This window comes from Metabacillus litoralis, from assembly GCF_020524045.1.
In the GTDB taxonomy this organism is placed as follows: domain Bacteria; phylum Bacillota; class Bacilli; order Bacillales; family Bacillaceae; genus Metabacillus; species Metabacillus litoralis_C.
The window spans coordinates 288,358-457,087 of sequence record NZ_JAIVKL010000005.1 but is presented as its reverse complement, the minus strand read 5'-3'; the positions used below and the strand labels follow the sequence as shown (position 1 = coordinate 457,087).

Here is a 168,730-nt window from a genome sequence, read left to right as displayed (position 1 = left end):
GCCTTTTTTAGAGACTAGATCTAAAACAAGCGTTAAAAACACTTGTAAACTACCATAGGTATGATGTAGATGTAAATTATTGGTTTCTTAGCTTGATGACATTGAAGCTGAGCCTCCTCGGCAAGCCTGCGGGGTCTTAGCCTTTCCTCAATTCCCGTAGGTGCCCGAGTATCTTCCGCTACATTCCACTATGTTCTTAAAAATAGTATCCAAAATCAAAAAACTATAGAAGATGGCAAATAAAAACCCGAACTATTAGGCGAATGATTATTTCATATATCACCTAATAATTCGGGTTTATCATTAGCTTTAATACTTATGTCCCAACCTTTACATTTAACTCTCTTTCTTTTTTCCGCCCTCTTCAGCTAACTGATCAAATGATTTTACTTTGCCATGTGAATTTTGTGATTGTTTACGAACTGTCCATTGACGTTCTTGCTGTGATTTTGATTGTGTCATTGTAGGTCTCCTTCATTCGTCATTTCGCCTCTTAATTTAGAAGCTTTTTTATTTTTTCCTTTAACTTTAATTTCATTCTTATAGATCTTTTGAGGATTTATTATTTCTTCCGAAAATAAGAAATAGTCCTACAATTATTAAGATTGCCGGCCAAAACGATAGAATATTAAATGTAAAAAGGTTTTGAATGATGAAGACAAATCCTAAACCTGATAAAATAAAGATTGGAATAAGTAACCCAAATTCTCGTCCGCCAAATAACCATAGCTCAGTTAATCCTACAGCAACAGCTAACATATAAATTGGCCAAGTATAAGCTGAAAAGCTCCAATTCGTCATTTCTTCAAACATAAATAACATACTTAAAACAAATAATATACCTCCTGGTACTAATAATCCTGCTTGCTGTTTCCTAGCACCCGTTAGAAAAAAACCTACATGAAAACCAATTGATACAAACAGTAAAATTAGCGGCCATGAAACGCTCCAAAAATTATCAATAAGTCCTATTGATTGTAAAGAAAAGATAATACCAATTCCAACTAACAAAATACCATAAATACTTTTTCCATTTTTCATCCATTCAACCTCCTTTTAAGAAAAGGATAAGAAAATAAGAAAGAAGATGAGCTCTTTACCATTCATATTTGACTTATCCTAGATATAAAGGGAATTATTCTTCCCGTTATTTATACTTCTGGATCTAATTTAAGACAATCTTCAAATTCTTCTTTAAATATACTTTATTGGTCATACATTTTGTTGAAAAAAATGAAAAAAATTCTAATTTATATCAAATGACATCTTTTTATAGTTGCTATTACTATTCGGCTAGTTCATAAAGCTCTTACATAGAAGCTACACAAAAAAATAAGTGAAATTTCACATTCTTTCTTATTCATAAAAATAGACCAAACCATTAAGATTCAGCCGTTTCATATCGCTTTAGATAATTTTTCAAATAGGATAGAATATGATGACTTTATCACTATTTTTTCCCATTTATTGATTTTTCAAAAGATCAAATAAACTGAGCGCGACTATCTTTGTAGCTTTCATTAAATCATCAATTTTCACATGTTCATCTGCTCGATGTCCATTAGCCTCTACTAATGTTTTTGGTCCTGCTCCGTAAAGGATAACTGGAATTTTCTTCTCATAGAAGTGTCTTGCATCTGTATATAATGGTGAACCTTGTACAGGAATATCTACATTTAAAAGATCCTTTGTATTTTTCACAATCGCCTGTACTAAAGGAAAATCCTTATTCACAGGTCCAAAGCTTTTTGCCAATAGTATTTGTTGCATTTCTATTTTTATTTCTGAAGAATAATTTACTACTGCTTGATGAATAATAAACTTTAATTCTTCTTCAACTTTTATCGGATCTTCTTCAGGAATTAATCTTCGATCGAGGCGAATCGTGCATTCTCCCGGAACTACATTTGTGTTAATTCCACCATTGATTAATCCTATTACTAATGTTGGTGATTTAATTCCAGCAATATTAGAAGTTTTTTCAATCAATGAATGTCTATAATCATATAATGCCTGTAAAACCTGTGTCATTGCTTCTATTGCATCAATTCCAAATTGAGGTTCAGCCGCATGTGCTATTTTTCCTTTTAACTTTACCTCCAAATGTAAGCATCCATTGTGTGCATTGATTAAAGAATACGAAAAGCCTGGACAGATCGCTAAATCAGGATTAATATATTGATTTTCTATTAACCATTTAGGACCAAGCGTACCTCCAATTTCTTCATCAAAAGTAAAGGCTAGCGATATTCTTCCTCTTAACTTATCGGCTACTTTTCTAAGTGCTAGTACAGCAAATGTATATACAGCAATATCTGATTTAGATACTGCGGCACCTCTACCATATAATTTCCCATCAATAATACTTCCACTATAAGGATCAACAGACCACCCAGATCCTGGAGGAACAACATCTCCATGCGAATTCAACGTTATCTCCATACTGTTCTTATCTTGAAAATTTTGAAATGCAACAACATTCACTCCATGAACCATTCCTGTCTTTTTCACCTCAAGTTGAGGAACTTCATACAACGTAGTATCTCGAAATTGGAATAATTTAAGCTTTTCTGCTATTACTTTAGCAATTTCTCGACAATCACCAGGAGGATTATCTGATGGTGTAGCAACTAACTTTTGTAGAAATCCAATTAACTCTTCTTTATTTAATTCAATTTGTTCTAAAATAAGTTGTTTATCTTTTTCAATCACACGATTAATCAATGACTACATCCCCTTTATAGCCTGAAATATTCAGTACTGTTTCAAGAAGAACCTTTGTTCCAATTTTCATATCATGACATGAAACAAATTCATCAGGATGGTGGCTAATTCCATCTTTACATCTTACAAAAATCATTGCTACTTTAGTAATATCACTTATGGCCATCGCATCATGTCCAGCACCACTAACCATTTTTAATGGTCTGATTGAATTGTTTTCCAACACATTCTCTATGATTGATACATACTCAGTACAACAATAAACAGGAGAAATTGATAAAACTTCATCATAGTGAAACAATAAACCTCTATTAAGACAAATCTTTCTTATTTCTCGAAACGCTTCTCGAATAAATGTTTGTTTTCTTTGGTCATCTACATCTCGCGCATCAAGTGTAAATGTCACACGACCAGGAATTACATTGCTTGCCCCTGGTTGAATCTCAAGCTTACCTACTGTTGCCAATATTCCTTCTGTATTTTTAGCCGATTTTTCCAACAATAGAATAGCTTCTGCTGCACCAGTAAGAGCATCTTTCCTATTTTGAAGAGGGACTGTTCCTGCATGCCCTGCATTTCCTTCAATACAAATAGTATACCTGGATGCACCAGCAAACCCTGTTACTATACCACATGGCAAATTATTTTCTTGTAAAATAGGACCCTGTTCTATATGTAGCTCAAGATATCCTAGTAAATCATCAACCTTTCGTTTTGCATTTTTATAAAGAGAAGGGTTTAATCCGATTCCTAATAAAGCCTCCGAAATTGAGCAACCATTATCATCTTGTATTTCCAAGTCTTTATCTGTTAATGTACCAGCAATAGCTTTACTTCCAAGAAATGTTGTATGAAATCTTGTACCTTCTTCATCACAAAAACTCACGACCTCAATAGGGTTAGTAGGTACTATTTTATGATCGTTTAAAAATTGAATCACCTCTATAGCAGAAACGACTCCAAGAACTCCATCATATTTTCCCGCATCCACCACTGAATCAAGATGTGAACCTATCATTAATACAGGTGAATCAGAATATTTCCCCTCATATCTTCCAATGATATTATTCATCGCATCCCTCATTACTGACATATTGGCTTCTTTCATCCATTCAATAATCAGCTCTTCTGCTTTAAGGCTTTCTTTTGTAAATGGTAGCCTTGTTACTCCTATAGATGGTAAAGAGCAGGTAGATAATTGCTCAATTCTCCTTTTTAATCTGTTTTCATCAATACACATAAATTCCCCCTCCTCTCTACTGGGTTACAAGGGTGTGGTCACCACAATTAAAAATTCATGAAGTAAAATATCAAAATAAAGGTATTTTCACTTTTTTCTTACACCTGATAAACTAAATCTCCATTTACAAATGTATACAAAACTTGCCCCCGAAATTTTTTTCCTATATACGGACTTTGTTGATGTTTATAAAATAGATGCTCCTTTTTTAATTCAAAGGATTTTTCTAAATCTATAATAGTGAGATCTGCATCGCTTCCGACCTCAATTGTTCCTTTTGCAGGATATAATCGAAAACGTTTTGCAGGATTTGTAGCAGTTAATTTAACGATTGTTTCAAGAGGAACATTCCTTTTCCAGTAACCTTCTTCAAGAAGCACATTTAAAGATGTTTGCGCACCTGAAATACCTCCCCATGCTTCAAAGATATTCCCTGCTTTCATGGAACTTGGTGATGGAGAATGATCAGACCCAATTACATCAATTTCTCCCCTTTTAAGACAGTCCCATAGCATCTCTACTTCGGTATTATTACGAAGTGGTGGTGCACATTTTGCGATTGCTCCTTTTTCCTCAAGGTCTTTTGACGTTAAAGAAAGATAATGAGGACATGTTTCTACCGTTACATTCACACCTCTTTGTTTCGCTTCAAGAACTTTAGACACTACCTTACTACTTGTTACATGAACAATATGTGTTTTACAGTTCGTAAGTGCAGCATAAGTTAATATTCTATCAACTGCCTCTATCTCTGATTCTATAGGTCGAGATTTTGCATAAGACTCTGCAGATAGCATTTTGTTTTTTTTCATTTTCTCTGTTAAATATGTTACTATTGCTTGACTTTCTGCATGAACAGCTAAGATAGCTGACAACTGAGATATTTTCTCCATCGCTTTTAGAAGTTCGATATCATTACACGATTGAAAATCTTCAATACCGCTTGATGACATAAATGCCTTAAATCCAATCACACCACAGCTTGATAATTCAGCTAAGTTTTCGATATTTTCAGGAACAACTCCACCCCAAAGTCGAAAGTTAGTGATCGATTTCTGCATTCCTATTTCATTTTTCAGAAGATAGGCTTCCTTATTAATTGTAGGGGGATAACTATTTAATGGCATATCAAAAAATGTTGTTACACCACCGGCAGCTAGACTTTTACTTCCTGTTTCGAATCCTTCCCATTCTAATCTCCCTGGCTCATTAAAATGTACATGTGTATCAATTAACCCCGGGAGAATATAATAACTGGAAGCATCAATGTCAACTTTTGATGATCCCTTAATTTCTCTATTGGTTACTTTTGTGATTTTTCCATTAGTAATCACAATATTTCCTTTTGTCACTCCTTTTTCAGTGACAATAAAACCATTTCTAAGAATAACATCGTAAACATTCACAAAATCATCCCTTTAGCGTGATTAGAAATACGAAAGATAAAAACCATTTCAGATTAGAAATAAAAGTTCTCCTTACCTCAATTTCTATTCGACTTAAAACCTAGAGAAAAAATCCTGTTTCTGCTTAATAAAATACGATTAATTCAACCGAACTGATGTTGACTAGTTTAGATACAAAAGAATCTTAAATGAAATTCAACTGTATTCTCACCTTTCCATAAAATTTGCTGCCTCTTATATTTACGATTCTTTACTAGATAAGTGTGACAAATTACCTCTTTTCAACTTCCACGATATGTTTGATAACTCCACGGTGAGATTAGAAGCGGAATATGATAGTTAGCTTTTCTTAATTCAATTCCAAATCGAATCGGCACCTGATCTAAAAACATCAAGTTTGATGTTTCTCCACTTTCTTTAAAATAATCACCTACATAAAATAACAATTCATAGATTCCTGCAACCTTCAGCTGCTGAGGAGGTACACGTCCATCACAATCCGTTTTCATTTGTGTAAGAAATACCGGTTTTTCTTCAGTGAATCTCCACAACTCAATTTTCATATCTTTTGCAGGTATTCCTTTTGCTGTATTCAATACGTGAGTTGTTAAATCAACTGTCATCCTTGAGATATCTCCTCTGCCTCTTTTTTCACGTCCTCTTGATTCACATCTTCTCTTGTCATCGTGAAACCTTGAAATCCAAATGGAAGGCGTGGTTCTGTGTATACCTTACTCGAAGTTCCTTCAATATGTTCAACAACGGTCTCCCATGTACGATTTTGAGATTGAAATGTTACGTCAGATAGTTCTGGAAAACGGATTAATATTTTCAAACCAATTTGATAAATTAAATGTTGAATAGATTTTGTTTCTAGATGATGAAAAACGTTTATTGCGATATCCTTTACTTGTTCAGGTGAAACATAGAGCTCTGGAAAATCTCCATATGCATCTTTTGAATTTTCATATCTCCAATTAATGGATAAATAAATAAACAATGGACGATTAGCCGTTTCAGGAAGAGTTGTGAACTCATCACGTATATATCCAGAAAATGAATTGCCACTAATTTTGATTAGTTGCAAATCCTTTATTCCACTTGTTACAGTTAAAATATCTATGTTTTCTTTTTCATTCTTATTTGCTTGAAGATATGAAGTCCATTGCTCATTTCTTGAACGGTTAAATACACTCTCACTTTCAACGTGATCATCATTCTCTGAAACAAATGTGGGGAGAAATGGCACTTCTTCTGCTGCCAACTTGATTGTTTCAAAATGAGGATATGTTTCCAGAAATCGTTCAGCTACAAATTTCAGAAAACCTTCTATCGTAGTTCCTGTATAGTATGCTAGATGTTTTTGAATAAAATTTTTCATAGAATCAGTTGCAACGACAAGTTGATTATCTCCTTCTGAAAATGAGGAAAATAACTGATTGCCTCCAACTTCAATTTTAATATTCCATCCGAAAATATCATTTTTGATTTCAGTTACTAATGATTCAGGTATCTTTCTTAATCCTGTTAAAGGCTGAAGATTCGTTCGATAAACAAATACATCGCCTTTTCCGTAAAACATTGTTCGACTATCCATTGAATACCCTCCCTCATTACATACAGAATCTCTTAATCTGAAAAATGAAATTTTATAGATTTCATTTAACGCTGTATGAAACTCATCACGATCATTATTTTTTACTCTTCGTTTCATTGCATCATAAATAGAATGTTTATTATGTCCTCGAACCGCTAATACAAATGGAAAACCAAATTTTTTAACGTACTTATTATTTAAAAGATTTAATCTCTTATATTCTCTTGAATTTAATTGATCTAAGCCTGCTTGTTTTTGTTCGATTTGAGAAGACGAAGTCAATTTTAATTTTGACCCTAGATCAGGGTGAGCTTGAATTAATTCCAGTTTTTTCTCTTTTTCTGATTTTTCAACAACTTTTACCATAAAACGATGTAATTGTTGCACAGAATGAAACGGTGCATAATCCCATGTCTTTTCAGCAATCCAAGGTGAATGTTCAAATACCCAACCAACTTCATTGATAAATTCCTCTTTATTGAATTGGTTTACTTCATAAATTGATAGCAAATGATCACCCTATTCATCTTTTTTATTACCACTAGTAACAACATATGTTATATTTATTAACATATTAAACGTTTTATGTATCACTTGCATTAGTTAAAAACACTAAATCTTTAAAAGAATTTTAGATAGTTTAACTAAATCTAAGATTAATAAGGACATTTTTTCATTTAACCAAAAATATAATGTGATATTACCTAACAAGAGTGGAGGGGTTTTTATGAAATTGAGTGAGCTACTACATATTCCTGTATTTACAAATTCAGCAATTGTAGCAGGTAAAAGTGGGTTAGAAAGAACGGTTCAAACAATAAACATGATGGACGCACCAGACATTACCGATTTCTTAAAACCACATGAATTATTAGTAACAACCGCTTACTTTATTCATGAAAATTCAAATGATTTAATTAACCTTGTAAAATACATGGCTAGCAATAATTGTTCCGGTCTTGGCATAAAAACAAGACGCTATCTACAAACCATTCCTAATGACGTTATTGAAGTAGCGAATAAAGTTAATTTACCAATTATCGAATTAACAAACGAGCATTCATTAGGAGAGATTGTGAACGAATCATTAAGTTATATTCTAAGAAAGCAAGCAAAAGAATTACAATTTGCCATTCAAACCCATCGAGAATTCACCAAACTTGTCCATAAAGGTGAACAACTCCCTAAACTCATTGATCGATTATCACATCTTTTAAATAAACCCATATTATTCATTAATCATATGAACACATCTATTGTTGAAACCCATCATTTCAGAGGAAATAACATGAAAATTTTAGCTAAACAAATTGTCCATCATTTAGCTGAGAATGAGTGTTATAGTAAGGATCAGAGTTTTTGCTTTTCTGTTTTCACCCCTCTCCCTTTAAAAGGACAACTCGTTTATTTTTTCCCAATCGAAACATACTTAAAGAAAAGCTTTCTTGTTATTGTTGGCTTAGATTTCCCAATTGACACATATACACTATTATCAGTAGAACAGGTCTCAAATGTTATTTCATTCGAATTACTCAGACAACAAGCTTTGTCCGAAAAAAATTTACATATCAAAAATAATTTCTTCGAAAATTTGTTAGTGAAAGACATTCCAGATCACGAATTAATCCATCAAGGGAAGCAATATGGATTAAAACCGGACAAATACTATCATGTTGTGGTATGTAAAGTAGATAACACAAATGATTTAACAAATTCTTTAATATTTTCCAATACGTTTCAATGGGATAGCTATTATCACTCCATATATGAGCAACTATATTCTAAGATATTAAGACAAAATATTGAATGTAGCATTTTTATCAACAAAGAAGTTTTCGTTATTTTATTACCTTATGATTCTACCGAAAAGCAATCAGAACAGCAACTTCTTCAAATAGTACGATCTTTACAGCACGATATGAGGGAACAAGCTAACATACCTGTATCTTTCGGAATAAGCCCTACCAGAGATGACTTGCGAAGCATACACAAAGGCTATTTAAACGCTTTAGACGCATTAGAAATAGGATTAAAAAAAGGTAAATATCCATTTATACAAATTTACCATACAAAAGATATCACTGAATTACTTCAAATGATTCCTACAGAAAACCTAACAGAGTTTTATAATAATACATTAAAAGTTTTAGCGTATCCAAAGAACAAGGATTCACTTAGTTTGATTCACACAATGACAGTATTTTTAGATAATCATTGTCAAATTGCTGATACTGCAAAACAATTATTTGTCCATCGAAATACTGTAGTTTACAGAATTGAAAAATGTGAAGAAATGCTAGGAATTTCATTCAAACAATCTGAAGACACATTAAAAATAAGAATTTCATTATTAATTAGAGATATTTTAATAGAAAAGTATCCCCATTTAGATATGGTAAGCAAATGAACCACCATAAATAGTTGCTTTATTCGAATCGTACCGTTGAAGCAAAGGGCAAAATCTGATCGACAAAGTTAAGAAGACTCTAACTCAAATCTGGCGGAATTTGGACTAGAAAGAAATAAAATTAACTTGATGCAAGCTAAAAAGCAACAAAGCACCCGAAAAACAACAAATAAATTTACAATAAAAGCCGATCACCAAACTATTTACGAAAGTAGATGAACGGCTTTTATTGATGCAATTAATCATTTATTTTTAGTGAATTTCTCTGTTCCTTAAAAGACTCCACAGCTCGAAGAATACCATTGTAACCTGTACACCTACATAAATTACCAGCTAAATGGTCTTTGATTTCTTTTTCACTCGGGTTATCAGTAGAGTCTAATAAAGATTTTAGCGCTACAACCATACCTGGAGTACAATATCCACATTGTAGAGCTCCCTCCTCTAAAAACGCCTGTTGTAAAGGGTGCAACTCCTTTGAAGCAATATTCTCAATTGTTTCAATAACAGTATGATTTATTTGATAAGCCATCACTAAACAGGAGGTCACAACTTTTCCATTCATTAAAACTGAACACGCACCACATCTGCCAATTTCACATGAAATCTTTGTACCAGTCATATTTAATTCTTTTCTAAGAATGTCTACAAGACGATATGCTGGAGGTATTATCAACTGCTTATTCAATCCATTAATCATAAATGTTACATTCAATAAATTTTCTATTGCTATTTCATTCGGTCCATCTACTTCACTAGCTTCCACACTAATTCCCCCAGACATGTATAGTAACTATTTTTCTACTCAATTGGATAATATAGTTGATGTAGATTCAAGTTGATTCAACAAGTTTTCAGGTGAAACCGGTAGCTTATTTACCCATATTCCTGAAGCATTAAAAATAGCAGAAGTTATCGCAGGTGCAATCGCCACAGTTCCAATTTCGCCTACTCCTCTCGGTCCAAAAACATCACCCTCAGCTAAAAACTCATCTACCTCAACATTTGAAAAATGAGGAATATCTTGAATAGTAGGTAGAAGATACGAATCAAAGTTTTCAATTTGATAATGAGCATTCTCCATTAAAGAATCTTCTAGTAACGTAAAGCCAAGCCCCATAATAGCTCCACCTTCAATTTGACCCAAATACCCCATTGGATTGACTACAGGTCCCGCTGAAACAGCATGATCCATTTTCGTTACCTTCACTCTACCTGTTAACAAGTCTACTTCCACCTCTATCGCCACAGCTGCAAATGTATATAAATAGTGACCTCCAACGACAGGATCAGGTGTTGTCGGAAAATGAAATTCAGTTAACAATACAGGTAAATTCTCCTTTACTATATGAGCAATCTCTTTATAAGTTAACACTGGATTAACCTGGTTTTTTTCTTCCCATATACCATTTTTACCTAATCTTAAATTCTTTGATAGAATACCAGTAAACTTAGATACTATTCCAAATAATTTCTCTTCCCATAGCTTCTTCAGTTTATTAATACCTTGCCAAATCATATTGGTAGATCTAGAGGCTGTTGATGATCCTGATTTCGGCACCAAGTCAGTGTCTCCAATCACAATACATAAATCATCTTTTTCACAAAAAAGCATTTCGGCCATCATGATTTCAATAGAAGCGAGAAGACCTTGACCACATTCTTCAAATCCAAACGCAATTTCTATCTTGCCATCTTTTTTTAACGATAACCTAGCACCAGAAGGATCCGGTCTTCCGTACCCAAGGCCTCCACCATGCATTGTTATCGCAGCACCTCTTCCACGCAATATCCATTCTTCTTTCTTTTTTATAGGTTGTTTAATAATAGAAGAATTCTCTATCATTTCCAAAACTTTTTTTGCTCCGTTATGTGGCACAACTCTCTGCCCTAGCGGACCTACATCATCTTCATTTCTCACATTCTTATATCGAAAAAGAAGCGGATCTTCATTCAACATCTCAGCTAATCGGTCCATTTGTGACTCCAAAGCGAATGTTACCTGATTTCCCCCAAAACCTCTAAATTCTCCCGCAACACCGTTATTTGTAAAAACAGAAACTCCTTCTACATCGACATAGGGTATAACATATGGACCTGTTGAATGTTCAACAGCAAAATCTAACACTGCTGGTCCTAATGTCGAATAAGCCCCTGTATCCGCAACAATTTCAACAACATGACCTACTAACTTCCCTGTTTCATCCGCACCAGTTATCATTTTTATTTTCATAGGGTGTCTTTTGATTCCAGATAGAACAGATTCTTTTCTAGTATGATGAATTTTCACTGGTTTTTTTGTTAATTTTGCCAAAATAGCCGCATAAGGTTGGATATTTAGTTCATCCTTTCCACCAAAAGATCCACCAATGGGGCTTGAAATCACTCGAATTTCCTCTTCCGACATATCTAAAATTCTAGCAAGCTGCAACCGATCCTTAAAGCCATGTTGTGTGGCAGCATAAACAGTGATTTTACCATCTTCCTCCGGGACAACAACTCCACCCTCTGTTTCCATATAACCATGCATTTGTCTTGGAGTTTCATAAGTCTCCTCTACTACATAAGGACAATTGTTTATCTTCTCCATAACATCAGCACCTTTTTTATAGGATGCTTTGTGGAGAATGTTCCCATTTGGATGAAGCTTTATCACTCCATCTTCCAATGCCTTTTCAGGATCATCAATTACAAAAAGTGGTTCATAATCCACTTTGATTAATTGCAGTGCTTTAATTGCTATATCTTCACTTCGAGCTGCGACCGCAGCTACTGCATCTCCGACATACCTTACAACATCTTCACATAAAACTGGTTGATCTTGAACAATGAGACCAAATCCATTTAAACCCGGAACATCTTTATAAGTAATTATAGCAACAACTCCATCTAATTTCTTTGCTGAATTAGTATCTATAGATTTTATCCTGGCATGAGGATAAGAACTTCTCAATACTTTCGCATAAAGCATTCCCGGAAACGTATAATCTGTTAAATATTTCAACGAACCTGTGACTTTTCCAATTCCATCAGGTCGTATTTTCCATTGATTTTGAAACTTATTTTTGTCTAACTTCATGATTTCCCCTCACTTTCGTATAGACACTTTTGCATGTGCTCTTTTCTGATAGATGTTGCTAATTGACGTCTCTATCTGCTAGAGCCAGAGTTTGATCGAATAAAAGATACTATTAGTAGAAGGAAAGAGATCACTAAACTTTATAGAGAGTTGTTTCCATCAGGATTCTAAAAACAACAAAGTTTATGAAAACACCTTTGTAAAAAATAACATTAATAAAACACTACTCCACATTATTAACCAGATACTAATTGTCTTTTCAATTCGGATACAATAATATTTGCAGCAACTTTTTTTCGATAATGGTCTGTCAAAAAAACATCTGAATAAGAGTTAAATTCATTTAGAATTTCCGAGTAAATTAGTTCAGAAGAAAATTCACAACCCTCTTTTTTCAAAATCTCTTCAACACGATAAAGTCTGACAGGATCATGATTTCCACCACCAACAGCGAGACGCATATCTCTAATATTCCCATTTTCACACGATGACCACTTCCCACTTACCGACACAATAGCAGAAGTAAATGTTTCACGCCTACCAACTTTTTTGTAAAAATCACTTGTTTTTGTTTTTACACATGGAATTCTTATATCGATTAGTAAAAAAGAGGGATCATGCTGATCATTAAGCCAATCTGCTAAGCTTTTAGTCACTATCTTTCCATTTATTAAAAAAGTAACCTTTGCATTTAACACTAGTAATACTGGTAAAGAATCACCTATCCTACTAGCCACATTTCCTCCAATAGTTCCACGATTACGAACTGCTGGAGCAGCTATGTTTTTACAAGCTGTTACAAAAAGCGGACAGTACATTATCGTTAATGCATGATTAATACATTCATCAATTGTCGTTAAAGCCCCTATTTTAACAAATTGTTTCTGATCCTCTAAATGCATCTCAACATTTTTTAATTCTTTCAGACTTTCTAAACTAATGATCCTTTTTGATATAAATTCACTTTTTTCCCAACCAAGTTGCAACAAAGTCCCTCCAGCAACATAAACTCCTTCTTGAAATTTAGATTTATATTCCAAAGCTTCTAAGATTGTAAGAGGGCTAGACACTTCTATATCCGTTCTAGATAATACTTCACTATTTTTATTATTCAACTTTTATCACCTATTTTCATGAAATGATGATTTTCATACCAAGACAATAAGTTATTTTTCGCATAGAAATAGTTACCGAGTGTGTCAATATCAAAAAGTTCATTTTTTTCACCTTCTACGTTCTTACCTAAAAAAATACTTTTTTTCAATAAAGATCTAGCTCCCTGATCACCGCTTATTTTCAATAACTGATCAAACACAGTATCATGGAATAAAATTGGCGGTTTTAAGACGCCGTGAATACTCGAAGCGACATAATCTTCTACATGTTTGGAAGTTAAAATAAGTTTATTAATTCTTTCCAACGTGATAAAAGGTTGATCAGCAAGAAAGACAATAACAGACTTCGCATTTAACTGCATTGCCCTTAATACACCTAACCGCAATGAATTTGATTGTCCCTCTGATGAATGTTCATTTACAACACATTCCCATTTATCAGACGATGATTGTAATGACCGTGAGTTTCTTAACCACGATATACCTTCTTGTTTTTTTGTAATAATCAACAAATAATCAACCATAGAGCTCATAATTTCATTTAAAGCAAATGTACCTAAAGTTTCTTTTCCAAAAGGCAATGACAACTTACACGTCCCCATGCGACTACTATTTCCAGCTGCAAGATATATACCAATTATCTTTTTCATCGCCTTTTTCTCCCTTTAACTGACTCTATTAGACATTTACATTGTTCTCACACTAAGAAAAACTATTTTTCATTCAAAATCAATAGCTCCTACTTCAACATTGTAATTTTTAGACCCTCTGTTTTACACTAATGATTTCTGCGATAATACTTACAGCGATCTCATTAGGACCTTCGGAGCCAATTGGCAATCCAATTGGAAAATGAAAAAATGCTGGAATTGCTCTTCCCGATAAAAGTTTCTCAGCACGTGTTCTCGAACCTAATATCCCAACATATTTCAATCGTTTTAAAAGAAGTAAATCAATTAATTGTTTATCCTTTTCATAACTGTGAGTCATTAAAATAAACGCATCTGTTTCTCTTAAACAAAGCTTCTGTTCTAACTCTTGAGGAAAAGCTATTATTCTTTCATCAGCATGCGGAAAATAATCTTCGTTACAATACCCTGTTCTCCAATCAACAACAACTATGTGATATCCTAATTGTTTTGCAAGAAATGCCAGAGGTACAGCATCAGGACCTGCACCATAGATAATTATTCTAGATCTTGCTTCTATCTTTTTTATGAAAAGGTGACTTTCACATGCTTCAAATTCAATTAATTTATCTTCTTGTATAAACTCAACGTCCGGTATATTTCTTTTCCATTGACCAAAATAACGTTGATTATCTAACCAAAATAAATAATCCATCACCTGACCTGTTTGAGAAATCGCCCTAACAAATCTAACATCCTGACCATCGTTAACAATGGTCAGGATGTTAGCTAAATCATTTGATAGCACCTGTGTAACAGACTCAATTAATACTTTAACAACACCATTACAACCACTACCTTGACCCCAAGAAAGATCATCTTCAGCAGATAAGTCGTAGGTGATTAGTTGGGAGGGTGGTTGATATCCATATTGAGAAATTCTTTTTTGTAAATCTACTTCCAAGCAACCTCCACTTAATAACCCCACTTGAGTACCATTTTCCTGAAATAACATTGTTGCCCCTTCTTTTCGATACGAGGATCCATCAACATCAACAATGGTAGCAAGAACTTTTTTATAAGGAGATTGTGAAACAACTTTCAAAATTTCATAAATATCCGTTCTCATTGCAATTCTCCCCCCCCTTACCTTGTGCATGTTTAGTTACTGGAAAAAGAGAATCGCAAGGTGTTTCGTTTAAGCATCAAACATTAAACTAATAAAAATAGAAGTGATCAACCAATCCGTCTCAAATTACATCGCAAGCGTTTGATTTTCTATTCTACTTAACAATCTTTTCATTGAGTTGTTAGCTTCTTTTAATACAATTGATTTATCCATTGTTTTCATGATTCTATTTTCCATGACGATTTTCCCATCAATAATCGTCGTTTCTACATTACCTCTGGTTGCCGAATAAACGATTCTTGAAATAGGATCTACTTCTACTGATGGATATGTGTGAAAATCATTCAAATCTAAAATGACAAGATCTGCTTTCTTACCTACTTCTAAACTGCCTATCTCATTTTCAAGTCCCATCGCTTGAGCTCCACCGATTGTAGCCATCTTAAATACTTTTTTTGCATCCATAGCTGTAGGACCATGTATCGGTTTTTGGATTAAAGCTGTTAACCTCATTTCATTGAACATGTCTAAATTATTGTTACAAGGAGCTCCGTCTGCACCAATACTTAAAAATACATTATTTTCGAGCATTTCAGGTGTCTGTGCCGTTCCGGAGGCTAGCTTTAGATTTGAGCCTGGGCAATGACTTACTTTTATTCCTTTTTCTTTAATGATTCTTTTTTCTTCCTCATCAAGCCAAATACAGTGAGCTAAAATAAGTTTAGGATTTGCTAAACCAATGTGATCTAAATAAACAATATTTCTCATTCCTCGTTCAGATTCAACAATCTCAATTTCTTTTAAATTTTCAGATGCATGTGTGTGTACTCTAACATCATAATAAGCCGACAATTCTCTAACATTTGTTAATAATTTTTCCGTACAAGAAATAACAAATCGAGGTGAAAATGCGTATTGAAGTCTACCACGATCAAAGTTATTCCATTTCTCAAGAAGATTAACACTGTCCATTAAAGAATCTTCTGTTTTTTCAAGAAGATTTTTTGGAACTCCCTCTCCTTTATCCATCATTACTTTACCTGCAATTGCTCTAATACCACTTGATGCAAGAGCTTGAAAAGCAAATTCTGTATGCCTCACAGTTTCCATGTCAATAATTGAGGTTGTTCCACTTTGTATTAATTCACCTAATCCTAATAGTGCCGAGTAATAAATGGACTCTTCATCATGTGCAGCTTCTAAGGGCCATATTTTCTTAGATAACCAATCTAACAGCTCTAAATCATCTGCCTGACCTCTGAACAAGGTTTGACAAAGGTGAATATGACTCTGAATCAACCCAGGTATCACCGTTTTTCCAGCCGCATTAATAACCTTGTCAACCGTTATCCCTTCAATTCTTTCAGCTATTTGACTAATCCGGTTATCCTCAATCAGTAAATCGCCTTTGAAGACTTCATACATTTCATTTCCTGTAATGATTTCAGCTTGCTTGATCAGTATACTCAATAAAACTCCCCCTCTAAGATGGAAAAACAAACAGAAACTACTTAATGTTAGTTAATATCACATTATATGTTATGTATTTTTATAATAGTCTGATTAATTCAATATGTCATTGTATACATTCACTAAATCATCTGAATCACGTTGTATAAAACAGCTAAACTAGAAAATTGATTCTCTTTTTATTGTCAGAATTTATAACACAAATAATAGTTCACTTATAAAAGATCATTTAGTAGCCATTCATAAAGGATCAATCATGGATCTTTATGAATACATTGTTGCTTCTTATTAAAATTTATTTTAAGTATAAAAATCGTTAACGAAAAAAAAGAACCTACATTTGTAAGTTCTTCTTAAGAAGTTGCTATTTTCTTTTCTAATAATGGTTTAGGTGTTGGTAATAGTTCTGGTTGTTTTTGAAAAATTTCAATTGAACGAATGTGGTGGTTTTCCATTTGATTTACTTTAAATATATGTGAACCAAACTCAACGATTCCTCCACGTTGAATATCATAATTCTTCGTTAATATCCAGCCGCCTATAGTATCAACATCAGAGTCGTCAATATCCAGACCCAATAGATCGTTTATTTCACTAACAAGCACTTTACCATCAATCACATATTTTGAATCATTAATTTTTTGAACAAGAGGTACTTCATCTGCATCAAATTCGTCACGAATTTCTCCAACAATTTCTTCAAGAATATCCTCAACCGTAACAAGTCCAGCTGTACCACCATATTCATCAATTAAAACTGCCATATGAGTTCTTTCCCTTTGCATCTTTAAAAGTAGCTCATGAATTGGAATAGATTCAATCACTTCCATTATTGGACGAACATATTTTTTTATTGAAAATGGCTGTTCATTTTCGAAGTGAATGAGATCAGTAAATATTTCTTTTATATTTACAATACCAATAATATGATCTTTATCACCGTCTACTATTGGATATCTTGTATACTTCTCATCTTTAATAATTTCTAATTGCTCCTGAATTGGTGCATCAATTGATAAAGAGATGATTTGTGTACGTGGTACCATAATCTCTTTAGCTATTCGATTATCAAATTCAAAGATCTTATTCACATACTTAAATTCAGATTGATTGATTTCTCCACTTTTATAGCTTTCAGATAGAATAATTCTTAACTCTTCTTCACTATGAGCTAGTTCATGTTCTGAAACAGGCTTCAAACCAAAAAGCCCTGTTATAAATCGTGCAGATCCGTTTAAAACCCAAATAAACGGGTACATTAAACGGTAGAAAACCATTAAAGGCTTTGCAAACCAAATGCTAATTTCTTCAGCCTTTTGAATAGCCACCGTTTTCGGTGCCAATTCACCTACAACAACATGCAAAAATGTAATAGTCATAAAAGCAATTGTGAAAGAAATGACTGTTGAAATGGAGTTAGGCAAATTAACTTGTTCCAAAAATGGAACAAGTAAATGTTCAATTGTTGGTTTACCAAGCCAACCTAGCCCTAACGCTGTAATAGTAATACCTAATTGACAGGCAGATAAATAACCATCAAGATTATCAATAACCTTTTTAGCTGCTACTGCCTTTTTGTTTCCTTCTGCAATTAATTGGTCAATACGAGAGCTCCTAATTTTTACAATGGCAAATTCTGAAGCTACGAAAAAACCCGTAAGAGCGATTAAAATTGCAACAAGCAACAAATTCACTATGTCCAAATAAGCTTCCTTACTCCGTCAAAAACGGAAAAGGAGTCACCTCCTGAGAGTTATATATAATTAAATTCTTTTACAAAGTATTTATATCTCTAGCGTCCGCTTGGAGAACAATAAGGGATGCTAGTAGACTATTCATTTTTAACACTGCCCCATATTATCACCCCACAGTTTTATTAAGATAATCATAATACGAAGAAACTATGCAGTCAAACATAACACTTACCCGATTTCTTAAATAAATATGTGATAATACGGTTAATAATACCTTTTACAATAAAAAACAACAGAATATGATCAAATTTGAAGTTTTTTACGTTATATACGTGATTTGTAGTTATATATCATTTCTAAATTCTAGAATCTAACTTGTGTAGACAACTCTAATCGTCCGGTTTCCAGGAATGACATTAAAAAATTTCCGCGAATTATAACGAGTTTGTTGGACCATCACATTTTTCATAGTACATATATCAAAAATACTCTTTAACATAGGCTGTTTTCACAAACTATGTGGCTTTTCAATATCCGAAGCAATCGGCAATGTATTAGTCTAGTGGCATACTGTCTTCATAAAATAAAACCCTTATAGTGACAAAACACTGTTGTTAAACCAAGTTTTTGGTTACATAGCAACAATCTTTCAGAAGAGCGCCTTAACATAGGAGTGTTTAATAAAAAGGCTATGTTAAAGCTTATGGTTGATTTTTAGCACTTGGTTGATTGGAGTGAAAGGCATGAGACTCCTGCGGGAGAAGCGTGTCGAAGGGAGACCCCACAGGCGCTTGCGCCGAGGAGGCTTCCGGACCGCCCGCGGAAAGCGAATGCCTGTAACGGAATTCAACCACAAAGTTTAACAGAGCCAATTAAAATAACGGTTAATTAATCGTCACAATGTCAAAGAAATTTTCATAAGATTTCAAATAAAAATCGGCACCTTTTTCATCATTTTGAAATAAACATGTTTTTAGACCAATCTCTTTAGCTGGCAAAATATCTAACTTTCGATCTCCTACAGCAAGATGGAGACTATATTTTTTATGTAAATATTGATAAGAAGCTGGGTTGGGTTTTCTAGGAAAACCATCATCACCTGCAACTATTTCGTGAAAATAATGATTCCAATTATAATAATCTAATATGGTATTAACTTCATTTCTTGGCTTATGTGTCATGATTACATTTAAACTTGAGGTTTTTAAAACCTCTTCAACGAAAGGAAAAGGCTTTTTTATATGAGGAGATAATGACTTTTCTTTCTTTTTAAAACTTAAGACGTCTTCATCTGTTAATTCAAAAAAATTTGCTGCATGTGTAAAGGATTTCTTCAATTCTTTTAATATATCAGCATGTGAAACACGTCCCTTTAATTGATCATGCATGACCATTGTAAATGCTGGATATGTATCAAATAGTGTTCCATCAAAATCCCACAAAATATTTAATTTCTTATTTCTTTCCATATATCTCAATCCTTTATCCCTCGATATTTAGCTGTGGTTAATTCCTTTATATAAGGTTGTAAATCAGGCATTTCTTTATTCTTCGCTAGTTGAATAGCTAGTTCTATATCATAAGGAACCCTTACGAATTGAATTGCCATACTAGACTCCTTGTTAGACTGATAATCTCCCTCTAATATGGTATAAGAAGCTTGAGTAAGATCTAGAGGATTACCAACACTGCCTGCATTAAATAGCGTTTTCCCCTGAAAATGCTGAATAAACGCCTGATGAACATCACCGTAGCCGACTACATCTGGTGATATCTTATTAAAACCTGTATGCTCTGTATCATCAAACATACTTAAACGCTTTTCGATTGAATCCCATGGCTGTATTCTAGTATACACACTATGTGGTGAAGCATGATATAAGCGAATGAATTTTCCACTCATGTAAAAATCAAAAGAAAACGGTAAAGACTCGAGATAATGAAAATGATCATTATTTAATCTATTTTGGTGCCATTTCAATGTTTCAAACTCAGTTTCCTTTGTGATGAAATCATCCCAATTTCCTTTAACGACTATTTCACACTCATTTTTAATTATGTCAATAACTAAATCAGAGTCAGGTCCTTTTCCTACTAAATCACCTAAGCAAATAATCCTCTGTATATGTTTTTCTCCAATATCCTTTAAAACTGCATTAAGTGCAGGTATATTTCCATGTATATCAGAAATGATCGCAATTCTTTCCAACATGCGTCCCCCTTCTTGTATTACTTCAACAATCTAACTAATTCTATAAATCTAGCATATATTAAAACCTATATTTTGGGTAGCTTCTTTACTATAAGTAACACCAGCATAACTAAACATAAATAGCCGAAAATTGGGTACAACGAAGAAATCAAAGAGCTATAGCCAATTTTACTTATAAATGCTGCGACACACAAAATTGCACATATAATAACCATCCTAGGTACTTTAATATAAGATAGAATTTGTTTTTCTAACCCGAACAGATTTCCTATAACAGATGTAAAAACTTCTCCATATATAACCGCAATATAGATGAAGTGAAATGAATACAATGCTGTTTTCATCACTTCTGCCATCGGTATATCATATTGTAGTAAATTTGGTAAAGTTGATAATGCAATATGACTGCAAATTAAAATTAATGTTAGGAAAATCCCTCCAATAATACCTCCTCTTTTCAACACCTTTTCATCATTTATTTCATTAGCGAGTGGAGCTAAAACTGCAGAAGCCATTGTTAAATTAAAGGCTGCATAAGAAAAAGCTGCTAAAATCCAGTTAATTGAAGATGATGATGTACCATCGAAACTTGTAAGGAAAGGTTCTATAGAAAAAGATTGAATCGCAAGCATCACACTAAATAAAATTAACATTGGCACTACAATAAGATTGACACCATATAAACCCCTCACACCAAAAAACATCACACAAATCGTTAGCAGTATTGTTATAATGACACCTATTCGTACTGATAGACCAAGCTGTTCATTAAAAATCGCTCCCGCACCTGACAGCATTATTGATGTTAACCCTAATAAAATAACCAACATAAATCCGTTAATAAATCCACCAAACTTCTTTCCGAACAAAAAAATCATTAACTCTTGATATGATGTTGCGTTTATTCGTTTTGATAAAATTAGCATTTTGGTTCCTATAAAAATAAAAAGCAGACCAACGACCAAAATACCTGCTAGTCCATAAATACCGTATTTTGTAAAAAACTCAACAATTTCTCTTCCTGTTGCGAATCCAGCTCCTACAACCGTTCCAACATATACTGCTGCAACTTGTAAGGAAGAAAACCAAGATTTTATCATCTAATACACCTCACCCTTGTCACATAAAGCTTGTATCATTATATGAAGTTAACCTTAGATGATTCTTTAATATTAAAATCTTATTGATCAAGAAGTAAAATTGATTTTAATCTTAATGTATAAATATGTTAAACTTTTTAAAGAAGGCTCTTTTCTGAACAAATGTTGCTATGTAACCAAAAATTTATAGTGAAAACAGTGTTTTTTCACTATAAGGGTATTATTTTATGAAGAAAAGATGCCACTAGACTTAATACAGTGCTGATTGATTCAGGTTTTTAAAAGCAACATAGTTTGCAAAAACAGCCTTAAAGAAAGAGCAAATAATAATAGATGCCTCCATTTTTCTATAGAAAGGTGAAATTATGATTTTTATAAGAAGACTATTTTTAAAAGCGATTCAAATGAATAATCAGCTTCTAATCTTTGCGACACTTACTTTAGTACTCTCAAGCAGCTATATTATTTACTTTTTGGAACCTGATACATTTACCAGTCCGTTTGAAGGACTTTGGTGGACAATGACAACAGTTGCTACTGTAGGTTATGGAGATGTATCTCCTACTACTGTAGAAGGAAAAGTATTTGCCATGTTTTTATATATCGTTGGAATTGGACTAATGACGATTTTCATTGGTAAAGTTATTGATTTCTTCAGTATACGGAAGCGATTAAAGGAGGAAGGTAGATTGAAAGTCACGACTGAGAATCATATTATTTTAATCAATTGGACAAAAAAAGCAGCCATTACATTAGATGAACTTCTAGCTACTTTTAATAAAATACATATTGTTATTATTGATGAAAATCTTAATAAAGTACCAGTTTTACATGAAAGAGTTGACTTTGTTCGTGGTAATCCTGCTGATATAGAAGTTCTTCAACAAGCAAACCTCTTAAACTGTAAATCTGTGATGATTTTTTCACCTGATGGTTTAATGACTGCTTCCCAGGCTGACGGACATACTTTATTAATTGCTTCAACTCTTGAAGGACTTGGAAGGAAACACAAGAAAAATATTTATACAATTTGTGAGGTTTCTAATTCAAACCATATTCACGCATTTCAACATGTTGATGTTGAGGAATTTATTACAGCAAATGATACAGCAGCACATTTAGCAGCCCGTTCGATCATGTTTAATGGATCAAGTGAAATTATCCGTCAGCTTACAAGTAATGAAGGATATGATTTATACTCAATTCCTAACAAACAAGATTGGATTACATTTGATGATGCTAACAAGGCTCTTTCTGCAAAAGGAGCTATACTAATATCACACGGAAGTGATTTATCAATTATTAATCATCCTGAGAAATTGATACCTAAAGATGCAAAACTCTTTATCATATGCAATGATAAAACTTACTTAGACATAATATCTTGATTGAGTCCATAAACATAGAAATCTTTCGAAACTGGGGGCCTTTTGCTCCCCAGTTTTTTGTTTAGCTGTTACATGGTAAAAACAATGAACTTAACATTAATATAGTAAGTTCTTAGCAAATGAAACAAAAACAGACTTTTGTTTGTACCTTGTCATGCATCGCTTTTTAACACATATACATGTTAAGAGGTGTTGAAATTGATAAAGTACTCTAATTTATACATATTAGCTTCCTTCTGCTTTTTACTAATTAACGGATCTGGCATAGGATTTGTTTTGTATCAAATTCGTCTAGGACAAGTTTTTGGGATCTGCTTTTTTTGCCTTACTAGCTTACTAGGATCACTGTTTGCATCACTTGCTTCCGAGAACAAAACAACCTTCTATTCCCGTCTTTTTTTCTATTGCAATCTTGTTATAGCATTTCTTCCACTCTATTATATAGGACTATCAATATTTCTTGACTAATTATAAAGAATGTCTTTTCCAAAGGCTCTTTTCTGAACGATTGTTGCTATGTAACCTAGATTTGGAGTGAAAACAGTGTTTTTCACTATAGGATTCCTATTTATGAAGAAAAGATGCTACTAGACTTAATACAGTGCTGATTGCTCGTGTATTTAAAAGCAACAAAGTTTGCGAAAACAGCCTTTCCAAATCAGTCTAAGGTCTTATTACACTAAGTCATTTTTACGATGTAAACTTCCTTCATTCACACGACGTAACAGGTTTTTTCTTCCATTATGATAAAGATAACAAAATGTTATTATAGATGGAGGAAAGAACATGTTCATAAATGAATATGCACTAAAAAAAATATATGAACTACAAAGTAATTACCTGAATGAACAAATCTCAATAAAAATAAGAGATGAAGCAAGTAAGATCCCTTCAAATGATGATCCAAATATGAAAAAAGGCAAAAACTCACATAAAAAGTGAGTTTTTTGTTATGCACTTCAAAAACTTTTCACATCTTTCGACAAGTTCTTCGATAAATCCTAAAGGTTTATTCCTATCTTCCGATATAATAGGTATGAAAATATTATAAGAAAATTGGTGATTTACGATGGATAAAACGTCAGGAATTGGAATGATACTTGCTATTATCGCAGTTGGAGTCGGGATGTTTATGAAAGGCGTTAGCCCAGCGGTATTAATAAACCCAGCTGCTTTATTAATCATTATTTTAGGGACAATCGCAGCAGTAACAATCGCTTTTCCAACAGATGAAATTAAAAAGGTTCCTAAGTTGTTTGGTATTATTTTTAAAGAGAAGAAAACGGCTACTATTCAAGAACTTATTCCTTTATTTTCGGATTGGGCTCAAGTAGCTCGTAAAGAAGGTCTTCTTGCACTTGAAGCTAAACTTTCAGAAGTTGATGACCCTTTTTTAAAAAATGGATTACTCATGGCTGTAGACGGTCAAAATGCTGAATTTATTCGTGATGTAATGTCGGAAGAGATCGAAGCAATGGAAGAACGTCATCAAGGCTCTGCTGCTATCTTTACACAAGCTGGCACATACGCACCGACACTTGGAGTTCTTGGAGCTGTTGTTGGATTAGTCGCTGCCTTATCTGACATGTCAGATACTACAGCTTTAGGTCATGCAATTAGTGCAGCCTTTGTTGCAACTATGTTGGGTATCTTTACTGGCTATGTTATGTGGCATCCTTTTGCTAACAAATTAAAGAGAAAATCAAAACATGAAGCTAAAGTGAAGCAAGTAATGATTGAAGGTGTTTTATCTGTATTAGAAGGACAAGCACCTAAAGCGATCGAACAAAAGCTTGCAACTTACTTGCCAGTTAGTGAAAGAAATCAAATAAACTCTTCAATCGCTGAGGGAGAGAGTGTAAATGGCTAGAAAGAAAAAGCATAAACATGAAGATGAACATATGGATGAATCTTGGCTTGTTCCCTATGCTGATTTATTAACACTAGTACTTGCATTATTCATTGTATTATTTGCAATGAGCTCAGTTGATGCTCAGAAATTCCAACAATTAGCAAGAGCATTCAATTCTACATTTACCGGAGGAACAGGTGTATTAGAATATCCAAGTCCAACTCCAGATGGTGAATTAGAGCAATTAGATGTACAAAAGGAACAGGAACCAAATAAAGAGGCAGTAGAAGAAGCACAAAAGAAACTTGAAGAAGAAAACCTCAAAAAAATTCAAACAAAAGTAAATTCTTATATTGCTAACAATAAACTCGAAACACAATTAAAAACAACACTCACAGATGAGGGTTTATTAATTACCCTCTTAAATGATATTTTCTTTGATTCAGGAAGTGCAGCTATTCGTAATAAAGATAAAGAATTAGCTTCTGAAATCTCAGAGCTTCTTATTATGAGTCCTCCTAGAAATATTATTATTAGCGGACATACTGATGATGTGCCCATTAAGAATTCTGAATTCGATTCTAACTGGCATCTAAGTGTTATGCGTGCTGTAAACTTCATGAAGATATTAATCGATAATGATAAATTAGATCCAAAGGCATTTAGTGCCAAAGGATTTGGAGAATTTAAACCTGTTGCATCTAATGAAACAAAGGATGGAAGACAAAAGAACAGACGTGTAGAAATACTTATCTTGCCTAACGAGCAAAAAAACTAATTACCAATGAAACAAAACGGATCAACCTTTTAATGGCTGATCCGTTTTATTTCTTATTCTTTTTTAAGTAAATCATTTGCGTGATAGCCTACTTTTTTAATAAGCTGGATTGCTAAAGCTTTCTCTTCCTCTGTTAAAGCACTTACAATTTCATCAATTTTTTCTTGATGAGGAGGAAATATTTCCTCTATTAGTTGTATGCCTTTTTCGGTAATTTGAGCGTGTGTAACTCTTCGATCTTTTGGACATGCTTTTCTAATAATTAATTGTTTTTGCTCTAATTTATCAACTACATATGTGATACTTCCACTCGCTAATAAGATCTTACCACCGATTTGCTGCAAAGGCTGATCACCTTTATGATATAGTAACTCTAAAACCGCAAACTCGGTAGGGTTTAAGTTAAACGTAGAAATATGTTTATTTACAACATCGTTAAAAGCTCGATGTGCACGGGAAAGTACGATGAAGAATTTTAATGAATCTTCAATTTGCTTAGTTTTTTCCAATATCATTCAACCCTTTTAATATTTATCTTGAATTCAAAGTAATTAGCATTATAATAGACGAAGTTGGTTACTAAGTCAAATGTTTCTTATAAAAGTTGATGTTCCATACACATCGCTCATTGTCTTTTGACTTACCTCTTCATTCCTATTTTACACAAAAGTTTTATTTCAAACAATAAAACTTTTGTTACCCATTTTTTTAACATATTGTCTCGATCTAGATGTCCGTTTTCAACAGAAGCGAAGAATAGATTGGAATGGTATGAGCCTTTATCTAAGATTTGTCAAAATAAATATATGACCAGAAGATATAAGTCTTCCATTCTAAATAACAATGTGCTAATGTCAAATACCATAGTGTATATTTTTAAAAAATTCAAATGAATATCTTTACTATATATTAAAAATTTCTTACTATCTAATACATAATGCATAGTTAGAAATAATAAAATGAAGTTAACTGTACTAAAAAGGAGTTATAACAATATGTCTAATGTACTAATAGGCAGCATATTATCAGCTTTATCAACAGGATTAGGGGCTTTGCCAATATTATTTCTAAAAAACTCCCTTTCTCATCGATGGAAGGATATTCTTTTAGCCTTTACAGCTGGAATTATGATGACTGCAGCCATGTTAGGATTAATACCTGAAAGTTTAAAATCCGGGAGCGTTATTGAAGTTTGTATAGGGATATTTTTAGGTGTATTAACTTTAACTTATCTAGAAAAGAAAATTCCTCATATAGATTTGCAACACTCAAAAACAGGAATTGAATTTGATGAAAAAGCATTATTAATTATTGCTGCAATTACATTACATAATATACCAGAAGGATTGTCAGTAGGTGTTAGTTATGCATCAAATACAGATGAAACCGGAAATTTAATAGCCTTCGCCATTGGCTTGCAAAATGCACCTGAAGGTTTTCTAGTTGCACTGTTTCTGATCAAACAAAATATCAGTCAAATTCGCGCACTGTTAATTGCTACCGCTACTGGGGCTGTGGAGATTGTATCAGCATTACTAGGCTTTTATTTAACAAGCTATGTAGACTTTTTAGTCGTCTATGGACTATCATTTGCAGCTGGAGCCATGTTGTTTATCATATATAAAGAGTTAATTCCGGAAAGTCATGGAGATGGTAATGAACGTTATGCAACATATTCCTTTATCATCGGAATTGTATTTATGGTCATATTAATTGAAAGTTTTTAATGCAAAATTTGAAATCTTATCACTATACGACCAATAAGAAAAGCTTAAACGATTAGGAATAGAAGATGTTCCAGAAACGTTCAATTCCTAATTAGGTCTAAGTAAATATACCTTATAATAAAAAAGGCTACCTATTCTGACCATGTTTTGTCTCAGAAATATAGCCTTCCCCTTACTCTTCAGCGATTTCTCATCAGCCATACAAATTCATAAGTATGTATCAAATTATTCTATATAGCATTAATTAAGGCTGTTTTCACAAACTTATTGTTTTTAGAGACTGATAAAAACAACTATCTATAAATTATAGTTGCATCTTTTCTTCTACAGATCGGACCTTTTATCCAATCATACTCTGCTTCTAACAGATATAACGTCAATTAGCAACAACCTTACAGAAAAGAGCCTTAATTAATAAGAAAATCGGTCTTTATAAGCAATCATTTTCATTGAATGGACAAAGTTAGATATTGGACTAGTATTGGAATATTTTTTCTCTTCAATTAAAAGTAGTTGATATTCATTTATAAGTAAATCTAAGTCCTGACTACAGTTTACTGCAGTTTCACTTGTATATCCTTCTCTATTTGCAGTTTCAATCATTTCCTGTCTTTTATCGTCTATTGCATCAAGTAACTTTGTTTTTTTACGATTGAAATTCATCAAAATCCCTCCTACTATTCAAGTGATATTTTGTGAAAATTTTCAATTCAAAATTTATTATTGACTGGTATGGAATTTATGAAGAAAAGTGAATTACTAGAGAAATGATTTTCTTGAAAAATTTGACGATCAAGACCATTGCTTTGTTTAATAAATTTCACTAGATCAAATCTATCTATTTTCTGTATTCCCAATCCTACTAGATGTTAAACATCTTCCCTTTTTATAAGGATGTTCCTCCAAGTAAACAAGGCTATATAAAGCATAGTGACATCTTTTCTTCTTAGAATAGTACCTATTTTGCTATAACAACAATGTTTCCACTACATAATTTGATCAATTAGCAACAATCTTTCAGAAAAGAGCCTTTTATATAGGCATTTTTCAAAAGATTGTGGTTAATGAACTAAACTATGCAGGCAAAACATTATACTAAAGTATTAACGGTAGTATTCTAGGTAGAAATTTTGCCAATAGACTTTATCCTGTGCTACTTACTTAAGTTTTTGGCTCTGTTAAACTTTGTTGTTGATTTCCGTTACAGGCATTCGCTTTCCCGGGAAAAAATGCAGTTCGTTTTTTCCTAGGTCCGGAGCCTCCTCGGCGCAAGCGCCTGTGGGGTCTCCCTTTGACACGCTCCTCCCGCAGGAGTCTCATGCCTTTCACTCCAATCAACAAAGTGCTGAAAATCAACATTAAGCTTTAACATAGCCAAGTTTTTAAAGCAACAAAGCAAAGTATACGAAAACAGCCATTTTAAATGACCTACACATGATTAATTTATGAAAAGGATAAACTATAAAAAATATATTGGCTATAGAAAAAATAAATGTTGAATTAGAAGTATCCAAGAGATACGTTCATAGAGCCAAATTAGGAGTGATCATCTTTGATAAAAGTTATTATTGCATGTATGTTTATTTTGTTTGTACAATTACATTCAAGCGCAGTTGCTCAAACGACTGGTCCTATATCAGATGAAAGACAAGTGGCCATTGTTATTGACGATTTAGGTAATAATATGAAGGGTACTGAGGAAATTATCTCTTTGCCTATTCCATTAACAGTTGCTGTAATGCCTTTTCTTCCAACAACAAAAAAGGATGCAAAATTAGCTCATAAAAATGGTCATGAAGTGATCCTTCACCTCCCTATGGAACCTATCGCAGGAAAAAAAAGTTGGTTAGGACCTGGCGCAATTACAACCGATTTATCTGATGAAGAAATAAGGAAGCGAGTGAACGATGCTATTGATGATGTTCCACATGCTGTAGGAATGAATAATCACATGGGCTCAAAAGCAACTGCAGATGAACGAGTTATGAGAATCATATTAGAAGTATGTAAGGAGAGAGAACTTTACTATTTGGATAGTAAAACGACTGGTAAAAGTGTTGTAGCAACTCTTGCAAAAGAACTTAGAGTTCCATATCTAGAAAATGAACTTTTTTTTGATGAACAATATACAATTAAGCATATTTTGAAACAAGCGAACCTATTAATGAGTAGAATTGATCAAGATGATGAAATTATTGCCATTGGTCATGTTGGAATTGCAGGCGAAAAGACCGCATCCGTACTAAAACAATATGTACCTCTTGTACAACAAAAAGCAGATGCCGTTACTTTATCTGAATTACTAATTGAACTCGAAACAATTCCAAATTTCAGAGGAGAAAACTAAATACATGCAACAAATAGTCCTCAAGAGCTAATTGACGTTTTACTAGAACTATTTTTCTTTGTGTGAAATCATTTACTTTCTTCCTAAGAAGTAGGACAAATAAAAATAGAAGGCAATATAGTACCTTACCTTCTATTTTATTCGTCCTATTTTCAGAGCATTACTTAACTTAAAATCACATCTATTGCTTTTCGATTCGATCAACAGAGGTAACTCTAAAGTCTTTGTCTTCAAGCTTTTTAATTACTTTAGATAATTTATCTTCAGATACATCACTTGATAAATTCAAGATTATTCGACGTATATATTTATCACCATTATCGAGTGTTAATAAACCTTCAATATTTAGATCCTTAACAGCGGTTACTAAATCTTTTATTGCACCTTTATGTTCTTTCGTACCAACCGTTAACAAATATCCTCCAGTCTTCATACCAAATGAATCTTCTAAAACATCCATTATATTCGAGTGAGTTATAATACCCGAAAATTCTTTATCTTCATTTAGAACAGCTAAAAACGGAAGTCGACGAATCGTAAGAAATGTCTTAAAAAAAGAATCTTCTTCAAATATGTATGCATCTTGATTTTTAACTAATGACTCTAATGCATCAGTTTCTTTTCCTTGATTTTCTACATAATGTTCTAGTATATGAGCCTTATAAATAAAGCCAGCAAACGTTTTTCCTTCTTTAAGGACTGGTATACTTCGATATCCAGTTTCTTTTAAATAATCATAAGCTTCCTTCACTGTACTGTTAATATCACAATATTTCACAGATTCCTTTGGTACATAGTGATAACGAACTTTCATTTAATAGCCCCCTTTGTTTAGTATTGCTAAAAATTTATCATAGGAAAGATCAATAAGTAAAGAAAATTTGAAGTTTTCTCACAATATTATATTACCATAATCATTATATCTTTCGAACATTTTTATTATTTAACTAAAGAACTACTTTTATCAATTGATTTCTTTTTCTATGTTGTCTATAATCAATATATGCAACTCTTACCACAATATGGTTTTTTGCACACCATAGTTGAAAGAGTATATTTTCGTTTCTTAATGTGGTCTTTTCCCCAAAATTTTTTTTCTTGATTTAGGATTAGATTCACTAAAGAAAATGAAAGGATGTATGTTGAAGCAATGAAGTTCTAATCTTATTTTTCCGGTTATTTATTCGTACATGGAATAATTAAAAAAACTAGAGAAATTGGATTAGTCTGCCTAGCTTCATCATACATAAGTACATGTATAGTCCTCATTAAGCATTTATAGAGGTACTGTATTTTTCTGTATGATTATATGATAGTTGGCTATTTTAATCTCTCTAGAATAGGGAGGTTTTTTTATGTTTTTATTAGAAGCAACATCTATTAGCAAACAATTTGGTGATCAACAAGTATTAAATAAGATCTCATTTCATATAAACAAGTACGATCGGATTGGACTTGTTGGGGCAAATGGATGTGGAAAAACTACATTGGCTCAAATTCTAAATAGAAAAATACAACCTGATGAAGGCTCACTTAACACAGTAGATAAGATCACAATAAGTTATCTTTCCCAAACCATTGACTATAAAATGAAAAATGGTAACCATTTTTCTTCTGATTTTCTCCAAAACTCGCGGGAATTAGGTTTAGAAAAAATTAACATGTGGGAAAATAAAAGATTTAATTCGGTAAGTGAAGGAGAAAAGTTAAAAATTGCATTAGCAAAAATTTGGTCAACCCATCCTGATCTTATTATATTAGACGAACCCACAAATCATTTAGATTACCAAGGTGTTACATGGTTAATTGATCAATTAAAAAAGTATAAGGGATCAGTTATCATTATTTCCCATGACAGATATTTTTTGGATGAAACTGTCAATAAAATTTTTGATATCGATCGTTGTAAACTGACTATCTATAACGGAAGCTATACTGAATTTCAATCCCAAAAGAAAAAACAGTATGATGAAAAAGTCCAACAATATGAAGTTCAACAAAAATATAAAGAAAAAATTGAAGGACAAATGAACCAACTACAAAAATGGTCTGATAAAGCACATCGTACAATGAGGGATCAAGAAGGCTTTAAAGAATTTCATGGTGTGAAGGCGAAGAAGCTTGATCGAGCAGTAAAATCAAAATATAAGCGATTAGAACGGGAACTTGAGCGTAACAAAGTAGAAAAACCAATGAATGAGGATCTTGTACATTTTCAATTTCAAGCTAATAAAAAACGCGGGAAAAGAATAGCAGAAGCACGAAATATAACAAAAACATTTCCTACTAAAGATATATTTACTGAAAGCTCTTTTTACTTTAACCATGGAGAGCGAATTGGATTAGTTGGTCCAAATGGATCTGGTAAAACAACATTACTAAAAATCTTGTTGAACCAAGAATCCCTAACATCTGGTAGCATGTCAATTAACGATTCGTTAAGGATTGCCTATTTAAATCAAGACGTAACTAACTTACCACTCAATCAAACAGCAATTGAAGCTTTAGCGTTCAGTGAACAAGCCAAAATCACTCAAGCACGAAGCACTTTAGCGAAAATGGGAATGAAAGGAGAGAAATTAGCTCAAAAAATCGAAACTCTAAGTTTAGGAGAAGTAACAAGGATAAAACTTACAAAAATACTGTTAGATGAGTATGATCTTTTAATACTAGATGAGCCTACAAACCACCTTGACTTGTCAAGTCGTGAGCAACTTGAAGAAACATTAATAGAATTCTCAGGAACCTTACTCATTGTATCTCATGATTTTTATTTCTTAAATAAAGTTTGTAATAAGTTACTTGTTATAGCGAATAAAAAAGTAAAACGCATTGAAACAAATTTAAAAGACTTCCAAGAAAAACAAAATCAAAAGTATCACACTAACAGATTAATTAAGGAAGAATTGTTAAGAATCACTACAAACTTATCTGCAATCATTAGTGAACTAAGCTTAGTATCAAAAGATTCTCAAATCTATAAACAGCTAGACAATGAGTTTCTTACATTAACTAATAGAAAACAGGAGCTCTTGAATACTTTAAAAGATAAGTAACAGAAAAAGACGAATAAAACTAAATTCAGTTAAGCTGAAAGTAACAAGTTCGTTTCATTGCGCTGCAGACACTCGCGTTCCACGGGGAGGAAGCTGAGCCTCCTAGACGCAAACCGTCTGCGGGTCTCAGCCTTTCCTCAATTCTAAGTAGGTGCCCTAGTGTCTTCCGCTCCATTCCACTAGTTCTTAGAAATAGTATATAAAATCAAAAAACTATTGAAGACGGCAAATAAAAACCCGAACTATTAGGCGAATGTTTAATTGACATATCTCCTAATAATTCGGGTTTATCTTTAGCTTAACTACTTATGTCCCAACCTCTTTTATTATCGTGTTATTTACTAATTTTGTCTTGGTAAGGATGTGCTACCCAACCTTCTGTTTCAATGAACAATCTCACAGCAACAACTTGACGATCTTCCATCAGTGTGAAGAAATGCGGATTACCTTCTGGTACGGAAATCACATCACCAGCTTCTAACTCCACATCGAAATAACCTACTTCTTCCTCACCTTTAATGATAAATATGCCATGACCAGCCGTAATTGCACGAACTTCATCTTCGGTATGAGTGTGGACATTTTCAAATTTTTTCAAAAGTTCTTCTAAGTTAGGTGTAGCATCAGATAAAGCTACAATGTCCCACGTTTTATAGCCTCTTCTTTCAGCTAGTTCTTCAATCTCTTCTTTATACGAAGATAAGATTTCTTCTTTTTCTTCATCATTTAGTACAAATTTTTCTTTTAAATGTGCTGGAAGTTTACTCATATCCCAATGTTCATATAAAACACCTTGTTTTTCTAAAAAGCTTAATACGCTTTCATACCCTTCAATTACTTCTTTTGTGTTTCTCACTTTAATAACTGCCATTTTTTCTCCTCCTAATTTTTGTCTATTATGCATTTGAACTGGTGATTTTTAATATGGCTGTTTTCGTAAACTCTGTTCCTTAAATATTAACTTAAACAGAAAGTAGCTAACTGTAAAGTCATTATCTTTTTAAGAAAGTGTCAAAGCTTTCAGTGATAATAATTTTAAATGATAAGAAAATAAAAATTCACTTGCTTCAAGATACTTCTTCGCTTCCAGAGCATTTCTTCCCCATACAGTGATACCGTGATTTCTTATTAAAACAGCACCAGCATCTTTTTCAACAAACTTCGAAAATTCGGTTGCTAATGTTGGGATATCAGCATGATTGTAAATGATCGGAATAGAATACTCAGCATCCTCTTCCCATAAACCATAGGCCTTAATAATCTCTTGTCCCTTAAATGTGATACTACCGGAATCTCCGTATAACTCAGAAATCACATTATTATCAACCGTATGTACATGAAGACTGCACCCAGCATTTGTTTTACTAAATACCTCAACATGCAAAAGTGTTTCAGCAGAAGGCTTTAAATGAGTTTGTTCTACCGGATCCCCTTTAGCATCAACAAGTAAAAAATCTTCATTCGTTTCCTTTGTTTTATCTTTCCCACTTGCTGTAACTAAGAAATTTAATGGATCTTGCTCTACTTTGATAGCAAGATTTCCACTAGTTCCTGGAAACCAGTCTCGTTTTGCTAACACACGTTTAATATCTGCTAGCTCTTCCCATCTTTTTTGCAAAATGCTCATACCTCAACCTCCTCAAGCTGTTCTAGGATATCTATAACATCATAAAAGGTTGTAAACGGCTTATGGGGTAGATTTAATTCTTTACTTTTCTCTAATAAAAGATCTCTTGCAATGACAAAATCACCAAGTTTCGCTGCTTGTAAATCAGTAATAGAATCCCCAATAACAATTTTACTTTGTTCTTTATCAGTCAACTTTCTAATCAAAGATGGTTTACAGCAACCACATTCATTATCGCAATGATCATCACAGCTATAAGGCCACTCAATTTCAATTTGTTCATTTGTGAAGTTAGCTCTGTTGCAATAGATTTTATCTTCATCAATGAGATCTTTAAGAAGTGGATAAACAAAAAAATCTATTCCACCACTTACGATAAAAAGAGGAATATTTTTATCTTTTGTATATTGAACGAAATCCTTAAAACCAGTTCTTATTTCTGCATGCTCTAAAATGTAATCAATGATGTCATTTTTTTTAAAAGAAGGTAAAAGCTGAAACATCTTGCCCACACCTTCACGAATGGAAATTTCCTGTGAAAGCACTCCATTCTTTAATGAATCCCATTCTGGAGGAGCAAATTTTTTCATAATCGCTATTATGTTATCTGTTTCTGTGATCGTTCCATCAAAATCACAAATAATCACTTTATTTTTCATTTATTCACCTCTGTACTGCCCCAAAGATCGATTGCAATTTTTAAGTCATTACTACTTTCAGCTGCTTGCTTTAAACTAATACCTGATAATGTCCCATCAATAGCTGCACGGAAGGCTTGTCCACCACCTATGGCACCATTTGGATGACCATGAACTCCCCCACCTGCATTTATCACTGAATCAATTCCAAAGTCATTCATCAGAAGAGGAACTAATCCTGGATGTATCCCTGCAGATGGAACTGGGAAAGATTGCTTGAATTGATTTTTAACTAAACAGTTTTCAGCAATCCCCAATGCATCTTCTCTATTTAATGCAACACTTCCATATGGAGATGGAAATAAGGTGAAATCTGCTCCTGCAGTTCTTAACAATTTTCCCAGCAATAAGGAACTAGAAAAGCCGTATAAGCTAGAGGAAGTTAATGCACCACTAACAGCAGGGTGTGCCATGATTGGTACAGTAACATCAGCATCTTCAGCTAAACTTTGCAAAACATCTAAACCATATGCAAACACATTAAATAACAGGACATCTGCACCTAATTCGGATGCTCTTTTTGCTTTATCTTTTAAGTCATAAGTTTTCCCTGATAAATTCACTGCATACAGAGCTTTATGGCCGGTCTCATTATAAACTTGTTTAATAATCTCTTTTCCTGCAGTGATACGGTCTTCAAATGGTGTTAACGGATTATCAAAGAGGATTTCATCATCTTTTACCAAATCAACTCCACCTAATATCTGCTGTTTTAACTGCTCTTTAAGATACTCGAGATCTCTTCCAATAACACCCTTAAAAATACTCATTAATAAAGGTCGATCATACACACCTAATTTTTCGCGAATTCCAGTTACACCAAATGATGGCCCAGGAAAAGCCTCTTTCAATGCATCTGAAAATTCCATATCAACAAGCTTCACTTCACCATCGAGTGATAATTTTCCAAAGACTGTTGTTAAAATAGCTGGAAGATCATGACTATAGTTCAAGCTAGGATAAGCAATTTTTATCTCACCTTTAGTCACTTTTTTACCTAAGAATAAATTTGTTTTTTCACAGTCTTCTAGTTTGTTGACTTCTAACACTCTTCCTTTATGAGCTTTTAATTGTTCTTGCTCAAGTAGCGGAAGATCAGTCCACGAACCAACTGTTAAACCCAATGCGATTCCTTCAGCTTTTTTTTGAAGATCTCCTTTCGCATCATGAACAAGATATGTAGCAATCACTTCACTCACACAAAACCCTACTTTCTATAACTCATTAATCTGAATACTTCAACTTATTTTATCATCTTATCATTTTTATCCCATTCATGCAGATGATTAAGAGAGATTTTTTTATTTAATATAGAACCAAAGCTTACTAAAATGACTTATAAAAAAGATCTCAGACGAATCTTCTTTAGTAACTAAAAATACATTAAAACGTCAAAAAGCCTCTTCGATACTCATAGATCGAAGAAGCTGTTATAAAATATAACTAGCATATCTCCTTATCTATCAGCTTTATGCTGCAAGAATTAGCACCGTGCTTTTTATAAAAAGTCGGTTGCCGGGCTTCAAAGGGCTAGTCCCTCCACCTGCTCTTGATAAGAACGAAACGTTCATATTTTGGTTTAAGTCATTGAAATTAATATGGATTATGACAGATCACTTTCAACCTGTCAATAAGAAATGCACAAGCACCTTGTTCAGCTAGAATAACAAAACTTAGGTTTAAAACAAGTTCAAAGCTTTGATTCTGTTTGCAGCTTCTTTTAATCTTTCTTCAGACGTTAATAGACCTACCCTAACATACCCTTCTCCATATTCACCAAAACCAACTCCTGGTGCAACAACAACGTGAGCCTCTTCTAGAAGGTAATCAGAAAAAGCTTCTGAAGATGTAAATTGAGGTGGTACAGGAAGCCATGCAAAAAATGATCCTGAAGGTGCTGTAACATCCCAGCCGATTTCCTTGAAAGCATGTATTAACACGTTTCTTCGAGTTTCATATAGAGCATTAAGTTCATTAACACAAGTTTGAGGACTTAAGAGAGCATGTGCTGCAGCTTCTTGAATAGCACTAAACACACTCACATACATATGATCTTGTAATAAGTTTAACGACTCAATAACTGAAGGGTTACCTACAGCAAAGCCAATTCTCCATCCAGCCATATTGTAGGATTTAGAAAATGTATAAATTTCAATTCCATTTTCTTTTGCTCCTTTTGTTTGTAAGAAGCTAATTGGACGTTTTCCGTCAAAACCGATTGCACCATATGCAAAATCATGAACAACACAAATATCATTTTCTTTGGTAAAAGTCACTGTTTCTTCAAAAAATTCCTTAGTAGCTGTAGCTCCTGTTGGATTATTGGGATAATTAAGGAGCATCATTTTTGCCTGTTGTTTAGTTTCGTTTGGTATGTTTTTATAATCTGGTAAAAAAGCATTTTCACTTAACAAAGGCATTTTTTCCATTTTAGCACGGGCCAACTCTACTCCTGACCAATAATCAGGATATCCTGGATCTGGTACAAGGACAAGATCTCCGGGGTTTAACAGACACTGTGGCACCTCAACAAGACCGGCTTTTCCACCGAAAAGAATACAAACCTCTTTAGTTGGATCAATTTCAACTCCATATTCACGTTTGTAAAACGTCGCAACTGCCTCTTTTAAAAATGCTTGACCACGAAATGGTGAATATTTGTGAAACGTCGGATTTGCTACAGCCTCTTGCATTGCTTTTACAATATGTTCTGGTGTTGGTTGGTCAGGATTTCCTTGCCCTAAATTTATAACATCATGACCTTGCTCAACAATTGTATTAACTTTGCCAACAAGACTTGCAAAAAATTGCTTTGGTAAGTTATTAAGCAAATGTGATTGTTCAAATATTTTCATTTTCTACACCTTCTCAAAAAATTCTTGAAATTCTAGTCACAAATCATATATTGTTAGTATCAACTTGTAAAGTAAAAATTTCAATATAAAGGTGTGAAACTAAATGAAACCTATTATTACTTGCATTCAACTTGATATAAAATATGGTGATCCTACTTTCAATTACAAACAAGTAGAAGAAAAAGTTACCTCTGCCATAAAAACTGAAAAATCTACGATCATCGTATTACCAGAGCTTTGGACAACTGGCTATGATTTAACAAGATTAGATGAAATTGCTGATGTGAACGGAGAAAAAACAATTGAATTTCTTAGTCAGCTTGCCAAAAAGTACAATGTGCATATTGTCGGTGGATCTGTTGCAAACAAACAGGAAAATGGTGTAAGCAATACAATGTTTGTTATAAACAACCAAGGAGATTTTGTACACGATTATAGTAAACTACACTTATTTAAATTAATGGATGAACACCATTACCTAAAGGCTGGCTCAGAAAAAGGTCTTTTTGAACTAGATGGCATGAAAAGTGCCGGTTTTATTTGCTACGATATTCGTTTTCCTGAATGGATTAGAGTCCATACAACGGAGGGTGCTGAAATTCTGTTTGTTGTTGCAGAATGGCCTCTTCCAAGACTTAATCACTGGAAAGCTCTTCTTTTAAGTAGAGCTATTGAAAACCAATGTTATGTTATTGCTTGTAATAGAGCTGGCTCTGATCCAAAAAATGAATTTGCTGGTCATTCCATGATCATTGATCCATGGGGAACTGTTTTAGCTGAAGCTGATGAGAAAGCTGGCGTGATTTCAGCAGAAATTGATGTTGAAAAGGTAAAACAAGTTCGAAGTCAAATTCCAATTTTTGATGATCGCTTACCAGAATACTATTAAAATATTTCCTCATAACTATTGACAAAAGCTTTTGAATATTGGTATTATCCTAATCAGACATTATTATTTTTAAAATTTAGAAATGTTCAGATTATAAAAAACTCAACATAATATACTAATCTCTTATCAAGAGTTGGCAGAGGGAATTGGCCCGATGACGCCGCAGCAACCGACCGCAAGATCCTCTAAAATGGGTCTAATTGGATTTCCCAATAGGGCACGGTGCTAATTCCATCAGAAAGACGAAACTTTCTGACAGATGAGAGGTGCGAAGCTATGACTTCAAGCCTCTTTCATTGTCGAAAGAGGCTTTTCTTATTTCTTGGGCTTTGTTGCAATCAATGATTAGCTTTTTGTTTAGTGAACCTGAATCTATATGTCTCTTCTTTATGGAAGCTTGTTAACAGGAGACCAAGCAGGAGCTTAATAAAAATTTAACAGAACCTATTACTAAGAAAAGCCTTTAAAATAATAATTTATTGGAGGGGTTTATCTTATGTGTGCAAATAAAAAATCTTCTAACTATAAACCATTAACTGAAAGTGACGCGATTACTTTAGCGAAGCGTTTAGAGCTATTTGATAAAAATAGTCAGTTAACATGCTATGAAATTGGAGATGGAAATTTAAATTTAGTTTTTAAGGTAACAAATACAGAGACAAGTGAAAGTTTGATTATCAAACAAGCACTTCCATATGCAAAAGTGGTCGGTGAAAGTTGGCCGTTAACACTGGATCGCTCTCGTATTGAAACAAATGCACTAATTAAACAAGCTGAATTTGTTCCACAATATGTACCTAAAGTCTATTATTCTGATGAATCCCTTGCGATCACAATTATGGAGGATCTTTCACATCTACAGATTGCAAGAACTGCCTTAATTAATGGTGAAGAGTTACCACTTCTTTCAAAGCATATAGGAGAGTTTTTAGCAAAAACATTATTTTATACATCTGACTATGGACTAAATCAACATTATAAAAAAGAATTAGTGAAACAATTTATTAATCCTGATCTATGTAAAATTACTGAAGATCTTGTGTTTACAGATCCGTTTTTCAACCATGATACAAATGATTTTGAACAAGAATTACTGAAAGACGTTGAGCATATTTGGAACGACCAAGTTTTAAAGCTTGAGGTTGCAAAATTAAAACAATTATTTCTTACAAAAGCTGAGGCATTAGTACATGGAGATTTACATACTGGCAGCATTTTTGCAGACGAAAAGGAAACAAAAGTAATTGATCCAGAGTTTGCCTACTTTGGACCTATTGGATTTGATGTAGGTCAGGTGTTTGCAAATCTTCTTCTAAATGCTATTTCACGTGAGCCAGAAAACCAAAATATTCTATTTAATCATATTGAAGTAACGTGGACTGTTTTTGTAGAAGAGTTTACTAAAGCTTGGACAAATGATGCAATTGAGATTTTTAGCAAAACAGATGGATACGTAGAGCATGTTTTATCAGAGATATTTGAAGAAGCAGTTGGATTTGCTGGCTGTGAAATTATTCGACGTACGATTGGTTTAGCACATGTTGCTGATTTAGACAAAATCGAGCCCACTAGCAAAAAAATCTCTACCAAACAGCTTGCTTTGAGATTAGGTAGTGAGCTTATCAAAAATAGAAAATCGTTAACGAAGCCAGAAGATTTCAAAGAATACACAAAACAAACAGCTCTTACATCTTTGTAAAGTCTGTTAAATAAGGAGTTATAATCATCATGACGAAAACAAATTTTTCTATTCCACAATCAGTGATCTGGAAAGAAGATCATATTTCTTTATTAGATCAACAAAAAATCCCTCAGGTAACTGAGTATCTAGAATTACGTTCAATCGAAGATGTATGGGAAGCCATTCAATCATTAAAGGTTAGAGGAGCTCCAGCAATTGGAATTACTGCAGCTTTTGGCCTTGCACTAGCAGCTCTTCAAGATCAATCTAATTCAATAGACCAATTTTTAAGTAATGTAACTAAAAACAGAGACTACTTAGCAAGCTCAAGACCAACTGCAGTTAATTTAGTATGGGCTTTGGATCGATTAACGAATAGTCTAGCAGAAGTAAAGTCAATTAACGAGGCAAAAACAAAAATTGTTCATGAAGCCATTCAAGTACAAATTGAAGATGAAGAAGTGTGCAGATTAATAGGTGAACACGCATTAACTGTTTTTAAAAATGGCGATAAGGTGATGACAATATGTAATGCTGGTTCCATAGCTACTGCCAAATATGGGACTGCGTTAGCACCTTTCTACCTAGCAAAGGAAAAAAATATCGAAATAAGTGTGTTTGCATGTGAAACTCGTCCTGTGCTCCAAGGTGCACGCTTAACAACGTGGGAGTTAATGCAAGCTGATGTCGACGTAACGTTAATAACAGATAATATGGCTGCACATACGATCAAATCGAAAAATATTTCGTCCATCATTGTAGGCGCAGATCGAATTGCTGCTAATGGAGATACCGCAAATAAAATTGGAACATTTAATTTAGCACTTTTAGCAAAAGCATTTAATATTCCTTTTTATGTTGCAGCACCATTATCAACATTTGATCCATCTATCTCAGACGGAAATCTTATTCCAATTGAAGAACGTCATTCTGAAGAAATTACTACACTTAATGGTTTACGAATTGCTCCTGAAGGAGTTAAAGTCTTTAATCCTGCTTTTGATGTCACGCCAAGTGATTTAATTGCAGGTATTATCACTGAAAAAGGAATTATATCAGGTGATTATCAAACAGAGATTAATAAATTATTCCAATCTTAAAAAGTTTTTAAAAATTTACATTTTTATATCCAAAGAAAAAGGAGGCTAACTTTAGTTTTGAGTTAGCCTCCTTTTTCATAATCTTATTGTTTTTTACTAATTAAACTGTTCTTATCTTCTTCAGAAATAATTTGAAGTTTTGATAATAATGAAGCAAAAAAATATATTTGTGTTGGACGCTTTTGATAAAACATATAACTTGCCCCTTTCTTTACCTTATGCAACTTTTTTACCTTACTCTAATAATATGTTGCATGGTAAAAATTGTGACAAGTTCTTTTTGTTGTTTAGAAGGCATTTAGAACAAAAATTATCAACTACTTTGGAAATCAGGCATGTTATCTTATTTTCATTTAATCTTTAATTTTTATGAATTCTTCTTTTCAATAGGCTGTTTCGTAAACTTTGTTGCTTTTAGTGTTATGAACAAAACAGCACTGTATAAAATTCTTCTCAGAATAGTACTTATATATGATAAAAACTTTGTTAGTAACAGGAAATTAGGCTAAATAGCAACAATCCTTCAGAAAAGAGCCTTTATTACAACCGATTACTTTTTAAATACAATGCTTTCTAAAGTTAATAACTCCGCTTTTATATCATTTTTGTTTCCAGCATAACCAGTTAATTTTTTATTTTTACCAATAACTCGATGACATGGAATAAATATTGGTAATTTATTTGCTTTATTTGCTTGTCCAATGGCTCTTACAGCACGTGAATGACCAATTTTTTCTGCCACATCTTGATAACTACATGATTCTCCATAAGGAATATTCTTTAATTCATTCCATACCTTACATTGAAAATTAGTTCCTTTAAATTCAAAGGATATGGTAAAATCTTTTCTACCTTCGTAAAAATATTCATGTAATTGTTTTTTTGCTTCCACTAAAGGATGATGGTCATTAGACTCTTTAACTTTATGATCTCTACAATAGGCATCGAATTGATCAATATCGAGGAATAAATGAGTAATATTTTCAAGACTAGACACGATTGTTAGTCTACCTATGGGAGAATGATAATAACTATAATAGTTCATCGCTTGCCCTCTTCTCAGTTGTGTATTACAATTTTCTATTTTTGATTAATAGGTAATGTCATATGAAAAGTTGTCCCTTTCCCTTCTTCACTTTCAACTTGAACACTACCTCTATGCTCCTCAATAATTTTATAACTAACCATTAACCCAAGACCAGTACCTCGTTCTTTTGTAGTGTAAAAAGGTTGTCCTAGCCTTTTAATTTTATCTTCTGAAATTCCAGTTCCTCTATCTGTAATAGAAACCACCAAATGCTCAACATCTTTCTGTTTGATATGTACATCTATTGGTCCACCATTTGGCATCACTTCAATTGCATTTTTTAATACATTGATAAATACTTGTTTAAGCTGATTTGGTTCACAATAGATAGATGGAATATCACCTTCTATTGTCAGCTGAATTTGCACATTAACAAGAATAGCTTGAGCATTTAACAAGTCTATCGTCTCTTTCATAATCGTACAAATATTTTTTTGCAAATACTTTATCGCTTGAGGTCTAGCTAATATTAAAAATTCCGTAATAATAGATTCTATTCGACTCAATTCTGATGTAATAACATTAAAGTACATAGAAAAATCTTCTTGAACACTACCTTCCAAGAGTTGGATAAAGCCTTTTAAGGCCGTCATTGGATTTCTAATTTCATGTGCTATTCCAGCTGCTAGCTCGCCAACAACATTTAATGTGTCTGATTTTCTAAGCTGTTCCTCTAATTCTCTTTTTTCTGTAACATCACGAAAAACTGCTAAATTCATATTTTCATTGATATTGTATTTTAAAGAAAATTCCAATGTCTTTTCTTCACCATTAGCATGTCTGTACGTAATTTCTTGAGTTTTTTCTTCCCAATAGATGGAATGATCATTTGCTAATTCATGTTCTTTTAGTTCTGTAAAAAATAAGCTACAGAGATTAACTGAGATGATTTCTTTAGCTGATATATTTAGGATCTTCCTTGCATTTGAATTTGCTTCAATCACATCAAAAGAATGGTTAAATAAAACAATCCCTTCCATTGCACCATCAAAGATTTTCCTGAATTTTTGTTCACTTTCTCGTAGTACCTTTTCCATCTTTTTACGTTCACTTACATTACGGAATATAGTTAAGTGATGACCATCCATAATATTCATTTTTGAGGTAAATTCTAGCTCTTTATTCTCACCATTTGGCATGTAAAATAGAAGTTCTTCTCTTATAGCACCAGTTTCAAAATATTGCTCTTTCACTTGTTTGAAGCTTTCAGAATATTGATCAACAAAATCTAATATATTTCGAGTAACAAGGTCATCCTCACTTAATTCAAAGGTTCTACTCGCTGCTTGATTCACTTTTAATATGTCACCCTTTTTGTTCCATATCATAATGGCATCTATTGCATTTTCAAAGATCTCTCTAAAACGCTCTTCACTTTTATATAGCTTCATTTCCATCGACCGTTTTTCTGTTATATCTCTCATGATTGCCATATAATATCCATTTAAAATATTTGACGTTGTCGTAAATTCAAATATTTTCTTTTGACCATTCTTTAAAACAACAGGTAACTCACCTTTAGCTTTTCCACTTTCTCTTAACAAACTCCAAAGTTTATCAAGCTTAACAAGTTCCTGATTATCTATAAAATCTCTCAGGATATAGGTATTTAAATGCTCTATATTGATTTCAAAACTTTTGCAAAAAGAACCATTCGCATCAATGAACTTTCCTTCTTCATCAAAAATCACAATTCCATCAACAGCTCTATGAAATAAATCTTTAAAAAGTTGTTCATTTATTGTCCGTTCCCGTTCAAGGTTTTTCTTGAAGGATACATCTTTTATTATGGCAAGATCATATTTATCTATCGCTTTTTTTCGAAGAGTTAATTCTAAAAACTTTACTTGTCCATTATCTAAATAAACAACTAATTCTTTTGACTTCGTTTCTTCCCCATCTATATCACTAAATATTTGTTTAATTTCGTCTTTAGGAACTAGTGAAAGAAAATCATACAAACTTCTTTGAAAAAGCTCTGTTTTAGTTAATTGAAACAATTGATATGCAGCAGCATTTCCGTTTATAAAATTCAAATCTTGATCAAAAATGACGACCGCATCCAAAGCATTTTCTATTATTGTTTCATGTTGTAAAAGCTTCGATTTTAGAATGTCATTTTCTTGTATTAGAACTGACAATTGTTTCTTTAATGTAACGACTTCGTTATCCTCAATCGCTTGCCTCACCCATTTCACCCCTAATTACAACAATCTTTCATAATTCTATATAAAAGATATTCTACATATCCATTCATTGTCCTTCACTTATCTACAAATTGATCGAAAATAGTAGCTTTTTCCCTTATATTTTTAGAGTTGTTACAAAATCAACTGCCATATTAACTATATACCATTGAGATTAAGGTCATTTATTGTCAAATGTACTCACTCTTTGCATTTAGAGGCTTACAAAAACATAATTTCATAAATACAGTATGAAAAAATAACGGATCACATTCAAACTAGATATTAGTTTTTCAACGAATTTGATTTGAAGTTAATTTACGAGCTACAAGCTTAGAAGAATCTTTAAAATGAAGAAGTCAAAGAAACCTAATTTTCATTATTTTACATTAGATTTACAGTTTAATAACAGACCCCATCATTTTCTTAACAGAAGACGAATTTTAGTTTAGTGTGGTTTTATTTTGGGAATAAACAATTGATTCTAAGATTACTAACTTCTAGAAAAAGGTGAGATAATGAAAAAACGTCTGTATTACTTTGATAATGCTAAATTTCTTTTAATCTTGTTAGTTGTATTTGGTCATGTTATACGACCATTTATTGAAGAAAATGCACTTACTATGAACCTATATAAATTCATCTATACTTTTCACATGCCAGCCTTTATTTTAATTTCTGGGTATTTTGCTAAAAGCTTTAAGAGTAAAGGATATTTAGTGAAAATAACAAAGAAACTCATTCTACCATATCTAATTTTCCAAGGAATTTACTCAGTATATTATTTTCTAATTGAAAAGAATTCAACAATCTCCATAAACCCACTTGATCCACAATGGTCATTATGGTTTTTAATGAGTTTATTCTTTTGGAATGTCGTATTATTTTTCATCACTAAATTTAACCCTAAAGTTGTCATCATGTCAGCATTTATTGTAGGAATTAGTGTTGGTTATATAGACGGTATAAATAATTTTTTAAGCTTATCAAGAACATTTGTCTTTTTTCCACTTTTCATAATAGGCTTTTACTTAAAACTTGAACACTTTAACATAATAACTAAGCCGAAAATAAGGTTTTTTTCAGTATTATTTTTAGCGTTTATTTTTATAACGTATTATCACGTAGATTTTAACTATGAATGGCTATTTGGATCAAAATCTTATTCCCATTTTGTCACTCCATCTATATTAAGTGGCCTTTTTAGGGTTATGTTCTATAGTTTAACCATTATCACCACGCTATCTTTTTTATCGCTCGTTCCGAAAAATCAAGCATTTTATACTGAGTGGGGAACTAAGACATTTTATGTCTACCTTTTACATGGATTTATCATTCAATTCTTAAGAAATAGCGAGCTCTCAACTTGGCTGGCAAATTACCAAAGTTTAATCATGCTAGCAACACTATCTTTTCTCGTTACTTTAATACTGTCAACTAAAATGATTACTAAAATAACCAAACCACTGATTGAAATTAACTTCTCTGATTTTCAATACAATACAAAGAAATTCACAATAGATAGGTAATAATCAAAAAAATAAAGCAATCAAGAATTTAAAGATTTAGTAAAATCATCACAGCTATTATATGGAAAAACCCCCACTTAACGTAAGTTCGTTTTTTAACTGAACTATGATACAATAAGAAATTGATTATACCTTAAAAATCTGTTAGAAGTGGTGTTAAACGATATGAAAACTGTTTTATCAACATTAAATGCCAAATACATTCACACTAGTCTTTCCATCCGATATTTAAAAGCATATGCTGCCCCAGACTATGAGGTTGAACTTGCAGAATATACAATAAAAGATCCGGCAATAAATATCGTATCTGATCTGCATACAAAAAAACCTGATGTTCTTGGTTTTAGTTGCTATATTTGGAATATCGAAGAAACAATAAAGATCATTAAAATGCTTAAAAAAATAAACCCCTCTCTACTAATTGTCTTAGGAGGCCCTGAGGTAACTTATGATACAAGAGAATGGATGGAATCAATTGCTGAAGTAGATTTCATTATCATAGGGGAAGGTGAACAATCTTTCAAACAATTACTCGATGAAATTAACGGAGAACAAAATTTTTCAAATGTTAGTGGAATTGCTTACCGAGAAAATGAGACTATTCACATTAAGCCGCAACGAAATAAAATTGACTTAAAAGAGTTACCATCTCCATTTCGTTTTGATGAGGATTTATCACATCTTCCTAAGCGTGTAACCTATATTGAAACAAGTAGAGGTTGTCCTTTTAGTTGTCAATTTTGTTTATCTTCTATAGAAGTAGGAGTTCGCTATTTCGATAGAGAAAAAGTGAAGGAAGATATCCGTTTCCTTATGAATAATGGAGCAAAAATAATAAAGTTCGTGGACCGCACGTTTAATATAAGTCGAAGTTACGCCATGGAAATGTTTCAGTTTCTTATAGATGAGCATAAACCAGGAACTGTTTTTCAATTTGAGATTACAGCAGACATTATGAGACCCGAAGTGATCCAGTTCTTAAATGACAACGCACCAAAAGGTTTATTCCGCTTTGAAATTGGTGTTCAATCAACAAATGATGCAACAAATGAACTTGTCATGAGAAAACAAAACTTTAGTAAACTTACACGAACTGTAACAATGGTAAAAGATGGACAAAAAATTGATCAACATCTTGATTTAATCGCAGGTTTGCCAGATGAAGATTATCACTCATTTAAGAAAACATTTAATGATGTATTTGCATTGCGTCCTGAAGAGCTCCAATTAGGTTTTTTAAAAATGCTGAGAGGAACCGGTCTTAGGCTTCGTGCTGAAGATCACGGTTACGTCTATATGGATCATTCTCCATATGAAATATTACGAAACAATGTTCTCTCATTTGAAGATATAATCAAAATTAAGCAAGTAGAAGATGTTTTAGAGAAGTATTGGAATGACCATAGAATGGATGAGACCATCGAATATTTAGTTTCTTCTGTTTTTGACTCTCCTTTTGAGTTTTTCCAACTTTTTGGGACATTTTGGGACGAAAAAGGATGGACAAGAATAGGCCATCAATTAGAGGATTTATATAAGCATCTTTATGATTTTCTTAATCACTCAAAAAATGAAGATTTGACAATTGTGAGCGGCTTTATGAAATATGATTACTTACGAAATCAAAAGTATAAACCACGCAAACCATGGTGGACAGATACTTTATCTAAAAAAGACCGAAGTGATATTTATCATTCAATTTTAGACAATCCACTAGTATTGGGTGAAGAGTTTGCAAGTAAGAAATTAACTGAGAAAGATTTATTCAAACATACTGTTATCGAAGCTCTTCCTTTCAATCTTAACCATTACCTTAAAACAGGAAATATATTGGAGGAAAAATCAATTATCCTTGTGCATTATGACTCAGTTCATACAATAACTACAGTTTACTCAGGATTGACTAAAGATGTTACTTCAAAGGTTAGTTAAAAATCTACGCTTTCTTAGTTAGGAGCATATGTAAAGCATTAAAGTGAGAGTAAATAAAAACTCTCACTTTTTTTAGTTATTTATCTTCTTTTTCTTGCTTCTTTTTGTTCCCCGCAATAGCTTCATAAATTTTTGCAGCATTCGTATCCCCTAGTTCTTGACCAAATTCTTCTTGTAGTAAATCTATATCTGTAGGCTTTTTATGGTTTTGCATATCTCTACTTTTCATTTTCTTTTTCGTCATTCTTCCCCCTGCTTCCCCTGTTTAGAATTACGATTTGCGCCCTTCATTGGATCTTGATCATCATTTATTTCAGAAAATTCTACATCAGGTAAACTTTCAGTTGGTGTAAAGTTGTTCTTTGTTGCTTGGTTTCTAGCAGCTTTTCTTTTCACAATTTTTCACCTCAAATTTATATTTTAAGATGGTACATCTATACGTTTACCTAAATCACTGAACACTATCATAGGAATAAATAGGAAAAGTTAATCTTCTTTCTGCTCATAAGCAATTAAAACGATCTCCTCACCTGTTTCTTCACGTAGCTTTGATTCCATTTGCATTAGATAATTCAATTGTGTATCAGACAAGTGTGCAACAGGAAATTCAGAATCTTTGTCCACAGTAACACCTCTCTTCTATCTTACTTTCTCAATTTCCTCATTTAATTATGAGTGGTAATGACAAGAAAATGGTTTTATACGAAAACTAAACGGATAAGATGATATGACCATGAGTAATTAGATTTCTATAATATTTACTAGAAGATACAATGTTAAAGCAGATTTCTTCACCAACAAAAAAAAATTTCATTTACTTATGACTTTATTTTAGTATTTTAAACCTATTAAATGATTTGCTATATAAGTATTCGGGGTAAGTTAATCCAAAAGCTTCACTTTAAGGAGTGCTTACAAGTTTCTTTTTTACACATTAATTTAAGACGGTGTCTATATATTTATTCAATCGAGTCAACAAGATAAAGAAGATAATCATATCAGTTATAGCTAATTTCTATTGATATATCCCAGGAAATAAAAAAAAGTGACTAACGTGAAGAAGATCTCCAGTTAGTCACTTTTATTATTGAGTAAGATTTTCTTTAAATACTTGTTTTACCTTAGGAACTACATAATGACTTCCACCTCTTGACTTAACATCTTCTATCATCATCGTAATTAAGAGTTCAGGATTGTCATGATCAACAGCGACAAACCAACCATTTTCTTTAGCTTGATCATCACTCTTTGAGGTTTTTAATTCAGCCGTACCAGTCTTACCTGCAAGTTTTAGATTCTCAATAATAGGTTTATGTGCTGTTCCATTAGGGTCATTTACAACTTGTTTTAAATAAGTAAGCAGCATCTCGGCATGTTCAGGCTGTGCTGCATTTCCCTTCCAAACTGACTCTTGTGAATTTTCGCCTTTTTCTAAATAAGGCATGATGATATTTCCATTATTCACAAAAGCCGTGTAAGTTGAGGCTAAATGGAGCGGACTCATTTGAAGTTCTCCCTGACCATACCCCGTATCTGCTAACAAGGTGTCGTTTGTGAGATTACTGTTAGCAATAGTCGATTTGCTTATTGGGTATGGGAAATCTATTTCTTCTTCAAACCCAAATTTTTTTAACCCTTCAATCATTTTGTTTGATCCAATTTCTAACGCTAATTGTGCAAAATATATGTTATCGGAATAAATTAGAGCAGTTGGGAGTGTCACGTCACTAACTTTTTCAGATACTCTAGTTATATAATAGTTCCCCCAACTAGTATCTTTTTGCCATGTTTTACCGGTAATTTTCTTAGCATCAGTTGGTTGAATAACTTTATTATTTAAGCCAATTGCTGCTGTTAAAGGTTTTATGACAGATCCAGGTACATAGGTTTTATTAAATCGGGCCATTAAAGGTTTATTTGGATCTTCTGAGAGAATTTTATATTGCTCACTAGATAATCCATATATGAATTCATTAGGATTATAGGATGGACTACTTACCATAGCTAAAGTTTCACCAGTCATTGGTTGTATTGCTACTGCAGTTCCAGGATCGCCTTTTAATTGATTATATAGTTCTTTTTGAAGATGGCTATCGATTGTTATAGAAATATTTTCACCTTCTACAGCAGGTTTTTCTGCAATTATTTTATCTGTTCCATCAACAAATATAGTGTAACCCGTTTGCCCTTTTAACCTTTTTTCATAAACTTGTTCTAAGCCAGCTTTACCTACCTTTGATTGATCACTATATCCTTCACTTTTAAGGCTCTCAAGCTCTTCTGCTGTGATGCTTCCAATATAGCCAATTAAATGAGCTGCAGCTTCACCGAGAGGATAAAAACGAGCATCAACATCTTTCTTTTGAATAGAAGGAAGTGATACAAGCTTTTGCAAAAGCTCTGTGTTCTCAGGATCTATTTTCTTAATCGGTACAAAATAATCTGGTTTAACCCACGCTTGATTCAGCTCAGCTTCTATTTCAGCAACACTTACTTTAAGGAGAGAAGAAACTTCTGATAACACTTCCTCACGATTTTCTGGAAGATTTGCCGGTACTATGCCAATTTCATGGGCTATCCCATTTACTGCTAGCGGATTTTCATTTTTATCAAAAATTTGTCCTCTTTGAGGAGTAATACTACTAACTTTCACCTTTTCTTCACCTTCAAGTTCTGGAAAAATCATTGTAGGTTTCCATGAAATAAACCAATCCTCTTCATCTTCCACTTTTTCTTTTTGGATTGTTACATTTTGTTCGAAAGTAACAGCACCTGCCACTGTTTCCATTGAAAGTGAAAATGGATATACAACTTTATTTTCATCTTTATTTTTTTCTTCTTCCTCAGGCTTTTTATATTTTACTTGTAAGTCACTAACAGAGACACCTTCATATATATCTTTATACCTGCTTATGAATTCCTCTTTAGAAATACTTTCTTTGCTACTTGGCGTTAGCATTTCATACATTTTTCCAAATTTTTGTTCATTCCATAATGATATATACTGAGAAAACCGATCACTTGCAGTCGGTTTATCTGAACATCCACCTAAAACAACTACCAATAAAATCAACAATAATACAGATAATTTTTTCATGAAACGCCCCTCCTCTTAATTTATTGTACCAAAAAAATCCATTTAGGTCAGTCCCCCAAACTGAAAAGGGATTAGGCAGAAATTGCCTAATCCCTTATTCTTATCCAATGATCACTCGTTCCTTTGGATAATGAAAATTATCTTTCCTTTCCTTTGTTCCAAGAAGGTAGAGAAATGTTAATATACCAATTCTTCCAATAAACATTAAAATCATAATAACAACTTTGCCGATTGATGTTAATTCAGGTGTGATTCCCATTGATAACCCCGTTGTTCCAAAGGCAGAACATACCTCAAATAAAATGGAGATAAATGAAAATTGTTCTGTAATTGTTAAGATGACGATGGCGAAGAAACAAATTAAAACAGCAAACATAGTTACAACAACAGATTTCCTTAAGTCTTCCTCTAGTAGCTCACGTCTAAATACCTTAATCGATTTATGACCTCGTGCAAAGTGGTACAAAAATAACAGATTCAAAGCAAAAGTGGTAGTCCTAATTCCACCACCAACAGAGCTAGGAGAAGCACCTATAAACATTAATGCACACATGATTAATAGAGTCGTTTCCGTGTATAAACTAATGTCCATTGTTGCTAACCCACCACTTCGAGTAGCAGTAGACTGGAACAATGAAAAGAATAATGTCTCATGCCATTCTTTATCTTTAAAAAAGTAAGTGTACTCAAGACTAGCTATTGCAATTGTTCCAAAGAGAATAAGAGCAAAAAATGTAATTGATGTTATTTTTGTAAATAAACTAAATCTATATCTTTTTTCTTTTTTAAATAAGAAGTCCTTTACTTCTATTAAAACTGGAAACCCTATTGCTCCTAAAATAATTAAAATCATGACAATAAACTGTATGAAATAATCATGAGAAAACGGAATAAGTGACTGACCGGTAATATCAAATCCACCATTAGTCGTAGCACTTATTGAAGTAAAAAACCCCTGGAGAAAGGCTTCTTGCCATGTATCGAAGTATTTCAAAAAATATGTTCCTAAAATAAGACCACCAATCAACTCGATAATTAAAATTAACACAATAATTTGTCGAATTAAGTTTACAATACCAGATAAATTTGTTTGATTTTGATCAGTCATAATTAATTGTCTTTCCTTTAAACCGATCTTTTTACCCATAATCAACCACACAAAAGTTCCTAAAGTCATAATCCCTATTCCACCAAATTGAAGCACAAATGCTAGAATAAAAACCCCAGTCACACTAAATGTATCAGCTGTAGACATAACAGCAAGTCCAGTGACACTTACCGCACTTACTGCTGTAAATATTCGGTCAATTAAAGCAAACTCTACTCCCGGCTTGTGTGCAACAGGTAGGCTTAATAAGATAACAGATACGGTTACAGCTAAAAAATAATATGAAACAATGAGTTGTACAGGAGTTAATGTTTGTAATCGTAGCTTCCAATTAACCATTTGTTATTCATTCCAATCTAAAGACAATTCTCGTCTATATACATAACCACTATTATATATGTAAATATAACTCCTTATCAATTGTAAAAAGACATTGCTATGTTTAAAAGTAATGGCTCTGGATGCTTCATTGTTGTTAAAACTTATAAACAGTTCTTACCTAAACAGTAAAAAAACAAACCAACACACATGGTGGTTTGTTTTTTTGTAAGAACTATTATTAATAAAGGCTCTTTTCAGAAAGATTGTTGCTAATAGACCTAATTATGCAGTAGAAACATAGTTGTTATGGCAAATAGGTACTATCCTATGAAGAAAAGATGCCACTATCCTTTATATAGTGCTGTTTACTTGGAGTTGTTAAAGCAACAAAGTTTACGAAAACAGCCTTAATAAATATTCCTTTTTCTATTTTGCTTCTAAACGACTAATTCGATCATCTAAATCTGGATGTGTAGAGAATAATGACATTCCTTTTTTACTATTAATTTTCATAGTAGATAGAGCTGTATCATCATCTCTTACTCGTTGTGAATACTGTTTTAAAGAACGTAGAGCATGAATCATTTTATCTTTACCTGCTAAATCAGCTCCACCTCTATCGGCATGAAATTCTCGATATCTTGAGAATGCAAATACAACTAAACTTCCCAAGATAGAGAAAACGATTTGAAAGATAATTACTGCAACAAAATGAACAATAGGAGCTAAATCTTCTCGTACAAATCTTGATACTACCCAGGCTGCAATACGAGCAAAGAATACAACAAATGTATTTACGATACCTTGTAACAATGTCATTGTTACCATATCTCCATTTGCGATATGAGCTACCTCATGGGCAAGAACACCTTCAATTGCATCATCATCCATCTCTTGTAATAAGCCTGTTGAAACAGCAACTAGTGAGCGACGCTTTGAAGGACCTGTTGCAAAGGCATTAACTTCAGATGATTGATAAATCCCAACTTGAGGCATTTTTGTTAAACCAGCTGCTCGTGAAAGTCGGTGAACTCTTTCTACCAAATCCTTCTCTATTGCTGAAAGAGATTTAGAAGGATCTAACACCTTTACTTTCATCATCATTTTCGCCATCCAACGTGAAATAGCTAACGAAACAAAAGATCCAGTGAAACCTACTACAGCACTAAAGATCAATAAATTAACCAAATCGAGATTACCGTTAACAGTTTGGTATGGTGAAACATTTAGGATTGAGAGAACAATACCTATTGTTGTAATAACTAAAATATTAGATAGAAGAAATAAAAATATTCTTTTGGCCATATGTACCTCCATATTTCAAGTTCTCATGAACTTGTATTATAATATAAATTATAGAAACAATTGATGAAAAGATCAAGAAATATAAATTTTGAAGTAAAATTTTTAAAAAGTAACGCTCTTTTAAACTTGATTGTTGTTGATTTACGTGACAGGAATTCGCTTTTCCTGGAAAAAATGCAGCTCGGATTGAGCTTCCTCGTAAGCTAAATACTTTTGTTTGGTCTTCCCTTGGCACATTTTTCTTAACAGGAGCCTCATTTATTTAATTCAAATCAACAAAGTGCTAAAAATCATATTAAGCATTAACTTAGCCTAAAGTAATATATATGATAAACTATAAACTATTATTTAACCTCAGACTACATCGATTAAAAGAGGTGTCAAAATGACAATTCAATTAACACGAATACAAATGTCAAAATTATTATACTCACTAAAAGGAGATTCAAATCACTCTCCTTATTCTATAGTAGAAGATGCTATAAATATTCCTTTAAACTTCCATGACGAAATACCCAATTTTATTATGAAAGCGAATAAAAAACGAAACAATATGGAATTAGGTTTATCAACAAATGAAATTGTTGCTTTAGCAAATTTATGTGAATTAACAGCATTAAAATCAACATCTCTTCAGAATTGGATTAAACGTGATGTTAAAGAGTTAATTGGTTCACCCGAACTTGGTAAAAAATACTCAATCGATCAAGCAGCTATGCTACTAATTGTAAAGGATTTAAAAAACTCATTTGATTTCGAAAAAATTCGAAATGTGCTAACAGTTGTTTTTAATACACTGTCTGATCGAAGTGATGATCTAATAAGTCCCATTTCTTTTTATGAATTATATGCAAAAGTTTTATCATCTCTTGATGTACTCCCTTCATTAACGATGGGTGGAGATCCAACATTAAAACATATTATCATTCAAAAAATAGATGCTCTTTCAAAGCCATTGAATGATCTATCTGATCTTCAGTGGGAAACGATAAAATCTGTTTTAGTTATTTCTGTTCTATCTGTTTTAGCATCACATTTGCATACACTTGCACAGATTCATTTATCAGAGAACATATAATTTATACTCCAGTTCTAATCATTACCAGTATAGATTGACTCACTTAATGAAAACTTATCAATAAGGCTGTTAGATTAATTCAGCTTTAATCACATAGATAAGGGAGTGGCTTTACATGAGTCAAAACAGTAACAAATTACTTGTACCAGGGATTGAACAAGCTCTGGATCAAATTAAATATGAGATTGCACAAGAATTTGGTGTTAATTTAGGTTCAGATACTGTTGCACGTTCAAATGGATCCGTTGGTGGAGAAATTACGAAACGGTTAGTAGCTCAAGCTCAATCACAATTAAATGGCCAAAAAACAGAATAAGAAAATTACAAGTCCCTAAGTACAAATAAGACGATTTGGAATAGAAGGTTTACTTTGCCTTCAATTCCAAAATCGTCTTATGCTTGTTGGTTCTGAATCTCTATCAAACCAAAACAATTGAAAAAAAATGAACTTCTTCTTCTTTAAAAGAAAAGTCTAATCTTTTAATCAGACCTCTCTTAATCATCTTCACGATCTCGTTCATGATTGTGAGATTTCTGATGTTTATGATTTTCAGACCTTCTCATTTGTTTATTTTCTCTTTTCTCTTCCTTTTGTCTTTCTCTAGCTAGTTTTCTTTCTTCTTTTTCTCTTTCTCTTTCTCTTTCTCTTTCCAATTTTCTTTCTTGCTTTTCTTTGTTTTTACCTTTTTTACTATTATCTTCATTCTTTTTATCAAGTTCTTTCTTTATTACTTTCTTTTCTTCACTTCTTGCTTTTTCCTTTAGCTTATCTTGTGTTTCTTTAAGTTCTTCTTTTGTATCCGTTTTCCACTTTGAGTTTGTTTCAACATTAGGTTTCACAGGAATAATTAAATTTTGATTATCTTTTTCAGAACTACTCTTGTCTTCATGTTCAATTATCTCAGGCACTGTCACATTTTCAACTTCTTGTACCTCTTCATCATTAGTTAATTCCAAGTATTTCCCCGTTGATATACCTTGCTTTTTCGCCTTATCTCTAGTTTCAGTGTCTGTTTCAATCGTTTTTACAACCATATCATCTTCTTCAATAGAATGACGAATTTGATCCATGTTTTCTTCTAACTTCTCTTCAATCTCTTTATCTTCTTGATTCACGACAGTAGCGATTAAAATTTCTTTACCTGGATACATATAGCCCTCTGACTTTGATTGCTGGACTATTGAATTAACCACATCTGTAAAAGGCTTATCCTGCCAATTTGGTAGCAATAAAATCAGTTTTTCTGCTTCTTCATTAATTGGATCTAATGACAGAACAGTCAAATCGTCACTTATTTTCACTTCAAAGCTAGGATTAATATCAATTGACATATATGCATAAGTTTTATTTTGATTTACGTAAGGTAAAAAACTAATAATTAAAAACATAATAGCTAAAAAAGTTATTGCACCTATGCGAGTTTTTTTAAAACTTAAAGCATTGATTACTTTATTTTTTAATAATCTAGATTCTCTTGTTGCAGCTTCTTCCCGTTCATTTATTAAAGGAAAAAAAGTTATTTCTTCCCCTAATTCATACATACCCTTTTTATTGTTTGCTTTTAAAAATTGCCCTTCCGGGGTAAGTAACGTAATAAAGTCATCATTACAATCGACGACGACCCCTTTTTTCATGAATCTAGCACCCCTTTAATATAGTCTTTTAAATAGACAAATTCCCCTGATAAAATGATAGCCATTGCAATGATGTATTTTCTGTTTCTCTCAATTGTTTTTCGACTAACGTCAACCTTTTTTTCAAGCTGCTTAACAGGTAATTGCTTCTTATTAAATAGAAACTCTTTTAAGTCCTCATCTTCTATTAATTTAGTTGCAACCATCAAGGCATTTTGCCTTGCGTCATAATGTTTAGGAGATTGTTCGACAATTTCAGAAAACGTTAATTTAAATTCTTGTAAACGAAACTGAAAATACCCAATCTCTTCCTTCCTATGCTCTTGCTCCACTTTTTTCGTATACTCATCGATGGATAAATCAGACTCTACTTTACTCTGAGAAAATTCATTTTCCTCATTTTCATTCAGTTCTAAGTGAACAGTATATGGCTGACGTGCTTCTTTTCGAATGTAGTCAATAACTTTACGTTTTATCACTAGCTCAGCAAAAGCTAATAAAGAACTTCCTTTATCTGTCGAATATTTTTCAATTGCATCATTAAAAGCAATTAATCCAATACTAAATTCATCGTCATTTTCACTTATATATCTTTTACATACTGATGAAACTGCTTTAGCAACAAATGGCTTGTATTGATTGATTAATTCATTTTGTAATGCTCGATCACCTTTTTGTATTAATAAAACTGTCTCTTCTAATGAATGTTTCTTCTTACCTAGTCTAAACAAAAGGCTAAGCATGGAGTTTCACCTCTGTTTCCCCTATATTACTTTGTTTATAATAGCTAATTCATATAGGGTTCGCAAAGGAAGATATATGAAACTACCTTTCTATTATTTCTTGGAATAAGACAAATATTACAAAAAACAGATCTTAAGTCCCATAACTGAATGAAGGTACTTTAATCTCAATTGATTAAATTAGAGTCTTTATTTTTTTGTTATTGCAGACTTAAAAAAAGATGAAAATCTTTAGAAATTCAGTTATCCTCCTCTAATTATTTATTTACACTATATAGTTTCGTTAGTGATTATAAAGATAAGGGTGTTGTTTTGAATTTCTTTTAAGAAAATCTACATATAAGTATATAGACCTATTATTTGTTACAAAAATGACATGAAACTTTTTAATTTAATCTATAAAACCGCTGAAAAATATGAAAACAAGCTATAATCTTAAAGATAAAAACAACACGAACGATATTTTGAAATCACATATAAAAAAGACAATATGTAAATTCACAAAACTTACCATCCCGAGATTATAGACAAATCAAATATTCTGACCTTAAAATCCATCTATGTTAAAAGAGGCTGGGACATAATTAAAGAAATCATTCAAAAAGACTAATATATCTAAATTCAGTTAGGCTAAAAAACAAGTTCGTTCCATTGCGCTGCAGACACTCGCTTTTCACGGGGAGAAAACGGATCCTCCTCGGCAAGCCTGCGTGGTCTCAGCCTTTCCTCAATTCCCGTAGGAGTCGAGTTGTCTTCCGCTACATTCCACTAAGTTCTTATAAGTAGTAATCAAAATCAAAAAACTATAGAAGATGGCAAATAAAAACCCGAACTATTAGGCGAATGTTTAATTGACATATCACCTAATAATTCGGATTTAACATCAGCTTAACTACTTATGTCCCAGCCTCTTTTTATCGCTATTAAACCTGATAATTTATTTCTTGTGGTCTTCAATAAATGAGAATCCTACTTAGAGAAGCGTGCCATATGAAGTCTTATTTACTAATGGTTTTCTACTTTTCTTAGTGATTGATCTTGTTCATCGATTTCATTCCCAATCATTTCTGAAGTTACTTCTTTAGATAGAAACCAACCACCAATAGCAATTCCAGCTAAAACAATCCAGAAAATAAGCTTCCAGGTAGGTGATTCAATAAAGTGCTTTGATACAACATTAATTTGTGGATGTGCTAAAGTGTATAACGAAAGTTTTACACCTACCCAGCCTACAATAGCAAAAGCTGCTGTTTCAAGCGAAGGCTTTTTCTTTAATAATTTTACGAAATAGGTTGCAGCAAATCTCATAATAATAATCCCTATAATTCCACCTGCAAGAATGACTAAAAACTGTCCTCCATCTATTCCACCAATAGCAGGAAGATTTGTTGCAGGTAAGGTTACTGCCAAAGCAACAGCTGCAAGAATTGAATCAACTGCAAATGCCATATCTGCTAACTCAACTTTGAAAACTGTTCCCCAAAAACCAGATTCTTTTTTTGGCTTCTTAAGATGCTCATTTTTCTTAAATACATATTTCTTAAAAATATGATTTATAGAGATGTAAAGTAAATAAATTGCACCAATAGCCTGCACTTGCCATACATTTACTAAGAAAGATATTAAGAATAGCGCTCCAAATCTTAATACAAATGCACCTGCTAACCCATAAAACAATGCTTTTTTCCTCTGGTCTTCAGGTAAATGCTTAACCATAACCGCCATTACAAGTGCGTTATCAGCAGCTAAAATTCCTTCTAATGCAATTAATACTAATAATACCCAACCATACTCAAACAATAAAGCCACATCCATTATTTTTCCTCCTATGCTCTTTAAGATCTTATTAAATTCTTTTCCACCAGAATTACTAGGTCCTAAGTTAGCAATAAGAAAAAACAAAAAAAGACCTTTGCCAACTTAGGCAAAGGTCTTGCTGAGCATGTTAATCACCGATCATGCCAACAAAGCCGATGGATGTAAATCCATGAAATGACGACTTTGTTTTCAGGAAATAATCCCTGAACGCTACTCCCCTTTGAGAAGAAGAATATTAAGTTATATTCATCATACTTTCAGTCATTGGTAAATGTCAACAGTTTTTATTTTTTTTGAGAGATGTGTTTCAACGATTCCACATTAATCGATTTTCGTCTTTTTTTTGTGATAATTTTATAGACAATAAAAATAATTAAAACACTTATACCAATTGGTAAAATGTATTTATTAGCAAGCTCACCTACATCTTCCCATCTCTCACCAAGTTTAAATCCTAAATATACATAGATAAAAGTAATAGGAAACATAGCAATAAATGTATAGATTGAGAAAATCCACACATTCATTTTTGCCATACCACAAGGAATTGATATGAGTGTTCGAACACCTGGTAGAAATCTAGCAGTAAATGCAACCATTGCACCATTTCGCTCAAAAAACTGATCTGATTTAATTAGTTTTTCTTCATTAACAAAAAAATATTTACCATACTTTAAGAGAAAAGGTCTTCCCCCGTACCTACCAACTGCATACAAAGTTAGTGGTCCAAGTGTCCCACCAATTGTACCAGCCAATACAGTTCCCCAAAGAGTCATATCACCTTCATATACCCAAAACCCAGCGAGAGGTAAAACAATCTCAGCCGGAATAAATTCAATAGTTAAAGCAAGCATAACACCAAAGTAAGAAAGCTCTTTGAAGCTCTCTACCATCATTAAAATTAATTCTTCCATATTCCTCACCTATTTTCCAAGATGTGTTCTACAAGCATATATATTACACATATTCATGTATACAGACAAGCATCTTTTTAGAGGAGGAAATGGGGATGGATTGGTTACAAGCAATCATTTTAGGAATTATACAAGGATTAACTGAATTTATTCCTATTAGTAGTACAGGTCACCTATATTTAGGGAGAAATATTTTTGGACTTGAAGAAGCAGGTTTATATTTAGATACGATGTTACATTTAGGTACACTTATTGCTTTAATAGTATTTTATAAAGATATTTTATTAAAGCTTATTAGAAATCCATTTAGTCGAATCAGCTTCTTATTAATTATCGGAACAATACCTGCTGTTATTGCTGGTTTATTGTTCAATGATTATTTCGAAGCTATTTCTATGACAGGCGTAACGATTGGATGGGAATTCCTTGTAACAGGTCTATTTCTCTGGTTTGCTGATTCAATAAAAAATGGCGCAAAAAAGGTTGAGGATATTACATTGTTCGATTCCTTCTTTATTGGTAGTTTTCAAGCAATTGCCATTTTCCCTGCTATTTCTAGATCTGGTATGACAATTGTCGGTGCACTCATTAGAAAAATGGACAAAGAAGCAGCAGCTTATTTTTCCTTTCTTCTCTCCATTCCTGCAATATGTGGAGGAGTCTTATTTCAATTAAAAGATATTATGTCAGGTAATGTTCCCCAAATAAGTTTTACATCTATGTTAATAGCAACACTAGCGGCAGCCATATTTGGATATATCGCAGTAAAATTCATGATCTCTTTTGTCAAAAATAAATCACTTAAACTTTTTGCTATCTATGTTTGGTTACTAGGAGGAACAATCTTAATTTTACAGAAATTAGAAATTTTTTAATTTCGTTTATCTGATCCTTTAAAATAATTGGTATGTATTGCTACTTATTAAATAGTTGGATAAACCCTATGCTAATAAATAAATGTAGGAAACTTTTTGAAAGGTAGGGAGTTATATGCATACAATGTGGAAAGGATCCATTAGTTTTGGACTTGTAAATATACCAATAAAGCTTTATGCAGCTACAGAGGATAAAGATATCAAATTGAGAACACTCCATAAAAAATGTCACACTCCTATTCAATATGAAAAAAAATGCCCTAATTGTGATGAAGAAATATCAACTGATGAAATTGTAAAGGGTTATGAATATGTAAAAGGTAAGTATGTTGTTTTAACTGAAGAAGAACTACAAGAGATTAAAGATGAACATGAAGATAAAACAGTTGAGATTATTGATTTTGTTAAAATGGAAGATATTGATCCAATATACTTTAATCGCTCTTATTTTATTGGACCAGGAGAAAACGGTGGTAAAGCCTATGGGTTATTACGTGAATCATTAAATAAATCCGGTAAAATCGGAATTGCAGAAATAACAATTCGCTCAAAACAACAGCTTGCAATTGTTCGTGTGTATCAAAACTGCATCGTAATGGAAACTGTTCATTATCCAGATGAAGTAAGAAATGTTAAAGAAGTACCTAGCGTACCTGAGCAAGTAGAAGTAGGGTCAAAAGAGCTAAAAACAGCTATTATGTTAATTGATCAATTAACAACAACATTTGAGCCTGAAAAGTATAAAGATGACTATCGTCTAGCTCTTCAAGAATTAATTGAACGTAAAGTTAACCAAGATGAAGGCAAGACTCCTTCCGAAGCTGCTCCGAGACAAAATGTAGTTGATTTAATGAGTGCATTACAAGCAAGTATTGAGAAAACAAAAAAGCCTCAAGCAAAAGGTAAAACAACACCAAAAACTCAACAACCTAAAGTAGTTGGTGGAGATGATACCAATGAAAAAGGAACAGAAGCATCGACAGCTAAAAAAACAAAAACTGTTAGAAAAAAAGCATAAACATCTAAAGCGAGGAAATCTTACTATTGAGATTTCCTCGCTTTTCTTTTCAAGAATAAAACAAAAAGCTTGATAGCAGGAAGCACCCACTATCAAGCAAAAAGTTAATCTTATTTTTCTACATGAATCTTTCTTCTTTGAACAAATACATACGCCCCACCGATAGAGATCACGATGAAACCAATCACTAACCAGTTATAGCTTGAAGTAGCTGTTGAAGGAAGCTCATAGCCTTCTTTAGAAGGTTCAGAGATCTTTTCTACATCATTAACTTTTGCAACTTCAACTACTGCGAAGATACTGAAATGTGAAGTACGAACAGTTACTTTACCATCTTTATAAACAGCACCTGGTACGATCTCCCATTTCTCTGTTTCCTCATTGAAGTAGATTACTTCAACATTTTCTGGGTTTTTAACGTTTTTCGGATTTACATCAAATACTAGCTCAATCTCTTCATTGAAATTGTGAATAGACTTTCCATCAACAAGTAGTGAGAAATCATACACACCGCTAATGAAACTGTCATCTTCCATATCCGCCAGACGCTTGACAGATAAGTCTGCACCTTCTGGGATTAGTGAAATCGGAATATTCATTGCAACTTCTAAATCTTTTGGAGCTAGAGTTACTGTATCAATACCTTTTTCCATTAATAGAGAGATATTTTCTTTTGTTAAAGTGAATGTTGCTTTAGCCGACTTGTTACCTTTGAATTCTATGATAACTTGATCGCCTTTTTTAACTTTTTCAAGATCTTTGTTGTCAATTGTTGCTTTACCGTCTTTAACTTTAGCTTTTACAACAACTGATTTTGGCTTTTTATCTGTTTCTTTACCAGGTTTTGGTTCTGGCTTCGGCTCAGGTTTCGGTTCTGGCTTCGGCTCTGGCTTCGGCTCTGGCTTCGGTTCTGGCTTCGGCTCTGGCTTTGGCTCAGGTTTCGGCTCTACCTTTTCAACAGCAAGGATAAACGTACCACCATCAACACTACCAGGTAAATCAACAGTTACTTCTTGATTTGCATTTACAACGTATTCTTTGTTGTTGTATAAGTCAACTACTTTTGTATCAGCAGCAAAGTCTACTGCAAATGTTGCTTTTGTCGCTGCTTCTTCAGTGTTTAAACCAACTAATACTTGCTCACCATCATATTCTCTTTCAAATACTAAATATCCTTCTTCATCTCCACCAGCTACTTTTTCACGAGTACCTTTAGAGAATACTTTCGAGTAGTCAGCACGGATGTTTAGTAAAGTTGAGTAATGATTGTGTAGTGCCATTGCTTCAGGGTCTTCATTTTCATAAAGCTCCCAAGGCATAGAATCACGATTTTGACCAAATGCTAGAATATTTCCATTTTCATCTTTCTTCCAATCAGCCGTACCAGAGTTACCTAATTCTTCACCATAGTAAATAACTGGTTGACCTTTAGAAGTGATTTGTAGTGCCGCAGCTACTTTTAATTTCGCTCGGTCTCCACCTACATATTCTGTTAAGAAGCCGTTTTGGTCATGACTGCTTAAGAATTGTCCTAATGTTGCATTATTATTAATGCGTCCATTACGATCTTGTAAATATGCGTCAACACTATCAATGCTTCCATCAACAAATGATTTTGCTTTTTCTTTGAAATCAAAGTCTAATAGAGAATCCATTTGACCTGTTCCTAAGTAGCCTCCATCATTGTCAACACTTGCACCCCAATATTCGCCAATCATTTTGAAATTAGGATCAATTTCAATTAGCCCATTTTTCAATGCTTGCCATGTTGCATCTTCAACGTGCTTAACTGTATCAATACGGAAGAAATCAATCGTATCTCCACGGTCTGTTCTTGCTCTTTCTAACCATGCAGTTTGCCATTCAACTAATTGTTGGCGAACGGCTGGATCTTCTGTTTTGAAGTCTGGAAGATTATCCAGCTCACCTTTTACCTCATGTCCAGGAAGCTCTTCATCACCCATACGTAGCATATCTTTTAGCTTAGCTACTGATTCTTCAGATGGAAGGTTTTCTTTATCTCCTAACCAATCACTTTTGCCTTCATCTGTGTCAAGCTCACCCTTCATACCATAACCAGCGTGGTTGACAACAACGTCTAGCATAATTTTAATACCTTTATCATGTGCTTTTTCAATTAACTCTTGGAACTTCTCAATGTCACCTAAATGTGCATCAAGCTTCTCGAAATCTTCTGCCCAATATCCATGATATGCATATTGCTTCGCAACTAAATCACCGCTTGTTGTAAAGTCAAGACCTTTATTAAAGTCAATATTATCAACAACAGGTGTAATCCAAAGTGTATTGATACCAAGATTATCAATATAATCTAATTCATCGATAATACCTTGGAAGTCACCACCATGATAAGCTTCTTTATGGTTTGGATCATATTCATCTAACTTACCATCTTCGCCACCGTTGTTAGAAGGGTCTCCATCTTTAAAACGGTCCGTAAGCATGAAGTAAATTCGTGCTTCATCCCAATCAAATGATAGCTCATCGCCTACTATTTGCTGTGGCTTAACAGTTACTTTTATTGTTTTAGTATGTTTGTTACCAAACTCATCTAGGGCTGTGATCACAAGTTCTTTTTCTCCAGCACCTATTGTATCACTTGCACCAATCGCAACTGTACCAACAGTTTGATCAATAACTACCTTACTTTTACCGCCAAGTGGTTCAAGATTTACAGATAGCTCTTCAATAGTTACTTCTTCTTCTGTTGTTGCGCTTGCTGATAATAATGCATTTTCACCGTACGTAAATTCTCCCGGTGATACACTTGCTTCAATTGTTACTTCTGGACGTGTATACGTAATTGTAGACTTTCCATCTTTTGTATTATAAGGATCTGTAACTTCAGTCGTTTTACCGTCTTTAGTTACTAGGAATGTGTACTCATGTGTACCTTCTGCTAAGTCTGATAACTTATAAGAGAAGTATTCATTTTCAGCACTATATTCCATATCATACTCAACGTCGTCGACTTTCACTTTCACTGACTCGATTGTATCCATCTCATCGTTCTTAAATAGTTCTTCATCACGATAGAAGAATGTTACTTCTCCATCTGCTAATACTGGTCCACCAACATGTGGCACTTGTGTATGACCAGCTACACCAGTGACAACTGTTACTTTTGTAAGAATCGCGTCACGATCTATTTTCACATTATGGTCATCACTATCAGGTGACACTTTTGCTGTATTCCAATCCGTTCCTTTTCGCACTAAGAAACCGATAGATTCAGTTTCTGGAGCAATTTCAACATTTGCAATTGCTGTATCTCCGTCAAATGATTCAAAGTTAATTTGGTCGTTTTTAACGCCTGTGTTCCAAACCCATAAGTTCCACTCACCGAAATCACCAGTAAAGTCACCATCAGGTCTTACATATTTAATGCGCACATAACGTTTTACATTTTCTTTAACTGTCATGTCTAAAGTAGCTTCTGCGGCACCAGATTTTGCCGTAATCACGACATTTCCTGGTTTCACACCAGTTACTTGACCTTGACTGTTAACTGTTGCAATTGTGTTATCGCTTGAAGACCAAGCTACTTTTGCACCAAGCATATCTTGACCAAATTGGTCTTTTACTAGAGCTGAAAGCTGTGTTGAATATGTTGCAAACACAGAGTCGTTTCCTGAAATCATAATTTCATTAGCAACAAGTTCTTCAACAGTTACTTGAATTGTTTCTTCAATGTCGCCTACTTTAACTGTAATTGTAGCCGATCCTTCAGCTAAACCTTTTACTTTACCGTTTGAAACCGTTGCAACACTTTCATCAGAAGAAGACCAAGTTACTTCTTCACCAAGCATTACACGATCTTTTTGATCTTTTACATAAGCTGTTACTGTTTTTGTTTCACCAGGGTTGATTGCTAGTGAATCAGGATTAACTGTAATACTAGTTGCTTCTGGAGTATAAGCTGCTTCAGATTGATCGTAAAGAACCATCATTGAAAGGCCTTCAACTGATACTTTATCTGAAGATACCGTTCTAATTGTTTCTGTACCGGCAGTCGTATGATCAACTACTACGTTCCAGTTACCGTTAGCAGGTAGGCTTACTTCTTTCTCTTCTTTATTTGCATTGTAGATGACAACAATGTTTTTCCATGTATCATTGTTAGCATTGTCTTTTAATTGATAAGCAACAATGTTTTCATCCTGCTTTAATACTTCAAAATGTTCGTTAACTTCTGCTTTTGTGTCCATTTTAAATGCAGAATGGTTTTTTCTTAAATCAATTAAGCCTTTGTAATAATTGAAAACTGATTGATATTGATCTTTTAATTCCCAACGAATCATGTTGATATTGTCAGGACTCTTATAGCTATTATGAACGCCATACTTACTTCTTAGCATTTCTTCACCAGCGTGAAGGAAAGGAATACCTTGAGAAGTTAGGACAATCCCATTAGCTAATAAACTACGTTTTACCCATTCATTGTTTAACGCATTTTCTTCTGTAATAACTGCATGAGGATCATATGATTCTGATTCATGATCACCATCTGTTCCAGCTACTCGCATTAACTTATCCCAAAGGTTCAAGTTATCATGAGCCGTTACATATGTGATTGTTTCTTGCGGGTCATTGGCGAATTGATCAACTGCACCTTTAACACCTGCTACGATATCGCCTTCTTTACCAGTCGAGCCTGTAGCAAATCCAGTACTATTATCGTCACTTCCACCTTTAATCGCACCACGAATATTATCATTGAATACTGCGTACCCTTGATCTTTTTGTGTTCCTTTAAAATGTTGCATAGATGCAGGAAGACTTGTTGATCCACCTGTCCATGGCTCACCGTAAATTAATACATTAGGATCTACTTCATTTTTCAATTCTCTTGTTAACTCTTGCATAGTTTTTTGATCGATTAATCCCATTAAGTCAAAACGGAATCCATCAATACCAAATTCTGTTGCCCAATAGTGAACAGAATCTTTAATGTACTTACGAACCATTGGACGCTCTGAAGCTACTTCATTACCTGTACCAGATCCGTTTGTAATTTTACCCGTATCATCTGTACGATAGTAGTAACCAGGAACGATTGCATCAAATGGTGATTTCCCTTCAAGCTGTGTTGATTCGTTCATATACGTATGATTGTATACAACGTCAGCTATAACGCGAATTCCATTTTCATGTAAAGATTGAACCATCTGCTTGTATTCTTTTATTCTACTTGTTGGATCAGTAGGATCACTAGAATAAGAGCCTTCTGGAACATTAAAGTGAATTGGGTCATAGCCCCAGTTAAATTTAGCATCAGTAGCTTTTGGATCATTCACTGTTAATTCATTTACAGAACCAAAGTCATATGTTGGAAGTAAGTGAACATAGTTAACTCCTAATTCTTTTAAAGAATCAACACCAGTCTTCACACCACTAGGACTAGTTGTTCCCTCTTCTGTAAACGCTAAATATTTACCTTTATTGTCCATCCCTGAATCTTCACCAATTGAAAAATCACGAACATGTAGCTCATAAATGATTGCATCAGCTGGTGATACAATTGCAGGCTTGTCCATTGGATCAAATCCACTTGGATCAGTGCTATCTAAATCTACAATTGCTGTTCTTTGTCCATTTGCTGAAGTTGATACTGCATAAGGATCAACTGCATAATTCACATCACCATTCGCGAATTCTACTTTATACATATAATATTTGTTTTTAAGATCTTCATTGACTTCTAGAGACCAAACACCGTTATCTGCACGGTTCATTTCAGTTTCTACGCCACCTGTGTGATCAGGTACAAAAGCACCTTCATAAGTTCCTGCATCATCATAGATTGCTAGACTTACTTTTGAAGCAGTTGGTGCCCAAAGTTTAAATGATGTTTTGCTAGAAGAATAATTATAGCCTAAGTCTCCATCATAGAAGAATTGATCATCATTTAATACATTACGCATTGTTACAACTTTACCTTCAGAGCTCCCTACAGATACTTCATAAAGCTTTCTTACATCTACATCCACTCCGTCTGCAAGTGTAAGTTTCGCTTTTGTATCGGAGATCTTTGTTGTTGTTGTTTCAAGAACTTCATTTGCTTCAACATCTGTTACAACTAACTCTTGTTCGCCAAATGTTTTGTTAGTTGTTACTAGAATCTCAGTTTGTGAGTCCATTAATGCTGATTGAACGTTTATTGGTTCTGGTGATTCGATTGTAAAGACTGAATTACCATTTGCACTGTTTGGATTAAGTGGATCTACATTAGATTCATCCCAATCTCTTTCATTAAAGATAAATTTGTATTCATAAGTACCAGGCTTTATATCTGATACTGTAGCAGTATATATACCATTTTTAAGCGTCATTTCTACAGCTTTGTTTGGATCCCAATCTTGCACAAATGAACCATTTATAAATACTGCATCCTCGCCTTGACTTACATAATTGAATGTTACGCTGCCATCATCGTTAATAACAGGGCTTTCAAGTTTAACGATTTCAAACGTTGAATTACCATCAACCAGTTCATTTTTGTTTAATGGGTCAGTTGTTGACTCTGTCCAGGATGTGTCATTTAACATAAATTTATATTGATAATTTCCTGGCTCTAACCCTTCAACTGTTGCTGTGAAAACACCATTATCTTGTAATGTCATTTTTACAGCTTTCGTTGCATCCCAATTCTCTATAAAAGAACCGTTTACGTAAACTGCTTCTTCACCTTGACTTACATAGTTTAAAGTTACACTTCCATCTGCATTTAGAATTGGACTTTTAATTGCAGGTGCTTCCACTTCTCCTTTTGTAAAAACAAGGTTATTTTCTGGTAACCAAGTATCACCATTGATTACATACTTATATTCATGTGTACCATCTTCTAATTCTGTCGTAAGCTTCCATACCCCTTGTGACTCTTCCGTCATATCAAGAGGGCCTTTTTCCCACTCAGTAAAACTTCCAGCTACTTGAACTGTTTCAGCTTCACCTTCATAAGTAAATGTAACAGTACCGTCATCATTTACTACAGGACTTGTCTCTTCTGCGCTAGCGTTTGCATAAGGAAACAATCCTGATAAGAGCTGCAATACTAAGGAAAATATTACTAAGAGCGACAGCACTTTTCTATTTTGTTTATTAAACACCATTTTCCCCCCTAAATATTTTTTAATTTGCGAAAACGTTTGCACAAACACTAAAATAGTAAAGATTTCTGTAAGGAAATCTTTTGGAAGTTGTTGTAATCGTTTTCAGCAAATCTACATATTTAGAATATCATCTTATTTAATTGGACGCAACAAAAAAATGTAACCGTTTTTATACCATCTTTCATTTTTGAGTTATCCAAAACGCTGCTTCATATAATGATCGAAATTGAAAATCTGCCAATTCTTTTTCATCGCCAATTAGAATTGTATTTGTTCCTGCTTGCTTTCCAGCCTGTATATCAACATCCCTATCTCCAATCATAAAACTTTCATTTAAGTTTACATTGTGTTTTTTAGCTAGTTGATGAAGCATTTCAGGCTCAGGTTTACGGCATGCACATCCCGCATGTGGCTTATGGGGACAATAAATGATATCGTCAATTTTCCCTCCATATTCTTCTATATCATGCTTCATTTTTTCATGAACTTTTAGAAGCATTTCCTCCTTCATATAACCTAAACCAACACCACCTTGATTTGTTACAACAAAAACGAAATATCCAGCATCATTCAATAATTTTACAGCTTCACCGACACCTTCTAACAAGTACATTTGTTCAGGTTTATTAACAAATTTCACTCTATTACTCAACACTTCATTAATGACACCATCACGATCTAAGAACACAGCTTTATTCATTATTCACAATCTCCTTTCATGAATTCTTGCGTTTCTGTCCATATTAAAATTAATGACATTTATAAGGGTGAAAAAGAATGAAACCGATGCTACCTACTTTATATACGGAAATTCCTAAAGGATCTGAATGGGTTTACGAAACAAAGTATGATGGATTTAGAGCAATTCTAACGATGACACACAACTCCATTGATTTAACAAGTCGTAATGAAAAATCATTAAATGAGAGCTTTCCAGAAATTATCTCAGAAGCAAAAAAATTATCTGAACAGTTAAAGCCCTTTTTACCCTTATCAATTGATGGAGAAGTTACATTACTTACTTCAAAATACTTTTCTGACTTTGAGCAATTACAAATAAGAGGAAGATTTAAAAACAAAGAAAAAATTACACAAGCTTCAAAAGAACATCCTTGTAGATTTCTCGTTTTTGATCTTTTAAAAAGAGCTGGAAATAACCTTTCCTTGGAATCATTTGAGCAACGCAAAAAATTACTTTATGAATTATTTGAAACACTTGAGATACCAACAGAAATTAACCCTTTAGGTCACAATATTTTACAGTATGTTCCATATACAACGAACTATACAAATTTATGGAAAAAAATACAACTTGAAGATGGTGAAGGTATTATCGCAAAACACCTTAACAGTAAATGGGAAGGTGGGACGCGGTCTAAACAATGGATAAAAATTAAGAACTACAAAAAAGCATGTTTCTTTATTACTGGTTACGACAAGGACAATGGATATTTTCAAGTAGGAGTGTTTAACGGTGATCAAATCATTTCAGTTGGTGCCTTTTCACATGGAATATCTAGTACTGAACGTGACGCGCTAATCCATATTCTAAAAGAAAACAAAGTTTCTGAAACAACTAATTTCATTGAGATATTACCTGCCATAGTGGTTGAATTACAGTTTCTATCTCTATACAAAAACCAATTGCGTGAGCCTTCTTTTATTTCGTTTCGATTTGAAAAACAAGTTGATAATTGTACATGGGATATGTTACTTCTTTCAACAGCGCCTGTTCATAAGGAACTTTCAATCACTCATCCTGATAAACCTCTATGGGAAACAATGGATGTAAAAAAGGAGAAATTTTTAAGTTATTTATACCAAGTATCTCAACAAATGATCCCGTTTTTGGAAGATAGATTACTAACTGTTATTCGATTTCCTCATGGCATGTTTGGTGAAGCTTTTTATCAAAAAAACCGTCCAGATTATGCACCAGATTTTATCAAATCAGAAGTCAATGAAGATATTGATTATATTATTTGTAATGATCTTTCAACATTACTTTGGCTAGGTAATCAATTAGCTTTTGAGTATCATGTTCCTTTTCAAACAATTGATACTGATCATCCAATCGAAATTGTTTTTGATCTTGATCCTCCATCAAAAGAATACTTTTCTCTAGCTATTAAAGCTGCGATAGAAATGAAAAAAGTTTTTGATAAGTTTGAACTAATGACATATCCAAAGCTTTCTGGAAACAAAGGATTGCAAATTCATATACCCATTTCCAAAAATTCATTGTCATATGATGAAACTAGGGTATTCACGTCATTTATTGCTGAATATCTTGTTACAAGTTTCCCTGAAGATTTTACGACTGAAAGAATGAAAAAAAATCGTGGCAACCGACTTTATGTTGATTATATTCAGCATGCAGAAGGTAAAACTATTATTGCTCCATATTCACTACGAGGAAAAAAAGAAGGTGCCTATATCGCAGCTCCTTTATTTTGGGAAGAAATTAACGATTTAGTATCTGTTGAAGATTTTACTATAGAACATGTACTAAAAAGAATAAATACGATTGGATGTCCATTTAAAGAATATTTTACAACACCTCAAGATCATACACTAAAAACAATCATTAGTGGACTAGATCATTAAGAAAACCACAAGAAAAGAAGTTGTTTTTGCCTTCATATCTTATTTTTCTTGTAATCTGAGCAAAAAGGGTTTGACCTTATTTTTGGTCAAACCCTTTTTGTTACTTTTTATCTTTTACAATATCAATAATTTGTTCAAGCATAGAAACCATGTCTTGCTTTTCAAATTTGGATGTAGATTCAGGTGGTGCGGGTAGTTTTTCGTTTTCCTCGTTTACAATTCTTTTATTATCTTCTTCCTTTATTAGCTTATCTTCTAATAAATATGCTGGGATGAGCTGACCATCTGGTGTAACATATTTCTTATTCATTCTTCTTGTTTCTTTATCAAATAAACTGTATACGATTGGGATAACAAATAGAGTTAAAAAGGTACTCGTTATTAAACCACCAATAACAGTTAACCCCATAGGTCTGTTAATTTCTGTTCCCTCTCCTAACCCCAACGCTAAAGGAATTAAACCCAATATTGTTGTTAAAGCGGTCATTAATATTGGTCTAAATCTTACTTTCACCGATTCCACTAAAGCTTCAAAGGTTTTGAATCCTTGTGATTTCTTTTGATTAATATAATCGACAATTACAATTGCATTGTTTACCACAATACCGGCTAAAACAATGATTCCAATGACAACGGTTAAGCTAATTGGTGAATTGGTTATAACAAGTGCAATTCCTACACCAATAATCATTAGAGGAATAGTGAACATAATTACTAATGGATACTTAAATGACTCGAATTGTGCTGCCATGACGATGTAAATAAAGATAATAGCTAGAACAAATGCTAAAATCATATCATCTAATGAAGATTCTAGAAGTTCTCTGTCTCCACCAAATGTTACTTCTGTGTCCTCGGCTAAATCTAAATCCTCTATTTTTTCATCAACTAAACTAGAAATTTCACCTAGATTTGTGGTGTTATTAAATCGCAAATTATATTGAACAGCTAACTGCTTATCAATCCGTTGAATAGAGACAGGTCCTTCACCTACCTCAACCACTGCCACTTCCCCTAACTCCACAAAATCGTTATCAGGCTTTTTGATCAGAAGCTTTTTCAGAGCATCAATATTTTCCTTAACTGATTCTTCATAACGGACATTGACCATATATATTTCATTATTCTCATCATTCGTCATTTGAATGGCATCAGTACCACGTGTTACATCATTAACAACCATTCCGATTTGAGCAGGAGTTAAACCATTATTAAGAGCTTTTTCACGATCTACTTTAATTTGAATTTCTTCAATCGTTTCTTTCATATCATTACTTAATTCTTCTACATCGTCTAATTCTAGAAGTGCTTCATCAATTAGACTTAGGGATTCTTTCAATCTTTGTTCATTCGTATCTTTCACATTAAATGTTAATGTGTTTGGACTAGAACCTGTAGAAGATTGAGTGTTAAATGATAATTCAGCTGTTTTGTTAACAGAATTTGCTTCTTTTTCAAATGATTTTTTTATATCATCAATAAAGTCAAAGGTAGAAATATCACGGTTATCTAATTCTTTCATTTTCACATAGATTTCAGCAATATTTGTACTACCAGTTCCTCGGAATGACTCTTCTTGAGTAGATCCAATTAAACTGACATATAACTCTACATTCTCTTCATCATCAAGTTCATTCTCGAGTGCTTCAACAACTTCACTTGTTTCAGAGAGTGCTGTTCCATTATCTAATTCCACATCAATTGTGAAAAAGCCTTCATCTGTATTTGGTAAAAAGACTGATCCAACACGCGATAAACCGTATAAGCTGCTAACAAAAACTAAAAGTGTCAAAATTAAAACGAGAGCTCTGTTTCGTAAAGCCAATCTTATTGCCCCATCTAGTGATTTCATAAATGATGATTCACGACGAATTTTCTCTTTATTTTCATTTGGTTTTTTCAATAATTGACTTGCTAACATCGGAACAATTGTTAACGCAACAAATAATGAAGCAAATAAACTAAATGCAATGGTTAAAGCGAATTCTTTAAATAAATCTCCAATAATCCCTGAAATAAAAACAACTGGAATAAAAACAGCGACTGTAGTTAAGGTTGAAGCAATAATTGCAGGGCCCATTTCTTTTGCCCCTTCATATGCAGCATCCTTCGGGTTTTTCCCCATTGATAGATGTCGATATATATTTTCAATAACAACGATCGAATTATCAACAAGCATACCAATACCAAGTGCCAATCCACCTAAAGTCATTATATTTAAGGTGAAATCCGAAAAATACATGAGCACAAACGTCACAATAACTGAATACGGAATAGCAACTCCAATGATTAGTGGGCTTTTTATACTTCTTAAGAAGATAAAAAGAATAAGCATGGCAAGAATCCCACCAATAATTAGCGTATTAACCATGTTACCAATTGCTTGATCAACATATTCGCCTTGATCAAAAATAATGTCTGAACTAATTGATTCATATCTTTCTTCTTTTAGTATTTCAGCCAGCTTTTCTTGAAATGCATCTGAAACGGCTGCTGTATTGGCATCAGACTGCTGCAACACACTTACTAGCAATGAAGCTTCTTGGTTTGCGCGAGTAATTGTGTTCGACTTTTGTGGTGTAATATTCACCTTAGCTACATCATTTAATGTAATATCTTCTCCATTTGCCGGATTCTTTTTCACAACAATACTTTTTAACACATCAAGCGAATCAATCGTACTAATGACTCTTGTTGTTAATTGTTTTCCTTCTGTGACTACAGTGTCTCCCGGTGTTGTTACTGAATTAGCTCTTATAACATCAACAATCTCTGATTGGCTTATTGTAAAGTCTTTAAGCTTATCTTGATTGAGGATCACACTTACCTCATCTGTAACCAGTCCGGATAGATTAACACTCGCAACCCCCTCCGTTTTGGTTAACTCCTGCTCTAATTCTTCTGCAAGCACCTGAAGTTGTTCAGCACTTTCAGATGATGTTAACGAAAGCTGGATAATCGGGAATTGTGATGGATCAAATTTCAAAAAACGTGGATCTCCGGCATCATCTGGTAATGGTGCATCCTCCATTTTCGTTCTAATTTCATCTTGAACATCTTCTATATTTGTCGTCCATGTAAATTGCATAAGAACTAAGCTTGCATTTTCCTGTGATGTCGAAGTGATTGTGTCGATGCCTTGGACAGTTGATAACGCTTCTTCTAAAGGTTTTGAAACCTTCTCTACGACCTCGTTCGGCCCTGCTCCTTGATAATTTGTAACAACTACTCCAATAGGTGGATTAATTTCTGGAATTAGTTTTAACGGTATATTAATTACTGAAACGGCTCCTAGTATAAATACAAGTAACATCGTTACAATGGTAAAAACAGGTCTTCTTATAGAAAATTTACTGATTTTCATTAGGTAACCCCTCTCAAAACTTTTAAATATCGGCTTTTTTACTGTACATCATGACAGACACATTCATTTTTTGATATATCAATGAATCACTGAGAGTGTATCAATGCTAAAAATATGTACATTTTCTCTTGTTTTAATGGAATTTGTCTTTTCTGTTCTTTTCGATAATAAAGTTTATAAAGACCATTTTCAAGTTTTAACATGTTTTTTATTCTTCATTCAAAACACATATCACTAGCATATCTTTCAGAAAAATGGAATACAATAAAACTGCTCATCTACTACTTCCTCAAATTTTTATTAAATAGCACGTAGTTTTAGGCTTAAAAAATAGAAACTAAAAAAGTGACCCAATAAATTATGAGTCACTCAACTTTCGTATATTCTTTTAATCTAGTATTTATCTAAACAATAAATGTTGTGAATGAATACCAGCCTTCTTTAAAAGCGCTTTCAATTCTGCTTGTTCTGAAGAAGACAAACCCGAAAAAGCTCGAGCAATTCGAATCGCGTGAATTGGGTATACTTGATCTAAGTATTCTTGTCCTTTTTCTGTTAACTTAGCATATATTGATCGTTTATCTTTAGGATCTTGTTCACGATAAATATAACCATTTTTTTCAAGCTTATCGATTACATATGTGACATTCCCACTAACCAATAAAAGCCGTGAGCCGATTTGCTGAAGTTTTTGTGGCCCCCTTGTAAATAATAATTCTAAAACAGCAAATTCCGTAGGATTAAAGCCATGCTCCTTACTATCACGTATCGAATGCTCAGAAATGCTTTTAAACGCTCTAGCAAATACACGAAACAAATCTAATGCATTCTGTAACTCTTCCTCATTATAAGATCTCATACCATCGCCCTCTTAAATACGTCATTAATAATAAAATTATTTTGAAAATTTTCCACACATTGTTAATTTTACTATTCTTTTCTCAAAATTTAAAGGCTATAAGTAAGAAAAATTGTGAGAATATTAAATGTTATCTATATTGGAGGGTATTTCAACGGAAACAAAGATTTTAAGAAGATTAAAACAACTTAAAGAAAAATATAAAATAAAAATTTTATTTGCATGTGAAGTTGGTAGTAGAGCATGGGGATTAGCTTCACCTAATAGCGACTTTGATGTTCGTTTCGTCTATGTACATCCTAAAAAATTAATGTCTACAACTTTATGAAGGAAAAGATGTTATAGAACGTACTTTTGACGAAGATAACCTTGAAATGAATGGATGGGAGTTAAAAATAGCATTAAAATGACTGAACAAATCTAACCCTTCACTTATGAATTATTGAACATGAAAACATCCCACCTCTAGGAGATAGGATGCTTTTTTTCCATTTCATCGAAGATAAGAATATTGAGGAACAAACAGAGCTATTATTAACACAGAAGCAAAAAGGAGTGAAACAATTTTCTTCTTCTTTATTAAGCCTTATATTCAACTAACTTTAAAAGAAATAGAAGATTGTTCAGGAAAAGTAAAGAGAAGTACATATAACATTACAGAGCAGCTAACTAAGTTTTTTATTGAATCCATTCAATAGGGGTATAAAAGCAATTGTCTACCTCTCTTAATGTCATTTTCTATTTTATGATGTGCTTTTACGTTTTAATTTGGGTACATTATGATAAAAATAGTTGTATTCATTTTTTAATTCTGTAAGTGTCATATTATTCATAACTTGTTTATTATAAATACCTAGTGCTAATAACTTCTGAGAATAATATTTCCTTTGTTCTTCAAGTGCATTCTGTAACATTTTACTCATGGCGTTCAACTCCATTTTAAATTTTAGTTACCTTTAATTTACTTCATAATTGTTATGTGACGATTAACGGAATGTAAAGATTCTCTATCATGTTATTAAATTTATTTAAATTTGATTAAGCTATTGTAATATTGTCAAAACTAATTTCAACTTGATTAGGAGTTGAAATGTTAATGATAAAAGTAATAGCTATGAAAGAGAACCAAACAAATATGACTGTTTATTACCTAAACCAAAGTGAACCAAAAGCTTTTCAACTTTATATGACTAAACTTACTTCTAAAGGAATAGAACTTCTGGCAAACTACAATATCGAAAAAAATCAATTTGAAGAAGTTACTTTATTATTTTCACAGGGATATTTAAAACAACTTTTCATTCAATTGAATATGCAAACATTATCTAACTCGAAAAAAGCCAACGTTTTGTAAGTCTTCCTCATCAATCAATTATTACCCAAAATTTCTACTTTTTATTCCTTTGATACTTAACTCAATTTCAAAAAATCCTTCAAAGTTATTTTATAATGCCTATCAGTATAATTCATGTCTTCTGTCACAATTCCTAACATTGAAATATTAAGTCAAAACTTTACTTGTTAGATTTTCTAACAATGTATATGTCATTTTTAACAAATCAAGATATACTTGTATAAATAGTTCATTTATAAGGGGTGGAACTAAATGAATCATCAAGACCGCTCTTACAAAGATAAGAAGGTCATCTCGATTGGAACAGTTAGTGAGCTAACAGGATTAACATTAAGACAAATCCGATATTATGAAGAAAGAAAATTAATTGCTCCCTATCGAAATGAACGTGGTACTAGAAAGTATTCATTTTTGGACATTGAAACACTAATGGATATTGCAGATAAACGAGAGGACGGTGTTCAAACAACTGAAATTCTTAAAGAAATGAAGTTAAAAGAAAAACAACGCGAAAGTGATGCAGAAGTTAGAAAAAAAATGTTAAGAGGACAGCTTAATGCTCAGTTTAACATCGGTCGTGGAAGAAATTAAAGGCTCTTTTCTGAACGATTGTTGCTATGTTACCAAGGTTTGGAGTGGAAACAGTGGTTTTTCCCTATAGGAATATTATTTATGAAGAAAAGATGCCACTAGACTTAATACATTGCTGATTGCTTCAGGTATTTAAAAGTAACAAAGTTTGCGAAAACAGCCAAATTAAAAAAGGACAACGAATTTAGGTAGGAATTGAGGGAGCAATATACCCTCAATTCCTATTTGTCATTCGACTTCTTAACAAATTGATTAACTTTAGCTTCACTAAAGTTACACCCAAAGTAAGTATATTAATGTAGTACTTTTACTATATTTCTAACACCCTCCCACTTAACTCATCATTTTTTCCCCAATCAATATGGAAATCTATTAACGTCACGAACACTAAATAAGCCCAATTCTTTATACAAGTTTACTAAATATAGTGTTTTTCCACTTTTTTCTATAAATATCCATAAAAAAATCCCCTTTACCCCTTTACAATATAAGAAAATATACGATAATAGAATTAATAGGATTATTTTACCTAGTAATGCTTAAATGCGAGGTGTTCAATATGAAATCAATAGATACAGTTATCGAAGAATACCGCAATAAATTATTTACAATAGCAAAAGAAGATGGCCTCGACTCGCATCGAACATTGATTGCTAGCCAACACTTAGATGAATTACTTAACTTAAAAATGAATGAAAGTCAACATCATGTAATGGAAGAAAAATAAAAAGAGATAAAACGACTACCTTCCTCGGTTAATGATAAAAATATAGCAACAAAATGAAGAGACACTCTCAATAATACGAAAACATATCTTTTCTAGATGATTCGTAACTTTTGAGGACGTCTCTATTTTTAATGATTTTTTCCACCCTAAAAAAGGAAGTGAACAAATTGACCTATCAATTGAAATGGCTTAGTAAAGGTGAACCTACAACTCTTTCTTACAAAGGTAAAGAATTTCGCTCAGGCATTAGTAAAGATCAAGTTGATTTTATTGAAGTAACACGAAAAGGTGTATATGGTGATGATGTACAAAACCATGAATATCACGGTGGGACAGAACGTGTTCTTTGTGTTTACCCTTTTGAGCATTATACATATTGGGAAAACATCTATGAATCCACCCTTCCAAAGGCTGCATTTGGCGAGAATCTAACTGTAACTGGGATGAAAGAAATTGATATATGCATTGGTGATATATTCCAAATTGGAGATACTATGTTACAGGTATCTCAAGGTCGCTTTCCATGCTCTACGATAAACAAGTATACGAAAATAAATACACTACTTAATAATATTGTTAAATATGGTTATACTGGCTATTTCTTCAGAGTCCTTGAGGAAGGGATAATCAGAAGTGATTCAAAAATCAAATTAGTAGAAAAGCACTATAAAGGAATTTCAGTCGCAACAATCCATCATACATATTTTCATAACCGACAGGACTTCTCGCAAATCGATGAAATCCTTTCACTTGAAGAATTATCAACCGAATGGATCGAGCGTTTTGAGAAGCTCGATAGAAAACAAACTTAACAGCTTGGCATACTGGTGTATTCTTTATGGCTCATTTCCTCATACTTGCTGTAAATTAAAAAATTTATAGGAAGTAATGAATTCGTTCCATTTCGCTCTAGACACAAGATTTTTCGGGAAAGATGCCTTACCTTATCGACTTTGCCTGTCAATGGTTCTTTCCCAGTGTTTACCGCTGAAAAACAACTATATTTGTATTGAAAAAGAACTATATAAACACACAATTGCTTTCATAGTTAGATATTATGTTTGGAAGTAATTTCATAAAAGTGATTTTTTCTCATTGGATATATATTATCAAATTAAGAACAAAATTCTTTGATAGTTTGGATGAAATAAAGAAACAAAGCACACATCATAAATTGGAAAATATAAGTTGACTTGTATATGAATTGTGTTATTATGAAACTAATTCAAATGAAAATTACCAATTTCTACTAGGGGAGTCCATTAGCTTGGACTGAGAGAAGAACGCGTTTGAAGTTCTTTGACCCTTTGAACCTGATCTGGATGATACCAGCGTAGGGAAGTAGCAACAATTGTAGTTAGGCGACCTTTAATACTCCCTACTTACAATTTTTACCTACATCTCTTTAACGGGTTCTGAAATTCAGAACCCGTTTTTATTTTGCCTTCCAATTCTCTGTTATCTGAAAGATTATGAATCTTTTTATAGTGCTCAAATCTAAAAGATTCTTGCTTTAGAAACGAATAATAGACATTTGAATTTTTTTAAAAAAACGAACAGTTAAATTGAGGAGGAATAAAGATGAAGATTACAATAAAAAAGCCATTTCCAGGAAGTAAAAAAGTTTATATTCAAGGAAGCACCCCTGATATTTTAGTACCTACAAGAGAAATTTCTCAAGAAGTGACAAAAAATACATATAGCGAAGAAGTAAATCCACCCATCCAAGTTTATGACACGAGTGGACCTTATACTGATGTTACAGCGGAAATTGATATACGAAAAGGACTACCTAGAGTAAGAGAGAATTGGATTCTTAGTCGCGATGATGTCGAACAATATGAAGGTCGTTCAGTAAAACCTGAAGATAACGGCTACAAATCAGAAGGTAAAAAATCAAATTTAGAAGTATTCCCTTCACATATGATAAAACCTTTAGTTGCAAAATCAGGAAAAAGAGTGACACAGCTTCATTATGCACGAAAAGGAATCATCACTCCCGAAATGGAATTTATAGCTATTAGAGAACAAATGGATCCAGAATTTGTTAGAAAAGAGGTTGCGGCAGGACGAGCGATTATTCCTTCTAATATTAATCATCCTGAAAGTGAACCTATGATTATAGGTAAAAACTTTCACGTGAAAATTAATGCTAATATTGGAAATTCTGCTGTCTCTTCGTCAATTGAAGAAGAAGTAGAGAAAATGACTTGGGCAACTCGTTGGGGTGCAGACAACATTATGGACTTATCAACTGGGAAAGACATTCATACAACAAGAGAATGGATCATTAGAAACTCTCCTGTACCTGTTGGCACTGTTCCAATTTATCAAGCACTAGAAAAAGTAAATGGAATTGCCGAAGATTTAACTTGGGAAATATATCGTGATACGTTAATCGAACAAGCTGAACAAGGTGTGGATTATTTCACAATTCATGCAGGAGTTCTTTTAAGATACATCCCACTAACTGTGAATCGTATGACAGGCATTGTATCACGCGGTGGGTCGATTATGGCTCAATGGTGTTTAGCACATCATGAAGAAAGTTTCCTTTATACTCATTTTCATGAGATTTGTGAAATTTTAGCAAAATATGATATTACAATTTCTCTTGGTGATGGATTACGACCTGGTTCAATTGCTGACGCAAATGATGAGGCACAGTTTGCAGAGTTAGAAACATTAGGAGAATTAACAGAAATTGCATGGAAATATGATGTTCAAGTAATGATTGAAGGTCCTGGACATGTTCCGATGCATTTAATTAAAGAAAATGTTGATAAACAACAACAAGTTTGTAAAGAAGCTCCATTTTATACATTAGGACCTTTAACTACAGATATAGCTCCAGGATATGATCATATTACATCTGCTATAGGTGCAGCAATGATTGGTTGGTTCGGAACTGCTATGTTATGTTATGTCACTCCAAAAGAACATCTTGGCCTCCCTAATAAAGAAGACGTTCGTGAAGGTGTTATTGCTTATAAAATTGCAGCACATGCTGCAGATCTAGCAAAAGGACATCCAGGTGCACAAAATCGGGATGATGCACTTTCAAAAGCACGCTTTGAATTTAGATGGCACGACCAGTTCAACTTATCTCTTGATCCTGAAAGAGCAAGAGAGTACCATGATGAAACATTACCTGCAGAAGGAGCAAAAACAGCACATTTCTGTTCAATGTGTGGTCCAAAGTTTTGTTCTATGCGAATATCCCATGATATAAGAAAAACGGCAAAGGAAGAAGGAATTGCAGAAGAAGAATTAATTGAAAAAGGAATGCAGGAAAAAGCCTTGGAATTTATTGAAGCTGGATCAAAAATATATAAGTAAAGGTAGGTTAGCTAGAGAAATGGAGGCTGAAATGGTAACCCCCTCCTCCATTTCTTACTTAATGCACTATGCTAAGAATCAAGGTTGATTGTCACTTTATTATTCAGCTGATTTGAAAATATAAGATAAAGACTTTATCCAAGGCTGCTTTCGTAAACTTTGTTGCTTTTAGAAATTGGAAGGAACATCACTTTATATAGTCTAGTGGCATCTTTTCTTGTTAGATAAAGTATTTTTTATGAGATAAAACACTGTTTTAACAGATAATAGTATCATTTTGCAACAACCTTTCAGAAAAGAGCCTTATCAAAAGACTAAGCAACATAAATACATATACAACGTTTAACAAGTTAAATAACTAAAGATGGATCATACCCCACAATTTCATACGTCTTTCCGTTAAAATTGTGATCGTGCTTTGACTGTTCATCCACAGAATATAAAACACCACCAAACTCAACATCAAGTGGCTCATCATAATTATAATAAGTTCGATTCTCAAAAATATGGTAATGACCACCATCTTTTAAAGGAATAGCTGGCCCCGTCTTTCCATAGAAGCGATGATAATGTTTGTTCTCAAAAGAAGTTATCCCTCTATATAAATGAACATGTTGATCAAGTGCATGACCATTTACCATTCTTGTAAAACCTTCAATAAAATGAAAATGACCTTTCTCTTCTGTTGTTTTTGCAAAAAATCGATGTGCATGATGTGGTTTAATTTGTGCAATTGAAATCATCAGTACCTTCCCCCAATAACCTTCTATTTCTTTTTATGATTACTGTTGAAGGTTTGAAACTTGTACGACTACTAATATTATTTAAGTTAAAGCTCCATGATGATTCCTTTTGCACATCCTATATAATTATTCAGGGATTTCTTCATCATCATGTATTACACCAACATTATCTATTTCAACTGATACATTTATATCAAATGTTAATTCAGGATAAATTTCATTCCATTTCTTCATTTTACCCGACTCTTTCCCTCGACTTATCGTTCGATATTTTAATCCATATCCTATAGGATCAACGTCCCTTTCTTGTAATAAATAAAGTAAGTCTCTAATTTTCCCTTCCACTTCTTTTTCTACTAATTTTTCATATTCTTTTAATTTTGTCTCTTCTAAATTCTCAAATGCTTCCTCAATTACACCACTAGCCTTTATTTGATATTTAATTTCACTTTCAGACTTTTTATTCACAATAAGCTCATAGTTCGAATCCACATTATCTGTTGAAAATACAAAGTATGGACGATCTTTTTCTTCCTTATTTACCGTTATATCAAACTTTGAAGAATCTACCATTAACATATTGAGAAATTTTGTCTGCTCCTGTTCTAAAACGAATTTTTGCTTCATATTGGATAATACACTTACGGTATTAATAGATAGCTCATTTTTTTCAGTCTTTATTATTGGTAAAATAGGACTTACACCTCGTTCTATTTGTTTCCTTCTTAAATCAAATAAAAAAACCGAGTTAATGTAAGGAGTTTCTGTTCCAGCTCGACTAAATGTTAAGAACAAAGAATTTGAAGGAATTGTTTCACCCTTTGGTTTTGCTTCTAATACTTTTAGGGCATTAGGGCTTCCAATTGCTGCCCATGCAATATCTTTTATATCTCGACGTCGATCAAACCAGTCAAAAATATGTTCTAAAGTTTCTTCTTTTGCTAACTCTTCTCCAAAAATAATTACTTTTGCATGGCTAAAGTCAAATTCCTTATCAACCTTTGATTTTGCAACCCTTACTGCCTCTGAGATCGAAACAGCCGATTCAGTAAGAATTTTTGCTTCATTACTTCCTGATTTTGATTCATTCGTAGGAACTGCCAACTTCAAAGTCACATCATATTTCTCTTTCTCTGCAGATTTATCAACACCTATGGCCACAACAAAAAATCGTTTATCAATATCTTTATACCCACAGCCGGATAAAAAAAGAACGAAAGCAATAATTAATAATAGCGCTTTTTTCTTCATTCAGACGTTGTCTTCCTTTCTCTTTCTCTTTAAAATCCATTTCAAAAGCAGTAAACCAATACCTTGTGCAGGTAAGAGAAGAAGCAACCATACCTTGGCCAAATTACTAACATAGATCTCTTTTACAAAAAGCTGAAAAAGGATGGCTATGAGTGAAAATATCGCTACAATTAAAAAAGGCATTATATTTTTTTTATTGAACTTTATCTTCGGAACAACAGACTTTATTTGCTCTAAACCTACATGCCAATGAAGAATAACACTTGCTAGAGAAATATTAATATATAATCCTAAAAATAATATACTTACCCTTTCTATTATCCACAGCTCAATTCTAATTGAATCAGATGTAGCAATCCATGGATAAGTAAAGGATGCTACTCCATCAAAACCATGTAAACCAATAGGAATGACATATGTTGTGAACAATGTGAAAAATCCGAGAGCTCCAACCACCCATAAATATTTCAATTTTACATCCTTGAAATAGCGATTAAAAATGGCTAAATTAGCATATCCACTATAAACAAAGAGTGCCGTTGATAATGTCAAAACATCTGGAATTTCTCTAAAGTAAGTAAGAGCTACAGAAACAGAATCCCACATGATATACTCGCTTGTATAAGACTTGTAAATGACAAAAGCTATTAAAGGCAAATTTAATAAAAGAATAAACTCTGTTGCATAAAGGACTTTTCTTGATTCCATCATTGAAGCCAGAAATATGAGGAATAAAAATGCAGATAAAATTGACAATTCATGCATATCAGGATTGATAAACTGTTTTGTAATACTTGTAAATGCTAATAAAGTGATTAAACCAGCAATAAACCACAAAATCCCTTGTGTTAATAAAAATATGAATCTAAACCACTTTGGTGTATATTTTTTGAGTATTTCTGGTAATCCCATATATGGAAATTCACTTAAATATTTAGTATATAAGTGGATAAGGACCATACCTATTGGTACAGAGAGGACAATAGCTAAAATTGAACCATTTGTTCTTTGTTCTAATAACATCTTTGGAACATATGCAACAATATTCGTTAACATATTTAAGATAAGCATCATATAAATATATCTTTTTGACATAATCAACTTCCTACGTTTTAAATTCTTCTATTTCTTCACGAAGAAATAATTGTAAATAAGGCTTTCCAAAGCTATTCAAGTTTACAAGATAATAGATAATCGCTAGTAACCCTACAATCACACCGATAAGTCCTACAAAAGTTGCTAGAGCTAATAATAAATATTTGATTACACGCATCGCAAAACTCATTTCATTGATTGGAATGACAAAATTTGATATCGCAACAGCTGATACGATGATAATCATAATATTGCTTACAAGTCCGGCTTCAGTTGCGGCTTGACCTAAAATTAGACCCCCAACAGTAGTAGCCGTTGGACCAATTGCTTTAGGCAATCGTAAACTCGCTTCTGTTAATAACTCCATCATAATTAACATAAACAACACTTCTATATAAGCTGGAAATGGAACAGCAGCCCTACTACCAGCTATTGATAATGCAAGTTGTACCCGAAATAACTCAGGGTTATAAGCGGTCATGCCCACATAAATCGCAGGTAGTAAGATTGATACTCCTAAACCAAAATAACGTAAGACTAGCAGAAATTTAGTAATCCAGTAGGGTTGATAAATATCATCCATTGAGCTCATAAAATCAAAAAAGACGGATGGAATAACAAGTGCAAATCTCGTTCCTTCAAGTATAATAATGATTTTTCCTTTAGATAAATTATAAGCAATCCGATCAGGGCGTTCGGTAATCAAAATTGTAGGAAATAATGTCGTTTTACGAATACTCATCAACCTTGACAATTGACCAGCAGATTGAATCACATCAACCTTTGAAGAATTAAGCTTTTCCTTAACCTCTTTTAATATTTTTTGATCAACTTCCTTAGAATCATAAATCATTTTTATACCTGTTTGTGATTTCTTACCAATAATGGCGTCTTCAAAAATTAATGTTACTTGATGGTATCGATGGCGGATGATGTTTAGATTTGTTTCTATATCTTCACTTAAACCTGTTTGTGGACCCTGAATAGTTGTTTCAATTGTTGTGTCTGGAATTGTTTTATTTACATATTGCTTAACTTCTAGAATGAATATTTCAGATTGAAAAAATAAGAGCATTGATCCTCTTATTAGTACCTCAAATGGATCATCATCTTCTTTTAATACTTTTATTCCTGATAATGATTTAACATAGCTTTTATAATCTTTTATATTTTCTTCCTCAAAAAAAGGTATAAAAATATCTTGCTGAATTTTTTGTTTATCACAAATACTACTTATATAACAAAACTCACAAAAGGAATTGTTAGCTTCGAGCTTTTGAAAAATTAAATCTGTTGAATTCTTAAATTTTTCACGAATCAAATCCTTCATTTCAACTTCTTTATCAATCATACAAAAACCTCTCTAACTTACGTCTTCTTCCTATCGTTTACTGCCATACGAAAGTTCATACATTAATTTCATGGAATAATCAACTCATCCCTAGCAAATACTACCAATCATACATAACGAAAATGGAGGTTTATTACATGAAGAAATTAACTTTTGCGCTATGTGTCCTGTTACTATTTGGTCTGCAAACAGCACATGCTGCTCCACCAGAATCTGAAGTTAATACATTGTTAGACGAATTAGGATGGACAAACGATGAACTATCCAATTACCTAAAAGACACCTATGATCTAACTTTAGATGAAATTGAAACAACAGAGGATTTAAAGTTACTTTTAGGAACACCTATTACTCCAGAAAATTTAGATCAACTTTTAACTGAATATGATTTAACTAGACCTGAATTAGATGTTTTATTATCTGAATTCGGTGAAACTGTCGAAGACTATGCATTTATTGAAGATCTAGATTTTGCAATTGGTTTCTATAGTGATCATGATAGTGAAATGTCAGAAATTGAGGATTTTCTAGCACTAATTGGTTTAACAGATGAGGAAGTTGAAACATTATTTACACATTTTATGGAGCTTGATCAAGAAACATTAGAACAACAAATGGAGAAAATTGTAGCTAGTCTTGATCCATATTTAACAATGGATCATATGGAGGAATTAACACAAGCTCAAGAAGATGAATTAGTTGTCATCCTTCGAGATATGATGAACGCTTTACAGCTTAAACCACAATTTTATTTAAAAGACAATAACGGTGTAGAAACAGCTGTTACCTTTAAAGAATTAATCGAGATGGAAGAGTTGTATGGAAATCAACTTGTTATCAATCTCTATAATACAAGTGGTGAACTATTATTAGACATGCAATTTTCTGAGGATATGCTAAGCTCTGAGTTTCTTATTGAATCTGGTATTGAATTTGCTGAACTTGGTGATATAGCTGGAGAATTAACATCACTACATCATAACCGCCTACCAGATACTGCATCTTCTTTATGGTTAAATCTCATTTTAGGGATTTTAATTATCGGTGTAGGATTAATCGGATTCTTTTTTTCACAAAAATCAGTAAAAGAGCAGTAAATGGTTAAACGTCTTTCTGTCTTTTTAATATGTATCGGAATCGTCTTTTTATCTTATCAAGCTTATTGGATTTTATATGGCTTAAACTCGGTACAAAATGATACAACACAAATAATTGACAACATAACTGAGAACAAAAAACATGAACTTTCAGTAAACGTACATTCTCAAGTTTTTCAAGAGGGAGATCAAATTGGATCACTTATCATTCCTAAACTTGATAGAGCAATTCCTATATTGGAGGGAGATAGTCAAGAGGTGTTAAAAAAGGGAATTGGTCATGTGATTACTACTCCTTTGCCTGGGGAAGAAAATAATTCTATATTAGCAGGTCATCGAGACACTTTTTTTCGAAATCTTAATGAATTAGAAATTGGCGATAAACTTCTGGTCGAAAGAAAGAATACTTATTATATTTTCTTGATCAAAAAAATTCGTATAGTCAATAAGGAAGATCAAACAGTCATAGTTCCTAGACCTAGAAGTACTTTAACACTGACAACATGTTATCCATTCAATTTTATCGGACCAGCTCCACAAAGATATATTGTTGAAGCAGAATTAATTAAGAAACCAAAAATTGAGCAATAAATACTCCTCAAAGCAATGACTTTGTCCGGAATTTTTATTAATTACTACGTTAAGTCCTAGCCTCAAATTTAAACGTTAAAAACGCTAACAAAAGAAAAATCTGTTAGCGTTTTTTAATAGGTTGTAAAGGCGAATAGTTTTTGAGTTAAATATAATACATATTTAAATAGTGGTAGTGTGTCTTGATACTCCTCGTAATCTACGGTGTATGTTCCATTAGAATTATTCCATATTCTCTCGAAATAATTTCTTACTTCTTCTACAACTTCCTCATTATTGGCTGATGTAATCTTTAAATTCGTTTCTAAGTTATAATTATCTAAATTTCGTTCCGTAAAATTTGCAGAGCCACCAATTATGATATTTTCATCACCCTTATCTATAAAAATCAATTTAGAGTGGAATTGTTCTTTACCTGTATTATACCAACGAATATTTATTTTCCCTTCTGATAATTGAGTAAGCTCTGCTGCTACTGGTAAATTAGGAAGTCCCATCTTTTCTGAACCAAATGCATTTTGATTCGGGTCAAGAATTAAATTAATATTCGTCCCACGTTCAGCTGCAGATTTTAATGCCTCAAGCACTTCTGTATCAGCTAAATAAAACATGGCCATCCAAATCGTATCATCTTCTTTTGTAGTATTTATCGCTTTTAATAGATGCTTTTGAATTTTACCTTCTGTTAACAATTGTAGTGATAAATCTCCACCATTTTTATCATTAAATACCATTTGAGGAAATTGTTTATCATTACCTGTAAAATTAACGACAGCTTGTTCTGATTTGAGAACTTCATTAACTATCGGTCCATTAACCTTAAAAGCTATGTTCGAATGAAATCCGCTTGCATTATGAGCATTTGCTGAAGTAATAATTGCAGACTTTTCCGTAGCAATGACTTTCCTATGATTTGCTTTTATATTCATTAATTTTAAATAAGATCTTAACGTAACATCAGGAGCTTCTTCTGCTAATGGATTAGGAAGCCACCCTTTCCCCTCTTGACCAAACCATTGAAAAAATGTTCTCCATATTCCTGAATAAATAGGATTTGGATCTCTTAGTTTATTTAAATTTGTATAGATAACCGTAATCTCGTTTTCTTTAAGCCATTGATGTTGCTTTACGGTATGTGAACTATAACTTGTATTAATTTTATCGGTTATAACCACTATCTCTAAGTTGGGCTTTCTTCTCTTCTGATTGATAAGTTCATTTATTAGGTTTTCACTTAGTTTTGGAAAATCTTTATCTTTATCTACGTAACTATTTAATAGAAACATATCAACCACTACAAAATCATTCGCTTCTCTTATTGTTTCATTAATTTTCTTAAATATCGATTGTTCAATCACTTGTTGATTTTTTTTATCTTTATAAGTTAGATCATAGAAAAAATCAACATCATCGACCTTATATGTTGGACTTTCATATGAGATACCTTTTGGTAGAGTTTTGTATGTATGGTATATGCTAACAGTTGTTACAATCACAACTAAAAAAATACAAAGCCATACCCATTTCCGATTAAGTAAATTCCTTATTTTCTTCATTTCTCCTCCACTATAGGTATAGAAAAATCAATATAATAGTTAGTAGTATCTCTTTTTCTAATAAAATATAATATTGAATATATCAAATGTATTGTAGTATTAATTAATTAGGCTCATTTCTGAAAGATTGTTCCTATGTAACTAAAATTTATAGTGAAAACAGTGTTTTTTCACTATAAGGGTACAATTTTTTGAAGAAAAGATGCCACTAAACTTAATACAGTTCTGATTGCTTCAGGTAATTAAAAGCAACAAAGTTTGCGAAAAAAGCCATAAATACGATAAAAAAGTAGGGAACTCATCATTGACATGAGGTCCCTAGCTTTTTACTCTTAATTATTATTTCTCTTTAACTAGTTTCACTAGCATATGTGATAGCATATGTTGTTCTTCTTCAGATCCAACTATCCACAGTTCTTGAAGTAATTTTTCTTCTCGATTTCTTGCTTGTTCATGCTCTGATAAGAAGTTCCCAACTTTTTGTGCAGCAATTGCTAACTGCTCTTCTGTTAACCCCATTTTCTTACCCATATGAACTTTATCACCTAAGTAGTCTTTAAATGATTCAAAATTCGCTAAAATATCATCTATCTTTTCTTCACTAAGACTATCTACTGCACGCTCTACTTTATTTATTTTCGCTGACTTTTCTTCAGTACTTTTATGTTCCATCATTATCTCTCCTTTTAATTTTATTAATAATGATTTAGATTAGCATTTAACTCAGCTTGAGTTTTCGGCTTAAGATCATTCGATTCAGTCAAATGACTTCCAGTAGTTTTCAGATCAGATTTTATCCCCTTAAGATCTTCTTTCGTTTCCTGAGCAAATGAAGCAGCTTCATCCGTCACTTCTTTTGCATCCTCAACAATGTCAGAATTGATTTTATTCACTAAGTCCTTCGCTTCTTGAATCGTGTTCTTTAATGTATCTGTTATCTGTTTACTCTGATCCAATAGATGTTCCTTTACTTCACCAGGATTTTCTTTAACATGTGTAATCACATTTTTTGAGGTTTCTTTCATATTAGTTGCGTTCTCTGAAACATTTTTTCTTGTATTTTTATCTAGTAAAGAAATACATCCGCCAATAGCACCTCCGACGATCACACCTTTCAATAGTTTGCTATTGTTTTGTTTCTTTCTTTCAACTGTACCTTGTACCATATAAAATCTTCCTCCTATCTCTTCGTTAGTAGACATATTCCCATTGTTTATTGACGATAAACTTATTATTTGAGCAATCGAAATCTCTAGTAGGTAAAATTATGCTTGATACCCTTTATTTCATCTTGATTTTTTTAGTTAAATTCTATATAATTTTATACTGTTTGTGCCTACCATTTATTACAGAAAAGACTCTATCAACCTTGTTTAAACGTTTTTTTCATACATTAAGAATGGATCGAATTTCAAAAATATCGAGCTTTAACATATCTAAGAAAAATGAATAAAATACACATAAATACTTCAAGTACAAATTTAGAAAGGAGTTCAAAACATGTTTACGAAATTGCTTGAAAATGATTCACGCACAAACGACCCTGAAGAACTAAAGGAAGAATTGGAAGATTTAGAATTTCAGGTATTTCGATTGCAAGATAACTTAAAAGAAATTGCTAAAAAAAGTAAGGTTCTAGGTGTTGATCAAACAAAAGACGATAAATTAGTCATTGTCTATACACCTGAAGACGACCAATCCTGTAAAATCATGTTATGTGATTGTGAGAGTTCATACAGAGGAAATTGGGATTTTTCCATTCACGCCACTTTTGCAGATGATAAAACAATCCACATTGGAGACATAAAAGGACCTGCTAACAAAGGTTATGGATCAATTTGTATGGATTATTTAAAAGAGTTAGCTACTCAGCAGAATATCCCAAAAATCACAGGAGATATCGCCAAAAGAGATTGGGATCATGTAGAGCGACTTGTCCATTTCTATGAAAAACATGATTTTAATGTTGAAGTGGATTATGAAGATCAATCAGGTGAAATTAAATGGGTTAGTAATAATGGCTAATAAAAGGTTAAGGTAATGGATCATTTTGAATGTTGAAATATAAGTTTATATACTACATAGTGGTGACAAGCTTAAAACCCACCCGCTTGAGGAGGAAAGTAAACCATTTACCCACTTTTGTCATCCTGAGGTCGCCCACTGCACTTTTTTTATATAATGATCTTGTTAAAAGAATCAAAATGCTCTACTATTAATCAAGATAAATGAAACCTTTTCATTTTATCTTCGTATTACTAGTAATCATTAAAGCTCTTTTCTGAAAGATTGTTGTAAAATAACCTAATTTTGTCGAGGAATCATTTTTTATAGAAGGCAAGGTACCATTCTGTGAAGAAAAGATGCCACCAGACTTTATACGTTGCTGTTTCTTAGAGTTATTAAATGCACAAAATTTTATGAAAACTGCTTTTAGAGATGAGTGTATTTATCTAGAGGAGGAACTTACAACATGTTAAAGAAATTATTTTCAGCAATGCTTATTACAACGTTACTTTTTACACCAGTCGGAGGATTTTTACTTGGAGATCAAGTAACAACAGTTAGTGCGAAAGGCTATAAATCTGGTAAAAAATCTTTTAATTCTAATACAAACAATAATTCAAATAGCCCATCATTATTTAGGAAACAAGATTCTTCTAAAACAAATAAAAATACCGCAACATCAAAACCAAAAACAGGCAGTATAATGAAAGGCTTATTTTTAGGTGGACTAGCTGGTTTATTACTTGGTGGACTTCTTAGTAACTTAGGTATTTTAGGCTCAATCATTGGTTTATTTGTTAATGTTCTTGCTATTTTCGCCGTGATTTTTATCATCCGTAAAATTTTTACGTATTTTAAAAACAAACGTAAATCTGAGGAAGAAACAGCATGGGGAAAATAAAAATAACTGAGCAAGAAATAATCAATGCATTATGCTTGCATATTGCACATAAAAAGGATATTAAACCTCAAGAAGTAGAAGTGGAACTTATGTATGATGATGATTATGGTTTTTCCGCTGAAGCATATGTGAATGATCGCAAGCAAGTGTTAATCACAGCTAATATTATTGAGGCTCTTCGTTTTTATCTCGAAACACAATTAAACATCGATCCATTTTCAGCAGCATTAGAACTTGTTCTTAATGACAATGAAGGTATTATCGCTTTTGCAGAATGAAATACTTTTCTATATAAACCGAGTGGAGTACAGTCTTCACTCGGTTTTACTATTTTCTTATATTACGGTTATACTTATATTGGAAGTGTAGAAAATAACGAAGGAGTGTGACTATGAGATCACCCAAAGTATTACTGATTGGCTCAATTATAACAGACATTGCGATCATCCTTTATTTACTAACTTTAATCGATGAAATGGGTATCGGTCTTGTTATCTTACTATCAGCACTTTTACTTGGAGGGACTTTTTTTACATACAAGATCATGTCCAAAATATAACAAAAAGAGGGGCTCTAATTCTGTTTTATTCAGAAGTCCCCTCTTACTGCATTAATACCATTCCCCTTTTGCTATATTTACTACATTCCCACCAACATGAATGGAGTATTGATTCTCAAGAAGTTCAGCTTTGATATGTATCAATGACTCTCTTTGAATTTCATAGCCTTGCTCCACTTTTATATCAATTATCTCTTCGTCCAAATAGTCATGCTTTAATAGGTAACCTCCTAAACAACCATTTGCACTTCCTGTTGCCGGATCTTCTGGAACTCCATATATATCCACAAATACACGTACATTAAGATCATGTTCTTCATTGTAGGTTTCACTACTAAAAACAAGAATTGCCTTTGCTCTAGTATGCTCTGTAAATGAGATCAACTTCTCTTGATTAATTTTTGCTTTTTTAACCGATGCTAGATTTTTTAAAGGAACGATAATAAACGGTAACCCTGTTGATACATCTTGAATTGGAAACTTAGAATCAAAGTCAGATTCATCTAATTGCAGAACATCACTTATTTGTCTTGCTGTAAATACTTCTCCAAAATTCGGTTCATTTTGTTCCATCCATATAATACCTGTCTCATTAAAACGAACGGGAATATCTCCTACCTTTAGTTTTAAAATTACTTCGTCTTTCTTTTCTTTCATTAATTCATTTTTAATAATGAATGCTGTACCTAATGTTGGATGACCAGCAAATGGTACCTCTTCATTAGGTGTAAAAATCCTTACATAATATCCTCCATCTTTTTCATCTTTTCCAAGAATAAAGGTTGTTTCAGAAAAATTCGTCTCTTTTGCAATTTTCTGCATTTCTCCACTGGACAAGTTTTCAATTTCATGAAATACAGCTAGTTGGTTTCCTTTATATTTTTCTTCTGCAAAAACATCGACAATATAGTAAATCATTCAATAATCCTCCTCTCGTTAAGATCCTATTTAACTACTCTTTTGCAAGTGCTGTTCGCTCAAATATATTTGCTTATGATCATAATGGAGTGGAACGAAGGCACTCGAAATTGTACTGGGGTTTTTATGTAATGTCAAGATCAGTAGACTTATTGGACTAAAGCGCTTAAAACGTTTTCGGCATTTTCTATAATACACTTTTTAGAAATAAATAATTTTAATGGATATTTATGTAAAACTATACTTTTTCATATAAAATACTCATTTTTTACTTTTATGTATTCTCCATACACAACCATTATATCTAATAATATATTCTAATGTTTGTTTGGCTTTACTACTTTATTAATTTTACCTGAACTTATTAACTTCGTTTTAAGACGCATGGCAAAGGTAGAGCTCGGTCCTCCTTTTGGAATACCCTCTTTAAGGTGACAATTAGTATTTTTAAATATTCTCTTACATAAGGCGAATTTCTGTATTGGAAATCATCAATTTAACAGTGCCTATAAAAAAAACCTGATCTAAAGACAATCAAGAAGGAATATACATTATTTCTGCAATTAATTACTTATTATTAAAAACTGGAGTAAATTTTCCCAAAATGTATAGAATAAGGATACTAAACTAACATATTGGATTTGATTTTTAAATGAAAAAGATCCCAAAACCTCTCATTCCACGAAATAAATGGGAGGAAAATAAAAGTATCAAAGATGATAATAATGTTCTTCATCAAAAAGAACAGAAAAACTCTTTATTATCTGATGCACTAAAAAAAATTAAAAAAGACATTGGACATAGTCCAGACATTATTATTAGAGAAGCGAAGATTGGCACTGTTGACATCGTCAATATAGCAGTTATCTATGTTGATGGCTTAGCTGACAAAGATCTTATTCATCATACAATTTTACAAAATCTCATGGTCGATCTTCGCGAAACGAGGTTACAGGAGGAAATAAGTACAGAAAAAGTTGCTCAATTTATCAAGGAGTTCTCGTTATCTGCCGGAGAATTAGAAATTATTATAAACTATCCTACAAATTACGAAAAAATGTATGAAACGATTTTATCTGGTGATTCTATCCTCTTAGTTGATGGATCAACTGAGGCATTTAAAATAGGAACGAAAGGCTGGGAAGGCAGAGGAGTTGAAGAGCCTTCTTCTGAACAGCTTGTAAGGGGACCTAAGGATGGTTTCACTGAAAATATTCGAACAAACACATCATTAATTAGACGACGAATTAATGACATTAACCTTGTATTTGAACCAATTAAAGTAGGTAAAAGATCTAAAACAGAGGTAGCGATTACTTATATAAATGAAGTAGCCAATGATAAGATCGTAGAAGAAGTTCGTGAAAGGTTAGCAAAAATTGATATTGATGCAATATTGGAAAGTGGATATGTAGAAGCTCTAATACAAGATGAAACCTACACACCTTTCCCAACTGTTTATAATACGGAAAGACCTGACGCGGTTGTAGGGGGTCTGTTAGAAGGGCGAGTCGCGATATTAGTTGATGGTACACCTTTTGTTTTAGTTGTACCGGCTTTATTTATCCATTTTATGCAATCTAGCGAGGACTATTACCAACGAGCCGATATATCTACATTGATTAGACTCTTAAGGGTAGGAACTTTTTTACTTTCATTATTAACACCCGCTGCTTTTATTGCAGTCACAACCTATCATCAAGAAATGCTACCAACAACATTATTAATAAGTCTAACTGCTCAGAGAGAAGGTGTGCCCTTTCCAGCTTTTATCGAGGCGGTTTTTATGGAGCTTACATTTGAAATTCTCAGAGAAGCAGGAGTCCGAATGCCTAGAGCTGTTGGAGCTGCTATATCCATAGTAGGAGCTTTAGTTTTAGGACAAGCAGCAGTAGAAGCCGGTTTAGTCTCAGCTACAATGGTTATTGTCGTATCTTTAACCGCTATTGCAAGCTTTGTAACACCTAAGTTTAATATGGCCATTTCTGTTAGAATGCTTCGTTTTGTTTTCATGGTCTTAGCTGCTACTTTTGGTTTATTTGGAATTATTATCGGATTAATCATATTAATTGCTCATTTATGTAGTTTACGATCATTTGGTGTCCCTTATCTCCTACCTTTTGCTCCATTCGTTTTAAAAGATCAAAAGGATGCGATTATTCGTCTATCAATTTGGTCAATGAATACTAGACCTAAACTGGTTAGTGGGAAAGATAAAGTAAAAGAACGAACTTCCAAACCTTCGCCCTAATCCAAAATATGTGGAGGGAAAACAATGTTCAAGAAATTCATTTTTATAGCACTGATTTTCTCTCTTTTATGTGGTTGTTGGAGTGCTAAAGAATTAACTGATTTAGCAATTGTCTCTGCAATGGGAATTGAAAAGTCTGGTGATGATTATATATTAACAGTTCAAATTGTTAATCCAGGAGATATCGCAGGTAAATCACAAACAACAAGAGTGGCTGTTTCGACTTACTCTATAAAAGGTAGATCCATTTTTGAAGCAATTAGGAAGCTGTCAAAGCTTGCTCCGAGAAAATTGTATTTTGCACACTTAAGACTTGTCGTAATAGGTGAAGAGTTAGCCAAAGAAGGAATTAGTGAAGCATTAGAGTTAATGTCTAGAGATCATGAATTTCGAACAGATTTTTACCTCCTTATCTCTAAAGATTTTTCACCATATGACATATTAAATGTATTAACACCAATTGAGAAAAATCCATCTAATAAAGTTTTTAATACTATTGAGGTATCATATAAAAACTGGGCTCCCACAGCAGGTGTTAAATTAGATGAACTTATCAACAAACTAACTTCAAAAGGTGATAACCCAGTATTGACAGGAATTTTTATTGAAGGTGATAAAAGTGTAGCTGGATCATTATCTAACGTTGAAAGCATCCCCTCTCCAGCAAACTTAATGCTTGAGAACATTGCCGTCTTTAAAAAAGATCAATTAGTAGGATGGCTAGGTCAAGAAGAAAGCAAAGGCTATAACTATATAGCAGATAATGTAAAAAATACTGTAGCAGTTCTTGATTGGAAAGATGGAAAAATCACTCTTGAATTTTCTAAATCATCTACAAAGATCACCGCTATTACTGATAGTGAACAACCTAAAATTATAGTTGATGTGTTTCCTGAAGCTCAAATCGGTGAAGTGCAAGCAAATATAGACTTAACACAAGAAAGTAATATGATAGAGGTTGAGAAAATCATCAACGAAAGAGGAAGAAAAGTCTTAGGTGATGTTGTGAAAAAAGCTCAGAATTTACAAACGGATATTTTCGGTTTTGGCGATGCTATCCATCGAGAAAACCCTAAAATATGGAAGGAATTAGAGGCAGATTGGAACGAAGTTGTATTTCCAGAATTAGATATAGAAATCAACTTTAAAACTACCATTCGTCGATTAGGAACGACAAACGATTCCTTTTTAAATGAGATGGAGGATAACTAGTGGTCATTAAAATGATTAGTTATTTGCTTGTGATTACAGGATTTAGTTATTGGGAAGTTAGAAACATGAAAAAAGACAACCAAATTAAAGAAGTTATTACATATTTAATGATCATCGGAATAGCAAGTATAATCTATGTGTGTTATCTATTAAAACTTCCTATTCCAAATCCTTTAGATGCTATTAAGCTTATTTTCGAACCGATCGGTTTGTTAATAGATCAATTTCTTGGTGGTGGTGTTTCTTGAAAAAAAAGGCTTTCCTCTCTTCCTCCCAATTTAGCATTTTAATTATTTTTTTCGTATTGGGAAGCTCTATCTTATATTTACCCGCTATGATGACTGGAGTTGCCAAACAAGATGCTGGCTTTTCTGTGATTATCGGTTCCATTTTTGGTGTATTAATAGCTATCTTCTACGCTCAATTCAGCAAATTTTTTTACAATAAAAGTTATATTGAAGCTATAAAAGAAACATTTGGAACCAAATTAGGTGCTTTATTTATTCTTTTTACTTTTACGTATTATATCTTTCTTTGTTCAGTTCTTTTATGGGATATTGGTGATTTCATGGTAACTCAAATTCTACCTGGAACGCCCATTCAATCAATTTATATTCTCTTTTTAGTTGTAGTTGTTTATGTAACTAGACTTGGAATTGAAACTCTCGCTAGAACAGCTGAAATCTTTTTACCTTGGGTCTTTATCTTATTCTTCTTATTGATCGTTCTTCTGCTTCCTGAATTAGAATGGAGAAATATATTGCCTGTTCTTGAAAATGGGATAAAACCTTCATTATATGGTGCATATTATATGATCGGTTTTCCTTTTCTTGAATTATTTATTTTATTAATGTTTACTCCTTATATTAAAAATAAAGATACCCTACCAAAAACTTTTTTTATTGGTGTAGTTGTTGGAGCAGTCATGTTAATCATATTAACAGTTTATTGTATCCTCATATTAGGTCCAGGGATTACATCAAGACAAGAATACCCTATTTATGTACTTGGGAAAAAAATTAGTTTAGGGAACTTTCTAGAACGTTTGGAAATTATTGTAGCAATTATGTGGTTTATTAGTATTTTCTATAAACTTACTCTTACTTTCTATGGACTTTGCCTCGGGTTATCGCAATTTTTGAACTTAAATAGTTATAAAGTTGTTACAATTCCATCTGCAATATTTTTCTTTACAGTTACATTAATTCTCATACCAAGCTCAGTTTATTTAAAGGAATATTCCAAATATGCGAACACTCCATATCTCATCACAGCGGGTTTTATCATTCCCGTAATTGTGTATACAATTGCTCGATTAAAGCAAAGGATTAGATTAAAAAAGATAGAGATGAAACAACAATAGCTTAATCTCTCTTTATCAATTACCTTTAAGAGTATAAACTCGTTAAGGTAATACTTTTTTCAAATTTATTGTTATTGTAAAATCAAGATGATAACAATTAAGATCTGACCATAAAATGAGTCAGATCTTAATTTTAAGGCTTTGTTAAACTTTTGTGTTGATTTCCGTTACTGGCATTCGCTTTCCCGGGAAAAAAGAGGAAGAATAATGAAAAAGCCAAACTACTAGCTTTTTCAAAGACCAATTCTTCCTAGGGAAAAAATTGGCTCCTTTTTCGGAGGAAGCTCCTGTGGGGCACGCTTTTCCAGTAGGAGTCTCAAATATTCACCTCCAGTCAACAAAGTGCTTAAAATCAACGTTAAGCTTTAACATAGCCTACTATAAAGAAATTTTATAACGTCATGTCAGATTGTACATAATAATAAAGTAATTTAGCTGTGTTCTCTAGCGAAGCTTTGTGGGTTCTTTCGAATGCATGTGAAGCATCAATACCAGGACCTATTAAACCATGAACTAAATCGTGACCAGAACGAATGGCAGCAGATGCATCTGAACCATAGTATGGGTAAATGTCAACTTTGTACTCGATGTTATTTCGCTTTGCAAGTTCAATCAGGTTTTTTCTTAAACCATAATGATAGGGCCCACTTGAGTCCTTTGCACAAATTGATACAGTGAATTCATTTGTCGCTTGACCATCACCAATAGCACCCATATCAACAGCTAAATATTCAACTGTTTCCGATGGGATATTAGAATTGCCTCCATATCCAATCTCCTCATTGTTTGAGATAAGAAAATGAGTTGTGTATGGGAGTTTCATTTCTTCTATTGAAATTGTTTTTATTAAATTTAATAGAAGTGCCACACTAGCTTTATCATCTAAATGACGTGACTTGATAAAACCACTTTTTGTGATTTCAACTCTAGGATCAAAAGATATAAAATCACCAACATCAATTCCAAGCTTTCTTACATCATCTGCAGTATGTACACTTTCATCTATTCTTACTTCTATATTTTTTTGATTCCTCTCTAATTTTCCTGCATCCTTATAAACATGGACAGATGTTTGGTGCATAAGAATCGTTCCCGAATAAACTTCTCCTCTCATTGTCTCGATTTGGCAATACTCCCCTTCGATCGAGTTATAATTAAACCCGCCTATTAGATCGATCATCAATCGACCTGATGATTTAATTTCTTTCACAATCGCACCTAATGTATCAACATGAGCTGTTAACATCCTGTGCTGATTTTTGTTTTCTCCAGGAATTGTTACTATTAAGCCACCTTTGTGGTTTCTCTTCATTTTAACTTGAAATTCTTTTAAATATTTTTCTACAAATGCGATCACTTCCGTTGTATGACCTGAAGGACTAGGAATTTTCACAAGGTCTTTTATTAGTTGCATTGTTTCTGAAATAGGTAAATTCATATGATCTCCTTTAGAATGATTATTTTCTCATACATATTGTAGCCTACCTAAACTAAAATTAAAAACAGTTAAAAGTATAGTGAATTTTCAACATACTTACATGCTAAATTATGATTTTTTAAAAAATGAAATGCACGTCCTAAAAAAAGTAGGGGAATTTCAGTAGTAAGCGCCTTATTATCATACATGAACTCATGGTCATAAAAATAGAAGAACAGTTGAGTAATGATGACTTCACCCTACTATTCTTCACACTATACTTATTAACCTCCAAAGAAAAGATCTAAAATATTAGAAGTAGTAGAGGCTTTTTTATTATAAAACTCCGAATACCCACAAGAATGACAATACACAACAATAAATTGATTATTTTGTACATCAAACATCTTTGACAACCCTGTTCCAGTCATTGCTACTTCTTTTTTCCCAGCATCATGACTGCCACATTTAATACAGCCATTATTTTTCATTTTCTTCACTCCCTTTTTATTCCTTAAATGTAATACGAAAGAGAGCTTATAATGTTTCAATTTAGAAAAGTGAACTAATTTAATCATTTATTTGTGGCTAAAAAGTTTAGAAACAACAGATGTATTGATTTAAAGTATGTAAAAGAGTGATTTTTTAAATTATTTTTCTAATTCAATGATAAAAAACAAAAGGTCGCACTTTAACGACCTTTTGTTTAATCTTACTCTAGTTAATTAACCTAAATAAGCAGCTCCAACGATAATTAAAAGAATGAACAATACAACAATTAACGCGAAGCCTCTACCTGCACCATATCCAGCTCCGTATCCTCCACCACAGCCGTAACCACCATATCCGTAGCCACCATATCCGTAACCCATTATAACTCCTCCTTTATTTTAATAAATTCTTAGCATTTTTAGTAACCAACGAAAGCTGAACCTACAATAATTAGTAGGATGAATAAAACAACGATTAACGCAAAGCCACCGCCATAGCCATATCCTGGAGTTGCACCACTCATTAACAACACCTCCCTTTCGTTGTAATACTACAATATGAAACTAGGGACTTGTCTGTAAGGGCATTCGCACAGATAACAGAAAAAACTTTTTAAATGACAAGTGACAGGCACGCCCCGAGTTTTGTCGAAACCTCGTCCTACTCTGTTTGCAAAATTGTAAGATTTGATATTGTTATATCTATGGATGAAAGTGATACAATGATATGAAGATTGATTAGAATATAAAGGATTAAGGTGATATAATGAGAAAATTTTTAGTCATTTTCATTTGTTTATTGTGCTCGATTCCAACTATTTCTTCAGCACATACGACGATAACAAGCTCTACTCCTAGTGAAGGTGAAGTAATAACTACTGATCTGTCTGAGTTATCTGTTGAATTTGCAGAAGTGATTGAGAAGCAAAGTACACTTTTATTAACAAAGGAATCCGCAGAAATAGCTTTTGATTCAATTTTGGTTAATGATAATAAAATAATTGGAACATTAGCATCACCACTAGAAAATGGAACTTACACATTAACATGGAAAATTGCTGCGAAGGATGGACACGCTATTAGTGGTGATATACCATTCACTGTAGAAATCCTAACAGAAAAAGAAGAAGAGTCTGATGAAGCTAACACATATGATGTTGAAAAAGCTGAAGCTGAAGCAAATACAGATACTGATACAGCTACTGAAAGCATAAATGAAGGTTCCGCAGTAAGCAAGACAGAAAAAGTAGAAAATGAAGCTGTTGAAGAAAATTCAGAATCATTATTACCAACAATATCGGTAATCGTTCTTGTGGTATTATTAAGTGTTGGGATCTTACTAATAATGCGTAAAAAGAGGTAATATATGGAGCAATTAATACCATTAACACAATATGTTTCCTACATGCTTTTCTCCTATCTTGTAGGTTATGTTTTTTTACAATACATACCTGTATCATCTAAGCCAGAATTAAGAATTTCCAAGCCTAGCCTATTGATCTCAGTATTAGGAATCATCATTTTGACTTCTATTCCTGTTATTGAGGTAATCTTATTTTTTTCAACTGAAGGATTATTTAGTTTAACTGCATATTCAATATTAACTGAATTTCAAGTTGGAATATCCTGGTTATATGGAAGCTTCTTCGCCGTTTTGTTATGGATGACGATTTATGTATCAGGTTCAAAATACTTGCAGTCCATTTTTTTAATCTTGATGATATTATCTATCGGGTATTCAAGTCATGCATCAACATTAAATTTATGGCCTGGTTTAGTTTCACATTCAGTCCATTTTCTAGTTGTAACAATATGGGTTGGGGTTTTATTACATGTAGGATGGATAGCAAAGAACAATGAAAATTGGTACAATTTTTTAAAGTGGTTTACCCCCTTAACAATTGGGCTATTCTTAATAACAACAATTACTGGTGTACTTCTCATGCTTTTTGTTCTCGAACCTGAGGATTATCTAAACTCGTGGGTTTTATCTTATGGACAATTGCTTTTGTTAAAGCATCTAAGTATTATTCCAATTTTAGCTTTTGCACTAGTTAATGGATTTCTTGCTAAAAAAGTGAAAGAAGATTCTCATTTCAATCCATTAAAATGGGTACAGGCAGAAACTATTATATTAATGATTGTTTTTTTTATCACAGGTGTACTAGGAACACTTCCACCACCACATCAGGTTAATGCAACAATAATTCAAGAGGGGCCCGCATTTTGGATTCAAGCTTTAATTAGTCAAGAAGTCATTGCCCCATTTACTGTTCACATATCAGCAGGTTTCGAAAGCTTGTTATTACTTTTTATAGGTCTGATTTTCTTATGCATGATTATTCTTAGCTTTCGCAAAAAAATCTCACCATTTATTGCATTAATATTTGGGATAGCATTTATAGTAGCGACATATTTAGGTTTAATGTTCTCAATTGTCATAAAATAAAAAAAAGGAAGATACAACATACGGGGCCTCTAATCCCTTTATATTGTATTTTCCTTTTTTTATTAGCCTACTATTTTCTTTTGATCAGACCTTGCCACTGTAATTCCAGTTGTTTCTTCAAAGTTATAAAGACTTGTTGGTAAATCTGTAAAGCGCTCTAATTCATTATAAGCAGGTATTCCATGGTAAGACATATCAAGGCCATCCTCTTCTTCTTCTTCAGTTGCTCTTAAACCAACAGTCATATCAGCAATTTTAGCAATTGCTACGCCACCTACTATCCCCCAAATCGCGACAACTACAGCTCCCAGTATTTGAATGCCAAGAAGTGAAAATTGACCAGTTGTAAACAATCCTTCTGTTGAATCGAATAATCCAACTGCAACTGTACCGAATAGTCCATTAAATCCATGAACAGCAACAGCTCCAACTGGATCATCAATTTTCATATTATCAATTAAAAGTGTTGCATAAATAACGATAATTCCACTTATTCCACCAATAATAATCGCACTCCATTGATCAACAAATGCACATCCTGCTGTTATTGCTACTAATCCAGAAAGAACACCATTGATTGTCATACTTGGATCAGCTTTCCCAAACTTATTCATTGTTAATAGAAGTGTGACAGTCCCTCCGCTTGCTCCTGCAAGCATGGTATTAATCGCTATTGATGCCAATGATGCATTAGAAGCATCTAACGTACTTCCGCTATTAAATGCAAACCATCCGAACCATAATATAAAAGCACCGCTTGATGCCAATGGAATATTACTAGGAGCGAACACATTGACGCTACCATCATTATTGAATCTACCTTTTCTGGGTCCTAGTAATTTAGCAATCGCCAAAGCTGCAAATCCTCCTACAGCATGAATGGCTGCTGATCCTGCAAAATCTTTCATCCCCAATTGTGCTAACCATCCATCACTATTCCAAATCCAATGACCTGATAAAGGATAGATTAGTAAGGTAATAAGGGCGGCTGCAATAATATAAGCTTTAAAATTCATTCGTTCAGCAACAGCACCAGAAACAATGGACACACAAGCTACAGCAAAACCCATTTGAAAAAGGACAAATGCCTCACTTGGTAATTCAAGCCCAAGTGAAATTTTTTCTGGGCTTCCAAAGAGGCTAGTCCCAATTAATCCAAAAGCATCTTCACCAAACATAATGGCAAAACCGATTAACCAAAACGCCAAGGCACCAATCGTTAAATCAACAAAAATCTTCATCGTAACATTGACTGCATTTTTCGTCCGAACTAACCCTGCTTCTAATAAGCTAAATCCACCTTCCATGAATAACACCATAGCAGCTGCAATAACGATCCATACAGTATTTAAGTGAATAAGTTCCATCTTTAGAAGCCTCCTTTCGTTGAGAGATCGTCAATCGTGATATCAGGTTCACCTGTTCGAATATTATATGCTTCAAGAATAGGATAAACATAGATTTTTCCATCACCGTCTTCACCTGTCTGTGCAGATTCAATAATTGTTTTTAAAGTTAAATCGATCATATGATCTGAGAGAACGATTTCTAATTTAATTTTTGGATGAAGTGTGACATTATAGTTCTTCCCTCTATAAACACCCTTTGTATCTTTTTGTTTTCCTCTTCCAACAACTTGTGAAACAGTAAAACCAGTTATCCCTATATTCTTCAAGCCCTTAATTGTTTCAGTAATTTTTTGAGGTCTTATGATTGCTTCTATTTTTTTCATTATTATCACCTTTTATTTGTTAGGTTTTCTAACATTATTATGTTAAGTATTATAACATTGACAAAAAAACTGTCAATACTTTAACGGATAAAAGTTTTCAGAAAAATATAAAAGTGCAAATCATCTAATTCAAACTCCTGCTGGATCAAATGCACAAAACTTAAGAATTTTGACCTCTATTCCTGTGTGGAATATCTCCCAGAGAGCCTGAAACGGGAACTAGATTTCAACTAATAAAGGATACTTAACTACTTTCCTACCTTTTAAGCAAACCAAACATTGCTGATTTCAGTACTAACAATCCTTTCTTTGATATTCTTTGAACAAACTCTAACTTAAACAAAACTCCCCTATAACATCGTTTTTTTAGCAAACATATAATTCTCCTGAATCAACAATAAATAACTATAAACAACGTATAATTTTTAAAGAAATACAAAAAGGGTGTTCACAAGATTACCACCTTGTGAACACCCTTTTCTTATCAGTTATCTTATTTGACCATTTCCACTCATTAAAAACTTAACAGTTGTTAAAGCTGGTAATCCCATTGGACCACGAGCGTGTAACTTTTGAGTAGATATACCAATCTCTGCTCCAAACCCTAACGCTCCTCCATCTGTGAAGCGTGTAGATGCATTATGATATAAAGCTGAAGCATCTACTAAACTCATAAATAACTTTGCTGTTTCTTTGTTTTCTGTCACAATTGCTTCAGAGTGCTTTGTTCCATATGATTCAATATGATCAATAGCTTCTTCAACATTATTTACTGTTTTAACGGCAAGATCTAAGCTTAGATATTCATTTGCCCAGTCTTCTTCATTCGCTAAAACCGAGTTCGGGATATACTTCAAAGCAGTTTCGTCACCATGAACAGCAATTCCATGGTCTTTAAGTGTTTGAATCAATTTTTCACTATTTTTCTCCAGCCATTCTTTATGAATGATTGCTGTTTCAAGTGCGTTACACACTGCTGGACGGTCCGTTTTTGCATTGACAAGAATGTTTAATGCTTTTTCAACATCTGCTTCAACATCAATATATAAATGACAATTCCCAACACCTGTTTCAAGAACAGGTACTGTTGCATTATTTACGACTGCACTAATAAGTGATCCTCCACCCCTTGGAATTAACACATCAATATGCTCTTTCATTGTAAAAAGCTGTTGTGTAGCTTCACGGTCAGTGCTTGCAATAAATTGCACCGCATCTTTCGGGATTTTAGTATTACCTAGTGCTTCATGCATAACTTGCACGATTGCTTTGTTTGATGATAAAGCAGATGATCCGCCTTTTAATACGATGGCATTTCCTGATTTAAGCGCAAGTCCTGTAGCATCTACAGTAACATTTGGACGTGCTTCATAAATCATACCGATAACTCCTAGTGGTACAGTTACTTTTTCAACAAGCAGCCCATTTTCGAGAGTCCAATTCGAAATTGTTTTTCCAGTGGGATCTTCTAAAGTAGCAACTTGTCGAAGTCCATCAGCAAAATCATTAATTCGTTCTTTAGATAATGAAAGTCGATCCATATAAGCTTCTTCATATCCTTTTTCACGCCCTGCTTGAAGATCCTTTTCATTTTCATCTAAAATATATTGGAATTTACTTTCTAAATGATCAGCTAAAACATGTAGTGCTTCATTCTTTTCTTCAGTCGATAATAAACTTACCTTTTTTGCTGCTTTTTTTGCTGCTATTGCTTGAGCTTCAACGTTTGTTTGTTCTTTTGTTACAGACATGCAATTCCTCCTTTTTATACTCCAACAGGTAATGATAATTCTAGTTCACAAACAAGATCGTCAAAATGGACTACTTCCTGTTTCTTTTCTTCTTCACCCGTCGTTTTTCTCAAATTTTCTAATTCATAATTGGAATAATTGACAACACCAAGACCGATTCTTTCTCCTTCATGGTCAAGAATACGGATTACTGATCCTTTTTCGAATTGCCCATTTACTTGTTCAATATCTGAAGAATAAATACTATGCTTATGATCAGCTATCGACATTTTCACATGTTGATTAATCACTAATTCACCTTCAGGACCTGAATGGAAGGCAATCCATTGTTTCTTCTGATTTAGATTAACTGTTTCATTTGTTACTTCAAAATAAGTTCCTCTTGCGTCACCATTAACAGCATCACCTAGGATATTTGACACAGTTGCTTTTCCTAAGAAAGTAGATATTCCGGAAGCCATAGCAATCTTAACAGCATCAATTTTTGATTTCATTCCACCGGTACCTACATTGCTTCCAGACTCACCAGCACCTTCTTCAATCTCAGGTGTAATTTCATATACCTTTTCAAGAAGCTTAGCTTCCTCATTTTTTCTAGGATCAGAATCATACAATCCATCGATATCAGATAAAATAATTAATTGATCTGCTTCTACTAATCCTGCAACTTTTGCAGATAAAGTGTCATTATCCCCAAACTTCAAACGATCAACTGTTACCGTATCATTTTCATTAACAATTGGAATAATTCCACGCTCTAATAATACGTTTAATGTGTTTCGTACATTGTTATAGCGATATTCATCTGAAAAATCACTTCGGGTAATTAAAATCTGTGATGCAACATAACCGTGTGATAAAAAGATCTCTGAATATGCTTCAATTAATAAACCTTGACCTATCGACGCAGCTGCTTGCTTTTCTGGTAATGATGTTGGACGATCAATACATCCTAGTTTTCGGTATCCTGCTGCAACTGCTCCTGAGGAAACAAAAACAATTTCATGTCCTTCATCTTTTAACAATGCAATTTCATCTGCCAATTTCTCTAGTTTACGTCGACTAATTTCACCATGTCGACTAGTTAATGAACTGCTTCCTACTTTTATTACAACCCGTTTTTTCTCATTGTCTAGGGCCGTCATTCTATCACTCCTGAATTGTTTTGTCTCTTTATAAAAAGGGAAAATTAAATTTATAAATTACTTGTAAACACTTATTTACTTGAACTTACTAATAAACTTTCTTGAATTTTCTCACTAATTTCTTTAGAGCGTATTGCTGCATGCTCAACAGCTTTAGAAATTGCGAGACCTCCACCATTATCATCAAGTGCTTGAAGTCCTGCTGCCGTTGTTCCGTTTGGAGAGGTTACTTTTTCTCTTAATACTGTAGGAGTTACATCTTGCTCTTGAATCATCTTAGCTGCTCCCAAAATTGTTTGTGCAATGATTTGTCTTGCTGTTTCAACGTCAAACCCTGCTTGCGAACCTTGTTTCTCCATATGCTCCATTAGATAGTAGAAATATGCTGGACCACTACCTGCAAGACCAGTGAAAACATCCATATCTTTTTCTTCGATTGTATAAACTTCACCTATGCATCCTAGCAGTTCTTGAGTTAAAATGATATTCTCATCCGATGTTGCATGACCTGGGGATATTGCTGTAGCTGATTCTCCGATGGTACTTGACGTATTCGGCATTACTCTTACTACTTGTTGGTCATTATGAAGATTTTGTATAAGGTATGAATTTGTAATACCTGCTAAAACAGATAATATGAGTTGATTTGGCTTGATATGATCAATCATGTTTTTTAATGCTCTCTCTACATCTTTAGGTTTCATAGCCAAAATAAAAACATCTATTTGATCAAACTGTAAATTTTCAAGTTTAATACCTTTAATTCCGTAATTAGCCTCTAATGCAGCTAGTCGCTCCCCGTTGGAACGATTCGTTGCTATGATTTGACGTGCTGGCATTTTATCAGATTTTACTAAACCAGATATCATTGCTTCTGCCATTGAACCTGCACCTATAAACGCAATTGTCTTTTCGTGTAGCATCTCATCTCTCCAATATCGTTCGTATTTTTGTTCGTATTTTTGCTCACGATTTAATACTAACACGATGATTTTATTATTCAAGGTATTAACGATATGTTGTGAGTATTTCTACCAATTAGTGAGTGTAAGCGTTGCCATTGATACTTATTTACTTCAAAAAGCTCCTCAGACCTGATAAACGCTTCTCATCCCTTATTTTAAGGAATTTTTAAAATCAGTTATTGTTAAACTATAGGATATTTATCTAAATAAACAATTGAGATTTTATTTTAGAGTATTAGTAGACAAGCTTTTGTCATGCCTTATCTATTTTTGCTTCTCTAATTAAATCGTGTTTTTCAAAGCTAATGTTAAATTTTCATATTTAAATACAAACCCTTTTTGCATTAACTTCTTTGGACTACAATTTCTCCCTGTTAAAGCCAAACTAGGCTCAGTTTTCAACAAGAAATATGCCCCAAACCATACTAACGGAGATGGAGCAGGCATTCCCCACCCTTTCCCCATCACTTGTCGTAAAGTAGTCATAAATTCCTTATTTGTCACAGCCTTTGGGCTTGTTGCATTAAATGTCCCCACATATTCATTATCTTCAATTGCTTTAAGAAACATTTCATTACAATCATCAATATGTAACCAACTAATATATTGAGTCCCTGCTCCTACAGTACCGCCTAAGTGAAAGGAAACAAGCTTTTTGAGAGGTTCTAACGCCCCTCCATCTTCCCCAAGAACAAAACCAATTCTATAAAGAATCTTACGAGTATGTGGTAAATCCACTTCATAAAACTGCTTTTCCCACTTCTGACAAACCTCTACTGAAAAACCTTTACCATGTTCCGCTGTTTCATCACTTTCCTTTTTCGTGTTGCCATATATCGCTAAAGATCCAGCCTGAATAAAAACCTTTGGTGGTTGCTCGCTATGTAAAATTGCTTTTTGTAATACTTCAACTGAATGAATTCTCGAATTTAAAATTTCTTCCTTGTTCTTACTTGTATAGATACAATCAACGCTTTTACCAGTGAAATTCACAATTGCATAACTACCATTTATTTCTGTCACCCAATTGCCTAGTGTTTGACCATCCCATTCAACGTAAGAGACTTGATTTCTCATTTCTTTTTTATTTCTAGTTAAAATCACTACTTTATAATTTCTCTCTACTAAATAATTTGCTAATTTTTCTCCCAAAAAACCCGAACCACCTGCAAGAACAATTTTTTTCTTCATGACAACACTCCCTTTTCGATTTAGACATGAATTAATTCTTCCATATATTTATCTTCTAATTCCTTTATTTTCTATTCTAACAAACTTTTAAATGCATTTTTGCTAGTAAATTTGATTTATTTTCTTGTTTCTTGTATGATTAGCTTTTATTATTGTGCTAACTGTTATACAATTCCAATTATGTACGCTTACATATGTAAGGTCTCATTAGACCTTGAAAGGAGAAAGAAAATGAAAAAGTTACTACTTACATTATTTATGTCTCTATTAGCACTATCTCTTGCGGCATGTAATAATGACGAAGAAAAAGAAACAGATACTGCTAAATCTGATGAAAAAACAGAGGAAGTAGCAAAAGAAGAGGAAACTGCTGTTGATCCTGAGGAACTACAAAAAAAGCTGGATGAACAAAAAGTTGAAGCTGATCGTGTTGTTGCCGTTGTAAATGGACAAGAAATCAAAGGGACAGAATATAATGATGCTCTATCTTTATTTCAATCAAATGCAATGAGCCAAGGTCAAGATGTAACGAAGAGTGATTTAGCAAAACAATTGAAAGAAAGTACTCTCGATTTTATTGTTGGACAAACTTTAATTATGCAAGAAGTTGATAAAAAGGGATACAAGGCTACTGAAGAAGATATTAATAAAGCTTTAGAAGCTGAAAAGGCTCGTTTTAAAACAGAAGAAGAATTTGAAAAGGCTTTAAAAGAAAGTGATTTAACAGTCGAAGATCTTAAATCACAAATTTCTGATAATGTTAAAATCACTCAATATCTAGATAAAGATGTTCAAGTAGAAGAAGTAACAGAAGATGAAGTGAAGAAATTCTATGATTCACTTGTATCAGCTAATGGGGAATCAAAAGAAACACCAAAATTCGAAGAAGTGAAAGAAACATTAAAAGGTAACCTTGAACAACAAAAATCACAACAACAAATTAGTGCGAAAATTGAAGAACTACGAAAAGACTCAGAAATTGATTTAAAAATATAAAGACGAATAAATCTAAATTCAGTTAAGCTCAAAGAAACAAGTTCGTTCCATTGCGCTGCAGACACTCGCTTTCCACGGGGAGGAAGCTGAGCCTCCTCGGCATGCCTGCGGGGTCTCAGCCTTTCCTCAATTCCCGTAGGAGTCGAGTGTCTTCCGCTCCATTCCACTACTTCCTAAAAATAGTATACAAAATAAAAAATATATTTAAAACGGCAAATAAAAACCCGACCTATTAGGCGATTGATTAATTGAAATCTCACCTAATAATTCGGGTTTATCATTTGCTTTAATACTTATTCACAGCCTTCTTTTATTTACTCCTCTTTCGTAAACTTGTTGTTTCTTTTTTAAAAGCAATTATCATACTATTTACAATATAAAATAAAGAAATATTAGTACATAATAAATAATCATTTTGTTCATACTATCATTAAGGACTTGTAGCTCAATGATTAGAGCAGTCAGTAGTTAAAGGCACCTTTTACTATTGTACTTCTTGTGGGTTAAAATCCCACCAGGTCCTTTCTTCCTGCAAATTTTACTTACTCCGCTATCAACCTCAAATAATGTAGTTGATGAACCAAAATACGTGCCTCAAATAATGAAGCACGCATTTATATACTATTTATATTCAACTATATTAACGAAAATATCTTCCACTGCTGGCTCTTTTTCAATTAATTCTGCGTCTTTCATCCAAGTGATTGTTTCCTCCCATTGAGCTTTATCTTGACTTCCAAAGCCTGACTCAGATTTCATTAGTGGTAACAATATGTCTAAGCTCTGTACTTCTACTTCCTTAACAAGTGGAAAGTTTGCTTCATCTTGATTACTTAATAAGATCTCTAAAGCTTCTTTAGGTTTTTCAGCAGTAAATTCATACCCCTTTGTTGCAGCTCGCCAAAATGCTTTAATACTCTCTTGCTCTTCATCCCATGTTTTATCACTTGTTACTGCAACTAATTCATAGTAACTAGGAATTCCATATTCGGTTGGATTAATATTACGTGTTTCATGACCTTCATGCTTTAAAACAGGTACTTCATGATTAATATAGGCACCTATAACAGCATCTACATTATTACTAACAATTGATGACCCCAATTCAAAGCCAACATCAACCATTTCAACTTTACCAGGATCACCACCATCAGCTTTTACCATCGACTCAATAAGTGATTCATTTAACGGGATACCAGGGAAGCCAACCTTTTTCCCTTCCAAGTCCTTAGGAGATTGAATACTACTGTCTTCCATGAAAATAACCCTGTTTAATGGGGAACGTACAATTGCACCAACTGATTTCACTTTAACATCTTGATTTGCACGAGCTATGATCACGTCTGGTTGATATGAGATACCAAGTGTAACCTGTCCCGCTGCTGCCAAATTAATTGGATCTGTTGGATTCGCTGGAAATTGAATATCCACATTTAATCCTTCATCTTCAAAATAACCTTTTTCTTTCGCAATATATAAATAGCTGTGAACAGCATTCGGATACCAATCTAGCATAATACTAACATCTTTTAATTTCTGCTTTTCTTCTTTCGAACCATCACCTGTTGTGTTTTCTCCACCTGAACAAGCTGATAGCAGCCCGATTACTAAACTCAATATCACTAAAAATAATTTTCTCATTCTGTTTTCCTCCATTTTAATATTCTTTTTTCAAATACATCCACAATCACAAATAATAAAATTCCAACAGCAGATAAAATAACAATGGGTGCAAAAACACCTGCACCATCAAATTGTGTCATCATTCGTCTACTAAAATAACCTAAGCCTGCCTGAGCACCAATCCATTCACCAATAGCTGCTCCTATCACACTGAGTGTAACAGCTACCTTTAACCCTGAAAAAAAGTGTGGCATACACCCTGGAACTTGCAATTTAAAAAAGATATCCTTTTTACGCGCTCCCATCGTTAATAATAAATCTTTATACTCCTTATTTGTGGAACGTAATCCATCATATGTATTCACAGTAATTGGAAAAAAAGTGATCAAAACTGTTACAACCACCTTACTCCATATGGAATAACCAAACCACAAAACAAAAATGGGTGCGAGGGCGATAATTGGAATCGTTTGAGATGAGATAATTAGCGGATAAATTGTTTTTTCAATTGTTTTACTAACACTCATCATAATTGCAAGTCCTACTCCACATACAATCGAGATTAACAGCCCAATAATAATGACAAGAGTTGTAGCAGGTAAATGATCTAATAATAAAGGCTCTTTTAATTCCCAAAGTTTAAACAACACTTCAGTTGGTGTAGGTAAAATAAAGCCTAAATTCACAGCACGTGCCCCTATTTCCCAGATCACTAATAGGCAGAAGACAAGTAAACTTGATGCTCCGTATTTTTTGATCATTATCATAGCTTCACCTGCGCTCGTAACTCTTCTAATAGCTTTTCCTTTAGTTCAATCATATGTGTTTGATTTAAATCCTTAAGTACCCTAGGTCTACCTAATGGAACCGAAACCTCTTGTAAATCAGTTGCTGGTGTTTCCTTAAAAATAAAAATACGATCGGCTAAAAACAATGCTTCATTCACATCATGTGTGATAAATAGAATCGTATTTTTCCGTTTTTGCCATAGTTTTAAAAGCCATTCTTGAAGTGATAATTTCGTAATCGCATCAAGTGCGCTAAATGGTTCGTCTAACAGGAGAATCTGTGATCCACTTAAAATTGTACGTAAAAAAGACACACGTTGTCTCATACCTCCTGATAAGTCACCCGGAAAAGAATCTTCAATGCCTTTCAAACCAAACTCATCAAGCAAATTAGTAACTTGATAAAATGCCTCACGTTTTTTTATCCCTTTAATTTCCAACGGAAGTGCAGCATTCTCAATAATAGTTCTCCAAGGTAATAGCAAATCTTGTTGTGGCATATAGCCTACTTCACCTAGTCGATTTTTAATGAACTTTTTTTGCAGATGAATTTCACCTGTATTTGGTTGCTCTAGCCCTGTGATGAGTTTAAATAACGTACTTTTTCCTGACCCACTTGGGCCGATAATGCAAACAAACTCACCTTGATTTATATGAAAATTCAACTCTTTAACAATAGGAGAAGAATGATTATTATACTGAAATGTAACACTTTTAAATTCTAAAGCGGTATTACTCATCCGTTGGCCACATCGTTTCGTTATATGCAATATCCCAAAACATATATTCAAATCGAGTTGTATTCAAGAAAATTTCCTCTAATTTAACTAACTCTACTTCTGGCTTTTCTTTCGTTAATTCATCCATTAAATCAATACACCATTTTGCAAGCTGTCCAAATTCTTCTGAAGCATACATACTAATCCATTCTCCGTAAAATTCGTGATCTTTTGCTCCTTCACGTTGAGCCAAATCCTTTCCTATTTCCCAGTAACTCCACATACACGGAAGTAGTGCAGCGACAAGATCTGCAAGTGTGCCATTTTGACTTACATGCAGCATGTAATGAGTGTATGCTAACGTTGTTGGGGAAGGCTTTGCTTCTTCAAGTTCATCAGTTGTAATATTAAATTTCTGTGCATACTGACGGTGTAGCTCCATCTCTTCATTTAGTGTTGAATTTAGTAATGAAGCAAACTTCCCCATCGTTGCAAGATCTGTTGCCTTCACAGCTCCTAAAGCAAAAACTTTTGCATATTCAATTAAATATAAATAATCCTGTATCATATAAAAACGAAATTTATTTTTATCTAATGTCCCATCCCCCATTCCTTGTACAAATGGATGAGCATGATTTTTTTCCCATATTGGTAGAACATTTTCATAAAGCCTTTTACTAAATTTCATTTAATTACCTCCTCTTTACCATTCCATCTATTCTTCTTTCTTTGTATGACACCAATTATAAATAAACTTTATGATCACCTTTGTATAATCAACAAGCTGATCAATAGAAAGTTGTTCATTTACAGCATGAGCATGCTCTAACTTACCTGGACCATAGATAGCTGTAGGTATTCCAGCTTCCCCTAACCAACCACCATCTGTAACAGTTGGTGATACATCTATACTAGCTTTTTCATGTAACACAGTTAAATGAGCATCTGCTAACTTTTTAACAGCAGTATGTTCTGAATCAACTTCTAAAGAAGGAAAAATTTCTCCTCTATCAACAATCATTGATTGACCACCCCAAACAAATGTTGGTGGATTTTCTCTAAGCCACGTGTCAGACTTTGCTACATAAGAAAGATGTTCTTCAATTTCTTTGATAATTTCTTCATGTGACTCATCAGGATAATAATGCACAGTAATCCACAAGCGGCATTCATCAGCAATAAAGGCTGCATGTCTTCCACCCTCAATAACAGCTGGATTAATTGTATTTGTCCCAGGTAAATAGCCTGGATAACTTTTTGTAATTGACCAATGACGTTCCAGATCCTGTAACCCTTGGATTATTTTTGTCATTTTTTCGATTGCGCTTGCAGCAAAAAGATTTCCACCAGCATGAATCATCTGTCTTCTTGTTGCGTCATGGTATGTTTGATTACTTTTAACAGTAATCCAACCAGTTATCACTCCACCCTGACCTTGAATATGTAAATCACTCGTATCAACAACAACGGCAAAATCTGCTTTATACCCTCTCTTACAACATTCAAGTGTTCCTGCTTCCCCAACTTCTTCTCCAATGACAGATTGAAAAATCAAATCACCTGGTAGTTCAATCCCTGCCTCATGTAATAATTGGATCGCAAACAATGCACCAGCTAGACCACCCTTCATATCTGCAGCACCACGTCCTACAATCGCTCCATCTTTTACAACTGGAGTAAATGGATTTACTTCCCACTGCTCACCTTCATTTACTTCAGCAACATCAATATGACCATTAATAATCAAGCTTTTATAAAAATCAGCTTGTTTTCCTTTAAGTACGCCTACAACATTAGGATCATTGTGATAAACATCCCACATATCAATAGAAAATCCTTTTTCCTTTAAAAAATCAGCAACAAATTGTTGAGCATCACCTGTATTTCTAGCAGGAGGTGCTGGTGTTTTATATTTAATTAATGTTTTTAACAAATCAATTAGTTCATCTTTTCTTTCATCAATTTGATCAATAATATGCTCAATGTGATGTGCCATAAAATTCCTCCTCGGTGTAGGTTAATTCATCCAATATCAGACATTCTTACTTTTAATCTTTTTTCATCATTCTAAAAAAGACAATAAAAAACCACTTCCAGAAAGAAGTGGTTTGAATGCACATGTGTATAACAATCCGCTTAAAACATAAATCAAACGGAGATTATTATATAAAATGTATAGTCAAACACCTCTTCCCTACGCTAGTATTATCTAGATCAGGTAATAAGGGTCAAGGCTCAAACGCCTCTCTCAGCTTAAGAAAGCTCCCCTAGTGGTGAAAAGATTCAGTATTTCATTAGTTAATAGATTACATTATTTTTAACATATAATTCTATATTTAGCAATCGATTATTAAATTCCAACGTTATTTGGACACAGAATATGACTGATCATAAAGCTGTAATTCATTGTCAAAACGCTTAAATAGCAACCCAAAAATGGAAGCTAACACTTGTTGAAACAACATCCCGATAACAACCGGAACAGCTACAGCTGGAGGAAAATATTGTACAGCAATGACTGCTCCTGCACTAATATTCCTCATACCCCCTGTAAACATCATCGCGATCTTTGTTTCACGATCTTTCTTGAAAAGACACCCAAACATCCACGCCAAAAAATAACCACTAGAAGCCAAACCAAAAACAGTAATGATGATGAATAACAGCTCTAAATTAACTTTTTTAATATATGGAGCTACAACCGCACCGTTTATCATGACTACAGAAGATAAAGCTAATTTAGAAAAAGGTGCTAATTTTTTTGACGCAATAACGCTTTTTCCATTTGTAAGATGATGAATAAACATTCCAATAAATGAGGGAATGACAACCATTAACAATAAACCAGACATTATACTAAAAGGATCTATTTCTACATTCTTTCCAACAAGAATAGATAAAGTATACGGAACAACAAATGGTGATAAAATTGTATCTATTAATATGATAGACAAAGCTAAAGCAATACTTCCCTTATATATGTTCACCCAAATAAAGCTAGTAATTCCTGTTGGAATAACAGTTGCTAAAACCAACCCTGTGACTGTTAAATGATTTTCAAAAACAACTTGACCAATAGACCATGCAATAAGTGGCATAATAACATGTAACAACAATAAAATGACAATAAAAGGGAAAGGCTTATGTAGAGCTCCTTTTAATGAGTGAAAATTTGAGCTTAAGCTTCCAGATAGCGTCATAAAAGCAAAGATAAAAGGAATTAAATATGCGAAAGGTAAGAGATGATCAGCTAATAAAATACCAAGTATCACACTTATTGGTGTGATAACCGGCATCATTTTTTCTAATAGCCGATTTAAAGCTTCAAGCATAAAACATTCTCCTAATCTTATAATCTAGATGCATTTAATTTTAGCAAATGATAAAAATGTTAATCATATATTTTTTTGAGCAATTTTGATTTGAATATTTTCAACCACTTTTTTAAGATAATGATCTTCGTGCGGTACAAAACTTTGTTTATGAATCACTTTAACGTCTGTTATTTTTTCTCCCAATGGATTTTCTTTAAATCCTTCACTATGTATAGTCGTTTGCTGACCAAACCAAAGTTCAATAAAGTCATCTAATCTCACTCTGTATATTCCCGAAACTTCTTCTTTTTGCAAGAAAAAATGTTCAAATGAATGCTTTGTTTCATATAAAAACACATGACATAATTCATGATCAATTAGACATTTTTCATACAAACGTTCTTTGATTACACCTAATGAAATGAGATCGCTAAATGCAAGAGCAACTCCAATTTCCTCATTAACCTCTCTCACTCCATCTTCCACAGTTTCACATGAAAGCAAATGACCTGCAGCTGTAATATCAAGTAAGTTAGGATAATCCTTTTTTTGCTCACACCTTAATTGGAAATATATATAAATATCTCCATTATGGACACTTATCAACCAACAATGGAATGTCTCATGCCAATACCCTTTTTCATGAACTTTCTGTCTTGTTTCCATTCCTTTATAATTGCCGTCTTCATCAAAGATTTTTAGTATTTCTTCTGTCATTAATTAAGCTCCTTACAAATATTATTATCGAAAAACTGTTGAAGGTACATCAAATAGATTCCAAAGTACGATTATATAAATGAACGACAAGATCCAAGATATTACTGGTTTATAGTGGTGTAATGCCAATACTGAAAACATGACAACATCAAATGAAATAGACCACCATTCATTCCAACCATTGTAATGTTTAATTCCGCCTAAAAGATGTGTAATGATTTCATTAGTCGCGTATATCATAACCCAAAACGTAATATAAAGGAACTGCTTTGATAACTTCCCTTTAGGAAAATTCCCTAAGTAAATTAATATGGTGCAAGGATATTTAATCATCATAATTATTAGAGAAATATGAACACTGGTTATTCCGTTTTTTTCATCTATAGAAACAGGGTTAAATCTCCATAATGGAAAATGATCAAATAGAAGAAAATGATATAATAAATCACCGTTCACAAAAAATAAAATCGTTGGATAATACAATCGCCAATTTCTCCAATCTCCCCATTTCCAAGCTGCAAAAATATAGATAAATCCATAGATATAATTCATTTTCAACACCTACTTTGAGCAAAATAAATAACATTCTCTTTGACATATTTAGACGTACATTTTGTAACTACCAGCATTTAACATCTATTATAATGTCCAATTCACCACAAAATAGTTTTAGAAAGTATTCCTATTGTTGTTGATTCTGACTTCTGTTTCAGCTATTCGTTTTCCCGGGAACCTAAAAATACCGCTCTTTGACAGGCAATCCCGCAAGAGTCTTATTTAATAACCTTTAAATCAACAATGAGCTAAAAATCAAAATTAAGCTATAATCCATCCTACAATCAAGAGTCTTTTTTGAAAAAGGCTTTTATCAAGGCTGTTTTCGCAAACTTTGTTGCTATTAAATAGCCTAATCAATCAGCACTGCATTAAGTTAAGTGGCATCTTTTCTTCATAAATTAGTACCCTTATAGTGAAAAACTCGTTATTACTCCAAATTTTGGTTACATAGCAACAAGTAGTCAGAAAAGAGCTCTTATCAAATACCGATTCAAGATAAAAATGGAGATGAAAATATACATGAAAATCCTTTCACTAACTTTCGTTACCTTATTCACCTTCATGTTTAATGCCGGATTTACTTATGCACTACAAAGTAACCCTAAGCATTGTTTAGATTTTGAAATTACTTTAGAGGATTGGCAGGAAGTAAATAAGATTATTCCGAAAAAATCTATATTTACTGTAATTGATATTGAGACAGCGAAATCTTTCACTGTTCAAAGAAGAGCTGGTAGTCGTCATGCAGATGTTCAACCTTTGACAAGCAATGATACTAAAATAATGAAAGATATCTACAATGGCAACTGGAGTTGGCATCGCCGCGCCATTTTAATAGTGACAAACAATCTGTTAATTCCCGCTTCTATGCATGGTATGCCACATGGGGCAGGTGCGATAAACAATGGATTTCCGGGTCATTTTTGCATTCATTTCTCAGGAAGCACCACACATCGCTCAGGAAAATCTGATTTATCACACCATCTGATGATTTTAAAAGCCGCTGGAAAGTATGAAGATTATATAAAGGAACTCGATGCAGAACAGTTATTAAATGTACTTTTAGTAACGATAAAAAATAACGATAAATCATTAGCTAAAAAAGTAGCTCTAAGTAATAAAAAAATAGATGAAGCTTTGCGATCTATCGACAAAATAGAAACAATGTCTTGGTCCATAAAAACGACAAAAAAATCAAATGAGTTACTAACAACCTTTCCAGTCGACCTTAAAATATATTTTAAAAACAAAGAAGCAGTTAAAGAAAATATTTCTTTTACAATAATAAGAACCTCTCCTATCTCTTCTTGGAAAGTAAATATAGATCCTTTGATTAAAGTGATTAACGATAATAATTAACTAGGAGATGAACATTCAATGTATTTTTTCCTCTCAATATTTCTTTCCTTACAATTTATGCAACCTGTAAACTTATCTGAGAAAATACTGATTACACATGAGGGAGAAGAAATAAAAACTGTAAACCGTAGTGATTTTCAACTTCACCCAATTGCAAATTATTTAATAGACAAACAAAAATTAATCGAATTAACTGAATATGTAAACTCAAAAGTTTATAAAGCACCAATTGACGCATATTTAAATGAACAAAATCAATTAATTAGCGAAGAAAAAGGATCGAAACTTAATCAAGAAAAATTCAAAATGAAATTTTATCAATCCTTTTTCTCTAATGGCTCTGTGACAATAAACATCCCCATTCAAACACTTTATCCTCGGGTTGATAGTGAGTTACTTTCAAGTATTAAAACAAAACAAATCAGCTATTATATTACTTATTTTAATAGTAGAAACAAACAACGCTCTCAAAATATTCAATTAGCTTCAGAGGCAATAAATAATCATGTTGTTTTTCCAGGCGAGATTTTCTCATTTAATTCAGTTGTGGGTAATCGAACAGTTGAAAAAGGGTATTTACCTGCCCCTATTATTGTTAAAGGAGAATTGTCAGAGGGAGTTGGAGGAGGAATATGCCAGGTTTCATCAACTCTCTTTAATGCGGTAGACCGTGCAGGAGTAAAAATAATCGAACGGTATTCTCACAGCCGACAAGTACCTTACGTTCCTCCAAATCGGGATGCAACTGTTAGTTGGTATGGACCAGATTTCACATTTAAAAATCAACATAATCAGCCACTACTTATTCGGTCAAAGGTTATAGGTGGTCGTCTAGTTATTACTATATTTTCATCAGATGTAATTGAAACGACCAAGAAAAATATACCGAGTGCCCCACAAAAACTTCCTAAAGAAGTAGTTGATATGTAGTAATTTGGTGGTTTTTTTAACATACTATAACAAGAAAATGTTTAGACCTGCTCTATTTGTGTTACATCATTAGTAGAGGAGGTTTTAGATTATGAAACAATTACTACTAACAATTTTGGCAATAGGATTACTTACTGGTTGTAATCAAGTAGAAAATGCTACAAACATAATTGAGAACGAAGCTGAAGAAATTGAACAAGAAGTTGAACAATCTCTAGAAAACAGTGAAGAAGAAATTAATAATCTTGTTGATAATCTAAACAATGAACTGGAAGAGGAAGTAGATGATATTGATCCATCATTCGTATCAGAGGGTGAAACAGCTATTATTAACACACCTTTACTGTTTCCTTTAAATGAAGAAGATTATGATGAACTATATGGATTAATAGAAGATTCAAATTATGAGCAAATCAATAATATGACAGAAAGTGGAAATGTTATGATTGTTGAGGAGAACACGAAAGTTGAAGTTGTAGACATGGGAATTAGACAAGCTAAGGTCGAAATCCTTTCATCGGGAGAACAAGGTTATATACCAGCTAAATATTTATCACCTCAAGAAAGCTCATAATACTGCCTTTAAAACTCTAGATATATTATCCAGGAAAAGTTTATCCAGATTTCATTTAACAATCGTGTAATGAAGCAATGATTAAATGGGAAAATTCTAGATATACAAAAATCCGGCTTCCATAAGGGAGCCGGATTAATCATTGTTATAAGAGCCGCGATTGCCGCATCATAAATTATAGAGTTTTAAACCACCACTCCTACAAGTGGGTGTTCGCAGAAGCTTTCATACCTTCCTCTACATAATGAAGGCTTGGTATTCCGTCCTCAATGTAAAACTCCCTATTTCAGCTTAAAGGTTAAAACTTTATAAAAAATGCGTACAGCGCAGCTTGTATAGTTATAATACTAAATTTTATAGGTGAATGCAATAGCAGATGTTCCCAAAAATATTTTAGTTGATTACATTTTTTACATTTTCTAAGAAATTTCGTAATAAACTTTCTGAAGATATAGCTTTATCACCACCAGCTTGAACAAACGATGGCTTCCCTCCACCTTTTCCATTTATATCAGGTAGAATTCCCTTTAATACAGCATTTAAATTTAGGTTAATATCTTCACTTCTAGCACTCACAAGTTGTAATTTTTCTTGATTATCACTTATTAAAATAATAATTGTATTGTTTTTCTTTGTCAAAAGATCTTTTGCTAAATCTTGCAGATCACTTATCGGCCTGTTTATGTATACACTTGAGATAACATGAACATTATTTAAGAGATGAGCATTTGATATCAATTCATTTGCTTCATATTGAATAAGCTGACTTTTAAGATTCTCCAAATCTTTTTGAAGTTCTCGATTATTTTCTATCAAACGATCTGCTGCTTCACTCAGCTTTTCTTGAGGTGCATTTAATTTACTTGTTAATTCTACCATCACCTTATGTTTATCATGAAGCTGATGACGAACACGATGCCCACAAACAAATTGAACTCGTATGTGTTTTTTTTGTTTTTCAAGTCCCAAAATCTTTATCACACTAACTTCTCCTGTTGATTTTGGATGAGTCCCTCCACAGCCATTGTCATCAACACCTGGTATAATGACAAGGCGAATGTTGTCTTTCACTGTTAGCTCTTTTCTAAGATGATACGCTGGAAGCTCTTCCTCTGTAATCCATTTTGTGATAATTGGTTTGTTTTCAAGAATGATTTTGTTGCATATCAATTCAACCTGGTTTATCTCTACTTCATTGATGTCAGTTATCGCTAAATCAATTGTGCAAATTTCTTTTCCTAAATGAAAGCTAATCGTTTTATATCCATAGGTATTCTCAAAGGCCGCTGATAAAATATGCTGACCTGCATGCTGTTGCATATGATCAAAACGTCTCTCCCAATTTATGCTACACGAGACTTTGTCAGTACGTTTTGGGATTGTTTCAACATAATGACGAAGCTCTCCGTTCACTTCTTCTACATCTAATACATTGTGACCATCAATTTCACCTATATCATGAGGTTGTCCACCCCCTGTTGGGTAAAAAGCGGTATCTTCTAGTAATACATATGCTTTTTTTTGAGATTCATCAAAACCTTCTTTTACAATTTTGGTTTCAAAAGAAGTTAGATACGCATCTTGATAATATAATTTACCTGTCATAATCGCTCCACTCATTTTAATAAATTTTACCCAACTATAGCATATCGTTGGGTAAAACGTCATTATTCACCTATATTATTTTCAAACCATAGCTGTAACTCTTGTATTGTTGTAAATGTGAATATTTCTTCTCCATTTTGTCCATTATCACTTCCTGTATTTCTCTTAGTGTGATTTGGCCCTCTTGACTTGATAGTAGAATCGCATAAGGATAATCTATATTAATATACCTTGCATCTAAGTCAGTATCAGTCCATCTTTTACTTTGGCTGTTTTCGCAAACTTTGTTGCTTTTACATACCCTAAGCAATCAGCACTGTATTAAGTCTAGTGGCATCTTTTCTTCATAAAAATAGTACCCATGTAGTGGGATACACTGTTTCACTCCAAATTTTGGTTACCTATCAACACTCGTTCAGAAAAGAGCCCTTACTTTTAAAAAATCATGACAATGCTCCATATCCTGCACTCCTTTTCACTACTCTCTTTCTAAAGTTATTCTTTACATGAATTTCAGAAAACAAACAAAAGCTAACAAATAAGAAAGTAATGAAAGGAGATAAATTCGTGAGCAAAAATAGGAAGATCACTAACCCAAAAGCTAAGCAAAATCTTGATCAATTAAAAGCAAAGGTTGCAAACACATCATTTCCTGATAAGGCAAAATTTGAAGTAGCAAAAGAATTTGGGATACCACTAAACGAAAAAAACAACGGAAGCTTATTATCTAAAGATGCAGGTAAAATTGGTGGAAATCTTGGAGGTAATATGGTCAGGGAAATGATTAAAATGGCAGAAGAACAATTAATGAAGAGAAAATGGAGAGTTGATATAAATACTTTTAAGAAAGTGACAAACAACCAATTAGGCTAGGACGTAAGCCTTTGGAATTGAAGGCAAAGATTCTGTTATTCCAAAAGGCTTATTATCCATAAAAAAGCGATGAAACTAGAATCAGTGACTAGATCAACATCTTATGCTTGCAACTGCTTTAACTTATAAAATTCCCCTTTACGTTTAATAAGCTCTTCAAAACTCCCTTCTTCAACACATGTACCATTATCCATGACTATAATACGATCTGCATCTCGAATTGTAGATAACCTATGAGCTACAATAAATGTTGTCCGACCTTTTATTAATTTTTGAATCGCTTGTTGTACACGATATTCTGAAACATTATCAAGTGCAGAGGTTGCTTCATCTAATAAAATGATTTGTGGATCACGAATAATCGCTCTTGCAATAGCAATTCTTTGTCTTTGACCTCCTGAAAGCTTTCCACCGTGCTCACCAATTAATGTATCTAAACCATTTGGCATATCAGCAATAACATCTTGAAGATTTGCCATTTCAATAACTTCATATAATCTCTCTTCTGAAACACTACTCACTCCATATGTGATATTATCACGAATTGAGCCTGAAAAAAGAATTGTGTTTTGTGGCACAACTGCTAGTTTTTGACGGTAAGTTTGCATTTGAAGATCGTCATATGGAACACCATCAACTAACAACCTTCCTTCATTTGGTTTATAAAATCCCAAAACCATACTTAAAACAGTTGATTTACCAGCACCAGAAGCACCCACAAGTGCCACACATTCTCCTGCTTTCACCTCTAAATTAAGGTCATGTAAAACATGTTTTGAAGAGTCTGCATACTGAAAGTTCACTTGTTCAAACGTTATCTTCCCAGCAATTGACGGTAATTTTTGTTTACCTTGATATTCAACCGTTTGAGTTGAAAACAATACCTCCGAAACTGAAATAATCGATTCATATCCTTTCGCTAACTGTGGGTAGACATTGATAATTTGATTAATTGACATTAATATCGTTGTGAAAAATCCTTGGTACATGACAACATCTCCAACAGTAATCGTACCCTGATAGGCAAGAATAGCTGTAAAGATAAGACAAAACATTTGAAAAAGTTGAAACACAACCCATCCTGTAGCACCAAAGTATGCTTCAGAAATATCTAGCTTATATCCTTTTCCTTTTAGATTTTCTAATGTAGTATCTGTTTTCTTGATTTCCAGCTCCTCTAATCCATGTGCTCTAGTTACTGGAATCATTGTTAAAGTTTCAGCAACTTGACCTGACATCGTTTCAATCTGCTTACGAAATTCATTATTCTTTTTTTGTAAATTCTTTTTAAAGAAATAAACAAGTAAAATGGCAACGGGAATAACAAGGATAAAGAACAAAGCAACCAACAAGTTTTTACTAGCAGTTACACCTATCGCAACAATTACACTTGTTAATGCAGCAGAAAATGTGTACATAATTTGTTTTGATAAAAATTCAATATTTTCCACATCACGTAAAACTTTAGATTGAAGCCTTCCTGATTTTAGCTCACTATGATATGAAATTGACAAGTGCTGAAGTTTTCTTACTAATGTACTTCTCAGTCCGGCTTCAACGTGTCTAGAAGCTTTGCTCAAAAAGCTCATATGTAACATTTGAGAAGGAATATTCTGCAAAATGACAAAAGCAACAACAGCTAAATTAACCCAAAGATCTGTCATGCTATGTTCTTTAGGGTTACTAGCAATATCTATCATATTTGCTGTAACAATGGGTATGATCCATACTGGAGAATGTTTTATAAGAAAGAAAAAAAACGATAATCCAATATTTCGAAATTGCCCTTTGTACAACATATAAAGTGTCTTAAACGCACCTTCAACTTTTCCAGGTCCATTTTTAAAACGTTGCTCAAAATCAAAAGATTCCTGTCCTTGTTTGTTAGGCATCTTGATGTCCCCCTTACACAATAGCTTTAGGTAATGTAAATAAAAGTACTTAGTCATTGTATTCACCTAATCTTTGTGTTATCCATTTTAATTTAAATCTATCAATATTTTAAGTTATCGATTAGTTTACAATTATTTTATTATGATACCGATTACAAGTCAAACTGAGAAACGAAAAAGATGCTGTGAGATAATTAAAGAAATTATCCAAAAGATGAATAAATCTAAACTATTGTTAAAATTCACAATGTATAATACTGTTTGCTCTTAATCATTTAAGTTGAAAGTCAAGTTTGTTTCCTTCATTCCACTAGTTCTTAAGAATAGAATATCGTATAAATTTTTTAAAAACAGCAACTAAAAACCCGTACTATTAGGCGATAGATTAATTGACCTATCATCTAATAATTCGGGTTTATCACTAGTATATATACTTATTGTTCCAGCCAACGAATTCTACTATATGAGTTTGATTATACATGAAAAGGTATTGAAGCTTTTTACTATAATAGAAAATTCCAGACAAAAATTTATCTTACCAGTTTGTAGACAACGTATATTTTCAAGACCTTCAGAATGATTGAAGCGCTTGACTACTTTCGAGGCAAGAAGTCTTGGTAGCAGAGGAATTACCCTGTTTGGTAATGAGCAACAAAGAAAGCGAGCGATTGTAAACAGTCTGAATTCTACATCTATAAAATATTTAATAACAGCAAAAAGAAAATAACAAAAAAACATGATACATTTGCTAAACTAAATACATATTCTTTGCTTTCTCTATCATATTGCCATTCTTCTATTCCTCTTATGAGTGATGAAAGCATAATGTAAACAGTTAAAATTAACAAATTGTTTACGATCATTTCAAATATGATATTAATCATTAAAACGAGCATAAAAGAAAAAAATAAAATTTTTTCTCGTTTTTCAAATTTTATTGTATGATGCTCATATTTACCGAATAAACCTACCTTTTTCATTTTAAATAATCTTCTAAATAAAAGTTCTATTAAACCTAAAACCAAGAAAATAAAAATTAACAGCACAAATATCACCTCAAACCAATGTTTCTTAATAAGATGGCATGTTGGTCTTCCTCATTTTATTAAGAATATCTTCACATGCTCACTAACTCTTAAATAATTAAATCTTAATAATATATAAATAAAGTAAACTTTTTCATTTTCCTTCAATAAAAAGATATAACAAACCTTTGAAATTAGTTTGTAAATAGAATTCCTATCATAATCACAAATAAAGAAATAGCCAAAGTACTCTAGAGGTTTTGGTAATTTCTTTAAATTTATCTTTTTCAATGGAAGTCCTTCAATTTGTGCCATATGGTCTACCGCATCATTAAATGGTTTCTTATGTTCCATCTTCAGCCTCCTATCTCAAAAGAAAATACATCATTAAAAGATTTTAACCAGTATATTCCTTTTATCTATTATACAATAATCTTCAAACGAATTTAGAAGATCGTAAAATAAAGATAAGTGTTGACCATATATGGAATCTGACTTAATCCATTTAAATATTTGCTCATAGTTTTTCTAAATCTGGTAATTATAAGTACATCGAAGATAAGCGTTTTTTAATAAATAGCTATGTGAAAGCTCAAGGTTGATTTTTAGCACTTTGTTATTTGGAATTGAATATTTATGAAACTCCTGCAGGAAGAGCGTGTCCAAGGGGAGACAATAGCTATTGATTCACTAATTGCAAGAATCAGATACCACCCATATATTTTGGCTAGGAGGAAAAAAAGTGACAACGATATTTGAATCAGTAAAAGACTTTTTACAAATTAGTTTAGATGACGAGCCCAAAAATCCTCTTCATGTTGGAGAAGTGATGAGTTGTTGGATGTATTTAGCTTTAATGGATGAAGCAACAGTTTATATTCAGATAGGTCTTAATTCAACAAATGATGATGAAGTAAAAGATCTGCTAAAACAGAGTTTAAAACAGTGTGATGTACAAGGCGAACGTTTTAAGCAATTTATGAAAACAGAAGGAATACATTTACCACCAACAAGTGAACAGCGACCAAATTCTGATCCTAATAGTGTTCCTTTAGGCGTAAAACTAACAGATGAAGAAATTGTAAATGGGTTGAGTATCAAAACGGCTACTGCTGTTTCTCATTGTGCAGTTTCATGTTCCCAATGCATTCGTAATGATGTTGGTGCATTATTTACTCAATGTATGCTAGAAAAAATGAAATTTGGTACTTCACTAAAGGATGCAATGAGAAAAAAGAGTTGGATTAAAGTTCCTCCATATTATTACCCTCCAGGAATGCCTAAACAACAATAAGAATAGGAAGAGAAACCCATAATGACTATGGTTTCTCTTCCTATGAACCCTCATTCCAATTTCATTTTCACATCCCCATTGATCCAACTAGGATAAAATCCTAGTTGAAGCTTAATTGGGTTTGAGTACTTTCGATTATCTAGTGTGAAACCAATACTTTGAGCATGATCTTCATAACCATAAGATACTCCACCAGTACTACTTATGTCTTTACCTTGACTATCTTCAATCGATGTAAAAATGTGATAATTAAATTCTTTCTCTAATTCTAAATTTAAAGTAATGTTCCCTCCTTCTACTTGTAAATCTGAAAGTTTATTTCCTTTTGGTTGTTGAATAATCTCCTTTTTTTCAGTATCTATAATAACAAATGCATCTTCTTTATTCACTGCCTGAATTTTATTTATGACTAAATACAGTTCTTTAGGCGTTTTGAAATAATTACTTTGTAGATAAATCATTTGTTCATGATCATTAATCTTAGATGCTGTGATCCCATTTGCGATTTTTGACCAAGCTTCTCCATTTTGATCTACAAGTCTAATATCTTGAAATTCTAAAAGCTTCTTTGAATTATTTGGATCCATCTCAACATGAACTGCTACCCGCAATGGATCAACCGTTACTTTTTTCACAGTAATGTTTTGATTTTCAATACTCACTGTTTTATTCATTTCATATACTTGAGATTTGTGATCTTGTTTTTTTATCGTAAATGGAACTGAAAAGTCTGTCATAATCCCCTGATTTTTCACTTCTACGTTCAGCTTTAATTCTTGTGAATCTAGAGGGTCTGAGAAGTAGAATTCCAAAACATCAGAATAACTCTTTGTTTGATCATCAGAAGGATTTCCAAACGACAAAGTGTCGTACTTTATTTTATCGCCGCTTTTAGTATGAAGAGTCACTTTCTCAATTTGCAATTCACTTAATTTCTCTACCCCTTCAATTGAATAAAAGATAACCATTCCCTTATCATCAGATATAACAGAATCGATTGTCATATTCATGCCATTTTTTTTTTGTGAAATTCCTATTTTTTGTGCGTATTCATTGTCTATTGCTGCTTGTAATCCTTTATTATTGCTGATAAGTTCAACAATTTTCTCCATTCCTGGAACTGTAGATAGATATTCAGCAAAAGTAGGTGATACTCGGATGGTTGTTAAAAGACTTATTAAAATAATAGCTGCTGCAATACTCGGCATAATCCAGATTTTTTTCTTCTGTTTATTTGCTATTTTGCCATTTTTATAGCCTGATTCTATAGCTTGATCTATTTTATCTAATGGGATATCAATTAAATCGTACTGTTCTTTCCATTCTGTTAATTTTCTTTCTTCCTTCTCAAACATTTTTCTTCTCTCCTTTCTCTTCAAGGATATAACGTAAAGTGCGAAGAGCTTTAAAAGCCAAAGTTTTCACCGTACCTTCTGGACAATTCCACATCATTGCTATCTCTTTTATCTTTATATCTTGAAAATATTTCAAATGAATTAACTCTCTTTGATCATCGTCTAAGTAGGTCATGGCTTCTTCAATTTCTATATAACGATAATCCTCGTTCTTTCCTAGTTGCAATAATAGTTTTTCATCTAAAATCATCCGGTTATTTTTCTTTAAAATATCCTGACAATAATTAATCATGATTCAAATCAACCAAGTTTTAACATAGTTAGGTTCACGTAATTCATGTATGCTCTTATATGCTCGAAATGTCACCTCTTGAATCGCCTCAATAGCTTGATCTTGATTTTTCAAGTAAGATAATGCAGTTTTATATAAATCTATCTTATGAGCATGGATTACTTCTAGAAATGCTTGATCATTCCCGTTAATCGCCTTTTTCACTTTATTAACATTCACTGCTGCTCCTCCCTCCAGATGCTTCTATATATTAGACATTTTATACTAGAAAAAGTTTTATCAAATAATTATTTATTTTTTTGAGATGCTTTCTTAAGTGAGAGGTACTTTGATCTAGTAGTTATAGTGGAATCAAGCGGAGGACACTTGACTCCTAGGATATCAGTCTTGCCTAAATACAAAAAAAATTTTAATACTGACGTACTCTTGGTTGTTGAGCTTTGTACCATTGCAAACAAAGAAAGAATATAAGGAAAGCATCAATAAAATCACCACCATAATACATCAAAATCCCTCCTGTTTCGGCATGCTTACTCGAAATTCCATATGGAGGATTGGCATATATGTATTTTGATAAAATGCCATGAAAGGCTAAAGCAAGAACTAAAATAATAGCTCGATACCCTATCTTTCTTCTGTGTGCTGTTGGATCAATATAGATCATTGATGCTGTGAAAAGGTACCCAGCTAAGAAAACGTGTAGATGAATAAAAAAATGTAAATAGATATTGTGATGCATACTTGAATATAGCTCAGTAGTATAAAGAATCCATAATCCACCTACATTGAGGATAGATGCAATAATAGGGTCTGAGAAGAATTTCATAGGATGACTCTTGAGTATCGATGAAAGACAGCGAGCATGTTTCACCTTCAGAGTTCGTAAAACAAGTGTTATCGGGGCAGCCAGTACCATAAGAAGAGGAGCGAGCATCCCTAGAAACAAATGACCAATCATATGTACTCTAAAATCATGATGCGCCAGGTCTGCAATGGGGCCAATAAGAGTGGATGCAGCAAATAAAACCCCCAATATCCAAAAAACAGTTCGATAAAAAGGCCATTTCTTATACCTACGATTAGAAGAAATGGTAGCGAATATATACAAAAAAATGAAAAAAATAATCAATAAAATGATCATTCTCTCAAAAAAACTTACACTTCCGTTATGTAAAACTTCATAGTACATCTGCTGTTTCTCCTTTAAACATAAGAAATATATAAATTAGAATACTTTATTGATTGACTTTATAGGACTTCACTATCTACGGGGAAAAATAATAATAAGTCCCAACAGTGATTCTTCCTAGAGCGGTTAGGAGGCCTTCACTTAAAAGCTATAACCTCTGGAATCTTTCTTTAACAGACATCTTCTCTAGTCAGGACGCAGCACGCCTTTCACTCCATTCAAAAATATAAAAATCAGCGATGAGGTTTGACATACCCTTTAATGAAAAAGATTCCAAACAAGATTATGATCACAGCGATGATATTCCAAATCAAATCATAGATGATTATATTTTCAACATAACGTATTTGATGAATTCGCATAATCTTATGTTGAATAATACCATCATATAATTGAAAGCTTCCGCTACCTAGTAACACTCCACCCCACCATCTCTTTAGCCAAAAAGCATTTTTATGACGTAGATCGGCAAGGATGAACAAGCTAGCTATTGTCGCAAACCAACTAAATGCATGAAATAATCCATCTGAGACAAGGCCGATAGTTGTTGTTGATTTGTCATAGAAATGATGCCAATGAAGAAGTTGATGAAAAACAGTTTCATCGATGAACGCAGCTAAACCTAGTCCAAAAAAAAGACCTGATATCAGGTTACGTCCTAAGTAGGGAAATCGATCTGAATAAGTAGACTGATTGATTTTTTTATCCATAGGATGTTATATCCTCCATTATTTGCAAGTATACTTTATGACTATATTGCCCAATTAAAACAATCGTTAACAAATTTCATTTTTGTTTTTGAACATATAAGTTAAAATTTTGGCTATCTTTAATATTGATTACAACTTAAAAGAAAAACCAAGACGTTCTTTCAAAGATATACAGAAAGCACAAAAAGAGGCGGGGACATAACGTAGTAATTAACAAAAATTCCAAACAAAGTAATAGCTTAGCGGAGTATATTTCAGGAGCGACGTAACTACACCTACAGCCATTGTTCGGTTTCTATTTTGTTAAAATACTTATGTCCCAACCTCTTTTAAATCAATAAAATAGACGAAAATACCTCTATTAAATACTAAACCTCTACTGAAATATGTTTAAAAACACTCATATCAAACAAACCTTTATCTGTAAGCTTTACTTCTGGTATAACAGGCAAGGTTAAAAAAGACAGTGTTAAAAATGGATTAAATCCTGGATCAAAACCACTTTCTTTAAGTGAATTCTTAAATGCAATAAGTTCTTCATTCACTTTATTAAAATCATGATCAGAAAACAGACCTGCAATAGAAAGAGTGAGTGAAGCTATAATTTCTCCGTCAACCACATAAACTAGTCCTCCTTGCATCTCAGTTAATGCCTTGATAGCCTTTATCATATCTTCATCATTTGTGCCTGCGACAACAAGATTATGTGAATCATGAGCTATAGTTGTTGCAATTGCACCTTTTTTCAACTGAAAACCTCTGACAATGCCAAGACCTATGTTTCCTGTATAATGATGTCGTTCAATCACAGCCATTTTCAATAGATCTTTTTCTACAGAAGGATAGAATTCACTATCATTCCCTTCTAAAATCACTTCTATTTTTCTAGTAACTAAACTATTTGGAACAACACCGATAACATTTACTATGTTGGTTTTTAAAGGCATGACTAAATCTTTTTTTCTCACTTCATCTATACGTACAGTTTCATTCAAAGTAATTGATGAATTTTCACAATCTAAATTCTTCCCAATATATTTTCCAAAATCACCAACAAGGCTTCCCCCCTTATACACTGAGGAAATCACAAATTCCTCTAAACTTTCTGTGAAAAAGAAATCTGCTTCAAACCCCGGTGCAATTGCCCCTTTCGTTTTTAATCCATAACAGCTCGCTGGGTTAAGAGAAGCCATTGTTATTGCAGTAATGGGATCCATACCTTCTTGTATAGCTAATCGAACATTATGATCAATACTACCTTCTTTTATTAAATCATCTAAATGTTTATCATCTGTGCAAAACATGCACCGAGAAAGATTATGTGGCTTAACGACTGGAAGGAGTGCTTTTAAATCCTTTGCCACAGATCCTTCACGTATAAGTAAGTACATACCTCGTTGAAGCCGTTCTTTTGCTTCTTCAGCAGTTGTTGCTTCATGATCTGTTTGAATACCTGCTGCTCGGTAAATATTCAGCCCATCCTTATCTAACCCTGCTCCATGTCCATCAATTTGTTGTGTTAATTCAAGCTTCTTCATCATCTCAGGATTACGATTTTTCACAGCAGGAAAATCCATCACTTCTGCTAAACCTAGTACACGTTCTGATTTTAAGAAAGGAAGAAGATTTTCGGCAAGAAGAGTGGCTCCATTGTTTTCAAAAGTAGTCGCAGGAACACTTGATGGTAGCATAAAGAATACATCAAGTGGAATTCCTTCAGAATTATCGATCATGTATTGAATTCCTCTCACTCCCGAAACATTAGCAATTTCATGAGGATCAGTGATAATACTTGTTACACCATGAGGTAACACAACTTGTGCAAATTGAGAAGGAGATACAAGAGAAGATTCAATATGCACATGTGCATCAATCAATCCAGGACAAATAAATTGTCCTTTCGCATCAATGACAGTCTTTCCTTCATACTCACCGATTCCAACAATCATTCCATCGTGAATAGCAACGTCCTGCTCGATAATTTCTCCGTTAAATACATCCACAATCTTTCCATTTTTAATAACAGTATCAGGAAGGCTATTCTTACCAGCTGTCGCAATATAATTTTGTCGTTTATTCTGCCTGTTCAAAGAAACCTCTCCTTTCTGACTAAAGATGAGAACATACAAATGTAATACTCTTATATCAGAGTCACACCATAGTTTTGTGTTTTAATTTTTGGATCATTTGCACAAATGAATAAATTTTTTTCAGATGTAGTTTCTTTACTGTATATTGTTCAATATTTTATCCACTGCTTTTATGTCTGTCAATTACATTGTTAGCTTATCAAACAAAGATAAGTCCCTTCTTAATATTAAGAAAATTAGAATGTAAATAAGCATAGAAGGTGCTATTTACCTTCTATGCCTATTTGACTTATTACCTCAGATAAAAAGGTGTTGTTTTCTCAGGAAAAACAAGTTCGTACTATTGCCAACGGGGAGGAAGTTTTAGCCTTTTAGTTAACTGCTTATCTGAACCAACTCTAGTACCTTCCTTAATTCTTTACTATCTTTTGCTAAGATATCCAAAACATTAGAACCAAACCATTCCAATGACGCATGAATATCCATTTTTGGAATCATTTCTACTAAAAATTTATGGTAGTTTACTTCTCCATCAAACAATGAAACCATACCTTCTCTTGAGCCTGATGCAGCATAGACATTTTCTGGTGCGAAAACAGGAAGATATTTATTTGATGATATATTTTTAAAATGAAAATGAGATACAAACGGTTGAAGATCTTTAACTGCTTTAATTGGGTCTACACCTGACTCCCAAATATGTAACACATCGAAATTTATTCGAAGTGCTGGATGATTACTTTCTTTTAGTAGCTCGATCGTAGATGTTAGACTATCCGTTAGTGTATTCGGGTGTGTTTCAACAAGTAAAAACTGTTCTTGAGAATAAAGATAATCACACACCATACGTAGTTTTACTATTAATTGTTGCTTTTCACGGTAACTTGTTTGATGACTCCCCTTTTTCCCTACAAATGTTCGAATCTTATTCGTCCCCCAGTGTTTGGCAAGAGAAGATAATTTCATTGTTTCGTTCACTAAATGAGGAATTGAAGCCTCTAGTGGTAAATAATCACTAAGCATACTTGTTTCTAAGCCATATGTATTTAACCAATCCTTTCCATAATGAGGTTGATCAGCCATATTTTTGGCATGAATGCCCCAAAGCTCAATTCCTTGAAATTGATGAGTTTTTGCCCAATGAGCTATTTGATCGATTGACTGGAGATGATGTCTAAAAGAAATGGTACAAATGGAGAGCTTCATTTTGTTGTCACCTTCTCTTTCTTTTTATTTAGCTCTGTTAAACTTTGTTGTTGATTTCCGTTGCAGGCATTCGCTTTCCGCGGGCGGTCCGGGAGCCTCCTCGGCACAAGCGCCTGTGGGGTCTCCCTTTGACACGCTTCTCCCGCAGGAGTCTCATGCCTTTCACTCCAATCAACAAAGTGCTAAAAATTAACATTAAGCTTTAACATTGCCTTTTATTTTGTTCAAAAACCCACATCTCAAAGTATTTCTGACATGCTCTTTTGATTTGTAATTCTAGTACATTTTGTTCAGCTAATTTTGATTCTATTTCTTGAACAATTGAAAAGTCTTTTGTTATTGAAAGTTTCATTGCCCGGTATTGAATGGCTGTAAAACCATTCACAAGTCGCTCAATTTCATTACACCAATATTCAAATTCCGACTCATTTTGTCCAAGACTCTCAAAAAAGAAAGCAAATGCGTGTTCATAAGCATACTTCCTAATCGCTAAAACAGGTAATTGTTTCAAAGCTATCGTAAGCTCTGAAATATATTTCTGCTTCTCTCCAACTGTATAAAGTTTTATAATTTCTGAAACTGCTTCTGTGAGAGGATTACAGTCATGCTTTATACATGTGTTAAAAAAAGCTTCAACCGTCTCAGAAGTTGGAGCGATAACAGAATCAGCATTAAAATGATAGCCTCCTTTTACTGAAGGTTCTTTTATGGCACGAAGAATTCTCTCTTTCGGTAAAATACCTTCCCAACGAAAATCCGGGTCATACATAAACCATTTTTCATCATCTTCAGTTTTTTCAAGCATAACGTAGTGAGGAAAAGGCTTTTGATTAAACTTGTTTTCGCGCTCTGGAAGCATAGACAAATCCAACATAACCATGATGTAATCATGTTGTGACTTGTTTTCTATTAATTTTTTCAAAACATCAATGTTATCTTGTTTAGACTTGTTTTCGTTATACCATTTAAATAGCTTTATTCCATAAAGCATTTCATACCAAGTTTGAAAAAAATGATGATCAATATGATTGGAATGATAAGATAATATACCTTCTTGAATATCAAAGTCAGCATCCCAGACTCCAAAATAATAAGGTCTATGATCAACATCTTTTGTTTTCTTAATGACTTCACAAACACAACTTACGAAACAATGAACTTTAATCATTTGATTCCTCCACCAAAGCTAGTTTTTGCTGGCGTTCTAAAAAATCAGCTAAACTTCCTATCGTACGAAAATCTTTTGGAATTAGGGCTTCATCAGGCACTTCTATCCCAAGATTCAGCTCTAAATATAAGATAAGTTCAAGGATAATAACTGAATCCATATAAAGATCTTCATTTAAGCGAGCTTCTTCATGAAATGAAGAGATTGTGTTGAGCTCTATCTGATTTTTTAGGATGTTATAAATAACTTCTATAATTTCTAATCTATTCATATGAGTAACCCCGCTAATTTTTTTCTACTAATCTTGCCATTTGCTAATTTTTCAATTTCAAAAACATGATGAAATTCCATCGGTATTTGATGTGGAGCAAGGTACTTTTTACACCATTCTCTTAGTTCTATTTCATTAATATCTTCCTTGGAAACAAATTGAACACATACTCGCTCACCAGATAATTTGTTGTGTTTCTTATACACTACTGCTTCTTCTATTCTTGGATCATTCATCAATACATTCTCAACCTCTTGAGGATAAACATTTAATCCTGCCACATTAATTGTGTCATCCATTCTTGAAAGAAAAGAAAGCACACCATCTTGTATATAGCCAAGGTCTTTTGTATAAATTGATCTTGATTTTGTAGTGATAATAATCTCATTCGGATTTTTGATATCGCCTGCCTTTATTTTCACATGTGGCAGTGGAAATCCCATTTCATGAGAAGTAACCAAATTCGGATGAACCGTCACACATCCGGTCTCAGAGCATCCATATTGCTGAAGAACTCTTTTTGACACTTTTCTTAATAAAGTTAGCCAGTTAGAAGGCATCACCGTTCCCGATGTCATGACATAATCAAAGCGCTGTTCATTCTTCATTAATCTACTTAAAGTATGGAGTAATATTGGAGCTGCATAAAAAATATACTTCGGAAATTCCTCAAGCTTTTTTAATATGTATTTAGGATTTATATTGGTCAGTACCACTGGTTCAGCTCCCCTTTTTATACAAGCCAAAAATCCACTAATTAATCCATAAGAATGTGTGATAGGGCAAGCAACAATTGACTTTGTAGACCCATCAACTGGTAAAGTAGCCTTATAGTTTTCTAATTCTTCCTCTACTGACAACCAAGTCCGCTCAATACATTTTGGAGCTCCTGTTGTACCAGAACTCATTTGAATAAGAAATCCTTCTCTTTCATTTTGATGATTTGAAACCTCAAGAATGGTATCAATTGATTGATATATCAATAAATGACTAGATGCAAGAGATGCCATTCTACTAGCTCCCTCCTCTGGTGTTGCAGCATGTATAGGAAAAACAGAACCACCTTTTTTGCGGATAAATAAGCATATAGCAATCATCTGAAATGCATCTGGTATACACACTGCTATTCTATAATTCTTGCAATCTCTCATAAGTTTTATACTTTCTAAGACTGAAAATTGCTGCTCTAAATCTTGAATTGTATAATATTGATCATTCACATAGAACATATTTATTTCTCCTTTTTAAAACTCAAATGAGCGAACACATTTCGGACAGTATGTCGAAATGATTCAGATTCTTTATTTTCACGAAGTTTTTTTGTTAAAAGTGATTCAACATATATTTGAGCACGAGAATGTTGTACTTGTTCGTGTCTGTTCTTTAATTCAGGAAATCGATTTAAGTGGCTCGTAATCACTTGATCCACTTGGTTCCAAAATTCTTCTTCTTTATATTGATACTCTTCATCTAGTAAAAAAGATAATTCACTAAAATGAAAAACAAATAACGTATCCATGATTAACTCTCTTAGATCCTCTACAGATGCCATCCAATAAAATTGATTTTCAGGTGCATCCTTAAACATATTGTGTAATTTCCCAAAATCAGGAGGAAGAATTTCTTTAGCTAAAAATTCTTTTGTGAATTCTATGCTGTCATGAAAATCTCTTAATACAATTCTTGTAGGCCATCCATTTTTATGGAGTAAAATCATATTTTGAGCATGAGCTTCTAAAGCAATTCCATGTGCAATCAGAAAGTGCCAAACAGGAACAATACTTACTTCAAATAAGCGGGTTAGCCAGTTTTTTATTCCATATTGTTTGATCCAATGAGTAATGAATGGAAATCCGTCTTTTTCCATCATTAAAAGAGCAGTAAACGGAACCGCTTCTTCATCTTCCTCTAAATATTTGTTAATACTTTCTCTCCAAATAGCTCCAAGATGACCAGACAATTTCATCGCTTTTGATTCTTCAGAATCATAAATAATACCAGCGTATTCTTTAAGTATGACTAAAGAAGCATCATGCTTTAAATAAGGATCCGAGTTTATTATTTCTTCAAGCCAGGCTGAAATAGTTGGAGCAGCACACACCGAATGAGAATCCAGTATTCTCAAAGAGGAAGTATTAACCAAATTCATAGACAATTTCAAGTACGCTTTGTCTGGATTTGTTTTATTCCATAAAGTACGAATAGATTGTGTTGCTCTATAATGATCACCTACAACATTTAAGATGATCATCTCATTTGAATGAATGCCTTCTTGTAAAAACGGTTGTATTGATTTAAATTGCCAAGGATGTATTGGGAGAAAGACATATTCTTCGAACGTTCCACCTTGTATCTCAAGCTCCTCCAACAACCTTTCCCATAAAATTTGACCTAACTCTCTTTTCCAAAAATCAGCTTCTCTTTCGAAAAGAGATACTCGCATTTTATTTCTTCTTATTGCAACCCATATTAATGAGAAGGTTTGTTTCGCTTCAGGGCCATATCTTTCATGGTCATCTAGGGAAAAGCCTGTTCGAGATTTGAAGCAAGGATGGTAGAGATGACCTTCTATAATTTCAGATTCTAGCTCTTCAAAACAACTTTCTCTTCTTGAAAAAGGTAGTTTAAGATTTGTTACATTCCATTCACAGAACTTAACCGTTTGCCATAGTTCTTTTAATATCGTCTCCTTAGATTGTGGATCTATTTCAATCTCATCTAAAAGCGCTTCTATAGGAGCTTCTATTAGTTGCTGATTTTGAAGTTCCATAAAAATACTATCTTCTTTTACATGAATTCGATCAAATGAAGTCTTTCGCCCTTTACAACGAAAGTTATGCTTTTTTCCGTAAAGATAAAATGATAAAACAGATTTGTCATTATTATTTTCTACTACAGTGTATTGAATCAAACCTTCAAAAATCATTGCTTCTACCAACTGACGTCTTACTCGTGTGAATGATTTGTTAGAAGGTAAGAGATATGGCTTGAGCATAATCTTCCTCCTTATGTTGTAGTAGAAACGGATTTGTTATATTCGTATAAATTGCTTGTTCAAGTTCTGCTGATAACTCATCAACATCATGAAATCTTGTTAATAAATTCGCCTTATATGCAAGTTTTTCTTTATTGAGAATGTGATAAACAAACTTTTTTCCTATTCCTGTTAATTTAGTTTCTAACTTTTGCAACTTTTCAAATGCTACTTCTACTAGTCTCTTCTCTTCTAATAGATGGTCAGCACCAAATCGATAAATAACTGAAAACAGTTGATTCATAAACAAATAATAAGTAAATCGATCTTCAATCATAGTATCTTCATAAAATAGATCAGGTGTTGAAGAAAGAGAGGGTTCTATGAAGTGTAGTTCTTTATCGTACGTTTTAGACAAATAATACCCTTGGTTATCACGATAATAATATAATTCAGGATATCCAGTAGATATATCTAACACACTATTTTGTTGGTGTGCCTCAAGAGCAATTCCATACTCATCATATAGTCGAATAAGAGGTTCAATTGCACAGTTCCAATACTTTTCAAACCATTCTAGAGCTATTTGATCCTCTGATCTAGATTCTGATTCTGCTAAATAGGAGATTAAGTTAGCAAGACGCGATTTCTGGTTTGGCAAAGGATCTTGTACAATAGAAGCAATCGAACTAATCCCCTGATCTTTACCTCTTGGAAATGAATTAGTCCGAAGAATCACCTCAAAGCCTGACTCCATCTGATTTGGAAAATCAACTGTAATATAAGCTGGATCCTCAATAATTTTAAATAATGGATTTTCATCTAAGAATGGTATTTTACTTAGTAATTTAGCCATGTTTACCCCTGCTTTTAGTTCGTTCAATTTATTCATTCGTAGAGAATTTGTAACCTTTACAGGTATTGAAAATTTGTACATCAAATCTTTTTCCTTGTTATACACTGTTCTTAAAGAAGATGTTGCTGTAAAGAGTGGTCCCTTTGCACCTAAATGCTTAATCAATTGTCTATCTATCGCCTTCTTCACATGGTTCTGCTGTAATAGCCATTGAGATTGAAGAGGATGCATTGGAATAATACATGTACCCTCTTCTATTCGCAGTTGTGGGTCATCTTTTAGCATCGATTGTTCGATCCAATCACTCGCACTAACTTTTAAAGAAGAAGATTCCTTTACTAAACGACAATCAACTTGAAAATAGTGAAGTTGGAACTCCCCTTTTAATTCTGGTGCATAACTTTTATGCTGCCAATTCGCCATTCCTTGTCTACTCTTCGGTGTGGGATGAAGCCAGTGACCATATAAAAGTGATTGTTCCGTTTCGATAAAAGAGCTTTTCGCTGAATATAGCTTAAGATCATCCATTCGATTTTCAATATAAGTTGTCATCATATGAAAACTTTCGAGTAACCGCAGTATCAATTCATCATAATGTGAAACAAGTTCATAACATTTTTTTGCTCTTGCTTTTAAATGAAGTTCTTGTATTAAAGAAATCATAACTGTTACACGATCTTCCCTATGCCATTGTTTGTCATTAGCACAGAATTTAAGTGATCTCCTAAAAACATGCCTTCCAACGAGAGATTTGTATTCAACTTCAATTACATATTTCATTTTTTTGCAAGGTAACTCAATCACTACTAAATGATCACTCTCAGGTTCCACAGAAGTAAAATGCCCATTTATCCAATCTTTCTTTTCTACCCAAGTCTCACAATCTAATTCACGAATATAACTGTTAATAAAAGCCTGAAATGTTGCATTTTCAGCAATAAGTTTGGCCGGCTGATCCATATTCCCACCCTTTCACTGTGTCTTTAGACCCACTAAATGATAACCATTCTCAATAGGTGAGAAAAAAATAGTCTTTCTAGTTCAGAAAGACTACTAAAAAAGCTTAGTTTTTTAGCAATGTTAAACTTCATGTTATTTAATCAAGGAGAAGAAAATCCTCATGTTCAACAATTGTTTTAACAGATGTTTTGTTAAATAATAGAAACGAATGATTAATTATTAAATTTAGGTCCCCATTTCAATTACACTTTGACAAAGCTTACTCACCTAATAGTAATTTCTCTATTTCCTTTAAGCCTTTTTGGCGTTCAATTGGATCCCAGAAACCCCAAGTTGTAGAAAGAGTATGTACTTTTTTATTTTTAACAGCATTTAAGTTATTCCATACCTCTCCCTCAGTTACAGAGTCATAGTACTCTCCACTGTTAAAGTAAGACACATCAAGAATATGATCTGGGTTATATTTTACTAATCCTTCAATCGATATATTTTCACCAAAATCTTCTGGAAGATTTTCTGCTGGTGTTAACTTAAGATCATCAAATAATAGTGAGTTTGTTGCGTGATTTGTTTTTCCATAAACACGGATATCTTTCTTATTAATCGCTACAGCCATAAATGTTTCTTCGCCAACTTTTTCACGAATACGATTTCCGATATCTTCGGCTTCTTTTTCCATCTCATCTATAACTTTTTGTCCTTCTTCTAATTTGCCTGCTGCTTCAGCTACTTTCAAATGATCTTCTTTCCAATCCCCACCAACTTCGACAACAACCGTTGGTATTGTTTCAGATAACTGATCGTAAAGTGGTTTATAGCGGTCACTGATAATAAGTAAATCTGGATCCAATTTCACTATTTCCTCTGAATTAATTTCATCTGCATAAGGTAATGCAGTTACTCCTGCAAGTTCTTCAGTTAGATGTGGAGGGAATTCATTGTCATATGCCATAACTGCATGTGGCTTTACCCCCACTGATACAAGAGATCCTTCCCAAGAAACATGTGATAAAAGAACAATTTTCTCAGGATTCAATGGCACTTCTGCTTTTCCATATAAGTGCTCTACTGTTCTTGTTTCTGCGACTTCTTCTTCCACTTCTTCTACTTGTTCAGTTTCTTGCTCTTTTTCTGTATTTGCATCTGCTTCAGAAGCAGTTTTTTCACCACTTGAACAAGCAGTTAATACGACTAAAAGTAGCATTAACACCATACTCCAAGATGCTAATAATTTCTTCATTTCTTTTCCTCCTAAACAATAATGAATTTCATTATCAATGATAACAATTATCAATTATTGATAACATGGATCTTTCTCACTTTTTACATGGACAAAATGTACATTATCGTTTGTTCATTATTTTTTCAAATTAGGCTCTAAATTTTGTTGTCGATTTCCGTTACAGGCTCCCTTTGACACGCTCCTCTAAGCAGGAGTCTCATATATTCACCTCCAATCAACAGAGTGCTGAAAATCAACATTAAGTTTTAACATAGCGGAAACGGCCATGAATGTTTATATAAAATAATTCTAATTTAAGCAGCTCTTTCATTTGTTAAAATATTAACTTTGAGTTTTGAAGTGTTACAGCAAAGTTTATGAGCATATTTTTTCTACCTAAAGGTCCCCAAGGATCCCATTCAAAACTATTTGGATAATATACTTCTTTATTTTCAACAGCCTTTATTTTTTTCCATTCTTTATTTCTCACAACTTTCCAAACATCTTTTTCATGACTCCAAAGAATAAGCAGCTTGTTTGCATTTAATTCAGCAAGTTCTTTTACCGACACTATACGGTACCCATTGTTTGGTAAATCTGGATGAGGATCAAAACCTAATTTTTGATAAAGTAAATCTAAACATGCATGATCTCTCATCCCATAAAGACGAATTTCTCCCTCTCTGATCCAAATGACTGCCCACTTTCCTTTTCGAGTCATTGGACAGATTTCATCTTTAACCTTTAATTCTAGTAAAGAGACTTCCTTTTCAATACTATCCACTCTACTTTCTTGTCCTGTTAAGCTTGCAATTTCACGAAGATACTCATTCCATTGTGTTTTAAGTGAAATATGTTGGACTTTTTGTTGATGGGATAATAAAACTGATTGTATCTCACCATTATGTAACGGCGTTTTGATAATATGATCTGGCTGTGTTTTTAAAATCTCCTCTGGCTGAAACATATTTTCTGCATTTAATAAAACAGTTCCTTCAAGCTCTTTCTCTAAATACCTTGGTAAACCATTCGTTGAAGGAAAGATTGAGGGATAAGCAGGAGCTGCTACGGGCTGAATTCCTAGTGAAAGAAGGTGATCCTGTAACAAAACCTGACTTACTACGGCTATCCGTTGCTTAGATCTTTTCATAAAAATAGAAGGTGGTAGTCCAACTTTTTGCTTAAATAAACGACTAAAATAAAATTCATCTTGTACACCTATACTCATTGAAACATCTTTAGTCGTAATTCCTTTATTTTGAAGCATAAGTACTTTCGCTGATCTCATTCTTTCTTCAATCAAATATTCCTTTGGAGTCATTCCAACTCTTTTTTTGAATGCTCTTATAAAAGAAGTTGGATTCATTTTTGCTTTATCAGCCAGTTTTTCAATTGAATATGGATTTGATATGTTATTAGTGATCATTTTCTTAGTTTCTTCGATCTCGTCCACTTCTGTATGATCTGTTAAGAAAGATAATATGCTCCAAACAGTGCTTTGAAATCTACAACGCTCTGAAATTGAACCTCCCGTTTGGGTTTTTAGAGCTGACTCCCATAATGGAACAAGTTTCGCAGGTTGTTGATCAGCAAGTGCTACTGAAAGCAGAAAAGAAAGATCTTCCAAATCTTTCTCCCACGAAATGGAATATACAGTGAGTAGATTAGATGATGTTGATGTCAGCACACACTCCTCAGAAATGATATAGCTCTTTCCTTCAGTAATTGGAAACAGCCGTCCCCCTTTAAGTAGATTTCCTTCTCCAGATGCTGTATAAATCAAGGTTGTAAGACAAGTAGATTGATTTATAATATCAGATTTACCTTCTCGGATTTTCAAAGAAGATAAAGTAAATGGATGAAGTTTAAGATGTATTTTTGTCATTACCAATACCCCCTGTTATTTTTCTTTATTCATCGCGTGGTTTCTTTCATTACTATAGAGAATGATCGTTATCTCACATTTTATAATCCTCGTACGAAGAAAAGCGTTTTGAAAAAGAATTGACAAATATTATGTAAAGATAGTAGATTAATAAGCAATGATAACGCAATTGATAATGAAGATCATTTTCATTTGTAAGATTTAAATAAGGGAATGGTTTATAATGTTTAAACACTCGATATCCTCTATCCCCCAAAATCTACTTACACCTTTACAATCCGTAAGGCAAAAATCGTTAAAATGGGGTGCCATAGGAATTGTAATCGTCTTTATTAGTTTACTTGTATCAATTGGATTAGGTGCAGTTTGGATACAGCCTACAGTAGTCATGGATTCTTTTATTTCTTTTCAAAGCGAAAACATTGAACATCAACTTATTAGAGAGGTTCGAATACCTCGTGCTTTAACAGCTGCTTTCATAGGAGCTGCCCTTGCAGTTGCTGGAACTATTATGCAAGGTATTACGAGAAATCCACTTGCAGATCCTTCCATTATTGGCATCACTCATGGCTCTGGGTTAGCTATTGCAGTATCCTTAGCTTTTATTGGATCAGGCTCTTATTGGAATCTACTTATCTGGTCTTTCGCAGGTTCAGCAATTGGAGCAGTTTTTGTATTATCTTTTACCATGATTTCAAAAGAACGAATCTCACCTGTCACACTAACATTAGCTGGGGCAGCTTTAAGTACACTGTTCAGTGCTCTATCAACGGGAATTGCCCTTTACTTTCAAGTATCGCAAGATCTAAGCTTTTGGTTTGCTGGTGGTCTCTCAGGTACTAAGTGGTTGCATGTATATATTTTGTTACCAACACTGATCATTGGACTTATTCTGGCCCTATACATTAGTCGCTCTTTAACAATTCTAGCTATGGGTGAAGAAGTAGCAGCAGGCCTTGGACAATCTTTTCATAAAGTAAGATGGATTGGCCTTATAAGCGTTATTGTATTATCAGGTGCAGCAGTTTCTATAGCTGGAGCCATAGGATTTATTGGTCTTGTTGTTCCACATATTGTCCGATTGATTATAGGGCCTGATTATCGTTGGCTACTGCCACTAAGTGCAGTTTTTGGTGCCTTACTTCTTATTCTTGCAGATATAGGAGCACGAATGATTAATCCTCCGTTTGAAACACCTGTTAGTGCAGTTACAGCACTTATAGGGGTACCATTTTTCATTTATCTATCTCGACAGAAAAGAGGGCATATGTAATGGATTGGAAAGTAGCTTTGCTTCAATCAAAACTCTGGTTAATGACATTTCTATTTCTTATTCTTCTTACTTTTGTAATAAGTCTTTCCACTGGTGCTCTATCAATAACAATACAAGAGGTGATTGCCACTTTTTCAGGAAGAGGCACACCTCAGCAAGAGCTCGTTCTTTATCAATTAAGAATTCCTAGAATGCTTATTGCCATATTGATTGGTGCAGGACTTGCCCTTTCAGGTGCTATTCTTCAAGGATTATCAAGAAATTCATTAGCTGATCCAGGAATATTAGGAATAAATGCTGGTGCAGGACTTGCTGCTGTCCTTTGTATTTACCTATTCGGCAAGTCAAATAGTAGTTTTTTATCTTCACCATTTTTTCTACCTGTATTTGCCTTTTTAGGTGCTTTGATCATAGCACTTTTAATTTATAGCTTCTCATGGAAAGGTGGAATTGATCCTGGACGCCTCCTACTAATGGGCCTTGCCTTTAATGCGCTTTGTGGTGCACTATTGATCATTTTACAATTAAAAATGGACCCAAAAGATTTTCAACAAGCTACAATTTGGCTTACTGGAAGTATCTGGGGTACACAGTGGCCTTATGTATGGGCCTTGCTTCCATGGATTGTCATTCTCACACCTATAGCTTTTCTGAAAGCTAGAACCATGAACCTTTTGCAATTTAGTGAAGCGGTTCCACATGTTCTAGGTTTAAAAGTAGAATCAGAACGAAGAATTTTATTATGTCTTTCTGCTGCCCTTGCTGGATCTTGTGTCGCAGTAGGAGGAGGAATTGCTTTTATCGGTTTATTAGCTCCACATCTTGCTCGACGCCTTTGCGGTGCAAATTATTTTAGCCTTTTACCACTATCAGCCTTAATTGGTTCATTTCTTTTACTTCTTGCTGATATGATTGGAAAAAATCTCTTAGCACCAGCTGATATACCAGTAGGAATTGTCATTTCTGTGATTGGTGCACCTTATTTAATTTATATGTTGCTTACAAGAAGAAGCGTTGGTATGAACAATTAATCCAGCCTTGGAACACCCATTTACTTAAATAAATAGGTGTTCCAAATATTATTAGACTTCTGTGGGTTTTTTATATTCTTTTTGACCCAGAACATGATAGATATCTTGTCGGCTATCAATAATAAAAGACGGTGATGATTTCCCACGGTTTGCTTTATGTCCTGCAAGATGAACTTCGCTTGTTTCCCAAGCTTTCCAAGAACTTTCAGATTCCCAACGAATCATTATTTTCACTTCCTCATCACCCTTTCTTTGCTTTTTCTTTAATATGCTAAGATCGATAAAACCAGGCTGTTGTTCTATGATTCCTTCTCCAGCAAAACGCTCCACCATTTTGTCCGCATTTCCTTCGGTCACAGTAATTGTCTTTAATTGAATAAACATATTTGATGTTACCTCCCATTTCTAAATTAGTGATATCTAGTAGTATTATAGTCGATAATGATAATCGTTATCAATAGTAAATACTAAATAGTGGTAAATACCTACTAAAAATGTTGCTGAATTTCATATAAAATAATAGCTACATAACAAATTCTTTATATGCTCCTAATTGAGTTGAATTTATGGATCTCCACATTGCTAATTGTTGTTATTGAGTAAAAGTTTGACTAGAAGGAAATTAAAATTTTTCAATTGCGGTAATTATAGGAGAATTTTTTTAGAGATCTTTCACGGTTATTTATTTTATCTTCGATTTCACTGATTTATCTTCGATTTTTCTAATTTATCTTCGACTCTACTGATTTATCTTCGATTAGTCATTTTCCGACATATTTCGATACTCCAAACAGCATTCAAGGTCTTCTTAACCTTTTCACTTTACGTTAGATAAAAAGCCAAAAACCCTTTCATCTCTGAAAAGGTTTTCTCTGTAATATAAATTATTTTTCAACGATCACTTGATTTTTACCGTTTCGTTTTGCCTTATAAAGTAAAGCATCTGTTTTCTGAAAAAAATCGAGCTTTGTAAGGCTAGCTTTAAAGTCCTTTAATCCGATACTAACAGTCACTTTTACATCTTTCATTTCTTCATGATTTAACCTAGCAATATGTAATCGAATGTCTTCAATAAGTTGATACGTTTCTTCAATACTTTTGTTCGTTAATAAAAGAGCAAACTCTTCCCCACCATAGCGCGCTACGATATCGTTCTCAGTTACCTTTCCAACAATTTCATCTGCCAACCTCTTTAATACTAAGTCACCGACACTGTGGCCGTATGTATCATTAATTGCTTTAAAGTTATCTATATCCAAAATTGCTAGCTGTAAAGGCATTTCATATTTCAAACTTTGTTCTACAAACTGATCCAAATATTCCTGAAATGTTTTATGGTTATATAAATTTGTAAGTGCATCAATCTTCGTCAGTCTTTCCATCATAGTACTTTTAACAAGTAATTCTTTTTCCTTTTCAGAAGCTTTTTTAACAATTTCGAGTACTTCATTTCCTCTTTCAAGTATGGCTAAATAAATAAAATAGCCAGCAATTAGTGCAAGTAAGTATGAAAAATATTCATACTCTGTTACAGAAACTCTTATAGTTGGCAATAAATAAATACTTGTTAATGCGATTATATTAACAACAAAGCTAAAACGTAGTTTGCTTTTATCAAAGTAAATTAAAGCTACTGACATCGGTAATAACAACATCACCTGTAAACCAGGAACCTCAGGGTGCGTAAGTATAATAACAAGTGCTATTAAAGTACCTGTTATAGTCAAAAACCTAGAACTATATATTTTCTTTCTTTTTATAATAAATATACAAACTAGCATAATGATAATTTGGAGACTTGTTGGCAAAATAATTTTAAATAAAAGAAAACTAACTACTCCGTCTGGATAGTAAATAATAGTTAACATCAAACCGATACATTGACCTAATAGAGAGATCAACACCATAAACCAATAAAATCCAAGGATTTTCTCAAACCATTGTTTATAATCCATTCTTGAAAGATTATGCTTCTCCACTGAAAATCCCTCTCTTCAATAAAACTTAACAGACAACTATTTCATATTTCATTATACACCTTAACTGGGACTTTTCACCTAAAAAATACAATTTTCAAAAACCATCTTTTCGACAAAATATTTGTTTTTTGATCTTCATTTCAAAAAAACAAAAAGCCTTACTAGAGAGTAAAGCTTATTAACTCTTCATATATGAACAATTTTGTAAGGTGCTATATTGGAACGATATTTGTTATTGATTGCATTGCATAGTCAGGTTGCAGCAACAGCTCCTAAAAAGATGTCCTTGAATCCACTAGTGTCCTAAAAGCTTTTTCATTTGGTAAATTTCTTTTTGGAATAATGTACGAACTTACCGAGCTGTTATACAAATAAAAATAACTGCTGTCTTCTTTAAAAGATTTAATACCTACCCATTTTACTTTTGTTTCACCAGTTGACGTTATGTCAACAATTTCTTCATCAGATAATAACATTACATGGTCTCCTAATAACCCTTCATTTTTTCCTTCCTTCATCATTTTCTTCACATTTCGTTTCACAGTGTTAAAGAAAAATTTGGGATAAAAAATAAACCATAAAACCCCCATCACAAAAAGAGGAAAAACATAACCAAAAAAGGAATATCCAAAATAGTAGAAAATAAAAATGACATACCAATAAACATAATCGGTGTTGAATATCTTTGAATGATTAATGAATTCTGACCAGCTTTTGAGTTTTTTATATGAAATAAATTAAAATGCAAATAATCTTCTTCTGTTAAATTATATTTTAGTTCCATTTTTCTCTCCTTAACAATTTCCTCTATATTTCATTCTCTATGTATATACGATTTCCTTTAAGTCATTCGATTGTTTATTATTCAAATAAAGGAATTTTAATATTTTTACCACAACAATGTGTAAGTATTGCATGTAACTGTCCTCGATGATGATATATATGTACTAAAATTTCTAAAAGCCATTCAAATTTTGTATAAGTAACACCCCAATATGATGTTGCTTTTTCTGTAAGTTCTTTCTCTGATAAATTTAGATAATAACGTTCTAATTTATTGAAATTATTCTTCATTGCCGTTCTCATTTCCTCAATATTTTTATAAGAATTACTAGAATAATAGCTTATCATTTCATGCTCTTTTGCAGAATTTGCAATCATAACATCCGCCTCACAAATTTTTACTATATGCTCTAATAATTCTCCAACTGATTGCTTGTTTCCTGTAGGTCTTTTAATGAGGTCTACATTCTCTAACTCATCCATAATTAGCATCAATGTTTTTAATGCAAATTCTATTTGATGTAAAACACTTTTCACATGATTATTCATTCATTCACCTCATACTAAAGTTTACATTATATCTACTACATTTTTAAAAGCACTCAAACTCAAGAATATCTAGAGTGGAGAGATACTTATATCCACTACTATTTTAAATTAGGTTTATGTATTAGGCTATGTTAAAGCTTAATGTTGATTATTAGCACTTTGTTGATTGGAGGTGAATACATGAGACTCCTGCTTAGAGAAGCGTGTCAAAGGGAGACCCCACAGGCGCTTGCGCCGAGGAGGCTCCCTGACCTAGGAAGAATTGCAGTTTGAAAAAGCCGGTAGTTGGGCTTTTTCATTATTCTTCCCTAGGAAAAAAGGTACTTTTTTCCCGGGAAAGCGAATGCATGTAACGGAAATCAACAACAAAGTTTAACAGAGCCATGTATTAAAATAACACAGTATTATGTCGATATATAAAAATATCACATAAATTTAGTCATAAGGAGATTTAACATGTTATTAAAACTTTTGAAGAATGTCAAAATAGGTTGGAAATATAGTATAGCTTTAATCTTTTCAATAGCTCTTTTTGGAATATCCGCATTGATTATTTTCGGACAAATGCAAAGTGTAAAAGAGGAACTTAATGCATTGGAGAGGAGAAGTGAAAGGGCTGTTAAAACAGAAGAAATGTCCGCACTCTTCTCTAGTAAGGATATTAGAATTGCCGATTATATTAACAATAGAAATGATAACTATATTAAAGAATTTGAAGAAGGAAGAAACCAGTTTAATAAACTTCAGGAAGAACTTCAAAAATCTATTGATACAAAAAAGGAAGAAGAATTATTTAATTTAATAGCAAAAAATGATCAAAAAGTAAATGACATATTCTTAAATGAAATCGTTCCAGCGGTTAATAAAGGAAATACAGCGGCTATCTTATCGAACAGAGAACATACACAAATTTTAAGAAGTGCTTCGACTAGATTATTAGATGATTTAAGAGCACTTATTAATGAACAACGTGATACAGCGATGGAAAACACTAAAAATAGTATTCAGCAATCCATTTATACTTTAATCATTTGTATTACTATTTCTATTATTGTTGGAGTCGGTATCGTACTTATTGTTAACCGTATCGTTCAAAAAGGATTAACTTCAGTTATTGATATGGCTAAAGAGATTTCTGAAGGTAATTTATCAATCGAAAAAAATACATACTCAGGAAAAGATGAGATCGCTCAACTAAGTACTGCGATGAATGAAATGCTAGCTAACCTAAAGGATATGGTGCAACAAATAACCAATGTTTCTGAAGTAGTTTCAACACAAAGTGAGGAATTAACTCAATCTGCAAATGAAGTAAAAGATGGAAGCAACCAAGTTGCAGCGACAATGCAAGAACTTTCTGCAGGTTCAGAATCACAAGCAAATGCTTCAACAGATCTTGCTGAAATTATGGTCTCTTTTATAGGCAAAATTCAAGAATCAAATTCCTACGGTGAAAACATTGTCACATCATCTCATTCTGTTTTGGGATTAACAGAAAAAGGAAGTTCTTTAATGAGATCTTCTATTAATCAAATGCAAAATATAAATCAAATTGTCAAAAGTTCTGTAGATAAGGTGAAGCAACTTGATACAAAATCCAAAGAAATCTCCAATTTAGTTGGTGTTATTCAATCAATTGCTGAGCAAACAAATTTACTTGCTCTAAACGCAGCAATCGAAGCTGCTCGCGCAGGAGAGCACGGGAAAGGCTTTGCAGTAGTAGCTGATGAAGTGAGAAAATTAGCTGTAGAAGTAACAGACTCAGTAGCAAACATTACTGAAATCGTAGAGAGTATTCAAATTGAATCAAATACTGTCGTATCATCTTTAGAATCTGGATACGAAGAAGTTGAAAAAGGTTCATCTTCTATTGAAACAACAGGTAAAACGTTTGAAGATATTAAATTAGCTATATCAGCTGTTGTCAATCAAGTCCAGGATGTCTCCAACAGATTAAAAGAAATTGATCATGATTGTGGAGATATGGGTCATTCTATTGATAATATCGCATCTATTTCTGAAGAATCAGCAGCAGGAATTGAACAAACATCTGCTTCTGTTCAACAAACAAGTAGCTCAATGGAAGAAATATCTTCTAATGCAGAAAATTTATCCAAATTAGCAGAAGACCTCAATGGATTAGTAAGAAAATTCAAATCCTAATAAATAGGAACAAAAGCGCAAGCGCCTTGGTCAGCCCCGACAAGCATAAGACGATCTAGAATAGAAGGCGTTCTTGGCCTTCAATTCTAAATTGACTTATGACCTCGAGGGGCTAGGCGCTGGAGCTGGATGCCGTGCGTTATCCACAGTTAAAGAATTTTATAATTTCCTAAACAATAAAAAAAGGTGAGTTATAAGCGGAAATTTACTTATAACTCACCTTTTTTATATCTTTTTATGCTATTTGATATCAAAAAACTGCTGCTCAAGAAGATCTCAAATACATTTTGTCATGAAGTCAAAACTCAATTCCATATTTCTTCCAATGTTTCTCTGAATAATTCATCCAATAAATAAGTTGGATCTGATAATTTACCATTGATTTTTTTGACGTATGCTTCTAAATGGTGAATTTCATCTTGTAAGTAATTATTAATCACTTCTATTCTTGATTCTAGCTTCATTTCTTCTCCAGCTATCTTCCGATTTAGTAAAGTAACAACTTCGTTTTTAAGATGTCCTGAAGGGATAATATCTTCAAGTAATGTGATAAATTCTATTGGTGGAATCATGTTATATTTTTCTATCCATTTTGCAGCTAATATTGGACGGAGAACATAAAAGTATTTCTTAATTTTCACTTCTTCTCCTTGAAGATATTCTCGAAAATTACCTTTGGCCATATTTAAATAGTGATACAAGCATGAATTTGGAGAAAAAAGAGTCGAATCGATTCTCCTCATCTTCTCAATTGTTGTATAAGATTGATAATAAACGATATTAGATCTAAGCCATTCTAATAACGGTGGATTTGATTTCCTAAACAGTCTCAGTGCCTTGGTTAACTCCCAACCACTTACATCTAGCAGATCATGAACATCCATAGAAATAGTATCCCTATTGGGGATTTCAATGACATCTCTTTTGTGGTCAATTGATAAATACCATTCTTTCTTATGAACATAAATAAATCTCACATCATAATCACTATCATTAGAAGGAAATCCCCAAGCGCGACTGCCAGATTCACAAGCATATAAAACTTTAATCTCAAAGTCTTCCTCAATTTTCTTAATTACATCATAAATATGATTTTTCATCTAGTTCACCTCTTGATTACATATGTTAATCTAACTTATTTAAATTTAAACTCGAGACTTAAAAAGCATAATGAAACAGACCGTAGTACAATGGCCCTAAAAAGATCACTAAAATGATAGTTGTTAACACCATTCTTAGCGTCTTAGGTATTTCTTCAAGTTCTTCACTTTCATAATGATCTTCTATAAATAATCCAAAAATTAGGTCCCAGGTAATTCCTCCAACGAAAACTATTTTCCATACTAAAGATGTTAACAGTTGAATGTTCGTAACATAACCAAATAATCCAATCCAGGTAATAACTGAAATGATAAAATCGACTTTTGTTAATAGTGTTTTATATTTTCCTTTTATTAAAAATCCGATAGCTGCCGTTCCAAGAAGTCCCAAATAAATAATCCATAAAATATTTCCACTCATACTTTGTTCCTCTTTCTATGTAGTCTCCTTCTATCTTAATCCATAATCATACATCTTGAAAACTAGCAACAATGTCTTACATTGAGCAGTAAGCGAAGAAATATTTTTCTTTTGTTTAATAAAACAACTGAATTCACTCTAAAAAACAAAATTCAAAAGAAAACTAAGCAAAAAAGACTATTTAATTTATTTCTTTGATATTACTAGTATAATAGATATAGTAAGATTCAAGAAAACACAAATCGGGGGAAAAAAATGTCGAAAACAATCACTCCACACAATAACACAAACAGATCATCATTAACGGATGTAAATATAATAAATTCAGTAATTAAGGTCCTGCCAATTATTCATTCTATGCTTCCTCACGTTGCAATTGGTGTGACAAATACTCAAGAATGGCTTTTTTATCTTCCAGGTAAAAAAATTGATATTGGTGCAAGACCTGGACATAAAATTAATCCAAGAGAACCATTAGCAGATTGTGTCAAAAACGGAAAAGTTATTCGAACGGAAGTAGATGCCGAGTTTTTCGGCTTTCCATTTACAGGATTAGCTACACCACTAATTGAAAACAATATCATTGTTGGTGCAATTGCTATTCAAATTCAAGAACAAAATGAAAAGGAATTGCGCAGAATTTCAGATCAAATTGTTACTTCAATCACTCAAGCAAATAATCGTGTAACAACTATCGCAGAAGGTGCCGAAGATCTTTCCCAAACCAGTAATACCCTTCTCTCTCAATCAAAAAAGGCAAAGGAAGAAGTTAAAAATACTGATGATGTTTTAACCTTTATTAAACGCATTGCTGATCAAACAAACCTTTTAGGATTAAATGCATCAATTGAAGCAGCACGTGCAGGTGATATGGGTAGAGGTTTTGGAGTTGTAGCAAATGAAATTAGAAAGCTTTCAAACGAGACCGTGTCTTCAACAGAAAAAATCCGAACAACATTAACGAATATACAAAAATCAATGGATGAAATCTCTGCTTCTATTGAAAAAGTCGTAGACGTAGGTAAAAATCAAGCTGCATCAACAGAGGATATCTCAACGTTCATTGATGAAATCGAAAAAATGAGTAAAGACTTAAATAAATATGCAGCAGAGCTAGGATAATTCTATAAATATAAAATCTTAGCTTTAAAAAAACAGAAAGGTTTTCCCTTTTAATCCAAGGTAGAAAACTTTTCTGGCTTTATTTTAAAATTATGTTAACTAGCTGAAATTAAGGGACAACTAAATGCTCGCATCTTAAAATACATTTCTAAACTTCTTAAATTTGCTCGGTTCAATACCACTTTAACACTATGTATTTTGCCTATAAACCATAACAATTGTTGCAGGAGAAAATTCTACTTTCACTTCAGGAGCAAGCTCTTTTGCTAACAATTTTGTTAGATTTTCACCTTCTGTATTATGCCTATCTTCCATTTCTTTCGCAGTTGGAATCAGTGTATCTGTGCTCCAATCAATCCATTCTCCATATTGATTCATCCAATTGATTAACTTTTCTTTCAACTCATTTGATATCATAAAATGGTCTAAATCTAAATTAATGCCACACTTATTACACCATAATGGATCAGCTCCCAAATCTGCTTCTACTTTGATTTCTACTACCCTTTTTGACTTACATGAACATTCCATGTATGTATAATCTCCTTTTCTTGGACAGATTGCTAAAAATCAATATTCAGCTTTAACATATCCTTTGTATAAAGTTCATTTCCTTAGCTCGCTATATTGTATATGAATTCGATTCTCAGGGTTTTTATCAACTGTATATAGTACAAATAAAAACAACCATTCTAATGGTTTCATTAATAAGTAAACAAAATCTGCTAACCAGCTTGAGTGAATATGTTTACTTAGTGGATATCCATATTGATCATAAATACTCCTTATTACTTTGTGTGTTTTAGGCGTGTATTGTTCTATAATATTTTCAAATGCATTTGCTATTAATAATTGACGATTAACTACTATTCTAGTTCCATGTCTAATGCCAGATCTTGTAGGTTTAACGATTTTTTTATGTCCTTTTAATGATACTGTACATAAATAATGACCATCACCTTGAATCATTTTTGGATTTGGTTCTGGTAGCTTTGAATAGTTATAGCTACTTGTTTCAAGAAAAGCCCTTATCAAGCTGTCAGGTTGTTGACCAAAAAGTACTAGGATCATATGAATTATAATCATGCACGGAAATAGTAAGAAGATCCACACAATGGGCAGCTTATAATAGTGAAAAGTAAATTTATAAAGTAATCGTAGAATTATATTGTGATACACCCTATCTTTCTTCTTTTGTTCTAGACGATAATCATCGATAGATACCTTTAACACTGAAATATATAAAAAGTTTAACGACAAGTAAGAAGTTTGAAGAAACAGTATGGAAAGAGCCGAGAAAAATTCTTCAGAATAATGAGTAAAGCCAGTATGAGTTAAATAAATAAACCCTACAATTATATTCATGACTAAAATTGAACTACAAATCATATGAACAATAGGAGATAACTTTCCCATCTTAGTTGCTAGCAATTGATAGGCGAAACAACTTAATAATAATAAAATAGATAAAGAAGATATATGTTCATTAGATAGAGAAGCATAACCACTAAGATATTGGTTGGTTTGCGAATAAAAACTTAACGGTTCCCCACCTTCTATTCCAAAACTATTTAAATAAAATCCAATTATAAACACACAAAACACAACAAATAAATAGATTCCTTCACTTATCTTAGCTTTAACTTTCCTATAATCTTCTGCTACTTCTTTTCGTGTAAAACTTTTCAACATCTTCACAAATGTATAAGCAGGTAAACAAATTAAGAATAGACTTCCAATTGCTATTAACATGAATTACCTCCTATTTTGAAGCTTAAATATATCATACACCTAATTACATAGAATTTCTATGTATACTTTAGAACTTATGTCTTTTTTATTAACCTGATAACTTTATTTTACACCCCCTATCATTCTCAATCTTTATGTAAAAAAATTTAACATTCATAAAAGAGTAGTTCCCAACCAGGATCGCAAACTTGGGTGTGAACCGATCTATTACTTTCCACAATATAATGACTCAAATAGATCGGTTTATCCTTTGGTTATTAAAAACAAAAAAATTTCAACGTTTTGTATATCTATTGCTGTTGTGCCTCGATCTTTAACTCAAACTGCATATGTATATTTACCTTAAAGAGATGATTTACTTAAGTTCATCCAAAGTCAATAAGAAAAATATCAGAACATTAAGCTTTTTCACCTATTCATCTCCCTCTTATTTTTCATCCAAGAAATGATGATAACTATCAACATAATATGGAGTTTTATCTTTTTGAAGAATAATAAAACCAGTATTTTCATCAAACCTCAATTGCTCATGTTTTATTTTGAAGTTTTCATCTACTTTATAATAAATCGTGAGACCACTAACTGATGCATCTGCCTTAAATTCCTTAATACTTTTCTGAAAAAAAGTCGTAGAATTATTTTCATTTTCATAACCAACAACATAATATTCATTTTCTTTTGCTGGTATAAAGTCCTCGAATTCCTTCGGGATTGTTGTTTCTGAATTTGTACAACCAGTTAAAATGAACAATATAAAAAGAAAGATAAAATTACGTTTCATGAAAAAACTCCTTACTTACCTTTGATTAAATCATATAATTGATATTGAAATTCTTGAACCCAAATCGTGATATAGGTCATTTGATTAAAGTATAATAAAATACCAAGAACAATCATAACAATGCCCCCAGTTTTCATAAGGATTCGAGAATATTTCAAAATGAATTTTGTTTTACTAATAAAGAAAGCCATAATAATGAAAGGTAAACAAAAACCTAAAGAATAACCAGTAATATTGATCATCGCTTGTGAAGGATTCAGAGCACTCGTGTACATGATAACTCCAAAAATCGGTCCAATACATGGCGTCCATCCAGCAGCAAAACCAAGTCCAATTAAAAAGGAATTCAAATAACCAATTTTCCTTTTCTTCTGTGATCTTGTATCTTTTAACATAAATTTCGGCTGAAATATTTCGAGCATAAAAAGACCCATTAATACAATAAATATGCCGCCAAGCATTCTAATTAAGTCTTGATAATCCTTGAAAAATGAACCAACACCACTCATCGAAAATCCTAAAATATAATAAATAACAGAAAATCCTATTGAAAAGAACACAGAATGAATAAGAATTGTTTTTCTATGCACATTCGTTTTCTCACCCTTTAACTCACTTACTGACATACCCGTTATATATGAAATAAACGATGGATATAAAGGCAAGCAACAGGGTGAAATAAACGCTAACAACCCACCGCTAAAAGCTAATAAAAACGTCACATTTTCCATTTTATCCCTCCTAACCCTTATTATAAAGCACATATAGAGAAATACAGGAGGAAAAGATGAACGTTTTATTACGAATTCGATGATGATATGAGTTCAATCTATTGAATTATAAATCTACCTCAAATTCATTCACATATGTGACATGACCCGATATTTCCACATCGAATCTATTTGTTTCCTTTGAGACTTCCACAAAGATACGTCCATCTTTATTCATTTCAATACCTTGTTTCAACTGTTAGTTTCACTGGATATATGGAATCTGGGTGAATATATGTTGCATAGTAGGCACCCATTACACCTGATGCTGTTCCTGTTGCAGAGTCTTCTTTCGTTCCTGAAAATGGTGATGAAAAGTGTCTTGCATGCATATGTGCAGAGAGATCGAATGTTTCTAAACAAAATGGATGAACTGAAGCTTTCGGTATCTCTTTTAAAATTGAAGGAAACAATTGGGATATGGGTTTCATTTTCTCAAACGTTTTAACTTTTTTTATTGGTATTAATAATGTCCAAATCCCTGTATTTCCATAGAAGATTGGTGTTTGTTCATCAATTTCATCGACTTCGATACCAATTGAATGAGCTAACTCACTTTTAGAACCACTAAAATCTTTAAATTGTGGTGAAGCTTGTTTCATCGTAATAAGATAATCATCCGATTTTTGCTGTATGTTAATTGGTAATATTCCTGCTTTAGTTTCAATTGTTAGTTTCATTTTATCAGCTAGCATTTCCTTCGTTTTTAGTGCATAAATTGCTGCCATTGTTGCATGACCACAAAGATTTGTTTCATGTCCAGGTGTAAAATAGCGAATCTTAACATCTGCAATCTCTGAGTTTAATATAAATGCTGTTTCATTAAAACCAACATTGAAAGCGATCGACTGCATTTCTTCATCTGTTAAATGCCCAGCGTTTAAGACAACACCTGCAGGATTACCTTTATTTTCAACCTTACTAAAAGCATCAAAGTGATATACGGTTATTTTTTTCATCCTCACTCACTCCCTCATTATTTATCATGTCATTTACTATTCTATAACCCGTTTATTTTCCCTTCTGTTTTCACTCTAATTAAGTATTTCTTTTTTAAAGTGATTGCATTTAAAGCAAGTAAATACATGGAAATACCTAGAAGCATGAAAGCCCCTATGATTATGACAAGCTGAAGTGATATAAATTGAGTTGCCAACCCAAAAGAGAATGTCATTAAAATAATAAAAAATGCCTCAACTAATGAATAAATACTACTAACCCTCCCCATTATTTCAACAGGAATATTTTCTTGATAATAGGTGTGAATTCCTGTATTTGCAAAGGCTAGGAAAAAAGCTAAAACAAAGAAGCCCGTAGCTGCCATTAAAAAGGTCGTTGAAAAGGAATAGATTAAGTATCCAACTCCAACAACTACTACACCCATACTAATCATTAATTCAACTGATAATTTTTTAGAGAATACAGTTGTTATCAATGATCCAATTATAATACCAGCACCTGCAATACTAACCAAAAAACCATATTCCTTTTCAGATAGTCCTAGTACGGTTGTTGAAAATGCAGCCTCAAGTGAATCAATTGCTGTCATCATCACTACTAAGGCACTAAAAGTAAGATAAATTTTCATAACTAAAAAGTTTTTTTGGCTAAATGTTAAAACAACATGCAAATCTTCTTTCAACACTTTAAATAGCAGCTGATTGCTAGAATTTTTCTCTATTGTGCTATTCTCAAGGTTCGGTAGTAAAAAAGTAAGCAATCCTGATAAAAACAACGCAATCGAATTGATATAGATTGCTGTTACAGGGTTACCAAACAGAAATATTAAACCTGCTAAAGCTGGACCTATTAAAAATGCACCAGAACTAATTAAACTTCGTAAAGAGTTAAAGCTTTTCCTCTGTTCAGGCTCAATAAGCATAGTAATATATGACATTGAGGTTGGAATAAAAATAGAGTTAGTTATCCCTAAAATTAATACAATAAAATAAATAGCTGTTAGTGAATCAAGAAAAGGAATAATACATATCACTAAAGCTCTAATAAAATCGATTGCTATGAGTATCCTTCTCTTATTGAATCGATCTATTAAACTTCCAGACCATATATTAGTTAATAATGTTGCTGTTGGCTGCATAATATACAAACCTGCAACAGCAAATGCAGAACTCTTTGTTAAATCCAAAACAGTGAGATTTAATGCAAGTAAATATATCCATGAACCAGTATTTGAAATACCTATTGTAAGTAATATAATGACAGGGTATTTCCATGATTTCATTTTTTTAATAGAATAATTTTTTAACAACAAAAAATCTCCCCCTCAAGAAATGATCTCTTGAGGGCGAGAATTAGATCGCGGTGCCACCTCAGTTTTATTAATATGTCACCATATTAACCTTATCAGGTATTTTACCGTATACCTTAGCTCTATAACAGGAGCTCCTGTCACATTATCCCCACTGCAAAGTTCCAATGTAATGCTTAGAGACTTGTTTCAATGAATTAATTCTAACTCCTTTTCAGCTACCGGAGCTCTCTGATTAGATATTAATTTATCTACTCTTCTCATCATTGCATGTTTTTTTAAGGCTGTTTTCGCAAACTTTGTTGCTTTTAAATAACCGAAGCAATTAGCACTGTATTACATCTAGTGGCATCTTTTCTAAATAAATTAGTACCCTTATAGTGAAAAAACACTGTATTCACTCCGAATTTAAGTTACATAGCAACAAACGTTCAGGAAAGAGCCTTTTTTAACATATACTAACATGTGAATATCGACATGTAAATATATGGTTTTTATATTATAAATTCTCTTATTTATGAAACCTGTTTCTCTCTTATTCGTATAAATACTATGAAAGAGGTGAAAGAATGAGAAAAAAAATAATAAGCTCCCTGTTTTTTCTTTTGTTGTTATTATTTTTCCCCTATAAAAGTTATGCGGTTGAGTACAATATTAATAATGTCTCAATCAACGCATACCTACAAGAGAATGGAAATGTTCAAGTTTATGAAACTCATACATATGAATTTGAGGGAGAATTTAATGGTATCACCCGGCAATTAATTCCCAAAAAATCAGCAAATATAAGTCAATTTTCAGCGAATGAAAACAATAAATCTTTAAAAGTCAATAAAGAGGGAAGTGTTTATAAGATCTATCGAAAAGGAGCAGATGAAAAGATAACGATCACACTTCAATATATGATTGAAAATGGTGTTGAGATCTATCAAGATGCTGCTCAATTTTACTGGCCATTTTTTGATGATCGAAATGAAAGTAGCTATGAAAATCTCATTATAACCATACATCCACCTGCTCAAACTGATACTGAGGTTATTGCACTTGGTTATGATGAAGCCTTTCAAACAGAAAGTATACAGCAAGATGACAGTGTTATTTTTCATTTTGGATATGTACCGAGTGAGTCTAATGGAGACATTCGTGTTGCATATGATCCAAAATTATTCTCTAATGCACCGATTGTTTCAGAAATAAAAATAAAACAAGAAATATTAAATGAAAAACAAGCTTTACTTGATCAAGCGAAAGCAAAAGAAGAGACAAAAATCACTTTAAATACGATATCAATCATTGGTCTACCTATTTTTGCAACAGTTTTGTTTTTACTCATGTTTAACGGATGGTTTAAAGCACGTTCAACTTCTATTGAAATTAAGAGAGAGAGCATTACATTTTCGAACATTCCTAAATTAAGAATGAGTTTAATTGCAACGATCTATTACACAAATCAAAAACATTTACCACCACAAGCAATGGCAGCAGCATTATTAGATCTAGTCCGGAAAGGGTATGTAAAACAGACTTCAAATTCCTATTTCCAGCTTATTCATAGAAAAGGCGCTTTACCTCACGAGCAAATATTAATTCAATGGTTATTTGATAAAATTGGTTATAATCAACAGTTCAGTTTTGAAGACTTACGTTCATATACTAAGAATGAGAAAAATCATACTAAATATATTTCTTTTCAAACAAAATGGAAACAAGCAGTTAAAGACGAGATTTCTGAACAAAGCTTTTATCAAAATAAAACTGTTTTTCGTTTGCTAGTGGGCTTTTCTAGCTTATTATTGCTGCCTTTTTTATTTTTCTTTCCAATTTATGATTCTATCGGATCATTTTTTACAGCACTTTTGCTTTTTATTGTAACAATCACCTTTGCAATTGCCTATCACCCAAAAACTTTGGAAGGTGTAAAGTTATCATATGAATGGGAGAATTTCAAAGAAAAATACAAAACAACAAATCTTTCAGAATGGGAAAAATGGCCTGAAGAAGATCAAGTAATTGCTTATATTTATGGACTAGGAATTAATGATAAAAAAATTCGCAAGAAAAATGAAGATTTAGTCATGGCTTTTAAATCACACAAAAGCAATAGTAAGGATCATCACCATCATGATTCATCAGCCATTTTCTTTTTAGGACCACACGCATCATCTAGCTTTTATTCTGCAGATCAATCTGCTGGTAGTACTACTCATAATAGTTCAAGTACTAGTAGCGGTGGGGGAACTGGCGGTGGTGGTGGTGGATCAGGAGCATTTTAATGAAAAATCACCATGTTAGAAAAGTATCTATCCACAAGTCTCTGACTGATTAATAACTTTACTTTCAGGGCTTGCAACACTTATAAGCGAAGTTATCATGTTTGTAATGAATATCCCAACAAGATAACTAACTTAAAAAAGTGAGCGTTTGTCAAGGTCTGAAAAGTTCAGATTTTACTTTTCATGTTAAATAATAAGATAAAACGTAGGAATCATAAATATAAATGACTCCTACGCTTTATCTACTATATTCTTTAAATGCTTTTCTATCTTTATAAAAATCTAGACAACCTAGAAACTCATTAACTAGTATTTCCATTTCCTCAAGATCAATTCTATTCACAATAGGATCGTAAGGATCCCATTTGACCGTTCGAACAAAGTAATAATTTTTAATTGGTGAAAAAATTACTTTCGAGAATGGAAAGTCATCAAACATAAATTCAATTGTACCTCGTCTTTTATAGGAATGATTGATAATTCTCATGATTACTACCACACCTTTTTATTCTATTAGAACAGATCAGTAACAACTTCAAAACAGAGACAACTGCATATCTTCATCTTCTTGATCGTTATTGTTCTTTGCCTCTTCTTCCTTAGAGGACACAGGTTCTTGTATTAGTTTAGAAACAACATCATATTTACAATCATTTTGATCTCTCTCTAATGGTTTTAATACACTGTCCTTGACTAGTTTTTCCAAATAAATCACAACCTCAACGTATAGTTTAGGTCTTCCTGTTGAGAATTGCTTGTCTGAGAAACCATTATTTTCAATCAAAAAATTAGAAAGCTTCAAAGCGGAAATTTGATTCTGCTTTTCTATATAACTTGCGATATCCACGTATAACTTTTGCTTATTCATAATTGCCACCTTGTATAATTGTTTATTTTAACTTTCCTATCTGATAAGAACAGTGTTTTTAGGATTTAATAAAAAATAGAGAAAATACCACCATACTTTATTCAGTTATTTTTGCTTCAAATTACTAAAAGTAACAAAGTTACGAAAAAAGTTTATATTATACTTTATTATAACGTTTTTATTTGCTTAACAGTTGTGCGATTTTTTATTCACTCATCTTAATTTGTTGATCTTCAAGCGTTTGAGAAGATGTATTTAATAAATAAATTCCCAAAATCACAAGACATAAACCTAATAGCTTGATGAAAGTAAAACTCTCTTGAAAAAGCAACACACCTATTAACGCTGTTAATGCAGTGCCCAATCCAGACCATGTTGCATAAGCAGACGATAAAGGAATTGTTTTAAGAGAAAAGCTTAAAGATAAAAAAGCTAACAAAAAACCAACGACCACCCCAATAGAAGGAATGAAGTTTGTAAAACCATTTGAAAGCTTTAACATTGTTGATCCAAAAACCTCTGACAACACAGCTATCATTAAGTATAGTATTCCCTTCATCATTATTCCACCTTTCTTATTTACTCATATTCATTATGACTAAACCAACAACAAGTAACCCGATCCCTACATACCCTTGTTTGTTCAGTTTTTCTTTAAAAAGATAAACTCCAACACATACTGTAAAAATCGTTCCAATTCCACTCCATGTAGCATAAACAATTCCTAAAGGTAATGTTTTAAGTACGATAGACAATAGATAAAATGCTAATCCGTATCCAACTACAACAAATATAGAAGGAAATAATTTTTTGAATCCTTCCGAAAACTTTAACATTGTTGAACCAAATACTTCTAGTACAATCGAGATAAATAATAGTAAATAGGCCATGCTATTTTCCCTCCTCGAGTTTATCAAGTAGATAATGAATCAGCTGAAATGCCTCTTCTTTTTCATAAAAAATCCAAATGAAATATGCTTGAAAACCATAGCCCATCACAAACTAATCTTATTGTTAACACATCATCTTGTTTTATAAACTCAAGTTTTCATTGTTCATATTGCTTTCTCTATAAATTTAATTCTTCAATATTATTGGCTAATAATGATACCATGCTAAAATTCAATATAATATTGTTTACACCATCCTACCTACTATACCTTCTGAATGATTTTTTCAGTCTACATTTTTTAATTGTTAGCGTCAATTGTTTTTGTTGATTTATATACTGTTCTGTTTCTACCTTTTTATCTTAAACTTCATTAATATTAAGCTAAAATGCAGAAAAACCTCACTGAAGTACAAGCAAGGTTTTCGTCACATGATTTATTCTCTAGTAAGGTTATTGATTTTCTGCTCTATTCTATCAATTTTTTCTTCCATTCTGTTAATCTGACCATTTTTTTTCATTAATCCGCGAAACAGGATGATAAAAATGATAAGAAAGATTATTGGTATTGCGATCATAACCAACTGAAAAATTAGATCTCCTACGTTAAAACCACTATCACTCATCATTATGCCCCCTTTCATCTTGTCTATTATACGACTGGATTCTCATCAAATTGTCCCCAACCTAATGGAAACATTTTCTCAAGATCTTCTTCCTCTTTCCAATCAAAGTTAATTTCTATGAATCTTTTCATTTCAGCTTATTTTTTTCTATCTTTTCCTTCTCCTTGTTCAAATTCCTCAGCAAGCGTTTGTTGTTCTTCATGAAACTTAACAGGTGATTGACCCGTTATTTCGTCAAATGGGGTGTAATGAACTGTTGGGGTTTTCTTGTTAATTAATTTTCTATATAAAACAAAGATAATGATAAACACTATTAAAACAGTAAAACCGATACTAACAACACTTGTAAGCACTTTTAACTACTCCTCTCTATTACCTTTGATTAGTAGTTCAATTAATAAAATCATAATAACATGATAAATAAGAGATTATTGTCGAATCATAGGTTATTTTAATTTCAGTGAACGTTATAAATAAAAGCAACAACGTAGAAAGCAAACATTTCTCAACAAACTAAGACGCATGAAAATTACATGCGTCTTAATAAAAGGCTATTATCTTTAAATCACTTGACCAGCAATTAACGCATATAAAGGCATCTTTGAAGTGATTTATGCGAATATATAAAACTCAAATTTCACACTTCTATAAGGAAAGGATTCATCTCAAAACGTTCTATATCTTAAATTTTCGAACCAGATCTATTAATTCGTTGGCTTTAACATGCATTGTTCCTGCAGAGCCGTTTATTTCTTCTATTAATGCTAATTGTTCCTCTGTTGCTGCTGATACTTCTCCTGTAGATTCACTTGTACGTTCAGTAATTTCATTTACACTTTCAATGGACTCTACTAAGTTTTCTGTTCCTGTTTGGATTCGATCAATTGAGTTTGTCACTTCATCCATCTGAGTTACAACTTGTTTTACAGTCCCTGCAATTTCTTTAAATGAAACTCCAGCATTGTTAACAATTTCAGTACCCGCTTTCACTGCACGTTCACCTTGTTGCATAGATTCTACAGCTTTTATCGTATAATTTTGTATTTCAGTAATTAGTTCATTAATCTGATGAGTAGATAAACTTGATTGTTCAGCTAGCTTTCTTACTTCATCTGCTACAACAGCAAAACCTTTTCCATGCTCACCAGCTCTTGCTGCTTCTATTGCTGCATTTAATGCTAACAAATTTGTTTGAGTTGCTATATCATTGATAAGTGAAACGATCCTTTCTATTTCAGACGATTTTTTATTCAATAATTGAATAGCTCTTCCTGTCTCCTCTGTATTCGTTGTGATAATGGTCATTTGATCGACTACTTTCTTCAAATTCACCTCACCTTTACTTGCTTGTGTATAAGCTATTTGTGATGCATTTGAAGCTGTTTCTACTTGCTGTGATATAGCCTCTACATCTTTTGAAATATGTTGAGATATGTTAGCAGAGTGAACCACTTTACTTGCTTGTTCTTCCGCACCATAAGCTACTTCTTGTTGTGCTTTTGCGATTTGCTCTGAAGCAAATTTTGTTTCCAATGCATTCAACTTCAATTGTTCAGATGAAGTTGTCACATGCTCTGTTGTTTGAACAACATGCTGAATCAATTGTTTAAAACTAACGACCATCTTATTATAGCTTTCTGCTAGTAACTTTACTTCATCATTACTTTTCACATGAACATGGTCAACCGTTAATACTCCATCTGCTACAAGACTCATTTCATTAGCAATTTTTTTAATTGGTGCTATAGCTCGATCCAACACAAGCCATACAATGATCGATCCAATTAAAAGTGATAAACCTAACGTAATTAATAAAGTGTGGAGAATTGGATTAGCCACTTTATTAAAGTCAATCATATATGTTCCAGCTGAGATTACCCATCCCCAATTAGGATCTTCTTCTGCATACGTCACTTTAGGTTCTATTTTGTCCGGATCATTCGGTAAAGGCCATTCATAATAAGCAAAACCACTCCCTGATTTTGCTGCTCCTAAAATTTCATTCCCCACATTCACACCATTTGGATCTTCCATTTCAGTTAAATCCTTACCTTCAGAACTTGGATGAGCAATCAACACACCCTCATTATTCATAACGAAGAAATACCCATTTTCTCCCATGTTAATCGTCTTATCTATCGGTCTCTTTCCATCGGCTTGTTTTTCTCCCGTTAACAATGCTTTTACCCTTTCCTGTCCTTCTTCTAGAGTAATCACACCATCTTCCACTTCTTTGTTAACGCTTTCAATTAACTTTATTGCCATTTTTACATTGTTTTGTAAATTAGTTGCACCTAATTCATCTAAATTTTTCTTACTAGATGAATATCCCATTATGCCTATTGTCAGAGAAGGTATGGCTAGTAACAACATGCATAAAATAGTTAACTTCATTTTAAGCGATGTTTGTCCTCTTATATTTGATTTCTTCATTTTACAGACCCCCTATTTTGTCTTCACAAATGTAGAAAATTCGTTTTACTATATCCCCTAATAAAAACGCTTACTTAATGACATTATAATATATAATTCGTCAAGATATTACATTTATTTTCAAAATGGTTCAACTTAAGGATTCAATAGAGTTGAACTTCTTACAGTTATACAAAAAAAAATGAAATCATTTAAGATTTCATTTTTAAAATTATTCATTTTATAGAATTATGCTAATACGTTCTTAATGCGTTCAATTGCCCAATCTAGTTCTTCTTCTGTTATAACAAGCGGTGGTGCAAAGCGAATAACTGTATCATGTGTTTCTTTACATAATAAACCCTGCTCTTTTAGTTTTTCACAATAGCTCCTTGCTGGCTCCGTTAATTCTACTCCAATAAATAAACCTCTCCCACGAATTTCCTTTATCAGTGGATTGTCTATTTCTTTTAAGCGTTTAACAAAATAGTTCCCTAATTTTAAAGACTGTTCAACAAGTTTTTCTTCTTCCAAAACATCCAAAGCAGCAATTGAAACAGCACAAGCTAATGGATTTCCTCCAAATGTTGATCCATGTGAACCAGGATTGAATACTCCTAAAACATCACGGTTTGCCACAACACAAGAAATTGGGAATACTCCACCGCCTAATGCTTTTCCTAAGATATACATATCAGGAACAACGTCTTCCCAATCACATGCAAACATCTTACCCGAACGTCCAAGTCCAGCTTGGATTTCATCTGC

At 33.0% G+C, this 168,730-nt stretch carries 153 protein-coding genes, 1 tRNA gene, 1 other RNA gene, 1 pseudogene, 5 riboswitches and 1 other annotated feature (1 of these 162 cut by a window edge); of the genes and pseudogenes, 48 read left to right on the top strand and 108 right to left on the bottom strand.

The genetic code is table 11. The annotated features are described in order from the left end of the window. Nucleotides 1-336: 336 nt before the first annotated feature. From LC076_RS10665 to pucL, 7 genes are all read right to left on the bottom strand, one after another. A complete protein-coding gene (locus LC076_RS10665; RefSeq protein ID WP_226668514.1) occupies nt 337-462 on the bottom strand; it encodes a DUF6254 family protein in 126 nt (41 codons plus the stop codon). A gap of 78 nt (nt 463-540) precedes the next feature. Beyond that, the gene (locus LC076_RS10660; RefSeq protein WP_226668513.1) at nt 541-1,041 is read right to left on the bottom strand and encodes a hypothetical protein; all 501 of its coding nucleotides are present in this window, start codon (nt 1,039-1,041) and stop codon (nt 541-543) included. 423 nt (nt 1,042-1,464) lie between these two features. Continuing rightward, complete coding sequence (locus LC076_RS10655) at nt 1,465-2,724, bottom strand: ArgE/DapE family deacylase (protein ID WP_226668510.1); 1,260 nt, start codon at nt 2,722-2,724, stop codon at nt 1,465-1,467. Continuing rightward, nucleotides 2,717-3,964 (bottom strand): Zn-dependent hydrolase, encoded by a 1,248-nt coding sequence (locus LC076_RS10650; protein WP_226668507.1) that lies wholly within the window; start codon nt 3,962-3,964, stop codon nt 2,717-2,719. The genes LC076_RS10655 and LC076_RS10650 overlap by 8 nt, the downstream gene beginning before the upstream one ends. A 98-nt stretch (nt 3,965-4,062) precedes the next feature. Then, nucleotides 4,063-5,370, bottom strand: coding sequence for an allantoinase AllB (gene allB, locus LC076_RS10645; RefSeq protein WP_226668504.1), 1,308 nt, complete (start codon nt 5,368-5,370; stop codon nt 4,063-4,065). A gap of 281 nt (nt 5,371-5,651) precedes the next feature. Continuing rightward, nucleotides 5,652-5,993, bottom strand: coding sequence for a hydroxyisourate hydrolase (gene uraH / locus LC076_RS10640; protein WP_226668502.1), 342 nt, complete (start codon nt 5,991-5,993; stop codon nt 5,652-5,654). Beyond that, nucleotides 5,990-7,477, bottom strand: coding sequence for a factor-independent urate hydroxylase (gene pucL, locus LC076_RS10635; protein ID WP_226668499.1), 1,488 nt, complete (start codon nt 7,475-7,477; stop codon nt 5,990-5,992). Before pucL ends, uraH begins: the two co-directional genes overlap by 4 nt. Before the next feature lie 217 nt (nt 7,478-7,694). On the opposite strand from pucL, the gene LC076_RS10630 reads away from it, so the two are divergent. Further along, nucleotides 7,695-9,374, top strand: coding sequence for a PucR family transcriptional regulator (locus tag LC076_RS10630; protein WP_226668497.1), 1,680 nt, complete (start codon nt 7,695-7,697; stop codon nt 9,372-9,374). Between the two features lie 238 nt (nt 9,375-9,612). On the opposite strand, the gene LC076_RS10625 is transcribed toward LC076_RS10630, so the two are convergent. From LC076_RS10625 to LC076_RS10580, 10 genes are all read right to left on the bottom strand, one after another. Next, nucleotides 9,613-10,140: a (2Fe-2S)-binding protein gene (locus tag LC076_RS10625; protein WP_226668495.1), complete on the bottom strand. Its 528-nt coding sequence runs from the start codon at nt 10,138-10,140 to the stop codon at nt 9,613-9,615. 39 nt (nt 10,141-10,179) lie between these two features. Next, complete coding sequence (gene pucD / locus LC076_RS10620; protein WP_226668494.1) at nt 10,180-12,453, bottom strand: xanthine dehydrogenase subunit D; 2,274 nt, start codon at nt 12,451-12,453, stop codon at nt 10,180-10,182. Nucleotides 12,454-12,689: 236 nt separating this feature from the next. Beyond that, entirely contained in the window at nt 12,690-13,568 is an 879-nt protein-coding gene (locus tag LC076_RS10615; RefSeq protein ID WP_226668492.1) for an FAD binding domain-containing protein, read from the bottom strand. Beyond that, complete coding sequence (locus LC076_RS10610; RefSeq protein WP_226668490.1) at nt 13,565-14,218, bottom strand: NTP transferase domain-containing protein; 654 nt, start codon at nt 14,216-14,218, stop codon at nt 13,565-13,567. Before LC076_RS10610 ends, LC076_RS10615 begins: the two co-directional genes overlap by 4 nt. Nucleotides 14,219-14,327: 109 nt before the next feature. Next, nucleotides 14,328-15,326 carry an XdhC family protein gene (locus LC076_RS10605; protein WP_226668488.1) on the bottom strand — a complete coding sequence of 333 codons (999 nt, stop codon included), beginning with the start codon at nt 15,324-15,326 and terminating at the stop codon, nt 14,328-14,330. A gap of 126 nt (nt 15,327-15,452) precedes the next feature. Then, the gene (locus tag LC076_RS10600; protein ID WP_226668487.1) at nt 15,453-16,796 is read right to left on the bottom strand and encodes a 5'-deoxyadenosine deaminase; all 1,344 of its coding nucleotides are present in this window, start codon (nt 16,794-16,796) and stop codon (nt 15,453-15,455) included. 353 nt (nt 16,797-17,149) lie between these two features. After that, nucleotides 17,150-18,499 carry a hemolysin family protein gene (locus tag LC076_RS10595; protein WP_226668485.1) on the bottom strand — a complete coding sequence of 450 codons (1,350 nt, stop codon included), beginning with the start codon at nt 18,497-18,499 and terminating at the stop codon, nt 17,150-17,152. Nucleotides 18,500-19,374: 875 nt separating this feature from the next. Beyond that, complete coding sequence (locus LC076_RS10590) at nt 19,375-19,959, bottom strand: HAD-IA family hydrolase (RefSeq protein WP_226668483.1); 585 nt, start codon at nt 19,957-19,959, stop codon at nt 19,375-19,377. 5 nt (nt 19,960-19,964) lie between these two features. Further along, a complete protein-coding gene (locus LC076_RS10585) occupies nt 19,965-20,699 on the bottom strand; it encodes a metallophosphoesterase family protein (protein WP_226668480.1) in 735 nt (244 codons plus the stop codon). Nucleotides 20,700-20,767: 68 nt separating this feature from the next. Beyond that, entirely contained in the window at nt 20,768-21,802 is a 1,035-nt protein-coding gene (locus LC076_RS10580) for a hypothetical protein (RefSeq protein WP_226668477.1), read from the bottom strand. 365 nt (nt 21,803-22,167) lie between these two features. On the opposite strand from LC076_RS10580, the gene LC076_RS10575 reads away from it, so the two are divergent. The 4 genes from LC076_RS10575 to motB all read left to right on the top strand — a co-directional run bounded on the left by LC076_RS10575 (nt 22,168) and on the right by motB (nt 25,820). Further along, nucleotides 22,168-23,190 (top strand): potassium channel family protein, encoded by a 1,023-nt coding sequence (locus LC076_RS10575; RefSeq protein ID WP_226668474.1) that lies wholly within the window; start codon nt 22,168-22,170, stop codon nt 23,188-23,190. A gap of 786 nt (nt 23,191-23,976) precedes the next feature. Beyond that, complete coding sequence (locus LC076_RS10570; protein ID WP_226668473.1) at nt 23,977-24,132, top strand: hypothetical protein; 156 nt, start codon at nt 23,977-23,979, stop codon at nt 24,130-24,132. A 127-nt stretch (nt 24,133-24,259) separates the two neighbouring features. After that, the gene (gene motA, locus LC076_RS10565; protein ID WP_226668470.1) at nt 24,260-25,060 is read left to right on the top strand and encodes a flagellar motor stator protein MotA; all 801 of its coding nucleotides are present in this window, start codon (nt 24,260-24,262) and stop codon (nt 25,058-25,060) included. Continuing rightward, nucleotides 25,053-25,820, top strand: coding sequence for a flagellar motor protein MotB (gene motB, locus LC076_RS10560; RefSeq protein ID WP_226668469.1), 768 nt, complete (start codon nt 25,053-25,055; stop codon nt 25,818-25,820). The genes motA and motB overlap by 8 nt, the downstream gene beginning before the upstream one ends. Before the next feature lie 53 nt (nt 25,821-25,873). Here the strand turns inward: motB and LC076_RS10555 are convergent, their stop codons facing one another. After that, nucleotides 25,874-26,329, bottom strand: a complete 456-nt coding sequence (locus LC076_RS10555) for a MarR family winged helix-turn-helix transcriptional regulator (protein WP_413465967.1) — start codon at nt 26,327-26,329, stop codon at nt 25,874-25,876. Nucleotides 26,330-26,815: 486 nt separating this feature from the next. Here LC076_RS10555 and LC076_RS10550 point away from each other — a divergent pair, with 486 nt between their 5' ends. After that, a complete protein-coding gene (locus tag LC076_RS10550; protein WP_226668465.1) occupies nt 26,816-27,547 on the top strand; it encodes a ZIP family metal transporter in 732 nt (243 codons plus the stop codon). Between the two features lie 411 nt (nt 27,548-27,958). Here LC076_RS10550 and LC076_RS10545 read toward each other — a convergent pair whose 3' ends face one another. Continuing rightward, on the bottom strand, nt 27,959-28,210 hold the full coding sequence (locus tag LC076_RS10545) for an aspartyl-phosphate phosphatase Spo0E family protein (protein ID WP_226668463.1): 252 nt from the start codon (nt 28,208-28,210) through the stop codon (nt 27,959-27,961). 892 nt (nt 28,211-29,102) lie between these two features. Between LC076_RS10545 and LC076_RS10540 the strand changes: the two genes are divergently transcribed. Beyond that, nucleotides 29,103-29,894 (top strand): divergent polysaccharide deacetylase family protein, encoded by a 792-nt coding sequence (locus LC076_RS10540; RefSeq protein ID WP_226668560.1) that lies wholly within the window; start codon nt 29,103-29,105, stop codon nt 29,892-29,894. A gap of 181 nt (nt 29,895-30,075) precedes the next feature. Here LC076_RS10540 and cbpA read toward each other — a convergent pair whose 3' ends face one another. Then, nucleotides 30,076-30,708 carry a cyclic di-AMP binding protein CbpA gene (cbpA, locus tag LC076_RS10535; RefSeq protein WP_226668462.1) on the bottom strand — a complete coding sequence of 211 codons (633 nt, stop codon included), beginning with the start codon at nt 30,706-30,708 and terminating at the stop codon, nt 30,076-30,078. Nucleotides 30,709-31,249: 541 nt separating this feature from the next. On the opposite strand from cbpA, the gene abc-f reads away from it, so the two are divergent. After that, nucleotides 31,250-32,950 carry a ribosomal protection-like ABC-F family protein gene (gene abc-f, locus LC076_RS10530; protein WP_226668460.1) on the top strand — a complete coding sequence of 567 codons (1,701 nt, stop codon included), beginning with the start codon at nt 31,250-31,252 and terminating at the stop codon, nt 32,948-32,950. A gap of 334 nt (nt 32,951-33,284) precedes the next feature. On the opposite strand, the gene LC076_RS10525 is transcribed toward abc-f, so the two are convergent. The 5 genes from LC076_RS10525 to LC076_RS10505 form a co-directional block, all read right to left on the bottom strand. Beyond that, entirely contained in the window at nt 33,285-33,821 is a 537-nt protein-coding gene (locus tag LC076_RS10525) for a 1,2-dihydroxy-3-keto-5-methylthiopentene dioxygenase (RefSeq protein ID WP_226668458.1), read from the bottom strand. Nucleotides 33,822-33,950: 129 nt separating this feature from the next. Next, complete coding sequence (locus LC076_RS10520) at nt 33,951-34,577, bottom strand: methylthioribulose 1-phosphate dehydratase (RefSeq protein WP_226668456.1); 627 nt, start codon at nt 34,575-34,577, stop codon at nt 33,951-33,953. Continuing rightward, the gene (locus LC076_RS10515) at nt 34,574-35,236 is read right to left on the bottom strand and encodes a 2-hydroxy-3-keto-5-methylthiopentenyl-1-phosphate phosphatase (protein ID WP_226668454.1); all 663 of its coding nucleotides are present in this window, start codon (nt 35,234-35,236) and stop codon (nt 34,574-34,576) included. Before LC076_RS10515 ends, LC076_RS10520 begins: the two co-directional genes overlap by 4 nt. Next, nucleotides 35,233-36,474: a 2,3-diketo-5-methylthiopentyl-1-phosphate enolase gene (mtnW, locus tag LC076_RS10510; RefSeq protein WP_226668453.1), complete on the bottom strand. Its 1,242-nt coding sequence runs from the start codon at nt 36,472-36,474 to the stop codon at nt 35,233-35,235. Before mtnW ends, LC076_RS10515 begins: the two co-directional genes overlap by 4 nt. Before the next feature lie 254 nt (nt 36,475-36,728). Continuing rightward, a riboswitch (SAM riboswitch) is annotated at nt 36,729-36,834 on the bottom strand. Between the two features lie 120 nt (nt 36,835-36,954). After that, the gene (locus LC076_RS10505; RefSeq protein WP_226668450.1) at nt 36,955-38,130 is read right to left on the bottom strand and encodes a pyridoxal phosphate-dependent aminotransferase; all 1,176 of its coding nucleotides are present in this window, start codon (nt 38,128-38,130) and stop codon (nt 36,955-36,957) included. A gap of 103 nt (nt 38,131-38,233) precedes the next feature. Between LC076_RS10505 and LC076_RS10500 the strand changes: the two genes are divergently transcribed. The 3 genes from LC076_RS10500 (at nt 38,234) to mtnA (ending at nt 41,800) form a co-directional block, all read left to right on the top strand. After that, nucleotides 38,234-39,019, top strand: a complete 786-nt coding sequence (locus LC076_RS10500; protein WP_226668448.1) for a carbon-nitrogen family hydrolase — start codon at nt 38,234-38,236, stop codon at nt 39,017-39,019. A gap of 120 nt (nt 39,020-39,139) precedes the next feature. Continuing rightward, nucleotides 39,140-39,285, top strand: a riboswitch (SAM riboswitch). A gap of 230 nt (nt 39,286-39,515) precedes the next feature. Further along, nucleotides 39,516-40,718, top strand: a complete 1,203-nt coding sequence (mtnK, locus tag LC076_RS10495) for an S-methyl-5-thioribose kinase (RefSeq protein WP_226668445.1) — start codon at nt 39,516-39,518, stop codon at nt 40,716-40,718. Nucleotides 40,719-40,747: 29 nt separating this feature from the next. Continuing rightward, nucleotides 40,748-41,800: an S-methyl-5-thioribose-1-phosphate isomerase gene (gene mtnA, locus LC076_RS10490; RefSeq protein ID WP_226668443.1), complete on the top strand. Its 1,053-nt coding sequence runs from the start codon at nt 40,748-40,750 to the stop codon at nt 41,798-41,800. A gap of 550 nt (nt 41,801-42,350) precedes the next feature. On the opposite strand, the gene LC076_RS10485 is transcribed toward mtnA, so the two are convergent. Together LC076_RS10485 and LC076_RS10480 are read right to left on the bottom strand one after the other, a co-directional pair. Beyond that, the gene (locus tag LC076_RS10485; RefSeq protein WP_226668440.1) at nt 42,351-42,845 is read right to left on the bottom strand and encodes a methylated-DNA--[protein]-cysteine S-methyltransferase; all 495 of its coding nucleotides are present in this window, start codon (nt 42,843-42,845) and stop codon (nt 42,351-42,353) included. A gap of 35 nt (nt 42,846-42,880) precedes the next feature. Further along, nucleotides 42,881-45,076, bottom strand: a complete 2,196-nt coding sequence (locus LC076_RS10480) for a PAS domain S-box protein (RefSeq protein WP_226668437.1) — start codon at nt 45,074-45,076, stop codon at nt 42,881-42,883. Between the two features lie 512 nt (nt 45,077-45,588). Between LC076_RS10480 and LC076_RS10475 the strand changes: the two genes are divergently transcribed. Both LC076_RS10475 and LC076_RS10470 read left to right on the top strand, forming a co-directional pair. Further along, nucleotides 45,589-46,602 (top strand): acyltransferase family protein, encoded by a 1,014-nt coding sequence (locus tag LC076_RS10475; protein WP_413465971.1) that lies wholly within the window; start codon nt 45,589-45,591, stop codon nt 46,600-46,602. 165 nt (nt 46,603-46,767) lie between these two features. Continuing rightward, a complete protein-coding gene (locus LC076_RS10470) occupies nt 46,768-48,534 on the top strand; it encodes a B12-binding domain-containing radical SAM protein (RefSeq protein WP_226668432.1) in 1,767 nt (588 codons plus the stop codon). 76 nt (nt 48,535-48,610) lie between these two features. Here the strand turns inward: LC076_RS10470 and LC076_RS10465 are convergent, their stop codons facing one another. The 6 genes from LC076_RS10465 to htpX all read right to left on the bottom strand — a co-directional run bounded on the left by LC076_RS10465 (nt 48,611) and on the right by htpX (nt 54,365). Continuing rightward, nucleotides 48,611-48,778, bottom strand: coding sequence for a hypothetical protein (locus LC076_RS10465; RefSeq protein ID WP_226668429.1), 168 nt, complete (start codon nt 48,776-48,778; stop codon nt 48,611-48,613). Further along, nucleotides 48,775-48,930 (bottom strand): hypothetical protein, encoded by a 156-nt coding sequence (locus LC076_RS10460; protein WP_226668426.1) that lies wholly within the window; start codon nt 48,928-48,930, stop codon nt 48,775-48,777. Before LC076_RS10460 ends, LC076_RS10465 begins: the two co-directional genes overlap by 4 nt. 90 nt (nt 48,931-49,020) lie before the next feature. Then, nucleotides 49,021-49,158, bottom strand: a complete 138-nt coding sequence (locus tag LC076_RS10455; RefSeq protein WP_226668423.1) for a hypothetical protein — start codon at nt 49,156-49,158, stop codon at nt 49,021-49,023. Between the two features lie 460 nt (nt 49,159-49,618). After that, a complete protein-coding gene (locus LC076_RS10450; protein ID WP_226668422.1) occupies nt 49,619-51,631 on the bottom strand; it encodes a penicillin-binding transpeptidase domain-containing protein in 2,013 nt (670 codons plus the stop codon). Nucleotides 51,632-51,731: 100 nt separating this feature from the next. Further along, on the bottom strand, nt 51,732-53,078 hold the full coding sequence (locus LC076_RS10445) for a TrkH family potassium uptake protein (protein WP_226668419.1): 1,347 nt from the start codon (nt 53,076-53,078) through the stop codon (nt 51,732-51,734). Nucleotides 53,079-53,486: 408 nt separating this feature from the next. Next, on the bottom strand, nt 53,487-54,365 hold the full coding sequence (gene htpX, locus LC076_RS10440; protein ID WP_226668416.1) for a protease HtpX: 879 nt from the start codon (nt 54,363-54,365) through the stop codon (nt 53,487-53,489). Between the two features lie 385 nt (nt 54,366-54,750). On the opposite strand from htpX, the gene LC076_RS10435 reads away from it, so the two are divergent. Together LC076_RS10435 and LC076_RS10430 are read left to right on the top strand one after the other, a co-directional pair. After that, nucleotides 54,751-55,443 (top strand): DUF1836 domain-containing protein, encoded by a 693-nt coding sequence (locus LC076_RS10435; RefSeq protein WP_226668415.1) that lies wholly within the window; start codon nt 54,751-54,753, stop codon nt 55,441-55,443. A gap of 115 nt (nt 55,444-55,558) precedes the next feature. Continuing rightward, nucleotides 55,559-55,759 carry an alpha/beta-type small acid-soluble spore protein gene (locus LC076_RS10430; protein ID WP_226668412.1) on the top strand — a complete coding sequence of 67 codons (201 nt, stop codon included), beginning with the start codon at nt 55,559-55,561 and terminating at the stop codon, nt 55,757-55,759. 179 nt (nt 55,760-55,938) lie between these two features. Here the strand turns inward: LC076_RS10430 and LC076_RS10425 are convergent, their stop codons facing one another. From LC076_RS10425 to LC076_RS10410, 4 genes are all read right to left on the bottom strand, one after another. Then, nucleotides 55,939-57,078, bottom strand: a complete 1,140-nt coding sequence (locus LC076_RS10425) for an anti-sigma factor domain-containing protein (protein ID WP_226668410.1) — start codon at nt 57,076-57,078, stop codon at nt 55,939-55,941. Next, the gene (gene sigI / locus LC076_RS10420; RefSeq protein WP_226668409.1) at nt 57,075-57,821 is read right to left on the bottom strand and encodes an RNA polymerase sigma factor SigI; all 747 of its coding nucleotides are present in this window, start codon (nt 57,819-57,821) and stop codon (nt 57,075-57,077) included. The genes LC076_RS10425 and sigI overlap by 4 nt, the downstream gene beginning before the upstream one ends. Nucleotides 57,822-58,826: 1,005 nt before the next feature. Continuing rightward, on the bottom strand, nt 58,827-59,636 hold the full coding sequence (locus LC076_RS10415; protein WP_226668407.1) for a TerC family protein: 810 nt from the start codon (nt 59,634-59,636) through the stop codon (nt 58,827-58,829). Nucleotides 59,637-59,705: 69 nt separating this feature from the next. Then, nucleotides 59,706-59,870: riboswitch (yybP-ykoY riboswitch) on the bottom strand. A 53-nt stretch (nt 59,871-59,923) separates the two neighbouring features. Continuing rightward, nucleotides 59,924-60,553 carry a DedA family protein gene (locus LC076_RS10410; protein ID WP_226668405.1) on the bottom strand — a complete coding sequence of 210 codons (630 nt, stop codon included), beginning with the start codon at nt 60,551-60,553 and terminating at the stop codon, nt 59,924-59,926. A 95-nt stretch (nt 60,554-60,648) separates the two neighbouring features. On the opposite strand from LC076_RS10410, the gene LC076_RS10405 reads away from it, so the two are divergent. Together LC076_RS10405 and LC076_RS10400 are read left to right on the top strand one after the other, a co-directional pair. Next, nucleotides 60,649-61,428, top strand: a complete 780-nt coding sequence (locus LC076_RS10405; protein ID WP_226668403.1) for an undecaprenyl-diphosphate phosphatase — start codon at nt 60,649-60,651, stop codon at nt 61,426-61,428. A gap of 115 nt (nt 61,429-61,543) precedes the next feature. Continuing rightward, entirely contained in the window at nt 61,544-62,446 is a 903-nt protein-coding gene (locus tag LC076_RS10400) for a Ku protein (RefSeq protein WP_226668401.1), read from the top strand. Between the two features lie 110 nt (nt 62,447-62,556). Here LC076_RS10400 and pulA read toward each other — a convergent pair whose 3' ends face one another. Next, nucleotides 62,557-69,576, bottom strand: coding sequence for a type I pullulanase (pulA, locus tag LC076_RS10395; protein ID WP_226668400.1), 7,020 nt, complete (start codon nt 69,574-69,576; stop codon nt 62,557-62,559). 184 nt (nt 69,577-69,760) lie between these two features. Then, nucleotides 69,761-70,279 (bottom strand): D-glycero-alpha-D-manno-heptose-1,7-bisphosphate 7-phosphatase, encoded by a 519-nt coding sequence (locus tag LC076_RS10390; protein ID WP_226668398.1) that lies wholly within the window; start codon nt 70,277-70,279, stop codon nt 69,761-69,763. 77 nt (nt 70,280-70,356) lie between these two features. Between LC076_RS10390 and LC076_RS10385 the strand changes: the two genes are divergently transcribed. After that, the gene (locus tag LC076_RS10385; protein ID WP_226668395.1) at nt 70,357-72,186 is read left to right on the top strand and encodes a DNA ligase D; all 1,830 of its coding nucleotides are present in this window, start codon (nt 70,357-70,359) and stop codon (nt 72,184-72,186) included. 100 nt (nt 72,187-72,286) lie between these two features. Here LC076_RS10385 and LC076_RS10380 read toward each other — a convergent pair whose 3' ends face one another. After that, the gene (locus LC076_RS10380) at nt 72,287-75,550 is read right to left on the bottom strand and encodes an efflux RND transporter permease subunit (RefSeq protein ID WP_226668392.1); all 3,264 of its coding nucleotides are present in this window, start codon (nt 75,548-75,550) and stop codon (nt 72,287-72,289) included. 400 nt (nt 75,551-75,950) lie between these two features. Then, nucleotides 75,951-76,409 carry a MarR family winged helix-turn-helix transcriptional regulator gene (locus tag LC076_RS10375; RefSeq protein WP_226668389.1) on the bottom strand — a complete coding sequence of 153 codons (459 nt, stop codon included), beginning with the start codon at nt 76,407-76,409 and terminating at the stop codon, nt 75,951-75,953. 127 nt (nt 76,410-76,536) lie between these two features. On the opposite strand from LC076_RS10375, the gene LC076_RS10370 reads away from it, so the two are divergent. Then, complete coding sequence (locus tag LC076_RS10370) at nt 76,537-76,737, top strand: DNA polymerase beta superfamily protein (protein WP_226668386.1); 201 nt, start codon at nt 76,537-76,539, stop codon at nt 76,735-76,737. A gap of 415 nt (nt 76,738-77,152) precedes the next feature. Here LC076_RS10370 and LC076_RS10365 read toward each other — a convergent pair whose 3' ends face one another. Next, the gene (locus LC076_RS10365; protein ID WP_226668383.1) at nt 77,153-77,332 is read right to left on the bottom strand and encodes a stress protein; all 180 of its coding nucleotides are present in this window, start codon (nt 77,330-77,332) and stop codon (nt 77,153-77,155) included. Between the two features lie 173 nt (nt 77,333-77,505). Here LC076_RS10365 and LC076_RS10360 point away from each other — a divergent pair, with 173 nt between their 5' ends. The 5 genes from LC076_RS10360 to thiC all read left to right on the top strand — a co-directional run bounded on the left by LC076_RS10360 (nt 77,506) and on the right by thiC (nt 82,420). After that, nucleotides 77,506-77,763 (top strand): hypothetical protein, encoded by a 258-nt coding sequence (locus LC076_RS10360; protein ID WP_226668380.1) that lies wholly within the window; start codon nt 77,506-77,508, stop codon nt 77,761-77,763. Nucleotides 77,764-78,015: 252 nt separating this feature from the next. Further along, complete coding sequence (locus LC076_RS10355) at nt 78,016-78,354, top strand: MerR family transcriptional regulator (RefSeq protein WP_226668377.1); 339 nt, start codon at nt 78,016-78,018, stop codon at nt 78,352-78,354. A 559-nt stretch (nt 78,355-78,913) separates the two neighbouring features. Continuing rightward, on the top strand, nt 78,914-79,081 hold the full coding sequence (locus LC076_RS10350; RefSeq protein WP_226668375.1) for an aspartyl-phosphate phosphatase Spo0E family protein: 168 nt from the start codon (nt 78,914-78,916) through the stop codon (nt 79,079-79,081). A 158-nt stretch (nt 79,082-79,239) separates the two neighbouring features. After that, nucleotides 79,240-79,893, top strand: a complete 654-nt coding sequence (locus tag LC076_RS10345; RefSeq protein ID WP_319005513.1) for an MOSC domain-containing protein — start codon at nt 79,240-79,242, stop codon at nt 79,891-79,893. Between the two features lie 429 nt (nt 79,894-80,322). Then, nucleotides 80,323-80,438: riboswitch (TPP riboswitch) on the top strand. 224 nt (nt 80,439-80,662) lie between these two features. Further along, complete coding sequence (gene thiC / locus LC076_RS10340; protein ID WP_226668369.1) at nt 80,663-82,420, top strand: phosphomethylpyrimidine synthase ThiC; 1,758 nt, start codon at nt 80,663-80,665, stop codon at nt 82,418-82,420. A gap of 350 nt (nt 82,421-82,770) precedes the next feature. On the opposite strand, the gene LC076_RS10335 is transcribed toward thiC, so the two are convergent. The 4 genes from LC076_RS10335 to LC076_RS10320 all read right to left on the bottom strand — a co-directional run bounded on the left by LC076_RS10335 (nt 82,771) and on the right by LC076_RS10320 (nt 86,860). After that, nucleotides 82,771-83,163: a YmaF family protein gene (locus tag LC076_RS10335; RefSeq protein ID WP_226668367.1), complete on the bottom strand. Its 393-nt coding sequence runs from the start codon at nt 83,161-83,163 to the stop codon at nt 82,771-82,773. 126 nt (nt 83,164-83,289) lie between these two features. After that, nucleotides 83,290-84,414, bottom strand: a complete 1,125-nt coding sequence (locus tag LC076_RS10330; RefSeq protein WP_226668364.1) for a Ger(x)C family spore germination protein — start codon at nt 84,412-84,414, stop codon at nt 83,290-83,292. After that, a complete protein-coding gene (locus tag LC076_RS10325) occupies nt 84,415-85,509 on the bottom strand; it encodes a GerAB/ArcD/ProY family transporter (RefSeq protein ID WP_226668362.1) in 1,095 nt (364 codons plus the stop codon). It lies immediately after the preceding gene. 10 nt (nt 85,510-85,519) lie between these two features. After that, entirely contained in the window at nt 85,520-86,860 is a 1,341-nt protein-coding gene (locus tag LC076_RS10320) for a spore germination protein (RefSeq protein ID WP_226668359.1), read from the bottom strand. A gap of 137 nt (nt 86,861-86,997) precedes the next feature. On the opposite strand from LC076_RS10320, the gene LC076_RS10315 reads away from it, so the two are divergent. Then, nucleotides 86,998-87,957, top strand: coding sequence for a processed acidic surface protein (locus tag LC076_RS10315; protein ID WP_226668356.1), 960 nt, complete (start codon nt 86,998-87,000; stop codon nt 87,955-87,957). After that, nucleotides 87,958-88,548, top strand: a complete 591-nt coding sequence (locus tag LC076_RS10310; RefSeq protein ID WP_226668353.1) for a class D sortase — start codon at nt 87,958-87,960, stop codon at nt 88,546-88,548. Between the two features lie 113 nt (nt 88,549-88,661). Here LC076_RS10310 and LC076_RS10305 read toward each other — a convergent pair whose 3' ends face one another. The 3 genes from LC076_RS10305 to LC076_RS10295 all read right to left on the bottom strand — a co-directional run bounded on the left by LC076_RS10305 (nt 88,662) and on the right by LC076_RS10295 (nt 91,270). Continuing rightward, nucleotides 88,662-90,104, bottom strand: coding sequence for a phospholipase D family protein (locus tag LC076_RS10305; RefSeq protein ID WP_226668351.1), 1,443 nt, complete (start codon nt 90,102-90,104; stop codon nt 88,662-88,664). Between the two features lie 339 nt (nt 90,105-90,443). Further along, complete coding sequence (locus LC076_RS10300) at nt 90,444-90,776, bottom strand: DUF3243 domain-containing protein (RefSeq protein ID WP_226668348.1); 333 nt, start codon at nt 90,774-90,776, stop codon at nt 90,444-90,446. A gap of 23 nt (nt 90,777-90,799) precedes the next feature. Then, nucleotides 90,800-91,270 (bottom strand): hypothetical protein, encoded by a 471-nt coding sequence (locus LC076_RS10295; RefSeq protein ID WP_226668346.1) that lies wholly within the window; start codon nt 91,268-91,270, stop codon nt 90,800-90,802. A gap of 334 nt (nt 91,271-91,604) precedes the next feature. Here LC076_RS10295 and LC076_RS10290 point away from each other — a divergent pair, with 334 nt between their 5' ends. The 4 genes from LC076_RS10290 (at nt 91,605) to LC076_RS10275 (ending at nt 93,571) form a co-directional block, all read left to right on the top strand. Then, nucleotides 91,605-92,129, top strand: a complete 525-nt coding sequence (locus LC076_RS10290) for a hypothetical protein (RefSeq protein ID WP_226668343.1) — start codon at nt 91,605-91,607, stop codon at nt 92,127-92,129. Between the two features lie 448 nt (nt 92,130-92,577). Continuing rightward, complete coding sequence (locus LC076_RS10285) at nt 92,578-93,012, top strand: hypothetical protein (protein WP_226668339.1); 435 nt, start codon at nt 92,578-92,580, stop codon at nt 93,010-93,012. Then, nucleotides 93,000-93,290 carry a YxcD family protein gene (locus LC076_RS10280; protein ID WP_226668337.1) on the top strand — a complete coding sequence of 97 codons (291 nt, stop codon included), beginning with the start codon at nt 93,000-93,002 and terminating at the stop codon, nt 93,288-93,290. The genes LC076_RS10285 and LC076_RS10280 overlap by 13 nt, the downstream gene beginning before the upstream one ends. Before the next feature lie 113 nt (nt 93,291-93,403). Then, complete coding sequence (locus LC076_RS10275) at nt 93,404-93,571, top strand: hypothetical protein (protein WP_226668335.1); 168 nt, start codon at nt 93,404-93,406, stop codon at nt 93,569-93,571. 51 nt (nt 93,572-93,622) lie between these two features. Here the strand turns inward: LC076_RS10275 and LC076_RS10270 are convergent, their stop codons facing one another. Further along, entirely contained in the window at nt 93,623-94,489 is an 867-nt protein-coding gene (locus tag LC076_RS10270) for a PhzF family phenazine biosynthesis protein (RefSeq protein WP_226668334.1), read from the bottom strand. A gap of 652 nt (nt 94,490-95,141) precedes the next feature. Between LC076_RS10270 and LC076_RS10265 the strand changes: the two genes are divergently transcribed. From LC076_RS10265 to LC076_RS10250, 4 genes are read left to right on the top strand one after another with little or no spacing between them, the layout of a single operon-like run. Next, a complete protein-coding gene (locus tag LC076_RS10265) occupies nt 95,142-96,740 on the top strand; it encodes a spore germination protein (protein ID WP_226668329.1) in 1,599 nt (532 codons plus the stop codon). A 24-nt stretch (nt 96,741-96,764) separates the two neighbouring features. Then, nucleotides 96,765-97,952 (top strand): Ger(x)C family spore germination protein, encoded by a 1,188-nt coding sequence (locus LC076_RS10260; protein WP_226668327.1) that lies wholly within the window; start codon nt 96,765-96,767, stop codon nt 97,950-97,952. Continuing rightward, nucleotides 97,952-98,200: a hypothetical protein gene (locus LC076_RS10255; RefSeq protein ID WP_226668325.1), complete on the top strand. Its 249-nt coding sequence runs from the start codon at nt 97,952-97,954 to the stop codon at nt 98,198-98,200. The genes LC076_RS10260 and LC076_RS10255 overlap by 1 nt, the downstream gene beginning before the upstream one ends. Beyond that, complete coding sequence (locus tag LC076_RS10250) at nt 98,197-99,315, top strand: GerAB/ArcD/ProY family transporter (RefSeq protein ID WP_226668321.1); 1,119 nt, start codon at nt 98,197-98,199, stop codon at nt 99,313-99,315. Before LC076_RS10255 ends, LC076_RS10250 begins: the two co-directional genes overlap by 4 nt. Nucleotides 99,316-99,706: 391 nt before the next feature. Here LC076_RS10250 and LC076_RS10245 read toward each other — a convergent pair whose 3' ends face one another. From LC076_RS10245 to LC076_RS10230, 4 genes are all read right to left on the bottom strand, one after another. Further along, nucleotides 99,707-100,753 carry a M42 family metallopeptidase gene (locus tag LC076_RS10245; protein WP_226668318.1) on the bottom strand — a complete coding sequence of 349 codons (1,047 nt, stop codon included), beginning with the start codon at nt 100,751-100,753 and terminating at the stop codon, nt 99,707-99,709. Between the two features lie 263 nt (nt 100,754-101,016). Further along, nucleotides 101,017-101,223: a zinc ribbon domain-containing protein gene (locus LC076_RS10240; RefSeq protein ID WP_226668315.1), complete on the bottom strand. Its 207-nt coding sequence runs from the start codon at nt 101,221-101,223 to the stop codon at nt 101,017-101,019. Between the two features lie 234 nt (nt 101,224-101,457). Further along, the gene (locus LC076_RS10235) at nt 101,458-101,604 is read right to left on the bottom strand and encodes a YjcZ family sporulation protein (RefSeq protein WP_226668312.1); all 147 of its coding nucleotides are present in this window, start codon (nt 101,602-101,604) and stop codon (nt 101,458-101,460) included. 38 nt (nt 101,605-101,642) lie between these two features. After that, nucleotides 101,643-101,747, bottom strand: coding sequence for a YjcZ family sporulation protein (locus tag LC076_RS10230; RefSeq protein ID WP_072580394.1), 105 nt, complete (start codon nt 101,745-101,747; stop codon nt 101,643-101,645). A gap of 242 nt (nt 101,748-101,989) precedes the next feature. On the opposite strand from LC076_RS10230, the gene LC076_RS10225 reads away from it, so the two are divergent. Together LC076_RS10225 and LC076_RS10220 are read left to right on the top strand one after the other, a co-directional pair. Beyond that, entirely contained in the window at nt 101,990-102,586 is a 597-nt protein-coding gene (locus LC076_RS10225; RefSeq protein WP_226668309.1) for a copper resistance protein CopC, read from the top strand. 3 nt (nt 102,587-102,589) lie between these two features. Further along, nucleotides 102,590-103,672: a copper resistance D family protein gene (locus tag LC076_RS10220; RefSeq protein WP_226668307.1), complete on the top strand. Its 1,083-nt coding sequence runs from the start codon at nt 102,590-102,592 to the stop codon at nt 103,670-103,672. 62 nt (nt 103,673-103,734) lie between these two features. Here LC076_RS10220 and LC076_RS10215 read toward each other — a convergent pair whose 3' ends face one another. From LC076_RS10215 to LC076_RS10190, 6 genes are all read right to left on the bottom strand, one after another. Then, nucleotides 103,735-105,039, bottom strand: a complete 1,305-nt coding sequence (locus tag LC076_RS10215; RefSeq protein ID WP_226668305.1) for an ammonium transporter — start codon at nt 105,037-105,039, stop codon at nt 103,735-103,737. A gap of 2 nt (nt 105,040-105,041) precedes the next feature. Beyond that, on the bottom strand, nt 105,042-105,404 hold the full coding sequence (locus LC076_RS10210) for a P-II family nitrogen regulator (RefSeq protein WP_226668302.1): 363 nt from the start codon (nt 105,402-105,404) through the stop codon (nt 105,042-105,044). 488 nt (nt 105,405-105,892) lie between these two features. Next, a complete protein-coding gene (locus LC076_RS10205) occupies nt 105,893-107,155 on the bottom strand; it encodes a glutamate-5-semialdehyde dehydrogenase (RefSeq protein ID WP_226668299.1) in 1,263 nt (420 codons plus the stop codon). A 14-nt stretch (nt 107,156-107,169) separates the two neighbouring features. After that, on the bottom strand, nt 107,170-108,300 hold the full coding sequence (gene proB / locus LC076_RS10200) for a glutamate 5-kinase (protein WP_226668297.1): 1,131 nt from the start codon (nt 108,298-108,300) through the stop codon (nt 107,170-107,172). Between the two features lie 71 nt (nt 108,301-108,371). After that, nucleotides 108,372-109,223: a pyrroline-5-carboxylate reductase gene (proC, locus tag LC076_RS10195; RefSeq protein WP_226668294.1), complete on the bottom strand. Its 852-nt coding sequence runs from the start codon at nt 109,221-109,223 to the stop codon at nt 108,372-108,374. Nucleotides 109,224-109,547: 324 nt separating this feature from the next. Next, entirely contained in the window at nt 109,548-110,456 is a 909-nt protein-coding gene (locus LC076_RS10190; protein WP_226668289.1) for a TIGR01777 family oxidoreductase, read from the bottom strand. A gap of 231 nt (nt 110,457-110,687) precedes the next feature. On the opposite strand from LC076_RS10190, the gene LC076_RS10185 reads away from it, so the two are divergent. Continuing rightward, nucleotides 110,688-111,452, top strand: a complete 765-nt coding sequence (locus LC076_RS10185) for a SurA N-terminal domain-containing protein (protein WP_226668288.1) — start codon at nt 110,688-110,690, stop codon at nt 111,450-111,452. Between the two features lie 434 nt (nt 111,453-111,886). Then, nucleotides 111,887-111,975 (top strand) — tRNA-OTHER (locus LC076_RS10180). A 98-nt stretch (nt 111,976-112,073) separates the two neighbouring features. On the opposite strand, the gene LC076_RS10175 is transcribed toward LC076_RS10180, so the two are convergent. The 8 genes from LC076_RS10175 to LC076_RS10140 form a co-directional block, all read right to left on the bottom strand. Next, nucleotides 112,074-113,093 carry an ABC transporter substrate-binding protein gene (locus LC076_RS10175; protein WP_226668283.1) on the bottom strand — a complete coding sequence of 340 codons (1,020 nt, stop codon included), beginning with the start codon at nt 113,091-113,093 and terminating at the stop codon, nt 112,074-112,076. Beyond that, nucleotides 113,090-113,842, bottom strand: coding sequence for an ABC transporter permease (locus LC076_RS10170; RefSeq protein WP_226668281.1), 753 nt, complete (start codon nt 113,840-113,842; stop codon nt 113,090-113,092). The genes LC076_RS10175 and LC076_RS10170 overlap by 4 nt, the downstream gene beginning before the upstream one ends. Further along, nucleotides 113,839-114,603 carry an ABC transporter ATP-binding protein gene (locus LC076_RS10165; RefSeq protein WP_226668278.1) on the bottom strand — a complete coding sequence of 255 codons (765 nt, stop codon included), beginning with the start codon at nt 114,601-114,603 and terminating at the stop codon, nt 113,839-113,841. The genes LC076_RS10170 and LC076_RS10165 overlap by 4 nt, the downstream gene beginning before the upstream one ends. Then, on the bottom strand, nt 114,596-115,270 hold the full coding sequence (gene tenA, locus LC076_RS10160; RefSeq protein WP_226668277.1) for a thiaminase II: 675 nt from the start codon (nt 115,268-115,270) through the stop codon (nt 114,596-114,598). The genes LC076_RS10165 and tenA overlap by 8 nt, the downstream gene beginning before the upstream one ends. A 27-nt stretch (nt 115,271-115,297) precedes the next feature. After that, nucleotides 115,298-116,578: an acetylornithine deacetylase gene (locus tag LC076_RS10155; protein ID WP_226668264.1), complete on the bottom strand. Its 1,281-nt coding sequence runs from the start codon at nt 116,576-116,578 to the stop codon at nt 115,298-115,300. A gap of 178 nt (nt 116,579-116,756) precedes the next feature. Further along, a riboswitch (TPP riboswitch) is annotated at nt 116,757-116,861 on the bottom strand. A gap of 84 nt (nt 116,862-116,945) precedes the next feature. Further along, complete coding sequence (locus LC076_RS10150) at nt 116,946-117,914, bottom strand: bile acid:sodium symporter family protein (protein WP_226668262.1); 969 nt, start codon at nt 117,912-117,914, stop codon at nt 116,946-116,948. A gap of 63 nt (nt 117,915-117,977) precedes the next feature. After that, nucleotides 117,978-118,613: an NUDIX hydrolase gene (locus LC076_RS10145; RefSeq protein ID WP_226668260.1), complete on the bottom strand. Its 636-nt coding sequence runs from the start codon at nt 118,611-118,613 to the stop codon at nt 117,978-117,980. Nucleotides 118,614-118,637: 24 nt separating this feature from the next. Then, a complete protein-coding gene (locus LC076_RS10140) occupies nt 118,638-119,165 on the bottom strand; it encodes a CBO0543 family protein (RefSeq protein ID WP_226668258.1) in 528 nt (175 codons plus the stop codon). A gap of 525 nt (nt 119,166-119,690) precedes the next feature. Here LC076_RS10140 and LC076_RS10135 point away from each other — a divergent pair. The 3 genes from LC076_RS10135 (at nt 119,691) to LC076_RS10125 (ending at nt 122,034) form a co-directional block, all read left to right on the top strand. Continuing rightward, entirely contained in the window at nt 119,691-120,530 is an 840-nt protein-coding gene (locus LC076_RS10135; protein ID WP_226668255.1) for a hypothetical protein, read from the top strand. Between the two features lie 18 nt (nt 120,531-120,548). Continuing rightward, a complete protein-coding gene (locus LC076_RS10130; protein ID WP_226668252.1) occupies nt 120,549-121,460 on the top strand; it encodes a VanW family protein in 912 nt (303 codons plus the stop codon). A gap of 91 nt (nt 121,461-121,551) precedes the next feature. Continuing rightward, nucleotides 121,552-122,034, top strand: coding sequence for a hypothetical protein (locus LC076_RS10125; protein ID WP_226668249.1), 483 nt, complete (start codon nt 121,552-121,554; stop codon nt 122,032-122,034). A gap of 147 nt (nt 122,035-122,181) precedes the next feature. Here the strand turns inward: LC076_RS10125 and ssrS are convergent. Continuing rightward, nucleotides 122,182-122,370, bottom strand: a non-coding RNA gene (gene ssrS, locus LC076_RS10120) — 6S RNA. Nucleotides 122,371-122,427: 57 nt separating this feature from the next. Next, nucleotides 122,428-123,639, bottom strand: coding sequence for an alanyl-tRNA editing protein (locus LC076_RS10115; RefSeq protein WP_226668247.1), 1,212 nt, complete (start codon nt 123,637-123,639; stop codon nt 122,428-122,430). A 567-nt stretch (nt 123,640-124,206) separates the two neighbouring features. Between LC076_RS10115 and LC076_RS10110 the strand changes: the two genes are divergently transcribed. Then, nucleotides 124,207-124,512, top strand: coding sequence for an alpha/beta-type small acid-soluble spore protein (locus LC076_RS10110; RefSeq protein ID WP_226668244.1), 306 nt, complete (start codon nt 124,207-124,209; stop codon nt 124,510-124,512). A 101-nt stretch (nt 124,513-124,613) separates the two neighbouring features. Here LC076_RS10110 and LC076_RS10105 read toward each other — a convergent pair whose 3' ends face one another. From LC076_RS10105 to LC076_RS10095, 3 genes are all read right to left on the bottom strand, one after another. Continuing rightward, nucleotides 124,614-126,404, bottom strand: a complete 1,791-nt coding sequence (locus LC076_RS10105; protein WP_226668242.1) for an ABC transporter ATP-binding protein — start codon at nt 126,402-126,404, stop codon at nt 124,614-124,616. A gap of 692 nt (nt 126,405-127,096) precedes the next feature. Then, complete coding sequence (locus LC076_RS10100) at nt 127,097-127,450, bottom strand: DUF4181 domain-containing protein (protein WP_226668240.1); 354 nt, start codon at nt 127,448-127,450, stop codon at nt 127,097-127,099. Nucleotides 127,451-127,501: 51 nt separating this feature from the next. Then, entirely contained in the window at nt 127,502-127,783 is a 282-nt protein-coding gene (locus tag LC076_RS10095) for a hypothetical protein (protein ID WP_226668237.1), read from the bottom strand. A 388-nt stretch (nt 127,784-128,171) separates the two neighbouring features. Between LC076_RS10095 and LC076_RS10090 the strand changes: the two genes are divergently transcribed. Beyond that, nucleotides 128,172-128,723, top strand: a complete 552-nt coding sequence (locus LC076_RS10090) for a DUF3231 family protein (RefSeq protein ID WP_226668234.1) — start codon at nt 128,172-128,174, stop codon at nt 128,721-128,723. Between the two features lie 50 nt (nt 128,724-128,773). On the opposite strand, the gene LC076_RS10085 is transcribed toward LC076_RS10090, so the two are convergent. The 14 genes from LC076_RS10085 to LC076_RS10020 all read right to left on the bottom strand — a co-directional run bounded on the left by LC076_RS10085 (nt 128,774) and on the right by LC076_RS10020 (nt 144,901). Continuing rightward, nucleotides 128,774-130,078 carry a DUF4179 domain-containing protein gene (locus LC076_RS10085; RefSeq protein WP_226668231.1) on the bottom strand — a complete coding sequence of 435 codons (1,305 nt, stop codon included), beginning with the start codon at nt 130,076-130,078 and terminating at the stop codon, nt 128,774-128,776. After that, on the bottom strand, nt 130,071-130,370 hold the full coding sequence (locus LC076_RS10080) for an RNA polymerase sigma factor (protein WP_226668229.1): 300 nt from the start codon (nt 130,368-130,370) through the stop codon (nt 130,071-130,073). Before LC076_RS10080 ends, LC076_RS10085 begins: the two co-directional genes overlap by 8 nt. 3 nt (nt 130,371-130,373) lie before the next feature. After that, nucleotides 130,374-130,589, bottom strand: coding sequence for a sigma factor (locus tag LC076_RS10075; RefSeq protein WP_226668227.1), 216 nt, complete (start codon nt 130,587-130,589; stop codon nt 130,374-130,376). 190 nt (nt 130,590-130,779) lie between these two features. Next, nucleotides 130,780-131,511: a cytochrome c oxidase assembly protein gene (locus LC076_RS10070; RefSeq protein WP_413465970.1), complete on the bottom strand. Its 732-nt coding sequence runs from the start codon at nt 131,509-131,511 to the stop codon at nt 130,780-130,782. A gap of 281 nt (nt 131,512-131,792) precedes the next feature. Then, on the bottom strand, nt 131,793-132,269 hold the full coding sequence (locus LC076_RS10065) for a DUF2243 domain-containing protein (protein ID WP_226668220.1): 477 nt from the start codon (nt 132,267-132,269) through the stop codon (nt 131,793-131,795). A 368-nt stretch (nt 132,270-132,637) separates the two neighbouring features. After that, the gene (ade, locus tag LC076_RS10060; RefSeq protein ID WP_226668219.1) at nt 132,638-134,359 is read right to left on the bottom strand and encodes an adenine deaminase; all 1,722 of its coding nucleotides are present in this window, start codon (nt 134,357-134,359) and stop codon (nt 132,638-132,640) included. 375 nt (nt 134,360-134,734) lie between these two features. Further along, entirely contained in the window at nt 134,735-135,565 is an 831-nt protein-coding gene (locus LC076_RS10055; protein ID WP_226668216.1) for a sugar phosphate isomerase/epimerase family protein, read from the bottom strand. A 202-nt stretch (nt 135,566-135,767) separates the two neighbouring features. After that, entirely contained in the window at nt 135,768-136,733 is a 966-nt protein-coding gene (locus LC076_RS10050; protein ID WP_226668213.1) for a DUF6005 family protein, read from the bottom strand. Further along, the gene (gene asbD / locus LC076_RS10045; protein WP_226668211.1) at nt 136,726-137,004 is read right to left on the bottom strand and encodes a petrobactin biosynthesis protein AsbD; all 279 of its coding nucleotides are present in this window, start codon (nt 137,002-137,004) and stop codon (nt 136,726-136,728) included. The genes LC076_RS10050 and asbD overlap by 8 nt, the downstream gene beginning before the upstream one ends. Continuing rightward, a complete protein-coding gene (locus LC076_RS10040) occupies nt 137,001-138,233 on the bottom strand; it encodes an AMP-binding protein (protein ID WP_226668209.1) in 1,233 nt (410 codons plus the stop codon). Before LC076_RS10040 ends, asbD begins: the two co-directional genes overlap by 4 nt. Nucleotides 138,234-138,235: 2 nt before the next feature. Next, the gene (locus LC076_RS10035) at nt 138,236-139,999 is read right to left on the bottom strand and encodes an IucA/IucC family protein (RefSeq protein ID WP_226668206.1); all 1,764 of its coding nucleotides are present in this window, start codon (nt 139,997-139,999) and stop codon (nt 138,236-138,238) included. Further along, entirely contained in the window at nt 139,971-141,794 is a 1,824-nt protein-coding gene (locus LC076_RS10030) for an IucA/IucC family protein (protein WP_226668204.1), read from the bottom strand. Before LC076_RS10030 ends, LC076_RS10035 begins: the two co-directional genes overlap by 29 nt. A 259-nt stretch (nt 141,795-142,053) precedes the next feature. Further along, nucleotides 142,054-143,034, bottom strand: coding sequence for an ABC transporter substrate-binding protein (locus LC076_RS10025; protein ID WP_226668201.1), 981 nt, complete (start codon nt 143,032-143,034; stop codon nt 142,054-142,056). Between the two features lie 316 nt (nt 143,035-143,350). Further along, entirely contained in the window at nt 143,351-144,901 is a 1,551-nt protein-coding gene (locus LC076_RS10020) for an AraC family transcriptional regulator (RefSeq protein ID WP_226668198.1), read from the bottom strand. A gap of 223 nt (nt 144,902-145,124) precedes the next feature. Here LC076_RS10020 and LC076_RS10015 point away from each other — a divergent pair, with 223 nt between their 5' ends. Continuing rightward, a complete protein-coding gene (locus LC076_RS10015) occupies nt 145,125-146,174 on the top strand; it encodes a FecCD family ABC transporter permease (RefSeq protein WP_226668195.1) in 1,050 nt (349 codons plus the stop codon). Beyond that, nucleotides 146,174-147,205 (top strand): FecCD family ABC transporter permease, encoded by a 1,032-nt coding sequence (locus tag LC076_RS10010; protein ID WP_226668192.1) that lies wholly within the window; start codon nt 146,174-146,176, stop codon nt 147,203-147,205. The genes LC076_RS10015 and LC076_RS10010 overlap by 1 nt, the downstream gene beginning before the upstream one ends. 51 nt (nt 147,206-147,256) lie before the next feature. On the opposite strand, the gene LC076_RS10005 is transcribed toward LC076_RS10010, so the two are convergent. From LC076_RS10005 to LC076_RS09985, 5 genes are all read right to left on the bottom strand, one after another. Beyond that, complete coding sequence (locus LC076_RS10005) at nt 147,257-147,589, bottom strand: antibiotic biosynthesis monooxygenase family protein (protein WP_226668190.1); 333 nt, start codon at nt 147,587-147,589, stop codon at nt 147,257-147,259. Between the two features lie 500 nt (nt 147,590-148,089). Beyond that, nucleotides 148,090-149,184, bottom strand: a complete 1,095-nt coding sequence (locus LC076_RS24365; RefSeq protein ID WP_226668187.1) for a GGDEF domain-containing protein — start codon at nt 149,182-149,184, stop codon at nt 148,090-148,092. A gap of 272 nt (nt 149,185-149,456) precedes the next feature. Further along, nucleotides 149,457-149,702, bottom strand: a complete 246-nt coding sequence (locus LC076_RS09995) for a YcxB family protein (RefSeq protein WP_226668184.1) — start codon at nt 149,700-149,702, stop codon at nt 149,457-149,459. A gap of 71 nt (nt 149,703-149,773) precedes the next feature. Further along, nucleotides 149,774-149,968, bottom strand: coding sequence for a hypothetical protein (locus LC076_RS09990; protein ID WP_226668181.1), 195 nt, complete (start codon nt 149,966-149,968; stop codon nt 149,774-149,776). Nucleotides 149,969-150,045: 77 nt separating this feature from the next. Further along, nucleotides 150,046-150,516, bottom strand: coding sequence for a DinB family protein (locus tag LC076_RS09985; RefSeq protein ID WP_226668178.1), 471 nt, complete (start codon nt 150,514-150,516; stop codon nt 150,046-150,048). Nucleotides 150,517-150,972: 456 nt separating this feature from the next. On the opposite strand from LC076_RS09985, the gene LC076_RS09980 reads away from it, so the two are divergent. After that, the gene (locus LC076_RS09980) at nt 150,973-152,679 is read left to right on the top strand and encodes a methyl-accepting chemotaxis protein (RefSeq protein ID WP_226668175.1); all 1,707 of its coding nucleotides are present in this window, start codon (nt 150,973-150,975) and stop codon (nt 152,677-152,679) included. 305 nt (nt 152,680-152,984) lie between these two features. On the opposite strand, the gene LC076_RS09975 is transcribed toward LC076_RS09980, so the two are convergent. Both LC076_RS09975 and LC076_RS09970 read right to left on the bottom strand, forming a co-directional pair. Then, complete coding sequence (locus tag LC076_RS09975; RefSeq protein WP_226668172.1) at nt 152,985-153,779, bottom strand: nucleotidyltransferase domain-containing protein; 795 nt, start codon at nt 153,777-153,779, stop codon at nt 152,985-152,987. A gap of 58 nt (nt 153,780-153,837) precedes the next feature. Then, nucleotides 153,838-154,200 carry a hypothetical protein gene (locus LC076_RS09970; protein ID WP_226668169.1) on the bottom strand — a complete coding sequence of 121 codons (363 nt, stop codon included), beginning with the start codon at nt 154,198-154,200 and terminating at the stop codon, nt 153,838-153,840. Nucleotides 154,201-154,455: 255 nt separating this feature from the next. Between LC076_RS09970 and LC076_RS09965 the strand changes: the two genes are divergently transcribed. Then, entirely contained in the window at nt 154,456-155,322 is an 867-nt protein-coding gene (locus LC076_RS09965) for a methyl-accepting chemotaxis protein (protein WP_319005510.1), read from the top strand. Nucleotides 155,323-155,511: 189 nt separating this feature from the next. Here the strand turns inward: LC076_RS09965 and LC076_RS09960 are convergent, their stop codons facing one another. From LC076_RS09960 to LC076_RS09935, 6 genes and pseudogenes are all read right to left on the bottom strand, one after another. After that, complete coding sequence (locus LC076_RS09960) at nt 155,512-155,853, bottom strand: hypothetical protein (protein WP_226668164.1); 342 nt, start codon at nt 155,851-155,853, stop codon at nt 155,512-155,514. 75 nt (nt 155,854-155,928) lie between these two features. Continuing rightward, entirely contained in the window at nt 155,929-157,074 is a 1,146-nt protein-coding gene (locus LC076_RS09955) for a DUF6688 family protein (RefSeq protein ID WP_226668163.1), read from the bottom strand. A 427-nt stretch (nt 157,075-157,501) separates the two neighbouring features. Then, nucleotides 157,502-157,855 carry a lipoprotein gene (locus LC076_RS09950; protein ID WP_226668160.1) on the bottom strand — a complete coding sequence of 118 codons (354 nt, stop codon included), beginning with the start codon at nt 157,853-157,855 and terminating at the stop codon, nt 157,502-157,504. An 11-nt stretch (nt 157,856-157,866) separates the two neighbouring features. Next, nucleotides 157,867-158,586: a cytochrome c biogenesis CcdA family protein gene (locus LC076_RS09945; RefSeq protein WP_226668158.1), complete on the bottom strand. Its 720-nt coding sequence runs from the start codon at nt 158,584-158,586 to the stop codon at nt 157,867-157,869. A 106-nt stretch (nt 158,587-158,692) separates the two neighbouring features. Next, nucleotides 158,693-159,584 (bottom strand): annotated as a pseudogene (locus LC076_RS09940) (PhzF family phenazine biosynthesis isomerase). Nucleotides 159,585-159,625: 41 nt separating this feature from the next. Continuing rightward, nucleotides 159,626-160,897, bottom strand: coding sequence for an MFS transporter (locus tag LC076_RS09935; RefSeq protein WP_226668155.1), 1,272 nt, complete (start codon nt 160,895-160,897; stop codon nt 159,626-159,628). A 26-nt stretch (nt 160,898-160,923) separates the two neighbouring features. Next, nucleotides 160,924-161,170, bottom strand: a binding site (T-box leader). 293 nt (nt 161,171-161,463) lie between these two features. Between LC076_RS09935 and LC076_RS09930 the strand changes: the two genes are divergently transcribed. Next, nucleotides 161,464-163,167, top strand: coding sequence for a DUF2207 domain-containing protein (locus LC076_RS09930; protein WP_226668153.1), 1,704 nt, complete (start codon nt 161,464-161,466; stop codon nt 163,165-163,167). A 238-nt stretch (nt 163,168-163,405) separates the two neighbouring features. Here LC076_RS09930 and LC076_RS09925 read toward each other — a convergent pair whose 3' ends face one another. The 8 genes from LC076_RS09925 to LC076_RS09890 all read right to left on the bottom strand — a co-directional run. Beyond that, entirely contained in the window at nt 163,406-163,654 is a 249-nt protein-coding gene (locus LC076_RS09925; protein ID WP_226668150.1) for a hypothetical protein, read from the bottom strand. A 48-nt stretch (nt 163,655-163,702) separates the two neighbouring features. Next, on the bottom strand, nt 163,703-164,035 hold the full coding sequence (locus LC076_RS09920) for a DUF3895 domain-containing protein (RefSeq protein ID WP_226668144.1): 333 nt from the start codon (nt 164,033-164,035) through the stop codon (nt 163,703-163,705). A 205-nt stretch (nt 164,036-164,240) separates the two neighbouring features. Beyond that, nucleotides 164,241-164,594 carry a multidrug efflux SMR transporter gene (locus LC076_RS09915; protein WP_319005509.1) on the bottom strand — a complete coding sequence of 118 codons (354 nt, stop codon included), beginning with the start codon at nt 164,592-164,594 and terminating at the stop codon, nt 164,241-164,243. Nucleotides 164,595-164,610: 16 nt separating this feature from the next. Further along, on the bottom strand, nt 164,611-164,925 hold the full coding sequence (locus LC076_RS09910) for a DMT family transporter (protein WP_226668139.1): 315 nt from the start codon (nt 164,923-164,925) through the stop codon (nt 164,611-164,613). Nucleotides 164,926-165,361: 436 nt separating this feature from the next. After that, the gene (locus LC076_RS09905) at nt 165,362-165,550 is read right to left on the bottom strand and encodes a DUF4083 family protein (RefSeq protein WP_226668136.1); all 189 of its coding nucleotides are present in this window, start codon (nt 165,548-165,550) and stop codon (nt 165,362-165,364) included. 137 nt (nt 165,551-165,687) lie between these two features. Continuing rightward, complete coding sequence (locus LC076_RS09900; protein ID WP_226668132.1) at nt 165,688-165,903, bottom strand: DUF3951 domain-containing protein; 216 nt, start codon at nt 165,901-165,903, stop codon at nt 165,688-165,690. A 322-nt stretch (nt 165,904-166,225) separates the two neighbouring features. Continuing rightward, nucleotides 166,226-167,983 (bottom strand): methyl-accepting chemotaxis protein, encoded by a 1,758-nt coding sequence (locus LC076_RS09895; protein ID WP_226668129.1) that lies wholly within the window; start codon nt 167,981-167,983, stop codon nt 166,226-166,228. Between the two features lie 228 nt (nt 167,984-168,211). Next, nucleotides 168,212-168,730 carry the final stretch of an ornithine--oxo-acid transaminase gene (locus LC076_RS09890; protein WP_226668126.1) on the bottom strand. Its footprint extends 675 nt past the window's final position, so the window shows 519 of its 1,194 coding nt (coding positions 676-1,194); its start codon lies beyond the right edge, outside the window — the gene reads right to left on this strand; its stop codon occupies nt 168,212-168,214.

What these genes read in the sequence shown, in the direction of transcription:
- LC076_RS10665 (WP_226668514.1), bottom strand. Translation starts at nt 462, where the DNA reads ATGACACAATCAAAATCACAGCAAGAACGTCAATGGACAGTTCGTAAA.
- LC076_RS10660 (WP_226668513.1), bottom strand. Translation starts at nt 1,041, where the DNA reads ATGAAAAATGGAAAAAGTATTTATGGTATTTTGTTAGTTGGAATTGGT.
- LC076_RS10650 (WP_226668507.1), bottom strand. Translation starts at nt 3,964, where the DNA reads ATGTGTATTGATGAAAACAGATTAAAAAGGAGAATTGAGCAATTATCT.
- uraH (WP_226668502.1), bottom strand. Translation starts at nt 5,993, where the DNA reads ATGACAGTTGATTTAACAACTCACGTATTGAATACAGCAAAAGGAATA.
- LC076_RS10630 (WP_226668497.1), top strand. Translation starts at nt 7,695, where the DNA reads ATGAAATTGAGTGAGCTACTACATATTCCTGTATTTACAAATTCAGCA.
- pucD (WP_226668494.1), bottom strand. Translation starts at nt 12,453, where the DNA reads ATGAAGTTAGACAAAAATAAGTTTCAAAATCAATGGAAAATACGACCT.
- LC076_RS10610 (WP_226668490.1), bottom strand. Translation starts at nt 14,218, where the DNA reads ATGAAAAAGATAATTGGTATATATCTTGCAGCTGGAAATAGTAGTCGC.
- LC076_RS10605 (WP_226668488.1), bottom strand. Translation starts at nt 15,326, where the DNA reads ATGAGAACGGATATTTATGAAATTTTGAAAGTTGTTTCACAATCTCCT.
- LC076_RS10590 (WP_226668483.1), bottom strand. Translation starts at nt 19,959, where the DNA reads ATGGAAAGAAATAAGAAATTAAATATTTTGTGGGATTTTGATGGAACA.
- LC076_RS10580 (WP_226668477.1), bottom strand. Translation starts at nt 21,802, where the DNA reads ATGATAAAATCTTGGTTTTCTTCCTTACAAGTTGCAGCAGTATATGTT.
- LC076_RS10575 (WP_226668474.1), top strand. Translation starts at nt 22,168, where the DNA reads ATGATTTTTATAAGAAGACTATTTTTAAAAGCGATTCAAATGAATAAT.
- LC076_RS10570 (WP_226668473.1), top strand. Translation starts at nt 23,977, where the DNA reads ATGTTCATAAATGAATATGCACTAAAAAAAATATATGAACTACAAAGT.
- motA (WP_226668470.1), top strand. Translation starts at nt 24,260, where the DNA reads ATGGATAAAACGTCAGGAATTGGAATGATACTTGCTATTATCGCAGTT.
- motB (WP_226668469.1), top strand. Translation starts at nt 25,053, where the DNA reads ATGGCTAGAAAGAAAAAGCATAAACATGAAGATGAACATATGGATGAA.
- LC076_RS10550 (WP_226668465.1), top strand. Translation starts at nt 26,816, where the DNA reads ATGTCTAATGTACTAATAGGCAGCATATTATCAGCTTTATCAACAGGA.
- LC076_RS10545 (WP_226668463.1), bottom strand. Translation starts at nt 28,210, where the DNA reads ATGAATTTCAATCGTAAAAAAACAAAGTTACTTGATGCAATAGACGAT.
- cbpA (WP_226668462.1), bottom strand. Translation starts at nt 30,708, where the DNA reads ATGAAAGTTCGTTATCACTATGTACCAAAGGAATCTGTGAAATATTGT.
- abc-f (WP_226668460.1), top strand. Translation starts at nt 31,250, where the DNA reads ATGTTTTTATTAGAAGCAACATCTATTAGCAAACAATTTGGTGATCAA.
- LC076_RS10525 (WP_226668458.1), bottom strand. Translation starts at nt 33,821, where the DNA reads ATGGCAGTTATTAAAGTGAGAAACACAAAAGAAGTAATTGAAGGGTAT.
- LC076_RS10520 (WP_226668456.1), bottom strand. Translation starts at nt 34,577, where the DNA reads ATGAGCATTTTGCAAAAAAGATGGGAAGAGCTAGCAGATATTAAACGT.
- LC076_RS10515 (WP_226668454.1), bottom strand. Translation starts at nt 35,236, where the DNA reads ATGAAAAATAAAGTGATTATTTGTGATTTTGATGGAACGATCACAGAA.
- LC076_RS10505 (WP_226668450.1), bottom strand. Translation starts at nt 38,130, where the DNA reads ATGAAAATATTTGAACAATCACATTTGCTTAATAACTTACCAAAGCAA.
- LC076_RS10500 (WP_226668448.1), top strand. Translation starts at nt 38,234, where the DNA reads ATGAAACCTATTATTACTTGCATTCAACTTGATATAAAATATGGTGAT.
- mtnK (WP_226668445.1), top strand. Translation starts at nt 39,516, where the DNA reads ATGTGTGCAAATAAAAAATCTTCTAACTATAAACCATTAACTGAAAGT.
- mtnA (WP_226668443.1), top strand. Translation starts at nt 40,748, where the DNA reads ATGACGAAAACAAATTTTTCTATTCCACAATCAGTGATCTGGAAAGAA.
- LC076_RS10485 (WP_226668440.1), bottom strand. Translation starts at nt 42,845, where the DNA reads ATGAACTATTATAGTTATTATCATTCTCCCATAGGTAGACTAACAATC.
- LC076_RS10470 (WP_226668432.1), top strand. Translation starts at nt 46,768, where the DNA reads ATGAAAACTGTTTTATCAACATTAAATGCCAAATACATTCACACTAGT.
- LC076_RS10465 (WP_226668429.1), bottom strand. Translation starts at nt 48,778, where the DNA reads ATGACGAAAAAGAAAATGAAAAGTAGAGATATGCAAAACCATAAAAAG.
- LC076_RS10450 (WP_226668422.1), bottom strand. Translation starts at nt 51,631, where the DNA reads ATGAAAAAATTATCTGTATTATTGTTGATTTTATTGGTAGTTGTTTTA.
- LC076_RS10445 (WP_226668419.1), bottom strand. Translation starts at nt 53,078, where the DNA reads ATGGTTAATTGGAAGCTACGATTACAAACATTAACTCCTGTACAACTC.
- htpX (WP_226668416.1), bottom strand. Translation starts at nt 54,365, where the DNA reads ATGGCCAAAAGAATATTTTTATTTCTTCTATCTAATATTTTAGTTATT.
- LC076_RS10435 (WP_226668415.1), top strand. Translation starts at nt 54,751, where the DNA reads ATGACAATTCAATTAACACGAATACAAATGTCAAAATTATTATACTCA.
- LC076_RS10430 (WP_226668412.1), top strand. Translation starts at nt 55,559, where the DNA reads ATGAGTCAAAACAGTAACAAATTACTTGTACCAGGGATTGAACAAGCT.
- LC076_RS10425 (WP_226668410.1), bottom strand. Translation starts at nt 57,078, where the DNA reads ATGAAAAAAGGGGTCGTCGTCGATTGTAATGATGACTTTATTACGTTA.
- sigI (WP_226668409.1), bottom strand. Translation starts at nt 57,821, where the DNA reads ATGCTTAGCCTTTTGTTTAGACTAGGTAAGAAGAAACATTCATTAGAA.
- LC076_RS10415 (WP_226668407.1), bottom strand. Translation starts at nt 59,636, where the DNA reads ATGGATGTGGCTTTATTGTTTGAGTATGGTTGGGTATTATTAGTATTA.
- LC076_RS10410 (WP_226668405.1), bottom strand. Translation starts at nt 60,553, where the DNA reads ATGGAAGAATTAATTTTAATGATGGTAGAGAGCTTCAAAGAGCTTTCT.
- LC076_RS10405 (WP_226668403.1), top strand. Translation starts at nt 60,649, where the DNA reads ATGGATTGGTTACAAGCAATCATTTTAGGAATTATACAAGGATTAACT.
- LC076_RS10400 (WP_226668401.1), top strand. Translation starts at nt 61,544, where the DNA reads ATGCATACAATGTGGAAAGGATCCATTAGTTTTGGACTTGTAAATATA.
- LC076_RS10390 (WP_226668398.1), bottom strand. Translation starts at nt 70,279, where the DNA reads ATGAATAAAGCTGTGTTCTTAGATCGTGATGGTGTCATTAATGAAGTG.
- LC076_RS10385 (WP_226668395.1), top strand. Translation starts at nt 70,357, where the DNA reads ATGAAACCGATGCTACCTACTTTATATACGGAAATTCCTAAAGGATCT.
- LC076_RS10380 (WP_226668392.1), bottom strand. Translation starts at nt 75,550, where the DNA reads ATGAAAATCAGTAAATTTTCTATAAGAAGACCTGTTTTTACCATTGTA.
- LC076_RS10375 (WP_226668389.1), bottom strand. Translation starts at nt 76,409, where the DNA reads ATGAGATCTTATAATGAGGAAGAGTTACAGAATGCATTAGATTTGTTT.
- LC076_RS10370 (WP_226668386.1), top strand. Translation starts at nt 76,537, where the DNA reads ATGTTATCTATATTGGAGGGTATTTCAACGGAAACAAAGATTTTAAGA.
- LC076_RS10365 (WP_226668383.1), bottom strand. Translation starts at nt 77,332, where the DNA reads ATGAGTAAAATGTTACAGAATGCACTTGAAGAACAAAGGAAATATTAT.
- LC076_RS10360 (WP_226668380.1), top strand. Translation starts at nt 77,506, where the DNA reads ATGATAAAAGTAATAGCTATGAAAGAGAACCAAACAAATATGACTGTT.
- LC076_RS10355 (WP_226668377.1), top strand. Translation starts at nt 78,016, where the DNA reads ATGAATCATCAAGACCGCTCTTACAAAGATAAGAAGGTCATCTCGATT.
- LC076_RS10350 (WP_226668375.1), top strand. Translation starts at nt 78,914, where the DNA reads ATGAAATCAATAGATACAGTTATCGAAGAATACCGCAATAAATTATTT.
- thiC (WP_226668369.1), top strand. Translation starts at nt 80,663, where the DNA reads ATGAAGATTACAATAAAAAAGCCATTTCCAGGAAGTAAAAAAGTTTAT.
- LC076_RS10335 (WP_226668367.1), bottom strand. Translation starts at nt 83,163, where the DNA reads ATGATTTCAATTGCACAAATTAAACCACATCATGCACATCGATTTTTT.
- LC076_RS10330 (WP_226668364.1), bottom strand. Translation starts at nt 84,414, where the DNA reads ATGAAGAAAAAAGCGCTATTATTAATTATTGCTTTCGTTCTTTTTTTA.
- LC076_RS10325 (WP_226668362.1), bottom strand. Translation starts at nt 85,509, where the DNA reads ATGTCAAAAAGATATATTTATATGATGCTTATCTTAAATATGTTAACG.
- LC076_RS10320 (WP_226668359.1), bottom strand. Translation starts at nt 86,860, where the DNA reads ATGATTGATAAAGAAGTTGAAATGAAGGATTTGATTCGTGAAAAATTT.
- LC076_RS10315 (WP_226668356.1), top strand. Translation starts at nt 86,998, where the DNA reads ATGAAGAAATTAACTTTTGCGCTATGTGTCCTGTTACTATTTGGTCTG.
- LC076_RS10310 (WP_226668353.1), top strand. Translation starts at nt 87,958, where the DNA reads ATGGTTAAACGTCTTTCTGTCTTTTTAATATGTATCGGAATCGTCTTT.
- LC076_RS10305 (WP_226668351.1), bottom strand. Translation starts at nt 90,104, where the DNA reads ATGAAGAAAATAAGGAATTTACTTAATCGGAAATGGGTATGGCTTTGT.
- LC076_RS10300 (WP_226668348.1), bottom strand. Translation starts at nt 90,776, where the DNA reads ATGGAACATAAAAGTACTGAAGAAAAGTCAGCGAAAATAAATAAAGTA.
- LC076_RS10295 (WP_226668346.1), bottom strand. Translation starts at nt 91,270, where the DNA reads ATGGTACAAGGTACAGTTGAAAGAAAGAAACAAAACAATAGCAAACTA.
- LC076_RS10290 (WP_226668343.1), top strand. Translation starts at nt 91,605, where the DNA reads ATGTTTACGAAATTGCTTGAAAATGATTCACGCACAAACGACCCTGAA.
- LC076_RS10285 (WP_226668339.1), top strand. Translation starts at nt 92,578, where the DNA reads ATGTTAAAGAAATTATTTTCAGCAATGCTTATTACAACGTTACTTTTT.
- LC076_RS10280 (WP_226668337.1), top strand. Translation starts at nt 93,000, where the DNA reads ATGGGGAAAATAAAAATAACTGAGCAAGAAATAATCAATGCATTATGC.
- LC076_RS10275 (WP_226668335.1), top strand. Translation starts at nt 93,404, where the DNA reads ATGAGATCACCCAAAGTATTACTGATTGGCTCAATTATAACAGACATT.
- LC076_RS10270 (WP_226668334.1), bottom strand. Translation starts at nt 94,489, where the DNA reads ATGATTTACTATATTGTCGATGTTTTTGCAGAAGAAAAATATAAAGGA.
- LC076_RS10265 (WP_226668329.1), top strand. Translation starts at nt 95,142, where the DNA reads ATGAAAAAGATCCCAAAACCTCTCATTCCACGAAATAAATGGGAGGAA.
- LC076_RS10260 (WP_226668327.1), top strand. Translation starts at nt 96,765, where the DNA reads ATGTTCAAGAAATTCATTTTTATAGCACTGATTTTCTCTCTTTTATGT.
- LC076_RS10245 (WP_226668318.1), bottom strand. Translation starts at nt 100,753, where the DNA reads ATGAATTTACCTATTTCAGAAACAATGCAACTAATAAAAGACCTTGTG.
- LC076_RS10240 (WP_226668315.1), bottom strand. Translation starts at nt 101,223, where the DNA reads ATGAAAAATAATGGCTGTATTAAATGTGGCAGTCATGATGCTGGGAAA.
- LC076_RS10235 (WP_226668312.1), bottom strand. Translation starts at nt 101,604, where the DNA reads ATGGGTTACGGATATGGTGGCTACGGATATGGTGGTTACGGCTGTGGT.
- LC076_RS10230 (WP_072580394.1), bottom strand. Translation starts at nt 101,747, where the DNA reads ATGAGTGGTGCAACTCCAGGATATGGCTATGGCGGTGGCTTTGCGTTA.
- LC076_RS10225 (WP_226668309.1), top strand. Translation starts at nt 101,990, where the DNA reads ATGAGAAAATTTTTAGTCATTTTCATTTGTTTATTGTGCTCGATTCCA.
- LC076_RS10220 (WP_226668307.1), top strand. Translation starts at nt 102,590, where the DNA reads ATGGAGCAATTAATACCATTAACACAATATGTTTCCTACATGCTTTTC.
- LC076_RS10215 (WP_226668305.1), bottom strand. Translation starts at nt 105,039, where the DNA reads ATGGAACTTATTCACTTAAATACTGTATGGATCGTTATTGCAGCTGCT.
- LC076_RS10210 (WP_226668302.1), bottom strand. Translation starts at nt 105,404, where the DNA reads ATGAAAAAAATAGAAGCAATCATAAGACCTCAAAAAATTACTGAAACA.
- LC076_RS10205 (WP_226668299.1), bottom strand. Translation starts at nt 107,155, where the DNA reads ATGTCTGTAACAAAAGAACAAACAAACGTTGAAGCTCAAGCAATAGCA.
- proB (WP_226668297.1), bottom strand. Translation starts at nt 108,300, where the DNA reads ATGACGGCCCTAGACAATGAGAAAAAACGGGTTGTAATAAAAGTAGGA.
- proC (WP_226668294.1), bottom strand. Translation starts at nt 109,223, where the DNA reads ATGCTACACGAAAAGACAATTGCGTTTATAGGTGCAGGTTCAATGGCA.
- LC076_RS10190 (WP_226668289.1), bottom strand. Translation starts at nt 110,456, where the DNA reads ATGAAGAAAAAAATTGTTCTTGCAGGTGGTTCGGGTTTTTTGGGAGAA.
- LC076_RS10185 (WP_226668288.1), top strand. Translation starts at nt 110,688, where the DNA reads ATGAAAAAGTTACTACTTACATTATTTATGTCTCTATTAGCACTATCT.
- LC076_RS10175 (WP_226668283.1), bottom strand. Translation starts at nt 113,093, where the DNA reads ATGAGAAAATTATTTTTAGTGATATTGAGTTTAGTAATCGGGCTGCTA.
- LC076_RS10170 (WP_226668281.1), bottom strand. Translation starts at nt 113,842, where the DNA reads ATGATAATGATCAAAAAATACGGAGCATCAAGTTTACTTGTCTTCTGC.
- LC076_RS10165 (WP_226668278.1), bottom strand. Translation starts at nt 114,603, where the DNA reads ATGAGTAATACCGCTTTAGAATTTAAAAGTGTTACATTTCAGTATAAT.
- tenA (WP_226668277.1), bottom strand. Translation starts at nt 115,270, where the DNA reads ATGAAATTTAGTAAAAGGCTTTATGAAAATGTTCTACCAATATGGGAA.
- LC076_RS10155 (WP_226668264.1), bottom strand. Translation starts at nt 116,578, where the DNA reads ATGGCACATCACATTGAGCATATTATTGATCAAATTGATGAAAGAAAA.
- LC076_RS10150 (WP_226668262.1), bottom strand. Translation starts at nt 117,914, where the DNA reads ATGCTTGAAGCTTTAAATCGGCTATTAGAAAAAATGATGCCGGTTATC.
- LC076_RS10145 (WP_226668260.1), bottom strand. Translation starts at nt 118,613, where the DNA reads ATGACAGAAGAAATACTAAAAATCTTTGATGAAGACGGCAATTATAAA.
- LC076_RS10140 (WP_226668258.1), bottom strand. Translation starts at nt 119,165, where the DNA reads ATGAATTATATCTATGGATTTATCTATATTTTTGCAGCTTGGAAATGG.
- LC076_RS10135 (WP_226668255.1), top strand. Translation starts at nt 119,691, where the DNA reads ATGAAAATCCTTTCACTAACTTTCGTTACCTTATTCACCTTCATGTTT.
- LC076_RS10130 (WP_226668252.1), top strand. Translation starts at nt 120,549, where the DNA reads ATGTATTTTTTCCTCTCAATATTTCTTTCCTTACAATTTATGCAACCT.
- LC076_RS10125 (WP_226668249.1), top strand. Translation starts at nt 121,552, where the DNA reads ATGAAACAATTACTACTAACAATTTTGGCAATAGGATTACTTACTGGT.
- LC076_RS10115 (WP_226668247.1), bottom strand. Translation starts at nt 123,639, where the DNA reads ATGACAGGTAAATTATATTATCAAGATGCGTATCTAACTTCTTTTGAA.
- LC076_RS10105 (WP_226668242.1), bottom strand. Translation starts at nt 126,404, where the DNA reads ATGCCTAACAAACAAGGACAGGAATCTTTTGATTTTGAGCAACGTTTT.
- LC076_RS10095 (WP_226668237.1), bottom strand. Translation starts at nt 127,783, where the DNA reads ATGGAACATAAGAAACCATTTAATGATGCGGTAGACCATATGGCACAA.
- LC076_RS10085 (WP_226668231.1), bottom strand. Translation starts at nt 130,078, where the DNA reads ATGTTTGAGAAGGAAGAAAGAAAATTAACAGAATGGAAAGAACAGTAC.
- LC076_RS10080 (WP_226668229.1), bottom strand. Translation starts at nt 130,370, where the DNA reads ATGATTAATTATTGTCAGGATATTTTAAAGAAAAATAACCGGATGATT.
- LC076_RS10070 (WP_413465970.1), bottom strand. Translation starts at nt 131,511, where the DNA reads ATGATCATTTTATTGATTATTTTTTTCATTTTTTTGTATATATTCGCT.
- LC076_RS10065 (WP_226668220.1), bottom strand. Translation starts at nt 132,269, where the DNA reads ATGGATAAAAAAATCAATCAGTCTACTTATTCAGATCGATTTCCCTAC.
- LC076_RS10055 (WP_226668216.1), bottom strand. Translation starts at nt 135,565, where the DNA reads ATGAAGCTCTCCATTTGTACCATTTCTTTTAGACATCATCTCCAGTCA.
- LC076_RS10050 (WP_226668213.1), bottom strand. Translation starts at nt 136,733, where the DNA reads ATGATTAAAGTTCATTGTTTCGTAAGTTGTGTTTGTGAAGTCATTAAG.
- asbD (WP_226668211.1), bottom strand. Translation starts at nt 137,004, where the DNA reads ATGAATAGATTAGAAATTATAGAAGTTATTTATAACATCCTAAAAAAT.
- LC076_RS10040 (WP_226668209.1), bottom strand. Translation starts at nt 138,233, where the DNA reads ATGTTCTATGTGAATGATCAATATTATACAATTCAAGATTTAGAGCAG.
- LC076_RS10035 (WP_226668206.1), bottom strand. Translation starts at nt 139,999, where the DNA reads ATGCTCAAGCCATATCTCTTACCTTCTAACAAATCATTCACACGAGTA.
- LC076_RS10030 (WP_226668204.1), bottom strand. Translation starts at nt 141,794, where the DNA reads ATGGATCAGCCGGCCAAACTTATTGCTGAAAATGCAACATTTCAGGCT.
- LC076_RS10025 (WP_226668201.1), bottom strand. Translation starts at nt 143,034, where the DNA reads ATGAAGAAATTATTAGCATCTTGGAGTATGGTGTTAATGCTACTTTTA.
- LC076_RS10020 (WP_226668198.1), bottom strand. Translation starts at nt 144,901, where the DNA reads ATGACAAAAATACATCTTAAACTTCATCCATTTACTTTATCTTCTTTG.
- LC076_RS10015 (WP_226668195.1), top strand. Translation starts at nt 145,125, where the DNA reads ATGTTTAAACACTCGATATCCTCTATCCCCCAAAATCTACTTACACCT.
- LC076_RS10010 (WP_226668192.1), top strand. Translation starts at nt 146,174, where the DNA reads ATGGATTGGAAAGTAGCTTTGCTTCAATCAAAACTCTGGTTAATGACA.
- LC076_RS10005 (WP_226668190.1), bottom strand. Translation starts at nt 147,589, where the DNA reads ATGTTTATTCAATTAAAGACAATTACTGTGACCGAAGGAAATGCGGAC.
- LC076_RS09995 (WP_226668184.1), bottom strand. Translation starts at nt 149,702, where the DNA reads ATGAAGGAAGGAAAAAATGAAGGGTTATTAGGAGACCATGTAATGTTA.
- LC076_RS09990 (WP_226668181.1), bottom strand. Translation starts at nt 149,968, where the DNA reads ATGGAACTAAAATATAATTTAACAGAAGAAGATTATTTGCATTTTAAT.
- LC076_RS09985 (WP_226668178.1), bottom strand. Translation starts at nt 150,516, where the DNA reads ATGAATAATCATGTGAAAAGTGTTTTACATCAAATAGAATTTGCATTA.
- LC076_RS09980 (WP_226668175.1), top strand. Translation starts at nt 150,973, where the DNA reads ATGTTATTAAAACTTTTGAAGAATGTCAAAATAGGTTGGAAATATAGT.
- LC076_RS09975 (WP_226668172.1), bottom strand. Translation starts at nt 153,779, where the DNA reads ATGAAAAATCATATTTATGATGTAATTAAGAAAATTGAGGAAGACTTT.
- LC076_RS09970 (WP_226668169.1), bottom strand. Translation starts at nt 154,200, where the DNA reads ATGAGTGGAAATATTTTATGGATTATTTATTTGGGACTTCTTGGAACG.
- LC076_RS09965 (WP_319005510.1), top strand. Translation starts at nt 154,456, where the DNA reads ATGTCGAAAACAATCACTCCACACAATAACACAAACAGATCATCATTA.
- LC076_RS09960 (WP_226668164.1), bottom strand. Translation starts at nt 155,853, where the DNA reads ATGGAATGTTCATGTAAGTCAAAAAGGGTAGTAGAAATCAAAGTAGAA.
- LC076_RS09955 (WP_226668163.1), bottom strand. Translation starts at nt 157,074, where the DNA reads ATGTTAATAGCAATTGGAAGTCTATTCTTAATTTGTTTACCTGCTTAT.
- LC076_RS09950 (WP_226668160.1), bottom strand. Translation starts at nt 157,855, where the DNA reads ATGAAACGTAATTTTATCTTTCTTTTTATATTGTTCATTTTAACTGGT.
- LC076_RS09945 (WP_226668158.1), bottom strand. Translation starts at nt 158,586, where the DNA reads ATGGAAAATGTGACGTTTTTATTAGCTTTTAGCGGTGGGTTGTTAGCG.
- LC076_RS09930 (WP_226668153.1), top strand. Translation starts at nt 161,464, where the DNA reads ATGAGAAAAAAAATAATAAGCTCCCTGTTTTTTCTTTTGTTGTTATTA.
- LC076_RS09925 (WP_226668150.1), bottom strand. Translation starts at nt 163,654, where the DNA reads ATGAGAATTATCAATCATTCCTATAAAAGACGAGGTACAATTGAATTT.
- LC076_RS09920 (WP_226668144.1), bottom strand. Translation starts at nt 164,035, where the DNA reads ATGAATAAGCAAAAGTTATACGTGGATATCGCAAGTTATATAGAAAAG.
- LC076_RS09915 (WP_319005509.1), bottom strand. Translation starts at nt 164,594, where the DNA reads ATGAAGGGAATACTATACTTAATGATAGCTGTGTTGTCAGAGGTTTTT.
- LC076_RS09910 (WP_226668139.1), bottom strand. Translation starts at nt 164,925, where the DNA reads ATGGCCTATTTACTATTATTTATCTCGATTGTACTAGAAGTATTTGGT.
- LC076_RS09905 (WP_226668136.1), bottom strand. Translation starts at nt 165,550, where the DNA reads ATGAGTGATAGTGGTTTTAACGTAGGAGATCTAATTTTTCAGTTGGTT.
- LC076_RS09895 (WP_226668129.1), bottom strand. Translation starts at nt 167,983, where the DNA reads ATGAAGAAATCAAATATAAGAGGACAAACATCGCTTAAAATGAAGTTA.